Source organism: Sodalis sp. RH19 (assembly GCF_047324215.1).
In the GTDB taxonomy this organism is placed as follows: Bacteria; Pseudomonadota; Gammaproteobacteria; order Enterobacterales; family Enterobacteriaceae; genus Acerihabitans.
This window is the reverse complement of sequence record NZ_CP178734.1, coordinates 115,343-344,214: the sequence shown is the minus strand read 5'-3', so window position 1 is coordinate 344,214 and position 228,872 is coordinate 115,343. Positions and strand designations below refer to the sequence as shown.

Genomic DNA, 228,872 nt, shown 5'->3' with positions numbered 1-228,872 from the left:
GCCCACCACGCCGATGGGTCCGAGACGCTCTATCAATACGAGCAGTGGAAACAAGGCCCGATCGAGCGCAATGCCGGCCTCCCGTACCATGGCTTCATCGTTCTGCGGACGGTTCATCACGCTCACGATCCCCAGCAGCGCCCCGTGCAACGCCCGGAGCTGTTCAGAAATTTGTTTATCCCGCACTCTTTTTCCCGTTGATATAGCCCGATGCCTATTCTGTGCATATTACACAGACAGGATCGGATCGCGATAGCGAATTCAGCGGCTGAGCCATTCCCTTGCCGGAAATTAATCAATCAATCAACCACCACGATTGAGTATACTGACGTCCTACACCATCGCATCAGAAAGGCCGCCATGATTTTTGAACCTGACGAAGCAGATCGCCGCCTGCGCAATGAAACCGAACACATCCGTGCCGGGCTTGCACGCCGGATCACGGCCTTTGTCGGGGACGGCGAGGAACGCGCCACGACTCTGCCCGGCCTGAGCTTTGCACAGGTCAGGGAGCCGAGACCGCCGACGTCCTATCTCTATGAGCCGAGCCTTTCCATGATTATTCGCGGCAGGAAGCGCGTTCAGCTCGGCAATACCACCTACCTCTATGACGAGTCCCGCTTCCTGCTGACCGCGGTCAATCTTCCTACCGTGACCGAGGTGCTGGAGGCCAGCCCCGCGGTCCCCTATGTCTCGTTGCTGATGAGGCTGGATCTTCAGGCGGCGCGGCAAATCATCGCCGACGTGGATACGCACGCATCGAACGCGCCTGTGGCGGGAACGGCCATGGCAACCGGTCCCGCCACCCCTGAGCTTTTCAATGCCGTGACGCGTCTGGTCGATCTGCTCGACAAGCCTCGGGATCTTCCCCATCTGGGTGCGCTTATCCAGCGGGAGATCATCTATCGCATCCTCACCAGTTCGGCGGGGACGCGTTTTCGGGAAACCGTCTTACTCGGTACGCAAAGTCAACGAACCGCCAAGGCGATCGCCTGGCTGCGGGAAAACTATACGCAACCACTGCGCGTCGAGAACCTGGCGGAACTGGCCGCCATGGGCGTCTCCACGCTGCACCATCACTTCCGGGCCATGACCGCGATGAGTCCCTTGCAATATCAAAAGCATCTGCGGCTGCATGAAGCCCGGCGCATTCTCCTGGGAGAAAATATCGATGCCGGCACCGCGGCGATCCGGGTCGGCTACGAAAGCGTCACGCAGTTCAACCGCGAGTACCGGCGCATGTTCGGCGCGCCGCCCATTCGCGACGTCACGTCATTACGGACGGCCAGGGCGAGATGAACCGCGCAGGGCCCGCCCTCCCGTTACTGGCGGGCCAATAGGTAATTTAAAGGCGATAACCGGGGCCTAGGCGCGGGCTGTTTTTTAATGTGAGGACCGGCTGTAAACCATAATCCGTGCGCACGGGTAAACGCCGGTACGCCGAAGGCGTGATATGGAAATTTTTTTTAAACGCCCGGGTCAGGGCCGAATGATCGTCGAATTGGTATTTATGGGCGATGTCCTTGATGGTGATTGCCGACTGGCGCAACTCCTCGGCCGCACGGGTCAACCTTCTTTTGCGGGTGTAGGTGGCAAGGGAATACCCGGTGAGCTTTTTGAACAATCGCTGTAAATACCATTTGCTGTAGCCGGACTTGGCGGAGAGTATCCCCACATTCAGCGGCGCCTCAAGATTGCTTTCAATCCATATCAACAAATCATCCAAAATATTCTCATGGTACATAATGACTCCCAGGTTAAGATCGTTCTTTTCCACCCGGTTCCCTTTACAGGCACGGTAAGGCGGCAAGGTATGTTATGGCTTACCGGCTTACCACCCACTTACTGTCGCGCACCAGAACTCGAAGCGGCGAACGGATGGCACTGAAATACTTGCGGCCATTTCCCCTTTGATTTGCGCCGCGACCGCCTCTGGTGGATGAGCTGAGGCAACGCTTATGCTGCCTGGCCTCAAGTGGCGCGTCGCAATGAATCAGGCGGCAGGCCGCCGAAGCGTAACCGGCCCTTTGGCACCTTTGGCGACGACGAGATGCGGCTGGCCCTGTCATGCTGGATCCATTGCCGCCCCCGTTGTGCCAATCAGCGGACAATGCTACCGGCTAAGCGGCACGTTAAACATGATCCCGTTACCGCGGATAATCCCGGGCAACAACGCGCGATACGTTGGGAGGCCGTGTTACGTTGCCGTAAAGGATCGCAATTCTGTCGGCGTTGACATCAAGCTACAAACAAGAGGTTGGAACAATGTTGCTGTATCAATTTCGCATGGGCACAAACCCGCGGCGAGTCATCATCTATCTCGCGGAGAAAGGGATCGACATCCCACGCTACGAACTCGATTACGCGAACGGCGAGCATCGCTCCGTTCGCTACCTGGGCATCAATCCGTCGGGCAGGGCCCCGACCCTGGTAACCGATACCGGCCTTGCGATCACTGATTCGGCGGCGATCGTCGAATACCTGGAGGAACGCTTTCCGGACAGGCCGATGATAGGTTCCGACCCTCTCTCACGGGCACGCGTGCGCTCGCTTGAAAGGCTGGGCAGCGATCTGGTCGCCCGGGGCCAGTTGTGGCTCTGGAACCAGACCAACGCCTTCCCGGCAAAGGAGCCGGCCCCGTCGCAGGAGACGGCCGATCGCATCTCCCGCTACTTATCGGAACTTCTCGATATCCTGGAGAAAGACATTGGCGGGAACGCGTTCCTCGCCGGCGATGAACCGACGATTGCCGACTTCACCGTCTTCCCGATTTTTCAAACGGCGCGCGAGAGGTTCAGCCTTCCCTTCGGCGAAGATCATCCGCGGTTGGATGCCTGGTACAGGCGCTTTCGGTTACGCCCGAGCGCAGACTATTAGAGCGGTTGGCGCAAACCATTATCCCCCATGGGCAGGGTAAAGGATCCATGGGGATACTGGTTGCACATGAACTCCACGAAGGCCCGGACTTTGGCGCTCTGCAAACGGCGCGACGTGTGTAGAACCCATAGCTCGACTTCGTCGCCGGCAATCCCCCACATCACCAGTTCGCCCTTTTCCAGCAGGCTCCCGATAATGGACTGCGGCAGCATCGCCGCCCCGGCGCCGGCGGCAATGGCGTCCCGCACCATCAGGAGCGAAGACAAACGCAGAACAGGTTGTGGTTCGACGGTGAACTGACCGTTGCGGACCGACCAAATATCGCCGTCGCGATAGGAAGGCATGACGACCGCCGGAACCTGGAAAGGCTTGTCGCGTCGCCCCGTCGGCATCTGAACGGATGGCGCGGCGGCAAGGACCAGCCTGTCCCTGGCAAAGCACCTGCCGACCAATGTGCTGTCCTTGCCCGGATTGATGCGGATGGCGACATCGACATGTTCTTCCACGAGATTGACGAGACGATCCTCCGCCACGGCGTCGATCTGGACGTCGGGATAGAGCACCAGGAACTCAGCGGCAAGCCGCCCCAGCGCCAACTGCGAAAACAGGAGCGGTGCCGCGAGGCGCAGACGGCCCCGCGGCGTCCCGAGGCCGTCCCGTGCCGCCGCCACCGCTTCAACAACCTCGCGCATCGGCCCCTCCGTTCTGCTCAGCAACAGGTGGCCGGCTTCGGTCAACTCCAGGCGCTGCGTACCCCGCTCGATAAGCCTAATGCCCAGCGCTTCTTCGAGATCGGCGACACGGCGCGACAGGGTTGCCTTAGACCGGCCGCTGGCGCGGCTGGCTTTGCCGAAGCCGCCGTGAGCCGCCACCAGCTGAAAATCCTCTAGGGCGTTTAAATTCATGATGTCTCATTTTCAATACAAGTTGTCTATATTTTAGAGTCTTTGTTTTGAATATGAAACCCTTTATTGTTGGGTCATACGCAACCCACACCCTAAAGGAGTTTCTTATGAACCACATTCGTGCACTGGTGCTCAACGAGTACGGCGGCCCCGCCGCCGTCGGGATTTCGTCAGTGGTGGCGCCGACGGCAGGCGCAGGCCAGGTGCTGGTCCGCGTCCAGGCCGCCGGCGTCAATGGCCTGGACTGGAAGGTCCGGGAAGGCTATGTCCGGGACGCTTTCCCGCTGCAACTGCCGACCGTCCTGGGCATCGAACTCGCCGGCGTCGTCGAAGCGGCAGGCCCGGGCGTCACCCGGTTGCGCAAAGGCGATCGCGTCATGGGACCGCTCGGCGGGCTGGGCGCCTACGCCGACCTGGTGGCGGTGAACGAAGCCAATCTCAGCCCGGTGCCGGACTCGCTGAGCTTCGTCGAAGCGGCGTCGCTTCCCGTCGCGTCGGTGGCGGCGTGGCAAAGCCTGAACTTCGCCGGCCCCATCGGTTCCGGGCAGCGCATCCTGATCCAGGGCGCGGCCGGGGGTCTGGGCGGCTTCGCGGTGCAATACGCACATCAAGCCGGCGCCGTGGTGTACGCCACCGCCTTGGGCAGCCACGCCGACTATGTCCGCGGCCTGGGCGCGAACCAGGTTATTGCCTACGATAAAGAGCAGTTCGAAGCCACGGCAAGCGATATCGACCTGGTGCTCGACTACATCGGAGGCGAGGTGCTGAACCGCTCGTGGTCCGTCCTCGCCGAAGATGGCGTCATCGTCAGTACCGCATCGCCGGCCATACTGGCGAGCACCCCGGCAGGGCGCCGCGGCCTTTGGTTCATGAACACGCCGGATGCCGCACGGCTGCAAGCGATCGCCGAAGATGTGGCGCGTGGACGCTTGCAGTCCAGGATTGGCGCCGTCGTGTCCTTCGGCGAACTGCCCGCGGCTATCGAGCGTAATCGGACGCAGCCACAGGTGGGCAAGACCGTGGTGGATTTCTCCCTGTGAATCCACTGCGCCACATTGAAATAAACCAACCAACCTAAACCATGGAGACATCATCATGACCATTCTCGTTACCGGCGCTACCGGCACTGTCGGCCGCCAAGTCGTCGAACAGCTCGTGAAGCGCGGCGCCGATGTCCGCGCGCTCGTGCGCGATCCCGCGAAAGCCAACGTCCCGGCCGGCGTCGGCATCGTCCAGGGCGACCTGCTCGACGTCGACGCGCTGCGCGCCGCGTTATCAGGCGTCTCGACGCTGTTCCTGCTCAACGCCGTCGTTGCCGACGAATTCACGCAGGCGCTGATCGCGCTCAATCTCGCCCGCGACGCAGGCATCGAGCGGATCGTCTACCTTTCGGTGATCCACAGCGACCGCTACCCGAACGTGCCGCACTTTGCGGGCAAGTTCGCCGTCGAGCGGATGATCGAGCAGCTTGGCCTGACCGCGACCATCCTGCGCCCCGCCTACTTCATCAACAACGACGTCACCATCAAGGACGTGGTGACTAGCCACGGTATCTACCCGATGCCGATCGGCAGCAAGGGGCTCGCCATGATCGACGCGCGCGACGTCGGCGAGATCGCGGCCATCGAACTCTTGCGCCGCGAGAAGTCCGCCGCGGCGCTCCCGCTTGAGCGGATCAACCTGGTCGGCCCCGAGACGCTGACCGGCCCTGACGTCGCCGCCATCTGGACCGACGTCCTCGGGCGTCCGATCGCCTTCCCCGGCAACGACACCGCGGGGTTTGAGCACAGCCTGCGGCAATTCATGCCGGGCTGGATGGCCTACGACATGCGCCTGATGGGAGAGCGTTTCCTCACCGAAGGCATGCTCCCGGATGCCGGCGACGTCGAACGCCTCACCACGCTGTTGGGACGCCCGCTGCGCTCTTATCGCGCCTTTGCATCCGAGATCGCCGCCGCAGTTTGACAGCGCGCAATCCGCCTGGCGCTTGGCCGGGAAACACTTAGCCAGCTTGCGCCGCACGCCTGGCCACCCGGGATATGTCCGGGCTGGCCAACCGCACCGACTCCCTGCCGATACTTACCATTCACCTCCAAGCGCCAGTTCGACGTGTGGCCCGGACAGTTTGTTGAATTTGCCGCCGATTGGCGCCTGAGCCGGCTCAGCGGCGATCGGCGCATCGGGCTTACCTGCCACAGCCAATTCACTGAGCTTGCACTGGGCGAAGATGCGACTATGCTAGCGTCGCAACGCCAGGTGATAACGCGGCTGGCGGCGCAGATTGCCACCCAGGCCAGGAACTGGGTTCGTGACAATCGCGACGTTTGCGCCGCGCCATAACCCACGCCTGCGGGCCGCCGCGCAACGTGGCGCCCTGGGGTTATCTGATGATTAAACTGCATAGAGGCAGGAAACCACACTATGAAAAAAATACTATTGCCAGTTTACATCGCGCTGGCTTTTTTACTCAACGGCTGCCTGATGGTGGGCGGACACGACCGGCACCCGGACCGGCGCTATGACGATCGCTACAACCACCACCAAGGCCGGTTAAGCGACCGGGATCGTGAGCATATCCAGGGGCGTGATCGCGATCGCGACAATAGCCCGCGTTATAGATAAAACTTATCCGGCTACCATTGCTAACATCACGTCTATATACACTGACCCTTACCGGATTATCGTGGTCAGCGCAGCGATGCGGGCGCGCTGACCGGGGTAATGCCTGCACGACCAGAGCTTGGGAATCGGGGCGATCGGTGAAGGGAAGCCAGTCCCGCGAGGACCCTGCCCAATCGATTGACCATTGCGACAAGATGACGAGGCTAACCTCATGGCAATGTACGTTTTTTATACCAACGACACGGCATTAAACGTTTACGAAAGTAAGCAGCTGCACGACGCCGAGATAGCAAAAATCACCGCCGACGGGTTTTATAAACTGGACCAGGAAGTTGAAGCATCAACACAAATTGAGGCGATAAAAAAATTGGCCGCGCGACGCAGGGAAGACGCGGAATCCCTGGGTGAATTCACCAAAAACATGTTATTTTCCTCGGTAATCGGATCATTAATCTGATAAAGCAATCGTCGCGTTAGTCTCCCCCTCCAGCCTATCCTTTGGTGAGTGCTGTGCCAGTGACATGCGGCTATTATTATAGTAGCCGCATTGCGGTTTTCCTCCCGCGGCTAACCCGCCAATCAAAGTGTTCCGCCACGCCGCCGGCGTGCGTTGCCGGCAGGCGTTGGTTACAGATGCGTGCCCAAGGAAATACAGCCGGATAACATCAACACTAATGGCGTACAGCTTAGCCAAATGATTCTTTTCATATTCACCCCCCGAGATCGCGATGCTCAATAAACTCGCGCCCGTCCATAGATTAAAATAACGACACACAGCCGGTTAGGACGAATATCGACAGCATGCATAAAGGTAAAATCAGTCGGTTCATAAAGACTCCAAATGGGTTAACAACTGGGATTATTTAAGGTACGGCCTTAGGTCACGGCTTTTACTGCAAGGCGTTGAGCGGAAACCCTACTAAACCGTACCGTACTGTTTAGTTTTGCATGATCTTTATTTGCCTGTCAATAGAACGATGCGCTATTTTTAATCCACCGCTGCCTGTTTGCTCGTAAGCGTAAGCGATGAGATGATCTTCCCCCTTCTTCACGACAGCATCCATTTCCGCCATGATGGTTAAACTTTAATCATCAGAAGAAAAAGTAAGAGGGATACCCTGTTTGAAATGAAAATTACCGGCATCGATCTGGCTAAAACGACCTTTTATCTTTTCAGTACCCATGCTTACGGAAAACCGGCTGGCAAGATAAAACTTCCGCGTAGCCGTTTACGCTCAGCAACCGCCTATGACTGTTGCTATGGAAGCTTGTGGAGCATCGCATCACTGGGCAAGAGAGATACAAAAGCTCGGCCATAAAGCGATCTTGCTTCCGGCCCAATATGTCAGGGCTTATCAGCGGCGCCAGAAAAATGTGTCTTGCCGTGTCGCAAAAATCCTAAAATCGGCGACCCAAATGTGGCTTCAACGCACGCCTACTCCATTCAAAAACAGGCTCACCAGATGCGCGATCCGTGCTTGCGGAGAGCTGTCTTTCTCGACAGCGAGTGAGATTGCCGTTGCGATGCACACCAAGTCGTCGAAAGTGACATCAGGCCGAATAGCTCCGCCTCTCTGCGCCAGGTCCAAAAGACGGACCCCTTCCCCACTGGTTGCCAGGCATCCCGGCGTTCCAACCTGGAGAACCGTTCCGAGCAAGGCCGCGAGGCCGCGATAGACCGTAGTGTATTGAACCAGCTCTTCGAGATAGGCCCGCAAGCCGCCCAGTGGGGCAAGCTCTGCGTTTCTGGCACGGCTGGTTTCTGCTAATGCCAGGAAACGAGCGCTGTAGGCCGCCGCCAATAGATCTTCGCGTGTTGGAAAGCGCCGATATAGCGTGCCGATTCCTACGCCCGCTCGTTTCGCAACGTCCTCTAATGAGGCGCTCGCGCCTTTTTCAAGAAACACTTCCTCGGCGGCGGCAAGAATACGCTCTCTGTTTCGCTGCGCATCGGCTCTCAATGTGGGTTCATCGGTCAAAGGAATAGTCTCGCTGCTACTTGTTAAGTGGAGGATACCTCCATATAATAAATGGAGCAATCCTCCACTTGATACGAAAGCGAGCTCACGACATGACGAAACGATTTGGAAATAAGGTTGTGGTGGTTACGGGCGGCACGGACGGCATCGGTTTGACCACGGCGGCGTCCTTCGCGGAACAGGGCGCTCATGTGTACATCACTGGCCGCCGCCAAGAGCGCCTAAATGAGGTTCTGAAGGAAATCGGGCACGGTGCCATTGGGGTGCAAGGCGATGTCAGCAATCTTGCCGACCTTGATCGTCTGTACGCACAGATCCAGCGAGAAAAAGGTCGCGTGGATGTGGTCTTCGCCAATGCTGGTGTATCGGAATCCGCACCCATCGGTGGCATTGAGGAAGACCATTTCGATCGCGTGTTCGGCATCAATGTGAAGGGCACGGTCTTCACGGTGCAAAAAGCCCTGCCGCTGATGTCTGCTGGCGGCGCGGTTGTGCTGACTGGATCAGGAGCAGGCAGCAAGGGCTTTGCAAATCTATCTGTCTACAGCGCGACGAAGGCGGCGATCCGCTCGCTCGCCCGCACCTGGACGACCGACCTGAAAAATCAGGGCATTCGGGTGAATGTCGTTTCGCCGGGCATGGTACTGACCCCGGCAATGCAGACCTATCTGCAAAACAACGCCGGCGCTGAAGAATGGATGCAGCAAACCATCCCGTTCGGCAGGCTCGCCACGACTGAAGAAATCGCCAAAGCCGTGCTATTTCTGGCGTCGGACGAAAGCAGCTTTGTCGGTGGTGAGGAACTGTTCGTTGATGGTGGCTTCGTGGCCGTCTGATATGCGGTGCGACCCTTCAGTCTTGTGACCTGTGCTAAGGCCGTCTAGCCGACTGGCGACGACAGGTTAATTCGCTCTTCGGGGCGACAATAAGGCCACTGGGTCTACCGCGCATTTTCGCCAGTCTGAGGGGGTGAAAAGAAATATTCCCTTTTTATCTTTGTCATTTGTCGCCTAAGTCCAACGTTTTGCGACAACACCTCGCCGTCGGTTTTTCCTGGCGCTCAGACGTTGCAAAAGTCAGTCGCAAATTCCCTATAATATGCGGCAATATTTGCAACACAATGGGGGCGCCATGAGAGACAAACACAGCCCCTGTACGCTCGACCAGGAAAGCGGCCGGCTGCGGATCGGTTACGCCAGGGTATTGAGCGATGACCAGGACTTGAGGGATCAGCGCGACGAATTGCACACGGCAGGCAGAAATGCAAACCTGAGCTTAGAAGGCTAAGCACCTTCAGACTTTCTAAAAAATGCCTCCAGTTCGGAGAAACCAATAGCCTTCTTTGAATAACCGAAAGTACCTTCAGCGCATATCTCGCGGGCTGCCTGAACAAAAGAACCGTATGCCAGTCTGGCCATTGATGCACCAACGCTGATACGTTTCACTCCCGCTTCGGCCAGTTGCACAACACTGAACGTCTCACCCGGCAATCCCATAACAACGTTAACTGGCCTTGTCACTGATTCACAAACGGTCTTGATCATTGAAAGATCGTGAAGGCCGGGAGCATAAAGTACATCAGCTCCCGCCTTTTCAAAAGCTTGTAATCTCAGGATCGTATCATCCAAATCAGGACGTCCCCACATAAAATTCTCGGCGCGAGCCGTGATCACAAAATCATGATCCAGCGCTTCCCGTGCTTTTACTGCGGCTTCAATACGATCGACTGCGAGGCTTAAATCATAGACCGGGGCATCGGGCAGACCGGTATGATCTTCGAGGGAGCAACCTGCCAGACCAATATTGACCGCAATTTTTATGGTTTCCGCGGCACTGTCTGGATCATCACCAATTCCTTTTTCAAGATCCGCTGACACTGGCAGAGACGTTGATTCAACAATGGCCTGACAATGATCAATAGTCTGCTTCCACGAAACCCGCCCTTCAGGTACACCTAAGGAGAATGCAAGACCGGCGCTGGTCGTAGCAAGTGCCTTGAATCCCATACTTTCAAGTATTCTGGCCGTCCCAATGTCCCAGGGATTAGGAATAATAAAAGTATCCGGCATTTCATGAAGGAGCCGAAAAGCCTTGCTTTTATCTCCCATAAATGTCCCCTTGAGTGGTATTAATTTGTTTTAAATGGCTGGGAATCATTCGGGGCCATCCGTTGATTATCAAACTAAATACACAGCTGTTTTCGCCGTGGAGAGTTTCATCACCCTATATCAAAAAACTCATTCGAGGCAACCGACCTTATGCTGGAGTTCTATTCCATATAAAGCCAGATGGATCCCCATGGCCCACAAAAAAAAATCGCCAATAAATCCTATGATTTCACTGGCGATTTGAGACGTTAGCGGAACTCAGTGGATGCTAAAAACTTATTCCCACTCAATCGTCGCCGGCGGTTTCCCCGATATATCGTAAACCACCCTTGAAATCCCATCGACTTCATTGATGATTCTGTTAGACACCCGGCCCAGGAACTCATAGGGCAAATGCGCCCAGTGAGCGGTCATAAAGTCGACGGTTTCCACCGCGCGCAGCGAGACCACCCAGTCGTATTTGCGGCCGTCGCCCATGACGCCCACCGAGCGTACCGGCAGGAATACGGTAAATGCCTGGCTGACCTTATGGTAGAGCTCGGCCCGGTGCAGTTCCTCGATAAAAATCGCGTCGGCGCGGCGCAGCAGGTCGCAATATTCTTTCTTCACTTCGCCCAGCACGCGCACGCCAAGACCCGGTCCCGGGAAGGGATGACGATAAAGCATATCGTAGGGCAGGCCCAGCTCCAGGCCGATTTTGCGCACTTCATCCTTGAACAGTTCTTTCAGCGGCTCCACCAGGCCCAGTTTCATCTCTTTCGGCAGGCCGCCGACGTTGTGATGGGACTTGATGACATGGGCCTTGCCGGTGGCGGAGGCGGCGGATTCGATCACATCCGGGTAGATGGTGCCCTGCGCCAGCCATTTGACCAGGGATTGTTTGCTGGCTTCCTGATCGAAAACCTCGACAAATACCCGGCCGATGATTTTGCGTTTGGCCTCCGGCTCGTCCACGCCGGCCAGCGCACTGAGAAAACGCTCTTCGGCGGCGACATGGACGATATTCAGGCCGTATTTCTGGCCGAACATTTCCAGCACCTGGTCGGCTTCGTGCAGGCGCAGCAGGCCGTTATCGACAAACACGCAGGTTAAACGCTTGCCGATGGCGCGGTGCAGCAGCATGGCGGTGACCGAGGAGTCCACCCCGCCCGACAGACCGAGGATCACGTGATCCTCGCCTATCTGCGCGCGCAGCCGGCTGACCGCGTCCTCGATGATCTTATCCGGCGTCCACAGGGCCTCGCACTGGCAGATATCAAGGACAAAGCGTTGCAGAATGCGCTGTCCCTGGCGGGTATGGGTCACTTCCGGGTGGAATTGCACGCCGTAAAAATGCCGTTCTTCGTCGGCCATAATGGCGAACCGGCAACTTTCGGTGCTGGCGACGGTAACAAAACCCGCCGGAATGCCGGTGACCTTATCGCCGTGGCTCATCCACACATCGAGCAGCGGCCGGGTGTTGACGCTTAAGGAATCCTGGATATCGCGCACCAGCTGGCTGTCGGCCACCACCTCGACCTGGGCGTAGCCGAACTCGCGCTGGCTGGAGCCTTCCACCCGGCCGCCCAGCTGCATGGCCATGGTCTGCATGCCGTAGCAAACGCCCAAGACCGGCACGCCGGCCCGGTACACATAGTCCGGGGCGATGGGGCTGTTCAGTTCGGTGGTGCTTTCCGGGCCGCCGGAAAGGATGATGCCGCTGGGGGCGAAGGCGCGGATCTGCGCCTCCGTCACGTCCCAGGCCCAGAGTTCGCAATAGACGCCGAGCTCACGGACGCGGCGGGCGATCAGCTGCGTATATTGCGAGCCGAAGTCCAGGATCAGGATGCGGTGTTGATGAATATTGTCTGTCATAGAAGGCATATTCCAGGAGCGGATAGCAAATAAAATACGTCCCGGCCGCGGCCGGGAAGAATAACAGCTGGGAGGGCCGTTACTCGGCCATCCGAAGCGTAATTGACTGCGGGCCGCCGACGCGGGTCAACGCCGCGCCGTGCGCAGCGCTTAGCCCATGCGGTAATTCGGGGATTCTTTGGTGATGGCGACGTCATGGACGTGGCTTTCCTGAATACCCGCGCCGCTGATACGCACAAATTCAGCCTTGGTGCGCAGCTCGTCGATAGTAGCACAGCCGGTCAGGCCCATACAGGAGCGCAGCCCGCCCATTTGCTGGTGGACGATTTCCTTCAGGCGGCCTTTATACGCCACCCGGCCTTCGATACCTTCCGGCACCAGCTTGTCGGCGGCGTTGTCGGTCTGGAAATAGCGATCGGAGGAGCCCTTGGACATGGCGCCGAGCGACCCCATACCGCGGTAGGATTTAAACGAACGGCCCTGGTAGAGCTCGATTTCACCGGGGGATTCCTCGGTGCCGGCCAGGAGCGACCCGACCATGACGCAGGAGGCGCCGGCGGCGATGGCCTTGGCGATATCGCCTGAGAAGCGGATACCGCCGTCGGCGATAACCGGGATGCCGGTGCCTTCCAGCGCTTCCACCGCATCGGAAATGGCTGTGATTTGCGGCACGCCCACGCCGGTGACGATACGGGTGGTGCAGATGGAGCCGGGACCGATGCCCACTTTAACCGCGCTGACGCCGGCCTCGACCAGCGCGATGGCGCCGGCGCCGGTGGCGATATTGCCGCCGATAATCTGCAGGTCGGGATATTTGGCGCGGGTGGCGCGGATACGTTCCAATACGCCCTCGGAATGGCCGTGGGAGGAATCGATCAGCAGTACGTCGACGCCGGCGGCGACCAGCGCGTCGATACGCTCTTCGTTACCGGCGCCGGCGCCTACCGCCGCGCCTACCCGCAGGCGGCCGTGCTCGTCCTTGCAGGCGTTGGGCTTGCGCTCCGCTTTCTGGAAATCCTTGACCGTAATCATGCCGAGCAGATGGAAATGCGCATCCACCACCAGCGCCTTTTCCACGCGCTTTTCATGCATTTTCTGCAGCACGACTTCGCGTGCCTCGCCTTCTTTTACCGTGACCAGGCGCTCTTTCGGCGTCATGACCGCGGTAACCGGCTGGGACAGGTCGGTAACAAAACGCACGTCGCGGCCGGTGATAATGCCCACCAACTCGTTGTCGTCGGTGACGACCGGGTAGCCGGCAAAACCGTTACGGGCGGTCAGTTCCTTTACCTGGGATAAGGTGGTGGCGGGGGTGACGGTCTTGGGATCGGTGACCACGCCGCTTTCGTGTTTTTTCACCCGGCTGACTTCTTCGGCCTGGCGTTCGATGGACATATTTTTATGGATAAAACCAATGCCGCCTTCCTGGGCCAGGGCGATAGCCAGGGGCGCTTCAGTCACGGTATCCATGGCGGCGGAGAGCAGCGGAATATTCAGGCGTATTTTTTTAGTCAGTTGCGTGCCGAGTTCGGCCGTGTTGGGTAACACCGTGGAATGTGCAGGTAACAGGAGGAGATCGTCGAACGTTAGAGCTTCTTTTGCGATACGTAACATAGCAATATCTCACCAGGATGAATGTATAAAATATTGCCGTGGCATTATACAGAACGTAACCGGTTGCCTCCAGCACTTTTTAAAAAAAATGCTTGATCTGCGCTGAGCGATAAGTAATATCAATCGATTAACCCTTATTTATAGAAGTTGATCTGGCTCACATGTCTTCACCGCCCACCGCCTTGATTTTTACCGTCTCCCGTCTTAACCAGACGGTGCGCGAACTGCTGGAAGGCGAAATGGGCCAGGTCTGGCTGACCGGCGAAATCTCCAACTTCTCGCAGCCCGCCTCCGGCCACTGGTATTTTACGCTGAAGGACGATCGCGCCCAGGTGCGTTGCGCGATGTTTCGCAACAGCAACCGGCGGGTAACCTTCCTGCCGCGCAACGGCCAGCAGGTGCTGGTGCGGGCGGCGCTGACGCTGTACGAACCGCGCGGCGAATACCAGTTGGTAACCGAAAGCATGCAGCCCGCCGGCGACGGCCTGCTGCAACAGCAATTCGAGCAGCTTAAGCAGCGCCTGTCCGCCGAAGGTCTTTTTGACAGCATCCATAAGCAGCCTTTGCCCAGCCCGGCCCGCCGGGTCGGCGTGATCACCTCCGCCAGCGGCGCGGCGCTGCATGATATCCTCAATATTCTGCGGCGCCGGGATCCCTCGTTGCCGGTGGTGATTTATCCCACCCAGGTGCAGGGCCAGGACGCGCCGGCGCAGATCGTGCGCGCCATCGAGGCCGCCAACCGGCGCGGCGAGTGCGACGTGCTGATCGTGGGCCGCGGCGGCGGTTCGCTTGAAGATCTCTGGGGCTTTAACGATGAGCGGGTGGCGCGGGCGATTTTTGCCAGCCGCCTGCCGGTGGTGAGCGCGGTCGGCCATGAAACCGATGTCACCATCGCCGATTTTGTCGCCGACCTGCGCGCCCCTACCCCTTCGGCGGCGGCGGAGCTGGTCAGCCGCAATCAGCTGGAGCTGGCTCGGCAATTACAGTCCCAGCAGCAGCGCCTGGAAATGGCGATGGACTATTTTATGGCACAGCGCCAGCAGGTCCTGACCCGGATGCAGCACCGCCTGCAGCAACAGCATCCGCACCTGCGCCTGGCGCGCCAGCAAACGGCGCTGATAAAACTGCGCCGCCGGCTGGACGACAGCCTGCAGGGGCAGTTGCGCCAGGCGCGCTTACGCCAGGAGCGTTTGCTCCAGCGCCTGGGCCAGCGGGCGCCGCTGCCGCGCATTAATCACGCGCAGCAGCGCTTACAGTCTTTAGGCTACCGGCTGCGGCAGGCGATCGGCGGCCGCTTGAACCAGCAGGGGCACATACAGGCGCTGCGCTACCGGCTGGCGCAGGGCATCACCCGGCAGTTAAGCGGGGAGCAGCGGACCTTCGGCATGCTGTGCTCCCAGTTGGAAGCGGTCAGTCCGCTGAAAACGCTGGCGCGCGGGTTCAGCGTTACCACCGATACCAGGGGGGCGCTGGTCAAACGGGCCCGGCAGGTGAAGGCGGGGGATATCCTGTCAACACGTCTGGAAGACGGGCGGGTGGAAAGCCAGGTGCTGAGCGTCACGCCCGCCGCGGCGAAATCCGCGCGGCGCGCCAAAGACGCCGGATAACGCCCGGGGCCGGCGCCGGACGCCTGATTAATTCTGATTACCGCGCGCGGAGGCCAGGCGGGCAAAAGCGTTATAGCCCGCGCCAATCACCAGCAATGCGCAGGTGCCGAAAAACACCGGCCGCATACCAAAATGCCCGCCGATAAACCCGCCCAGCAGCGGTCCCGCCACCTGGCCGACATATTGCGCCGAGGTGGAATAACCCAGCATCCTGCCGGCAATCTTGTCCGGCACGTTATGGCGGATGACGCTGGCGATACAGGGCAGCAGCCCGCCCAGCGCCACGCCCATAAAAAAGCGCAATACCACCAGTTGCCAGCCGCGGGTGACCATCGCCTGCGGGATCAGCAATAACCCCGCGACCAGCAGGCAGCCGATTATCACCGTCCACGGCCCGTTGCGATCGGCCAGCCTGCCGAGCCAGGACGCGGAGACAATGCTGCCCAGCGCCGCGCTGGCCATCACCAGTCCGGCGACAAACGTGACCTGCGTGGACGCCACCAGTTGCGCCACGTACAGGGTGATAATCGGCTCGATGGACATATTGGCCACCATCAGCAGCGTGCCGGTAACCAGCATCGCCAGCACCGGCCGGGTAAACCCGGCGGCGTCCTCCGGCACGCTCTCTTTTTTGCGCCTGATGGCGGCGCCCGGTTCCTCGCGCAACAAAAACGTCGTCGCCAGGAAGGAGATAAAAATCGTCGCGCCGGCCACCATAAACGTGGCGCGGATGCCGATAAGCGGCGGCAGGCTGCCGCCAATCAGCGGACCGATGAAATTACCGGCCATGATGCCGGAAGACAGGACGCCCAGCGCCCAGCCGGTGCGCGCTTTGGGGGTTTGGGTCGCCACCAGGATCATGGACCCCGACGCATAGCCCCCCAGCAGGCCGGCCAGCAGGCGCAGCGCCACCAGTTGCCAGACGCTGTGCGCCATGCCCAGCAGCGTCATGGCGACCGCCATGCCGAGGCTGGCGCGGATCAGCATCAGCTTGCGGCCATAGCGATCGCCCAGGCGTCCCCACAGCGGCGCGGTCAGCGCCGCGCTGAAAAAGGTGGCGCCATAGGCCAGGCCCGACCAGAGGCTGATGGCGGCGTGGGTCGTTGCGCCCAGCTGTTCTACATACAGGGGCAGGAACGGCAGCAGCAGGGTCATGGCGATAATGGTGGTGAACGAACCAAAGACGCAGACAAACAAATTTTGTTGCCAGTAGCGGCTGCCGTCAGCCGAATCCGTCGGGGTGCTTGTCATATCCTTCCTGAGATCTGTGATGGCCATGGATTGGCGGAAATAATTAACCGCGCGTCGCCGTAGTGCTCCCGAGTAGCAAAAATAATATCAATCCAGCCGCCATGAAAACAACTTCTGCGCTACGGAAAAAAAGAGTGAAATGACGAGCTGCTAATTATTCCCGTAATAAAGAGGATCCGGCTGCCTAATGGGTCAACCATCGCAGATTACACTTAAAATGCCTTTTTTGTCCTGATAAAAAGAGAGTAAGCATTTGTTAATGAATGGTAAAAATTAATCAGCACCTTTGGACAAACAGCTGTTTATCAACCATTTACAACCTATAAGCTTTATGTATCTTAACCAGGTGATAACATCACTTTTTAGTTTACTTAGCCGTTGACGGCTAATAGAATCAAAAACGCTAAGCAGACAGTATTGGGCTCAAAGCAACCTCAATAATATTGCCCTGCGGTATACTTAATTTTCTTAAATAGAGACACTGCGCATGAAAGAGCATTTCATCGCACCCCTTTGCATGAATTTGTTGGCATCGTCCCAACGGCAAACGGCTGCGAATAACGCCCCGGTGGATGTTGTCCTGATCGGCGGTGGAGTCATGAGCGCTACGCTTGGAACCTACCTTAAGGAACTTGAGCCAGACTGGACCATCAATATGTATGAGCGTCTGGATAAGACCGCGGAAGAGAGCTCCAATGGCTGGAATAACGCCGGCACCGGCCATGCGGCGTACTGCGAGTTAAATTACACCCCGGAAATGGCCGACGGCTCGATTGATATCACCAAAGCGGTGGCGGTCAACGAGGCGTATGAAATTTCCCGCCAATTCTGGGCCTATCTGGTAAAAAATAATATTCTCGGCGCCCCCAAATCCTTTATTAATAACGTTCCCCATATGAGTTTTGTCTGGGGGGAGGAAAACGTTAATTTCCTGCGCAAGCGTTATGCCGCGTTGCAGGGCAGCACGTTATTCCAGGGCATGGAATATACCGAGGACAGCCACGTCATCAGGCAGTGGGCGCCGATGATCATGGCGGGCCGCGACACGTTCCAAAAGGTGGCGGCCACGCGCATGGCCATGGGCACCGACGTCAACTTCGGCGAACTGACGCGGCAGATGCTCGCCGCGCTGGAACGGCGGCCGAACGTTAACCTGCACCTGCGCCACGACGTGCTGGATATCAGCCGCAACGACGACAGTACCTGGACGGTAAAAGTCGCCGACCTGAACAACAACGGCCGGCAAAGCTCGGTGCGCGCACGCCATATTTTTATCGGCGCCGGCGGCGCGTCGCTGACGCTGCTGCAGAAATCCGGCATTCCCGAAGCCCGGGGTTATGCCGGCTTTCCGGTGGGCGGCAAGTTCCTGGTGACGACCCGGCCCGAGGTGGTCAACGGCCATCTGGCGAAAGTCTACGGCAAGGCGTCGGTCGGCGCGCCGCCGATGTCGGTGCCGCATATCGATACCCGCATGCTGGACGGCGAGCGCACCCTGCTGTTCGGCCCCTACGCCACGTTCAGCAGTAAATTCCTTAAACGCGGCTCCTGGTTTGATTTGTTCGGTTCGCTGACGTGGCAGAACCTGATGCCGATGATCCGTGTCGGCCTGGATAATTTCGGCCTGCTGGGGTACCTGGTGAGTCAATCGTTTATGTCGGATAAAAAACGGCTGGCGGCGCTGAAGGAATATTATCCCGAGGCCAGGCTGGAGGATTGGGAACTGACCGACGCGGGCCAGCGGGTGCAAATCATTAAAAAAGACGCCAGGAAAGGCGGCATCCTGCAGTTCGGCACCGAGGTGGTCAGCTCGGCGGACGGCAGTCTGTCGGCGCTGCTTGGCGCATCGCCCGGCGCCTCGACCGCCGCGCCGATTATGCTGCAACTGCTTGAGAGCATGTTCAGGGAGCAGGCGGCCTCCCCCGCCTGGCGCGCCAAGCTCCAGGAAATCATCCCCTCCTACGGCCGCCCGCTCGACGGCAGCGTTGAAATGACCAATAAAATACGCGCCTATACCAGCGGGATCCTGCAGCTGGCCTGCGTCGAGGCTACCCAGGGCAGCGCCGCCGGGTCCGCCGGCCTGTGGGATACCTTGCCCAAAGCTATCTAACCCACACAGCGGCCGGCTATGCGCCGGCCGCCCGCCTCCGCCCGCCGCGGCAAGCAGGCGCACAGCGGTCATCGCGTTTTTTTCCCCCGCCAAGCCGCCTTGCCCCGGCGGCCGGGTGCACGGACCCTGAACGCCCCTGTCCGCCGTTTGGCGATGGCGTATACATTGGCATTTAACTGAAATACTATGTGAACAAAGTACATGCTTTCCCTGCCGGCCATGGCATCACCGCCAAAGACGCCCGGGCAATCATCACCCTAAAGAAGGTATGCCATGCCGCTATCCCCGACACAAGAAAACAGCCCGGCATCGTCGTTATCCTCGCTGGCGGCGGTGCTGGCGCGCGGGGATTGGCAAAATCCCGGCGCGACCCATTACCGCAGGCTGCCCGCCCATCCGCCCTTCCATAGCTGGCGCGACGAGGAGCTGGCGCGTCGGGACACCGAAAGCGAACAACGCCGTTCCCTGGACGGCGAATGGCGTTTCAGCTATTTCCCACGCCCCCAGGCGGTACCGGAAAGCTGGCTGGAGGACGATCTGCCCGGCGCGCAGGCCATGGCCGTGCCGTCAAACTGGCAAACCGCCGGTTATGACCGGCCCATTTATACCAATGTCAAATACCCTATCCCGGTCAATCCGCCCTATGTGCCGCAGGATAATCCCACCGGCTGCTATTCGCGGGATATTCTGCTGCCCGACGGCTGGGCCGGCCAGGGGCGGACGCGGATTATTTTCAACGGCGTTAATTCGGCGTTTTATTTGTGGTGCAACGGACACTGGGTGGGGTATTCGCAGGATAGCCGCCTGCCGGCGGAATTTGACCTGAGCGATTATGTGCATCAGGGCCGCAACCGGCTTTGTGTTTTAGTGTTGCGCTGGAGCGACGGCAGCTATCTGGAAGATCAGGATATGTGGCGCATGAGCGGCATTTTCCGCCCGGTGTCCCTGCTGCATAAACCGCCGGTCGGTTTTACGGATATCCGTATCCGCACCCGGCTGGATGCGCTGTTGCATGACGCCGTGCTGGACGTGGACATCGCGATTACCCCTCAGGCCGCCGGCGCCGCCGCGGACTATAGCGTCGAGGTCGCCCTCTGGCGGGGTGACCTGCGCGTGGCCGCTCAATGTTCTGCGCTCGGCAGCGCGATAATCGACGAGCGCGGCCGCTATCCGGAGCGGGTTACCCTGGCGCTGCCGGTGGCCGCGCCGCGCCTGTGGAGCGCCGAAACGCCGGATTTATACCGGGCGGTGGTGGCGCTGCGCGACGGCCGGGGCGCGCTGGTGGAAGCCGAGGCATATGACGTAGGCTTTCGCCGGGTGGAGATACGCGACGGCCTGTTGCGCCTTAACGGCCAGCCGCTGCTGATCCGCGGCGTTAACCGTCACGAGCATCATCCGGCCCATGGTCAGGTCATGGACGAAGAAACGATGCGCCGGGATATCCTGTTGCTGAAACAGAATAATTTCAACGCGGTGCGCTGTTCGCATTACCCCAACCATCCGCTGTGGTATCGGTTATGCGATCGGTATGGCCTGTATGTGGTGGATGAAGCCAATATCGAAACGCACGGCATGGAACCCATGAGCCGGCTGGCCGACGACCCGGCCTGGTTTGCGGCATTCAGCGAACGGGTTACGCGCATGGTGCAATGCAACGGCAATCATGCCAGCATCATCATCTGGTCGCTGGGTAACGAGTCCGGCCACGGCGCCACCCATGACGCCTTGTATCAATGGGTGAAAGCCCATGATCCCAGCCGGCCGGTGCAGTATGAAGGGGGCGGGGCCAATACCCGCGCCACCGATATCCTCTGCCCGATGTATGCGCGCGTCGATGAAGATCAGCCGTTCCCGGCGGTGCCGAAATGGTCGATAAAAAAATGGATCGGCCTGCCCGATGAGCAGCGTCCGCTGATTTTATGCGAGTATGCCCACGCCATGGGCAACAGCCTGGGCGGTTTTGCCGCGTATTGGCGCGCCTTCCGCCAGCATCCGCGCCTGCAGGGCGGCTTTATCTGGGACTGGGCGGATCAGGCGCTCGAGCGCCAGGACGGCGAAGGCCGGATGTTCTGGGCCTACGGCGGCGATTTCGGCGATACCCCAAACGATCGCCAGTTCTGCCTTAACGGCCTGGTGTTTCCCGACCGCACCCCTCATCCGGCCCTGGTGGAGGCAAAGCACCAGCAGCAGTTTTTCCAGTTCCGCCTGCTGGACACCCGGCCGCTGAAAATAGACGTCGCCAGCGAATATCTGTTTCGCGCCAGCGATAACGAGCTGCTGCGCTGGACCCTTGAATGCGACGGCGATCCGCTGTTAAGCGGCGCGACGCCGCTGCGGCTGGCGCCGGGGCAACACGCCGCGCTGACGTTAGGCGACCTTCCGCCGCAGGCGGAAAAGGCGGGCGAATGGTATCTGCGCGTCAGCGTCGAGCAGCCTGCCGCCACCCCCTGGTCCCCCGCCGGACATCAGACGGCCTGGGCGCACTGGAAACTGGCCCGCGGGTTTATGGCGCCCATCGTCTCCGGCCCCCCCCGCCCGACGGACGCAACGCCCAGTCTGTCTGAGAATGCCGGCGAGTTTATCGTCCGCCATCACGATCAGCGCTGGGTGGTGGATAAACAGCGCGGCCAGTTAACCCAGTGGTATCGCGGCGACGCGCCGGGTCTGCTCAGCCCCTTGACCGATCAGTTTATCCGCGCGCCGCTGGATAACGATATCGGCATCAGCGAAGCGGACTGCGTCGACCCCAACGCCTGGGTGGAGCGCTGGCGCGCCGCCGGCCTGTATGACCTTGAGCACCGCTGCCTGCGGCTTCGCGCCGATCAATTGGCGGATCGGGTTGTGTTCGAGGCGGTACACGGCTATTTCCACCAGGATCGCCTGCTGCTGCAAAGCCACTGGCACACGACCATCGACCATGCCGGCCAGATGGAAAACCGGGTCCGGGTGGTGGTGTCGCCGTCCCTGCCGCCCCTGGCGCGCGTCGGCGCGGCATGCCAGCTCGCCCCCGGCGCGCAGGAGGTGTCCTGGCTGGGGCTGGGGCCGCACGAAAACTATCCCGATCGCCTCGCCTCGGCGCAATTCTCCCGCTGGCGCCTGCCGCTGGATAAGATGTATACGCCTTATATTTTCCCGGTGGAAAACGGCCTGCGCTGTTTTACCCGTGAAGTGGCCTTCGGCGACTGGCGGATCGACGGCAATTTCCATTTTTCCCTTAGCCCCTACGGCACCGGGCAGCTCACCCGCGCCACCCACTGGCATTTGCTGCGACCGGAACCGGGCCTGTGGCTGCATCTGGACGCCCGCCATATGGGCGTGGGCGGCGATGACTCCTGGAGCCCGAGCGTGCATCAGGATTATCTGCTCTGTGAGCGGGAATATGATTACAGGTTGCGTTGGCGCCGGGTATCCCTTGACAGCGCGGCCATTTTATCGCCAACACCGGTATCAACCTCGACCATACCGGACCGGGGAGGCGCCCATGACTGATGATACCAGGATAGTTATCCGTGCCATGACGCTTGCAAATAAAGAGGAATGGAAATTCCTCTGGCGCCGTTATTTAAGTTTTTACTCCACCATCCGCGACGATGCGCTATATGAGCATACCTTCGCGCGCCTGCTCGACCCGGCCTGCCCCGGCATGTTTGCCTATGTGGCGCTGTTGCAGGGGCATCTTATCGGCCTGGTCAATTGTATCGTGCACGATCACGGCTGGTATCATGAAAAAGTCGTGTACCTGCAGGACCTGTATGTGGAGGAATCGGCGCGCGGCAAAGGCGCGGGCCGGCAGCTGATCGAACGGGTTTACGCCCATGCGGACAGCCACGGCATGGCCAATGTGTACTGGACGACGCGCACCACGAACCATTCCGCCATGAAACTGTATGACAAGGTGGCCCATAAGACCGATTTTATCAAATACCAACGCTAGCCCCGCGGCGGGTGAGCCCGGTTTCTGGCGCGCCGCCCGCCACCGGCAACGACCTGCCGGCAGCCAAGGCTTAGCGATCCGCTTTGGTCGCGATGATAAAAACCCCTATACTTTAATAAAATGCTAATTATTGATAGGGGGTAAAATGGAAAACCTATACCGGCGGCACCTGAGCGTTATTCCACCCTATATACTGCGGCGCATTATCGAAAAAGGCAGCGAACACCAGCGCCAGTATGCCCGGCATACCCTGAACCATGTCTATAGCCTGATGGGACAGAACCCGGTGGCGGCCCGTTACCAGCCGACGGCGCAAGCCGGCACGGTGGAACGCGCCATTTATGACGCGCATAACACCACTAACCTGCCCGGCAAGGCGGTGCGGCGGGAAGGCCAGGCGGCGGGGAACGACGTTGCGGTCAATGAAGCCTACGATTACCTGGGCGTCACCTACGATTTTTATTGGCAGGTGTTCCAGCGCAACTCGCTGGACGCCAAAGGGTTGCCGCTGACCGGCACCGTGCATTACGGTACCGATTACCAAAATGCCTTCTGGAACGGTGAACAAATGATATTTGGCGATGGCGACGGTGAAATATTTAACCGATTTACCATCGCTATCGACGTGGTGGCCCATGAATTAACCCACGGCGTCACGGAATCCGAGGCGAATTTAATCTACTTTGAACAGGCGGGCGCGCTTAACGAGTCGCTGTCGGACGTCTTCGGTTCGCTGGTGAAACAATATCACCTGGGACAAACCGCCAAACAGGCCGACTGGATCATTGGCGCCGGTTTGCTGGCCGCCACCATCAAGGGCAAAGGGCTGCGCTCGATGGCCAAGCCCGGCAGCGCCTACGACGACCCGGTGCTCGGCAAGGATCCCCAGCCCGCCGACATGGCCGGTTTTGTGCACACCCGCGAGGACAATGGCGGCGTGCATCTCAACTCCGGCATTCCCAACCGGGCGTTTTACCTGGCGGCCATAGCCCTGGGCGGCCATGCCTGGGAAAAAGCGGGTGCTATCTGGTACGCCACGCTGTGCGATAGCCAGTTAAAACAAAACGCCGACTTCGCCGCTTTCGCCAGACTGACCGTGAAACACGCCGGCGAGCGTTTTGCCGCTAAAGAGGCCAAGGCGGTGGAGCAGGCCTGGCGCGAGGTGGGCGTATTGTCTTAAGGCCCGTGCCGTTCGCCTCGGCAAGGGCCGGCATGCGGCCCGGAGTGGGTGTTGCGTTGACATAATGCCGGGAGAGCCTGATGGACCTGTTATCTTTATTAAACGAGCATGCGGTGATTGAACTGTCGCGCGAGGGGGGCTTTGCCTATATTCCCAAGCTTGCCGCCCAACAGCGTTTTGCCCTGTGCGACCTGTCGTCGGCGCAGCGGGAGCAGTTGTGCCATCTGGTCAGCCGCGTGGCGCTGCTGGCCCAGCACAGCGGGCAGAACCGCGCGCCCGGCAGCGGCGATCAGCGGTTTTACCGCATCCTGATCGTCGGCCAACCGCCGGGAGAGGCGCAGCCGGCACAGGCCGAAATCGTGGTGCCGGAGAGCAGCGCGCCGCCGGAATTGGAAATTTTATGGCAAAAGGGGACGTTTTAAAGCGCGGCGTAATGCCAGTCCACCCTTTTCCTGGAAATCAGGCCGTCGCCGCGCGGACAGAAATAATCCACCGCGCCGCAGGCCTTAAGCACGTCCAAGGGCTGCCCGCAGTCGGGACAGATAGCCTGCGCCTGAAAGCGGCGACGGCAATGCTCGCAAACCTGGTCTTCGCCGTCGGCCTGCATCGGACCGGCGCATACCGGACACCGTGGCGTCATGATCGCCTCCCCCTTTTCCACGTGTAGCCGCACCCGGCCGCAATTCACCCGCTTAGCGCGGACCCGGTGGGCATCGCGTGCTTATTTACTTTTTTTAATGTGACTAATCAAACGCTTGCGTTTACGCATCTGGTTCGGCGTCAGCTTGTTATGCTTGCCGGCGAACGGGTTTTCCCCTTCATTGAACTGGATACGGATCGGCGTGCCCATGATTTCCAGCGAGCGGCGGAAATAATTCATCAGGTAGCGTTTATAGGAGTCCGGCAGGTTTTTGACCTGGGTGCCGTGGATCACCACAATCGGCGGATTATAACCGCCGGCATGGGCATATTTCGGTTTTACCCGGCGCCCGCGCACCAACGGCGGCTGATGCTCTTCCACCGCCATTTGCATGATTTTGGTCAGCATCGCGGTGCTGATGCGCTTGGTGGAGCAACGATAGGCTTCATTCACCGATTCGAACAGGTTGCCCACGCCGCTGCCGTGCAGGGCGGAAATAAAGTGCACCCGGGCAAAGTCGATAAAGCCCAGACGCATATCCAGGGTTTCCTTGACCTCGTCCTTGATCTCCTGCGTCAGGCCGTCCCATTTGTTCACCGCGATCACCAGCGATCGCCCGCTGTTAAGGATAAAGCCCAGCAGCGACAGGTCCTGATCCGAAATCCCCTCGCGGGCATCAATAATCAGCAGCACCACGTTGGCGTCTTCGATGGCCTGCAGGGTCTTGATCACCGAGAATTTCTCCACCGTCTCGGTAATCTTGCCGCGCTTGCGCACCCCGGCGGTATCGATAAGGATATATTCCCGCTCGTCGCGCACCATGGGGATATAGATACTGTCGCGGGTTGTGCCCGGCATATCGTAGACCACCACGCGATCCTCGCCCAGGATACGGTTGGTCAGGGTGGATTTGCCGACATTGGGACGCCCGACGATGGCCAGCTTGATCGGCAGGGACTGCGGATCGAACGCTTCTTCCTCGTCCTGCGGGATTTCGTAATCGTCCTCGTCTTCTTCGGTCCAGGGTTCCATGCCGGGATACTCGATAGGCTCCTCGACCGCGCCGCCATCGCCTACCAGCGGCAGCAAGACTTCTTCCATCAGGGCATTAACGCCGCGGCCATGGGAGGCGGCAATGGCGAAGACTTCACCCAGCCCGAGGGAATAAAAATCGCCCACCGCGCTCTCGGCATCAATGCCGTCGGTTTTGTTGGCTACCACCACCGTGGTTTTCTGCCTGCTGCGCAGGTGTTTGGCAATGCCCTGATCCGCCGCCATCAGTCCGGCGCGGCCGTCGACCAGGAACAGCACGATATCCGCTTCCTCGATCGCCACCAGCGACTGCCCGGCCATGCGGGTTTCGACGCCATCCTCGGTGCCGTCGATACCGCCGGTGTCAACGACGATATACTCATGGCCTTCCCATTCTGCACGACCATACTTGCGGTCACGCGTCAGCCCCGGAAAATCCGCCACCAACGCATCGCGGGTATGCGTTAACCGATTAAACAGGGTGGATTTTCCTACATTCGGGCGCCCGACCAGCGCGACGACAGGTATCATTGTTACAACCTCATCAGGTAATTTTTCTGTTTCAGCACTTAATCAGGCTGATTATATAAGACAAAACGGCTCCTGAACATGTCAGGAGCCGTTAATGACCCGCGCGCCCAGACGTCAGCGGCGGATAAGCACAGGCATTAGCGGGTAAAGGCGTACACCTCGCCGCCGTTGGCCTGCAACAGCAGCTTGCCGCCGGCAACCACCGGATTGCTTTGCAAGCCGGAGCTGTCCACCTTAACCTGCGCGACAAAACGTCCGTCGTCGGTATTGATCCAGTGCATATAGCCCTCCGAGTCGCCAACGACGATATACCCGTCGAACAGCACCGGCGACGTCAGGTTGCGGTGCAGCAGCTCGCTTTGGCGCCACAGGGTAACGCCGCCCTGGGTATCCAGCGCAATCAGGCGATCGTCCTGATCGACCAGGTAAATGCGGCCGCCTTCGACGATAAGATCGTTGACCGAACCGATTTCACGGCGCCAGATAATTTGCCCGGAACGCAGATCCAGCGCCGCCAGGTTGCCGTTATAGGCCAACGCGTAGACCACGTTATTGACCACCACCGGCGTCATGTTGACATCACCGAGACGCGCGATTTCCGTCGCGCCGCTCGGCTGGGAAATACGCTGCTGCCAGATCAGCTGGCCCTGGGTCATCATCACCGCGCTGACCCGGCCGTTATCGCCGCCGACGATGGCCGCGCCAAACGCCGGCGTCGGCGCCGATTCGCCGCGCAGGGTCAGCGGCGGCATATCGAGGTTAACCGTCCACTTCACGGCGCCGTCGGTTTCGTTAAGACCCTGCAGCATGCCGTTGCTGGTATGGACCAGCACCAGGCCGTCGCTGACCACCGGCGTCGACAAGGCTTCGCCCGCCACCTTGGCCTGCCAGGCGATGGTGCCGTCCTCGGCGTTCAGCGCATAGACCTGGGCCTTTTCGCTGCCGACGAAAACATGCCCGTTGGCCACGGCCAGGCCGCCGGATAACAGCGCGGGAAGATTACGCGACAGGAAGCCGGTCTTTTCCGACAGGTCCACCGACCAGATTTCCTTGCCGGTATCAATATCCATCGCGGTTACGGTACCGCGGCGGTCCGCGGCGAACACGCGGTTATCCTGCCAGGCGGGACGCAGGTTGGAGTAAAACTCGCCGGTACCATTACCGACCGAGCGGCTCCATACCTGGGTAGGCTGAAACTGATTGTCCACTTTCGGCAGCGGGGACATGGTCACCACATCTTCTTCACCGCTAAACCAGGAACAGCCGCTGAGCAAGGCAACGGAAATCAGACCTACGAAAAATGTTTTACGCAATTGCATGGGGTCCCTCTTAGCTGGACAGGTTATTCAGTTTCATGCGCAACAAGGCTTGTAATGCCTGAGGCGGGTTCGCTTTAAGCGCTTTATCGTACGCTTCACGCGCCGCTTGATTATTGCCTTTGATGACCTGCGCGTCGCCACGGGCATCTTCCACTAATGCCGACCAGCCGGCATGCGTTTCTTTTTCCAGGGTCTTCAGCGCGCCGTCGACGTTTTTCGCCTCGATCTGGACACGCGCCAGACGAATGTTTATCAGCGCCTGCAGGTTTTCTTCATTGGTCTGGGTCAGCGCTTTTCGCAGCTGCTTTTCGGCGGCGGCGAAATTACCGTTATCCACATAAAAACGCGCCAGATCCATGGAGGTCAGGGCGCCATAATTATTGTTGTTGGCGTCGGCGAATTTCTGCGCGGCGTCGACGGCGGGCGGGGCGGCGTCGTGGGTCAGCGCCGTGTTCACCTGCTGCCATGACGCAGACGACGCCATCATGGCGTCATTTTGATGGTTATGCCAATAACGCCAGCCCACCAACGCGGCGATACCGATGACCACGCCGATAACCAGCGCTTTACCGTTATCCGCAAAGAACCGACTGAGCGCTTCGCGCTGTTCGTTTTCCGAGCTGTAGACTTCCACGTGGTCCTTCTCCTTAACCTAATATCGATGCCAGGCGCGCCGCGACATCGCTTTGCGCCAGCGTTTCCTGGTCGCCCGTGGCCAAATTCTTCATCACCACCTGTTGGGCGGCGACTTCGTCCTCACCGAGCACCAGGGCCAGGCGCGCGCCCCATTTGTCGGCCCGGCCGAACTGCTTCTTAAAATTACCGCCGCCGTAATTGGTCATTAACCGCAGGTCGGGCAAGGCGTCGCGGATTTGCTCCGCCAGCGCCATTGCCGCGCCCTGGGTCTCATTGCCGGAGGAAATGAGGTAGACATCCACCACCGCCCTGGGCTTGAACTGCGGGTTCGCTTCCCGCACCAGCAGCACCAGGCGCTCCAGCCCCATGGCAAACCCTACCGCCGGCGTGGCGCGCCCGCCCAGTTGCTCGACCAGCCCGTCGTAACGGCCGCCGGCGCAGACGGTGCCCTGCGCGCCAAGGCTGGTGGTGACCCATTCAAAAACGGTACGGTTATAATAATCCAGGCCGCGCACTAAACGCGGATTAACCGTATATGGGATACCGGCCCGCGCTAAAAGTTCACACAGGCCGTCAAAGTGTTCGCGCGACTCGTCGTCAAGGTAGTCGGTCAAGACCGGCGCATCGTTCAGCAAGGCCTGGATGTCGGCATTTTTGGAGTCAAGTACGCGCAGCGGATTGGTATGCATGCGCCGGCGGCAATCATCGTCCAGCGCCTCCTCATGCTGCTCGAGGAAAGCCACCAGCGCCTCGCGATACCGCGCGCGCGCGTCCAGCGAGCCGATGGAATTCAGTTCCAGCGCCACATGTCCGTCGATGCCCAGCGCCCGCCACCAGCGCGCGGTCAGCAAAATCAGCTCCGCATCGACATCCGGCCCCGCCAGGCCGAACACCTCGACGCCCAGCTGATGGAACTGGCGATAGCGGCCTTTTTGCGGGCGCTCATAGCGGAACATCGGGCCAATATACCACAACCGCTGTTCCTGGTTGTACAGCAAGCCGTGTTCAATCCCCGCGCGCACGCAGCCCGCCGTGCCTTCCGGGCGCAGCGTCAGGCTTTCGCCGTTGCGATCCTCGAAGGTGTACATCTCTTTTTCCACGACATCGGTTACCTCGCCGATGGCGCGCTTGAACAAGGGCGTCTGCTCAACGATGGGCAGGCGGATTTCGCTATAACCGTAACCGGCCAGGACGTTCTTAAGCGTGCCTTCAATGCGCTGCCAGACAGCCGTATCTTCCGGCAAATAGTCGTTCATGCCGCGAATGGCCTGGATGTTCTTTGCCATGTCGATTCTCTTCGGGTTTTGAGTTACTTATCAATCAAATTAACGGTAATGCGATTGCTTTCATCAAGCATTGCCGCCTTAGCGCGAATTTTAGCCTCGAGCTGATCTATCATCTGCTCGTTATCAAAACGATCCCGCTGGCGCACGCCGTCTTCATAGAAACCGCTTTTATTATGGCCGCCGGTAACGCCGATGGTCGAGACCAGGGCTTCGCCCGGACCGTTGACCACGCAGCCGATAATCGAGATGTCCATCGGCGTGACAATGTCCTCCAGGCGCTGTTCGAGGGCGTTGACGGTGCCGATGACATCAAACTCCTGCCGCGAGCAGGTCGGGCAGGCGATAAAATTGATGCCGCGCGCGCGGATGCGCAGGGACTTGAGGATATCGAATCCCACCTTCACTTCCTCAACCGGGTCGGCCGCCAGCGAGATACGCAGGGTGTCGCCGATGCCCTCGCTCAGCAGCATCCCCAGGCCGATGGCGGATTTCACCGAGCCGCTGCGCATGCCGCCCGCTTCGGTAATGCCCAGATGCAGGGGCTGCTCGATGCGCGCGGCCAGCAGGCGGTAGGACTGCACCGCCAGGAAAACGTCGGACGCCTTGACGCTGACCTTAAACTGGTCGAAATTCAGTTTTTCCAGGATATCCACATGGCGCATGGCCGATTCCAGCAGGGCCTCGGGCGTGGGTTCGCCATACTTTTCCTGGATATCCCGTTCCAGCGAGCCGGCGTTGACGCCGATGCGGATCGGGATGTTTTTATCGCGGGCGCAGTCCACCACTGCGCGGATGCGCGCCTCGCTGCCGATATTGCCGGGGTTGATGCGCAGGCAATCGACGCCGTACTCCGCCACTTTCAGCGCGATGCGGTAATCAAAATGGATATCGGCCACCAGGGGAACATTGACCTGCTGCTTGATAAGCCGGAAAGCCTCCGCCGCATCCATGGTGGGCACGGAAACGCGCACGATATCGACGCCCACGCGCTCAAGCGCCTGGATTTGTTTCACCGTCGCCGCCACGTCGGTGGTGCGGGTATTGGTCATCGACTGCACGGCAATAGGCGCGCCGTCGCCGATGGGCACGTTGCCTACGTTAATCCGGGTCGATTTGCGGCGGTTAATGGGTGCTTTATTATGCATTATGTTCTCTCCATAATTGCCGAACAGAAGCTTAGTTAGCCGCTATTGTAAATCGGGCAACCTGGTTTGACCTGACATAACGGCTAAGATCAACCGGCTTGCCCTGGAACTCAATCTGTACCGCGGCCGGCGCGCCGATTTTCAATTTATAGGGGGCCTGACCCGCCAGGTTAAGCTTGCCGCCGCTGCGCTGGGTGCCGCTGAACAGCTTCTTGCCGCTGGCATCCGAGACTTCGAGCCAGCAATCCGCGGTAAAATTCATCACCAGTCCGCCGCCGGCGGTGGTGTCGGACGGCGCCGGCGCGGGCTGTGATTCAGCCGGGGCGGGCGTGGGGGCGGAGCTTGCCGTGCTGTTGGGGGCCGGCACGGCCGCGCCCTGGGGCGTGGCGGGCTGGGGCGTGGCGGGCTGCGCCGCGGCGGGCGACTGGGCTAGCGGCACCGAATGTGCTTCGCTCTCCGCAGGCTGGTCGGCGGGGGGTTGCCCCACCTCGTCGGTGGACGTATTATCGCCGCCGTTCTGGGTGGCGGCGGTATTATCGCTATCCGCCCCCGTCGCAAGCCGGTTGGAGGACTGATCGGCCATATCGGTAATATCCTGCTGCTGCGCCTGGTGATTTTGCCACCACCACGCACCGGTCAGGCCGATGACCACGAATAAAATCAGCCAGGTGAACCCCATCAGCCAGCCGTCCCGCTTTTTGCGGGTTTTCCCGAGGGAAAAACTCTGCATCGGAGCAACCTTCGAGGCCCGGATCGGCGCCTGTTTCGCCATCATCGGCAGGAGTTCTTCCTCAGAGACATGGACCAATCGGGCATAGGAGCGGATGTAGCCGCGTAAAAAGGTCGAGGCCAGGTTGGGGTTGGCTTTATCCTCTTCTATTTCCCTGACGGTAGTGACCTTCAGGCACAGGCGTTCCGCCACGGCCTGCTGGCTCAAACCCATTTGTTCACGGGCCTGACGCAGGCGTCCGCCTGTCGTCGTCGGTACTGCTTGATCTTGGAGGGCTTCAGTATTCATTAGCTAGGAACTGCTGGTACTGTTTAGATTGTGGAAAACTTCGCGCAAGCCGTGCGCCATAACGTTGTACGTCATTCTGGCGTCCCGCTAACGCAGCGAAACGAATCTGTAACCATAAACTTTCAGCGCTTGCCGGAAGAATATGCTGATAAACATCCAATAATAGTTGTGCTTTGTCGCCTTTCCCTTCACTGAATTGCCGGTCTGCTTCCGCCAGCAAAGGCACGCCTTTCTCCGGATCGTATTTTAGCGCGCGGCTGAGCAACGTCCGCGCCTCTTCTTTTTGGCCGGCCTTATAAAAGCAATAACCGGCGTTTTCCAGGCTGTCGGCAACCAGACCATAATCCGCCGCTTGCGCCGCGGCGGCAAACTGTTGTTGCGCCGGTACATACTGCCCTAAACTACATAAAAACGCACCGTAATTATTCAGAACAGTGGCGTTTTGCGGCGCCAGTTTCAGCGCCAGCCGGTAACGGCTGTCAGCGGCGTCGTTTTCACCGACCCGCTGCTCATAAAGCGCCATGCCCAGCTGCGTACGGTAATCGTCCGGCGCCGCTTTGACCGCCTTGGCGAGATTTTGCCGCGCCGCGTCAAGGTTATTGGCGGCCAGGTACTCCATGCCCAGCTGCAAACGCGTTTGCGCGGACTGGGCGGAAACATCGGTCGGCGGTTTTTCGCCGGCGCATCCATTCAATAAGGCAATAACCACTACTGCTGCTATCCCACTTAACCGCGTCAGCGTCATGCTTGTTCCCTTTATCCTGTTCTGTGAGCGTCCATGCCGTTAATCAAGGCGCGCGGACTCAATCCCGATGCCGTTTCCCGGCGTCAAACCGCCTTGACGTCAATCGGCTGGCCCGCCATACGCTTGCGCAGCGTTCTTTTGGTGCGATCGATGACGTCGCCGGCCAGCTGGCCGCAGGCGGCGTCGATATCGTCGCCCCGGGTCTTACGCACGATCGTGGTAAAACCATATTCCATTAATACTTTTGAAAACCGATCGATGCGGCTGTTGGAACTACGGCCGTAGGGCGCCCCGGGGAAGGGATTCCAGGGGATCAGGTTGATCTTGCACGGCGTGTCTTTCAGGCATTCCGCCAGCTGGTGGGCATGTTCAGTGCCGTCGTTGATATGATCCAGCATGACGTATTCCACCGTGACCCGTCCCTGGTTGGCATTGGATTTATCCAGGTAACGCCGCACCGAGCCGAGGAACGTTTCGATATTGTACTTTTTATTAATCGGCACGATTTCATCACGGATGGCATCGGTGGGCGCGTGCAGGGAAATAGCCAGCGCCACGTCAATCATTTCACCGAGCTTATCCAACGCCAGCACCACGCCCGAGGTCGACAGCGTCACCCGGCGCTTGGACAGGCCGAAGCCAAAATCGTCCATCATGATTTCCATCGCCGGCACCACATTGTTGAGGTTCAGCAGCGGTTCGCCCATGCCCATCATCACCACGTTGGTGATCGGACGCTGGCCGGTGACGCCGACGGCGCCGATAATCCTGGCGGCGCGCCATACCTGGCCGATAATTTCCGATACGCGCAGGTTGCGGTTGAACCCCTGCTGGCCCGTGGAGCAGAAAGTGCATTGCAGCGCGCAGCCCACCTGCGACGACACGCACAGGGTGGCGCGATCGTCTTCCGGGATATAGACCGTTTCCACCTGCTGGTCGCCGACCTTGATGGCCCATTTGATGGTGCCGTCGGTGGAGCGCTGCTCGGTCGCCACTTCGGGCGCGCGGATTTCGGTCAGCTCTTTTAACCTGGCGCGCAAATGTTTGTTGATGTCGGTCATCTGGTCGAAATCATCGCAGCAATAGTGATACATCCACTTCATCACCTGATCGGCGCGAAAGGGTTTTTCACCCAGGCCGGCGAAGAATTCCCGCATCTGCTGGCGGTTCATGTCCAGCAGGTTCAGTTTTTGATGGGCGGACGCGCCAGCCGGTGGCGCCGATGCGGGCGCGTCGGACAAGGCGTCCGAGACTGCCGCGGTGATAAGTTGTTCTGACATAATGTAGAAATGCCTCGTTATTACACGTTATGGCGTGGAAAAGATAAAAAAAGCCCCGGAGAGAGTGCGGACTAACTCCTCGTCAACTCCTGATCCGGGGCGCATTGGAAATAGATTTTAGCGCAGAGCCGCGCGGCTTAAAAGCATAAGCCCGGCTTTTTTATCGATAATGCGCGACGCTTAGCGTGTGCGCGGGCAGATTTCGTCATCACTGAAGAAATAAGCAATTTCCCGCGCGGCGGATTCCGCCGAGTCGGAACCATGCACCGCGTTTTCGGTAAAGCTGTCTGCGTAGTCGGCGCGCAGGGTGCCGGCCAGGGCGTTGGCCGGGTTGGTGGCGCCCATGATGTCGCGGTGACGGTGCACGGCGTTTTCACTTTCCAGTATTTGGACCATAACCGGTCCGGAGATCATAAAACCCACCAGTCCATCAAAGAAGGGTTTGCCCTGGTGCTCGGCGTAAAAACCTTCAGCCTGTTCGCGGGTAAGGTGCAACATTTTTGCTGCAACCAGAGTAAAACCGGCGCTTTCATAACGGTTAAAAATCGCGCCAATGGCATTCTTTGCCACCGCATTGGGTTTTAAGATGGATAAAGTACGTTCTATCGACATTATGACCTCTATGTTACACAGCAATGGAAGACCGGGTTAATCAGTTGTTATACCGGCCTGTTTAAGTGGCGCAGATTATAGGGATCGGACAGCCGCTTGCCTACCAGAAATGCAACATTCCATTAAAAAAAATGCAGCTTATTCCCTACTTTTCAAGGGGCTATTCTATTTTCCATAAATAAAAAATAAATTCTAGCGTAATTTTCATCCAACCGGCGAGATTGTCCCGCCGGGACGCCGACGTGGGCTAAGTGCTTGAGGCCGACGCAATTTATGCGCAGGACGTTAACATTATCATCGGGACGAAAACGCGTCCTATCCGTCATTTTCCGCGTTTAGGCCGTGCAAAGCCGGTTTCGGCGCCGGCGTGCGGATAACGGCGGCGGCCAGCGCCGTCTTCCTCTTGTCCGGCGCGGAAAAATCGCTGACAATGCCGGTTATCTTACCGCTGCGCGGCGGGCGCCTCTGCGCCCGCCGGGCCGTTACCGGAGAGCCCGCATGAATTCATCCCTGTTTGTTGCCCCAGACTGGCTGGCCGAGCGCCTGGACGATCCCGAGGTAAGGGTTATCGATGCCCGTATGCTGCCGCCAGGCTACCAGGGGCCGCGCGACCTTTATCAGGAGTATCTCGACGGACATTTGCCGGGGGCGGTTTTTTTTGATGTGGAAGCCCTCTCGGACAACGCCAGCCCCCTGCCCCATATGCTGCCGCGCCCGGAGGATTTTGCCCGCGATATGGCGCAGTTGGGCATCAGCGATGACCAGCACCTGGTGATTTACGACGACGGCTCGCTGTTTTCCGCGCCCAGGGTATGGTGGATGCTGCGTATTGCCGGCGTCGGACAGGTGTCGTTGCTGGCGGGCGGACTGGCGGGGTGGCGGCAGGCCGGCCTGCCGCTGGCGCAGGGTCCGGTGCCCGCGGCGCCGGGCGTCTTTACGGGCCGGTTTGCCGCGGATAAAGTCCGGGATATAGCCCAGATGCGGCGCCTCATCGCCGGACGGTCGGCGCAGATTGTCGATGCCCGCCCCGCCGCCCGCTTCAGCGGACAGGCGCCTGAACCGCGTCCCGGCCTGCGCATGGGCCATATCCCCGGCAGCGTCAATGTGCCCTGGAACACGCTGGTGGCGGACGGGCGGTTAAAATCCGCTGACGCGCTGCGGGCGCTGTTCGCCGATGCGGGGGTGGATTTGCGCCGGCCGCTGGTGGCCAGCTTGCGGGTCCGGTGTTACCGCCGCGGTGGTGGTGCTGGCGCTGACGGCCCTGGGGGTGGAGGATGTGGCGCTGTACGACGGGTCCTGGAGCGAATGGGGCGGTCGGGACGATGTCCCCGTCGCCGGCTGAGTTGGCGTGACGTCCGAAACGGGCATGGCGGGCAGGGAGCATAACGCGTAGCGCGCCGGCAGTGTTTTGCCGTCACAGGCGGCGTCCCCGGCGCGGGGACGCGATGTCAATGTTTGCCGCTGTCGCGCACGGTACGCAGCCAACTGCCCCATTTGCGCTCGTAAAACGGCGTAATATGATGGATAAAGTAGTGGCTGATGCCCGGTTCATCCTGTCCGACCAGGCAGATATCCACCGGCTCCTCGTCCGGCGCGGTATCGGTGGCAACCCGTCCCACCGCCTGGATGGTCGCTTCCTCATCGCCCTCGCACTCCAGCCCAATCAGCCAGTGCGGCTTCTCCTGCGGGGAGTCCTGCACCTGGACGACAAACGCCCGGCGCACCTGCTTGATATCCGCGAATAGCCGGGTGAGCGAGTCGATCATCTGCGCGGGTTTTTCCGCCGGATCGCTTAGCGTAATACGCATTTCACCCTCCAGGATCTCCCGCTCGGTCAAGGCGTCGCCTTCATTCATCATCAGGGCGGTAATTTCATCCGGCCCGAAGGCTTTGCCGTACGGCAGCTTAGGGTTCAGGAACAGCTCCGCACCGGCGGTCATGGCAAACAGGGTGCGGGCGGGCAGCGCCAGGAACGGCTGGGTCTGGCTCACGGCCTGTTGCAGCGCGTCAAGTGAGGTAAAAAAAGGAATGGCGGTGGTGCCGTCCGGTTTTTCCCAGTGCTGCAAATTGACCGGCTGTTCCCCGTCGTGGCGGGCGGCGCCGGCAATCCAGCCATCCCCCGCGTCGCCGAGGACATACACCGTGGATTCCAGCAACAGGCTGAAAAAGGCCGGACGATGGGCCGGCTCGTTGGCCGCCAGCGCCAGCGCCTGTTCCAGCGCATTATCGAGGGATGCTTTCATGACGTATTTCCTGCAATCACGTCCCGGCCGCCGGCAGGGTCACCGCACGGCGGCCAGGGAAAACCAAAGCGACAGCATAACCGGCCTCAGGGCCGCCGGTGTGCCGCCAAATGCCCTATTATTCCGCCGCCTGGGCCAGCAACAGGTTGGCCAGGGTGCGGACGCCCAGTCCGGTGGCGCCGGCCGACCACTGGTCCACGGCGCTCTTGCGATAGGTCGCGGAACAGTCGATATGCAGCCAGCCCTGACGGTAGTTTTCGACAAAGTGCGACAGGAACGCCGCGGCGGTGCTGGCGCCGGCGCTATGCGCCGCGCCCGCCACGTTGCTCAGGTCGGCGAAATTGGACGGCAGCTGCGCGCGATGGAACTCCGCCAGCGGCAGGCGCCAGAACGGTTCGTTTTCCGCCGCCGCGCTCTCCAGCAACGATTGGGCCAGGACATCGTCGAAGCTGAACAAGGCGTGGAAATCATTGCCCAGCGCGGTCTTGGCGGCGCCGGTCAGCGTGGCGCAGTCGATGATAATGCGCGGTTTTTTCGCCGACGCGTCGATCAGGCCGTCCGCCAGCACCAGCCGCCCCTCGGCGTCGGTATTCATCACCTCGACGCTCTTACCGTTACGATAGCGGATGATATCGCCTAACTTGAAGGCGTTGCCGCTGACCATATTATCGGCGCAGCACAGATAAAGACGCACGCGCTGTTTCAGGCCGCGGGCGATGGCCAGCGCCAGCGCGCCGGTCACCGTGGCCGCGCCGCCCATATCGGACTTCATCGAATCCATAAAGCTGCTGCCTTTCAGGCTATAGCCGCCGGTATCGAAGGTAATGCCTTTCCCCACCAGGCAGGCCAGCACCGGCGCGTCGGGATTGCCGCCCGGGTTATAGTCCAGCGACAGCAGCACCGGCTGGCGATCGGAACCGCGGCCGACGGTATGCAAGCCCATATAGTTTTTGTCGCGCAAATCCTCGGCCTTGGTGATCTTATAGCTGATGTCGTCGCAGGCGACGGAGCACATGATATCCACCGCGCGCTGCGCCAGCTGTTCCGGCCCCAGCTCTTCCGCCGGGGTATTAATAGTGTGGCGTACCCAGTCGATGATCTTCAGCCGGTTATCCAGCTCCAGCCTGGCCGCGGCGTCAAGCTCGGGCCAGGATACCTCGCGCTGTCCCTTCGGCCCGCGATAGCCTTGCCAAAAGGACCAGCAGCCCTCGAGATCCCAGAGTTCACCGTCGAGGCGCACATGCCTGACGCCCTGCCCGTCGATTTTGCGCGCCGCGCGCTGGATCGCCGCCAGACGGTTTTCGCCCGTCAGGTGGATGGTCATGCCGCGATCGTTCACGCTCAGCAGCGCTTTTTCGCCCCAGCGGGCGTCGGCGGGGGTGGTTGCCAGCATCACCGGCATCGCTTCGGTTGTCATAACCAGGCTCCTAGAGTTTTTATGTTTAATCCCATGCCGTGCGTATCCCGCGCGGTGACGGTTAATCGTGATTTGACAGGATATTACCTGAAAGGGCGGACGTTATCACCGGCCAGGATGACCAGCCGGGATGACAAGGAGATGACAGGAGCCGCTTAGCGGCGGACCCAGTCGGCGCCGCTGCGCTGCGCGCCCTGTTTGTACATGCCCCACTGCGGCGAAAGCTCACGCAGGCGGCCGATGGCCTGATGCACCACCTGGATGGCGTAGTCGATCTCTTCCGCAGTGGTATAACGCCCGAGCGAAAAACGAATGGAGCTGTGGGCCAGCTCGTCTTCCACGCCCAGGGCGCGCAGCACGTAGGACGGCTCCAGGCTGGCGGACGTGCAGGCGGACCCGGACGACACCGCCAGATCCTTTAACGCCATGATAAGCGATTCGCCATCCACGTAGTTAAAACCGACGTTAAGAATATTTGGCGCGCCCTGCGCCAGGTCGCCATTGAGATAGATTTCCTCGATATCCTTCAGCCCTTGCCACAGGTGGTCGCGCAGAGCCCGCAGGCGAGGCGTTTCGGTAGCCATTTCTTCTTTGGCGATGCGGTAGGCCTCGCCCATGCCGACAATCTGGTGCACCGGCAACGTGCCGGAACGCATGCCGCGCTCATGGCCGCCGCCATGCATCTGGGCGTCAATGCGTACCCGCGGCTTACGGCAAACATACAGCGCGCCGATGCCTTTCGGCCCATAAATTTTATGGCCGGAAAAAGACATCAGATCAACGTGCAGTTGGCTGAGATCGATAGGCAGCTTGCCGACGCTCTGGGTGGCGTCCACATGCAGCAGTATGCCGCGGCTGCGGCACAGCTCGCCGAGCGCGGCGATATCCTGTATCACGCCGATTTCGTTGTTGACGTGCATGATGGACACCAGGATGGTGTCGGCGCGCATGGCGTCCTGCACCTGTTGCAGCAGAATAATACCGTTGCGCTGCGGCGCCAGGTAAGTGACCTCGAAACCCTCGCGCTCAAGCTCGGCGCAGGTATCAAGCACGGCTTTGTGTTCGGTTTGACTGGTGATGATATGGCGGCCTTTCCCTTGGTGAAAGGTGGCCGCGCCTTTGATCGCCAGGTTATCGGATTCTGTCGCGCCGGAGGTAAACACGATTTCGCGCGGGTCGGCGCCCACCAGCTCGGCTATCTGGTTGCGCGCAATGTCCACCGCTTCTTCGGCCTGCCAGCCAAAACGGTGCGAGCGGGAAGCGGGATTGCCGAAAGTACCGTCCATGGTGAGATACTGCATCATTTTTTCAGCCACACGCGGATCGGCTGGCGTGGTGGCGGAATAATCCAGGTAGATCGGTAGTTTCATTGCTCATATGCCCCTGAAACACTGCGTATATCGCAGCCGTCGTATTTCTGCTTATGCGCGCAGATTAACGTTAATGGTTTCCTGTATACGTCCGTTGGCGGTAGCGGTGCGGCGGATATCGTTGTTTTGCCGATCGGCCACGTCCAGGACTTCTTCGTTATTGACCAGTTCGGCCAGAGAGATATTATTGAGGAAATCACTGATGCGCACGCTGAGATCGCGCCACAGGGTGTGGGTCAGGCAGCGTTCGCCGTTTTGACAGGCTTCTTTTCCCTGGCAACGGGTGGCGTCGACGGATTCATCGACCGCGGTGATAATGGCGCCGACGGCAATCTGATCCGCCGCCTTGCCCAACAGATAACCGCCGCCCGGTCCGCGCACGCTGGCCACCAGGTCATGCTTGCGCAAGCGGGAAAACAGCTGTTCGAGATAAGAGAGGGAAATGCCCTGGCGTTCGGAAATTTCAGCAAGGGGAACTGGCCCCTCGTTGGAATGCAGCGCAACGTCGAGCATGGCGGTAACCGCATAACGGCCTTTGGATGTCAGTCTCATAATGGTGGTCCCGGTGGGTGAAATATCGTAAAAGTCTGCCATTCCTGACTAATTTAGTCAACTATTTAACCAACCGTTTTACTCAAGTATTCCCGTCCGATATCACAGTGTCCCGTCATGAGACCTATGCTGTTGCTCGATGGAGGTCAGGATGCCGCGCAGTATATGCAGCTCCTGGCTTTCCGGCCGGGCGCGGGCAAACAGGCGGCGCAGCTTGTTCATCACCTGCCCCGGATGCGCCTTGCGGATAAAACCGGTCTGGTCCAGCACCTGCTCCAGATGCTGGTAAAACCGTTCCAGCTCATCCACCAGCGGGTAAGGCGACGGTTCGTGGTTTTCCGGCACGCCGGCCTGCTGGCGCTCGAGAAAGGCAATGCGCACCTCATAGGCCAGGATCTGCACCGCCATCGCCAGGTTTAAGGAACTGTACTCCGGATTGGCCGGGATCTGCACATGAAAATGGCATTTTTGCAGTTCGTCGTTGGTCAGGCCGACGCGTTCGCGGCCAAACAGCAGCGCCACGGGCGCATGCTCGCCTTCCTGCACGCATTTCACGCCGCATTCGCGCGGCTCCAGCATCGGCCAGGGCAAGGTGCGCGAGCGGGCGCTGGTGCCGACCACCAGGCTGCAGCCGGCCAGGGCTTCGTCCAGGGTATCGACGAGGGTGGCGTTGCCGATGATGTCGCTGGCGCCGGCCGACAGGGCAATGGCCTGCGAATCGGGTTTCGTCAGCGGATTGACCAGGTACAGGTTGCTTAATCCCATGGTTTTCATGGCCCGGGCGGCGGAACCGATATTGCCGGTATGGGAAGTTTCAACCAGGACGACGCGGATATTGTGCAGCATAGACTTTCAAGGCAAAGGAATTATGGTCAATAGTTTATCACAGCCGTAGGCATATTGCTGGCGCTCTGCTATAATCTGCGCCGTTTTAGTTCTTTAACATCTTAGTGGACGATATCCATGCATCCGATGCTCAACATCGCCATTCGCGCTGCGCGAAAGGCGGGTAATTTAATTGCCAAACATTATGAAACCCCCGATGCCGTCGAAGCCAGCCAGAAAGGCGATAATGACTTCGTGACCAACGTCGATCGCGAGGCGGAACGTTTAATCATCGAAGTTATCCGCAAATCTTATCCCCAGCACACCATCATCAGTGAAGAATGCGGCGAACTGGCAGGCGAAGACCCCGATGTACAATGGATTATCGACCCACTGGATGGCACCACCAATTTTATCAAGCACCTCCCGCATTTCGCCGTGTCCATCGCCGTGCGCATTAAAGGCCGCACCGAAGTGGCCGTGGTCTACGATCCCATGCGCAACGAACTGTTCACCTCCACTCGCGGCCAGGGCACCCAGCTGAACGGCTATCGCCTGCGCGGCAGCACCTCCCGCGATTTGGAAGGGGCGATCATCGCCACCGGTTTCCCGTTTAAGCTAAAACAGCACTCCGCCACCTATATGAACCTTGTCGGCAAGCTGTTCAAGCAATGCGCCGATTTCCGTCGCAGCGGTTCCGCCGCGCTGGATCTGGCCTATGTGGCGGCCGGCCGGGTAGACGGTTTTTTTGAAATTGGCCTGAAACCCTGGGACTACGCCGGCGGCGAGCTGCTGGTGCGTGAAGCCGGCGGCCTGGTCACCGATTTTGTCGGCGGCCATAACCATCTGGTCTCCGGTAACCTGGTGGCGGGCAACCCGCGCGTGGTCAAGGCCATGCTGGGCGCGATGCGCGAAGAACTGAGCGACGCGTTAAGGCGTTAAGCGCCATCAGCTTCACTGGCTGAAAGGCCGGATGCCGATCGTTGGCGCATAGTGCGCGCCGGCGAAGAGCACCGCGCCGGCAACGATCAGCGCCATGCCGCCGGCGAGGGATAATGCCGCCCAGGCGGCAGCGCGCGCAGCGCCGCCTGCGTGCCTGCGAGTCAGGTGTTCGGCATAACGGCGCCCGAAAAATACCAGCAGCGATACCAGCAACAGCGTCAGCGACGTCCCCGCCGCCATCACCAGCGCCGACAGCACACCCCACAGATAAACCCCCAGCACCTTGGCAAACAGCAGCACCATTACCGCCCCGGAACAGGGACGCACGCCCATGGCCAGCACCACCGCCAGCCGGGTACGCCAGCCCTCCGCAGAGACCAGCTCCTCATCGCCGGGCAGATGGCGGTGGCAGCAGCCGCCATGATGGTGATGATCGCCCGGCCCGCCGCCCCCGGAGGGCAAATAAGTCAGCCGGGGATAATACGCCAGCGGCAGGGCCCGCCCGCGGGTAGCGTAGCGCCGGCTCAGCGTCCGCCATAGCCGCAGGCCCGCCCGGCGGCACAGCATTACGCCCGCAAGGATCATCAGCAGATAACCGGCCCGCTCCAGCCACGCTTCGCTCAGATGCAGAACCCCGGAGGAGAGCCGCAGCGCCACCAGCACCAGCGTCACCAGCGCAATCGCCATGGCGCCCTGCAGCAGCGAGGCCGCAAGCGTCATCGTCAGGCTGAGTTTTAAGCGCGCGGGATGGGTGGAAAGATACGTGGTGATAACCACCTTGCCATGTCCCGGGCCGACCGCGTGCAGTATGCCGTAGGTTAGGCTGAACAGCAGCAGGGCGCCGCCGTATCGCCCGGGATCACGCTGCACCTGCTGCATCAGCTGGGCCAGCTGCTGATGCAACTGACGCTGCCACTCGATGCTTAGCGTCATGATGTTGGCCCAGTGCAACGATATCCAGCCCAGCGCGCCCAGCAACGCCAGCAAAAACAACCAGAACGGCCACAGACCGAACCAGGGATTGGGCTCCGGCGCTTGGCCGGTTCGCATCCTTAATGACATTGCAGCGTCACCCGCTGGGCAAACTGTTTGCCCAGCGCCATATCGACGTCCGGCGCCGCCGCTTTATCCAGCGACAGCGCATAGCGCTGCAGCGCCGCGTTGGGGACGGGGGTCATCAGGTCGATGGCGCACCGCGCGGCCAAATCCGGCGGCAGGCTGACGGCCTGTTTATCCGCATAGGTCATATCGACAAAATAGGTAGGATCAAAGGTGGAAAACACGATGGGCGCCCCTTTCAGCTCCGGCGGATGCGCCAGCGGCAGCACAAATACCAGCCGCGCCTTGAGTCCATTGCGCTCCAGATGATATTCCGTGGGCAGGTTTTCAAATTTCACCGCCTTGCCGTCCCGGTACACTTCCGTGAAATAGTGCTGGCCCAGCACATTGGCCATAATCTGCGCCGCCAGCTTTTTCCAGATCACCGAATCCGGTTTGGCGTCGCCGGCGTCATAAAATACATCGGCTGAGGTGATCTCATCCATGGTCCAGGTCATCTTCAGCCCGGTAAGCCGCTCGTCTTGCGCCAGGATGTCTGTTTTCATATCGATAAAACTATGTGGATGAGCATATACCGGCCGGCAAAAACCACCGGCGACGGCCAGAAACAATCCGAGGGGCAACCGCCGGCATGGCGTATTACCCCTGTCTTTACCCATGTTGCCACATAACATTTTGCCGTCCTGTTATTCCCCGGGAAGATGCTAGCGGAAATCCGGAACGCGCCGCAAGACATTTTCGGTCAACTTTGCATAACCGGCGGAACGATTAGGAAGGCTAAAGTGTGACCGGGCTTAAAGCCCGCAAACAAAATAGGCTGTAATCTCACTTAGGGAAATTGTTTCGCTATTATTAGCTGTATTCCTTAACGTAAGGGCATCACATCTATGAGCCTGAACACCCCAGAGGTGCCAGCGCTTTCAGGTCCACAACGCCGTAGCCATTTGCTTTTGATGCTTTTTGCGCCCGTGCCGTCATTGTCATTGGCCGCCCTGGCCCGTTATAACGGCGAGGATTTGCCCACGACACGGCGCGATCTGGCTCATATAGAGAGCGAGATCCGACGCATATACCATCTTCAGCTGATTGCGCATCATGACGGCAGCTACCGGATCGAAGGCACAATCCTGAACCAGCGCCTATGCCTGATAGAAGGCATGCGCCGGGCCTTACGCCTGTGCGCGGACAAAGTAACCCGCTATTTCCTGCCGTTGCAGGAACAGCTCTGGTCCCAGGCTCCCGCCGCTTTTCAGGCAAGCGCGCTACAAATAGACGAACTGGTTGAGCGGTTCACGGTGCTTATCGATCGCCCCGCCGCCCCGTATGACCGGGCTTTTCTCGCGATTTATCTGCGCTATATCCTTTGTCAGTGCCCGTTGGCCGATCATCCTGAATTCAACCAGCATCAGCAGCAGTGGCTGCGGCAAAAAGCCGAGTATGCCGCCGTGACGGACATGTTCCGCCATTGGCCGGTCCCTCCCGCCGAACTATTGTGCCTGACGCTCCTGTCGCGGATGCTGAAAACCCCGCACCGCGCCCGTTCGCCTTCCGGCGAGGACCGGCAGTTACTGCACGAGGTGGAGGAACTGGTCAAACGCTTCGAGCAACTGGCCGGCATGAGTTTCAATGAGCCGGAAATGCTGGCCGGCCAGCTGTTTTCACATCTCAGCGCGGCCCTGGAGCGCTGTCATTTTCACGTGGGCATCGACAACAGCCTGCAAATGGAGGTGGAGGAGAAATACCCGCGGCTGCTGCGCACCGCCAAGACGGCGGTTATGCCGTTTGAGGCCGCCTATCGCATTCGTTTTTCGCGTGAAGAGATGGGATTGATTGCGGTCATTTTTGGCGCCTGGCTGATGCAGGACAATGATTTGCAGGAAAAACAGGTGGTGATCCTGACCAAAAGCGGCGGCGAGCAGGAGAAGTTGCTGGAGCTGCAGATCCGCGAGTTAACCCTGCTGCCCCTGAATATCAAATTCCAGGCCCTGGCGGAATTCCAGGCGCAAGGCGCGCCCAAAAACACCGTTCTGGTGGTGACCTCGTTCGCCATGCCGCTGCCGCTGTTCTCCCCGCCGTTGATGCTGGTGCGCCTGCCGCTGGCGCAAAGCCAGCAAGAGCGCATCCGCCAGCTTTTGGAAACCCCGGGCACGGCCGGCAACTGCTGAGACAGATTCACACCGAACGCAAAGCAGACGCGTTAAGAGGCGAATTGGGCGTGGTTTTCCGCACGACGGGGTAACCGTCTTGCAGGTCCAGGGGTCTGTCCGGTTATGATCCCATTATTATTGTCAAATGGCTGGTGCGTACGCAGCACGCCCTAACAGAGATAGACGCACTTTTTCTACCGCATTTAAATGTAAAGCGGCCAGCCTTGGCGGGGATTTCGCCGGCGGCTTGCGAGGGTTTATGTCGCCTCGGCGAAGGTATCGCTTGCCATGGGTTAGCTTGCGGCAGGGCATATGTCGTCACGGAGGAGGTTTCGCTTGCCTGGCCTGGCCTGGCGTTAGCTTGCGGCAAGGCTTATGCCGTCACGGGGGAGGTTTCGCTTGCCGTGCGTGCGGTGGTTATATATAACGCCGGATGCCGGCAAGCGACAAAGAGGCCGTACCGCGACGGCCTCCTTGACCTCCGCGCGCCCGGCAGATCGTGCGCCGCTGCGCGGTTCCCGGCATCACTCCTCCCGGCTTATGGACCGCCCGGCATGCGTTCCAGACGCAGGCCGGGCTTTCGCCGCTCCCAGCGGCTCATCCAGCCGCGATGCGCGCCGCCGGCGCACTCTATGCCGGCATCAGGTCAACACCATCGCCTGAAAGCAATAAGGCGTTTTGGGGTTCTTAGTGCTATGTACTTACCGGGAAGAATATCGGTATTAATTTTGGGCTAATTTGGATAAGGCTCGCAGCCTGCTATCTGTTACTCACTGCCGCACATTTATGCCAGACGCCTGTCTACATGGTTGTATGGTTATATGACTATAATTGCCGGCGGCATGACTACTGGCTGTATGACTCCATGACGGCTGAATGTGTGAATGCTGGCTACATTGCATTAGCGTATGACTGCTAATTGCTGACTGCATGTATAACTGACCTGTCGCAGTGCCTTTTACATTTACCAATGATTACCCGCTTCTCTGTCTAACTATACCTTTCCCTTACCTTCCACTGAGCCCACAGCGGCGCTGGTGTACTATAAATCACATCGCTGACCGCGACATAGGTCCCGGCATAAAGCGCGCTGACGGCGGCTGTGCCCCCGGCATGAGCCGCCGGGAGCGGCGAAAGGCCCGTTGCGCCGGGAGCGCATAACGGGCCGGTGCATCACGGGGGCATGGGCGGCGGAAGGCATCGCGCAGCGACGCGCGACCTGCCGGGCGCGCGGAGGTCAAGGAGGCCGTCGCGCTACGGCCTCTTTGTCGCTTGCCGGCACCCGGCTCCATATAACCACCGCACGCACGGCAAGCGAAACCCACGCCGGGGCGACATAAGCCCTGGCACATGCTAACGCAAGGCAAGCGAAACCAACGCCGCAGCGACATAACCGTGGCGACATTCACCTTAACGGGTAGCCAATATTGCATACCCTTCTTGCAAATGGCGCGTTAAAGGGAGAGCGTGCCAACACCGAACTCAAAGCAGACATTTTCAAGGGAGAGCGTGCCAATAGGGCCGAATCGGGCGTGGTTTTCACGCCCGACCGGGCGCCCCATGGCACGATAGGCCCGCCAACACGATATTCAAACCAGACGTATCAACGTGAGCGCGGGCCTGGGGGGCTATCAGGCATAAACCGGATAGCGCGCGCAGATATCCAGCACTTTCTTTTTAGTGCGCTCGATAACCGCTTCGTCATGGATGCTGTCCAGAATATCGCAAATCCAGCCGGCCAGCTCGCGCACCTCCTGCTCGCCGAAACCGCGCCGGGTGACCGCCGGCGTGCCGATACGGATACCGGAGGTGACAAACGGACTCTTAGGATCGTTTGGCACGGCGTTCTTGTTCACGGTGATATTCGCCCGTCCGAGCGCGGCATCGGCTTCTTTACCGGTCAGGTTTTTGTCCACCAGGTCCAGCAGGAACAGATGGTTATCGGTACCGCCGGAAACAATGTTGTAGCCGCGTTCCAGGAACACCGCCACCATGGCCTTGGCGTTCCTGGCCACCTGCTGCTGGTAAATACGGAACGCCGGCTCCATCGCTTCTTTCAGCGCCACCGCCTTGCCGGCGATCACATGCATCAACGGCCCGCCCTGCCCGCCCGGGAAAACGGCGGAATTGAGCTTCTTATACAGTTCTTCGCTGCCGCCCTTGGCCAGGATCAGGCCGCCGCGCGGACCGGCCAGGGTTTTATGGGTCGTGGTGGTCACCACATGCGCGTGAGGCACCGGGTTCGGATAGACATCGGCGGCGACCAGGCCGGCCACATGGGCCATGTCGACAAACAGGTAAGCGCCCACTTTATCGGCGATTTCACGCATCTTAGCCCAATCGACAATACCGGAATAGGCGGAAAAACCGCCGATAATCATCTTCGGCTTATGCGTTTCGGCCAATTGCGCCAGCTCCGCGTAATCGATATGGCCGCTCTCATCAATGCCGTAAGGAATGATGTTATACAGTTTGCCGGAAAAGTTAACCGGCGAACCATGGGTCAGGTGACCGCCGTGGGCCAGGTTCATGCCCAGCACCGTATCGCCGGGCTGCAACAGCGCGGTATAGACGGCAAAGTTGGCCTGCGACCCGGAATGCGGCTGCACGTTGGCATAATCGGCGCCGAACAGCTCCTTGGCGCGATCGATGGCCAGCTGCTCGACGATATCGACAAATTCGCAGCCGCCGTAATAACGCTTGCCCGGATAACCTTCGGCATATTTATTGGTCAACTGGGAGCCTTGAGCCTGCATGACGCGCGGACTGGTGTAGTTTTCCGAGGCAATCAGTTCAATGTGCTCTTCCTGGCGCACCACTTCCTGCTCCATTGCCTGCCATAATTCGGCATCATAATCTGCAATGTTCATATCACGCTTTAACATCCGCTTCTCCTGGCTCAGCTGGCATCGCTGTGGGGTGAAAAAAAAGATTGTAAGAATCCGTTGACGCTATGGCGATAGTGTAAACTTTTTTGCCCCTGCTCCGATAGGGCCCGCGCCGGTTTTTAAGCAAACGATTCCGTCGCCGCGCGCCCATAAGGGCGGGCACGCGCGGGTCGCAAGGGGATTGGGATTTTTTTTCATGCCGGCGGGGAATTTTTTCATGACCACGGGACTCCCCGCCCAGCGGTATATGCCGCGGGCGCGGGAATAACGGCGGGCGTCAGATCGCTTCTTCGTCCTGCTCGCCGGTGCGGATACGCACAACGCGCGCAACGTCGAAAACAAAGATTTTACCGTCGCCGATTTTACCGGTCTGGGCGGTATGCATGATGGTATCGACGCAGCTGTCGACGATATCATCGGCCACCACCAGCTCGATTTTTACCTTGGGCAAAAAATCCACCATATATTCCGCGCCGCGATAAAGCTCGGTATGGCCTTTCTGGCGCCCGAAACCTTTCACCTCGGTGACGGTCATGCCGGTGATGCCGACTTCCGCCAACGCCTCGCGCACATCGTCCAGTTTGAACGGTTTGATAATTGCATCGATTTTTTTCATCGTAAAACCTTTTTCAGGCAGCCCGGCGACGCCGGCCGCGCAGCATGGATAAAAAGAGAGCCAACTTAGGCTTTAAAGTCGTTAGCGTCCAGCTCGTGACGAGACAAAAGCTTATAAAATTCAGTGCGGTTACGTCCGGCCATACGCGCCGCCTGAGTAACGTTACCTTTGGTGATCTGCAATAATTTACGCAGATAATGTAATTCAAATTGCAATCTGGCCTCAACAAACGTCGGCAAGACGGTATTTTCCCCCTCCAGCGCCTGCTCCACCAGCGCTTCGCTGATGACCGGGGCCGACGTCAGGGCCACACACTGTTCTATCACGTTAACCAGCTGACGTACATTGCCAGGCCAACTGGCCGCCATCAGCCGTTTCATGGCATCGGTGGAAAAGCTGCGTACAAACGGCTTATGGCGCAGCGCCGCCGCCCGCAGCAAATGATTGGCCAGCACCGGGATATCCTCGGCACGCTCATGCAGCGCCGGCAATTTCAGGCTGACCACATTCAGGCGGTAATACAAATCTTCGCGAAACCCGCCTGCGGCCATCACCTTGGGCAGATCGCGGTGGGTGGCGGAAATGATCCTGACGTCGATATCCACATCCCAATTGCTGCCCAGCGGGCGAACTTTGCGCTCCTGCAGGACGCGCAACAGCTTGACCTGCAAGGATAGCGGCATATCGCCAATCTCGTCCAGGAACAGCGTCCCGCCCGCGGCCGCCTGGAACAAACCCTCCCGGCTGCTCACCGCGCCGGTAAACGCCCCTTTGGCATGCCCGAACAGCTCCGACTCCAGCAACTGCTCCGGCAACGCGCCGCAGTTAATGGCGATAAAAGGATGTTTGGCGCGGGGGCTGGCGGCATGGATCGCCTGCGCCAGGATCTCCTTGCCGGTGCCGCTCTGGCCGTTAATCAGCACGCTGACATCCGACTGCGCCACCATTTTAGCCTGCTCCAGCAGCCGCAGCATGAGGGGACTGCGGGTGACGATTGACTCGCGCCAGCTGTCGTCGCCCGCCGGCATCGACAGTTGCAGGGCATGATCGATAGCCTGGTATAAGGCATCCCTGTCGACGGGTTTGGTCAGGAAACTGAACACGCCTTTTTGCGTGGCGGCTACCGCATCGGGTATGGAACCATGGGCGGTCAGGATGATCACCGGCATGCCGGGCTGATGGCGCTGGATCTCGCCGAACAGCGCCAGCCCGTCCATTTCGTCCATGCGCAGATCGCTTATCACCAGATCGATTTTTTCCCGCGCCAGCACGCGCAGGGCGTCCTGGCCGCTTTCGGCGGTGGTGACGGTAAATCCTTCGCTGGTCAGGCGCATGCCCAGCAGTTTCAGCAGGCTGGTATCATCGTCGACCAATAATAAATGGGCGGTTTGATGTTGGCTCATTATTTACCGGTTCCCTGTTGTGGTCCGGCGGCGCCATGGCCCGCGGCGGCGTCCGGCGCGTCGTTATCGTCGTTGTCGGGCATATCCGGCGACAGCTGCTTGCGGGAGGATAACCGCTGCTCGATTTCCGTCAGGTTTTGCAGTTTGCGGGTGGTCACGTCCAGCTTACGCTGCAGCTCCATCTGCTGGATGCGCAGCATGTCTATCTGGCTGGCGCTGGTTTCCTGCTGCCGCTGGCTGCGGCTGCGCTCCTCCGCCAGCATCAGGCGCAGCGCCTGCTGCTGGCGCCACATTTTAAACAGCGGATAGATCGTCGCGGGAAATTGGGAACGGAATTCCAACAGGTGCTGATAAGACTCGCGCCGTTCAATCACGCTGATGCCGGCTGAATTGAGCAAAATACTCTGCCTGAAGGCGTCATGCCAGGTCTCGCCCGACTGATGCCCGGCTTCGGCGCGCGCCTGGGTGGGCGTTATGCGTTCGGCGCACTGCATGGCGCGCAGCCAGTACCCGGGGTCGGCCAGGGTGGATTCTGCGTCGGTTTGCCAGAGTTCGTTGCATTCGGCGGCGAAACGGTTCGGCGGCGAGACCTGCTGCACCTGGGCCGTGGAAGAGCCGGCCACATCGCGGTGAGCGGGATAACCATGGCATCCCGCCAGCAGCACGGGCAGCAGGCATACCGGCCTGAACAGCCCGCGTATTGATGCCGGCGGCAAGGAAAAGCGAATCAGGCGATTAAAGCTTAGCGTCAATCTGCCCATCGCCGGTGCGGTACGTAACATCATTATTATTCATTCTCGGCGGTTAAGGGTAATTCTATCCGAAAGCAGACCCCGGCATACTCCACCGTCACCAGGTTAAGCTCGCCGTTCATCCTGCGGATACAATCACGCGCGATGCTTAATCCCAGGCCGCTGCCTTTAACCGCGCCCTTGCGTTGAACGCGGCCCTGGTAAAACGGCTCGAAAATCATGGTTTGCTCCGCCGGCATGATCGGCTCTCCGCTGTTGGCGATGTCCAGGATAAGGCGACCGGACGAAGTGCGGCTGCGGATCCAAATGTTACCGGATTCCGGGCCATAGTGCACCGCATTGGAGTAGAGATTGTCCAGCACGCGCATTAACAGCACCGGCTGCGCCCTGACGCGTTCGCACTCCAGCGCCACCAGGGTATGGATGTCCTTGGCGCGGGCCGGCAGGCTATGGGCGGTAATAACCCGCTCGATCATGGCGCCGAGAGCGATATCTTCATAGTCCGCCGGACTGTCGGCCAGTTTGCGATTGTAGTCGAGCAGCTGTTCGATCAGTAGTTGCAAGTGACGGCTGCTGCTGTCCAGGATGGCCACCACGTCCTGCTGATCCGGCGTCAGCGGACCGGCCACCTCGTCCGCCAGCAGCGCCGTGCCCTCGCGCAGGCTGGCCAGGGGCGTTTTCAGTTCATGGGAGATATGGCGTAAAAACTCATGGCGCTGGGATTCCAGCCAGGACAATCGTTCGTTAAGCCATAAAATGCGCTGCGCCAGCGACTGGATTTCACGCGGGCCGGTAAAAGAGACCCAATCGTCCAGGGGCCGTCCCTGCCCAAGCCGGTTAATCATTTTTTCGACCCTTTTCACCGGACCGATAATCATGCGGGTAAAGAGGATCACCAGCACCAGGCTAAACATAAACAGCAGCAGTGCCTGCCAGCCGAAAAAACGGCCGCGCTCGGCGATGGCCCGCTGCAATTGCTGGCCGCGGGTAAAAATATCATTGCGCGTGGCCTGCACCATATCATTGTTGGCATGGGAAAAATCCCTCAGCAAGGCGGACGCCTGCGCATTCGGTCCGCTGTTTTCGCATTGAATGGCGGCGAGCTGGTCCAGCAGTTGGGTAAGCCGCTGATAATAGCGTTGATCGGGCAGCATGCCGGCGCGGACGTTGAGGATTTGGGTATATTGCCGTCGCTGGTTTTGGTAAAGGGTGACCAGGGTTTCATCGTCGAGCACGCAATACTGGCGATAGCTGCGCTCCATCTCCAGCGCCACGCTGCCCATGGACTCGATGCGCCGGGCGTCCGACAGCGTGGTACGGTTGATATCCGCCGCCTGCTCGCTAAGATTATCCAGGCTTTGCCAGGCCTGGTAAGCCAGTAACAGCAGGGGCAGCAGCACCAGCGTAAAGGCCAGGATCACCAGTTGCCGCAGAGATCGGGGAAAGGGACGCCACGTCTTCAAAAAAATCATCCTGTGATTGCCGACAAAGTCTTTGCCGATGCTATCCGGTTCGGTGGCTTGAAGAAAGCATAAAAAAAGCACTTGGCCCGCGGGCAAGTGCTTTTTTATCGGAATAGGGGGTGCCTCACTCAACGTGTCGTCCTGTGGGTGATAAAGCCGTAAGGCAATTATCGGTATGTTGGACGATAGGCACCGTTCTTTGGCGTCATTCGGTAGTTATGAAGCAATAGCCGTTGGTTAAGCGTAAACGGCGCTGTCATATCGGGGTGAATGAGCAACTGGGCCATAGTATGCAGCATTCATGCCACAAATAAAATAATTTTATAATACGTTGAAAATAAATAACATTTTCTGGTACCGACCCCTATACCGCATTGTACTGCCCGGGCCGGCGCCGCCGTTTGTCTCCCGAAAGAGACATAAATCGCAGTAAAATAAAATATCATTAAAAAACAATTAATTAAGTGTCTCTAAAAAGAGACAGAATTATCTTAAGAAATGAATTAAAGCGACACTTTGCTTTCGGCTGCCCCACCGGCGGAGTACGTGAAAAAAAAGCGCCGGCAACGAGCCGACAGCCGCTGATTAGCCTCTGACGGGACGGCGCCACGGCACGCACAGGATGCCGCCGCGCGCGCCGTGAGCGCCACGGCCGGCTTAGCCCAGCTGTTTGCGCGCGTTGCGGAACATGCGCATCCAGGGACCGTCTTCGCCCCACTCGCCGGGATGCCAGGAATTGCTCACCGTCCTGAATACCCGCTCAGGATGCGGCATGGTCAGAGTGACCCGCCCGTTGGCGCTGGTCACGGCGGTGATGCCGTTCGGGGACCCGTTCGGATTGGCCGGATAGGTTTCGGTAACCTTGCCGGTGTTATCCACGAACCGCAGCGCCACCAGGCCCGCATGTTCCAGCGCCGCCAGATGCGCGGCATCGCGCACCTCCACCAGCCCTTCGCCGTGGGATACGGCGATGGGCAGGCGGGAACCGACCATGCCCTGCAACAATAACGAGGGGCTTTGCGTCACCTCCACCAGGCTGAAGCGGGCTTCAAAGCGTTCCGACTTGTTGCGCACGAAGCGCGGCCACAGTTCGGCCCCCGGGATAAGCTCGCGCAGGTTGGACATCATCTGGCAACCGTTGCACACCCCCAGCGCCAGGGTTTGCGGACGGTTGAAAAACGCCTCGAACTCGTCGCGCACGCGCGGATTGAATAGGATGGATTTGGCCCAGCCCTCCCCCGCGCCCAGCACATCGCCGTAGGAGAAGCCGCCGCAGGCCACCAGCGCCTGGAACTCCTGCAAATCACGGCGCCCGGACAGCAGGTCGCTCATATGCACGTCGATGGCGTCAAAGCCGGCGCGATGGAACGCCGCGCCCATCTCCACATGGGAATTCACCCCCTGCTCGCGCAGGATAGCCACCCGGGGCTTCGCCTGCCTGGCGATATAAGGCGCGGCGATATCCTCGGCCGGGTCAAAGCTCAGCGCGACATTCAGGCCCGGATCGCTATCATCCTGCTTGGCGGCGTGCTCCTCGTCGGCGCAGTCGGGGTTATCACGCAGACGCTGCATCTGCCAGGTGGTTTCCGCCCACCAGGTGCGCAGCAGGGTGCGGCTTTCGCTATAGACCGCGCGGTCGGCGCGGCGGATAACCACCCGGTCGCCCGCTTCGGCCCGGCCGAGATAACGCAGGCAATCCGCCAGGCCATGGTCGGCGAACAGTTGTTCGACGCGATCCCGATCGCCGGCGGCGATCTGGATCACCGCGCCAAGCTCTTCATTAAATAACGCCGCCAGCGTATCCTCGCCAAGGGCCGCGATATCGATATCCAGGCCGCAATGGCCGGCAAAGGCCATTTCCAATAGCGTCACCAGCAGGCCGCCGTCGGAACGGTCGTGGTACGCCAGCAGAACGCGGTCCGCCACCAGTTGCTGCAGCGCGCGATAAAAGCCGCCCAGCTGCGCCACGTCGCGCACGTCCGCCGTATCGTCGCCCAGCTGGCGATAGACCTGCGCCAGGGCGGTGGCGCCCAGCGCCTGATGCCCGGCGCCCAGATCGATAAGCAACAGGGCGTTATCCTGCCCGGCGCGCAGCTGCGGGGTTACCGTGCCGCGCACGTCTTCCACCCGGGCGAAGGCGGTAATCACCAGCGACATGGGCGACGTCATTTCACGCTGCTCAGCACCCTGCGGCCAGCGGGTTTTCATCGACATCGAATCCTTGCCCACCGGAATGGTCAGGCCCAGCGCCGGGCAAAGCTCCTCGCCCACCGCCCTGACCGCGTCATACAGGCCGGCATCCTCGCCGGGATGGCCGGCGGCGGCCATCCAGTTGGCGGAAAGCTTGATGCGTTTAATATCGCCAATCTGGGTCGCCGCCAGATTGGTAAGCGCTTCGCCCACCGCCAGCCGAGCCGAGGCGGCAAAATTCAGCAGCGCCACCGGCGCGCGTTCGCCAATGGCCATCGCTTCGCCGTAATAGCTGTCCAGGCTGGCGGTGGTGACCGCGCAGTCCGCCACCGGCACTTGCCACGGCCCGACCATTTGATCGCGCGCCACCATGCCGGTGACCGTGCGATCGCCGATGGTAATCAGGAAGGTTTTTTCCGCCACCACCGGCAGATGCAGCACCCGTTTTACCGCCTCGGCCATCTCGATGCCGCCGCGGTTAAGCGGCGTGCCCGCCACCGGCAGCCGGACAACGTCGCGCGTCATTTTCGGGGTTTTGCCGAGCAGCACGTCCAGCGGCAAATCGATGGGACGGTTGTTGAAATGGCTGTCGTCCAGGCTGAGATGCAGTTCTTCCGTCGCCTCACCAATCACCGCGAAGGGCGCGCGCTCGCGGCGGCAGATGGCCTCGAAGGCCGCCAGCTGTTCAGGCGCCACCGCCATCACATAACGTTCCTGCGATTCATTGCACCAGACTTCCAGCGGGCTCATGCCGGGCTCGTCGTTGGGAATATCCCGCAGTTGGAAACGCCCGCCGCGATTGCCGTCGCTGACCAGCTCCGGCATGGCGTTGGACAGCCCGCCGGCGCCGACGTCATGGATAAACAAAATAGGATTGTCGTCGCCCATCTGCCAGCAGCGGTCGATCACCTCCTGGCAGCGGCGCTCCATTTCCGGGTTGTCGCGCTGCACCGAGGCGAAGTCGAGATCGGCGTCCGACTGGCCGGACGCCATCGAGGACGCCGCGCCGCCGCCGAGACCGATATTCATCGCCGGGCCGCCCAGCACGATAAGCTTGGCGCCGGGGGTGATCTCTCCTTTCTGCACATGGCCGTCGCGAATATTGCCGAGGCCGCCCGCCAGCATAATGGGCTTATGGTAGCCGCGCAGCTCGATGCCGTTATGGCTGTCGACCCGCTCCTCATAAGTGCGGAAATACCCGGTCAGCGCGGGGCGGCCGAACTCATTGTTAAACGCCGCGCCGCCCAGCGGACCGTCGGTCATGATATCCAGCGCGCTGACAATGCGATCCGGCTTGCCGAAATCCTCTTCCCACGGCTGGCCGAAACCGGGAATGCGCAGGTTGGAGACGGAAAAGCCCACCAGGCCGGCCTTGGGCTTGGACCCGCGGCCGGTGGCGCCCTCATCGCGTATCTCGCCGCCGGAGCCGGTGGCGGCGCCGGGCCAGGGTGAAATAGCCGTGGGATGATTATGGGTTTCCACCTTCATCAGGATATGCGCCGCTTCCTGGTGATAATCGTAACGGGCGCTGCCGGGTGCGGCGAAGAAACGTCCCACCGCCGGTCCCTCCATGACCGCGGCGTTGTCCTTATAGGCGGACAGGACAAACTCCGGCGTCTGTTCAAAGGTGTTCTTGATCATTTTAAACAGCGACTTCGGCTGTTCCTGGCCGTCGATAATCCAATCGGCGTTGAAGATTTTATGGCGACAATGTTCGGAATTGGCCTGGGCGAACATATACAGCTCAACGTCGGTGGGATCGCGGCCCAAGCGGGTGAACGCCTCGAGCAGGTAGTCGATTTCATCCGGCGCCAGCGCCAGCCCCAGCGTCTGGTTGGCCTGCTCCAGGGCGTCGCGGCCGTCCGCGAGCATAGCCACGGTGCGCACCGGCGCGGGCTCGTGGTGGGCAAACAGCGCCTGGGCCTGCTCCAGCTCGCTGAAGACGGTTTCCATCATCCGGTCATGCAGCAACGTCCCCAGTTGCCGCCACTGGTCCCCGGTCATCGACGCGCCCTGGAAATAAAACGCCAGCCCGCGTTCCAGGCGCTTGACCTGCGCCAGCCCGCAGTTATGGGCGATATCGGTGGCCTTCGACGACCAGGGGGATAATGTGCCGGGACGCGGCGTAACCAGCAGCAGCCGGCCCTGGGGCGCATGTTCGGCGAGAGAGGGGCCATACTTCAGCAGCCGTTGCAGCCGGGCAAGCTCGTCGGCGGAAAGCGGCGCGCTCAGGTCGGCAAAGTGGACATATTCAGCATAGACATCGCTGACCGGAAGCCGGGCATCCTGGCAGCGGGACAATAGCTTGTTGATACGAAATGCCGACAGAGCGGGCGAACCACGCAGTATTTCCATAATAAAAGATCTCTCGTCTTTGAACCGGCGACCAAAGGTGCTCGGGTACGGCTTGCCATGGGGCGCATCTTTAGCGCAGCTTCAGGGGGGAAACGCGCGCCATTATAGAGAATCCCGGCGGCGGACGAAACCGTTTGCGCGGTTATTGTTGCGATTCTTCTTGTTAAAACGTCCCCGCGGCGGGAATGCAATAAATTTGCACCTTGGCGTTTTGTTAAGCAAAATGCTCCGACCCCAGGGAAAAAAAGATAATAACACCGCGATCACAGACCGCGATAAAATCGCCCCGGCGAGAGATAACTATTTGAAGCGTTTTAAATTAAATTATGTCGTGACCGGCGTTATCGCCGTCTTGCTGACCTGGGCGTTGTGGTTAAACGTCCCCTGGCACAGCATGCAGGACGATAAACTCAGCCAGATAAAAGCCAGGGGAACGCTGCGCGTCAGCACCATCGACGCTCCGCTGAGCTTTTATACCGCCAACAACCAGCAAACCGGTTTCGATTACGAACTGGCGAAGCGTTTCGCCGATTATCTGGGGGTCAGGCTGGTCATCCGCCAGCGCCATACCCTCAATGAACTGTTCGACGATCTGGACAACGACGATGCCGATCTGCTCGCCGCCGGATTGCTCTACAATAACGACCGCCTGCAGCGTTTTACCACCGGCCCCGCCTATTATTACGTTTCCCAGCAACTGGTGTACCGCCTGGGCCAGCCGCGGCCGAAAAACCTCGGCGCCCTGCAGGGCCGGCTGGCCGTCTCCTCCGGGTCGGCGCATATCTCGCTGCTGCGCGGCCTGAAGGAAACAAAATATCCGCAATTGCAATGGGAGGTATCCTCCGATCTCAGCAGCAAGGCGCTGCTGGAGCAGGTGGCCGAAGGCAAGCTCGATTATACGCTGGTGGATTCGGCGACCGTCGGCCTGCTGCAACGGGTGCATCCGCAACTGGCCGTGGCCTTCGACGTCAGCGACGAGGAGCCGGTCACCTGGTATCTGCCGCGGCGCAATAGCGACAACCTTTCCGCCGCCCTGCTGGATTTTTTCAGCGGCCAGGAAGCGGACGGCACCATGGCGCGGCTGGAGGAAAAATATCTCGGCCACGTGGGCAGTTTTGATTACGTGGACACCAAGACCTTTTTGACCTCCATCGACGCCACGCTGCCGACGCTGCAAGGGCTGTTCCAGCAATATGCCAAGGAAATCGACTGGAAACTGCTGGCGGCCATCTCCTATCAGGAATCCCATTGGAATCCCCAGGCCGTCTCCCCCACCGGCGTGCGCGGCCTGATGATGTTGACCCGCGCCACCGCCGATAGCCTGGGCATTACCGATCGGCTGGACATTGAACAAAGCATCCGGGGCGGGGCGCTGTATCTGGAACGCATGATGCAAAAAGTGCCCGATACCATTCCCGAGGATGAAAAAATCTGGTTTGCGCTGACCGCCTATAATATGGGTTATGCGCATATGCTGGACGCGCGCGCCCTGACGGCAAAGCAGCAGGGCAATCCCGACAGCTGGGTGGACGTCAAGCTGCGCCTGCCGATGCTCAGCCAGCCGCGCTACTATCAGCAAACCACTTACGGCTATGCGCGCGGCCAGCAAGCCTACAATTACGTGGAAAATATCCGGCGCTACGAAATGAGCCTGAACGGCTACCTGGAAGAGAAAGAGAAAAAGGCGGCGCAGCTGGCGGCGACCGAGGCTGAACCGCTAGCCCCGTCACCGGCCGCGACGCCCGGCCCGGCGCCGGCGAAAATCCCGCCGCAGATCACCGGACTGTTCCCGCCCAATGCGACCGGCGCCGTGGCCGCGCCGCCCTGGATCCGGCCCGGCGGCGTTATTCCGTAATCGTCGGGTCCTGGGACTTCAGCGCCAGGCGGCGCGCTTTATGCGCCTCGCGGCGGGCACGGAAAAACGCGCTCAGCTGGGCGGAGCACGCCCCGGCTAGTACGCCCTCGGTAATAGCCACGCAATGATTAATGCCCGGCTGGCGCAGCACATCGCACAACGAACCCGCCGCGCCGGTTTTCTCATCCCTGGCGCCGAAGACCAGCCGGCCGACGCGCGCATGGATAATCGCGCCGGCGCACATTACGCAGGGTTCAAGCGTGACGTATAGCGTGGTATTCACCAACCGGTAGTTGCCAAGCACCGCCCCGCCCTGGCGCAGCGCCATGATTTCCGCATGGGCGGTGGGATCGTGACGCCCGATGGAACGATTCCAGCCTTCGCCGATGACCCGGCCGTCCAGCACCAGCACCGCGCCCACCGGCACCTCGCCCTCGCCTTCGGCCCGGCCGGCCAGGGAGAGGGCATGGCGCATCCAGCTTTCGTCGCCCTGTTCGCCGTGCATATCTGTTCTCCCGGATGATTCGCAGCCGGTGATTATACAGGGATAAAGGGATTTTTTAATCCAGTTGTTTTAACTCGCCCTCGCGGGTGACGCGCCAGCGATGTTCGCAAAAATAGAGCAGCGGGCTGTCGTGCTGGCTATCGCTATAGCCGCTGAACAGCTTAAGCGGCGTGCCCAGTTCGCGCTCGAGCTGGGCCACTTTTTCATGCCCCAGGCAGCGCAGGGTCAATACCCAGCCGCCGTGCCGGCGGGTCATCCTGCTGCCGATAAGCTTAACCCGCGGCAAAAACAGCGCGTCGGCGTACACTCCTTGCACCAAGGGTTCCGGCGAGCCGGTGATCAGCCACACCTGCGCATCCTGGCTGGCCAAATAGTCGTTCAGGCGCTGCAGCACGATGGGAAAGCCGGTGACCCGCTGGCGGAACCAGACGACAAAACGTTGCTGCAACTTGATAAGCCGGGCTTCGCTGTGGCCGAAGGTAATTGCCCATAACAACAGGCTCATCGGCCAACGCGCCGAGCGCCCCTTCACCAATAGCCCGATGCCGACGACCGGCAATACCGGCAGGACCAGGATGGCGTTCAGCGGCAGGTGGCGCAGCAGATAACGCAGAAAACAACCGAACATATCCTGTTGATGCAGCGTGCCGTCCAAATCGAAAAAAACTATGCGCGAGGCTGCTGTGCGACTCAAAACAACTCCTCCGGTTAAAATATCTTATGATCCCGGGCGTCCGTCCCCGTCGCCAGGGTAACGATCATGCCGGCCCACGGAAAACATGTCCGGCGCCGGAAGGGGAAAAATACGCGCATGCGCATACGGTTGTTATCAGTGTAGACAGTACTGGTGGATGTAGCCTATTTACCGCGCCCTGAAAACGGTGTTTTATTTCCCGGCATCAAGGGCATGGCGCAAATAGCCCCGGTGCTCCGACAGCAGGCGCGCCGCCTCGTCGGCGTCAGCGCCGGTGAGGATCATCAAAATCGCCGGTTTCACCGCATAGCCGGTCAACGCGAGGATTTCACCGGCCCGCGCCGTATCGCAGCCGGTCGCCTCGGCCACAATACGGCAGGCGCGATCCGCCAGTTTAATGTTGGTGGCCTTCACATCCACCATCAGATTTTGATAGACCTTACCGAGTTTCACCATGGCGCCGGTGGAAATCATATTCAGCACGAGCTTTTGCGCGGTGCCGGACTTCATCCGGGTGGAGCCGGTCAGCACCTCGGGGCCCACCACGGGCGAAATGGCGATACGCGCCTCACGGGCCAGCGGCGAACCGGGATTGCAGGAAATGGCCGCCGTGGGACACCCCAGCCCCGCAGCATAGCGCAAACCGCCGATCGCGTACGGGGTACGGCCCGATGCCGCCAGCCCGACCACCATATCCACGGCGCGCAGTCCGATGGCCTGCAAATCATCCCGGGCCAGGGTCAGACTATCCTCGGCCCCCTCCACCGCTTTCAGCAAGGCGCCCGGCCCGCCGGCGATCAGCCCCACCACCATGCCTTCGGGCACGCCGAAGGTGGGCGGACATTCAGCCGCGTCCAGCACGCCCAGCCGGCCGCTGGTGCCGGCGCCCAGATAGATCAGGCGACCGCCGGCGGCAAGCGCCGCCGCCGCCAGATCCACCGCCCCGGCGATGGCGGGTAATTCGCGGCCGATGGCCTCCGGCACCAGGCGATCCTGTTGATTAAACAACGTCACCATCTGCAGGGTGGAGAGCATATCCAGGTTCATCGAGGCCGGATTACGGGTCTCCGATACCAACGCGCCCAAGGTTGCCACATCATTGTTCATCTCGTCACCATTGAATTTTTTATTCATTTAATTGAATCTATTATTGAATATTAAATTCCGGCAGGCGAGAAAATTCTGTACTCTGTCGTCTCCGGAGCGGAATGGCCATGGCAGGGTTCGACATGCATGTTCACCCTGGGCGCTTTATTTATAATCCCTTGTTAATGGGCCGTTGTTTTATGAGTTTTTCGTTATGAGTCTTTTGTTATGAGCAGTGTGCTTCGTATTCGTCAGCTATATCGCTCGCTATCGCTCAACGACCGCAAGCTGGCCGATTATCTTTTAACGCAAACCGACCAGGCAAGGCATCTCAGCTCGCAAAAAGTCGCCGAACAGGCAGGCGTCAGCCAGTCAAGCGTGGTGAAGTTCGCGCAAAAGCTGGGTTACAAAGGCTTTACGGCGTTAAAACTGGCGCTCAGCGAAACCTTGGCCGGCGCCTATGAGCTGCCGTCCATCAGGGTGCATAACCATATCTTAAGCGACGATCCGCTGAAAGCGGTGGGCGAAAAGCTGCTGACGGAAAAAGTGGCCGCGCTGCGGGCGACGCTTGATATCAATAGCGAGGAAAAACTCCGCCAGGCGGCGGCCATGTTGCAGGAGGCCCGCCGGGTGATTATCGTCGGCATCGGCGCATCCGGCCTGGTGGCCAAGTATTTCTCCTATAAGCTGATGAAAATCGGCATGTCGGCGGTGGCGGAAACCGACATGCACGTACTGTTGGCCACCATCCAGGCGGTCAGCCCCCATGACCTGCTGCTGGCCATCTCCTTTAGCGGCGCGCGCCGCGAGATTAACCTGGCGGCGCAGGAGGCGCACCGGGTAGGGGCGCGGGTGATGGCAATCACTCACTTCTCGCCTAATGCGCTGCAACAGCACGCCGATATCGCCCTCTACACGGTGGCGGAAGAACAGGCGCAGCGCAGCGGTGCCATTTCCTCCACCATCGCTCAGCAATCGCTGACCGATCTGCTGTTTATGGCGCTGGTGCAGCGCGACCTGGAAAATGCGCCGCAGCGCATCCGCCATAGCGAAGAACTGCTCAAAAAATTAGTATAATCCCCATCCTGACGAGAGATGCGCCGGCGCGGCCCCGGCCGCATCCCCAGCCGGTTTCAGCATTCAATGCGCCCGTGCCAAAGGCGTAGCCCCGTCGCGGTCAGCGCGGGTTCGGCTTGCCGTCAGGGGACGCCGACAGGCGGGTTTTCTGATTAAAGATAAAAAACCGGGCGGTGGAATAGTTAAATACCATCCCGGTCAGGCTACCCGCCGCCACCCCCAAAATCGGGTACTGCTGTACCAAGGCATAACAGGACACCAGAAACCAATAGGTCAGGTAATTGACCGCCCCGCCGCTAAGCATACATATACCGTACCTGATGGCCTCGGACAGGGCCGAGCGACCACTGCGGCTTTGGCGAAAGGTAATCATTTTATTCAGGATCCACGTGGTCAGCACCGCGCAGACAAAAGACACCCCGCGTCCGGCATACAGGCCTAACGCATCCTTTAATAGATACAGCACTCCCGAGTCGACGATAAAACCGACACCACCAATCATACCGAAGAAGAACAGTTCTTTAATTTTTTGCATATTTTCCACTCAACGTGTGCTGCTGCCCATAAGGCATCAGGGCCGGCCATGTTGATTTTTTGTCTGGGCGCCGCGAAGCGCAGGAGCATTGCCGATACTGTATCTCAAATTCACGCCAGCGGCCTCCTTTCCTGAGCGTAAAACCGTTTTGCCAAAAGCCGCGTCAGTAAATGATAACCACGTTTGGCCCGTGAGATAAAGCACCGCCGCAAGCGTGCGCCCCCCAGGCGGATAATGCTGATGTAAACGTCAAGCGCACCGCCAGAGGTCATAATAAGAAAGGGAGTTAATGCAAGGGGACATTGATAAAAATCGTCGCAATATTGATTATAAAAACGTCACTTTATCCTGATAAGCGTTATAGGACATTCATTTCACATCATTATTTTACTTATAAAATTTCATATGCATTTAAATTTCACTCACTTTTCATCCCCTCTTTATTGAATATCACTGGGCTCACATGCAAACTGACGCCGTTATATTTTTTAACAGAAAAGCATCAAAGTTTAAAAAATAAAATAACCATTTTGCGACCAGGAACCCTTTCCAGGGTTTCGGGTAGAACAAACATACCCAGGAATAAATAACAATGAATAAATCTATTTTTTTAATACCCTTGTCTTTTTTAATCCTTATGTCTTCAGGATGCAGCTATTTAAGCGGGACGCCGGGAGAACAGCCTTCCAACGTTTCACCAAAAATCGTCACGGCCGCCGGTCAAAAACAATTTTGGAACGATCCGGGATTATTCGGAGCCGTACCAAAGAACCAGCAGCAGGAAGGTGATAACGCCTGTGCCCGCGATGGCAACGGTAAAGCCATCGGCTACCACCCGCACCCGAAGAAATACGATGGCACCTATTTCCCAGGCGGCGGCTATTTATGCCGGATGATATAAAAAAGGCCGCCTGTGCGTGAAAACGGCAGGTATGCTATTAAAAATCTATTGTAGCGTTAAGCAAAGTACCTTGAAGCCATGGCCGGATAATGAGATACGGGGGGGTGCTCTTTTCGTCCTTGGGCCACAGGTACTTATTCAGCGCGGGGGCAAAAATGATTTTTAGCCGCCGCAACACCGGCTTCACCGCGCGCCTGCGTCAGGCGGTTTACCGCCGTGCCTGAACGCGGTTGCGGCTAAAAATCCCGTATTATTGGCCTTTAACGTACTTTGTGGTACTGTGCCCGTCATTAAAAATCCTTTGCTGCTTTGGTTTTTAATGTGATTTGAACTGTATTAATACACATGCTTTTCACAATGGCGTGCTGATAAGCAACCCGTCCTCTTGATGATTTATAATAAGATATTACCTAAGTTATTGATATGGCTTTATTCATTACCAAGAAGTGCATTAATTGCGATATGTGCGAGCCGGAATGCCCGAACCAGGCCATTACCATGGGCGCGCAGATATACGAGATCGACCCCAACCGCTGCACCGAGTGCGTCGGCCATTACGACACGCCCACCTGTCAGAAAGTGTGCCCGATCGATAATACCATCCTGCCGGATCCCGCGCGTAGCGAGAGCAGCGAACAGCTATGGGAAAAATTTGTCGTCATGTACCACGGCGATCGACTCTGACGGCCACGCGCCAGACGTTCTCTGCCAGCCAGATAAAGCGCCATCCCCTACACCTCGTCATTGCCGCCCGCGCGTCGATAATCGCCCTGATGCCGGCCTGGGTTATCCCCTGCCATGCCGGTTCCCTATCGCCCTGATTTCAGCCCTGGCCCTCGATAATCACCGTCGCGCAGGCGTAGCGCCGTTCGTCGGCAAGCGTAACGTGGACGCTGGTGACCCCGAGGCTAATCGCCAGCGCGGCGGCCTGTAAATAGAGTTTCAGGCCGGGTTTACCCAGTACATCATTGACCACCTCAAATTGCGCAAACGCCAGCCCGTTGCGGATGCCGGTGCCGAAAGCCTTGGCCGCCGCCTCTTTTACCGCAAAACGTTTCGCCAGGAAGCGTATCGGCTGCCGATGGGCCTGGTACTGCGCCCACTCCGCGTCGCTGAGAATGCGGCGCGCGAAGCGGTCGCCGCTGCGCTCCACCACGGCCTCGATTCGCTCAATCTCAACGATATCGGTGCCGATGCCGAGGATAGCCATCAGGCGCGCGCCGCGAGCATCAGCCGTTTCATTTCCGCCACCGCGCCGGCCAGGCCGCTCATGACCGCGCGGCCGATAATGGCATGGCCGATATTAAGCTCATGCATCTGCGGCAGCGCCGCGATCGGCTGGACATTATGATAGGTCAGGCCATGGCCGGCATTGACTTTTAAGCCCAGGCCGGCGGCATAGACCGCGGCCTGCCGGATACGTTCGTATTCAACCTGGCGCGCGTGGTCATTCGCGGCGTCGGCATAGGCGCCGGTATGGATTTCAATATACGGAGCGCCAACGGCGGCGGCGGCGGCGATTTGTCCCTCGTCGGCGTCGATAAATAATGAAACCTGGATGCCGGCCGCCGCAAGGCGCGCCACAGCATCGGCCATTTTCGCCCGCTGTCCGGCCACGTCCAGCCCGCCTTCGGTGGTGACTTCCTGGCGTTTTTCCGGCACCAGGCAGCAGAAGTCGGGACGCGTGGCGCAGGCGATGGCGACCATCTCGTCCGTTACCGCCATTTCCAGGTTCATGCGGGTATGCAGCGTTTCACGCAACAGGCGCACGTCACGATCGGTGATATGGCGGCGATCTTCGCGCAAATGCACGGTGATGCCGTCGGCCCCGGCCTGCTCGGCGATAAACGCCGCCTGCACCGGATCGGGATAAGCCGTGCCGCGCGCGTTGCGCAGGGTGGCGATATGATCGATATTGACGCCTAATAACAGTGCTGACATACCATCCTCGGTTACTGTGACGCGTGGATCCAAAGATCCCAGTTTAACTGGAGGGGCCGCCGTTGGGCAACGTTTTCAGCGGGGGTTTCCGGGCCATGAATTGACGAAACAGCTCGGCGCTTTTCAGCGGCTTGCCGCCCAGGTAGGGTTTGAGGGCCATGCGGGTAAAGCGTTTGGCGGCGCGCAGGGTGGCGATATCGGCGAATTCACGCGCGGCAAGCGAGCGCAGCTCGCGGCCGGTAAAGCTGTAATGATCGATGATAACGCTGGCGATAAACCCTTTTTCCTCGCGGTAACGATAGGTCATCTCATCGCTGACCGGTTCGCCGCTGCCGGCGCAGTGCAGAAAATCCACGCCGTAGCCGAGGTGCCCGAGCAGGGCCAGCTCAAAGCGCCGGAGCGCGGGTTCAGGCGAGCCGCTGGCGCCGGCCAGGGTTTGCAGGCAGTGCAGGTAATCAAAAAACAGCGAGGAATAATCGGTTTCGTGCGCCAGCACGCGGGAAAGCAGTTCGTTGGTGTAAAGGCCGCTGTAGAGCATCAGACCGGTAAGAGGCAGTCCCATGGAGACCGGTTCGGCGCTGCGCAGGGTTTTCACCTCGCCGCGTCCGCTCCAGCGGATCAGCAACGGCGTAAACGGCTGCAGCACGCCTTTAAGGGCGGAACGCCGGGAGCGCGCCCCTTTGGCCAGGATACGCACCCGTCCGTCGTTTTCGGTAAAAAAATCCAACAGCAGGCTGGTTTCGCTATAGTGGCGTCCATGCAGGACGAATGCGCGCTGCCAGCCTTCCATCGGCGGGTTCCTCAGACGTCGTCGCCGTAACCCAGGCTTTTCAAGGCGCGTTCATCATCGGCCCAGCCGGATTTAACCTTGACCCACAGTTCAAGATGCACCTTGTTCTCGAACATGGTTTCCATATCCTGACGGGCTTCGATACCGATGGTCTTGATCTTGGCGCCGCCGTTGCCGATAACCATTTTCTTCTGGCCTTCGCGCTCCACCAGAATCAGGCCGTGGATATCATAACCGCCGCGCTCGTTGGTGATAAAACGCTCAATCTCGACCGTCACCGAATACGGCAGCTCTTCGCCCAGGAAACGCATCAGCTTTTCGCGAATGATTTCCGAGGCCATAAACCGCTGCGAGCGGTCGGTGACATATTCTTCCGGGAACTGATGTTCGCCCTCGGGCATATGCTTACGCACTATACCCGCGAGAGTATCGACATTCATCCCGGTTTCGGCGCAAATAGGCACCACATCAAGAAAATCCATCTGCTGGCTGAGGAACGTGATATGCGGCAGCAGCTTGCTTTTGTCGGTGACGTTGTCCACTTTATTGATGGCCAGCACCACCGGGCAGTTTACGCCGCGCAGCTTGTTGACCACCATTTCATCGTCCGGCGTCCAATGGGTGCCTTCCACGACAAAAATCACCAGTTCCACGTCGCCCATGGAGCTGCTGGCGGCGCGGTTCATTAACCGGTTAATGGCGCGTTTTTCTTCAATATGCAGCCCGGGGGTGTCGACGTAGACGGCCTGGTAAGGCCCCTCGGTATGAATGCCCATAATGCGGTGGCGCGTGGTTTGCGGCTTGCGCGAGGTAATGGAGATCTTCTGCCCCAGGAACTGGTTCAGCAGGGTGGACTTGCCCACGTTAGGCCGTCCGACAATCGCCACGAATCCACAATAGGTTTTATCTTCGTTCATTCAAGCTCCAGCTCTTTCAGCGCCTGCTCGGCGGCTGACTGTTCGGCTTTACGGCGGCTTGAGCCATTGCCCACGACGGGTTCCGGCAAGCCACTGACATGGCAGTGAATAGTAAATTCCTGGTCATGCGCCTCGCCACGCACCTGAACCACCAGATAAGTCGGTAACGGCAAATGGCGCCCCTGCAAATATTCCTGCAGCCGGGTCTTCGGATCCTTTTGTTTGTCGCCGGGGCTGATTTCGTCCAGGCGGCTTTGATACCAATTGAGGATCAGGCGTTCGATATTTTCAATATCGCTATCAAGAAAAATACCGCCAATCAGCGCTTCCACCGTATCGGCTAGAATGGATTCGCGGCGAAATCCGCCGCTTTTCAATTCGCCCGGCCCCAGGCGCAGGCACTCGCCGAGTTCAAACTCGCGCGCCATCTCGGCCAGGGTATTGCCACGCACCAGCGTAGCGCGCATCCGGCTCATATCGCCTTCGTCCACCCGCGGAAAACGCAGGTACAGCGCATTGGCGATAACAAAACTCAATATGGAATCCCCCAGGAATTCCAGCCGTTCGTTATGTTTGCTGCTGGCGCTTCGGTGTGTCAGGGCCTGTAACAAAAGCTCATGCTGTTGAAAAGTGTAGCCCAGTTTTTTCTGGAGCCTGTTTATTAAGATGGGATTCATGCGTTACCAATAACTCAACCATGCGTCAAATAACTACAGCAGACGGAACAGGCCTGTCGGGACAATACCGGATCAAAGCTGTTTCGTGTGCAGTGGCCCCCGAATCGGGGGCCAGTCTTTATTGCCAGAAGGGGGTATTCTACAACGGGAAGCATAATAATGCTTCGCTTAAAAAACGTATTTGATTAATGTATTGCACCAATCCGCCGTAAACGCACGCCGGTGGGCCATTGACCTTCTTGTTTTTCAAAACTCATCCAAATCGCGGTCGCTTTGCCAACCAGGTTTTTTTCCGGAACAAATCCCCAGAAACGGCTGTCGGCGCTGTCGTCGCGATTATCGCCCATCATAAAATACTGCCCGTCCGGTACCGACCATTCCGCCAGTTGCTGATTGCGCTGGTGGTAATACATTCCCACCTGATCCTGCTGGCCCGGCACCGTCAGGATATGGTGCGTCACGTTGCCAAGGGTCTCGGTGCGCTCCGCCAGGCGGATGCCGCCGTCCACCTGCTGATCGGGCGGGACCTGCAGGAAGCCGGTGGCGGACTCGCCGCTGCCGGTGGAATCAAAGGTCTGGACAAAATCGCTCGGCGCCATGTCGCTATAAGTCACCGCTAATGCGCTGGAACAGGACGAATTATTGGCGCAGCCCGGCTGTACCGTCACGCTTTTGTTCAGGGGATCGTAAATAATCCGATCGCCCGGTAAACCAATCACCCGTTTAATATAATCCAGCTTGGGATCGGGCGGATATTTAAATACCACGATGTCCCCGCGCTGCGGATGACCGGTCGGTATCAGCGTCGTCTGGGTAATGGGATTTTTGATGCCATAGGCAAATTTTTCCACCAGGATAAAATCCCCCACCAGCAGCGTCGGCATCATGGAACCGGAAGGAATTTGAAACGGCTCGTAAATAAATGATCGTACAATAAATACCACCAATAATACCGGGAATATGGAACCGCAGGTTTCAACCCAGCCCGGCTGTTTGGCCTTTTTCAGCAAGGCCTTGTTCTGTGCCGCGTCACCTTCCGCGGCCGTGCTTAACTGCGCCTGCCTGATGCGGCGCGCCGGTGCCAGTTTAAATCGATCCACGCACCAGATAATGCCGGTTATCAAGGTGGCTATTGCCAGGATCAGGGCAAACATATTTGCCATGCCAACTCCTTTGGGTTATTTACTGTCTTTGCCAACATGCAGGATCGCCAGGAACGCTTCCTGCGGGAGCTCGACGTTCCCCACCTGCTTCATGCGCTTCTTGCCTTCTTTCTGTTTTTGCAGCAATTTCTTTTTACGGCTGACATCGCCGCCGTAACATTTCGCCAGGACATTCTTACGTAATTGCTTAATGGTGGAACGGGCAATAATGTGATTGCCGATGGCGGCCTGAATGGCGATATCGAACTGTTGGCGCGGGATCAGCTCCTGCATCTTTTCCACGATATCGCGGCCGCGGCGCTGGGAATTGTCGCGGTGGGTGATCAGGGCCAGGGCATCCACCCGTTCGCCGTTGATAAGGATATCCACCCGCACCATGTCCGAGGTCTGGAACCGCTTAAAACCGTAGTCCAGCGAGGCGTAGCCGCGCGAAGTGGATTTCAGCCGGTCGAAAAAGTCCAGCACCACCTCCGACATGGGAATGTCATAGGTCAACGCCACCTGGTTGCCGTGATAGACCATATTGGTCTGCATACCGCGTTTCTCGATGCACAAGGTGATCACATTGCCCAGGAACTCCTGCGGCAACAGCATGTGGCATTCGGCGATAGGCTCGCGCAGCTCAAGGATATTATTCAGCGGCGGCAGCTTGGACGGGCTGTCGACGTAAATGGTCTGGTTATCGGTGGTCACGACTTCGTAGATTACCGTGGGCGCGGTGGTGATAAGCTCCAGGTCGTATTCGCGTTCCAGCCGTTCCTGGATGATCTCCATATGCAGCAGGCCGAGGAAGCCGCAGCGAAAACCAAAACCCAGGGCGGTGGAGCTTTCCGGCTCGTAGAATAACGAGGCATCGTTGAGGCTGAGTTTGCCCAGCGCGTCGCGGAACGCCTCATAGTCGTCGGAGCTGATGGTGAACATGCCCGCATACACCTGCGGTTTGACCTTTTTAAAGCCCGGCAGCGCCTTATCGGCGGGCTGGCGGGCCAGGGTCAGGGTATCGCCCACCGGCGCGCCCAGGATATCCTTGATGGCGCACACCAGCCAGCCCACCTCGCCGCACCTGAGGATGTCGCGATCGATGCGTTTGGGGGTGAATATGCCCACCCGGTCGGCGTTATAAGTCAGGCCGGTGCTCATCACCTTGATTTTGTCGCCCTTGCGCAGGGTACCGTTTTTCACCCGCACCAGCGACACCACGCCCAGATAGTTATCAAACCAGGAATCGATAATCAGCGCCTGCAGGGGCGCTTCCGGGTCTCCCTGCGGGGGCGGGATATCGCGCACCAGCCGCTCCAGCAGCTCGGGGATGCCCACGCCGGTCTTGGCCGAACAGCGCACCGCGTCGGTGGCGTCGATGCCGACGATATCCTCGATTTCCTGTGCTACCCGGTCGGGATCGGCGGCGGGTAAATCGATTTTGTTCAGAACCGGCACCACTTCCAGATTCATTTCCATGGCGGTATAGCAGTTGGCCAGGGTCTGCGCTTCCACGCCCTGCCCCGCGTCCACCACCAGCAGCGCGCCTTCGCAGGCGGCCAGGGAACGGGAAACCTCATAGGAAAAATCCACATGGCCCGGCGTGTCGATAAAATTAAGATGATAAATCTGGCCGTCGTTGGCTTTGTAGTCGAGCGTTACGCTCTGGGCCTTGATGGTAATGCCGCGTTCACGCTCCAGGTCCATGGAATCCAGGACCTGGGCTTCCATTTCACGTTCCGCCAGGCCGCCGCAGGTCTGGATCAGCCGGTCGGATAGGGTCGACTTACCATGGTCGATATGGGCAATAATGGAGAAATTACGAATGTTCTTCATTTATAAGGAATTTTCTCGGGTATTTTTGATAAAAAATAGGACAATGGGCACGGACGTGGGCACAAGTACAAACCACCCGTGAAAATATGGAGGCATCTTACACTGAAAGGACAAATCATTAAAGGTGGGCGCTGTTAGCATCGATGACAGCCCCCTTCCCGCATCGCCGAGCCATGCCCGCGATCCCTCGCGCTACTCAAGATTGCCATCGGCGAAGATCATCAGGCGCAATGACGTCGGCTTTAATCATGGTATGGAGTGGCATAAGTCGTAATGGGGGCCGCAAGGCCAGACGGCCTTAGTCCCTGGATGGGGTTTCACGGCGGAGATAAAACGAGGACGGCGGCAGCGCGACTTGCAAAATCACCGGCTGGTATTCGCGGTCGTTGCCGATGCGCCGGGCAAAAAACCGCGCCAGCATAAACCCGCCGACACCGCCCATAAGCCCGCCGCAGGCCGCGGCGAGGTCGGTATTAAACCAGCCTTGCATAATGGCCGCGCAGCCGATCAGGCCCACCAGCGGCAGCATATAGACCAGCAGCGCAGAACGGATCAGGCTGGCCTCGGTGATGCCGACTTCCACCCGCTGCCCCGGCACCAGCGGATGCTTGCTTTCCACCTTTAGCTGATGCGCTGAGTCAGCCCCCATTTTATTGAGGATGCTGGTGCCGCAACTGCTGCTGGCGTGGCAGCTGCCGCAGCCGGAACGCTGTTCGCAGCGCAGTTGCGCCACACCCTGCTGCCAGGAGATAACCGTCGCCCATTCTTTGATCATGGTTGCGCCTTAAATAAAACGCCGTCGGCAATGCGTTTGGCGGTAGCCGGAGGCAATTCGCCGACAACGGTAATGTCTTTATTGTCGCGCACCTCGGTGTGTATGGTGCGCCGGCCGGTGCGGATAAACCGCTCCGCGTCGCCCTGCTGCGCCTGCGAGACATTTACCGAGAAACTGAACAATCCGTCGGTAAACAGCCTGGTCTCGATAGGCACGTTAATGCCGGGCAATGTACGGCGGCTGCGCGAGACTTCACTCACGCCCGCCGGCAGCCAGTTGGTCGTCCAGTCAAACTCCGCTTTCTCCGAGGCGGGCATAGCCAGCAGCGGCGGCAGGTTGACCGTTTCCAGACCTTGCATCAGGGACTGCACCTGCGGATCCACGATAAACGAAATCACGCGAAACTGTTCAAGCGCCTCGCCGTCGCGATCGAGCAGATCGGCGCGCAGCGGCAATTTGGTGGCGGCGTCAATCCACAGCACATAACCAAATCGCGTGCCGTCCCGCGCCACAACCCGTACCACGTCGCACAGACGATCGGTAACCCGGGTGCGGCCGACAGGAATAAAATCGTAGAATTGGGCCAGGCGTTCAAAATCAGCGTAAACGATAGAAGGGAGAGAATCAACGATATGATCGCCGGCCAGCGTAAAAGGCTCCAGACCAGGCTCGAAAAAGCTGATCTCGTTATCACGCTGTAAGATTTCGCGGCGGGGACCGTCCATTTGCAGCAGCTGGGCCAGGCGATGTTTTTGATACACCGCGTGACGAAAGCGTAAGGAGTCGACACCCTGCTTGCTGACGCTGACAAAAGCAAACTCATAATTCAATGACTGGCTGGCCTGGCTCATCTGCTGCAACAACGCCCCGGGCGCCATGGCCGGCGTATCGGCGGCGGTCGCGCTGGAGGAAAAGAGCAGGCTGCCTGTCATTAAACACACAGCACACCAAAATGGCTTCATTACTGCGGTTGCATTCCTAAAGACTGGGTACCAGGCACCTGTACCGCGGCCTGCTGGGTTTCATGCTGGTCGAATTGCAGCTGCGTGGAGTGAACCCGACGCTGCAGTTCATAATCCTGCAATATGGCGTTGATACGCTTGCGCTGTTCCTGCACCTGCTGCTGGGAACCGTTATCAGCGGTGTTGGTCGCCGAAGGCACACCCAGGCTGACCGGAGACGCCTGGCCCATCATCGGCAGCGTATTGAACACCGGCGCTTCCGGCTGGGTATCGTTGTTGACCGGCTGGTTATAGTGTTGCACGCCCACAATCACCGCCAGCGACACGCACGCGGCCAGGCCGATTTGCGTAATCTGCGCGGCCCAGGGACGGGCTTTATGCCAGAACGGCAGCTTGTGCCAGGTCTCGGGCTGCGGCTGCGATTCCTTGACCGCATCGGGCACCAGGCGGACCGGCTCACGGGCGATAGCCTGCGCGACGCGGTCGGCGATATCGAGATGCAGCGTCGCGCCGATGTCCCCGCGCAGGGTATCGCGAATCAGATGATACCGTTGCCAGCTTTGTTGTAACTTATCATCCCTGGATAATTCGTTGAGCAGTTCGTTATCGAACGACTCCCCATCCATAAGAGCGGAAAGCTTTTCGTTATGCATGCGTGGGTACCTTCTCCTGCCGCCATCGTTATCGCTGAATCAGCGGTTGAATTTTGTTGTCAATAGCTTCGCGCGCACGGAAGATTCGCGATCTTACCGTTCCCACCGGGCAATCCATGATGGACGCTATCTCTTCATAGCTCAGGCCATCCAGTTCCCGAAGCGTGATTGCCATACGCAAATCTTCGGGAAGCCCTTCGATAGTGCGAAACACTATCTGTCGCAACTCTTCAGACAACATTAAATTCTCAGGGTTCGATATTTCTTTCAACGCGCCGGCACTTTCATAATTTTCGGCGTCGTTGGCGTCCACATCGCTTGACGGTGGGCGCCGGCCCTGAGCAACCAGATAATTTTTAGCCGTGTTAACAGCGATACGATACAACCATGTATAAAAAGCGCTATCCCCCCGAAATGACTCGAGGGCGCGATAAGCTTTGATAAACGATTCCTGGGCCACATCCGGCACATCCCCCTGGGGAACATATCGGGATACCAGGCTCGCCACTTTGTGCTGGTAACGAACGACCAGTAAATTGAACGCTTTTTGGTCGCCTTTTTGTACCCGTTCAACCAGCACCTGATCCGTTAACTGCTCGCTCATCCGAGGTAAATTCTCCTCAAATTTATCTCCACGCGAAAAATAGTACCGCCAGCCTCTAAACCCATAACACGAGCAAGCTCCCGTTTGGAGTTTACGCTATACATAAAGTTCCGTCCCGCCTGTCTTTTTTGTTAAATGTAATCGGGGACGGATCTCGGCGCGCCAGCACGTTGGCCGGGAAGCAGTCAGACTATCATGAAATAAAGTTTTATAGTGTCAGAATCCTGAAATCACTCTGCCGAAGCGGCACGTTTACGCCCGGCACCCTATTGAAAGCGCAGGGTACCGTGAAATCCTCCGGATGTCAGTAAACATGCGTAAATACCCCCACGGGTAAAATATCAGCAATTAGCGGTTCAGCCCTAAATCATACAGTGCTAACATCGGAAAACTATTATTTCTGGCAGGGTAACCACCCCATTATGCAACCTTTAACTGAACATGTAACCGACGTGCTGGTCATTGGCAGCGGCGCCGCCGGTCTTTCACTGGCGCTGCGTCTCGCGGGACATTGTAAGGTCATGGTTTTAAGCAAGGGCCCGCTTAACGAAGGATCAACCTATTATGCCCAGGGCGGGATCGCGGCGGTGTTCGATGAAACCGATACTATCGCCTCCCACGTCGAGGATACGCTGATCGCCGGCGCCGGCCTGTGCGATCGCGAGGCGGTGGAATTCATCGCCGGCAACGCCCGTCATTGCGTACAGTGGCTGATAGACCAGGGCGTGTTGTTCGATACGGAATCCGGCACCGGCACCGGCGGCGTGGAAACGGAACACCATGCCGGCACGTCTCCCGATGAGCGCTATCACCTGACCCGCGAGGGCGGCCATAGCCACCGGCGCATCCTGCACGCCGCGGACGCCACCGGCAAAGAGGTGGAAACCACCCTGGTTTCCCAGGCGGCCAATCATCCCAATATCCATATTATGGAACGCTGCAACGCGGTGGATGTGATCAGTTCCAATAAAATCGGCCTGCCCGGCACCCGGCGCGTGGTCGGCGCCTATATCTGGAACCGCGAAAAGGAACGCGTGGAAACCTGCCGGGCCAAAGCCGTGGTGCTGGCTACCGGCGGCACCTCGAAGGTTTATCAGTACACCACCAATCCCGATATTTCGTCTGGCGACGGCATCGCCATGGCCTGGCGCGCCGGTTGCCGGGTGGCCAATCTGGAATTCAACCAATTCCACCCCACCTGCCTGTTCCATCCCCAGGCGCGTAATTTCCTGCTTACCGAGGCGCTGCGCGGCGAGGGCGCCTACCTGAAACGTCCGGACGGCTCGCGCTTTATGCCCGATTTCGACGAGCGCGCCGAGCTGGCGCCGCGCGATATCGTGGCCCGCGCCATCGACCATGAAATGAAGCGCCTGGGCGCCGACTGCATGTACCTGGATATCAGCCATAAGCCCGCGGACTTTATCCGCCAGCATTTCCCGATGATTTACCAAAAATTGCTGACGCTGGATATCGATCTGACCAAAGAGCCGATTCCCATCGTGCCGGCGGCACACTATACCTGCGGCGGCGTAATGGTGGATCAGCACGGGCGCACCGATCTCGACGGACTCTACGCCATCGGCGAAGTGAGTTATACCGGCCTGCACGGCGCCAATCGCCTGGCGTCCAATTCCTTGCTGGAATGCCTGGTCTACGGCTGGTCGGCCTCGGAGGATATCCGCACGCGCCTGCCGGCCATCAAGCTGGCCAAACAGCTGCCGGCCTGGGATGAGAGCCGGGTGGACAACTCCGACGAGGAGGTGGTGCTACAGCATAACTGGCACGAGCTGCGGCTGTTTATGTGGGATTACGTGGGTATCGTGCGCACCACCAAACGCCTGGAGCGCGCCCTGCATCGCATTAACCTGCTGCAGCGGGAAATCGACGAGTACTATTCCAACTTCCGTATCTCGAATAACCTGCTGGAAGTGCGCAACCTGACCCAGGTGGCCGAGCTTATCGTCAAGAGCGCCATGCTGCGTAAAGAAAGCCGGGGCCTGCATTACACCCTGGATTATCCGGAAATGGCCGCCAACCCGCAGCCGACCATCCTGCATCCCTGATCCATGGCAAACCGGCGGCCCGCCCGCCGGTCCTACCCTGCCGGCCGGGATAAATAAAACCCGTCGGTCAGTGCGCGATAGGCGGCGGAATAAGCGCCGTCGCCAGCGCGCAGCGCCAATGTCGTATACGTCAGTTCTCCCGCCTGCGGCGAAAAGCCCAGCAGCACCCGATGACAGGGTTTTCCCGCGCGATCGGCCACGTCGGTGCGATAATGCAAATGCCAGCCCCCGCGCTGCGCCATGGCAATGACCTCTTCGCCGGTAGCGGTCGGCAATACCAGCGTCAACAGGCCGTCGCGGGCCACCAGCCGCCGCGCGGCATCCAGCAGGCGCCGGTGGGTCAGGGTCGCCGTGTAACGCGCCTTATCGCGCTCAGCGCTTCTGGTGGCCAAACCGACCGGAAAATAAGGCGGATTGCTGACGATCAGCCCATATCCCGCCCCGGGATCCTCTTTCCCGCCGCGTTGCGCGGAAAACCCCGGCGTCGCCTGCGGCGCAAAGTCCAGTATATCGCCGTTAAAAATGCGCAAGCGGGACGACCACGGGCTGGCGGCGAAATTTTCCCCCGCCTGTCCGGCGGCGGCGGGGTCCAGCTCGACGGCGTCAATGCGCACGCCAGGGTCCGCGCGCTGCGCCACCATCAGAGCGATCAGGCCGCAGCCGGCGCCGATATCCAGCACCCGCCGCGCCGTGCCCAGGGGCGTCCAGGCCCCCAGCAGCACGCCGTCGGTCCCCACTTTCATTGCGCAACGGTCGTGGGCGACAAAAAATTGCCTGAAGGTAAAACCGTCCCGGCGCAGCGGCATAGTCTGTTTTAACGATTCGATCATTATTAGGCTCTTTGGGACATATCGGGGTACTTTATGGCAAACCGGCCGCGGATGAAATCATCCGTTTGCGCGGAAACAGATGAAGATTATCCGCGATCCGTCTATAATCTGCGCCCCAACCAGAGGTAGACCATGACTGTAACCCAATTTTCCGAACTCGACCTGCATGAAAGCCTGATCGCCGCACTGCGCGATAAAGGTTACGAGCGCCCCACCGCCATTCAGTCCGAAGCGATCCCGCCGGCGATGGACGGGCGCGACGTATTGGGTTCGGCGCCTACCGGTACCGGCAAGACCGCCGCCTATCTGTTACCGGTATTGCAGCACCTGCTTGATTTCCCCCGCCGGAAATCCGGCCCGCCGCGGGTACTGATTATCACCCCTACCCGCGAGCTGGCCATGCAGGTGGCGGAACAGGCCAAGGAACTCGCCGCGCATACGCACCTGGACATCGCCACCATCACCGGCGGCGTGGCGTTTATGAATCATGCCATCGTGTTCAGCGACAACCAGGATATCGTGGTGGCCACCACCGGCCGGCTGCTGCAATATATCAAGGAAGAAAATTTTGACTGCCGCGCGGTGGAAACGCTGATCCTGGATGAAGCGGATCGCATGCTGGAAATGGGTTTTGCGCAGGATGTGGAGCTGATCGCCGCCGAAACCCGCTGGCGCAAGCAGACCCTGTTGTTTTCCGCCACCCTGGAGGGCAACGCGGTCAAGGATTTCGCCGAGCGGCTGCTAAACGATCCGGTGGAAATCGACGCATCGCCCTCACGGCGCGAGCGTAAAAAGATCACCCAATGGTATTATCGCGCCGACGATATCAAGCATAAAACCGCCCTGCTGGCCCATCTGCTCAAACTGCCGGACGTGACCAAGGCTATCGTTTTCGTACGCAAACGCGAGCGGGTGCATGAACTGGTCGGCTGGCTGCACGCGGCCGGCATCGCCACATGCTATCTGGAAGGCGAAATGGTGCAGGCCAAACGCAATGAAGCCATCAACCGCATGACCGACGGGCGGATGAACGTGCTGGTGGCGACGGACGTGGCGGCGCGCGGCCTGGATATCGACGATATCAGCCATGTCATCAACTTCGATTTGCCGACCACCGCCGACGTCTACCTGCACCGTATCGGCCGTACCGCCCGCGCCGGACGCAAAGGCTCGGCCATTTCTCTGGTGGAGGCGCACGATCATCTGCTGTTGGGTAAAATCAGCCGCTACCTGAACGAGCCGCTGAAAGCGCGGGTGGTGGATGAACTGCGTCCCGTCACCCGTGCGCCGGCCGAAAAAACCACCGGTAAACCTTCGAAAAAAGTGCTGGCCAAACGCAAAGAGAAAAAAGAGCTGAGCCAGATGAAGGACAAGGTTAAGGTCAAGGTGCGTTTACGCGATAAGCGCAATATCGGCAAACGCCGGGCGCCAAAATCGGCCGCGGAGGATGCGGCGGCGGCCGTTACGCCAAAACCGCATGATGAATAAACCATCACGCGCCCTGAAAAGCCGCCCGCACGGGCGGCTTTTTTGTCGCCTTAGGGGTAAGTTTCAACGCCTTAAGCCATTTTTCGCCTAAATCAGCTAATTTCCGGCTGAAAGCTGCGCGCGCCACAAACAAGCGCGGCGTAAATGAATGAAAAAAACAATTTATTTCATTAGGTTAAAGATAGTTTTGCCATAAAATGGCATTGGTCAAAATAGGCGCAGGGGGTGAATATTCATATTTTGATCCAGACGGGAATTCAGCATTTCTAAACGCAACATATTGATTTTAATACAGAGTCTTTGCCGTGCGGAAATAGCGGAAATCAAAAAGGGAGCCTAGGCTCCCTTTTATACACCGCGACGCCGTTAAAGGGCGGCGGTAAAGGTACGGGTAATGACATCGCGCTGCTGTTCAGGCGTCAGCGAGTTAAAACGCACGGCATAGCCCGAGACACGGATGGTCAGCTGCGGATATTTGTCCGGGTTGGCCACGGCGTCTTCCAGGGTTTCACGGGTCAGCACGTTGACATTCAGATGCTGGCCGCCTTCCACGCGTACGGTTTCCTTGGCTTCTAGCGGAATTTGACGGTATTCGATATTGCCCAGTTCGCTTAAGGCAACGACCTGATCGTCGGCGTAGCCGGCAACGGCACACAGGCAACGGGCCTGTTCAATGCTGTTATCCAGCAGCCAGAAAGAGTTAACCAATGCTTTGTTGTCGGCCTTGGTGATTTGAGTTCCGATAATCATAGAATGTCTCCATGGTGTGGCTACAAAATCTGCCCGTCGTCGTCCGGTAGGCTACCGGCTGCTTGGGTATTTGGTAAAACCAATTTGTCTAACTGACTGTATACCAGCCAATCGGCATCGTTTCCTTGATTTAAATCAATTTATCCGTAGTAAAGAAACGCATCAAAAAGTCATGTTTTTGTTTTATATCAATTTTTGAGTTATTTATCACTTTCACTAATTTAACTTTTTTTTAAGCTTTATTTATTTTGTTGGCGTGCCCCTGGCGGCGGAAAAGATTCCGCCTGCGGACATAAGCCGGTAAGCTAACGCCAGTCGCCAATCCACATGGAGCGTACCATGACACAAAGTCCAACCTGGCGGGATGCGCTCGCCGAAGAGAAGACCAAGCCCTATTTCCAGCAAACGCTGAACTTCGTCGCCAGCGAGCGGGCGGCGGGCAAGATTATCTATCCCCCGCAAAAAGACGTATTCAACGCGTTCCGCTTCACCGAACTTGCCGCGGTAAAGGTGGTGATACTGGGGCAAGATCCCTACCACGGCCCCAACCAGGCGCACGGCCTGTCCTTTTCCGTCCGGCCGGGCGTGCCCGCCCCGCCCTCGCTGGTCAATATCTACAAAGAGCTGGCCAATGATATTCCGGGTTTTACCAAACCGGAGCACGGCTGCCTGCAAAGCTGGGCCGGGCAAGGCGTGATGCTGCTCAATACCGTGCTTACCGTCGAGGCGGGCAAGGCCCATTCCCACGCCAGCCTGGGCTGGGAAACCTTTACCGATAAAGTGATTGCCGTGCTGAACGAGCAGCGCGAGGGGATCGTCTTTATGCTGTGGGGATCGCACGCGCAAAAAAAAGGCACGATTATCGACCCGCAACGCCATCATATTCTGAAAGCGCCGCATCCGTCGCCGCTGTCGGCGCACCGGGGTTTCTTAGGCTGCGGGCATTTCTCCAGGGCCAACGCCCTGTTGGCACAGCAGGGAAAACCGGAGATTGACTGGCAACCGCGGTTGCCGTCGGAATAACTGGGGGAACAGGGAATGGGCCGGTTATCGGGCTCGACGACCGGCTCGCGGGCGCGGAAATCCTACGCCTTGGCTTTCGATACCGCCACCATGGCGGGACGCAGCAGGCGGCCGTTCAGGGTGTAGCCTTTTTGCATAATCATCATGACATGGTTTGGCTCGTGCTCATCGGATTCCAGCATGGTCATGGCCTGGTGCACCGCGGGATCGAACGGCACATGGGTCTGGTCGACCACGGCGATGCCGTACTTGCGCACCACGTCCAGCAGCGACTTCAGGGTCAGTTCGATGCCTTCGATAAGCGGGGTCAGCTCGCTATTGTTTTTATCGGCCATATCCAGGCCGCGTTCCAGATTGTCAATCACCGGCAGCAGTTCGCCGGCAAATTTTTCCAGGGCGAATTTATGGGCTTTTTCCACATCCAGCTCGGTGCGGCGACGAAGATTTTCCATTTCCGCCTTGGCGCGCAGCAGGCTGTCGCGCTCGCGCTGCTGCAATTCTTCCAGCTTGGCTTCCAGACTGGCGATACGCTCATCGCGCGGATCCACGACGTTCTCCGTCTCGGGCGCCGCGTCCATCCGCTGCCCGGCATCCATCTCATCCGTGGTAATGTCTTGTGAGACTTGCTCGTCAGGTATCTTCTGTTCTTTACTACTCATCATGAGTTCTCCGCGTTTTAGCCTTTTAGTCTTGCTACTCCGCTTATTATGGGGATGAATAGCAGGTATTCAAGGGATGTCGCATAATGTAGTCAGCAAAACACGGCGAGGAAAAGCAAATACATGAACACCCCTTTCAAAAGCATCGGCATTGTCGGCCATCCGCGTCATCCCAACGCCCTGGCCACGCACGAGATGTTGTACCACTGGCTGATCGGGCAGGGACATGAGGTGATCATGGAGCAGCACATCGCCCGCGACCTTGATCTTTCCGGCGCGATTACCGGCAGCCTGGCGGATATCGGCCAGCGGGCCGATCTGGCGGTGGTGGTGGGCGGCGACGGCAATATGCTGGGCTCGGCGCGCATCCTGGCGCGGTACGATATTAAAGTCATCGGCATCAACCGCGGCAATCTGGGCTTTCTTACCGATCTCGATCCCGATTCCGCGCTGCAGCAGCTTACGGACGTGCTGGCGGGCAATTACCGCTGCGAACAGCGTTTTTTACTGGAGGCCCAGGTCTGCCGGGGCAATGAATGCGGACGGCTCAGCACCGCCATCAACGAAGTGGTGCTCCATCCTGGAAAGGTGGCGCATATGATTGAATTTGAAGTGTATATCGACGATAGCTTCGCCTTTTCGCAGCGTTCCGACGGCCTGATCATCGCCACGCCGACCGGTTCCACCGCCTATTCCCTCTCCGCCGGCGGCCCGATCCTGACCCCGCCCCTAGACGCCATCGTCCTGGTGCCGATGTTTCCGCATACCCTGTCCTCCCGGCCGCTGGTTATCAACGGCAGCAGCACCATCCGGCTGAAATTTTCCCAGGCCAGCAGCGAACTGGAGATCAGCTGCGACAGCCAGATCGCGCTGCCGATACAGGAGGGCGAGGAAATTTTTATCCGGCGCAGCGAATATCACCTGGATCTGGTCCATCCCCATGATTACAACTATTTCAATACGCTCAGCACCAAGCTCGGCTGGTCGAAAAAATTATTCTGAAAATCAGCATTCGTTTCTTTACTGTATATAAAACCAGTTTATACTGTGTTTAACAACAGCTGTGTTTTTATATACAGGAAACGTATCATGCTGGCTCAACTGACCATTGCTAACTTTGCGATCGTGCGCGAGTTGACGATTGATTTTCAATCGGGAATGAGCGTTATCACCGGCGAAACCGGGGCGGGCAAATCCATTGCCATCGATGCCCTCGGTTTGTGCCTCGGCAGCCGTTCCGACGCAGGCATGGTGCGCCCCGGCGCCCCCAGGGCGGATATCTGCGCGCGTTTCGCCCTCGGCGACGCCCCGCTGGCAGCGCGGTGGCTGGCGGACAATGAGCTGGATAACGGCAATGAATGCCTGCTGCGGCGCGTGGTCGGCCATGACGGGCGCTCGCGGGGGTTTATCAACGGCATGCCGGCGCCCTTATCGCAGTTGCGCGAGCTGGGCCATCACCTGATCCAGATCCACGGCCAGCATGCCCACCAGTTGCTGCTGCGTCCCGACTATCAAAAACAGCTGCTCGACGCCTATGCGGATGAACAAGCGCTGCGGCAATCCATGGCCGGCGCTTATCGGCAATGGCACCAGAGCTGCCTGGATCTGGCCGCGTTCCGCCAGCACGCCTCGGAGCGCGAGGCCAGGCGCGAATTATTGCAGTACCAGTTAAAGGAGCTGAACGATTTTATCCCGGCGGACGGCGAATTCGAGCAAATCGATCAGGAATACAAGCGGCTGGCCAACAGCGGCCAGTTGATCACCACCACCCGCCAGGCGCTTGAGATGCTCAGCGAGGGCGAGGACCAGACCCTGCTTGGCCAGCTGTACGCCGTCCAGCAGCGGGTAGGCGAACTGGTGGGCATGGACGGCGCGCTTTCCCCGGTAATGGATCTGCTGGAAGAAGCCTCAATCCAGCTGACCGAGGCCGCGGAGGAGCTGCGCCATTACGGCGATCGGCTCGACCTGGACCCGGCGCGGCTGTATGAGCTGGAACAGCGGCTGTCCCGCCAGATCTCCCTGGCGCGCAAGCATCATGTGAAACCGGAAGACCTGCCGCTGTTTTATCAGCAGTTGCTGCAAGAACAACAGTTGCTGGAGCAGCACGACACCGACGCCCAGGCGCTGGTCGAGACCGTGGCGCAGCACCACCTCCAGGCGGTGCAAACCGCGCGGCGGCTGCATGAAAAACGCGTGCATCATGCCACTGAACTTTCCGCCCTGATTACCCGCAGTATCCGCGAGCTGTCCCTGCCGCACGGCAGGTTGGAAATCACAACGCATTTCGATGCCGAACAGCTGAGCGCCGAAGGGGCGGATCGTATCGAATTCCTGGTCACCACCAACCCCGGCCAGCCCTTGCAGCCGTTGGCGAAAGTGGCCTCCGGCGGCGAATTATCGCGCATCGGCCTGGCGATACAGGTGATTACCGCCCGCAAGATGGATACCCCGGCGCTGATTTTTGATGAAGTGGATGTGGGCATTAGTGGCCCCACCGCCGCAATTGTGGGTAAAATGCTGCGTCGGCTGGGGGAATCCACCCAGGTGATGTGCGTAACCCACTTGCCCCAGGTTGCGGGCTCCGGTCACCATCACTTTTTTGTCAGCAAAAATACCGACGGTAACGAGACCGAAACCCAAATGATCGCCCTGGACAAAAAAGCCCGCCTGCAAGAGCTGGCGCGCCTGTTGGGCGGGAGCGAGGTCACCAAAAATACGCTGGCAAACGCTAAAGAACTGCTCGCAGCTTAGAAAAGGCTAACTTTTTTACGTTCCCGTGGTCATAGATGGGCCTTGTAGAGGTTCCCAATGTCGGCAAGGTCTATTATCATCGGCATCCTATGCCTAAAAGGAATGTGATTATTATGAGCTGTAAGACGTTGACCGCTGCTGCCGTCGTTCTCCTGATGTTAACCGCCGGTTGCTCCACGCTTGAAAGATTGGTCTATCGCCCGGACATTAACCAGGGAAACTATCTGACAGCAACTGACGTAGCTAAAATTCATACCGGCATGACCAAGCAGCAGGTGGCGTATATCCTGGGCACGCCAATGATGCAGGATCCGTTCGGCAGCAGTACCTGGTTTTATGTGTTCCGCCGCCAGCCCGGTCATCAGCCTGTCACGCAACAAACGCTTACCCTGACCTTTAACAACACCGGCACCCTGACCAATATCGATAACCGGCCGTCATTGGATACCCCGCGCGGGTAAATCAGCGGTAAAAAGCCGAACTGAAGCGAAGCGGCAACGCCTGGCGAAGTAATCCCAGCGCAGGCGGCACAGCGGTAAAACGGGGCAATGCGAAGTTAACACGCTTGAGAGGGCAACGGGCCGGGCGCCTGGGGTATATTACCTACACTGCCGGCCCCCGTCGTCCCGCGCACCCTCTACTTTTTTGTGCGTTCCGCGCGCTGGCGGCGCAGCTCCTTGGGATCAATCAGCAGCGGGCGGTAAATTTCCACGCGATCGCCGTCGGTGAGCAGATCGCTTAATTTGGCCGGGCGGCTAAAGATACCGACCTTATTCTTGTCCAGATCGATATCGTGCCGTATTGCCAGAAGGCCCGAGGCCTGTATCGCCTGCTCAAGCGTACTGCCCGCAGCCAGCACCAACTGCCGCAGGTATTGCCGCTCAGGCAGCGCATACACCACTTCCACGCGGATATCCGCAGCCTCAGGCGGCACGGTAAACCTCTTTTGCCCGCTGGGTGAACGCCTGGACCATGTTATTCGCCATCTCTTTAAAAATTGGCCCGAACGCCAGCTCGATTAGCCGGTTCTTAAACTCAAAGCTCATTTCGAATTCGACCTTGCACGCCTCGGGACTCAGCGTGGTAAAACGCCAGTCCCCGGCAAACGAGCGGAATGGCCCTTCCACCAGGCGCATTACGATGCTTTCGTTATCGGTGATGACATTACGGGTCCTGAATGTTTTGCTGATGCCCGCTTTGGAAACATCCATCTCGGCGGTCAGTTCGTTTCCTTCCTTGGCCAGCACGCGGCTGCCGGTGCATCCGGGAATAAACTCCGGATAAGCGCGAATATCATTGACCAGGGCAAACATTTGCTCCGCGCTGTAGGGCACTAACGCGGAACGACTGATATGAGGCATAAGGGTTCCTGTCTTGACGATCATTGCTTAATATTATCATTTATCTGTCTCGAGACAAAAAGTGTTGGCGCCCGTTTGTCTTAAAAAGCATCAATACCGCAAGGTAACGTAAGGAAAGCATTTTATTCCCGCCCATAAAACTGTATAATATTTAGTATCATGACAAAGAAAAAAGCTTACAAACCCGGTTCAGCCACCATTGCGCAAAACAAGCGCGCCCGACATGAATATTTCATCGAGGAAGAGTTCGAAGCCGGACTCGCGTTGCAGGGATGGGAAGTCAAATCGCTCCGTGCCGGCAAGGCCAACATCAGCGATAGCTATGTGCTGCTTAAAGATGGCGAAGCCTTCTTATTTGGCGCCACCTTCCAGCCGCTTATGGCCGCCTCGTCGCATGTGGTATGCGACCCTATGCGCACGCGTAAACTTCTGCTCAACAAGCGTGAGTTAAGCTCGCTGTTCGGCCGGGTGAACCGCGAGGGCTACACCGTGGTCGCCCTGTCGCTGTACTGGAAAAACGCCTGGACCAAGGTCAAGATTGGCGTCGCCAAGGGTAAAAAAGATTTCGATAAGCGTGAGGATGTCAAATCCCGCGAATGGCAAGTCGATAAAGCACGCATTATGAAGAACGCCAACCGTTAAGATTTGCCGCGCTATTGAATTTTTGCTATAATGAAATTAACAACTTGGGGCTGATTCTGGATTCGACGGGATTTGTGAAACCCAAGGTGCATGCCGAGGTGAGGTAGGCCTCGTTAAACAGCCTCAAAAAAAATAATTGCAAACGACTCGCAATACGAACCCGCTGCTTTAGCAGCTTAATCAGTCTAAACCACTGATGGTTCCCTCTCTCCCTAGCCTCCGCTCTTAGGACGGGGATCAAGAGAGGTCAAACCCAAAAGAGCTCGCGTAGAGATCCTGCCTGGGGTCAAAGCGTCAAATCTAATCAGGCTAGTTTGTTAGTAGCGTGTCCATCCGCAGCTAACTGGCGAATGTAATGATTGGACTAAGCATGTAGTACCGAGGATGTAATAATTCCGGACGGGGGTTCAAATCCCCCCAGCTCCACCAAATTCTTGGTTGATGGTTACCAGAGCCATCCAACGAAGTCCTAGAAGCCCGCAAGGCGTAAGCCCTGGGGGCTTTTTTGTATCCTCTCGAGTCTGAAGTCACCTAATTAAATCCAATCCTTTTAGGCCCATTGATAGGCCCAATGAAAACTATTATGGTTTTCGTTGTGACCTCCCCCCATATCCTGATCATGGCAAGACAAACCAAGCCGTTGACCGATACGGAAATCAAAGCAGCCAAATCCAAAGACGCAGATTATCTTTTGTATGACGGAGATGGCCTGTCACTGCTAATCAAATCGAGCGGCAGTAAACTCTGGCAATTTCGCTACTATCGCCCTTTCACCAAACAGCGCACCAAGCAGAGTTTTGGAGCCTACCCCTCGGTCACACTTTCTGACGCACGGAAACTGAGAGCAGAATCGCGTGCGTTACTTGCAAAGCAGATCGATCCTCTTGAACATCAGAAAGAGCAGCTCCGGTCTTCACAAGAAGCCAAAACCAACACTTTCAAATTGATTGCCGAACGTTGGTGGAATGTGAAGAAAACCAGCGTAACTGAAAATTATGCTGAAGATATCTGGCGCTCTTTGGAGAGAGACGTTTTTCCTGTTATTGGTGAAATCTGCATTACCGACATCAAAGCTCATACTCTGGTCAAAGCCATATAGCCGGTTCAAGCGAGAGGGGCCCTGGAAACGGTCAGGCGCTTATGCCAGCGCATTAATGAGGGATGGTATACGCCCAAAATACCGGGCTCATTGACGCCGTTCCGAGCGTTAATATCGGTAAAGCCTTTGAAAAGCCTCAAAAGAAGAATATGCCAAGTATTCGTCCTGACCAATTGCCCCAGCTAATGCAGACAATGCGCACGGCTAACATTGGACTTTCAACACGCTGCCTGTTCATGTGGCAGTTACTCACCATAACGCGTCCTGCCGAGGCCTCAGAAGCCCGCTGGGATGAAATTAACCTCGACGCCAAAGAATGGAAAATCCCTGCTGCAAGAATGAAGATGAACAGGGAACATATCGTCCCCTTATCAGATGAGGCTTTAGCCATACTTGAGATAATGAAACATCTGAGTCATAGAGATTATGTGTTTCCAAGTCGCATCAAACCAACTCAATCAATGAACAGTCAAACAGTAAATGCGGCGCTTAAACGTGCCGGGTTAGGCGGCGTACTTGTTTCACACGGCCTGCGGTCTATTGCCAGCACCGCACTCAATGAACAAGGTTTTTCACCGGATGTCATAGAGGCCGCGCTGGCTCATGTGGACAAAAATGAGGTACGCCGCGCTTATAACCGCAGTGACTACCTGGAGCAACGCCGTCCCATGATGCAATGGTGGGCTGATTTTATAAGTGCGGCTGATAGTGGAAGTATGATTGAAGGTGGGATAAAAGGATTACGGTTAGTTGGATAACCACCAATTTTATTGAGTAAAGTATTAATAGCGTCCGATTAGACGCTATTATTTTTTTGGCTTTACTATAGCTGTATTAGCCCCTTGATGATCCATACACTTTGACCCGCCTAAAATAAGAGGTAGGCTTGGAACTATGTTCAAGACTGGTCAAAGCGAAATCATGGGTACTGTTCTTACTGAGCCAGAGCGACGCCGTCGTCGCACTCCGCAGGAGAAGATCGCCATCGTTCAGGAGACCTTCCAGCCAGGAAGCTCCGTTTCTCTTGTCGCTCGTCGTCATAATGTGAATGCTAATCAAGTCTTTAAATGGCGTAAGCAATACAAGGATGGCAGCCTGACGGCGGTCTCTGCCGGCGAAGAAGTTGTGCCGGCTTCTGAGTTAAACAGTGCCATGAAACAGATCCGTGAACTCCAGCGTCTCCTGGGTAAGAAAACCATGGAAAATGAGATCCTTAAGGAGGCGGTAGAATACGGCAAAGCAAAAAAATGGATTGCGCACGGACCCTTATTGCCCGGGGACGACGAGTAAAACCAGTGAGTGAAGCTCTGGGTGTGTCGCGTGCGCAGCTCTCGCTTTATCGTTATCGGCAGGCTGACTGGCAGGACGGTCGCATGCAGCGGCATCAAGATGACGCCGAATTACTGGAACACATCCGTGCCGAAGTTGCCGACCTTCCGAGTTATGGCTATCGACGCATCTGGGCTAATCTGCGCCGCCGTTCGGAGCAGGAAGGTCTGCCGAGGGTGAACGCAAAACGGGTATGGCGCGTGATGCGTGACAACGGCTTGTTGTTAGAGTCGAAACCCCGTCCCACACCGGATACCCGTCGTCACACAGGCCGGGTGGCGGTGGCCGAAAGCAATCGGCGCTGGAGTTCGGATGGCTTCGAGTTCCGCTGCGATAACGGCGAAAAGCTGCGGGTCACCTTCGCCATCGACTGTGGCGACAGGGAAGCCTTGGACTGGGCGGCCAGCACCGGCGGTTATGACAGCGATACGGTACAGGACGTTATGCTACGCTCAGTTGAACGCCGGTTCGGGCAAAACCTGCCGACAGCGCCCCTCGAATGGCTGACGGATAACGGTTCGGCCTATCGTGCCGATGAAACCCGGAGCTTCGCTAAAATGCTGGGCCTGGAGCCCCGAACGACCGCGATCAGAAGTCCACAAAGTAATGGTGTAGCAGAAAGCTTCGTTAAGACGATGAAGCGTGATTATATCGGCATGATGCCAAAACCGGACAGCCAGACGGCAGTGTTAAACCTGTCGTTAGCGTTCGAACATTACAACGAATATCACCCGCACAACGCTTTAGGATATCGCTCACCAAGAGAATATCGGCGCAGGGGGAAACCATCAACCTAAGCGGGAATAGGTGCATGGATATATGGGGTCAAAACCAATAGCTCAATAAGCAGCCTTTACAGCAAGGTCGTCTTCAGTCTTTTGACTTCGCATCTCTAACAGTCAGATCGATTAAAATAACATCAATTGCTACTACGCCAGGGAAATTACTGGCGACAGTATCCCAATAAGATTTGAGCGCATCTTTCAAGCCCGAAAGCGTAACTCGTTGCTCCCCAATCTGCCAGTGCTCTTGATCAGATTTACCCTTCCAGACCAAAAGCATGACCCCGCACCCAGCAGTGTGTTCACGCAAATAGTCGCCTGCAAGTTGATTGCGTAATCGCTCACATAGCTGTGGGCCAGTCCAATTATCAAGTAACTTCAGCTCAATAGGAACTGGCGAAGGTATGAGTGCATGTTGAGTCCAAATATCGGGTCTCTGCCTGTTAGGAAGTTCGTTTTCCTGTGCGCATGTGTAGCGTCCAGAAGAGTGATCGTTCAGCCATCCCGCCACAAGGTTTCGCATCTCAGTTTCCCCCTCAACTCTTTGCCAAGTTTTGTAGGGGCTGTCGTTGCCGTTTTCGATCCATGCCTTAAGATCAATTAAACGGTCTACTGTGAGATCAAAGAGTTGTCGATGTGTCGTGGGCGTCCGCATCTGATATTGGCTAAAATCCCGCACTTGCTGCGCTGTCCAAGGTTCTAAGTCTGTATCTTCTTCGGCTCGTTTATAAGCTAGCCTTTCCATCCACGATCTGGATTTTACAACAGGATGTTCTCTGGAGAGCTCAATGAGAGCGACGTATGTCTCTTTGCCGGGAATTGAGGACAACTTGTTGAATAGTGCGTTACGACCATCTTGCGCATCATCTCTCAACCCTGGGGAATAGGCCACTCCGCTAACTCGTTCTATATCGTCTTGGGTTCGAATATACGTATGCATCAGAATATAAAGTACTTTAAGGTGTATCACACTGAGGGAGTTTCCATGGCTAGAACCCATGTTAGAAGAATAACGACTACCCATTAATTTTGTTATAAACAACTGCGCTGCTTTTGATGCTTCTTTTGAGGGAAGGCTTATCAGCCACTTTTCAAAAGCTACAATAGCTTTACCAGCGTCAAGGTCTACCCAAACTGCATACCAAGTTGCCAATTGCTCACTTGATAGATTATTTGCAATTTTTAACTGAGCTAAATCCGAAACGGCTTCACAATAAGCATTATCACTCATCAAAATCTGGATGCAGTCACGGAGTGCGTCAGGGTTTTGAATATTGTGTAGCTTCATCCAGTCGAGAACCGATGGAGCCAAATATTTATGCAACCATGGAGCATAGTTAACCAAATCATGCAAAATATAATGCAGCGACTGGTCCGCAGATGTATGTGCAAGTTCCCAGTATAATTCAGTAAGTACTGCGTCCAAGACCAATTCGGGGTAAATTCGATGTAGGCGTTGAAGCCAGTTTGGAAAACCATTAAGTTCCCAAACAATATACCGAAGTGCGTGATAAACCTCTGCTTCGGTCAAATTTTCGGGAAAACGGTCGTTCTCACTCGCTTCAATCTCAAGGCCAGCCATCGCAAAGATCAAATGATAGGCTACCGAGTTTGTATCGCCTCCCTCTGATCTGAGAGCTGGGGAAAATGTTCGCCAATGTGATAGTGCCGCATCACGGTAAGCTCTTGCAACATCCTCGCCAAATTCAGGTATCAATTTTACCCAGTTTGCACCATCTGAACGGCTACCGTTGTTACCTTCAATTTCGCGTAATAAGTGATACTGATAATTACTGAACTCGCCCGGATTCAAACCTGGAGGATTACGAATAACATCTGGTGTCGCTTTTAAACGCTCAATCCATTCCATGCGGTTGCGATTGCGCTCTTCTTTTTCAATTTCCCACTCAGCCTGTCGACGTGATTCTTTTTCTTCCCATTCGGTGACTGCTTGCGGCCTCGATGGATTCAAAAAAGTATTAAGGTAATCTTTCACCTCCACTTGCCCCTCTTTAACACGCTTTAGTTCGTTTAACCATCCTTCAGGTTCGCCAGCTAATTTATAAAGTCTACAGGCTAGAGATACAGCAACGAGCTTGTCATCCAAAAAATCGCGTGTCGTGACAAAATCTAGAACATCGTCAAATCTGTCTGTCCCGAACTTCCAAAAATGCCCGAGCCACTGCACAGAAAAATCATCAATTACACGTTCGGATTTCTTCGTACCTCTACTTTCACGTGCTTCCTCAATACTTTGCCAGAAGAGTGCATCATTCAACTCTTTCCAGTTTGGTACCATTACATGGAGAAGGCTTTTATATTCGTCGAAATCTCCACTTCGCCAGAATCTCACTGCTGGTACCTTCAACATAATTGCGAGTGGGTCTGATGAAAGTGCTTCCTCAGAATGAGTGGAGATCAATCTTTCAACGGCATGGGTCGCAGGAGATAAGAGCCATGTAAACTCTTTTGAAGCATGGCATTCTCCCCGTTCAATGTAAGGTTTACGATTGAGATAGCCATTTAAGCCACTAATGAGTGCCACCAAAAGTGCCGGCGCAGCTCCATCTAAAGGAATACGCTTAATGAAGCCATGCAATGCACGGCCCAATCCAGTTATGTTAGAACGCTCATAAGCTTCAAGTTTGTCGATTGACACAAGTAATAGTTCGACCGAGATTATATCAGCGTCAGCATTTTCTAAAACTTCAGCAAGCAATTTTCTTGGTAACGTATCAGGATTAATATTTAGTTCGCACCAGAGGTGATCTTTTTGACTCCGCTTCCCACACGTCATCACAGCGCGTGCTGAAGCAATACGAGCATAAATTCCTCGCGCTGAATCAACTGCGATATCCGATAATGCGGGTACACACTCAGTCATATCTCCTTGCCAAACCAACCTGCCTAAGAAGAAGATTGCATCGTCATTGTTTCGATGTTCCGTGATAAGACTGAGGACATCTTTAATTAAGTCAGAGTGGGCAATGCGGGCTATGGCACTATTGTCACCAACAGAACGTTCGTCTCTATCTTCGGCAATACGCGTGACAATATCTGCGAGGATGGCTTGACGTACAGTAAAGGGTAAGTGCGCTGCGTCACCTCCTTCGACTGCAACTTCAGGTGCAATTTTTAGCGCTTTGTGGCGCATTGCATCGTCAAACAAAATCAGCCAAGGCAATACTGGTCGCAGACGAGGTGTTATGACCGAATGGCCATATTGTTCACGAATAAACAAAGACTCTATTGCGTGGCGAGAATGGCCAGATCCTAGTTGATGACTGAACCATTCTGCCGCGAGTAACTCTCGCACTTCTCGGTGACGAAATCGCACAATACCGTAAAGTGCATCGTTGAAAATTCCACGCTCAAGCAATGCCTGTACTTCTGCAGGTTCCCAATCTCCTAAAACAGTCGCCGCATCAATCCCTTTGTTAGGCAGAGTCGAGTCTGGAATTCGAATGCCAGGTTCACCAGTCAGGATAACCGCAGCAGCAAGTAAACGTACGCCACTCATAGCTTTTTCTCTATTAAGTGGCTGACGTTGCGTGCGGCTTGGATCGATTTCATCCAAACAAAGTGCGATATTGTGTCGAAGTAACTCGAGCCGCCCATCAAGCTTTTGGTCTGTTTTCCACTTAGCAAGGATGCCTTCAAGATCAAACGGCCTAGCGGCCATCGATATCAAATTCGCACGCTGAAGATCAATGAGCAGTTTATCTACTTGTGGCGTTCCACGGTGTTCTGCAAAGATGCGAATCCCACTATCATCAAGTGGAGCGAGCAGATATACCTGTAGCGCACTCTGTGGTTCAACAGACTCATCAATATCGATTTCTGAGGAGCGACTATCTATGTTAGTCGTATCCTCTTTTGTTGGTCTATCAAATGGCAGGTATCGCTCCAGCAATTCTCGATCAGAACGCGCTCGCCATGCATAGGGGCGGCTGGAAACAAAAACGTGCGCACGCTGTTGCGCCGGTTTTATTTGTGTGGCAAAACGCTTAATTGCTTTCTCGAAAGTACGCGGGTTTTCCAGCCTAGCCTCGTCGATAGAATCTAGGAAAAACCAAGCTTGTTCATGCGAATCCAACCAATGCTCAAAAGAATCCACGCTGCCAACTTCGAATGCATTCTCAAAGCCATCTTCGATATCTTCTATCCTGATGAAAAATGCTGCACGGCCAGATTGCTCTACATGTTTTGCCCGAACCTCCATCTCGAAGCTTTTCCCCGCACCTGCTTCAGCCAATATGACGCAACGGTATTCTTCCTCAAGCTCCTGCCAACCAGTGCGCTTCCGGTCGATCCAGAGTGAGTGCAATTCTTTCTCGTCTGAGTCAGTCTCAGATTTGGGTACCAGAGAAAAATACCGTATAAGCGGTACAGACTTGTCCGTCATATAGAAAAACCTCGAGATTCCAGGGGATTGAATACCCCACTGTATACGCCTTCGTTCACGGGTTAAACTTGCTTACACTTTGGATACTGATTTCAAGCTCATACCTTCTTAAGAACATCACTCTAATACCGAAGCGCTAGTTCGTGATGCTTTTATGCATTCAGTGGGGCAAATAGTTATGGCCATCCCGGCAGGCAATGACAGCCATATAGAAGCCATTAGGTTGCACAATTTGCCCTTCAACTTTTAGTTATTCCACTTAATATGCTCAAAAATGGACTTGTTAACTATCTGCTTCCAAAACCCATGCATCAAACAAGCATAACCGCTTGAATAACAAAGCATTTACCACTTAAAGCTCAAAGTTATTTACCAGAAGTGGAGGATTGAGTTTCTTCCTTTTCATCATCACGCCTTAAGCGTGCGACGCTGCGCTCGACCGTACTAAGCGGATTAAAGACGCCTCTGACAGCTGCAGTACGTATACTCGCCGTATGGGCGCTGTAGTGCCGGTCAAAATCCAACTCTATGCCGCACTTCTCCGCTTGCATCCGCACAAAACCGCGGATCATATTCTCTCGAAAACGGAACCAGTTTGGACGAACACCGTTTGTGCCAACCAGAGCATGAGACAGAATACAACCGTGATTTTCCTTACGCAGCCTTGTAAATCGGCTATCAAAAGCTTTCTGCGTCAGTGGTTCCAAACTCAAAAGGTTCATTACCTGTACATAGGAGGCAATAATGTGATCTTTCCCTCGATTAAGATCGGCACCTTCAGCCATTGCCCAAAGAATGTAGTGCATATGCTCATCGCGGCAGGTAGCTGATTCGTAACTACGTCTCAGCGTCTCTTCAGCTGAAGTGACTGCAGCATCAAGTGATGCCATGAAGAGGGCCTTATTTACCTCAATCACCGTATCCTCTGCTTGGTAGCACTCATAAAGTAATTTGCTACACATCAGATGCACATAGTACGGAAACCCATCGCTCAGCGCACAAATGCGATCAGCAATATTGGTAGGAATAGACAGATTAAAATAATCAAATGCAGTCTGCACAATACGTTGCCTACCGCTCCAGTGCAGGCGTTCAAGATCGATTTGTTCAATCTGACGCTGGCTGGACAAGTGCCCACCGATTAGATCTGAAATGGACTGACCAATGCCGGTAAAAATGAAACGTAAGGCGATGTCACCATCACTCAGTTGCTTGATCAGAATGCCGAATCGAGCGCGCTCCTGCGGATCACGAATTAGATCGAATTCATCAACTACAACCACTGTACTTTGAGAGTAAACTTGACCAAGCGTCTTTAGGGCTGCCACAGCGGTAGACATATTAGTGACAGCAACCACATTAGGGTCGCGCTCTTCTAGGCGGGTTTCAGCTTTCACCAGCGGCAGTGCCAGACCAATAGAGGAGGTGGTTTTATACCGACTTCGCGGGGTATTTCCTTGCGCCTGAAAACAGATAGCAGCTACTACGGACTCCAGAGTAGCATCAGGATCGCAACTGACCATTAATGGAGCATTATCCGAGGACTGGACAAGATTTGCGGCTGTATGTGCCAAGGATGTCTTACCAACCCCACGATCCCCATAAATGAACACATGACGTCCTGGTGATTTCAACGCTAGTTGGATAGTCTCCAACTGACGCTCTCTGCCGAAAAGCTTTTCTGGTGTGCGTATGGGAACGCTCAGGGTAAGTACGTCGTTCAGCCGGTTGCCAAACGTCTCAAAATCACACTCTGCTATAGCCATAAGTTGCCACTCATCCTATACGGAAACGAAACATGGTATCGCACTGATATCGATAACCAATGATACTGTTTATTTGTACAGACAAAAAGCCAGAGGTATAGGGAATTTGCAACTCAGTCGAGAATTTAGAGATTGTTGTATCATCCTTCTCCTCACAAGCTCCCCCCGATACCATGGATTACATTGAATAATTTTGAAAATATATTCCTTTCGCGCAGCCATTTCTTAGATGTCAGTCCAGAGAATTTCAGGGATGAGCCCTCAGAGGAAAGAAAATACCGATCTTCGCGGAGCAGCCAAAATTGAGACCCTTTTTAATCACTTTGTGAATCTATGTGACATATTACCAATTCAACTTTAGCTATCTCATATTAAGTAGCAAATGATAGAACGTAGTGGCAAATCGCGGATATCCGCTGAAACTGCGGATGGATAACGGTCCGGAACTGATATCGCTGGCGCAATGGGCGGAAGAACATGGCGTGATACTGGAATTTATCAGGCCGGGCAAGCGGACACAGAATGCGTTTATCGAACGGTCTAACCGGACGTACCGGACAGAAATACTGGATTTTTATCTGTTCAGGACACTGAATGAAGTACGGGAAATCACAGAGTGCTGGCTGACTGAATATAACAGCGAGCGGCCTCATGAATCGCTGAATAACCTGACGCCGGAAGAGTACCGGCTGATGGCTGAAAATCCGGAAATCTCAAAAAGTGTGTGGGACTAAAACCGGTGTGCTTACAGTTTCAGCCCTATCTCAGAAATGAGCCGCAATCGCCTAACCACCTGACTGACCCTGATCCCGGATTAGTGACCCGAACCCCAGAAGAAATTTCAAGCCACAATATTGTCGAGGTAGGTGCGGGACTATGGTGGCTGATTGTTAGATTTAACAGATAGGCCAACAAGGAATGGCCACCCGGAGGCAGTATTGTTAAAAGTGGTTATTATACCCACTATCATATTGACTCATATTTTTTCTGTGGGTACTATACCCACAGAGGGACAAAATGGAGTCAGGATGGAAAGCGCTAAGTTAATCAAGCTATTGATAAATGATGGATGGATAGCAAGGAAACAAAAAGCAAGCAGTCATATCACGCTTGAAAAGGAGGGAGTAAGGGAAATCATCACCCTTCCCCACCCAAGGAAAGAAATCTCAAAAGGAGTTCTAAGACAAGTAAAGAAGATTTCGGGGCTAAAGGTCATTTAACAGAAAGGACGGCGCAAGCTGCCTTTAATAGCGCTTTCACCCTTAGTATAGTAAGTCATGCGAGGTACTTAATGATCTATCCAGTTTTCATTTTCGGAACTAAAAGCGGTGAATATGACGGTTATTTCCCCGATATTCCCGGTTGTTTTTTTGCCGGGGATACATTGGAAGAAGCCGTTCGCGATGCAGAAAAAGCATTCGGTGTACATGCTGAAGCCCTCACAGAGCGCGGCGAGCACGTTCCCGCCCCTACTGATCCCTCAGCCTATATTCACGATGATCGCCTGTCAGAGGATGACGGCTTCCTAGGCTTTGTTGAGCTCGATCCGACAAAGTACGAAACCAAAGCCGTTAAATTTAATCTCACTATGCCCGGCAATCTCATTACGGCCATCGACCGTTATATTGAGACAAACGGGCATTACAAAAACCGTTCGGCGTTTCTTGCGGAGTTGGCCCGCAAGGAAATTGCGAGAAACTGATTGATATGGCCTCTAGCGGGGCCAATCTTGTTTACACCTACAGAGATTTTCGCTGAAGCCCCCTTATTCCCATGAAAGCACGTTTAACCGGGAACGGACGACGTTGACGTCGCCTTTGGCCTTGTTCCTTCGCGCCGTCGCACAGCATTAGCGAATCATGTAAGTTCGGCCATAAACTGCCCCGGGACCGAAGGCTCAAGGTAAATATAACCGGAAATGATGAGCATTATACTTTCCTTATCCTGCAGTCCAGCCGGCCTCAACGCATGGCGGGGTGGGATGAAATACTCAAAAGTTTGGGAGCACAATTTTGCCCTGGATACTGCCTGATAAAGCACGCTTATGTGCAGCTGAAGCCATTTGTAAAGGGTAGGTGCTATCAATGACGACCCTGATAATTCCTGTTTCCAGAAGGCTACCCGCCGCTGAGAGTTGCGCGCCACTGGAACGCACTTGCGTTGTTGACACCGTAATTCCTCTTTCGGCGGCCTCCTTCTGCCCGGAAAAATGCAAAGGATTAACAAGAAACATTGCCCCGCCTTGCTTGATGCTGTTCAAAAAGCGCTCAACGCGCGTTCCACCTGAAGTATCAATGACAAGATCGGCATTTTTTACTACGGTCTCGGGAGCTATTTTGGTGTAGTCGATAAACTCATCCGCACCGAGATCGCGTAAAAGCGCCTCATTGCGGGAAGAAGCGACTGCAATCACTCGCGCGCCTTTCCACTTGGCAATCTGCACCGCAAGGTGTCCTACGCCTCCTCCGGCGCCGTTGACCACTACTGTCCGGCCTTTTAGAGGAACAGGTGTATGTTTGAATGATTGAAACGGATTAGGCGCGTCATGCCCCAGTTCGACAAGGAACTGCCAGGCCGTGAGCAGTGACATCGGCGCACCCCCGGCCTGGACATGTTCGATGTTCTGAGGTTTTAACGCCAGCTCTGATGCAGGAACGCTCACGTAGTCGGCATAGGCACCGCTGCCTTCCATGGCTCTTTCAGGAAAACGCACCATGGAATAGACTTCATCGCCAATGCTGAATCCGGAAACATTTTTGCCGACCGCTACGACTACACCGGATATATCCGTGCCCAGGATGAGCGGAAAGTGGGGATGGGGCCACCATTCAGGCGGCAACGCCCGATAACCGTCACGCAGATACCAGTCTGGCGGGTTGAGACTGACCGCATACACCCGAACAAGCACTTCCGTACATCCCATCGTTGGCCGGGGTGCATCTTCATATTTAAGGTTCTCTGGACCACCAAACGCGTGCAGTCGTACTGCTTTCATCATTTCAGTCATCACAAGCTCACTCTAATGGGGATTCAGTTGCCAGATAATATGACTAATAATGATGATTGATAATGGGGCTGGATTTCGCTTTAATGTTGCCATGAAGGAACAAATAGGTTTTGAAAGACTCACCGGTCTTATCGCATTCGCTCGCGCGGGAGCGCTTGGCAGCTATACCGCTGCTGCGCGCTCGCTATCCGTTTCACCTTCAGCGATAAGTAAGAGCATCCAGCGACTGGAACAGCGTCTTGGCGTCACTTTATTCACCCGCACCACACGCTCGCTGGTTTTGACTGCTGAAGGCCGCGAGCTGCACGAGAGGGCTTTACGGTTGTTGCGCGATGCCGAGGAGCTCGAGCAGGTAGCCATGCGTACGCGGGCAGAGCCCGCGGGAACATTACGCATTGCGGCATCGTTGCCGATAGGCCTCCATATGATCGCCCCTGCGCTTGCGCCATTCTGCGCCCTGCATCCAAAAGTGACGATTGACTTACGGTTAAGCGATCGCGTGATCAGTATCGTTGACGAAAGTATTGATATTGCCATCCGGCTCGGCGACCTCGCGGATTCAAATCTCCTGTCGCGTCGCCTTTCGCCCTATCAGATGGGTTGTTATGCTTCGCCTGATTATTTAGCCAAATGCGCCCCGCCAAAACACCCTAATGATCTCATAGGGCATAAAACGGTCAATCTGCGTTACCAAAATACGGGGCGGATTTTTCGCTGGCCGTTCCGGGTTGGCGAGCGGGAGATCGAAATCGTGCCGTCCTCTACTGTCATCGTTGATGCAAGCGAAGCCGTTATAGCGGCAGTCGCTGCCGGTGCCGGAATAGGAATGGCGACAAGTTTTATGGCGGCTTCTTTGGTAAGGCGCCAGGAGTTAATTCCCGTTCTGACGGATTTTTCTGTAGAACGGCATAATATTTCGGCAGTCTGGCATGAAAGTCGTCGTTCAAACCCTGCCGTACGTGCGTTTCTGGAATTTATGCTGGAGCAGTTTTAAATTCTCTTAACTGGACCGCCCGCAAAACGGCGGACATGTCCCTTCACCACGCGGCAACAGGTGACAGCCGGTAGCAGCGCACAACCGGAGGAAAGCGCGTCGGGTATAGAATGCATTGCCCCCTCCTGCCACAGTGATCCTGAAAACCCGCGGCATAACAGCGCAGCCGGAATACGCGCTTTGGCCGTTTATTTCAGACATCTGGATTTCAGTGAACAAGCATCCGGGCATGAAATGCGTTATACCTGATGACCCCCTAATTAAACAGCAGGAGCCCGTAATGGATTTGGATCTCAAAGACAAAGTGGCGCTGGTGACAGGCGCCAGCACCGGTATCGGTTTCAGCATTTGTGAAGAGCTGGCGGCAAACGGTGTGCATCTGGTGATGGTGGCCAGAACCCAGTCGCGGCTGGACGACGCCGCCGACAGGCTGGCGCGGCGTTATGGCGTCTCCACGCTGCCGCTGGCGGGCGACGTGACCGATGCCGCGTTTCCCCGTGAGGCAGTCCGCCTGGCGGAGCAGCAATTTGCCGGCATTGATTTACTGGTCAATAATGCGGGCCGGGCCCATGCCGGCACGCTGCTGACCACCACGGAGGAAGACTGGGAGGCGATGACCGCCACCAAATTTACCGCCATGCGCCGTTTTTGCCGCGAGGTGATCCCGGGTATGCAACGGCGGCGGTGGGGGCGTATCGTGAACATCTCCTCCATCGGAGGGCTGTATCCCAACCCGCCGCTAACCGTTTCCCATGCCCTGAGTGCGGCCATTAATAATTTGACCCGCAGTTTGGCGCTTGATGTCGCGCCGATGGGCATTCTGGTCAATGCCATTGGCGTTGGCGCGGTCGCGACGGAAAACTGGGCAAACAACATGCTGCCCAACGTTCGCGAGCGCCGTCCGGAACTGGCCGGTAAAACCGATGAGGACATTATGGACATTCTCGGTAAGGAAAGAACCCCCGTCGGGCGTTTCGGACGCCCGGAGGATATCGCCGTTATCGCCGCGTTTTTGCTTTCCGCACGCAATCAGTTCGTTACCGGGCACACCGTGGAAGCGTCCGGCGGCGCGGACCGGTTTATGTAATGCTGATCACACCCGCGGCTATGGCCAGGTATGCAGCGGGTTGACATGGGTAAGGAGGCGCCGCCGCATTTTCTCCCCAGACAAATTGTCCCTTTCAGGATAGCGGCCTGCGTGCCGCTTCGCGGCACAGGCATCAGAAGAAACGCAACCCGGGTTGCATCCTTCGGGATCAGCGCGAGCCGCTAAATCGTCTGGATATGTTGTGAAGCGTTTTCTCTTCTGCCGCCAATGGCATAGGTCTTTCCCTCCCGCGGCAGGAGATGGAAATGTTCCGGGGGTAAAGGCGGCGGTACGGACACACGCCAGGCGTTATCCGCCGGCTCGTCGAGGCATGGGGTCGGTCCGAATTGTTTCAAACCTTGAGCAGTTTTACCGTGGCATCCACGTCTATCTCATCTTCCGAGAAAATTAACGTCGTTCCCTGAAAGGTGGTGATCGCCAGTTTTTTCAGCGAACGCATTTCGCCAGGCTTCGTGGCTGATTTCGGCCGAATGCTACTCATCAGCACCCCTACGGACAGCACCGCATTTTCTTTATCAATGCGGGTATCGGCAGGCACCTCTTCGCTGTAAACCAGATAAGACTTGATCGACGTAAGCTTAAGACGCTCGCCTGCGATATAGATGTATTTGCTTTCCGGTGCGACTTTCACGGCATAAGCCGACAACCCCTTGTTATTCGTGGTGGGTTCGAAGGTCACCGCCGCATCTTTCTTAATCAGCTCAGGGTTGGCGACCTTAATCACATGAAAATAACGGTTATCGCCGTTTTCATCTTTGATAAATCCAAAACCTTTATCTTTAAACCAGGTTGTGATCGTTCCATTCATCGCCGTTACCGCCTGCTTAATCGTTTATCTAATCAGTTTTTGCAGCGCGCAGTGTAAAACACAATGCCTGCGCAGACTACGTCTTTGGTTTAAGTCTGGACGATAAATGTAGGGTATGCGAACGGGACGGCCAGGTAAAGGCGTCAGCGACGCAGAGTGAAACGCTGCGGCCAGACGTTGCGGAAGAGTTAACGTGGCGGCAGCAGCATCAGGTCTGGCTATTTTTTGCGCAAAAGAAAAACAGCCGCTGCCGTCAGAACACCTATCAGGGGCATGGCTCCGGCGCCGGCTATGAAGTTATGCTGATCTATTCGTTTTTCCCGGCGGATATCAGCAAAGCGGGCAAGCGCGTGTTTTTCATCAGCGGCGTTGACCTCTTCAAATTGTTTTTTATAACCCTGATGGGTCAGCCGAGAGGCCAGGTCCGTGTCTGATCTTTCCAGCACGATGGTTTGCTTACCCTTTTTGAAAAAAAGGTATTCCGGCATTGGGTGCTCCATCTGGAAGAGGATTTGATATAAATAATATATCCGGTCTCACTTCATGTTGTACACATCTGCCTGTATATTCGCCGCCGCCAGATCAATCACGCGTATTTTATTCGCTCATTTCCAGTAAGGAATGTTTTTGGCCCTATTCATCTGCCACTCCCGGGCTGATATGGTCTGGATGATTGTTCAGTGTCAGCGCAAGCAACCTCTGCTGAAGGCTGAGCAGGCTTTCCCTGTTTCCCGGCGTTCCACCTTTAAGCAGACTCGTGAACCAGATGCCGTCTGCCGCAAGTCTGGCAATCTCCAGATCCGGTGCACTGTCAGTCTCCTGATGCTGTTTCAGGCGCTGAGCGAGCCAGCTTTCCCAGCGTGTTATCAGTTCAGGTTCAGCACAGAGAGAAAACGTCAGAGCTGACATCTTTTCCGTGCAGGCGACAATTGTCGTCCTGATATAAGCCCGTGTAAAGCGACCGTAGCCGCCGGGGTCACGCGCCATGAAGTCCTCAAGGAGTACATTGAACTGCTCCAGCTCATCATCAAATACCGCAGTGATAAGATCCTGCTTGCTGGAAAAATGGTGAAACAGGCCGCCTTTGGTCACACCCGCGTCAGAGGCGATGTCGCTGACGCTGACACCGGCAAAGCCACGGGCCGCCATCAGACTTGCCGTACTATTGAGCAAACGGCGGCGCACATTGACAGGGTCTTTTTTTGGTCTGCCGGACGCTGTCATCATCAGTGGGCACTCATCTTGGAAAAGCCGTTAATCACCACCACGCCTACAACAATCAGCGCGATACCCGCGATGGCCGCCGCATCAGGTTTTTGCCTGAAAACGACCACGCCGATAAGGGTCGTCAGAATAATGCCCAGCCCTCCCCAGGAGGCATAAGCAATCCCTAGCGGAAGCGTACGCAGCACCTGAGCCAGCAGATAAAAGGAACAGGCATAAAGAACAGCGCAAATTAGCGAGGGCATAAGGCGGGTAAAATGTTCAGACTTGCCCAGAAACAGGGTGCCCACCACTTCCAGAACGATGGCGAGTGCGAGTGCTGCGTAAGCGAGTAGTGAAGACATGGTTTTCTCCTGAAATAAAAACCAATACTAGATACCTACCGGCCGGTATGCAAGTTAAGCGTCAGCGGTTTTTTTCTGCTGCGTAACCTCGGATTAACATAAGACGTGCTGTGACAGGCGGGCCCCCCCCGCGGCCATCCTCATGGCACCACGTTGCCGGTCACGCCTGTTGGCACCCATAACAGCAAAAAGGGACTAGCCCTAGTCTGGATACGATAAAAAGCGGGAACGCCAAAAGACGTCATCCCGTCGGGCCGGCAGCGCGGGCGTTGACGACTGTCGAGAATAACCCTGCGTTTTCCGGTACTGGCTGAACATCCGATGTTAATGAAAAGCCCGGAAGGACTTTTCATACATCAGCATCCGCAAGGCGTTGATTACCACATCAAATCATCCGGCACTTTAAAATCGGCATACGGATCTTCTTCATCTTGTTCTTCCTGACTTAGCGCACTATTTAATACAATACTGTTCGCATCTCGCTGCGCAATTTTATCGGCTACGCTCGCCGGGATAATAGCGTATTTACTCACGCCGCTGTTATCATCAACCAACCGGGCAATGGCGAGACGGCCACTGATCAGCTGAGATTGAGTCAGCTTGTCCACAGCTATCTTTTTAATGAGATTATTATCTGTGAAGTTAAAATCAATATCGCCTCTGGCAATATTGATTCGATTCATTTCAATTAACTGCTTCACCTGGGCTTTATATTCTTTCGATAAAGCAGCGTGTTTTTGTTGCTCGCTGAGCTGTTTATCACGTTCAAGCTGTGCTTTTTTATTTTCTTCCACAGCCTCTCTTGCCTCACGGGCCTGCGCCCGTGATTTTTTAGCCGTTTTTTGGACTTTGGCTATTTTTTTGCTGGTTACTAATCCAGCTTTTAGCATCTGCTCTTGTAAGGTGAGTTTTGTCATCTTCGTTTCTCAAACAGTCGAATAATTTGTGTGATTATACCCGTAATGTATGAGGCTGTACCAGATTGAGCACCTGATCACCGTGCGGCATGAGTTTGGCGGGTCTATCAGAGGCTGGCGTGACCTGCCCTTAGGATTTCAGCCCGGCCCCTCGCTCCCTGCCGCCAGCAATGGCACCAGCACGTCGCTGATGGGCGTGGGAATACCCTGTGAGCGACCATAACGCTGTATCACACCGTTGCGGATATCCCACTCCAGTGGGCGATTGGCCTGCCGGTCCGCGAGAATGGAGGTGCCCAGATCCGCAGGCGCATGATGAAAGCCGTTAACGATTTCCTGCGGAACGTTATCATCCAGTACGGCACCTTCCGCTCGCGCAACCGTCAGACACTCACGCAGATAAGCCAGTGCCAGTTCAGTGATATCCTCGCGTGAGAACATCCCGGCACGGCGATTCGCCAGTACCATCAGACCAGCGACCGCATTCTGCAGCAGTTTGCGCCAGGCGATGGAGATAAAATCGGCTGACTGCTCAACCGCGCAGCGTGTGCCGCTGAGCGCATCCGCGACCCGTTTTGCCGGCGCCACATCCGGCAGCGTCAGGCGCGGTTTGGCGCGCAGCCAGACTGAGGCATCCGGCTCGCGCTGTGCCGGGAACCACACTACCGAAGGCAGCACCGTTGCGCCGTTGACCAAGGGTTCCAGTTGGGTTTTCTGCTCGACGCCATTTTGCAGTGCGCATACCACAGTGTTTTCATCGCACAGTGCGGCCAGCCAGTTGGCGCTGTCAGCTACCTGGGTGGTTTTCACCGCGATAAACACCAGATCGAACGGGTGGCTGATAGCCGCCGGACGAGTCAATACCGGACCGGGCACCACAATTTCACCCTCATCGTGACGCAGAATTAACTGCGGATGCGCGGTGCGCCCGCAAAGGACCGGCGTGCGGTCAACTTCATGCAGTACAGCGGCGATGGTGGTACCGATAGCACCCGGACCAATAAGAGCAATTGTGGGATGATCAGACATCTTGTGTTCTCCTGATGTGAATACCGCCGCGTAATAAGGCGTTCCAGCTGGCATGTTGCAGGGCGGCGAATAACGTAAGCAAAATAATGTGTCCAGGCATAGGCTCATGCTAAACAGCGCGCGCCCGGATGAAAAGTGAAGTGTCGTCATCGAGGCATGAGTAAATACTCATGTAGTAATGGTAACTGAGCTGCGCCTGTTGTGATTCTGCCAGTAACCAGCGACGGAATTTCATGATGGTTCCGATGACGCTTAGCAGTCCGGTCCTCATTTTGGCAGGGACGGTTGGCATACACCAGCCCACACTATGTCACCCCAATTCTGTCATGTCCCGCCATTAATTTCAGCCAGTAGCCAGTGTTCAAAATCCTGCAGTGCAGGTTCATTTATTCCTGTTTCCACCGGTTTTACCAAACAGAATTTTTTGCTCAGGTTTTCTGATTCTGGCCAGGGTGCGACAAGCGCTCCGCTACGCAGTTCTTTTTCGACGTACATACGCGGCACCATTGCCACGCCTTGTCCCGCCAAAGCGGCAGCTATTGCCATTTCATGAAGGTCATACCGGACACCTTGCGCCGGATTATCAAAGATTATTCCGTTTTCCTGGGCATAGTGATGCCATGCTTCCGGATTCTGCCGCCGGTGAATACGCGGTAGTTCGTTCAACCTCTCATAGACGTTCTTGTCCGTTAACAGTGCAGGATGGCATACAGGCACCAGTTTTTCCTGAAAGAGAAAATGCAAACGCATCCCTGCCCATGCGGGATGTTCAAAATGAACTGCGGCGTCAAAGCCACTCCCGGTGAGAATGAATGGGTCGGTTCTGGCCGCAATATGTAATGTGATATCCGGATGCATAGATCTAAAGCCGTTCAGGCGGGGAATCAGCCATCGACTGGAAAACGTCGGCAGGACGGCAATTTCCAGACTTTTGCTTCCTTCAGGCATCCCCATTATGTATTGAGTATCCCTGTCGAGTCGTTCGAGCGTTTCGCGTATGTGATGTGCATAGCGCGCACCTACAGGATTAAGCTTGACGCGGCTTCCGGTACGGTCAAACAGTTTGCAGTTCAGCAAAGATTCAAGGCGCGCAATCTGCCGGCTGATGGCGCCTTCCGTCAGCGATAACTCCTCTGCGGCCCGGGCAAAATTACCGTGCCTTGCGGCAGCCTCAAAAGCCTGCAGGGAAGTGCTGCTGGGAATTTTTCTGCGCATAAAACCGCCCCTGTTGTGTGTATAGGGTGACCCATCAGTGACTGAATATCACTAAACCATGAAATAATATCGATTTATAGCCAAAAAAACAGCATGTAGCATGATGAAAAATCATTAAACGGGCTCATTAGATTCCTGCCGTTTATTCATGCAGAGGTTAGTCAATGTTGTATATCGTGGAATGCACCTATGCCAATCCCGGAAGCGAGGAAGACTGGAATGAATTTTACAGCCGGGAAAAACTGCCGGCGCTGGTCTCCGTCACCGGATTCAGCACTTCCCAGCGCTTCCGGGCCCTGAAACCTGGCTGCCCTGTTTATCTCGCCATTCATACCATTAAGGATGCGGATGTGATCTCCAGTGACGAATACCGGCTGAAAGGCGGCGGTAATTTCTCGCGCTGGCAGGAGCACATCACTGACTGGCACCGTAATCTGTATGAGTGTGAAGGCCCGGCTCCGGCCGTATCCTCGGATGAACTGCTGCTGCTCAGCGCCCGGCCGATCGGCTTTATCGAGACCGGGCTGGGATACCGGGCACTGGAAATGCAGGCGTCAGGGCTGGATAAATCCCCGGAACGGCGCGTTGCGTACGTTCTTGCACGTGAAAATGCCGCGCAGTTAGCAGAAATCCCCGGAGCATACCTCTACGAAACGCTTACACCGCAATTGCAGAACCCGGCTAAGTGTCACCAGAGAGGAAAACAATAAAATCATGCCAAATCTGACTTTTTACATTTCTGAAGATCAGTCTGACAGGTTCACCGATCTCCCCGATTTCACCCATATCTGCCGCGCACTGTGCAGTGAGATTCTCGGCGCAGAAGCAGAAAAAGTTCACATCATATATGTCGATGTCAGGCCGGGATGCGGGCATCCGGTGTATGCCGAACTCTGTTATCGCCTGACAAAATCGCGTGTGCCGGACGTAATGGAAAAGTTTATGCGTGAACTGGATCTGGCCATTCGGCAGGCCTCGGGGCTAATGGCGCGTATCCGCTGTTTTGGCTCGAGCGCACCACAAATATTCGCTCTAAACTGACCATGAGGAATTTATGAACCATCCGCCTTTCACATCCCGTCAGATTGGGGATTTTCTGGTTACCGCCCTGAGTGATGGCAATATGTCAGCCAGCCTGGATTTACTTTCAGGCATTGAGACAGCGGATGCTGGGTTAATTCAGCACAGCGCCGGGATCGCTGAACCCGGTAATATCCATATCAACTGTTATCTGATCCGCGGTCAGGGACGCACCATTCTGGTTGACGCCGGCGCGGGAGGCATGAACAACGTCGGAGGGCTGCTCAAAAGGAACCTCGGTGCAGCGGGGGTAAGCCCCGCTGACGTGGACACCGTCTTATTGACGCACGGCCATCCTGACCATATTGGCGGCCTGCTGGATGCTGAAGGAAGGCCAGTCTATAAACATGCTGAACTCTATCTTCATCCTCTTGAAGCGGAATACTGGCGGGATGATGAAAGATTAAAAATGGCCAGCGAGCGTGGGCAGCGTAATTTTAAGCTGGTCCGCCGAACGTTAGAAGCGTATGCGCAGAACTTGCGCTTTCTGGACGGGAAGGAGATAACCGGGGGCATTCTCCCGGTATGGCTGCCGGGTCACACGCCAGGCCATACCGGATTCCGCATCGATTCAGGTGATAAATGCTTATTGATATGGGGAGACATCGTCCACTTCCCGCATATCCAGTCAGCACACCCGGCCGTTTCCATTGTATTTGACTGCAACCCCGCTCAGGCCGAAGACACACGGAAAAAACTCCTGGAACAGGCAGTCAGGGAAAAACTGCTCGTTGCAGGCATGCACTTAGAGCGTCGGGGGTTTGCCAGCGTTCTCATGGCTGATGGCGGATATCGAATTTCCTACCCGGAAGAATGAATGGCTATTCGCCTCTCATGAAATACCTGTTCGCAAATCACTTAACCGCTTCCAAAAAACCAGAAGTGGTAGAGGAGTAAGCTAGGAGCGGGCGATCTGCTCTCCATTGATTAACGCGCCGCGATGTTAGTCGTGTTTGCTCGTGGCGCAGGGCTGACTGTCAGATCAAATGTAATTACCCAAACTAAGTTGTTTGGTGCGCACTGTAAGGTCGTCGCTCACCCCACCCTATAAGCGTCTCATCGTAGTTTATTGGAACTATTCCGTAAGCCGCTTGCCAGTTGAGTAAACACCTCAATAATTTTTGGCAGCGCCCGCTGAGGATCGTCGCTCGCAGCAATCCAAAGTGCGGAATTCAGCGCGGCACTGTTTAACAGATGTGCAGCGGCATCCGCGTCAACCGATTTAAGTACGCCGCGTTCGATCAGCTTTATAACGGTCTGGCGGGTGGATTCGAGGCAGCTATTCTGGCTGGGCCATTGTGCAGGATCCCCAAGGAAAGCCGGACCATCAAGCAGAACGATGCGCCTTACTTCTGTGTCCAGCGCCATCTTAATGTAGGCAATCCCTTCAGCCAGCAGCCTTTCCCAGTCGTCACCGGCAGTCGCGGCGGCGGCTTTGGCTCGTTGTGCCATTTCACCATCTACTTGAGCAATAACAGCGGCAAGCAGCCCCTTTTTATCACCAAAGTTGTGGTATAGCGCCCCACGTGTCAGGCCAACGCTGGCGGTTAATTCATCCATTGATACGGCAGCAAAACCTCTTTCGGCAAAGGATTTCCGCGCTGCCGTAATCAATTTGGCGCGGTTCTCTTCCATTGTTTCAGCGCGGCATTTGGCGGCCATACGATCTCCTTTTTGACATACGTAACGGATGTTATTTGACATACGCGGCGTATGTGTGATTAATTCAACATACGCCGCGTATATTAAATCAATTTTACATACCGCGCATCCCGCATCACACATTGACTCAAGAAAGGACATGCCATGATCCAGCGTGAACCTATTTTTCCTGCTAACCGCCATGCTCTCTATGAAGAACACGGTTATTCCGCCGCGATCCGCTCTGGCGATATGTTATTCGTTTCCGGCCAGGTTGGCAGCCGCGCCGACGGTACGCCGGAGCCGGATTTTGCCGCGCAGGTGCAACTTGCGTTTGATAACCTGGCAGCGACTCTTGCAGCAGCTGGTTGTACGTTTGACGACCTGCTTGATGTCACCACCTTTCATACTGACCCGGAAAATCAGTTTCCGACGATTATGCAGGTGAAACAGTCAATTTTCCCGCAGCCCCCTTACCCGAACTGGACAGCCGTTGGAGTGACCTGGCTTGCGGGATTCGATTTTGAAATTAAGGTCATTGCCCGAATTCCAGCTTCAACCTCCGCAGGTTGACAGACCGTAATGTTAGTGACGTCTTCATCAATGGGATGAGGACGTCACCTCGAAAAGCGTTGTTTCAGAACCGACATAACGTCCACTCTTGGCACACAGCAGACAAACACGTTACGCTGAAGGTCTGCTGAGAGCGAACAGCGGAAGTTCGGAATGCATACTTACATCGAGGTGTCTTGAGCAATGGGGAGCAGGTCACAAGCTCGCAACAAGTTGCGAGCCCAGCGGCGTAGGCGCGATGTGATAGTGTTTGTTAGGCTTGTTATTACTTAAGAGGCCATATCTTTCTAGTTTTTAAAAAACTATCGTCAACAGTGTAACTATCAAAGTATTCATTCAGGCCAAAAAAACCATCTATACCATGTTTATAGCAAGCGATATGAGAAAGCTCAGATAAAACCGTTGCAAGCCAGCGAGCGATAACTAGAGAATGATATCTCCCCCACTTTTGCACAATGACATTTTGGCCAGTGCGTATAGAGGTAGACTTAACGTCTCGCATAGTATTCCCGCTCTCATTCGTATGTATTACCATCGTAAACGGTGACATCATAGCATCAATTAATTCAGCATTGCTTTCAACACGTCTTTGAGCGGCCTTACCGTAATAATGCCTTTTTAGTATGCACTCAGCTACTTCTCCCCACCACTTATTAATAGGTTCATCACTGGTTAAATTGGGGTTGCCTAATGAAGCAAAATTTGCGTACCTACCCCGTCGGGCATCAGCAAATGAATCTAAACATTCAAGTATCTTGTGGGGAATTTCTTTTGTAGGTCGTGAATATCTCAGCGAGAGTTGCATTTTTTCGGAAATATTTTCAACCTCGTTGGTCAAGTCGATTAGTTTGTGCCCAAACTTCCTCACAACTTGCTCATCAGGCATTCTTCCTTGATTCTCAATAGCATAACGCGCAACCAATATTAACTTTGAAAGCCTTTCTAACCCAACTGAAAGTCCAAAGAATGCAGTGTAATATTCACCCATCTTATCTGCGTAATTGGCCCTACCTATAGCTGTTGCGCCTGATCCAATGAGATGCCTGACTAATGATGCTTCTCGACCCAGAGCATGCCATTCAGGTGCTTCCAATGGGTTTCTACTCACTTTGTTATTTTCCTTTTATCATGAATTGAGAATTGTTTGAGCCTAACGCAAAGCACATGGGCCACGAGCCGGGCAGCGGATTGGCGTTCCAGCGGCTGCAAACCATGTGCTTTGACCAGTTCCCCAATAATTAATGCAGTGCGGACTTAGCGACGTCTTCTTCTGGCACAAAACTGCCCACTAGAGGGACTTCTACGGCTGCTGAGAGCGAGGAGCCGACCTTAATGTTTCACATCCATAGCCTAGTTTGTAATCGTTTAAATCACTTTAACAGAAGCTGTATTCCCAGAAAGGCCATGACTCCCCCGCTTAATTTATCTATGAACTTACGGTATTTAATGTAAGCCTGACGCGGCCCATCCGTTGATAATACGCATGCTACGACTGCATACCAGAGTACATCAATAGCGAAAGCCATTGATGGCAGGATAATATACATAGCAGGCTGAATGTTTTTGCTAAGCACTGCGGAAAAAATACTGGCAAATACCAGAGCTGTATGGGGATTACTGATTTGCGTAAATACGCCAGTTAGAAAAGCTTTTGAGGCGCTTACTTCCTCTGTAACGTCGGAATCGATAAACTTGTTTGAAGGACGCCGAAAAATTTTTAACGCAAGCCATAACAGATAAAAACCACCGGCAATCTTCAGGCCCGTGTAAAGTGATGGAACCAATGTCAGCAGTGTGTGAAGGCCCGCTAACGCTATGGCAGCAAAAATAAGCGCACCAAAACCCATACCTGCCGCCACAGATAATGCCGCCCGTCGTGAACTGGACATGGCCGTGCGGGCAACGAGAAGAAAGCTGACTCCCGGGCTCATTGCGCCAAAAAGGATAGCAACTCCAATAGCAGAAAGCGCAATCAAATCATTTGTCATTCTCTTCTCCACAATTTAAACGTCAGCCAGTCTCGAGCCGCACACCTCATGAATCGTTCCCAATTATCACCATAGCACAATGTCAGCAACTTCCGCTTCTGGCACAGAGCGGACATTTCAGCTTTTCCCTACCCTTGACATCTGAACTTAGCCTTGACACCAGAACACAGTAATTAGCCCAGCGCGCTCATACGGGTCAAACACACCTCATGGCTTCATAACGATGCGCCCAAGCGGTTTCGCTGTCTCGGCGAATTCGTGGGCCGCAGCAGCGCTGGCCAGGGGGAAGATGCGGTCAATGACAATCCTGATGCGCCCTGCTGCTAAAGCCTGCAACATGTCGTCCACACTTGCCCGAACTCCGGGCCTTTCAAAAAGGGGTCCCATGAATACCCCCATGAGTGTCTGGTTAGACTGCATTGGCGGCCACAAGTCGACAGTCAGGCCTCCACCGCCCGCATTACCGACGAAGATGAGACGTCCTTCCGGAGCGAGTGTAGAAAGCGAAGCAGGCAACGTCGTCCCCACCGGATCGATGACGAGGTCAACACCGCTGCCATGGGTGTACTGTCTGACACTGTCCACGACGTTATTCTCTGCACGATCCACGACATGATCGGCACCAAGTTCCAGCAACCGGCTTCTTCGCTGCGTTCCGCTTGCCACGGCGATGACCGTTGCGCCTGCTTGTGAGGCAAGCTGAACGACCGCGAGCCCCACGCCACCAGCTGCTGCCTGAATAAGGACGGTTTCTCCGTGCCGGAGCATGCCTCGAGTGAAAAGGCAATGGTGCGCGGTTCCAAAAGAAATCGGTAAAACCGCCGCTTCTGCCATATCCACCCCATCGGGTATAAGCCAGGTTCGTTCCGCGGGCACAGACCAACGTTCCGCATGTGATCCCTGCATGTGAAAAGCCGCGACTCTGTCCCCAACCGTACGGCTACGGACGTTCGATCCTACTGCAACAACTGTGCCCGCGGCCGCGTAGCCGACGATCCATGAAGGAAGAGGCGGCGGAGTTAAACGGCGGTTGATCAGATCTCCACCTTCTATCGAGATAGCCTCGACAGAAATCAGAACGTCGTCAGGTCCTGCGACCGGATCGGGGATATCGACATATTTCAGGACGCCGGGAGCGCCTTCCACGTCATAAACCGCTGCTTTCATAAATTTTCCTCTGTCTCATCAGTAAATCCTGACCAGCCTGGCAAACCATCCCGATGCGGCATATAGCAATTCAGAAATCTCTCTGCTGCCTCTACAGGCAGCGCGGTCTGCCCTGTTGAATTTTCGACTGGCGGAAAGACCCGTAACGCTTAGGGCAGCCTGGCAATCACCTTAATCTCAAACTGGAATCCGTAAAGCCACGTCACGCCGATCCCGGTCAACGTAGGGTAAGGCGCCTCCCCCCAATATTCTGGCAGGATACTCCAGATAGCGTCGACGTTTGACTCGGGATCGACGACAAAGAGGGTAACGTCAACCACATCACCGAACGTGCAGCCCGCAGCCGCGAGAACAGCATTAAGGTTATCGAATGCCAGCCTGATCTGCTCTTTAAGATCCTGTTCAGGCAAACCATCCTCCCGGCTACCCACCTGCCCCGAAACGAACAAGAAACCGTTGGATTTGATGGCCGGTGAATAGCGATTGCGCTCATAGAGCGCCTGCCGACCGAAGGGAAAAACTGCTTCACGTGTTGTCATGTTTGTACCTTTGCAATGGGCGAAATCTGCCCGGTGAACATAAAGACACTTTACAGGTACTGGATCGGGCGGATAAACAGGCGACTTTGTCCATCATTGTTTGTAAAATCCAAACAATCGGTGAGAAAGAGAGGATAAGGAATGGATCGTTTCGATGCGATGCGCGCCTTTGCTCGCGTGGTGGAGGCAGGTAGCTTCACAAAGGCTGCCCAGACGCTTCATATGAGCAAAACCACGGTGACGCAACTTATTCAGCAGTTGGAAGCGCGCCTGCGCGTCAAGTTACTCCATCGCACCACCCGCAAGCACGGTGTCACTCCCGACGGCGCGGTCTACTACGAGCACGTCATCCGCCTGCTGGCGGACATGGAGGATGCTGAAAACAGCCTCTCCAGTGCGGCGATTACGCCCGGAGGACGATTACGGGTGGATGTGCCCAGTCCGCTGGCCCGCCTTGTGCTGGTGCCAGCGCTACCGGCTTTCCACGCACGCTACCCTGATATCCAGTTCGACATGGGCGTGAGCGACCGGGTGGTGGATCTGATCGGCGACAATGTGGATTGCGTCTTGCGCGGTGGCGAAATCACCGACCAGTCCCTGATCGCACGCCATGTCGGCGATTTGCAAATCGGCGTCTACGCCGCCCCCAGCTATGTGGAACGCCTTGGCGCTCCTGCGCACCCGCGCGATCTGGAAAACACCGACCATCGCATAGTGGGATTCTTGTCTTCACGCACCGGTAAGATTGATCCTCTGGTGCTGCACTGTGAGAGTGAACATATTGAAATCAAAAGCAGCTATGTGCTTGCAGTGGATGATGGCAATGCTTACCTCGAAGCTGGGCTAGCCGGGTTAGGCGTGATTGCGCTGCCAGTCTATATGGCGGCAGCACATCAGGCTTGTGGCTCCTTGACTCCGCTATTTGAACACTGGCGTATTAATCCAATGCCCCTGTACCTGGCGTTTCCGCCGAACCGCCATGTCAACGCCAAACTGCGAGTTTTTATTGATTGGATCGTTGAATTGATGCAGCACCATGTCCCCAATTCTAACAATAAGTAACTACGTCCCAGCCCCCTGATTCGCTCATCAGCGTCGATTGGTGGTCATTCTGGTGGTCTTGACTGAAAGGGAATTCAGATGTCGACGTCCGCTCCTGGCACAATGCTGCCTGTTGCAAGGAGCGCATGTCAGCTATGAGCGAAGAGCGGACGTTAATCCCACTCGGGCATAATCAGTTTATCGGAAGCTCTCTAAATGTGGACAATTCGAATTACACGAACACTTAGATTTCAAGTGCAGCAAGAATTACGGTTTCCATTTTCTCTGGGGTGGTGAACGGTGCAAAACGCTTGACCGGTTTGCCGTCGCGTCCGATCAGGAACTTAGTGAAGTTCCATTTGATCCGCCCACCCAGCACACCGGGCAATTCGTCTTTCAGGTAACGAAACACCGGGTGCGTAGCAGCGCCGTTGACCTCCACTTTTTCGAATATCGGGAAGCTCACACCATAGTTGATGTGGCAGGTCTGCGCGATTTCATCGGCACTGCCGGGTTCCTGATTACCGAACTGGTTACAGGGGAAACCAAGCACCACCAGACCCTGCGCGGCGAACTTCTTGTAGAGCGATTCAAGGCCTGCGTATTGTGGCGTGAAGCCACAATGGCTGGCGGTATTAACCACCAGAACCAGCTTACCCGCATAGTCGGCCATAGAGATGAGCTGGCCACCCAGACTGGTGGCGGTGAGTTGATGAAAGGTGATCATGTCGGGCTCCTCAGAGAAGATTTGCAAAGTCGAACGAAAAGAACAACAAACAGGCGTGCTAAAGGCCTCGTGTTGCTATGAGTAAGATAGAGTCAGTAGCAGCGCCGATTCAATGAGTATTCACGACCGTGGCTGGCAGCCAGCCCGGTAAATCATACCAAGACTGAAAATACTGAGTGGTTTCGATTCTGTAGACGCAACACAAATCTGAGGATCACACTGGGGTGGAGGGTGACGGAATAGGTCGCTGTAATTACTGGCGACATGCGGCAGAAGCCCTGCCCGCAAAACCGATGCCTATAGGGCATCCAAGCACTCTGTAGATCTCAGAAATAACCTGCATCGTTGCGTCTTCGATGATTCCTTCATTACGGCATAAAACCCAGCCGTGATCTGCAATTTCTCGCTCAAACGCCTTGGTACAGGCGACATGCTCTTCCAGCTTATGAATTACCGTACTACTTAGCCCACGCGTTCTGGCCGCGGCCCTTGTCCATGAAATGTCAGGCGCAGTAACAACCCCGACATGCAGGTCTGGCGTTCGCACGTTTCGTTCAATGTTGAGCTGTAAGATCTCTGCAAATGGAACCATCCGGCGAAACGCGGCTTCCGACGGGTACCAACGATCCATTAAGATAATGCTGCCCGGTGGCTGTTTAGTCAGCACATGCTCGGAAATCCAGGCACGGCTATCGGCAAAGCGTTCACAAACTTCCAATTCCAAATCCAGGGTGGGATTTCTAGCGAGCCTGTTCACGAGGGCCATTGTTTCCCTCCTGTAGGGATCGCTTTTTTTCTCGCAAAGTCGGATCACCGTCTTGTTATCTGCCCTGAGTACTTTCGTAATGGCCTCCAACAGTGTGGTTTTGCCGACTCCCTTGGGCCCATCCAGAGAAATAAACAGCGGACGACTCATTCTTGAAATGACGATTGACATAGGGTTTGCTTAAAACTCAAATCTGGCAAAAGCATCTTATTACCTTCTTATTAACCGCTGACCACCCTTTCGTTCGTAGCAGTTGCCTGTAGCGTCAGCGTGAACCAAATGCCCAAAACAGGCAAATGAATAGATTACCAAATCATATAGTAAGATAATGTTCTAAATTGGGTTTCACATTAATAGTGAACCAGCCCGCCGTCCACAGCATACTGGCTTCCGGTTACGTAGGACGCATCATCTGAAAGCAGAAAAAGTGCGACGGCGGCAGCTTCATCAGCTGTACCGGCTCGCCTGAGAGGCACCTGGCTTACCACAAAATCTTCAAACTTTTGCCGCGACTCCCCGGACATGAAGTGTCTAAAATTAGTCTCGATAGGTCCTGGCACCAGCGTGTTGGCGCGAATATTGCGCGCGGCCAGTGAGGCGGCCCAGCTTTTTACCATGGCGACAACGGCGCCTTTTGTTGCACCATATAAGCTCGTCATGGGCGCACCTTCATAGACTGAAGACGATGCGGTGACCAACACTGATGCACCTGGGTTCAACGTGTTGGAAAGTGATGCAAGCTGCAGCATGGGCCCGCGAACATTGGCATTCATCATGCGATTAAAGGCGTCGGCCGTAACGGATTCCGGTGCGCCAATTTCTGCGTAACCCGCATTCAGCCACAATCCGTCGAGGTGCCCCCAGCCGCTGACTGCCGTTGCGAGCGCATCAATATCAGCCTCACTTGCAGCATCACTTTTCAGGATCAGTGCAGTTTCCGGCAACAGTTTGCGGGTTTGGGCCAGACGTTCTTCACTCAGCCCCGTGATGGCAACTTGTCCTCCCTCTTTCACAATTCGTAGCGCGCCCGCCAGCCCAATGCCGCTGGTGCCACCCGTTATAAGTACACGTTTACCGTGAAATCTTCCCATAATTACGCCCTTTTGATCCATATAATCGCCATTTACCTTACGAAAGATAAACATAGTCGTCATCTGTTTAATTGTGTAGAAGTGGCATGAATGGATGACCTATCCAGAGCAGATTCACTTTGGTTCGTCATTTCGTTGTCAGGCGTTTTTAGAATTGTTTCAAAGTCTGCTCTGGCAAAAAGCAGACAATACTTTGATAGCAATGGCATTCCCGGCAGATCCCTTGGCCAGGAGCGCTGTGGATAAGCCTGTTGAATTGAGCGGTTGCCTTGGCCAACATCTCAAACCGACCTGCTACCCTATATTCTTGTCCAGGAACGCACGAATCACAGGAATGATTTGCCTGGCGTGGGTTTCAAGCGCGAAGTGCCCGGTGTCATAGAAGCGAATATCCGCCTTGGGCAGATCGCGTTTCCAGGCTTCGGCACCGTCCGGAAGGAAAAACGGATCGTTCTTTCCCCAAACCGCCAGCAATGGTGGCTGGTACTTGCGGAAGTACGCCTGGAAGGCGGGGTACATTGCTACGTTGGAGGCGTAATCCAAAAGCAGGTCGAGCTGAATGTCCGCATTGCCAGGCCGCGATATCTGGAGCCCTTCCAACGTATAGCCATCTGGCGAAACCGAATCCTTGTCGGTAACCCCTTCCAGGTATTGCCACTTAATCGAGGCCGGTGTCGGAAAGTCATGCAGGGCGTTCCGGTTCTGCTGCGTCGGTTCGCGCCAGTACTTTTGAATAGGTGCCCAGCTATCGCCCAATCCTTCCTCATAGGCGTTGCCGTTCTGAGAAATAATGGCGGTCACCCGCTCAGGATGGGCGACAGCCAGGCGCCATCCCACCGGGGCGCCGTAGTCGTGAACCATAAGCGCGTAGGTATCGAGCTTAAGCTGTTCGGTAAACTGGCCGATGGTCTGCGCCAGCTGGCTGAAGGTGTAGGCGTACTCGCCCCGCGCCGGGGCCGCGGTAAAACCAAAGGCCGGTAAATCCGGCGCGATCACATGATAGCGTTCGGCCAGTTCGGGAATAAGGTCGCGAAACATAAACGATGAGGCTGCGAAGCCGTGAAGCAGCAGTAGCGTGGGTGCGCTGGGGTTGCCTGCCTCGCGGTAGAAAACCTTCACATCAGCCACCTGCACGTAGCGGTAACGAATGGGGCCGATAGCATTGGCGGAATGCGCACCGTCAACAAGCAGAGAAGTCGCGGGTCCGGTAGCTGCAATCGATTTGGAAGAGGTCATGATAATTCCTTTTGTAACCGTTAAATTTGTCATTTGAAGGTTACGTGGTTTTTTGGTAACCTGTCAAATATATTTTATTAGTTACAGGTCACTATGAATCCGACCAGCACGTCTTCCGGCCCGCTCTTTCTGGCGGACAATCTTGCCCTCGATTTCATTAACAGTGAGTACGGTGTGGGCGACCAACATCATGACTGCCTAACCGACGATCAAAGCGTCGCGAGCTGGCTGAAGCTGGCGGGCCTTTGGCCCGATGGCGCTAACCAGCAGATCCCCTGTGGCCTGCTGGCTGAAGCCCGCGGGCTTCGCGACTGTGCGCGGGCAGTGGTGAACGCGGCAATGAAAGGCGTTCTAGCCGATTTCACCGCCATCAATCAGGTGCTTGCGGCGGGTTGTCCGGTGAAGAGGCTGGAATGGGATGGCGAAGCGCAGGAATTGCGCATCGGTGTTCACCACCGGGATAGCAGCCCGGCAAGCCTGCTTTGGCCTGTGGCCGATGCTTTGGTACGTCTGGTTACGGGCGATAAATTCGAATTCGTACGCCAATGCGAAGCCCATGACTGCATTCTGCTCTTCCATGACCTGAGCAAATCGCACCGCCGCCGCTGGTGCAGCATGGCGACTTGCGGCAATCGGATGAAAGTGGCGGCGTTTCGTTCCAGGAAGACATCCCAATTGCGTTTCGCCGCCATACGCGATCCGCGGTGATGTCCGGCACGATAGCCGGCCGGCATAGACAATCTTTTTCGCCCGGGCCGGCGAAGCTGCCGCCATCGCTGCGCTGACGATTCAGGCAGGGCTGCCGCCCCGGGGCGCTCCCTGCCCCGCGTCTCCTTTATACGGCGATATCGAATCAGTCCTCTGCGATCCATACCCGCATCTCCCCTTCACCGCGGTTGGCCCAGCAAAAATAGGGAATAAACAGCAGCGATTGCTGCCGGCGCCGCGGAGGTTCTCCGTCATAATCATAAAGCGGCTGTTGCGAAACATCCGCAGGCGACAGGCCCTCCCCCGGCGCCTGGATCAGGGTTTTCCCCGCCAGCACGCCTTCACCGGGCACTAAGCGAAAATCACTTCCGGCGGACAAACGCAACTGGTGCAGATTATCGCCGTTATCGGCCTGTTCAAGGCAATACACCAGCGGTCCACGCTGCAAAGCAACCTTTCCCAGGTTTTGGCGCACCAGCGGATTGCTGCGGACCCGGCGCACCGGCATCGGCAAAGTCAGTTGAATACTGTCGCCTTCAGACCAGGTACGCGTGAAATAGGCATATCCCCGCCGGGGCGCCATAGCCACCGGTTCGCCGTTCAGCATCGCCTGCGGCGACGGACACCAGCCCGGCAAACGCAGCGCCAGCGTAAAGGATGTCGGCGACGCACAGCTGACGGCGAGAGTAACGGTCTCGTCCCAAGGGTAATTACCGGTTTGCCGCACCGTCAGGGAGCGATCGCCCGCCGGCAGGGTCACCTCGCTGCCGATATAGAGGTTTACAAACAGGGTCTCGTCGTTGCGGGTGTAAATATAATTGCCGAGCGAGCCCAGCAACCGGGCGATATTGGGCGGACAGCAGGCGCAGCCGAACCATTGCTGGCGCACCGGTTTAACGTGATCGTAAATATGGTTGCATTTAATGGCGCCAGGATGGACTTCCAGCGGATTGACGTAGAAAAAATGTTTGCCGTCAAGAGCCATGCCCGCCAGCACGGTATTATACAGCGCTCGCTCCATCACGTCGGCATACTGCCCGTCGGCCTCCATTTGCAGCATGCGCCTGGCAAACATCATCAGGCCGATGGACGCGCAGCTTTCCGTATAAGCGGTGTCGTTGGGCAGATCGTAACCGGAAGTAAACGCCTCGCCATGGCTTTGGGCGCCGATTCCGCCGGTAATGTACATCTGGCGCCGGGTCATGTCGTCCCATAAGCGACGGCAGGCGCGGCGCTTCTCATCATCGCCGCTGACACGCGCCAGATGGGCGACGCCCGCCAGCAGATAAACGAACCTGACCGCATGGCCTACCGCCGTTTCCTGCAGCGCAATGGGTTTATGCGCCTGGCTATACGCCTTGTCTTTCACCATCCAGGCCGTGCCGTAGTTGTGCCAGTGGGAAGTGCGGCCGCGGCGCTCGTATTCAAGGTCATAGAAATGAGGTTCGGTACCGCGCTGCTCAACAAAATAGCGCGCCAGGGCGAGATAGCGCTGATTGGCCGTGACGTCATACAATTCCATCAACGCCAGCTCGATTTCCGGGTGGCCCGGATACCCATGCAACTGCCGGGGACCCGGGCCGAAAACCCCGTCAATATGATCGGCCAGGGCGCACACGACCTCGAGCAGGCGGGTTTTGCCGGTGGCGCGGTAGTAAGCCACGCCGGCTTCAATCATATGTCCGGCGCAATACAGCTCATGGCATTCCGCCAGGTTGGTCCAGCGTTTTTCCGGCGCCTTCACGGTAAAATAGGTATTCAGGTAGCCGTCCGGCTGCTGGGCGGCGGCGATCAGCTCAATGGTTTCATCGGCGGTACGCTCCAGCTGCGGATCCGGCTGCCGGCACAGCATCCAGGCCACCGCCTCCAGCCATTTCGCGACATCGCTGTCCTGGAATACCATTCCGTAAAATTCTCCCTGGCTGCGTCCGGCCGCGAGGCGGAAATTTTCTATGGCATGACTGGGTTCCGCGTCGGCGATACGATCGTTTAGCGCCTCCCACTGGTACGGCAAGACCACATCCCTGACCAGTCGCTGATAATCCAGCCAGAAGGAATCGGTCAGCTTGATATGATGCAGGTCGATTTCGGATGTTTTTTCCATTTTTGATTACCTAATCAATGTTTAATCAATGTTTATGCCAACCGGCGGTCCTGAAGATCGCGGGATATAAGGGCCATACTGGTATTGTCCAGCCGGCAAAAACGCAACGCTACCGCCAGCAATAAATGGAATATCGTCGGTATCAGGGTTTCCATCATCTGGATACCGTGGAGCGACGCGGGGGTTTGGTGATCGATGCCGGGAGCATAGGCCACCAGAACGAACACCAGGCTGATAATACCGGCGCTGGATGCCCAGGCCAGTTTGATAAAAAACAGATTAAAGGCAAAGCTCATGCCGGATGAGCGGATACGCGTTTTCCAGAAGCCATAATCATCGGCAAACGCCATGAGGGAGAAATGCAGCGTCAGGGTAAAACCGAGGATAATGCTGTTGATGAAAATCAGCGCCAGCCATAGGGTGCGGTACGCCTCGCCAATGGGGATAAACCACATCAGGATGCCCAGGACCGCCAGGGTAATATTGGTGTAATAATAGAGTTTTACCGTATCGATGCGCCGTGACAGGCCATTGACGATCATGGCACCAAGAATGGACGCCACGGTGACGGCGGTAAAAAACAGCGAAGCGTAGCCGGCGCTGCCGTGCAGCGCATAGGTAATAAAATACATATAGCCGCCGCCGCGAATATTAAAGACATTTATCAGCAAAAATGACATCAGCAACATCAGCAGCAACTGATCGTTTTGCCGCAGACCCCGCAAATGGTCCCGTAGCGAAAACTTACCCATCACCGCCAGGGGCACCCGTTCACGCACCCAGAAAAAACAGCACAAAAACATCGCCACCGCGATAACGCACAGCACGGCGACGCCGCGTTGATAGCCTTGGGCCGCATGGCCGCGCCCCAGCGCCTCCACCAGCCAGGGCAATCCCACCGAGACCAGGAAACCGGCGACGCCGCACAGCACAAAACGCCAGGCCTGACAGGAAATCACCTCCCGGTGGACACCGGTCATGGTGTTTATCAGCGCGCAATAGGGCACATTGATGGCGGTATAACTCAGGGAGAGCATCAGGTAGGTGACAAAGGCCCAGAGGATTTTTGCATGGATGCCCACATCGGGCACGGTGAACGTCAGGATACCGATAATACCGATGGGCAGCGCGGCCCATAGTTGCCAGGGGCGAAACCGTCCCCAACGGCTTACGGTCCGGTCAGCCACCACGCCCATCAGGGGATCGGAAACGGCATCCACGACGCGCAGCACGATAAACATAATGCCGACCAGCGCCGGGGTGAGTCCGAATATATCCGTATAAAAGAAGGTGAGGAAATTCATCATCAGGCAGGTAATAACGGTACCGCCCGCATCGCCTAAACCGTAACCGATTTTTTCACGCATGGATAAATAGCTGCCGGCGGTTATTGCCGGGGCAACCGTATGGGGAATGGAGGTGGTTGACATTATTTTCTCCTCGCCGATAACGCGTTATTGGCATGCGGAAGGGTTAAGAAGTTAACGCTTCAATGTAATAAGCATTTTTAGGGTTCCACCGGTTAAACGTCGCACACTACCGGGGCCGCAACAAGGTGAGGAAAAGGCAGATAAAGGGTACAATTCCGACATGGATTTAAAATTGTGAAGCAGATCAATAGTGCGTTCATATTACCTGACATGCCCAGTCAGGTTTGCTAAGGTGAGGGAAAACGGCAACCAAGGTAATTGATTATGCTAGAAATATCAGTTAATTACCCCATTAGAATTGAAAATGGCGGCCTTTTTATTTCCCGCGGCCTGGGCCACCACCCCACCCGCGTCCTGGGATCCTATGAATTAATTTTTGTTGAACAGGGGATATTAGCGATTCGAGAGAACCAGCATGATTTTTATGTCAAAGCCGGGGAATCGCTTTTATTATGGCCAGGCCGGGAACATACGGGCATAGGTAATTTTCCCGCGGATTTAAAATTTTACTGGCTGCACTTCGGCATGACGGCCAGTAATGCCGCCAAAGAACAGGCGATTAAATTACCTATACCGCAATACAGTAAAATACGCGATCCACGCCGGTTTGTTACGCTGTTTAGACTGTTTCTCAGCGAGCAGGAAAACCGATCGCCCCCTTCCTCGCTGGAATTAATTCTGCTGCTGCTGTTGCAACAGGTGGCGGACGGCTGGACCGAAAGCACTGAACCGGCGGAACCGGGCATAGCCTTGGCATGGAAAGCGCAACAGCTGATCGGCACCCAGTTCCATCTGCCCCTTACCGCATCCGGGTTGGCGTCTCAACTCTTCTGCAATGCCGACTATCTGGGCCGGGTCTATAAAATGACGTTCCGTATGACCCTTACCGAGGCCATTCACCGGCGGCGCATCGGCAACGCAGAAAAGCTGCTGGTTGCGGACTGCGGCATCATTGCCGATATCGCAAAACGCTGTGGTTTCCAGGATGTGGGATATTTCAGGCGGCTGTTTCGCCGGCTAACCGGTTTGACGCCGCTGGAATATAAAAAGCGTTACTGTAAAGAGCATATTAATTCGGATATCTAGGCACGCTGGGGAACAACAGGGGAAGACCCAAAAAAAAACACCGGCCGGGAGAGGCGCCCGGATTGACGCACCCTCTGCCGCACGCAAGCCGCCCCTGCTTACTCACCCGTCGCTGAGCGATACAACCTTTACACACTGTGGAAAGCCGTTGCCGGGTATGTTATGCGCAGTAGGGTATTAATTATCATTACGGCATACGCTGGCTTAATAGGTAATTGTTAAAATACCGCAACACTATTACCTTATTACGCTCGGCTGAGCGCGAATGGATTCACTTACTGCATATAATTTTGATTAAGTCACAATTTTGCCACTAAAAATTCATGTTAAATGCACTTTAAGCAAAATAAAGAGCCTAAATATTTAACACTTCAATTTAATTACCAAGCTAATATTTTTAATATCAGCTATTACTAAAAAATAGCAAAAAGTCAATAAATCATTAGTGGTTGATTTTTATAGATATTTATTTAATATGTCGATCGCTGTAACATTTGCTTAATTAAACGCGTTGTCTTAATATAAAATTAATACTTTGTTACTATTATCCTCGCAGCAATTAAGTCAAATATTGATGGCTTCACACTTAATTCTTGGTTGCGAGAAGGTATCAGTTGTTAACTTTCATGAAAATAAATGGCATCTCATCTATTTGGTTGGTCATACAACTAATGTATGACAGACGAGCTCTCCGGCTAGTTAATAGTGAATAATTGCCCGGTGATACCAGGCTATTTTTAGCAGCAATCAGGAAAAGAGAGACGAATATGACCGAATGTGTGATGTTATGCGTTGGATTGTTATTCTTTAGTGCTTGTTTTATATAAATAATAATATCAATACTCTAATTATGATTAACGGTGATTGTCAGGATGAAAAAATGAACGCCAAAGAAATTCGCCAATATATCTTCGATCTTAATTTTTCCTATTTACTTCTGGCGCAACGCTTGATTAATCAGGATAAAGCCGCCGCAATGTTTCGCCTGGGTATTGATGAAGACATGGCCGATACGCTGAAAAAGCTGATGCCATCACAAATGACGAAACTGTCGGAAGCCAGTCAACTCTTATGCCTGTTTCGCTTTGATGAACATCAGACCATCAGATTGCTGACCCAAGAGTCGCGGATTGACGAATTGCAGCAACTTCATACGGGTATTGTTTTGTCGACTGTGTTAGCAAAACGTACAAGCGCAAAAATAGTGCCTTTACCTAACCCAAGGGGGTGACCATGACCTATAAAAGCATCATTCAGGAAGCAAAAGATATCCAAATGGCCATGGAACTGATCACCCTGGGGGCCCGTCTCCAGATGCTGGAATGTGAAACACAGATCAGCCGCCCCAAATTAATCAAACTCTATAAGGAATTGCGCGGTAGCCCTCCGCCGAAAGGGATGCTGCCGTTCTCTACCGACTGGTATATGATATGGGAGCAGAATATCCACTCCTCTATGTTTTATAATATCTTCCGGGCATTAAAGAAAAACGGCGAATCCAGCGATATAGCGATAATTATCCAGGCTTATCACCTCTATCTGGAGCAGTGCCCGCCGCAGGTGGACGAGTTACCGCTGCTGACCATGACCCGCGCCTGGACCCTGGTACGCTTTGTCAATAGCGGCATGCTGCAATTAACGCCCTGTAGCCATTGTCAGGGCCATTTTGTCACTTATGCCCATCATCCGGTTTATGGGTTTGTCTGCAGCTTATGCCAGCCGCCGTCGCGGGCCATAAAAAGACGTAAAATTATGCCCGAATCAGAAATGCCAGCGATAACGCCACAATATGCGTACTAATTAATGCCCCCCTGTTTATCACGCTGGCTGAAAGGCATGAAACGGACTGTTGAAATCGGCATATTATGAGTGGCATACGCGCCCAGGCTAAGAGCGCCGGACAGGTTTTTTTTTCGCCAGGACATCCGTCTCGCCGCATTGCTGTTATGACGCCACCGCGGCTAACCGCCTGAGGTTATCCGTGGCCTATACCACCTGGTCTATAAATCAGTTAATTTGAACAACACCAGCGAATTTATTCGATATCCCATTATGTTAATGAGCGTTATATTTATTCCATCGAAAGCAAAACGCTTTCACTCATACCACACAGGATATCAATCATGAAAAAGACCATCGCAGCCCTCGCCCTTATCGCAGCCGTTCTTGCTCCAGCAGTTTCCATGGCGGCAGGCGGTGATTACCAAAGCTACACCAACACGTATCCGGTGACGCAAAGCAGTAATCATCACGTCAATACCGCCGAATAAGGGCGTCATGTAGTAAAAGACAAAAAAATTGATTAAATCGCAAAACCATGGCGCAAAAGTCGTGGTTTTGCGATTTTTTTTGCCCGCCTTGAGTGGCCTTGCCAGCATGATTTGCCATCAGCGCCGCCTGGGCCACGCCAGCCGGCGCAACGTGACCCGTATGCCCGCAAAATAAGAGACAACATGGCCGTTGGGCTATAAGATTCAGTGTCAGTAAACGTTGCCTGCGAGATCCCAGTGTATTTGTATTTATTGAATTCAGCTGATTTGCCGGGGTTTTCCCCGGTTATGTTAACTTTATCGGCGCGGGTTAACTCCGATGAGCACTATTGACGCGTTAGGTCCAATGGGGCCGCTTAAGGGAACCCTTAGTGGAGTGCCAGATAAGTGTTCGCCAGTGGTCCTTATCATCCCGGGGTCCGGCCCAACGGATCGCGACGGCAATAGCGTACTGGGAATAAAAGCCGCGCCCTATAAATTATTGGCGGAAGGACTGGCCGCCAAGGGGATAGTCAGCGCACGCATCGATAAGCGCGGCATGTTTGCCAGCGCGGCAGCCGTACCGGACCCGGATGCGGTGACCGTCGCTGATTATGTCGATGACATTCACAACTGGATTAACACCCTGCGCCGGCGTACCGGCACAAACGCGGTATGGTTGCTTGGCCATAGTGAAGGCGGTTTAGTGGCGCTTAGCGCACTAACACGAGCGTCGGAACATATAGCCGGGCTGATATTGGTCGCATGCCCCGGCCGAGCCGGCGGGCGAAGTGCTGATGTCCCAGTTGCGCGCCAACCCCGCCAACGCGCCGTTGCTTGACGCGGCCGCCAAGGCGATCGCCGCGCTTTCGTCCGGCCAGCTCATAGATGCCAGAGCAGTGCCGCCGGCCCTGGAGGCGTTATTCCGGCCGGCGGTGCAATCCTTCCTGATCAGCCTCTTTGCCTTAGATCCCGCGCAACTCATCAAGCAGGTTAACAAGCCGGTGCTGATACTGCAGGGAAAACGCGATCTCCAGGTCGGTATTGCGGATGCCAAACGTCTCCATCAGTTCGCGCCGGCCTCTACCCTTCTCCTGATCCCCGACACCAATCATGTGCTTAAACGGGTCGCAGTTGATGAGCCCAGCATCAATCTGGCCGCCTATGCCGATGCGAACCTTCCCCTGGCTCCGGGCGTTATTGAAGCCATTGCGCTTTTTGTCAGGTCGAATAGCGGACAAACCCCACATCAAATCAAATAATTTGAACAATAAAAACAAATTTATTCACTAGACTATTTAATTAATGAGCATTATATTAATCACATCGAAAGCGAAAGGCTTTCACCCGTACAAACAGAACGAGAGGATATCAATCATGAAAAAGACCATCGCAGCTTTAGCCCTTATTTCCGCCATGCTCGCCCCCGCAGTTTCCATGGCCGCCGGCGGTGACTACCAGAGCTATGCCAATACCTATCCGGTAACGCAAAGTTCTAACCAGCATGTCAATACCGCGGAATAATAGCGCGGTAAAAGTAAGACAAAATTTTTCATCAAGGCGCAAATCCATATCAAGATATGATCATGGATTTGCGTTTTTTTTTGCGCTTATGGCGGTCGCATAGCCGCGCCCACGCCAAGCCCCTCCCCTCTTTATCCATACCCCCTTACCCATTAGGCAAACTCTGTTGATGGCGGTGCCTCATTACAGTGCGCCGCGCTACATGATGGAACATCCAGGCTCCCGCCCTAACTCATCATCGCGCAGGCAACGGGGCGTCCCGCCACCGCTGCGGGCGGGCGGACATCCGACTGGAGTTGGCATCTAAATTGCTTGGTTGTACATACAAGAATATACATGCCTGATTTTACAGCGCGGATTATAAATTTGATGGATAAGCCATGATCGCATTCGACAATGTCACCAAATTTTACCCCGATGGCACCGTTGCCGTGGACAGATTGTCTTTTGTCGCGCCTACGGCAAAAATCACCATTCTGGTCGGCCCCTCCGGTTGCGGCAAAACCACCTCGCTGCGCATGATCAACCGGCTGATTGAGCCGAGTTCGGGCGTGATTACGCTCAATGGGCAATCCACGCAGGATATGGATGTGGTGCGGCTACGGCGCAAGATAGGCTATGTCATCCAGAATGCCGGCTTATTCCCGCATAAAACCGTACAGGATAATGTCGCCGTTACCGCGCGCCTTAACGGCGCGACGCGGCATGCCGCCCGGAAAACCGCGCTGGATTTACTGGCGCGGGTGGGCCTGTCGCCGGAGATGGGCCAGCGTTATCCCTGGCAATTGTCCGGCGGGCAGCAGCAGCGGGTAGGCGTTGCCCGGGCGCTGGCCTCGGATCCGGAATTCATGCTGATGGACGAGCCCTTCAGCGCGGTGGATCCGGTGGTGCGCGAGCAGTTGCAGGATGAATTCCTGCGCCTGCAAAGCGATATCGGTAAAACCATTATTATGGTCACGCACGATATTGATGAAGCCATGAAGCTGGGCGATCGGGTGGCGGTGTTCAGGCCCGGCGGCAGGCTGGCGCAGATCGACGCGCCGTCTAGGCTGCTTAACCATCCCGGCGATGCGTTTGTCGCCGATTTTATCGGCCGGGACCGTGGCTACCGTAAGCTGGCCTTTAGCGCCATCCCCTCCGGCCTGGCCTTGTCCAGCGAACCCTGCGCCGCCGTGGGGATGCCGGTCGCCGAGGCCCGTGAGCGGGCGCAGGGCCGGTGGATACTGGTGACCGCTGACAACCAGCCCCTGGGCTGGTTTGATGTCGCCCAGCCAAAAAGCCATATCCTGGCCGGCGACATTAACCTGAGCGGTACGTTTGCGCCGCTGAGCGGCTCGCTGCGGCAACTGATGGACGCGGTGCTGAGCTCGCCTTCCGGCCGGGGGATCGTCGTTGACGATAACCGGCAATTACTCGGTTCGGTGAATATCGAGCAGGCGTTCGGCGCCGCGCGTCAACCGATGGACGTGGAGCAACGCCATGCGGTTTGACTGGCTCTGGGCGCAAAAAGACACCATTTTCAACCTGCTGTGCTGGCACCTGTATTTGTCCGTGGTGCCGGTATTGATTGGGTTAATCCTGGCCATCCCGGCCGGGATCGTTATCTATCGCAGCGCGCATATCAAGAACCTGCTGCTCAATATGCTCGGACTGCTCTATACCATTCCCTCCCTGGCGTTGTTTGTGCTGCTGCCGGGGATCCTTGGCACCCGAATTCTCGACACGCTTAACGTGGTGGTTGCGCTGACGCTGTACGCGTTTTCATTATTGGTGCGCACGGTATGCGACGGGCTGGATTCCGTGCCGGAAGACACCCGCCAGGCCGCCGTGGCCCTGGGATACCGGCCGCTGCAGCGGTTCTTGCTGGTGGAGCTCCCCCTGGCGGTTCCCGTTATCGCCGCCGGGATGCGGGTGGTCCTGGTATCCAATGTCAGTATCGTGTCCATCGCCGCGGTGGTGGGCATGCCGCAGCTCGGAGCGCTGTTTACCCAGGGGTTCCAGCTGCATTTCCTGACGCCGATTATCGCCGGCATCGTCTTATGTATCGCGCTGGCCCTGGTTCTCGATAATTTACTGCTGCTGGGCGCGAATAAGATCACGGCCTGGAAACCTAAACGGAGCGGACGATGATAGCGTGGTTTATGGACAGCGCCCATTGGCTGGGCGATGACGGCCTGCTGGTATTAATCACCCAGCATGTTATTTACAGCGCCGAAGCGTTGCTTATCGCGTTGATTATCGCTTTTCCCATTGGCTGTTATGTCGGCCATACCGGCAAAGGCACACGCACGCTTATCGGTATCGCCAACGCCATGCGGGCCTTGCCCACGTTTGGCCTGATTATTTTACTGGTCATTATTTTCGGCCCGGTGTTCGAATCGGATCTGGCGTTTATCGTCCCCTGTCTAATTGTGCTGATTATACTGGCGCTGCCGCCGATTATGATGGGGATCTATTCCGGCATGACCGCCATTGATCCCAGCGTTATCGACGCCGCCGTCGGCATGGGGTATTCACCCTGGCGCCTGCTGCTGACCGTGGAAATTCCCTGCGCGCTGGCGCTGATCCTGTCCGGCATTCGCAGCGCGGCGCTGCAGATTGTCTCCACCGCCACCATTGCCGCCTATGTGTCGCTGGGCGGCCTGGGCCGGTTGATTATCGACGGCCGCGCGCAAAACGATTATCCGCAGATGGTCGCCGGCGCCATTACGGTGGGCGCGCTGGCCCTGGCGGTGGATTTTATCTTCTCGTTGTTCATTCGTTTCATGGTCTCATCCGGCATACAGCGGCGCGAGCGCCGGCGTAAGCCTTTTATTCTATTAACCCACTATATCAATCGCCTATATCATTAACCGGAGCCCGTCAAAATGAAAATGAATCAATTGCTCGCAGCAACGTTGTTTTCCGCCGTTTTATTGCAGACCGCCCCGGCATCGGCTGATGATAAAACGTCCGCGACCGGCGATATCGGGACCATTATCGTGGGATCGGCGGATTTTCCGGAAAGCCAGTTGCTGGCCACGATCTATGCCGACGCGCTGGCCGCGAAAAATATCAAAGTGGAAAAGAAATTAAACATCGGCAGCCGGGAAGTGTATATGCCCGCCTTGCTGGACGGTTCCATTAATTTAATCCCGGAATACAGCGGCGCGACACTGAGCTATCTGGACGAGAAAACCCAGGCCCATAGCGTGGAAGATGTCGAGGCCGCGCTGGGTAAAGCCCTGCCCGCCAAGATCAAGATGCTGTCCATCTCCCGGGCGCAGGATAGCGACGTGCTGGCGGTTACCGACAAAACCGCCAAAAAATATAACCTGAAGACCATCAGCGACCTGCAGCCCGTCGCCGGCAAACTGGTGTTGGGCGGACCGGCGGAATGGAAAAGCCGGCGCGAGGGGGTGAAGGGTTTAAAAGACATTTACGGCCTGACCTTTAAAAACTTCAAGGTACTGGATGTGGCGGGACCGCTGACTTTGTCGGCGCTGGTCAATAATCAAATCCAGGTGGCGGATATGACCTCGACCGACCCGGCGATGAAAAAAAATAACCTGGTGGCCCTGGAGGATCCCAAGCATCTGTTCCCGGCGCAAAATATCGTGCCCCTGATTGCCGCCGACAAACTCAGCGCCCCGGTCGGTGACACGCTGAATAAGATTTCCGCCCAGCTTACCACCGATGATCTGATTGTCATGAACGGCAAACTGGCCAATTTTGACAGTATCGATGCGGTGGCAAAGGAATGGCTGACCCAGCACGGCCTGGATAAATAATGCCGGTGAATGAAAACCATCCGGTCGGGAGCATGATATGGCTTTAGTGGATAGCATTCTGTTAGGCAAAACCGCGACCACCACCGGCGATATCGCCGCGATTGCCGCAGGCGCCGAGGTACGGCTCGATCCGCCGGCGCTGGCGGGCATGGCGGCGGTGCACCAGGAAATCAACCGGGCGCTGGCCGCGGATAAAGTGATTTACGGCCTGACCACCGGCGTGGGCGATCTGGTTACCCAGCGCCTGTCCTCGCCGCAAATCGCCGCCGTGCAGTTGAACATGCTGAAAAGCCATGCCTGCGGCACCGGCGCGGATCTGGCGCCCCGGGAAGTGCGCGCCATGATGGCGGTAATGATTAAATCGCTGTTGCAGGGTTATAGCGGCGTCAGTCCGTCTCTTGTGACCAGCATGGCGATGATGCTGAACCGGGGTGTTATTCCCTGGGCGCCCGCCAAAGGGTCGGTGGGGTATTTGATAGCCACCGCGCATATCGGCCTGGCGGTTTTCGGCCACGGCAAAGCCTGGTACCAGGGGGAACTGCTGCCCGGCGGGGAAGCGCTGCGCCGGGCGGGTATCGAGATGCGCACGCCGGGACCGCGCGAGGGACATGCCCTGGTCAGCGGCACATACGAAATCACCGCCCTGGGATGCCTGGCGGTGGAGGAATTTACCGCGCTGCTGCCGGTCGCCGACGCGGCCGGCGCAATAAGCCTGGAGGCGTTGAAAGGCAATATCCGTGGTTACGATGCCCGTCTGCACGCGCTGCGTCCGCATCCCGGCCAACTGGAGACGGCGCGCATCCTGCGCTGCCTGCTCCAGGACAGTGAAATACTGGACCGCTATCGTGATTTTCGCGTGCAGGATGCGCTGAGCCTGCGCTGCATTCCGCAAATTCACGGCGCGGTACGCGACGTGCTGGCCTGGTGCCGGCAGGTATTGACCACCGAGATCAATTCCGTCACCGATAATCCGGTATTTCTGGTGGAGGACGGCGAGCTGCAGGTTCTGCCGGGCGGCAACGGCCATGGCGCGCCCACCGCCCTGTGTCTTGACGCGCTGGCGATCGCCGTTGCGCAGCTCAGCACGGCGTCGCAGGCGCGTTCCGACCGGTTGACCAACAGCCACCTCAGCGGTCTGCCGGCATTTTTGATCCAGGAAGGCGAGGCGTATTCCGGCATGATGATCCCGCCTTATGTCGCCGCGGCGCTGGCTGGCGAAAACCGCGCCCTGGCCTCTCCCGCCAGCGTTCACACGGTGTCGACCTGCGCGGGCCAGGAAGATCATGTCAGCATGGGTGTGACGGCGGCGCGTAAAGCGCTGGATGCCCTGCAAAACGCCGTCGATATCGTGGCCATCGAACTTCTCTGCGCCACCCAGGCCATTGATTTCCATCGGCCGCTGCGCCCCGCGCGGGGAACCCGGGCGGTGCTGGCGGTAATACGCCGGGAAGTGCCGTTCCGCCAGCGGGACGACGAGATGTATCCGGATATGTTGGCCATCCGGCGGCTGATCGCCGACGGCCGGTTATCGCAAGCCCTGGAACCCGTGCTGGCCGATGGCGCCGCTACGGGAGCGCGCCTATGACGATCCCCGTTTCACCGCGGCCGCTGGAAGGCATCCGGGTGCTCGATCTCTCGCGCGTACTGGCGGGTCCTTATTGCGCATCCCTGCTAAATGATTTGGGCGCGGAGGTGATTAAAATAGAAATGCCGGGCAAAGGCGATGATTCCCGTGATTTCGGGCCGCATATCGGCGGCGAAAGCAGTTATTTCATGCTGCTCAACCACGGCAAAAAAAGCCTGACCCTGAATCTTAAAACCCCCGAGGGCCGGCGGCTGCTGGAGCAATTGATCGCAACGGCCGATGTGCTGGTGGAAAACTTCCGCCCCGGGGTGACCCGGCGTCTGGGCATTGATTACGGCGCGGTAAGTGAAATCAATCCCAGGCTTATCTACGCCAGCATTTCCGGTTTCGGCCAGGAGGGCCCCCTGGCGCATAAGGCCGCGTATGATCACGTCATCCAGGCCATGGGCGGCATTATGCAGGCGACCGGCTGGCCGGACGGCGAGCCGACCCGCGTCGGCGACGCCATCGGCGATGTCGTCGCCGGGCTTTATTGTTCATGGGGCGTGCTGGCCGCGCTGCTGCAACGGGGCATCACCGGCCGCGGCCAGCAGGTGGACATGGCGATGCTCGACGCCATGGTCTCGTTGCAAATGGTCTCGCTCACCCAGTTGCTGGGCGGCAAACCCTCCGCCGGGCGCCTGGGCAATGCGCATCCCATCAGCGCGCCGATGGACAGTTACCGGGCCGCCGACGGCCACGTGGTCATCGCGGTCGCCAACGACAGCCTGTTCGCCCGTCTGGCGGCGGCCATTGACCAGCCCGGGCTGGATAAGGACGCGCGCTTCGCCACCGATCCGCAGCGGCTGCGACATCAGTCCGAGCTGCGCGGTTATATCGAGGCGTGGCTGCGGGATAAAAACGTGGCGCAGGCGGTGACGCTGCTCGACCAGGCGGGTATTCCCGCCGCGCCGGTTTGGGGGCTGGACGAGGTATTGCAAAGCCCGCATGCCTTAGCGCGGGGACTACTGCAAAAAGTCGTTCATCCCACCGCCGGCGAAATCAGCCTGCTCCCCCAGCCGGTCAAGCTGAGCGGCATGGCGCAGCCGCCTGAACTGATGCCGCCGCGGCTGGGCGAGCATACCCGCGGCATCCTGGGCGACATCCTGGACCTGAGCGAGCGCGAGCTGGATGAACTCCAGCAACGCGGTGTTATTTAACCCGGCAACGGAGCAAAACGCTATGCAGCCAAATAAAATCGCCGTAATCGGCGCCGGCACCATGGGAACACGCATCGCGGCGGTATTCGCGGCGCGGGGCTTTGCCGTTTCGCTCTATTCGCGCACTGCCGCCTCGCTGGAGAAAGCGGAGCCGGTGATCCGGACCCTCGCCGGGGGGGACGCGCCGGTGACCTTCACCACCGTATTAGCGGATTGCCTGTCCGGTGCGGGGTTTGTGTCGGAAAACATCGCGGAAAACCTGGCGCTGAAACAGGAGGTTTTCCGGCAGATTGAGCAGCATGTCGGCGATGACTGCCTGCTGACCACCAATACGTCCAGCGTGCCGATCGGCGCTATCGCCACCGTTCTGCGGCGGCCGCAGCGGTTTATCGGCCTGCACTGGTTTAACCCGGCGGACGTGATGCCGATGCTTGAGATCGTGCGGGGACCGCTGACCGGCGAGCCCGCCTTTCAGCAGACAACGGCGCTGTGCCGCGCGCTGGGAAAGACGACCATCGCCGTCGACAAAGACGTGCCGGGATTTATCGTCAACCGTTTGCAATACGCCTTGCTGCGCGAGGCTTTGCATTTGGTATCGGCGGGCATAGGCACCGTCGAGGACGTGGATTTCGCGGTACAAAGCACCCTTGCGCCCCGCTGGTCCGCCATGGGGCCGATGAAATTAATGGATTTCGCCGGGCTGGATACCGTGCGCAACGTGGCGGCTATCCTGTTGCCGGAGCTGGCCAACGATACCCATTTGCCCGCGTGGGTGCTGGATCGGGTGAAGCAAGGCCATCTCGGTGTAAAAAGCGGCCGGGGCTTTTATGTCTGGAGCGAGGAAGAAATCAAAACCGGCATGGAACACCGCAACGACATCATTAGCCTGCTGACCGCGAAGAGGTCGTCATGAGCTTTATTTCCTGTCGCCGCGACGGGGCCGTGGCGCATATCCAGCTGGACCGGCCGGAAAAACTGAATGCCCTGAGCGCCGGCATGCTGGACGAACTCTACGCCGAACTCTCGTCGCTTGATGCCGATGCGGATATCCGCGCGGTGGTTATCTCCGGCGGTCCCCGGGCTTTCGCCGCCGGCGCCGATACCGGCGAACTGGCCGGCGCATCCGCCGTTGCGCTTTATGTCAGCGGCTTCAGCGAAAAATGGGATCGCATCGCCGCCATCGACACCCCCCTGATTGCGGCGTTATCCGGCCACACGCTGGGCGGCGGGCTGGAACTGGCGCTGTTATGCGATATTGTTATTGCCGACGATACCGCGCGGCTGGGGCTGCCCGAGACGCATATCGGCATCATTCCCGGCGCGGGCGGCACGCAGCGGCTGGTCAAAGCGGCCGGTAAAGCCATGGCGATGGACATGATCCTGACAGGGCGCCGTCTGTGCGCCGCCGAAGCGCTGGCGGCGGGCTTGATAAGCCGCATTGCCGCGCCCGGGCAATTGATTGCCGTTGCGATGGAGATTGCCCATAGCGTGGCGGCGGCGGCCCCGCTGGCGGTTAAAATGGCCAAACGCGCCGTGCTGGCGAGTTTTGATATGCCGTTGACGGCGGGCATCGGCTATGAGCGTTCGCTGTCGGCGCTGATTGCCGCCAGCGACGATCGCGACGAAGGCATGCGCGCGCTGGCGGCAAGGCGCCCGCCGCAATTCAGCGGGCGCTAATCAGTTATCGCGACGGCCGCAAGCCTGTGGGTTCGCCGGTAAACAAAAACCGCGCCTTGGCCAGCCGGGAAGCCGGCATTGGGGGCGCGGCGCTCACAACAGGCGGGGATGCAGGATCAGCGCGGCGTTTGGTGCCATCGCCTGGCCTCACCTAAGACAATCTCGCGGTACGCCGTGGCGCGGATGCCCTGATTGGTACCGCCGGAGACCATTTCGTATTTGAGCTGTTCATCTGTCTCCGTTCCCACATTCAAGGTTTTTTTAACCGTTAAAGTCACCAGTGATGACTCCTGTAAAAAATTTGACCTGGAATCTTGTCACATGCCAGCGGCGCACAAGCAGATCCGCATGACATTTTTTGTTTAATTTTTGCTCGTGGCCGGGGGTAAGATTTCTTAAGTTAACCTTAAGAAGGAGGTGAATCATGGCAACCGTTGCGGCGTTTATCATCTATGCCATCGTCATGACCGTTATTGCGGTGAAAGTGCGCGAGTAGCGGCGACGATCTCCCCGCCCGTCCCGGGACGCGCACCGCGCCCCGGGAACACCGTCCGCGAAGACGGCAAAGGGGCGACGTGAATTCGGCGCAGGCCTGAGCGGGAATTTCTTTAAAACTGAACGGCGGTTATTTGCCGGATTTATATTTCCAGTTCCATTTAATGGAACCCATTAGGTAAATACGCCAGCGGGTTTCCCTGGCGACGTTAACCCTTTGCCGCCTGGAAAGTGAGGACTGTTTCGGCCGGGACATATTCTCGCTTGCCGTAATAATGCATTATCGCAGAACAATTGTTACGCATTTAACATTCATGTAACGCCAAAGCCAATATTGTCTTGCGCCGCCACGGCGGGATGACTATTCGGTAAAACACCATCCCGGATTGATATTTACCCGGCATGATCCGCCATACTTTAAAAGGCGTTAATGCCGTCATCGCTTGCCCGATCCGGCCCATTGCGCAGGATTACGTAATGAATGATTAATGAATATAAAAATGAAATTCCATCCCCGGCACGATAATTCCCCTGCCTTGCACAGTACGTCTTCGCGGAAAACGCTGTTTAATTATATCTCAGTAAAATCTGATAAACCATCATAAACCTCAGTGGATCTTAATAATAAAAACGTTTAATTTCATAAATATACTTAATTTTCAGCTCTGCTGGCGCCGGGCTTTCCGGCACTGCTGTAAAAATGAATATATCCTAAAGTAATTAATAATATATGTTTTAAGTGTTTTTTCTTGCCATACTGTCCATTTTTTGCTGACCGCTTAAACAGCGGAAATAAATATTACTTATATATTAAAATGTATCTAATCATTTCAAATCCTTGCCAAGGCGCTTTACATTATCTTACTATCCGGCTATTAATATTCACAACTTTTCCACCTTGCAGATGATTATAAAAATTAAGGCCAATGGTAGCAAATTTCCAATTTACCGACGATTTGCGTCAGATGTTAACCACTACTATTGCAACACTTGTTTATCCGCACAAGGTCATTAAGCATGCCAAATCGCATACCCACAAAAAAAATAGTGATTCTGGGTATTCCACCGATCGATCTTTTAAATGTCGCCGGTCCAATGGAAGCGTTTCGTCTGGCGAATACGCTGGCGGAAAATAAATCCCCTTACCAGGTGGAACTGGTCTCCGCCGGACCGGATAAAACCATCGAAACTGAAGCGGGAATAAGCCTGCTGGGCCATTCCGCCCTGACTGATAAAAAATGGGATACGTTCGTTATCGATACGTTGATCATCACCACCACTATTGCATCATTCGGCCTGTATCCGGCGCATACCATTGAATGGATCAGCAGCCAGGAAAGCCGGGCCCGCCGCATTTGCACCGTCTCCGGCGGTATCTTCGCCCTGGCCCAGACGGGCATGCTGGAAGGAAAACACGTGACGACCCACTGGCGCGTATTGGATGAATTCGCTAAACATCATCCCGGAGTTCATGTGGAGGAGCAGCCCATTTGGGTCAAGGATGGCAAAATATATTCCTCCGCGGGCATGTCTTCCGGCATTGATCTGGCGCTTAACCTTATCGCCGACGATCATGGCGACCGGCTGGCGGGGGAAGTGACCAAGGAGCTGGTGATGTTCCTGCGCCGGCCCGCCGATCAGGCTCAGCTCAGTTTTTCACTGTTGGCGCAATACTCCAGCCACCGCAGCCTGAAAACGCTGCAACCCTGGATACATGAGCATTTAGCCCAGGAACTTACCGTTGATGTGCTGGCGGATAAGCTGGCCATGAGCCGGAGCACCCTGATCAGAATATTTAAACATGAGCTGAACACGACGCCGGCGAAATATATCGAGAACATCCGCCTGGAAACCGCGCAGCGCTACCTGCAAATGACCACCATGAACCTGGATAAGATTGCGGCCAAATGCGGCTTTACCAGCGCGGATGTGCTCAGGCGGGTATTTCAGCGCAATATCGGCATCAGCCCCCAGGCCTATCGGCAACAGTTGGCCAAAGAGGACTGAACGTCCCGTCAGTGTAGCCCGCCGACAGCGACTCTGGCCACGGGGAGCGCGGCCGCCGGCGTCGGCAAGTCGGGCATTGCCGTTGATTTTCTCACGCTGGCCAAGTCCTTGCCGTCCATTTCGGTGGCCACCCAAGCCGCGATATTTTGATACGGGACAAAGATGCTTTGCCTGCGTTTCGGGTGCGTGGCGGTAAAGATGCCGACGATAGCGCCGTCGGCCACATATACCGGCCCGCCGCTCATGCCCTGGATGCCCCCGGCGTCGGTCAGCCCCATCCGGCAACTGGTGCCGGGCTTATCCCACCAGCCGAAGGCCTGTAACGTGCCGGATGACGATGTGGGCAGCGTCGTATAGGCGTTGTAGCCATAAAGATTGACGCGTTCGCCTTTAACCGCTGATTCCAGCCTGGGCAACGCCCGTCCCTTATTATTATGGTAGATTATGGCCACATCGCAGACGGGATTATAGGCTTTTACCCGGACCATCATTAATTTAGCCACATGCCCGGCGGTAAGACTGTAATTTTCCGTCAGCGGGAAACTGGAGCCGACAGCGCCCGCCAATACAGGAATACCGATAAAATGAAAATCCGCTTTGTTACTGGCGGTCTTGTCGACATTATAATGACCTACCGCGCTGCAACCCGTCAATAATGACGCCAAGATAAAGATAATTTCTTTCACTGTTGTGCCTGCTGATAACATGCATTGCAAAGAAGAGCCTTGCGACTGCTAATGAAAATGATGCCCTGTAATATACAAATAGCGTCAATCAATTTTTCATTGAGAAATTCTATATTTCGGACATGCCATGACATCCTTATCCACGCGAGTTTAAGGGAATGTTCGCTATGACGTCATTATAATGACCCATGAAATAACCATTGATTTACACCAATTTTATGCCGCCTTGTTCATCATCGACTCCTGGCGGCCATGGGTTGCCACCCTATTGTCTACAGCATAGAAAGCCTGATGTCGTATTACGGGTGGTAACGGTAATTTTATTTAGCCATATAATCTTATTTCTTTTTTATGCCGTTTTTTAGGCAAGCTTCTGCTGGCAATAAATTGCGCATGCCGGTGAAAACTATACAGCATAGTTAAAACAAGAATCACACATATAATTAACAAATTCATTGATAGTAAACCGGTTAGGATTTTTGATAAATATGACCCGTCCTGACCACATTCGGGGGCCATCGCGTTACGCTTTTATCGGTACAGTTATTTCATACAGATCGCCAAAAACTGGGGATATTAATTCGCCCGCGTTTTCATCAGCGCGCGAGTATATTAAGACTATAGGAAAATTCCTAGGTGTCATTGTTACGACGATATGCTTCTTTTTTCAACAGCGGGGATACGTGGTTTTGCCGGACGGGGATATTGCCGGATCTTGCGTCCGGCCGGGGGAATGGAACCTACCGGCGGCCCCTTACGGCCGCCGGCGGGATTTACTCCAGCAGCCGCGTCGGGACAAAAACGCCCGCCTCCGCCGCGTCCCGGCGGAATTTGTCCAGCGCTTCGCGACTGTCCGCCGCGCGTACCTGGAGCGGGGAGATGCTGAACCCCTGCAAAAGTACCGCGCGGATAATAATGCCCGCCGCCGGATCGTCCAGGGACTGGGGGGTGATGACGTCGGCCTTGCGCAAAAAGATAAAATGCTGTTGTTTCATGCCATTCTCCTTTATCTACCGGATAACCGGAACGCTATGTGAGCGGGATCACAAGAGCATTCATTAGGTCCGAAAACAGTAGAGCGCAAAAAATGATTGAAATATAATCACTTAAATTTCGCCATTGATAACCGTTTGGAATGGATAATCGATTATTGCGCGCCTTTGTCATCCTGGCGGCTACCAGGAACTACCGCGAGGCGGCACAACAGCTGTGTATTACCCAGCCGGCGTTGTCAAAACAGATTAAAGCCCTGGAACATGCGCTGGGCATCACGCTGTTTGTCAGGGGAAGACGGGGCGCCCTGCTGACGCATCCGGGAGAATTGCTGTTGCCGAAAGCCGCCGAACTGGTGGAGCTGGCAGGGACATTCAGGCACTATGCCCTTGGGGTGGCGAAAGGGACCACCGGCAACCTGGCGATCGGTTTTGGCATCTCCGCCTTAAAAACGGTGCCGGAATTGATTGCCCGCTTCCGGCGCGCGTATCCGGACGTGACCGTCAGTTTGGAGGACCTGTCCTCGGCGCAACAGCATGCCCGCTTATTATCCGGCCAGCTGCAGCTGGCTTTTATGCGCCTGCCGGTGGATCCGCCGCTGCAGGGGCGACGGTTTATGTCGGAAAGCCTGGTGCTGGCGGCCAATAAATCCGCCTTGCCGGCCAGAGACCCCGACATGCGGATGTGGCGGCATTTCCTGCTGGCGCAGCCCTGGGTCCAGCTTTTGCCGGATAAAGGGCCGGGGCTGTATCAGCAGATAGAACAGTATTTGCGCTTTAACCAGATTAGCCCGCGGGTGGTCCAGCAGACCCGGGATATGCAAACCCTGATGGCGCTGGTCGCGGCGGGCGTGGGAATCGCCATCGTGCCGGAAAGCGCCGCGCACATCGCTCCCAGGAATATAGCGATGATCCCGCTGCAGGGAGCCTATGCCCGCTGGGAGGTGGGCATGATTTGGAACCCCACGCTGGCGGACCCGGTGCGGGATGGGTTTATCGGCATGGTTAACGCTTAACAAAAGGCGGCAATACAATGAGCGAATTGGAGAAAATGCGCCGGGGCGAGCATTATTTTATCAACGATCCCGAACTGGTCGAAATACGGCACGCCGTCAGGGATAATGTCGATCGCTATAATGCCCTCGGGCATCGTGAAACGGCACGGCAGCAGCAGCTGCTGGCGGAAATCTTCGGCCAGATCGGCGATGATGTGCATATCGAGAAAAACCTGCGGGTCGATTACGGCATGAACACCCGGCTCGGGAGCCATGTGTTTATCAATTTTAATTTTGTCCTGCTCGACTGCGCGCCGGTAAACATCGGCAACCATGTGTTTATCGGCCCGGACGTGCAGCTCTACACCGCCCATCATCCGCTCGACCCCGGGGAACGCGGCCGGCATATCGGCTGGGCCGAACCGGTTACGCTAAGCGATAATGTCTGGATTGCCGGCGGCTGCATTATCCTGCCAGGCGTGACGATTGGTGAAAATACCACCATCGGCGCGGGCAGCGTGGTGACGCGCCCGATTCCCGCCAATGTCGTGGCCTGCGGTAATCCGTGCCGGGTATTACGCGCCCTGCCATGAAGACGCTATTTATTTTGCAGTAATTCGCGCATCCTGACCAACGCGAAAACAGCCGCCTGTTCAATAACGGCTTCGCAATCGCCGCTGAACCGTTTTACCTGCGCATGGACCTTGTTATCCGGCGTAACCCATCCGAACCAGATGGTGCCCGCGGGGGTGCCGTCAGGTCCGTCCTCGGGTCCGGCGTAGCCGCTGACCGACAGGGCGATATCTTCACCTGCGACCTGCAGCGCGCCCGCGGCCATCTCTTTCACGACCTGTTCGCTCACGGCGGTATAGGTTTCCAGGGCGTGCCATCCGACGCGCAATACTTCATGTTTGGCGCGATCCGTATAAGTGATGAAGCCGCGGGTGAAAAAATCACCGCTGCCGCCCACGGCGCACAGCGCCATGGCCACCAGGCCCGCCGTGCAGGATTCCGCGGTGGTCAATATGAGCCTATCCCGGCGTAATGTTTCGGCAAGAGCGCCGGCGGCGGCGTTGAGTTGTGAATTCATCAGTCGAGTTTCCATAAACCTGTGGTGTTGTTCTTTTATATTATAATATCGAGGCAACACGGAAAGTGCCGGTGTTCTGAATTATAGCATTGCGCTTTTTAGCTGGATTATAAAAAATTCATGGGCTGCTGATAGTTAACATCAGCAGCCCATGGGCTTAGGCTAACAGTGCGCCCTGCCGGCGGCATCATTATTTTTTGGTGCTGCTTTTCCCCTTGGCCTTATCGTCTTTTTTATCTTTGTCGTCACTTTTGGCTTTTGCCGGCGACTTCGCTTTTTCAGAAGGTTTGTCCTTGACGGGCGCTTTATCTTTGGAGGGGGCAAACGTTCTCTTACCTTCATGATATAGGGTCATTTTAACTCCAATGCATTAGGTGATGATTTGGTAAGAAATATACAAAGTGCCGATGACCGCAAAATAACAACAGACACTTTTATTGCACTAGCATTATTAGTTTAGACCGGGCACGGGTTAACACAACTTTATTTTATCCGTGGAACCGGGACGTCCGGATTGAACGAAATGATGTTATGTTTAATAATAGACCGGGGCCACCGGCGCGCCGGCATACCCCCTGTCACCGCTGCCCAGAGGATAATGCCATGCTGCCGACATTACAGTTTATCAGTGAGCTTCTCAAGCTGATCCACAGCCTGTTCAGCTAAGGACGGACGCGGCCCTTAGCTGAAGCGTTAACGCAAATGATCGTCGCCGCGCAGGGTTATCAGCGCCAATAGGCTGATTGCTGAAATTATAACGACATAATAAGCCGGTATATCAATGTTACCCGTTTGTTTTATCAATCCGGTAATGATGAGCCCCGCGCAGCCGGAAAATACCGCGTTGGAAAGCGAATAAGAAAGACCGAGACCGGTATAACGCACCCGGGTCGGGAACATTTCGGCCAGCATCGCCGGCCCGGGACCGGCCAGCAGCCCCACCACCGCGCCGGCGACCAGCACCGCAAGCGCCTTCATCGCCAGGGGGCTAGACGGATCCTGCAGCAGATGCAGCAGCGGAAACGTAAACAGGATGGTGGCCAATATCGCCGCCACCATCACCCGCTTGCGCCCAATCCGATCGCTCAGCATACCCGCCGGCAGAATGGTCAGGGCGAAACCCACGTTGCCAAGCACGGTGGCGACCAGCGCCTGTAAAAAACTGGCGTGCAGCGTCGTTTGCAAATACGCGGGCATGACCACCAGAAAGGTGTAGCCCGCGGCGGACCAGCCCATCATGCGGCCGATGCCGAGCATGATGGCCTTGACGACGGCCAGCGCCGGCGCCGAGGGCGCTGCCGGCGCGGCGTCGTGATGGATGGCGCGAAAGGTGGGCGTTTCCTCCAGGCGCAGGCGCAGGCCCAGCGCGACGACGCCCATCGGCAACGCCAGCAGGAACGGAATGCGCCAGCCCCAAACATGCAGCTGATCGGGAGTAAGGCAGGCGCCCAGCAGCGCCACCATGCCCACGCTCGCCAGCAATCCCAGGGCCACAGTGAATGATTGCCAGGCGCCGAACAGGCCGCGCCTGCCCGGCGGAGCAAACTCGGTCATCAGCGCCACCGCGCCGCCGAACTCACCGCCGGCGGAAATCCCCTGCACCATACGCAGTAGGGTCAGCAGCAGCGGCGCGGCCACGCCCAGGGTGGCGTAGGTCGGCATTACGCCGATAAGCGCGGTGGACAGCGTCATCATGATGATAACGGTAATCAGCGTCGGCTTACGGCCGAGGCGATCGCCGATACGGCCAAAAATTATCGCTCCCAGCGGGCGGCAGAAAAAAGCCAGGGCGAAGGCGGCGTAGGTCAGCACCAGGCTGGCCGCGGCGCTTTCGCCCTGCAGGGTAAAAAAATTGGCGGCGATGAGGGTGGCGAGAAAACCATAAACGCCGAATTCGTACCATTCAATAAAATTGCCCACTGAGCCGGCAATCAGCGCTTTGCGTTGCGCGGGCGTTACCGCAATGGCGGTGCGGGAGAAAGTCATACGGTCACGGTCGCTGTCGATAAATAGGAACATGCACTATAAATCATTTGCCCGCGCTGGCAACAATACCGGCGGCGCGCGGCGTCTTGCCCGATGCTAATCGCGTTTTTCAGCGCGATTGCGTCCCGCCTTTTTCGCCTGGTATAAGGCAATATCGGCGCGATCGATTAGGGCGTCCAGGTTTTCCATTGGCCGGTGTTCCGCCACGCCGCAACTGACCGTGGCGCTTATCACCGCCCGGTCGGTAACCACCTCCGACTGCCCGATATCGTGGGAAAGGGTATTCATGCGCCGCAGCGCCTCATCGCCATTGCATTCGGTAAGCAGCACCAAAAATTCATCGCCGCCCCAGCGGCAGACGAAATCCGTGCGGCGCAGGGACGTCCGGATTAAGCGGGCGATATGCTGGATGACCCGATCGCCCGCGCCGTGACCATAACGATCGTTGATTTGCTTAAAATAATCGATATCAATGATCGCCATGGCCAGCGGGGCGTTTTCTGCCGCCCTGGCCCCCCGCAAACGCTGGAAGCGATACTCAAACGCCTGACGGTTCATGATGCCGGTCAGTTTATCGGTGGTGGCCATGGTTTCCAGGCGGCGCTGGTAGCCGCCGATGGTCAACCATAAAAACAGGATAAACAGTACGCTGACGCCGGCCCCGATGCCGAGGTTCTTAAGCAGCGTCATAAACAGGACCCGCTCCAGGGGATGCTCGCTTTGCTCCACCATCAAATACCAGTCGAATTCCGGAATGAGGCGCGTATGGAGCAGCACCTGCCTGCCCTGGTAATCATATTGATAGCTGCCGCCCGGCACGGTCAGAATCGACGTCGCGAGCGGGCCCAGTCCCGGTTGCAAGCGGATTTGCAGCGGCCGTTTAAAGGTGGTGCCGTGCAATATGACCGCCCCGGTTTTATCAACGAAATAAATGGTGCGGTTATAGCGGCGTTCATATTTTTCAATCAGGTATTTGACTTTTTCGACGGAAAGGCCGATGCCGGTAATCCCGATAAAATTGCCCTGGTAATCCATAACCTTATGATTAACGAAGATATCCAGGTGAGTATGGTCCTCGGGATCGGGGCGCGCGTCGATAAAATACGGCTTGTCGCCGGCCGTGGCTTTTATCTGGAAATACCACCGATCCTTATCCTCCTGCTCGGAGACGGTTTCCAAAACCCGTTTGGGATCATAATAGCGCCGGGTTTTGTCGGAGACAAAAAAGGAAAAAATAGTGTCGAAACGCCGATCGATCTCGCTCAGATAGCGAATCATCGCCTTCGGATCCTGCTCGCCATCCACCAGCACCCAGTCGCGGACAAAGGTGTCATGGGCCATCAGGGAAGAAATAAATATCGGTTTTAACAGATCTTGCTGGATCTCGGAATAGACATTGTCGCTGGTCAGCGGTAGCGTGTTTTCTTCGATTTCGTCGTTGAGCGATTGCCTGGCCACCTCATAGCTGCTCCAGCTGATGATTAAAAAAGCAGTGAGCAACATCAGGGTAAATAAAATAATGGCCCGTGTTTTATTCAACCAATGCAGGTTGTTCATCAAGTTCACCTGGTACGTCATCTTCTTGCCATAAAGAGTGCGTTAATAGTGCGTCCCTGTCACGCGACAAATCCCGGTCGGGTTTCATCGGCAGGTGGAGGTTGCCACTGTTAAGGTTTATCCTGACGGCATCATAAATCACGCAGGAGCCGCAGATGTTTATCGTTGATTTAACGTATGAAGAGCCCATGGAAAAAGTTGAGGCGCTGCTGGAAGCGCACCTCGCCTGGTTGCGTAACTATTTCGCCACCGGCGATTTTGTGGCCTCCGGAAGGAAAGTGCCGCGCATCGGCGGCATCATCCTGACGCGGACCCTGCCGCGTCCCGATCTGGATGCGATCCTGGCGCAGGACCCCTTTAAGGAAGTGGCCAACTACAGCATAACCGAATTTGTCCCTTCCACCACCAGCGAACTGCTCAGCGCCCTGCGTACGCTCTGATAATGAGCAGGGCGTCACGCTCAACGCGTTGGCGCCCCCTCCTGCGGTCAATGGATTTCTGTGATATTGCTCAAAATTACACATTAATATTGCCTGTCTGCCGGACAAGGTATTTTTGAGATATTAATCACAGCGTTCTTGAAATGGTTGCCAGACTATTTTTCCTCGTGGCAATAAGACAAAGATACTGCGCGCAAAATGCGGCAAAAGCCAGGGATGCGGGGACCCATGCCGCCGCCGGGGCCATTGCATTATTACGACGGCCGGAGTAAAACTTTTATCCAATGCGCAACAATAACCCTACAATTTCTTAATGGAGTTGCAGCGATGGCAATAATACAGCAACAGATGTATATCGACGGCGAGTTTGTTTCCAACCGCAGCGATAAATGGATTGATGTCCTCAACCCCGCCACCGAGGAAGTCATATCCCAGATACCGGACGCCGATGCGGACGATGTGCGCAACGCCATCGACGCCGCCGCGCGGGCGCAGCATGATTGGGAAGACTTGCCGGCTCAGGAACGGGGCGTGTGGCTGCATAAAATTGCCCAGGGCATCCGCGCCAGGGAACAGGAGCTAACCGATATTATCGTGGCCGAAGGGGGCAAGACCCAGGGCCTGGCCAGGACCGAGGTCTTGTTTACCGCCGATTATCTCGACTATATGGCCGAATGGGCGCGGCGCTATGAGGGCGAGATCATACAAAGCGACCGGCGCAACGAGAATATTTTTGTGTTTAAAAAAGCCATCGGCGTGACCACCGGCATCCTCCCCTGGAACTTTCCCTTTTTCCTGGTGGCGCGCAAAGCGGCGCCCGCGCTTATCACCGGCAATACCATCGTCGTAAAACCCAGCCAGCTGACGCCGAACAACGCCATTGCCTTTGCCGGCATCGTGCACGAGGCCGGCTTGCCCCGCGGCGTGTTTAATCTGGTGACCGGCCGGGGTTCGGTGGTGGGCCAGGAGCTGGCGGCCAACGCAAAAGTCGGTATGGTAAGCCTGACCGGCAGCGTGGCGGCGGGAGAGCAGACCATGGCGGCGGCGGCGAAAAACATTACCAAGGTCTCGCTGGAGCTCGGCGGCAAGGCGCCGGCCATCGTCATGAACGATGCCGATCTGGATCTGGCGGTCAAGGCGATAGTCGCCTCCCGCGTCATCAATACCGGGCAGGTCTGCAACTGCGCCGAACGCGTGTATGTGCAGGAAGATATTCAGGATGACTTTATCGCCCGGCTCACCGCGGCGTTTAACCAGGTGACTTTTGGCGATCCTGCCCGGGAAGAAAACCTGGATATGGGGCCGTTGATTGACGCGGCCGCGCTGAAAAGCGTGCAGGACAAAGTGGATAACGCCGTGGCGCAAGGCGCCAGGGTGGTCACCGGCGGGCGGCGGGCGGGCGATAAGGGCTATTTTTTCCAGCCTACCCTACTGGTGGATGTAAAGCATGAGATGGATATCATGCATGAGGAAACCTTTGGCCCGGTGCTGCCGGTCACGACCTTCCGCACCCTTGACGAAGCGGTGCAAATGGCCAATGACTGCGAATTCGGCCTGACCTCCTCGATTTATACCACCAACCTCAATACCGCCATGGCGGCGATAAAAAAACTGAAGTTCGGCGAAACCTATATTAACCGGGAAAATTTCGAGGCCATGCAGGGCTTCCACGCGGGATGGCGCAAGTCGGGCATCGGCGGCGCCGACGGACGCCACGGGCTGGAAGAGTATTTGCAAACCCATGTGGTGTACCTGCAATACCAGGCCTGATGGCGGCCAGCGCCGCCGGCGGAGCGGGTTGCCGGGCGCCGGGCGCGGGTTCCAGCCGGCCTGGCGCCCGGCGGCGATTGGCCCGCCGCCGCGCCTGCGCTAGAATAACCCTCGTCCGCGGCATGCCCGCGCGGGGTCCTGCACCGCCGGACCGGAGATAAGCGACGAGGTAACCATGTCTGATAAACCGGTGCTATTTATGGCCTGCCCGCTATTTACGCAGGCCCATACCTTATTAAGCGCGCATTTCACCCTGCGCCATACCACGGAAAGCACGCTGGCAGGCACCCTGGCGTCGCTGTCCGCCATGACCGACGTGCAGGCGTTATTGGTTTCCCTGGCCATGCCGCTGGACAGCCAGGCCATCGAACAATTGCCGCGCTCCATCAAGGCTATCTGCACCTATTCGGTGGGGACCAACCATATCGATTTGGCGGCAGCCAAGGCGCGCGGCATCAAGGTGTTGTTTACGCCGGATGTGCTGAGCGAATCCTGCGCCGACACCGCCCTGCTGCTGATGTTGGGCGCGGGCCGCCGCGCGCTGGAAGGGCTGCGTCTGTTAAAAGGCGGTGATTGGCCGGGCTGGGCGCCGGACCAGCTGTTGGGCAAGGATGTCTGGAACCAGCGCCTGGGGATCTTCGGCATGGGCCGCATCGGCCAGGCCATTGCCCGGCGCGCGCGCGGTTTTGATATGGAAATTCATTACCATAACCGGCACCGGTTGCCGCCCGCGGCCGAACAACACGCCGTGTATCACGATTCCCTCGCCGACCTCGCCGCGCACAGTGATTACTTTTGCATAGCCTGTCCGCCCGCCCCGGAAACCCGGGGCGTGGTGGATGCCCCCTTGCTGGCGCAGCTGCCCAAGGGCGCGGTGGTGGTGAATATTTCGCGCGGCGACATTATCAACGATAACGCGCTGATCGCCGCGCTCAACGCGGGCCACGTGGCCGCCGCCGGGCTGGACGTTTTCGCCGGCGAGCCCGATATCCATCCCGCCTACCGGCAGATGGACAACGTATTCGGCCTGCCGCATCTGGGCAGCGCCACGCTTGCCACGCGCCTGCGCATGGCGTCGCTGCTGCGCGACGGACTGGTGGGTATTCTGGCGGGCAGGATGCCGGCCAATGCGGCCAACTGATCGCAGCCGTCGTTAACCACGGGCGGCGATCCGTCACCCCTGGGGTGTTGGCGCATCCAGCAACAGTTTTTTGTGCAATTCCGCGGCCAGCATCTCAATGCGCTCGCTCAGGTTTTTGGTCAGAGTGGTCAGCTCGGTATTTTGCTGCAGCAGCACCATGATTTGCGCCGAGGTTTGCGCCGCCCGCTCCTGGCGTTCGGCATTGGCGACGGCCAGCGCCTCGCGATGCTGGGCATCCGCGTCGGCATGCGCCTTGTCCCGCTCCGCCTGGCGCGTCTGGGCCAACAGGATCAGCGGCGCGGCATAGGCCGACTGCAGACTGAACGCCAGATTAAGCAGGATAAACGGATAGATATCGAATTTGGCGAAACCAAAGGTATTGATGCATACCCAGGCGATAACGATCAGCGTCTGCGCCCCTAAAAACATCGGCGTGCCGAAGAATCGGGCGAAACCTTCCGCCTTACGCGCAAACCAGCCGTTGCCGAACGGCGCGGACAAATGGGCGTGACGGCGGTGGAAACGCAGATGATCAATCTTTGCGGGCGCGGCGTCCGCGGCGTCGGGCGTGGCGGCTGAAGTCGGTTTTTCCATGGTTTTTCTCATCCGGGGCAATGATGTTTATCTTGCTGATAATACCGGTTATGCCAAAGGCCGAGCTCGGCCGTTGACGCATGCGCCCATTATAGTTGCCGGCGCGCGGAAACCGGCACATATAATATGTAACCGGGCGATCGCCCGGTTTCCCCATGACCTACCCTCACATCCGCAGGATCGGCGTGGTGTCGGCGTAAGCGCTGGGCACGATTCGGATACTCACGTGATCATGCAATTGCCGCTGGCAATAGCGATAGGCGGAATACGTCAGCGGCCAATACGGCTCATCCTGACGGCCTTCAATTTTCATGGCGGTTTGGTGCCGGAAATTCACATCGAAATTAACCATAATCTTATAATAATTGCTCCACTCCAGCCCCAGCTTGATGATACGTCTTAATAGCATCGTTTTTATCGCCCCCGCCAGATGAGGCCTGTTTTTATCGCCGCGCCTGCGCAAGGCTTTAAAACCCGCCACATCGCCCCGCCGTATAAATTTTCTCGCCAGCGCTCTGGTATCCCGCCATAACCCGTCATCAAAGCGCGGCCTGGAAGGGCTGTTTTTAAGCAATATGTTTTTTGCGCACTCGCAATTCCTCCCTAAGATCCGGCATTTTTCTATTTTCTCAAGCAACCGAGATTTTACGGATATAAAATCATAATTATCCCGTAAAAAGTCACGCCATGACATCAGCAACATTTTGGCGGTCGCGCCGTCGATACCCGTTAATACGGTAAAACGCCTCACCCTGCGGCGGCTAATGGCAACCCCCAGGCGTAGTTGCCTGATTTTACGATAATCCAGTTGCTCGGTAGTGATACCCAGCGCCTGGTTAAGCTGATCAAGGGTAAATTGAGTCACGCCGTCCCCGCTGTCAAGATTACGGACATTAGCAAAACCATAGACTAAAGCCACCCGTCTATTCATCGGGCGTTGATTTGTGATCACAGGGACGAATACGCTATTATCATTGGCGGCGAAAACGATATTATTTAATTTTTTATTGCAAGCGCCCTTATGATTTGCATTCATTCCAGTGATGTCATCAGTCGGAATTTTATTTAATAAGCACGCGATACTTGACGGTATAAAATTCACCATAAAACTCCTTCGTATTTAATAATATTTATCTATAACGATAACATAAATATCCATTACCCGGATTTACTAGCGCGGACGTGCCGGCGAGAAGAGTTACGATTGTATATTACTTATATTATCGGCGGGATATATTCATATACTGCAATAAAATTATTAAACAGAAGTCGTATTGTCGCGCTCTCTGGCGCACTGCGCGGCGTAGGACGTGAGGATGGCCTGGATCAGGGGGCCGAAGCGTTCCTGCAGATCGTCAAGCCGGGACGTATTGCGCACTTCCACCCCTTTGCGTTCACTGCGGATCAGGCCGGCTTCCCGTAATATCTTGAAGTGCTGGGACAAGGTGGATTTCGGCACGGCGCGATCGCTGAACGCAAGAAACGCCGAACAGGGCCGGGCGCACCCGGCCCGGGCGATCTCGGCGAAGATATGAACGCGCAGGGGATCGGACAGGGCATGCAAAATCCCCTCTACGGTAATGTCTTCAGGCGCGGGGTGCATTATCGGTCTCATAAAAAATTTATAGCAGATTGTTGACAAGGTGTCCAATAGTTCATACTTTACGAACTAAGATAGTTCATAAATTCCGAACTAACGTACTTCATCCTATCCACCCTCCGGAGTCTGCTTATGAGTCAGTTGCAAGGTAAAGTCGCCGTCGTCACCGGCGCATCCAAGGGCATTGGCGCCGCTATCGCCAAAAGCTTTGCCGCCGCCGGCGCGTCGGTTGTGGTTAATTATGCCGCCAGCCGCGAGGATGCGGATAAAGTGGTCGCCGGGATCGTCGCCGACGGCGGCAAGGCGATTGCCGTACAGGGCGACGTGGGCAACGCGGCGGATGTCGAGCGCGTGTTCAGCGCCGCCAGGGACGCCTACGGCGCGCTGGACGTGCTGGTAAACAACGCCGGGGTCTTCGCCTTCGGACCGCTTGAAGAGGTGACCGAGGCGGAGTTCCACCGCCAGTTTAATATCAATGTGCTCGGCACTATCCTGTCGACGCGGGAAGCGCTAAAGTATTTTAATCCCCAGGGCGGCAGTGTTATCAACATTACCTCGGCGATCAGCACCCACCCCACCCCCGGCTCGGCTATTTATGCCGCGACCAAAGGGGCGATTGATACCCTGACGGTCGGCCTGTCGCGGGAACTGGGCGCACGCGGCATCCGGGTCAATGCCATCGCGCCGGGCGGCGTGGCAACCGAAGGCGCCGCCCGGTTAGGCATAGTGGGCAGCGACTTTGAAAAAGAATTGATTGCGCAGACGCCGCTGGGCCGGTTCGGCCTGCCGGGGGATATTGCCGCCGTCGCGCTGTTCCTGGTGTCTGACGCCGCCGCCTGGCTGACCGGCGAACGCATCAGCGCCTCCGGCGGCTGGCGCTGACGGCCGGCGAGCACCTTACCGATAAGCCCGGCCCGGACGCCTGTCCGGCCGGGATACCCCTTTATCCGGCGGCGGCGGCGACGCCCCTGCCCCTCACACCCCGGGAGCGACTATGCCGGCCTATTTTGTTGCGGTACGTGAAGCGGTAAATGATCCAGAGCAAATGAAAATCTACGGCGAGAAGGCGGGGAAAAGCACCGCTATCCATCAGCCCGTTCCCCTGGCGCTGTACGGGCGTTTGCGCCATACCGACGGCGGCGCGGTGGAAGGCGCGGTGATCCTGGAATTTCCCACCTTCGAGGCGGCCGAAGCCTGGTATGATAGTCCCGAGTATCAGGAGGCGGTGGCGCACCGGTTTCGCGGCGCGACCTACCGGACGTTTATCATCCAGGGCGTGGAAGGCGAATAACGCGGCCGCGCCCGCGGAGAGAAACCATGAAAGTGATGATCTGGGGCGCCACCGGCATGGTGGGCCAGGGCGTACTGCGGGAATGCCTGCTGGCTGAAGACGTGACGGCGGTCGTCGCCGTGGGGCGCTCGGCGCCGCGCGTGGAACATCCCAAACTGCAAACCCTGATCCACACCGAGCTGCTGCAGTATGACGCGATTGCGCACCGGCTCGGCGGTATCGACGCCGCATTTTTTTGCCTGGGGGTCAGCTCGGTGGGCATGGACGAACAACGCTACGCGACCATTACCCATGATATGACCCTTGCCGCCGCGCAGGCGCTGGCGCGGATAAGCCCGGCGGCGACCTTTGTCTATCTCTCGGGCGCGGGGGCCGACAGTGCGGAAAAAAGCCGCACCATGTGGCAGCGGGTACGCGGCGGCACCGAAAACGCCCTGCAACGCCTGCCGCTGAAAGCGGTGTATATTGTTCGCCCCGGCATCATCCTGCCTAAACACGGCGCGCGGTCGAAAACGCCGCTGTACCGCGTGCTTTACCTGCTGCTGACGCCGGTGATGTCTTTGTTTAGGCCTTTGTTTCCCCGCCGTATCCTGACCACGCAAACCCTGGGCCTGGCCATGCTTAACCTTGCCCGGCGCGGTTTCTCCCGTCCGGTGCTGGAATCCGGGGATATATACGCTGTTTCCCGGTCGGTAAAAACAAAATAACATCCGGTCATAAAACGGTGTAATGGCTATAGCCGGTAATGTATGATGAATGCATTATGTCGCCTGGGCCATGATATGCTTGACGTCCTCATTAAAGCCTTCTCGTTCTTTTTTATTATCGTGGTCGGTTATCTGTTAAAGAAATACGGCGTGCTGCAGCGATCCGATAGCATCGCCTTATCGAAAATAATGATGAACCTCACGCTGCCCGCGGCGGTCATCACCGGCTTTGCCAGCTTTGAAGTGGACCCTTCCCTGCTGGTTCTGGTGCTGATTGGATTTCTCTGTAATATCCTGCTGCTGGCGGCGGGCTATCTTCTTGCCCGCAAACGCGACAATGACACCAAAGTATTTTATATGATCAATTCGCCCGGCTATAATATCGGGTGTTTTACCCTGCCTTATGTGCAAAGCTTCCTCGGTCCGGTGGGCATCGTCGCCACCTGCCTGTTTGACGCGGGTAATTCGGTTATCTGCACCGGCGGCAGTTATGTCGCCGCGTCCAATGTCATCGGTATTAATACCGGCCTGAAAAACACCTTCAAGCGCTTATTTTCCTCTATTCCGTTCGACGTCTATATGCTATTGCTGGTGGCGGCCCTGTGCGGCTACCATCTGCCAAGCCAGGTCACCATACTGACGTCTATCGTCGGCAACGCCAATCCTTTTATCGCCATGCTGATTATCGGCATGATGCTTGAAATCAATATTGACCGGTCGCAGCTGAAAAACGTCTCTAAGGTGCTGGCGCTGCGTTATGGCGCCGGCGCCCTCCTGGCCGCGCTGTTTTATTATGGCACCCCGCTGCCGCTTGAAATCCGCCAGGTGCTGGCGGTGGCGGTATTTGCCCCGATATCCGCGCTGTCGCCGATGTTTACCGCCCGGTGCAGTTCCCTGGGCTCGGTATCCAGTTTTACCGGTTCCCTGTCGATATTTATCAGCATTATCATCATCACCACCCTGCTGACGCTGATGCAGGGATAAACGCGGAGGAAGACATTATGCAGATAGAAGGCAGTATCGCACTGGTGACCGGCGCGAACCGCGGGCTTGGCAAGGCCTATGCCGAGGCGCTGCTCAACGCGGGCGCGGCCAAGGTTTACGCGGCGGCGCGCAATCCAGCCGCCATTACCGATCCGCGTCTCACACCGGTGAAGCTGGACGTGACCTCGCCGGCCGATGTTGCCGCGGCGGCGCTTGCGTGCGCGGATGTGACCCTCCTGGTCAACAACGCCGGCATCCTGCTGCAAAGCCCGATACTGGCCGCGGGTGCCGGCGACGCCATGCGCCGGGAAATGGACGTGAATGTCTTCGGGCTGCTGGCGATGATGACCGCCTTTGCGCCGGTGCTGGCGAAAAACGGCGGCGGCGCCCTGGTCAATATGCTGTCCGTGGTGAGCTGGTTCACCTCGCCGTTTAACGCCACCTACGGCGCGTCGAAACATGCGGCGCTGTCGATCACGGATGCGGCGCGCATCCAGCTGCGGGCGCAGGGAACGCGCGTTATCGGCGTCTACGCCGGGTTTATCGATACCGATATGACCGCGGGCATCGACGCCGCCAAGGTATCGCCCGCGCAGGTGGCGGAACAAACCCTGGAGGGCATCCGTCACGATCGGGAGCATGTGCTGGCCGATAAGCGCGCCCGGGACGTGTGGGATAGCCTCAGGCGTGATCCCGCGGCGATGGAGGCACAAATGCAGCAGCTGTGGGATCAGCGTTCATCATAATGGGCGCGCGGTATGCGCCGCCGCGCCGGCGGAGGGGATCTCGTGATATAAGGAGCGCGCCGCGTTGCCGGCAGCCGGCCGGCCGTTTAATACATGGCGCGGCGCCCCGTGCTGCATGACCCGGGTAAGGCTGGCGTCATCAAGGCCGTCGCCTTCCACCAGCAGGTACTGCAAGCTGCGAAAAGCATCCGGATACCTGCGCGCCACCTGGTTAAACAGGGCGGCGGGAATAAACAGGATACTGATGGCGAACTGCGCCAGCGCCGCCGTTAAGCGGGAAGCATCGCGCACGATATCCTGCGGCAGCACCACCGCCGCCGCGCCGTTAAGCAACGCCCCCCAGACCTCGAGCTGATAGGCACAACCGGTGGCAGCGGCGATGCAGCCTACCCGATCGTCGGGATTAACCCGCACGTGCCGGCGATTGATGACCTGGCCGACAAGGCCGTGCGCGTCCAGCTCACGGCTGGCGGGCCGCCCGGTTTGCGCCGTCACCAGCAGGTGGGTGCGCTGCGGCAGGGACGTGGGCTGCGGCATAAAATCGCTATCGTTACCGTCGCCCACCGCGATATCCTCAAGAATGATCAAACGGGTGTCCAGCGCCCGCTCCCGGCAAGGCGCATCGGTCAGGGTAAAAAGCACCCGCCACTGGCGCAGCATGGCGGCCAGCCGTTCGTCCGGCAGCGACACGTCCAGCGGCACCACGCTGCCGCCGGCCAGGATAACGGCCGCCTGGGCGGTGATATGCTCGATACCCGGCGCCAATAATACCCCCACCGGCGTTTCATGTCCTACCCCCAGCCGGCGCAGATGCGCGGCCAGGGAGCGCGCATCGCGGGCCAGTTCGCCATAGCTCAGGATGCGATCCAGCGTAATAATCGCCGGTTTGCTTTTGTTCAGCACGGTCTGGCGCAAAAAGCGCTCGCTTAACACACCGTCCGGCGCCGGGGCGCCGGCAAGGCGCTGCGGGTAAAAACGAACGGCGGAATGAACCGGTAACTGAACCATGGGGGCACCTGAGCGCGGGGAGTCGTGTTAACATTATGGGCCAAATACTGTTGCAGTTTTATTAATTAAAGTAAAAATTATAGTTCTGTGAGTATTATCTCACTTAACGGCAGGAAAAATAGTTACTTATTGATTATATACGATTTTCTTATTTCTTAATCGACAATAATGCTCAGAACAATTCATCATTTATTAATGCACTTTCAGCAATATATTACCCCTGTCATTTGCTGTAACCTTTAATAAAAGCGCATGCCCCAGGGCTGACCGCCGGATTTGCCCATACCTTCAACCCAGCCGGATAATTCTCCGGCCATTGACCTATTCTGGAGTCGCGGTAACATGACACTCACCTATAAAACCATCGCCCTTGCCGGCATGATGGCCATCCCCCTATTGTTAAGCGCATGCGATAATGCGGATAAAAACCCCGGCCATATCAAGGTAGGCATCAGCGCGGGCATCGACCAGCCGCTGTGGGACGCGGTAAAAAAAGTGGCGAAGGATAAGTACAACCTGGACGTGGAGGTGGTGACATTCACCGATTATGTGCTGCCGAACGAAGCGTTGAACACCAAGGATATCGACGCCAATGCCTTCCAGCACGGCCCTTACCTGGATCAGCAAATCAAGGAGCGCGGCTATAAGCTGGCGGCGGTCGGCAAAACGTTTGTCTACCCCATCGCCGGCTATTCGCGCAAAATCCATGCCATCGGCCAGTTGCCGGACGGCGCGCAAATCGCCATCCCCAACGATCCGACCAATTTGGGACGATCGCTGCTGCTGCTGCAGACAAACGGGCTGATCACACTCAGGGAAGGCACCGGACTGCTGCCGACCTCGCTTGATATTACCGCCAACCCGAAGCACCTGAAAATTGTCGAAATCGAGGCGGCGCAGCTGCCGCGCACGCTTGACGACGGCAAGGTCGACGCGGCCATCATCAATACCAACTATTCCACGCAAATCGGCCTGTCCCCGCATAAGGACGGCCTGTTCATTGAAGATAAGGATTCTCCCTACGTCAACCTGATCGTGGCCCGGGAAGACAATAAGGATAGCGATAAGATAAAAAACCTGGTGAAAGCGTATCAAACCGATGAAGTGGCCGCGGCGGCGGATAAAATCTATCACGGCGACGCGGTAAAGGGCTGGTAACGCCACAGGGCCGGTTTGCCGGCCCTGTACAGGGATTATTAATTATTAACCGGGATTACCGCGCCTTTATATTTTTCGCGGATCCAATCCTGAATGGCCTTGGAATGCAGTACCTTGACCAGGGCTTTTATATCCGGCTTATTTTCATCGCCGCGATGGACGGTGATAATATTGGCATAGGGGTTATTTTCGCCGCTTTCCACCGCGATGGGATCTTTAACCGGGTTAAGCCCGGCGTCGATGGCGTAGTTGGCGTTGATGACCACCGCGTCGCCCTCGTTATTGTTATACATCTGCGGCAGCAGGGATCCTTCGATATTCGGCAGAAACTGAAGATGTTTCGGATTGTCGGTGATATCGGTAATGCGCGCGTCCACCTTGCTGACGCCGGGTTTCAGTTTAATCACGCCCTCGCGTTCAAAAATCGACAGGATGCGGCCTTCTTCCGCCACCGAATCGCGCATGATCACCTTGCCGTTTTGCGGCAGCGCCTTCAGGCTTTTATATTTCTTCGAGTAAATGCCGATGGGCTCGATATGGATGGCCCCCGCGCTGACGAAATCATAGGTCTTGTCGCCGGCGTGATCCTTGAGCACGCTGTTCAGGTACGGCACATGCTGGAAGTAGTTGGCGTCGATATCGCCGCTCGCCAGCGCGGTGTTGGGCAGGATGTAGTCCTGGAAGGGTTTGATTTCAAGGTCGATGCCCTGTTTGGCCAGGATGGGTTTGGCCTGCTCAAGGATCTCGGCGTGCGGCACGTTGGAAGCGCCGACGGTGAGGGTATCCGCCCGGGCCTGAGCCGACAGGCTAAGGACGGTCAGGGTGGCGGCGGCTATAAGTGTCAGGCTTTTTTTCATAATGTGGTATCCCGGTCTGTTTAACGTTTATCAAGCAGTGAGGTAATGACGTCGCCAAGCAGCTGGATAACAAACACGATGATAAGAATCATCACGGTCGCCACCAGCGTGACATCGTTATGGTTGCGTTGGAATCCTTCCAGATAGGCCAGGTTGCCCAGCCCGCCGGCGCCGATCACCCCGGCCATGGCGCTGTAGCTGACCAGCGCTATCAGGGTGACGGTGATGCCCGACACCAGGGCGGGCGAGGACTCCGGCAATAACACGCGAAAGATCAGGGTGGCGGGGCGCGCGCCCATGGCGCGGGACGCCTCGATCACGCCTTTATCCACTTCGCGCAGTCCGATCTCCACCAGGCGGGCGTAAAACGGCGCGGCGCCGACGATCAGGGCCGGCAGCGCCGCGTTGGCGCCCAGGATGGTGCCGATCAGGATTTTGGTAAACGGGATCAGCAGCACGATTAATATAATGAAGGGAATGGAACGGAACACATTCACCAGCACCGAGATCGCGCCATACACAATGCGATGGGCAAACAGGCCGCCGCGGGCGGTGAGGAACAGCGCCAGCCCAAGGGCGATGCCCAGGGCAAAGGTCGCCAGGCCGGCCAATGCGGTCATATAGAGCGTATCCGCGGTTGCCGCCCAAAGCTGGTCAATGCGCAGATGGGGAAACAGGGACTCAAGCATGTTTTACCACCTCGGTGGCGATGCCGTGGCGGGCCAAATCGGCCAGGATAGCGGCCAGCAGCGCCTCATCGGCCGCCACATGCAGCCACAGCTCGCCGAACACGCCGCTGGCGGTATGCGTCATCTTGCCGTGCAGGATATTCAACGGCAGCTGATAACGCAGCGTCAGCTCCGCCACCACCGGCTGATGGGTGCTCAGACCGACAAAGGTCAGCTTCAGGATGGCGCCGGGCAGGTTTTGCACCAGCAGCGGGTTAAAGGCCTGTTCAATCTCCTGATACTGGCTGACCTGCCTGACAAATTGCCGGGTGATCTCCTGCCGGGGATGGGTAAACACTTCCAGCACCTCCCCTTCCTCCACCACGCGCCCCGCCTCCATCACCGCCACCCGCCCGCAGATTTTGCGCACGACATGCATCTCGTGGGTAATCAATACGATGGTGAGATTAAGCTTGCGGTTAATGTCGAGCAGCAAATCCAAAATGCTGTCGGTGGTCTGCGGATCCAGCGCCGAAGTGGCCTCGTCGCACAGCAGCACCTCGGGGTTGTTGGCCAGCGCCCGGGCGATGCCCACCCGTTGTTTTTGCCCGCCGCTGAGCTGCGAGGGATAGGCGTTTTCCCGGCCCTCTAGCCCCACCAGCGCCACCAGTTCCGCCACCCGCGCGGTGATGGCGGCTTTGGACGCGCCGGCTATCTGCATGGAAAAGGCGATATTGTCCCTGACCGTGCGCGACCACAGCAGGTTAAAATGCTGGAAAATCATGCTGATTTTCAGCCGCGCCTGGCGCAGCTGTTCACCGCCGGCGCGGGCGATATCCTGGCCGGCCACCCATACCTCGCCGTCGCTGGGTTTTTCCAGCCCGTTCAGCAGGCGCACCAGCGTGCTTTTGCCCGCGCCGCTGTAGCCGACAATACCGTAAATCTGGCCGCGCCCTACGCGCAGACTGACATTATCCACCGCCACGATCGGCGTTTTATCACCGTCGAATATCTTGCTCACGTTCGTCAGCACGATCATAACCCGTCGATCCTTATTACCCCTGCCGGGACTGCGTTAAGCTGATGATTAATTTCACTGATTATTTTTTAATCATTATTTGAGATGCTAATAATGTTCGGGATAGTAGGGGAAGCTTCGTCGCGGCAGAAGAAACAATAAAATATGAGATATATTTTATTCTTCTATCTATTTGGCGAACGCCGGTTTATAACGCGTTTATTAAAGGCCAGGGATCGCTTAGCTGTATTTATTATAAAGTTAGCCAGGATTGTTATTTGGTTATGCTTTTTCCGGCAATGGATATTTGAATATATCTGTTCTGCTGGCGCGGTATTTACCCGATATTGGCTCCCATGTTTCGCCTGAGGGTTCGTCATGCAGAAAAAAAACCGTTCCAACAACAAGCATCCTGGTTTTAATGGCTTCAAACATTTCCGCGTCACGGGCCTGACGCTGGCGCTGCTCAGCCTCGCCGCCGCGGCGGCCGCAGAGACAACCAGCGCCGCCACCCCGGTACAGGGCGGCACGCTGATTTATCTGGAGCAGCAGGCGCACACCAATCTTTACCCGCCGGCCGGCGGTTTTTATCCCAACGGCGGCATTTTGAACCAGATTACCGATAAGCTGACCTATCAAAATCCGCAAACGCTGGCCATTGAGCCCTGGATCGCCGAATCCTGGACCACCAACGACGATAAAACGCAGTACACCTTTAAAATCCGCCCCGGCGTCACCTTCTCGGACGGCACGCCTCTTGACGCCAACGCGGTGGCGAAAAACTTCGATACCTTTGGCCTGGGCAATAAAGAACATCACTTGCCGGTGTCGGAAGTTATCAACAACTACGATCACAGCGAAGTGATTGACCCGCTGACGGTGAAATTCATCTTTAAAAAATCATCGCCCGGTTTCCTGCAGGGCACCGCCACCATCGGATCGGGGCTGGTATCGCTCGGCACGCTGGCGCAAAACTTCGATGCCCTGGGCGACGCCCGCCATATCATCGGCTCCGGGCCGTTTGTGGTCAGCGGGGAAACCCTGGGCCGCGAGGTGGATCTGGCTGCGCGGCCGGATTACCGCTGGGGACCGAAAAATCTGGCGCAGCAGGGGCGGGCCAATCTTGACGGCATCAAATACCTGATAACGCCGGAAGACAGCGTGCGTATCGGCGCGCTGTTGGCCGGCCAGGCGGATTTTATCCGCCAGGTCCAGGCCTACGACGAGAAACAGGTCGCCGAACAGCAGTTTAACCTGTACGCCGCGCCGACGCGCGGCGTCAACGACGGCATTTCCTTCCGGCCGGATAACCCTCTGGTGGCCGATGTGCGGGTCCGCCAGGCTCTCCTGCGCGCCACCAACAGCAAACAGATCGTCGAAACCCTGTTTTCGCCGCACTATCCCCAGGCGACGTCGGTGATTGCCGCCACGGCGGCCGGCTACGTTAACCTGGCGGACCAACTGGCTTTTGACCCTCAGCAGGCGAAAAAACTGCTTGATGAGGCCGGCTGGGCGCCGGGCGCGGACGGCGTGCGCCAGAAAGACGGCCGGCCGCTGGCGCTGACCATCTATGAATCGCCGCCGCAGCCGCAAAATAAAGAAGTCCTGCAACTGGTGGCGCAGCAGTGGAAACAGGTGGGAGCGCGGTTGAATATCCTGGCCGGCGATGCCGGCAGCAAGGCGGCGGACAGTCTGGACCCGCTGAAAACCCCGGTCAACGTGGTGGAAGTCGGCCGCGCCGATCCGGATGTGATTAAAAGCGAGTTTTACCCCACCAATCGTGACGCGCTGCTGCAAAAAGGCGGTCTGAGCAGCAAGGTGAACACCTTTAGCGACGATAAGCTTAACGCGCTGCTGGTGGCCATCTCAGCGGAAGTCGACGGGCAAAAACGGCTGCGTCTGGCGGGCGATGCCCAACGTTATCTGCTCGAACAGGCCTATGTTATCCCGATTTTTGAAGAGCCGCAGGTCTTTGCCGGCGCGCCCTATCTGAAAGGCGTCAGCTTCGAGGCGGTGGGACGGCCGTCGTTTTACGGCGCCTGGCTGGAAAAACACTAAACCGCGCCGGCGGCCCTAACGCCCAGGAGGCCAGAATGAACCGTTATTTTTCCGCACGTATCGGACAGGCGCTGCTGGTGCTTTGGGCGGCCTTCACCGTTTCTTTTATCTTATTGCAGGTGCTGCCGGGGGATGCCGTCCTGATAAAATTCCAGGATCCGGATATGGGCCTGAGCGCGGCGCAAATCGCGGATATGCGCGCCGCGTACGGCGCCGATGTGTCCTTATGGCAACAGTATCTGCACGCGGCGGGCAATGTGCTGCGCGGCGATCTGGGGTACTCGGTGCAGGCCGGCGTGCCGGTAACGCAACTGCTGGCCGCCAATCTGCCCCCCACGCTGCGCCTGGCGACCGCCGGTTTCCTGGTGGCGGCGACCCTGGCGCTCGGCATAGCGTTTCTGTCGAGCCTGACGACGTTCCCCTGGCTGCGATCGCTGTTGCACGCCCTGCCCTCGCTGTTTATCTCCGTGCCCACTTTTTGGCTGGGCATCGCCCTGATCCAGCTGTTTTCCTTCCGGCTCAGGCTTATCCCGGTCGTCAATCCCGGCGAGTGGCAGGGGCTGATCCTGCCGGTTATCACCCTGGCTCTGCCGATTGCCGCCCCGCTGGCGCAGATCCTTTCCCGCAACATCGACGAGGTGCAAACACTGCCCTTCGTGGCGGTGGCGCGGGCCAAGGGCGGCAGCCGCGGCGGCGTGCTGTGGCGCCATGTGGCGCGCAACGCCGCCCTGCCGGCCCTGACCATGGCCGGCCTATTGCTGGGCGAACTGATTGCCGGCGCCCTGATAACCGAAACGGTGTTCGGCCGCGGCGGCCTGGGCCAGCTTACCCTGCAGGCGGTCAATAACCAGGATGTGGCGGTGTTGCAGGCGCTGGTGCTGATTTCCAGCGCGGCCTTTGTCGCCATTAACCTGGCGGTGGATTTAGTCTATCCGCTGCTCGATCCCCGCGTGAACACCAAGACGGAGGCCGCGCCATGAGCAGCTTGCCCTTAAATACCCCCGCGCCGGCCCCCGCCGCGCCGCCGCCATCGGCCGGCGCCGGCGCCACGGCGCGCCGTGGCCGGCGGCCTTTGCCCGTAGTGCGCCCCGGCCTGCTGTTGTCCTGGCTGGTGATTGCCGTCGTGCTCTGCTGGGCGATAGCGCCGGGGCTGTTTACCTCCTATAGCGGTACCGAAGGCATAACCGGCGCCCAGCGGCTGGCGCCGGGCGCCGATCATTGGCTCGGCACCGACCAGTTGGGACGCGATCTCTATGCCCGCATCGTCTACGGCGCGGCGTTTTCGCTGTCGGGCGCCCTGGTGGCGGTGAGCGTGGGACTGGTACTGGGCACGCTGCTTGGCGTCGTGGCCGGCGCCACCGGCGGCATCGCCGAAAGCCTGATCATGCGTTTTATCGATGTCCTGCTGTCGATACCGGGGCTGCTGTTATCGTTGAGTATTATTATTCTGCTGGGTTTCGGCACCGTGCATGCCGCGATCGCCGTGGGCGTCACCTCGGTGGCGAACTTTACCCGGCTCGCCCGCTCGGAGGTGGTGCGGGTGCGCCACAGCGATTACGTCGAGGCGGCCTACGGCAGCGGCGGCACCTTTGGCGCCGTCCTGTGGCGGCATATCCTGCCCAATTCCCTGACCTCGGTTATCGCGTTTTCCGCCCTGCAGTTCGGCAGCGCCATCCTGGCTATTTCCACGCTGAGCTTCCTGGGGTACGGAACGCCGCCGCCGACGCCGGAATGGGGCCTGCTGATTGCCGAAGGACGTAACTATATTTCCACCGCCTGGTGGCTGACCACTTTCCCCGGCGTGGTGGTGGTGCTGGTGGTGCTGTCCGCCAACCGTATCAGTCAGTCTTTTGCCAGGAGCCGCTGATGAGCCTGCTGCACGCTTTACCCGGATTGGGCGGCAAGCCCGCCGCCGCGCGCGATAGCGCAGAGCCGGCGCTGGAGCTGGATGAGGTCTGCATCGCCTACGAGGCGGGGGGGCAACGTCGGCGCGTGGTGCATGACGTTTCGTTTCGCATCCGCGCCGGCGAAGTGGTGGCCCTGGTAGGCGAGTCCGGCTCGGGCAAAACCACCATCGCCCAGGCGATTATCGGCCTGCTGGCGGACAACGGCCGGCTGGAACAAGGCGGCATCCGCCTTAACGGCGTTGACATCGCCCGCTGGCCGCAGCGTCGCCTCGACGCCCTGCGCGGGGCGCGCATCAGCCTGATCCCGCAGGACCCGACCAGTTCCCTTAATCCGGTCAAGACCATCGGCAGCCAGGTGGCGGAAATCCTCGCCATCCACGGCCGTATGCCACGCAAGGCGCGCGATGCCCGGGTCATCGCGCTGTTAACCCGCGTCGGGCTGGCGCATCCCGAGCTGCGCGTTCATCAGTATCCTCACGAACTGTCCGGCGGCATGAAACAACGGGTGTTGATCGCCATCGCCATAGCGCTGCGCCCGGCGCTGATTATCGCCGACGAACCCACCAGCGCCCTGGACGTCACGGTGCAAAAACGTATCCTGGACCTGATCGATGAGCTCAGGCGCGAATTCGGCACCGCGGTGCTGCTGGTGACCCACGATCTGGCGGTGGCGGCCGAGCGCGCCGATCGCCTGCTGGTGTTCCGCCATGGGCGGATACAAGAGCAGGGGCCGGCCGCGGAGGTGCTGCGCGCGCCCAAAAACGACTATACCCGCCAGCTGTTTAACGATGCCCCGGCGCTGTCGGCGCGCGCCCGTCCCCCCCTGCCCCGGCAGGACGCCGCGCCGATGGCGATCGTGGTCGAGAATATCGGCAAAACCTTTGCGCTGGGCGGCAAGAACGCGGCGCCCCTGCGCGCGGTGGACCAGGTGTCGTTTACCGTGGCGCAGGGCACCACCCACGCGCTGGTGGGTGAATCGGGTTCGGGCAAGACCACGCTGGCGCGTATCCTGCTGGGTTTCCAGCGGCCGGACGCCGGGCGGGCGTTTGTCGACGGCACCGAGATTACCGGACTGCGGGGAGAGCCCCTGCGCCGGTTACGCCAGAAAATCCAGCTGGTCTACCAGAACCCCTTCGGTTCCCTTGATCCGTCGCAGCGTCTGTTTAACGTTATAGAAGAACCGCTGCGCAATTTCGACCCGCTGAGCACAAGCGAACGCCGCCGGCGGGTGGAGGAGATGGCCGAACGCGTCGCCCTGCCGCCGGCGCTGCTGGATCGTAAAGCGCGCGAACTGTCCGGCGGCCAGCGCCAGCGCGTGGCCATTGCCCGCGCGCTGATCCTGCGGCCGCGCATCCTGGTCCTCGACGAGGCCACCTCGGCGCTGGATGTGACGGTACAGGCGCAGATCCTGGCGCTGCTGCAGGAATTACAGCAGCAGTTGGGCCTGACGTATTTATTCATCTCCCACGATCTCGCCATCGTGCGCCAGATTTCCCATAGCGTTTCCGTGCTGTACAAAGGCCGCCAGGTGGATGCCGGCGCCGTTGGGCGCATCTTCAGCCAGCCCGGCGACGCGTACACCCGGGAATTGATCAATGCCATACCCGGCCGGCGACCTGATCATGACGTCGTACGGCTGCAACCAGGGGATACCTTATGAGCAATAGCACTATCAGCGGTAAACGATTAGGTTTTTTTACCCGGCTGCTGGATGAGGTTAATCCACGGCAACGGTATCGTCTGGCGACCGAGCAGATTGCGCATGCCGAAACCCTTGGTTTCGACACCGCCTGGGTGGCCCAACATCACTTTCATGAAGCCGAGGGCGGCCTGCCCGCGCCGCTGGTATTTCTGGCGCACGTGGCGGCGTTAACGCGCCGTATCCGCCTGGGCACCGGCGTCATCACCCTGCCGATGGAGCTGGCGCTGCGGGTGGCGGAAGATACCGCGGTGCTGGATCTCCTGGCGGACGGACGCCTGGAGATCGGCCTGGGCTCCGGCGGCACGCCGTCTTCTTTTCCGCCGTTCGGCCTGCAAAGCAGCGAGCGCGGCGCCGCTTTCGGCGCCAACCTGGCCATCCTGCTGGCGGCCTGGCGCGGGGAGGAGATCGGTGCCGGCGGCAACCGGCTGTATCCGGCCGCCCCGCACCTGGCGGGAAGGGTATGGCAGGCGACGTTTTCAGTTGACGGCGGCGCCCGCGCCGGCGCCGCCGGCGACGGCCTGATGCTCTCGCGCACCCAGCCCCGTCCCGAACATACGCCCGACATGCCGCTGGATGCCATCCAGAATCCCATTATCGACGCTTATCTGGACGCCTTGCCCGACGGCGTCGCGCCGCGCATCCTTGGTTCCCGCACCGCGTTTGCCGCCGACGACGGCGACCTGGCGCGCCGGTTGGCGGAAAAAGGGCTGCGCCGCCAGGCGGAAAACGCCCGCGCCGCCGGACAGTCCCCGCGGGGCGATCGCCTGGATGATCTTATCGCCGCCTTTGACGTCCATCTCGGCACCCCCGATCGGGTATTGGCGACGCTGCGGCAGGATACCGCCCTGGCGCGGGTGACCGATTTGGCTTTCCAGGTCCACTCCATCGACCCGCCCCATGCTGACATTTTGCGCTCGCTGGAGCTTATCGCCCAGGAGGTGGCGCCCGGACTGGGCTGGACACCCTCGGCGCAGCGCAGCGCCGAGGCGCCGGATTACCGCACCCCCACATGTTCTTCACAGGAGAGGCTATGACCGATACCCTGGCAAACGAGGATATACTCGACCACCTGGCGGAGATTGCGCCGGATTCCCCCCTGGCGGCGGCGCGTATTACCCGCGACGCGGCGACCCGTCATATTCAGGGCAGTTACCAGGCGCTGTTCACCGCCGGCGACGGCATTGATTTTTCCCTGCCGGAGCGGCTGGAGGTCGCGCGGCAGGTCGCGTTATGGCATGGCGACAGCCGCCTGGCCGACTTTTATGCGCTCCGGCAGGCCGCGCCGGCCGCCGGCAGCGCCAGGCTTGAGGCGGCGCTGGTCCATGCCCAGTTGCTCAGCCATCGTCCCGCCGCCGCCGCCGCGGAACATCTGGCGGATTTGCGGCGGGCGGGGTGGTCCCTTGACGCCATCGTGACCTTGTCGCAGCTGGTCGCGTTTGTCAGTTTCCAAAGCCGTCTGCTGCGCGGCTACCGGCTGATAAACCAGCGGCCGGTGGATACGCCGTCGGATCAGGCGGCGCCGGCGGGACGCTGGCGTACCGGGGGCACCACCCGCGGCGGGCGTACCGCTCCCCTGGCGTTTACCCAGCGGGAGCTGGGCTGGGAGCCCTGGCTCGCCGCCAAAAAATTAACCGAATTCACCCCCCAGCAGCAAAGTGTGCTGGTGAACAACGGCCATGCCGACTCCGACTATTTCCGGCTGCTGGGGCGCAACCTGCCGGTGCTTGAACAGCGAACGCTGACCGACAAAGGCATTTTTTATACTTCCGGCGGCCTGGCGCGTAAAGAGCGGGAGCTGGCCGCGGCGGTGGCCAGCAAAGTCAACGGCTGCATCTATTGCGCCTCGGTACACGCCCGCAAGGCCGGGCAGCTGTCCAAGCAGCCGGACGACATACAGCGGCTGCTGGACACCCCGCCGGGTTCGGTGCTCAGCAGCGGCCAGTCGCCGCGCTGGCAGGCAATAATTGATTTCGCCGCCGCCCTGTCCGCCACCCCGGCCGTGGCGGGGGAGCAACAGCTGGCGCGGCTGCGCGAATTGGGATTAAGCGATTTGGCGCTGCTGGATCTGGTGCAGGCCACCGCGTTTTTCGCCTGGGCCAACCGGCTGATGCTGACGCTGGGGGAACCCTTCGACGAATAACCGCGGTAAGCACAACCGCCCGCGCACTGGGGCGCGGGCGGTCCTGAGCGCCGCCGGCTAGAGCTGCAGCGCTTGGCGCACCGCGGCGAGCCCCGGCTGACCCTGGCGTGTGGTAACGCCGTCCAGCCAGCGTTCCAGCAGTTCGGGATGCTGCTTAAGCTCCGCCGCGGCCGCCTCATTGGCGGTCTGCTTATCATCCAGCACCCGTTTGATTATCCGGTTTTCCAAATCGACGTTAAACGTCAATTGAGTAAACAGCCGGCCGGTATTGGGGCATTGGGCGGCAAAATCCTTACGCGTGACGGTATTCACGGTGGCGCTGCCGTAATTCGGCCCGAAATAACGATCGCCGCCGCTCAGATAGGTCAGCTTATAGTGGGTATTCATGGCATGCGGCTCCCAGCCGAGGAACACTATCCACTGCTGCTTGCCCACCGCGCGCCCGACCTGGGCCAGCATGCCGCTTTCGCTTGATTCCACCAGCGTCCAGCCGGTCAGGTTGAAATCATGCTTATCCAGCATGTTCTTAATGTTCTGGTTGGCGGGCGCGCCGGGGGCAATACCATAAATTTTATGATCGAACCGGTCGGCATATTTTTCCAGGTCGGCAAAATCCTTTACCCCGGCCTGCGCCACATAGTCCGGCACCGCCAGGGTAAATTTAGCGCTGGCCAGGTTGGCGCCCACCACCTTGACCGCGCCGTCGCGGGTGTATTTTTCAATCACCGGCTGCTGCGCCGGCATCCAGTTGCCGAGGAACACGTCCAGTTGCCCGGTCTTCAAGCCCTGGTAAGCCAGGGCCACCGAGAGATTCTGCACCTGCTGGCGATAGCCCAGGCCCTGCAGCAGGACCCCGGCGACCGCGTTGGTGGCGGCGATATCGGACCAGCCGGGATCGGACATATTCACCGTTTGACAATCGGCCTCCCCGGCGGCGCGGGTTGGGATCGGCAGGCCCATCGCAAGCGATAGCCCCAAGGCAACAACAGCGGCGTGCACGCGCATAATCTTCCTCACAGGTAACAGTATCAGAGCGTTGAAGGCGGGCGCGGATAGCGCGCCAGCGCCTCCTGCTCGTCCAGGGATTGGTGGTTACGGATAAACCGGTGGCTGGCGTCCTGCCAGGGCTGATAATCCCAGTCGGGCGCGCCGTCCCGCCCCAGCGCCCCGGTCAGGAACAGCCTGGCGCGCTGGCTGCTTAAGATCCGCTGGTTCAGATCGGGAAGGTTCCAGCGCGCCTGTGCTTCCTGCTGAAACTGCCGCAGCTGCGGCGCAAACGCCGGCGATAACGCCAGATTGGCCAGTTCCAGGGGATCCTGGCGCAAATTGTAGAGCTGATCGGGTTCCCCCAGGGAGGCGATGAATTTCCACGGTCCGCGCCGGATCATCACCATCGGCGCCAGCGCGCCCTCCGCCAGATATTCGCCGTAAACCCCGTCCGGTCCCGCTTCGCCGCGCAGATGCGGCGCCAAGCTGCGGCCGTCCAGGGGCGCGGCCTGCTCCTCTTCCGTCAGCGGCCGGCCATGGGCCAGCTCGCGCAATGTCGGAAGCAGGTCGGCCAGCGACACATTCTGCTCAACGCGCCGGGGCGCAAAGCGGCCGGGGGCGTGGATGATCATCGGCACGCGCGACGCGCCTTCAAAAAAACTCATTTTGTACCACAGGCCGCGCTCGCCGAGCATTTCGCCATGATCGGAGATAAGGATGATAATGGTGTCGTCGGCCAGGCCGGTGGCATCCAGGGTGTCGCGCACCTCGCCGAAGCGATCGTCGACATAGGCCAGGGCGCCGTAATAGGCATGGCGCGCCCGGCGGATGTGGTCATCATCCAGCAGCCCGTCGGTCAGCTGATACATGGCGCGCAGCCGCTGCGAATGCGCGTCCGGCGGCGCGTCCCCCGCCGCCACCCTGGGCAGGTCGATATCCTGGGGGCGATAGCGATCCAGGTAACGGCGCGGGATGGCGAAGGGATCGTGGGGATGCGTGAGCGACATCATCAGCAGGAAGGGCCGCCCGTCGTCCCGCCTGGCCAAATCAAACAGCTTTTGCCGGGTGTGGAACAGGGCCTCGTCGTCAAAATCCAGCTGGTTGGTGCGGATACATTCTCCCGCGTCCAGTACCGAACTCATATTGTGATACCAGTCCAGCCGGCGTTCAGGATGACGCCAGTCCGGCGTCCAGCCGAAATCCGCCGGGTAGATATCGGTGGTCAGCCGTTCGTCAAACCCGTGCAACTGATCCGGCCCGCAAAAATGCATTTTGCCGGCCAGGTAGGTGCGATAGCCTTCCTGCCGCAGATAATGGCAGAATGTCGGACTCTCGGCGCGAAATTCCGCCGCATTATCGTATACGCCGTTACGGGAAATTAACTGGCCGGTCATCAGCGACGCGCGCGATGGCGCGCATAATGGACTATTGCAATACGCGGAGGTAAATACCACGCCTTCGCGCGCCAGTCTGTCTATATTCGGGGTTTTGCTGACATTATTTCCATAAGCGGAAAGCGCGCCGGCGGCAAGCTGATCGGCCATAAGAATAACAATATTCGGTTTTTTGCTAAGCATAGTTAAATTTCGCTTTAAATAAATTTACAGCTCAATGTTATTTTTATCGCACAAATATATTTTGCTGTGAACCGGTTAATTTCTTATCGGTCTATAAGGGGACGTTATGGCAAACAATTTCCGGCTGCCGCCGTTACAGGCGCTGACTGTTTTTGAAGCGGCGGCGCGTCATCTTAATTTTACCGCCGCCTCGAAGGAATTAGGTTCGTCACAGCCGGCGGTAAGCCAGCGCATCAATTTATTGGAAAATCAATTAGGCGCCACGCTGTTCGAACGGCGCCACCGCGGCGTGGCCCTGACCGACACCGGAGAGCAGCTTTACCAGATCGTGCGCGCCAGCCTGCAGGAGATCAGCCAGCAAATAGAAAAAATCCAGCTGAAAAAACAACGGGATGTGCTGCGCATCGATACGGACATGGGTTTTGCCAGCTACTGGCTGCTGCCGCGCCTGGACCAGTTGCAACAGCTGATCCCCAATGTCGATGTGCAGATATCCACCTCGCCCAACGAGTTCTCCCTGCGCGACAGCAGCGCCCATCTGGGCATCTCGTTTGGCGACGGCCAGATCCCCGGCTGCCACAGCGATATGCTGTTTCCGGAACTGGTGGTGCCGGTATGCAGCCCACTGTTTTTCCAGCAGTTCGGCAGGCCGGCTGCGGCCCGGGACCTGCTGGCGCTGGCGCTGCTCAACCTGCCCGATACCCTGCCCCGGCGCTGGCTGAGCTGGCAGGATTGGTTTCGCGGCCAGGGCGTGGAGCCGGACGACGGCGTGACCTCCCTGACCTTCAACGCCTATTCGCTGGTCATCCAGGCGGCGCTGAAAAGCCAGGGCGTGGCGCTGGGCTGGAAGCCGCTGGTGGATCAATTCCTGGATAGCGGCGAACTGATCGTCTGCGGGCCGCAATTAAAAACCGGGCGCGGTTATTATTTAATTCAGCCGGAGCGGGGAAATAATCGCCTGCTTTACCAGAAAGTTAAAAAATGGTTAATCCGTGAATCGTTCAGTTTTAAACAGCATGAGGAAAATAACGCCCATTACGGTCAATTGGTTTAAACCATTTAGTTATAACTCAGACGATAATATTTTATTGCGCCGTTCTTTTTTCTTATAGCCTGTGCTTATGGTTGGGACATGGCAAAAAAATAAAATCTGATGAATGAAACGCTGATAAAAATTGACGGGCTGTATAAAATATTCGGCGACGGCGACCGGCATGCCCTGTCGCGTTTGCAACAGGGCATGGACCCTGCCGACATATTTACCCAATTTGGCTGCTCGGTGGCGTTAAACAATATTTCGCTGGATATTTATCGCGGCGAGATCTTTGTCATCGTCGGCTTATCCGGCTCCGGCAAATCCACCCTTCTGCGTACCCTCAATCGCCTGATAACACCCAGCGCCGGCGAGGTGTTTTTCAGCGGACAACCGCTATCGGGGCTATCGGCAACCGCGCTTATCCAGCTGCGCCGGCATGAAATGGGCATGGTGTTCCAGTCTTTCGCCCTGCTGCCGAGACGCAGCGTATTGGATAACGCCGCCTTCGGGCTGGAGCTGGCCGGTGTCGGCACGGCGCAGCGCCATAAGCAGGCGCTGGCGGTATTGGCGCAGGTGGGGCTGGCGCAGGTGGCGGGACAACTGCCGCATCAGCTGTCCGGCGGCATGCAGCAGCGGGTCGGCCTGGCGCGCGCGCTGGTGGTCAATCCCACGCTGCTGTTGATGGACGAGGCGTTTTCCGCGCTCGATCCCACCAACCGCCGCGAAATGCAGGAACTGCTGCTGCGCCTGCAGGCCGGCCAGCGGCGAACGGTCATTTTTGTCACTCACGATATCGAGGAGGCGCTGCGTATCGGCAGCCGCATTGCCATTATGCAGCAGGGCCGGGTCATCCAGATCGGCACCGCCGAGCAAATCGTCAATGCGCCGGCAAACGCCTACGTGCGCCGTTTTTTCTCCGGCGTCGATACATCGCGTTTCGTCCTGGCCGAAGATTATGCCGGCGCGTTCAGCGGCCAGTCACCCGCGCACCGGGAGTCCCGCCCATGACCGGAACGGTTGATTTCAGCGCGCAGATCGACGCGGGCGTGCGTTACCTGCTGGAACACTGCGGCGGATTTTTTGACGCGGTGGCCAAGGTGATCGACACGGTTGCCGGCGCCCTTGAGCTGGGCCTGGGCTGGCTTTCGCCCTGGGGGTTGGCCGTGATTGCGGTGGGATTGAGCCTGTGGCGCGTCGGCAAGGGGTTCGCCGTGTTCAGCGCCCTGGCGATGCTGTATATCATTTATAGCGGCTACAGCGAACATGCCGTGGTCACGCTTGCGCTCACCCTGGCGTCAACGTTATTCAGCCTGCTGGCCGGCATTCCCCTGGGGATTATGATAGCCCGGCGGCACCGGGCGGGCCAGCTTGTCAGGCCGATGCTGGACTTTATGCAAACCATGCCCGCCTTCGTCTACCTGATCCCCGCCACGATCCTGTTTGGCCTCGGCCGTCCGCCGGGCATTTTCGCCACCGTACTGTTCGCCATGCCGCCGGTGGTCCGCTTAACCGATTTGGGCATCCGTCAGGTGGACAAAAGCCTGGTGGAAGCCGGCCTGGCGTTTGGCTGCACCCGCCGGCAGCTATTATGGAAGGTACAGTTGCCCAATGCGCTGCCGGCCATTATGGCCGGGGTAAACCAAACCATCATGATGGCGATGTCGATGGTGATTATCGCCTCCATGGTCGGCGCCGGCGGTCTTGGCAACGATATATTGACCAGCATCCAGCAGCTGGACATCGGCCAGGGGCTGCAAAGCGGCATGGCGGTGGTGCTGATGGCCATGCTGTTGGACCGGCTCTCGGCGAGCCTGGTGCGGGAGCCTGGAGTTAAATAATAAGCATATTATTAATCATGGTTACTATTAGCTAAATAACGATATGCTTTTTTTACTTAATCAACGTTGGGCAAATTGACAATGTTTTATGGTGGTTATGCCCAGGCTGTGCGGCGAGTAAAGGGTTATTATGCTGTGATAGGTAATATCTATATCAAAAAAAACACTTTGTTTATTTTGTCATGATAATGCAAAGTAAGCGGCGTACGGGCACAGGCAAAAACGGATTGTCCGGTTAATTTAAGATAAGTTAACTTTAAGGCGGCGGTATTCGGATAAGTTTTGCTACTGCCGTATTGTCGCGACAATTGTTATACAAATGATAAATATTATCTTGACAAGTGTTATTTACAGTAAGGCAATAACGGCACGGACAATGACTTCTTGCCGCGCGCGGTGCTGGCCCGGGTAAAATGTATTATACCAATTTCGATCTGGCTGGCTGCCACGCGGGGCATCAGAGACGAGCAGTACTGATGCTGGCCAGGCTCTTTTTGACCGCGGATTTGACTTAAGCAGCGCTCATCACCGGCCGGAAGGTAGCTTGATACGGCCATTGGGTTAAACCCTTAAATAAAAAAAGGGTTTTGTGATGGCTCTCAACTTTTAAATCTGTATGACAAGTTAAGGTAGCGTACCGCGCGGCATAGCGCTCTATGATAGGTAGATTCCTACTTTAATGAAAAGTTCACAATCTTCGTGACGATTTTGCTGCTACTATCCTGCGAAATCGGTCCACAGGGTGATATTTAAATTAGCATTGCGCGTTCTCTGAGCTTTTATTTTTAAATTATAAATGCTGGTTAGCTCAGGACATCAGCCATCAAAAGGTTGAGTCCTTTTTATAAACTCGAGAGTATTTGGTAAGGAAAAACAGGAATGAAGAAGATAGCATTGGCCGTTTTAGCGACATTGATTGCCCCAGCTCTGCACGCCGCGGAAATTTATAACAAAGACGGCAACAAGCTGGATCTGTACGGCAGCGTGCGCGCCCGCCACTATTTTAGTGACAATAAGACCATTGACGGCGACCAAAGTTACATGCGTTTTGGCTTCAAAGGCCAGACCCAGATTAACGACACCCTGACCGGTTACGGCCAATGGGAATACAATGTTCAGGCCAACCATACTGAAGGCGGCACCGACGCGCTGACCGGCACCAAAACCCGTTTGGGCTTTGCCGGCTTGAAACTGAAAGACTACGGCTCAATCGACTACGGCCGCAACTGGGGCATCGCTTATGATGTCGCGGCGATAACCGATACCGCGCCAATCTTCGATGACCTGACCTACAGCGCCGCCGACGTGTTTATGGGCGGCCGTACCACCGGCGTGGCCACTTATCGCAACAACAACTTCTTCGGCCTGGTCGACGGTCTGAAATTTGGCTTGCAATACCAGGGCGCCAACGACGAAAATTCCGGTAACGCCCGTGCCGCCAACAAATCCAACGGCGACGGTTACGGCGCATCGGCGTCTTATACCTTTGATTTCGGCCTGTCGGTACTCGGCACCTATGCCTCGTCCAACCGCACCCAGCCGCAAAACAGCCTGGCTCTCGGTAACGGCGACAAAGCCGACGTCTGGGCGGGCGGCTTGAAATATGACAATTCCGGCGTCTATGCCGCCGCGTTGTACGGCGAAACGCATAACTACACCCCGATCACCGGCGGCTACGCCAATAAAACCAAGAACTTCGAAGCCATCGCTTCTTATCTGTTCGATTTTGGCCTGAAACCAATGTTCGGTTACTTCCAGTCCAAGGCCAGCGATGTTGAAGGCATCGGCGATGTCGATCTGGTGAAATACTATGACGCGTCCCTGACCTATTTCTTCAACAAGAATATCAATGCGTATGTTGATTATAAAATCAACCGTCTCAGCGAAGACAATAAGCTGGGCATCGCCGACGATGACCAAGTCGGCCTGGGCTTGACCTATCAGTTCTAAGGTTTATCAAACGCAAAAAAAAGCGGCCCTGCGGCCGCTTTTTTTATGCTGTTTTTTTACGTTGAGCTTATTTATACAGCTCGGCGCTGCCGCGCAGGGTGTCATTACCGCCGGCACCGATAATACGATACGAGGTGGCGTTGGCGGCATCGGCCTTGGCGGCCAGCTGGGATTCCAGATCGGACAGGTTACTGGTGGTGGATGACGATACCACGCCGATGGAATGTTCGCCGGCGGGACGGCTGGTGACTTCCTGGGCGGCGAAGGCGCCGGCGGAAACGGTGCTGAATACGATGGCTGCGATGGCAAGTGTCAGGTTTTTCATAATGTCTGTTCTCATGGTATGAAGCATTAATGGACTGGACGTTAATTTGTTAACGTTCGATAAGTAAATGATAGACATCTTGGCGCCGCGGATCAAGTAATATTTTATCAATCATTAACTAATTATCTAAAGTACTGTAAAGACCGGTGAATATGTTGGCGTCGCCGTGTCTGTTTGTTTCCCCGGTCAGGAAACGTCATCCTTGACGCGGCTGGCCGCCTCCCGCTGCATAAATAAATCACGGCTGTCCTTTACAGCGAACAGGGCGGGGTTTAAAGTTAATCAAACGTTTGACTTATTTTATTGGAGCCACCATGCCCCCTTCTCCGGCCCCCACCGCGCGCGGCGAACAGGCGAAAGCCCAGCTGATCGCCGCCGGCATTACCTTATTTGGCGAAAAAGGCCCGCAGACCGCCACCACGCGCGAAATCGCCCAGTTGTCCGGGCAAAATATCGCGGCGATTTTTTATTATTTCGGCTCCAAGGAAGGGCTGTACCTGGCGGTCGCGCAATGGATCGCGGATTTTATCGCCCAGTCCCTGTATTCACAGGCGCAACAAATTGATGCGCTGCTGGCGCAGCCGGAGGTGGATGCCGGGCAGTGCCGGCGTTATCTGCATGAGTCCCTGCTGACCATGACCGGGCTGCTGGCCCGCAGCGAAACGCTGAATCTGAGTAAAATCATCTCGCGGGAGCAGCTCTCCCCCACCGGGGCCTACGCCATTATCCACCAGCAGGCGATTGCGCCGATGCATCAGCGCATCACCCGGCTGGTGGCAGGTTTTACCGGCTGCGATCCGCTGTCGGTCGCCACCATTGTCCACACGCATGCCCTGCTGGGGGAAGTGCTGGCGTTCCGGCTGGCGCGGGAAACCATCCTGCTGCGCACCGGATGGAGCGACCTGGGCCCGGCGCAGGTTACCCAGATCAACCAGGTGCTGACACAGCATATCGATTGGTTCCTTCATGGATTGCGGGCCGAACAGGCCGGCCACACAGGCAAAAAATCATGAATAAAAAAAGTATCGCCGCGGCCGTCATCGTTATCGCGCTGCTGGGCGCGGCGATCTATGGCGTCATGTACTACCACCGCCAGCAAAACCGGCCGTTGACCCTTTACGGCAATGTGGATATCCGCACCGTTAACCTTGGTTTCCGCGTCGGCGGCCGTCTGGCTCAGTTGGCGGTGGATGAAGGCGATGTGGTGCATCCCGGCCAGGTGCTGGCGAAACTGGACGATGCGCCCTATCGCAACGCCCTCGCGCAGGCCCAGGCCAATGTGGACAGCGCCAGGGCCAAACTGGATTTATCCCGCTCCGGGTATCGCAACGAAGAAATCGCCCAGGTGCGTTCGCAGATGGCGCAGTTGCAGGCCGCCTTCAATTATGCCGACAGTTTTTACCATCGCCAGCAGGGCGCCTGGGCCAAACGGGCCATTTCCGCCGACCAGCTGGAGGACGCGCTGACCGCCAGCAACCAGGCCAAGGCCAACCTGCAGGCGGCCAGGGATAAGCTGCAACAGTACCTGGCCGGCAACCGGCCGCAGGAGATCGCCTCCGCCGAAGCGGATCTCGCCCAGGCGCAAGCGGCGCGGGACCAGGCCGCCCTGGATGCAACCGATACCATGCTGGCGGCGCCCTCGGGCGGCACTATCCTGACCCGGGCGCAGGAGGCCGGCAGCATGCTTGGCGCCGGCGACACCGTATTTACCCTTTCCCTGACGCGGCCGGTGTGGGTGCGCGCCTATATTGATGAACGCAACCTCAATCAGGCGGTGCCCGGCACCCGGATTATCATTCGCGCCGACGGCCTGCCGGACAAGGCCTATCACGGTAAAATCGGCTTTGTCTCGCCGACGGCGGAGTTCACGCCTAAAAACGTGGAAACGCCGGAACTGCGCACCGATTTGGTGTATCGCCTGCGGATTATCGTCACCGATGCCGACGACCGGCTGCGCCAGGGCATGCCGGTGACCCTGGATTTCGCCGACGGCCAGGAGCCAACCGCGGCACAGCCCGCCGGCGGGAATGTTTATGCCCGCTAACCAGATTGTGCTGGATGCGCTGGAGAAACGCTTTGCGTCCCTGGCGAAACCGGCGGTGGCCAGCCTGACCATCACCCTGCAAAGCGGCGGGGTCACCGGGCTGGTCGGTCCGGACGGCGCGGGCAAGACCACGCTGCTGCGCATGCTGGCCGGCCTGCTGACGCCAAGCCAGGGCACCCTGCGCGTGGCCGGATTGGATCCGGTGGGCGACGACGCCGGCCTGCACGCCATCCTTGGCTATATGCCGCAGAAGTTCGGGCTGTATGAAGACCTGACGGTGATGGAAAACCTGACGCTGTACGCCAGCCTGCGCGGCATTACCGGCGAACAGCGCCGGCACACCTTCGAGCGCCTGCTGGCTTTTACCGCGCTGGCGCCCTTTACCACCCGGCTGGCGGGCAAGCTGTCGGGGGGAATGAAACAAAAACTCGGCCTGGCATGCACGCTGATAGGCCAGCCCAAGGTGCTGTTGCTCGACGAGCCGGGAGTCGGGGTGGATCCCATTTCCCGCCGCGAGCTGTGGCGCATGGTGCATGAACTGGCCGACGACGGCATGCTGATCCTGTGGAGCACCTCATACCTGGACGAAGCGGAACAGTGCCGCGAGGTGCTGCTGATGAACCAAGGGGAACTGATCTATAGCGGCGCGCCAAAAGCGTTGACGGCGACCATGGCGGGCCGCACGTGGCTGGCCCATGACGCCGCCGGCACCAACCGCCAGTTGCTGCGGCGCGCGCTGCGGCTGGAACAAATAGGCGACGGCGTCATCCAGGGCAAAGCCGTGCGCCTGATCCTGAAAAAAGACGCCGACCGGTCGGGCCTGGGCCGGGCGCTCGGCTTGTCCGATGCAAATATCGAGGAAACGGCGCCGCGTTTCGAGGATGCCTTTATCGATCTGCTGGGCGGCGGCCCGGCCACCCAACAGGCGCTGGCGGATATTATGCCGCAGGTAACCGGCGACCGGCATGAAACGGTGATCGAGGCCCGGGGGCTAACCAAGAAGTTCGGTGATTTTGCCGCGACCGATAACGTGGATTTCACGGTGACCCGGGGGGAAATTTTCGGCCTGCTGGGCCCGAACGGCGCCGGTAAATCCACCACTTTTAAAATGATGTGCGGCCTGCTGATCCCCACCGCGGGCCAGGCGCTGGTGCTGGGAATGGACTTGAAGACCAGCTCCGGCAAAGCCCGCCAGCGCCTGGGATATATGGCGCAAAAATTTTCGCTCTACGGTAATCTGACGGTGTCGCAGAACCTGCGGTTTTTCTCGGGCGTCTATGGACTGCACGGTAAGCGCCAGCGCCAGAAAATCGCGCAGATGAGCGAGGCGTTCGATTTCGGCCCCATTTTCAACCAGACGCCCGACGCGCTGCCGCTGGGGTTTAAGCAACGCCTCGCGCTGGCATGCTCGCTGATGCACGAGCCGGATATCCTGTTCCTTGATGAGCCCACCTCCGGCGTCGACCCCCTCACCCGGCGCGAGTTCTGGCTGCATATCAACGGCATGGTGGAAAAAGGCGTCACCGTGATGGTAACCACCCATTTTATGGACGAGGCGGAATATTGCGACAGGATCGGCCTGGTGTATCACGGCAAGCTGATTGCCAGCGGCACCCCGGACGAGCTGAAACAGCAAACGGCAGACCAGGAGACGCCGAATCCCACCATGGAACAGGCGTTTATCACGCTGGTGCAGAACTTTGACAAGGACGGCGGCAATGACGCGGCATAACGCAACGCGGTTCTCCTGGCGGCGGCTGCTCGCCCTGTGCGACAAGGAAACGCGCCAGATCCTGCGCGATCCCAGCAGCGGCCTGATCGCCTTTGTCATTCCCCTGATGCTGCTGTTTATCTTCGGCTACGGCATCAACCTGGATTCCAGCCGCCTGCACGTGGGCATCCTGATGGAACAGCAGAGCGAGGATGCCCGCGACCTGGCCATGGCTTTTGCCCGCTCCCCCTATATCGCCCCGACCATCAGCGATAACCGCCGCGCGCTGTTGGCGCTGATGCAGGCGGGAAAAATCCGCGGGCTGATCGTGATCCCGGTTGATTTCGACATCAATATGGACCGGACCGGCAACAGCGCGCCCATCCAGGTGATTACCGACGGCAGCGAACCCAATACCGCCAATTTCGTGCAGGGGTATGCCCAGGGGATCTGGCAAATATGGCAACAGCAGCGCGCCGAGGATCGGGGCCGCGCCTTTCATCAGCTGATCGACGTCAAGGTGCGCTATTGGTTCAATCCGGCGGCGGTCAGCCAGCATTTTATCATTCCCGGCGCCATCACCATTATCATGACGGTGATCGGGGCCATCCTGACCTCCCTGGTGATAGCGCGCGAGTGGGAGCGCGGCACCATGGAGGCGCTGCTCTCCACCCAGGTGACGCGAAGCGAACTGCTGCTGTCCAAGCTGCTGCCCTATTACGTGCTGGGAATGGTGGCGATGGCGCTGTGCATGGCGGTGGCGGTGTTTGTCATGGACGTGCCGTTCCGCGGTTCGCTGGCGGTGCTGTTCGGCATCAGCAGCCTGTTTCTCGCCAGCACCCTGGGGATGGGGCTGCTGATTTCCACCCTGACGCGCAACCAGTTCAACGCCGCGATGGTGGCGCTAAACGCGGCGTTCCTGCCCGCCGTGATGTTGTCGGGTTTTATTTTCCAGATAGACAGCATGCCCGCCGTGGTGCGCGCGGTGACCTATATCATCCCGGCGCGCTATTTTGTCAGCACGCTGCAAAGCCTGTTCCTGGCGGGTAATGTCGCCGGGATTTTAGTCGTGAATACCTTGTTCCTGGTGGCGTCCGCCGTGGGATTTATCGGCCTGACGGCCTGGAAAACCAAACGCAGGCTGGATTGAGGAAGGGTTATGTTCTATCGCTTATGGACGCTTATCGTCAAAGAACTGCAGTCGCTGCTGCGCGAGCCGCAAACGCGGGCGATCCTGATCATGCCGGTTATTCTGCAGGTGCTGCTGTTCCCGTTTGCCGCCACGCTTGAGGTGACCCATGCCACCATCGCCGTTTACAGCGAGGACAGCGGCCAGGCCTCGGTGGAGCTGACCCAGCGCTTCGCCAAGGCCAAAGCCTTTACCGCGGTGGTATGGCTGCGCAGCCCGCAGCAGATCCAAAGCACCCTGGATAACCAGCGCGCCCTGCTGGTGGTGCGTTTCCCGGCGCAATTCTCACGCGACCTGGCCGCCGGCATTCCAGCGCCGCTGCAGTTACTGCTGGACGGGCGCAACTCCAACAGCGCGCAGATAGCGGCCAACTATATCCAGCAGATTATCCGCGATTACCAACTGGAGCTGACGGCGCGGCAGGTTAAACCCAATAACAGCGAACTGGTGATACGCAACTGGTATAACCCCAACCTGGATTATAAATGGTTTGTGGTGCCGTCATTGATTGCCCTGATCACCACCATCGGCGTACTGATCGTCACCTCGCTGTCGGTGGCGCGCGAGCGGGAGCAAGGGACCCTGGATCAACTGCTGGTTTCGCCGCTGACCACCTGGCAGATTTTTGTCGGCAAAGCGGTGCCGGCGCTGGTGGTGGCCAGTATCCAGGCGTCCATCGTGCTGATTATCGGCATTTTGGGGTACCGCATTCCCTTTGCCGGCTCGCTGCTGCTGTTTTACGGCACCATGCTGATCTACGGCCTGTCGCTGGTGGGGTTCGGCCTGCTGATCTCCTCGCTTTGCTCGACGCAGCAGCAGGCGTTTATCGGCGTGTTTGTGTTTATCATGCCGGCCATCCTGCTGTCGGGTTATGTCGCGCCGGTGGAGAATATGCCGTCGTGGCTGCAAACGCTGACCTGGGTAAACCCGGTGCGGCATTTTACCGATATCATTAAAGAGATTTACCTCAAGGATGCGGATTTCGCCATTATCTGGCACAGCCTGTGGCCGTTGCTGGCGATCACCGCCACCACCGGCAGCGCGGCCTACTGGATGTTCCGCCGCAAGATTGCCTGAGCGGAGCGGTAACCGGCGGCCGACGTCACCTGCGTCAGTCCTCTTCCCCAAGCAGCACAATCTTGCCGGCAAAATGGCGGTCTTCCAGACGCCGGTGCGCCCCGGCTATCCCTAAGACCGCCATCGACGCCCCCTGGCCCTTATTTGCCCGTGCCGGCGGCGGATTCCACCTTCGGCCGGCCGCTGCCGCCGCCGTTATCATAGCCGGAAATGGTTTTGCCCTGCGTTTCGCGCCCGAAGCTGACCAGAATACTGATCAGAATAGCCACGGTGCCTGCCACCATGGCCATGGCCAGGCCGTAGTTATTGCCGTGCGCTTCGGCGATACGGGACTGCAGCGTGGCGTTCACCGAGGCAATCAGGTTGCCCAACTGGTACACAAAGCCCGGCAGCACCGCCCGCGAATTGGCGGGCACCAGCTCCGTCAGGTAGGTAGGCACCACGCCCCAGGCGCCCTGCACCATAAACTGCATCAGAAACGCGCCCAGGCCTATCAGCACCGACCCGCTGGCGAACGCCCACAGCGGCAGCACCGGCAGGGCCAGCAGGGAGGCGATGATCATCGCTTTTTTACGCCCTATTTTTTCCGACAGGGAGCCGAAACAGATGCCGCCCAGCATGGCGGCGATATTGTAGCCGATGGCGATGATGCTGACGGTATGGGGAGCAAAGCCGTGCTGCACTTTCAGAAAGGTGGGATAAAGATCCTGGGTGCCGTGGCTGAAAAAGTTAAAGCAGGCCATCAGCACCACCATATAGAGGCAGAGCTTCCAATGGGCGCGGATAATGGGCAGCAGCGCCACGCTCTCCTTGCGTTCCCTGGCCGCCAGCCATACCGGCGATTCCGGCACCTTGAAGTAAATATAGGGCAGCAACAGCACCGGCAGCGCCCCGATCAGGAACATGCCGCGCCAGCCGACGCTCTCGAAAAACAGGCCGAAAATAATCGCCGCCAGCAGGTAACCGGCGGGATATCCCGCCTGGAAGATGCCCGACATCAGGCCGCGGGACCTGTCGGGGATGGTTTCCATCGCCAGTGACGAGGCCACGCCCCAGATGCCCCCCATCGCCACGCCGTATACCACCCGGAAGGCAATAAAAAGCGCCAGCGTCGGCGACCAGGCCGACAGCAATTCAAACAGCGAGAACATCAGCACGTTGATCATGAGAATCGGCCGGCGGCCATACTTCTCGGCCAGGCGGCCAAACAGCAACGCCCCCAACGGACGCACCGCCAGGGTCAGCATAATCGAGATGGAAACGCTGGCGATATCGGTTTTAAACCACGCGGCCAGATCGCTTAGCACAAATACCAGGATAAAAAAGTCGAAGGCGTCCAGCATCCAGCAGGCAAAACAGGCGAATGCCACGTTGCGCTGTGTAGGGGTCCAGTTAAACATAAGTCATTGTCCTATCTTTGAATCGGTCACCTTTACGGTGGCACCGGAAAAAATAAGCCAGGCCTGGGTATGCCGCCGGGGGGTTCCCCGCTACCCGGATGAGAACAGAGCGGAATAATATGTTTTTAAATTGTTAACTATTTGTTTATAGCACGTAATACTCTTACTTTTATTGTGGATTTGTATCATTTATCAAGATTATGTAAACAGTCATTGCCTCGGGCGCCCCGCGCCATACTCCATAGGCGCCTGCCCGCCGGCGGCCGCATTTTGTCCACCGTCCCGCCCCTTATTCAGCGTTATACTGCCGGTATGGTTTATTTCCGGCGCACGCTTGGCATGGCGCGGCCGGCCCGGTGATGGGAAAGGAACATGGTAAGGATTGACGATTTGGCGTTGTTTGTCCGCTCGGCGGCGCTCGGCAGCTTTTCGAACGCGGCGCGGGAGGCGGATCTGTTGCCGGCCCAGGTCAGCGCGGCGATCAAGCGCCTGGAGCGGGAGCTGAACATCCGTTTGTTTGCCCGTTCCACCCGCAGCCTGCGCCTGACGGCCGAAGGGGAGCAGTATCTGCCTTATGCCCGCGCAGCGCTGCGCAGCCTGCGCGAGGGGCAGGACCTGCTGCATCAGGAGCCGGCCGGCCTGCACGGTATGCTGCAAATCGCCGCCCCGTCCGATTTGGGACGTAACGTGCTGCTGCCCTGGATCACCCAATTTCGTCATGATCATCCCAACCTGCAGGTGCGGCTTTATTTATCCGATCAGGTGACCGATATCTTCAAGGATCCGGTGGATGTGGCCTTCCGCTACGGCATTATGGACGACGCCAGCTACGTCGCCCTGCCGCTCGCGGCGGAAAACCGGCGGGTGGTGGTGGCGTCGCCGGCGTATCTGGCGCGCCGCGGCCGGCCTTCGACCCCGGCCGATCTGGCCGGACATGATTGCCTGACGTTTGTGCTGCACGGCCGTGTGTATGATAAGTGGCGTTTTTATCCGCACGGCCAGCCGCAGGCGGTGGGCGTAAGCGGCACCCTGACCAGCGACGACGCGGAAGTGGTGCGCCGCCTGGCCATTGCCGGCGAGGGGATCGCCTATAAGTCCTGGCTGGAGGTATGCCATGACGTGCGCGCGGGCAGGCTTGAGGTGGTGCTGAAAGGCTATGGCGGCGATCGCGTGCCGTTGCATCTTATCTGCCCGCACCGTCGGCAATTTTCGCCGGCGGTACGCCAGCTGTACGAGCGGCTGAAGCTCGGCTGCGGGGAACTGCAGCGGGAGTATGCCGCCCTGCTTGACGGCGCGGCGCCGGAAAATCCGGCCGCGGCCGATCCCAAAGGCCGGGAAGACGCAGCGGACGTAGCCCCGTGCCGGGACAGCTCAGCCTAGCAGGCGCGCGGCGGCGATCAGCGCCTGTCCCAGCGCCAGTCCGCCGTCGCCGGCCGGCAGCCGGGAGGGAACCAGTACCCGCAGGCCCTGCAGTTCCCGCACCAGCAGTTCGCGAAACAGCCGGTTATGCAGCACGCCGCCGGACAGGACCACCGTGCCGATGCCATGGCGCGCCGCCGCCTGCCGGGCCAGCGCGGCGAATCCCCGCGCCAGGGCCAGGTGGAAGCCATAGGCCCGTTCGGCCGGGCCGGCGCGCCAGGCCAGCCATTGACGCCAGAAGGTCGCCATATCCAGCCGGTTATCCAGCACGGGTAGCGATACGGGCAAAGTCACCGCCGGCTCCCCTCCCTGCCCGGCGCCGCGCCACGCCAGCGCCTCCAGCCGGCAGGCCGCCTCCCCTTCCCAGCTGGTTTCGCCGGCACACACCCCGAGCGCCGCGGCCACCGCGTCAAATAACCGGCCGGTGGAAGACGCCGGCGGCGCGTTGATCCCGCGCGCCACCGCCCTGGCCAGCAGCTCGCCCGCGCCCGCGGGAATATGCCCGGCTTCCGGCAGGCCGCGCCAGTCGGGCACAAAGCGCAGCCACTGCGCCAGCAGGTTGCGCCAGGGCTGGCGCGCCGCCAGATCGCCGCCGGGCAGGGCGACGGCGGGCAGGCCGCCCAGCCACCGGGATTCGCGGTAGTCCACGAGAAGGCATTCTCCCCCCCACAGGGCGCCGCCCTCATGCCCGCTGTCCGCCAGGCCGTCCCCGCGCCTGTCGTCATCCGGCGGTATGTCCCGCGTCGGAATGTCGTGCCGCCGCGCGCCGCCGTAGCCCAGTCCGTCCATGGCCAGGCCGATTACCGGCCCGCCGTCGAGCGGCCAGCCGTGTTCACCCAGGCAGGCCGCCAGATGGGCGTGATGATGCAGGATGGTTAGGCAGGGTAAGCCGCATTCGGTCGCCAGCGCCGCGCCCCAGCGCCGGCTGAGGTAGCCGGGATGGGCGTCCACCGCCACCGCCCGCGGCGTAAAATCCCAGATGGCGTGAAACAGCGCCAGCGCCTGCTGCCGCTGACGCTGGATGCCTTCATCCGCCAGATCGCCCAGATGCTGGCTGAGCACCGCCTGTCCGTCGCGCAGCAGGCAGAAGGTGTTTTTTAAATCCGCCCCCATGGCCAGTATGGCCGGCGCCAGGGCAAATCCGGGAGGCAGCGCGATGGCGTCGGGCACATAGCCGCGGGAACGGCGCAGCATCTCCACCCCCCCGGCGCTGAGGCGCACCAGGGAATCATCGGCGCGCTGGACGATATCGCGATCGTGTAATAGCCAGGCGTCGGCGATGGCGGCCAGCTCATCCAGCGCCTGGCGGTTATCCAGCGCCGGCGGCCGGCCGTTAAGATTGCCGGAGGTCATGACCAGCGGCCGTCCGGCGCGACGCAGCAACAGATGTTGCAGCGGACTGGCCGGCAGCATCACGCCGATTTCATGCAAGCCGGGCGCAATACCGGCGCACAGCGCCAGCGGCGCCTGCGCGCCTATCGCACCGGGCGCCGGGGCGCCGCCGTCACCGGACGCCCGATCGGCCGGCGCGCCGGCAGCGGAGGCGGCAAGCCCGGGGGCAACGTCCGCGCCGTAGGCGACCGCCGTCGCACAGGGCGGCAACGGCACCAGCACAATGGGCGCGGCGGCGGATTGCAGCAACGCCACCAGCGCCGGGTCGGCATGCCCGAGGCAGCGGCGCAGCCAGTCGCTGTCCGGCATCATTACCGCCAGCGGTTTGGACGGCCGCCGTTTACGCGCGCGCAGCCGCGCCACCGCCGCCGGGTTGGTGGCGTCGCAGGCCAGGTGAAAACCGCCCAAGCCTTTCACCGCCACGATTTCCCCGGCCAGCAGCCTGCGCGCCGCCTCGGTAATGGCGTCATCGGCAGCGGCCAGCCGCCCGCCGTGGCGGTCCGCCAGCCAGGCCTGCGGCCCGCAGGCGGGACAGGCGTTCGGCTGGGCATGAAAACGCCGGTCGGCGGGGTTGTGGTATTCAGCCAGGCAATCAGGGCATTGGGGAAACGCAGCCATGGCGGTATTGGGCCGATCGTAGGGCATGCGGCGGATCAGGGTAAAACGCGGCCCGCAGTGGGTGCAGTTGATAAAAGGATAGCCGAAACGGCGATTGGCGGGATCAAACAGCTCGGCCAGGCAGTCGCCGCAGGTGGCCGCGTCCGGCACTACCTGGGTTTTCATCGCGCCGCCGCGGCTTTCGATAATGGTAAACGACGACGGCGGGCGCGCCCACTGCCAGGGCAGGATATCGATTTCGTCGATGGTCGCAAGCGTAGGGCAGTCCCGGCGCAGCTGGGCGATAAACCGCCCGGCATCGTGGCCCCACAGGCGCACCTCTACGCCGTCGGCGTTATTGCCGACGTCGCCGGTCAATCCCAGGCGGTGGGCCACCTGCCAGACCGTGGGCCGAAACCCCACCCCCTGGACCTTGCCGGTGATGCGTAACAATACGCCGTTGTGCGCCATCGTCTTCTCCGCTAGCAAATCCTCGGCAGGGGTTCGTCATGGGGCAGATCGAGCAAACGGCTAACGCCGTACAGCCCGCGCAGCCGGACCTGTTTATCCCCGGTCACCTCGCCGATGACCGCGGCGTCGCGTCCCAGCGGGTGCGCGCGCAGCGCCCGCAGCACCTGCTGCTCCGCCGCCGCGTCCACTATCAGCACCAGCTTGCCTTCATTGGCGAAATTCAGCGGCTCCAGCCCCAGCAGTTCGCACAGTCCGCGCACCGTGGTTTTTACCGGCAGCGCCGCCTCGTTAATGCTCATGCCGCACAGGCTGCCGCGGGCGAACTCATGCAGGATGGCGGTCACGCCGCCGCGCGTGGCGTCGCGCAGGGTACGCACGCCGCCGATATCGCGCAGGGCGGCGATAAGCGGCGCCAGCACCGCGCAGTCGCTGACCAGATCCGCCTCCATGCCGAGGTGCTCGCGCAGGTTAAGGATCGTGGCGCCGTGATCCCCCAGCGTACCGCTGACCAGGATGCGATCGCCGGCGCGGATACGGGACGCGCCCCAGTCGATGCCGGTCGGGATCACGCCCAGCCCGGCGGTATTGATAAACAATTTATCCACCGCGCCGCGCGGCACCACCTTGGTGTCGCCGGTCACAATCTGGATGCCGGCGTCGCGGGCGGTGGCGGCCATCGACCGCACCACCCGTTCCAGGATCTCCAGCGGCAGTCCTTCCTCAAGGATAAAACCGCAGGAAAGCCAGCGCGGGGTGGCGCCGCTGACCGCCAGATCGTTGGCGGTGCCGCACACCGCCAGCTTGCCGATATCGCCGCCGGGGAAAAACAGCGGGTCGACCACATAGCTGTCGGTGGTAAAGGCCAGCCGGTCGCCCAGGGCGGTCATTTCGCTCAGCTGCAAGCGGGCCTGGTCTTCCCCGGTGCACAGCAGCGGGTTGTCGAAGGCGCTGAGGAATACTCCGCTTATCAGCGCCTGCATGGCGCCGCCGCCGTTGCCATGCGCCAGCGTAATCTGTTTGTTCATGCCTCACTCCGGCGATATTGATACCAGGCGGCGCAAGCCCCCTCCGATGAAACCATCAGCGCGCCGAAGGCGTTTTCCGGCGTGCAGACGCCGCCGAACAGCGGGCAGTCCGCCGGCTTGCAGCGCCCGGTCAGCACCGCGCCGCAGCGGGCGCGCGGGTCATCCGCCACGGGTTGCTGGGCGGGATGGAACCGCAGCTCCGCGTCAAACGCCATCCAGTCCGGACGCAGGCTGACGCGGGAATCGTCGATAACCCCCAGGCCGCGCCATTCGCTGGCGCCCGCGGTGATGAACACCTCGTCCATGGCGCGCTGCGCCAGGCCGTTACCCTGCCCCGGCACCACGCGCCGGTATTGGTTTTCCACCGTGCAGCGCCCCGCGGCGTACTGTTCGATCAGCATCAGCAGGCCCTGCAGGATGTCCCCCGGTTCGAAGCCGGTGACCACCACCGGCTTATGGCAAACATCGCTGATATAAGCAAAAGGCTGTTCGCCTATCACCATGCTGACATGGCCGGGGGCGATAAAACCGTCGATGCGCACATCCGGCTGCACCAGCAGGCTTTTCAGCGTCGGCATCAGGGTGATGTGCTGGCAGAACAGGAAAAAGTTCTCCACGCCGTCGGCGCGCGCCTGCTGCAGGGTGACGGCGCTGGCGGGCATGGTGGTTTCAAACCCGATGCCGAAAAACACCACCTGCCGGTCGGGGTTCGCCCGGGCAATGGCCAGCGCGTCAAGAGGCGACCAGACCATACGCACGTCGGCGCCCCGCTGGCGGGCGGTCAGCAGCGACCCGTTGCGGCCGGGCACGCGCATGGCGTCGCCGAAGGTGCAAAAAATCACCCCGGGCCGCTGGGCGATTTCCAGGCAGGCGTCGATGCGCCCCGCCGGCAGCACGCAAACCGGACAGCCCGGACCGTGAATAAATTCCAGCGACGGCGGCAGTAATTTATCGAGACCAAATTTAAAAATGGCATGGGTATGGCCGCCGCACACTTCCATGATCTGCAGGGGGCGCGCCGGCGTATAGCCGGTAAAAGGCATGCGCTCGGCGATGCGGGTGACCAGGCCGCGCACCAGCTCGGGCTGGCGGTATTCGTCAACGAACCGCATCGGGCTCACCTCCGCGCAGGAAATAACCGACGTCGGGCTCCACCTCGCCCATGGCCTGAAGCGCCTCCAGGGTTTCCCGCGCCTCATGCTCGTCGAGCAGGCTCATGGCAAACCCGACATGCACCAGGATCCATTGACCCGGCAACGCGGCCATGGCGGCCTCGTCGGCGCAAACCAGCCGCACGTTAACCCGGCGTCTAACACCGCACACATCGACCCAGGCGTTGCCCGGGCTGTCGTTATCCAGCGCCATCACCTGGCCGGGAATGCCTATGCACATGACTGTGCCTCCGCGTCCGCCGCTGTCCGGCCGCCGGCCAGCTGATCCGTCAGCCAGCCCAGCCAGGCGTCCATGCCCGCGCCGGTGGTGGCCGACACCATCAGCACCGCAATCGCCGGATTCACCCGGCGGGCATTGGCGATACAGATATCGACGTCAAACGTCACCCAGGGCAGCAAATCGGTTTTATTGAGGATCATTAGCCCGGCGGCGGCGAACATATGGGGATATTTCAGCGGCTTGTCCTCTCCTTCGGTGACCGACAGCACCACCACTTTCAACCGCTCGCCCAGATCAAAACCGGCCGGGCACACCAGGTTGCCGACGTTTTCGATAAACAGCAGGCTGCTCTCCGGCGGCGCCAGCCGTTGGGCGGCGTCATGGATCATTTGCGCGTCGAGATGACAGCCTTTGCCGGTATTGACCTGAATGGCCGGGACGCCGGTGGCGCGGATGCGGTCGGCGTCATTGGTGGTTTGCTGATCGCCTTCGATCACCGCGCAGCTGACCCGGTCCCGCAGCCGCAGCAGCGTTTCGGTCAGCAGGGTGGTCTTACCCGATCCGGGGCTGGAAACCAGGTTCAGCGCCAGGATATTCATCGCCTGGAAATGCGCCCGGTTGCGTGCCGCCAGCCGGTTGTTTTTATCCAGCACGTCAATCTCGATTTCCACCATGCGGCGCTGGCTAAGGCCTGTCGCATGGGTACCCGCCGGGCCCTGGCCGTAATCAAGATCCCCCTGGGGGCCTGACTGCGGAATAAACGCCGAACCGCCGGTATCCCCGGCGGGATAAGCGGCACGTCCGGCGCCGCTGCCGGCATTTCCGTCGCGATCCATAACGCGCCCGGCGGCCGGCGGCGGCATGTGCCCCGGCGCCACGCTGTAGTAATGATTATGCACGTCGCCGTGATAGTGATGATGGATTATCGTCGCAGGCGCGGCGGCGGTCAGGCTGATGCGGCGCGGCGAAGCGGCGTGGGCGGCGTCATGATGGCTGTGGCCATGGTCATGATGAGGGTGATCGTGATCGGCATGGCTATGGTCATGATGAGCGTGGTCGTGATCGGCATGGCTGTGGTGATGATGAGAGTGGCGATCATCATCACCCTCGATATGACGTTCGCCTTCGGCACAACCGCAGGTACTGCACATGGCAAGTCTCCTAACATCGTGAATAGGCCCAGTATAACGTTACGCCACTTCCAGTCGTTTGATCTGGATGTGGTCATGGGCGTCTGTTTGCAGCTGATGCCCGCCGCACAGCGGACAGACCAGCAGCGGCGCGTCGGGCAGCATGACGTGGCGCAGGCAGCGCTCGCACCAGGCCTCGGCCGGCTGCTGCTCGAGATGCAGCACGCATCCCTCGGCCGCGGTGCCCCGGCACACCATATCGAAACAAAAATGCAGGGATTCCGCCTCCACGCAGGAGAAGGCGCCGATGGACAGCCAAACGCCGGTTACGCGCCGCGCGCCGTTTAACCGCGCCTGCTGCTCCAGGATTTCCAGCGTGTTCTGCGCCAGTGTTAATTCATGCATTAATGGCTCCGCTTAAGGTCGGGTGAGCGCCCGGTCAAGACTTCGCGCGCGACGCTGGCCGCGGCCAGGCCGGAGCGGCGGTCCCGCGGGCGTTTCCGGACGCGGGGACCGTGGCAGTGCTTATCATGCGCATGCAAGGGGGATGCCAGGTCTGGCGCGCCGGCACGAATAATTTAAACTTAAAAATCAAAGGACTGACGCCAGCCCCGGCGGCGCTGTTCCCTTCACGGCCCCCGGCGCCGGCACGTCGTCACTTATGACGACACTCCCGCGGCCGCCGGGGTCGACACTTATGACGATATTACCCTCGCCCGCGCCTTTTTTCCTTGATCACCCTCCCACCGATGCCCGCGCCACGGGCCTTGCCGGCTATAACCCTACCGCTGGCATGGAATATGCTTTAGTCGCGGGCATCGATTAAGCATGCAGCCTGACTGTCATCCGTTTCTCCTGGAGGAGAGGGTTATGAACCGCTTTGTTATCGCGGAACCACAGCTTTGCATTGGCTGTAACACCTGTATGGCCGCTTGTACCCAGGTGCATAAGGCCGTGGGGTTGCAGTCGCACCCCCGGCTTTACGTAACCCGTACCGGCGAGCATACCGCGCCGTTGCTGTGCCGCCATTGTGAAGACGCGCCCTGCGCCCGCGTCTGCCCCGTCAACGCCATAACCCATGGTCCTGACGCCATCGAGCTCAATGAAAGCCTGTGCATCGGCTGCAAACTGTGCGGACTGGCCTGTCCCTTCGGCGCCATCACGCCCTCGGGCAGTACGCCGGTGAATATCCCCACGTTGTTCGAGAATTTTATTCCCTCGCGGCAACTGGCCGATGTGCCGGAAAGCCCGCAGAACATGAATCCGTTCCTGGCCTGGAACGCCGGGGTCCGGAGCGTGGCGGTGAAATGCGACCTGTGCGATTTCCATCCCGACGGCCCGCAGTGCGTCAAGGTCTGCCCGACCGACGCGCTGGTGCTGGTGGATGACGGCGCGGTGGAACAGGCCAGCCGGCGCAGGCGCAACTATGCGGCGCGCTGGCTGTCGTCGGATCTGGATTTTCTTTCCCCCCCTACACCGGAGCAGGAATAAACATGGGCCCCTTTCAATTACTCAGCGGTTCGCTCGGGCTGTACGTTATCGGCGGCATCCTGTCGCTGTTGCTGGCGCGCCGGGAAGCGCTGGCGATATGGGTCGCCGGTCTGACGGCGATGGCCGGCGGGGTGCTGGGCGGACTTGCCGCCGTCCCGGTATTGCTGAGCGGCGAGACGCTGACCTGGGCCGCCGCCGGCCCCTTTCCCTTTGCCGCCTTCAGCGTGCGCCTGGACGGGCTGGCGGCCTTTATGCTGCTGGTGATTTCGCTGCTGGTGACGGTGTGCGCCCTCTACTCCATCGCTTATGTGCGCGAATATATCGGCCGCGGCGCGGCGGCGATGGGCTTCTTTATGAACCTGTTTATCGCCTCGATGGCCACGCTTGTGGTGATGGACAACGCCTTCTGGTTCATCATCTTCTTCGAAATGATGTCGCTGGCGTCCTGGTTCCTGGTGATTGCCGATCAGGACGAAGAATCCGTTAACGCCGGGCTGCTGTACTTCTTTATCGCCCACGCCGGGTCGGTACTGATCATGGTGTCGTTCTTCCTGATGTGGCGCCAGAGCGGCAGCCTGGAGTTTGCGTCGTTCCGCGGGCTGTCGCTGTCGCCCGCCGGCGCCTCGGCGGTGTTCCTGCTGGCGTTTTTCGGTTTCGGCGCCAAGGCCGGCATGCTGCCGCTGCACAGCTGGCTGCCGCGTGCGCATCCCGCCGCGCCGTCGCACGCCTCGGCGCTGATGTCCGGCGTCATGGTGAAAATCGGCATTTTCGGCATTATTAAGGTCGGCATCGACCTGCTGGGCGCCAGCCAGCTGTGGTGGGGCATCCTGGTATTGGCCTTCGGCGCGGTGTCCTCGGTGCTCGGGGTGCTGTACGCGCTGGCGGAGCATGATATCAAGCGCCTGCTGGCGTGGCATACGGTGGAAAACATCGGCATCATCCTGATGGGGGTGGGCGTCGGCATGGTGGGCATTGCCGCCCATCATCCGGTGCTGGCCGCGCTCGGGCTGCTCGGCGCGCTGTATCATTTACTTAACCACGCGGTCTTCAAAGGATTGCTGTTCCTCGGCGCCGGCGCCATTATCTGGCGCGTGCACAGCCGCGATATGGAAAAAATGGGGGGCCTTGGCCGCCTGATGCCCCTTACCGCGATGGCGTTTCTTATCGGCTGTATGGCCATCTCCGCGCTGCCGCCGCTCAACGGTTTTGTCAGCGAGTGGTACACCTATCAATCCCTGTTCACCATGAGCCATGACGGCGGTTTTATCATGCGCCTGAGCGGTCCTGTGGCGATGGTGATGCTGGCCATTACCGGCGCGCTGGCGGCGATGTGCTTTGTCAAGGTCTACGGCATCAGCTTTTGCGGCGCGGCCAGGAGCGATAAAGCCGCCCAGGCCCGCGAGGTGCCCTGGCAGATGACCACGGCCATGCTGCTGCTGGCGCTGTCGTGCGTACTGCTTGGCGCCGGCGCGTCCCTGGTGGCCCCGGTGCTGGCGAACGTCGCCGCCGGGCTGAGCCATACCCATGATTTTACCGTGGTCCAGGGGACGCTGCTGGTGCCGCAGCAGGCCGGCCAGGCCATGATGTCGCCGCTGATGATGTTTATCCTGCTGCTGGCCCTGCCGCTGATCCCGCTGGCGATTTACCTGCTGCGCAAAGGCGCCCAGCCGGGCTATCGCCGCGGCGGCGATCCCTGGGCCTGCGGTTATGCCTGGGAACCGCTGATGGCCATGTCGGCCGGCAGCTTTACCCAGCCGCTGCGCGTGATGTTCGCCACCCTTTACGGGCTCAGGCGCCGGCTCGACCCGTCGCCCCGGCTTAAACAGGCGCTGGAGTACGCCACGCTCGGCGCGGGCCGCGTCGAACCCTTCTGGGATGAGGATATCATCAACCCCTTGGTACGTATCACCCAGCGCCTGGGCGCGCGGGTCCAGGTCTTGCAGGGCGGGGATTTCCGCATTTACTGCCTGTACGTGGTCGCCGCGCTGGTCATCCTGCTGCTTGTCACCGCCCTCTGAGGAGAGAGACCATGTTGATACAACCGTTGCCGTCGCTGACCATGGGGCTGTTCGCCCTGGTCCAGGCGCTGCTGCTGCTGGCGTTGACGCCGCTGCTGACCGGCCTGTCACGGCAAATCCGCGCCCGTATGCATTCCCGGCGCGGACCCGGGCTGTGGCAGGATTACCGCGATATCGCCAAGCTGCTCAAACGCCAGGACGTGGCGCCGGAGCAGGCGGGGCCGGTATTTCGCGTCATGCCCTATGTGCTGCTGGGCAGTATGCTGCTGGTGTCCATGACCCTGCCGGTGCTGACCCGCTTTTCACCGTTCGGCGCGGCGGGGGATCTGATCGCCCTGCTGTATCTGTTCGCGCTGTTCCGGTTCTTCTTTTCGCTGTCGGGGCTGGATACCGGCAGCACCTTCGCCGGCATCGGCGCCAGCCGCGAGCTGACGCTGGGCGTGCTGGTGGAGCCTACCCTGATCCTGGCGCTGCTGGTGGTGGCGCTGATTACCGGCTCCACCAATATCGGCGCCATCAGCGCCACGCTTTCCGCCGGCTGGATTTCCCCCACCGCCACCTTCCTGGCCCTGCTGGCCTGCGGCTTCGCCACCTTTATCGAGATGGGCAAGATTCCGTTCGACGTGGCGGAGGCGGAACAGGAACTGCAGGAAGGGCCGCTGACCGAGTATAGCGGTTCCGGCCTGGCGCTGGTGAAGTGGGGCATCGGCCTGAAACAGGTGGTGATGGCCGAACTGTTCCTGGCGGTATTTATTCCCTTCGGCAAGGTCACGGAACTGACCGCGCCGTCGCTGCTCTGGGCGCTGGTCGCCACGGTTATCAAGCTTGTCGTGGTGTTTACCCTCGCTTCCCTATTGGAAAACAGCCTGGCGCGCGGGCGCTTTTTATTGATTCCGCGCGTGACCTGGCTGGGGTTCGGCGTCGCCGCGCTGTCCTTTGTTTTTTACCTCACCGGACTTTAAGGAGCCAGGAAATTTATTATGGAGAATATAGCCCTTGCGACTGTTCTGGTCCCATTTGCCGGCGCGCTGCTGACCGCCTGCCTGCCCCAACGCCTGGCGAAATGGCTCTGCACCCTGTTTGCGCTGCTGGCGACGCTCGGCACGCTTTGGCTGGCGCAGGCGTTTTTCAGCGGCGGCAAGCTCGACGCCACCTATACCCTGCTGTCGTATGGCGACACGGCGCTGATAGGCGTCACCGTTGATCGCATCAGCACCCTGATCCTGTTCGCGGTGGTGTTTCTCGGCCTGCTGGTGAGTCTGTATTCCACCGGTTACCTTACCAACGGCAACCGTGAGCATCCCCATGAGGGCACCAATCGTTATTATGCCTTCCTGCTGGTGTTTATCGGCGCCATGGCGGGGCTGGTGCTGTCGTCCACCCTGCTCGGCCAGCTGCTGTTTTTTGAAATCACCGGCGGCTGCTCCTGGGGATTGATCGGCTACTACCAGACGCCGAAAGCCCAGCGTTCCGCCATGAAAGCCCTGCTGATAACCCACTTCGCCTCCATCGGCCTGTACCTGGCGGCGGCGACGCTATTTATCACCACCGGCACCTTCGCCCTCAGCGCCCTGGGCCAGCTGCACGGCACCCCCGCGCTGGTGGTGTTCGGCGGCATCCTGTTCGCCGCCTGGGGCAAGTCCGCCCAGTTGCCGCTGCAAGCCTGGCTGCCGGACGCCATGGAGGCGCCGACCCCGGTCAGCGCCTATCTGCACGCCGCGTCCATGGTCAAGGTCGGGGTGTATATCTTCGCCCGCGCCATCCTGTCCGCCGGCGACGTACCGCATATCATCGGCTGGGTCGGCATGGTAATGGCGGTGGCGACCATGATCTACGGCTTTATGATGTACCTGCCGCAAAAGGATATGAAACGGCTGCTGGCCTGGTCCACCATCACCCAGCTGGCGTATATCTTTTTCGCCCTGTCGCTGGCGATCTTCGGGTCGAAGGAGGCCTTCAACGGCGGCATCGCCTACATCTTTAACCACGCCTTCGCCAAGAGCCTGTTCTTCCTGGTGGCCGGCGCCTTCAGCTACAGCTGCGGCACCCGCATGCTGCCCAGGCTTAAGGGCGTCATCGGCAAGATGCCGCTGCTGGGCATCGGTTTTTGCGTGGCGGCGCTGGCCATTACCGGCGTGCCGCCGTTCAACGGCTTTTTCAGCAAGTTCCCGATTTTCGCCGCCGGCTTCGCCCTGTCAAGCCAGTACTGGGTGCTGACGCCTCTGATGATCCTGGTGTTGATTGAGTCTGTCGCCAGCTTCGCCTGGCTGCTTTTTTGGTTCGGACGGGTGGTTCCCGGCAAGCCCAGCGAGGCGGTGGCGCAGGCCGCGCCGCTGCCGCTGGCCATGCGCGCGGTGCTGGTGGTTCTGATCGTGATGTCGCTGTGCTCCAGCTTTATTGCCGTCGCCTGGCTTGGATAAGGAACAAATTTATGACCGGATCTCTGATAGTCAATAACCTCGCGGGCCTGATGATGCTCACCTCGCTGTTGGTCATCGGCGCCAAACGCCCCATGGTCTCCTGCTGTTTGTATGCCCTGCAATCGCTGGTGCTGGTGCTGATTTTCTTCACCCTGGCGCAAACGCTCCAGGCCCACCAGCTGATGCTTTGGTCCCTGAGCGCGCTGATCACCAAGGTGGTGCTGGTGCCGCTGATCATGGCCAGGGCATTTAGCAAACTGTCCGATCCCGGGGCGGATGGCGGCATTATCAGCCCGACCCTGCTGATGCTGGCGGCGGCGATTATCGTGCTGCTGTGCTGGTTTGTCGTCGCGCCGGTAAACCTGCCGATGGTGGCCGCGCTGAAACCGGCGCTGGCGGTGTCGCTGGGCCATTTCCTGCTCGGGCTGCTGTGTATCGTCACCCAGCGCAATATCCTCAAGCAGGTATTCGGATACTGCCTGATGGAAAACGGCTCGCACCTGACGCTGGCGCTGCTGGCCAACCGGGCGCCGGAGCTGGTGGAAATCGGTATTGCCACCGACGCTATCTTCGCCGTGCTTATCATGGCGTTCATGGCACGCAAAATCTACCGTACGCTCAACACGCTGAATGTTAATCAACTGACGGCGCTGAAGGGGTAATGAGATGAGCAATACCGCTATGTTATTGATATTACTGGTTACACCACTGGCGATATCGCTGCTGGCCTTTGCCTGCCGGTTCGCCGGCGGCGCGGCGCGCGGCCTGGTCACCGCCCTGCACACCCTGGGCATCATCGCCTTGCTGGCGGAAGCGCTGTGGGTGGTAGGCCAGGTCATGGCGCAAGGAGCGCTGCTGGCCGCGCACCGCTGGCTGTATATCGACAGCCTGGGCGCGCTGTTCCTGGCCATCCTCGGCATTATAGGTTTCATCACCGGCCTGTACTCCATGGGTTACATGCGCCATGAAGTCGACACCGGTGAAATTTCCGTCACCACCTTGTGTCACTACTACGGCTTTTTTCATCTGTTTTTATTCACCATGCTGCTGGTGGTGAGCAGCAACAACCTGATCCTGATGTGGGCGGCGGTGGAAGCCACCACCCTCAGTTCGGCGTTCCTGGTGGGCCTTTACGGCCAGCGCTCCTCGCTGGAGGCGGCCTGGAAATACATCATTATCTGTACCGTCGGCGTCGCATTCGGCCTGTACGGCACCATTCTGGTCTACGCCAACGCCGCCAGCGTCCTGCCCGATCCGGGCCAGGCGATTTTCTGGACCGAAGTGCTCAAGCACACCAGCCTGCTGGATCCGACGCTGATGCATCTGGCGTTTGTGTTCGTGCTGATTGGTTTCGGCACCAAGACCGGCCTGTTTCCGATGCACGCCTGGCTGCCCGACGCCCACAGCGAAGCGCCCAGCCCCACCAGCGCCCTGCTGTCGGCGGTGCTGCTCAACTGCGCCCTGCTGGTTATCCTGCGCTATTACATCATTATCAGCGCCGCCATCGGCCCGGTGTTCCCCAGCCGCCTGTTGATCGTATTCGGCATGCTGTCTGTGGCGGTAGCCGCGTTTTTCATTCTGGTGCAGCGCGATATCAAACGGCTGCTGGCCTATTCCAGCGTGGAGAACATGGGACTTATCGTGGTGGCGATTGGCATCGGCGGCCCCCTGGGCGTGCTGGCGGCGCTGCTGCATACCCTCAACCACAGCCTGACGAAGACCTTATTATTCTGCGGGTCCGGCAATGTGCTGCTGAAATACGGCACCCGCGATATGGGCGCGGTAAAAGGCATGATGCGCGTCGCGCCCTTTACCGCCGTTATGATGGCGGCGGGCGCGCTGGCGCTGGGCGGCATGCCGCCGTTTAATATCTTCCTCAGCGAATTTATGACGGTGGCGGCGGGACTTGCCGGCGGCCATCTTATTCTTACCCTGGTGCTGTTGCTGCTGCTGACCGTGGTGCTCGGCGGGCTGGTGCGCATGATTGCCATGACCGTGTTCGGCGACCGGCCGGAGGCGACGAGCAAAGGCGAACTGGGCTGGCTGACCACGCTGCCGATGGCCGTGCTGCTGGTGCTGATGCTGGTGATGGGCACCTGTATTCCCCGGCCGGTGATCGGGCTGTTGGAAAACGCCGCCACCATCGTGCTTAACCACGATGTGGCATCGTTCAGCTGGCCCTGGGCCGCGCTGGATACCGGGACGGCAACGCCCATTCATTCCCCGTCAGGAGAAGTAAAGTGACAGACATCATTTCCGACAAACTCGGCCTGGGTTACCTGGCGCAGGTAAACGAAAAATTCCCCGCGGCGGTCCTGGCCCACGAATGGCAAACGGCCAATCAGTTAACCATCACGGTGAAGGTTAACGCCCTGCCGGAGGTGGTGGAGTTTCTCTACTACAACCAGGGCGGCTGGCTGTCGGTGCTGTTCGGCAACGATGAGCGTACCCTGTGCGGCGATTTTGCCGTCTATTATGTGCTGTCGATGGAACAGGGCGAGAAGTGCTGGATCATCGTCAAGGCGCTGGTGAGCGCCACGACCCTTGAATTCCCGTCGGTGACGCCGCGCGTCCCGGCGGCGGTGTGGGGCGAACGCGAAATCCGCGATATGTACGGCCTGATCCCGGTGGGCCTGCCGGACGAACGGCGCCTGGTGCTGCCCGACGATTGGCCGGAGGATCTCTATCCGCTGCGCAAGGACAGCATGGACTATCGCCAGCGCCCGACGCCGACCACTGAGACCGAAACCTATCCCTTCGAGAACGACGCCGCCGGCGAGACCCGGGTGGTGCCCATCGGCCCGCTGCATATCACCTCCGACGAACCGGGCCACTTCCGGCTGTTTGTCGACGGCGAGCAGATTGTCGATGCCGACTACCGGCTATTCTACGTCCATCGCGGCATGGAAAAGCTGGCGGAAACCCGCATGGGGTATAATGAGGTCACCTTCCTGTCGGACCGGGTGTGCGGCATCTGCGGTTTTACCCACAGCGTGGCCTATACCAACTCGGTGGAAAACGCGCTGGGCATCGTGGTGCCGCCGCGCGCCCACGCCATCCGCAGCATCCTGCTGGAAGTGGAACGCCTGCACAGCCATCTGCTGAATATCGGCCTGTCCAGCCACTTTGTCGGTTTTGACACCGGCTTTATGCAGTTCTTCCGCGTGCGCGAAAAAGCCATGACCATGGCGGAACTGCTGACCGGCGCCCGCAAGACCTACGGCATGAACCTGATCGGCGGCATCCGGCGCGATATCCTCAAGGAGCAGCGGCTGAAAACGCTGCTGCTGGTGGCCGAAATGCGCGCCGACTTCGTCCAGTTGGTGGATATGCTGCTCAGCACGCCGAACATGGCGCAGCGCACCCAGGGCATCGGCCGGCTGGACCCGAAAATCGCCCGCGATTTCAGCCCGGTGGGACCGATGATCCGCGCCAGCGGCTTTAAGCGCGACCTGCGCTTCGATCACCCCTACGCCAACTACGCCAACCTGCCGAAAACGCTGTTTACCCTTGACGGCTGCGACGTCTATTCCCGTGTCATGGTACGGGTAAAAGAGGTGTTGGACTCGCTGGCGATGATTGAATACGGACTGGACAACCTGCCCGGCGGCCCGCTGCTCACCGAGGGCTTTACGTATCAGCCGCATAAATTCGCGCTCGGCTTTTCCGAGGCGCCGCGCGGCGAGGATGTGCACTGGAGCATGCTCGGCGATAACCAGAAGCTGTTCCGCTGGCGCTGCCGCGCCGCCACCTACGCCAACTGGCCGGTGCTGCGGTATATGCTGCGCGGCAACAATATCTCCGATGCGCCGCTGATCATCGGCAGCCTCGATCCCTGCTATTCCTGCACCGATCGCGTGACGCTGGTGGATATCAACAAGCGCAGGGCGAAAACCGTGCCTTATCAGGAGCTGGAACGCTATGGCATTGAACGCACCCATTCGCCGCTTAAGTAGAGGGTTGAACGATGTTCAAACTGTTTAAAACCATCCTGAAAGCCGGCGAGCCAACGGTAAAATACCCGTTCAAGCCCCTTGAGGTGATGCCGGGATTTCGCGGCAAGCCGCAGTATGACCCCACGCAGTGTATTGCCTGCGCCGCCTGTACCAGCGTCTGCCCGGCCAACGCCCTGACCATGGAAACGGACCTGGCGTCGGGCGAGCGGCGCTGGCAGCTGTTTCTCGGCCGCTGCATTTTCTGCGGCCGCTGCGAGGAAGTCTGTCCGACACGCGCCATCGTGCTGTCGGAGGAGTTTGAAATGGCGGTGACGCAAAAGGCGGATTTGTATGTGAACGCCACCTTTACCCTGCAGAAATGCCGGGTATGCCATCAACCCTTTACCGCCAAAAAATCCATCGATTATACCCTGGCGCTGCTGGCGCATTCCGGCCTGGACGCAGCCGCGCTGGACGCGCTGCGCCCGCAGTTCGAAACTTGCCCTGACTGTAAGCGTCACCAGAACCTGCAAAGCAACCGCGATCTGCGCCTGCCGCACGACGCGGGGAGAGAAAGCCAATGAGCCAGCAAGACATCCCGCTGCAACACCATGTCAGCATCCCCGTGGCGCCCGACCCGCATACTCTGGCGCTCAAAAAAACGCTGCTGCAGAATATCAAGCGCTCGGCCTATGTCTACCGGGTGGACTGCGGCGGCTGCAACGGGTGTGAAATCGAGATCTTCGCCGCCATTACCCCGCTGTTCGACGCCGAACGCTTCGGCATCAAGGTGGTGGCCTCGCCACGCCACGCGGATATCCTGCTGTTTACCGGCGCGGTAACCCGGGCGATGCGGGTGCCGGCGCTGCGCGCCTATGCCGCGGCGCCGGATCCGAAAATCTGTATTTCCTACGGCGCCTGCGGCTGCGGCGGCGGCATTTTCCACGATCTTTACTGCGTCTGGAGCGGCAGCGAAAGCATCGTGCCCATCGATGTCTGGATCCCCGGCTGCCCGCCCACGCCCGCCGCCACCATCTACGGTTTTGCCGTGGCGCTCGGCCTGCTGGAACAAAAGCTGAAAGGCGAATCGCACCAGGAGCAGCCGGACGAGAAAGCGGCGCTGCTGCTGCCGGACGTGCCGCTGCATACCCGGGTGCTGGTCGAGCGCGATGCGCGGCGCATGGCGGGCTATCGCGCGGGACGCGAAATCAGCGACACCCTGCTGTCGCTGCTGCCCGGCGCCACGCCCGCGGTCTTGGCGCAGCGGGTGGACGACTGGCTGCGGCAAGCCGACGATCCGCGTTTGCAGGATATCGTCGCGCAGCTGATGCTGACCCTGAACAGCGAGGCCCATCATGGCTGAGGTCTATTTCTGGTCGCTGCGCCAAAAGTTTCTGGACAGCGACGACGACATGCCCGCTCAGGCCAAACAGGTGATGTATTACTCTCTGGCCATCGGCCACCATGTGGGGGTCATTGACTGCCTGAACAAGGAATTCATCTGCCCGCTGGAACAATACGAACAGTGGATCGCCCTGCTGCCGGAAGGCGAGGCGCGGCGCAAAATGCACGGCCTGCTGACCTTTGGCGAAATCGTCATCGACAGCACCCATACCGACCTGCTGGCCAACGCCTTTGCGCCGCTGCGCGCAAACCAGCCCGCGCCCTTCGGGACATGGAGCGCCCGGTTGATCGGCCTGCTGGCTGAAATCGCCGCCGAGCCGGCCATTTACCTGATTGTGCGGAGAGTATTATGACCGTTGACGACCACGCTGGCGACGGCAAGACGGTGCCGGCCGGCCGCGGCCACGCCGGTGACGTGTCCGACAGCGTCGTGCTGACCGTCGGCAACAGCATGATGGGCGACGACGGCGCCGGGCCGTGGCTTGCGGAGCTGATGGCGCGCGCGCCGGTGGCCGGCTGGACCGTGGTCAACGGCGGATCCGCGCCGGAAAACGTGGTCCACCGGGTGCGCGCCCTGCGTCCCAAACGGGTAGTGGTGGTGGATGCCGCCGATATGTCGCTGAAGCCCGGGGAGCTGCGTCTGGTGGACCCCGCCATCATCGCCGACATGTTTATCATGAGTACCCATAATCTTCCGCTGAGCTTTGTGATCGATCAATTAAAGGAAGATGTGGAAGAGGTATGGTTTATCGGTATCCAGCCCGATGTGGTGGCATTTTATTTCCCCATGACCGCGCCGGTCAGGGAGGCGGTCGAAACCCTGTATGCGCAATTGGCGCACTGGCGGGGCGACGGCGGTTTCACCTGGCTGGCGCCCGCCGAGCAGGATGACTGAGGACGGCGCATGCCGCCCCGTCACGTGTTATCGACACCTGGTCCGGTCGACACTTTTGTCGACCGGTTCGCCAGCGGATCTGACGATATGGGCGCCTGCGGGCCCATCATCAGCCGGCGGTCAAAAAATGCCGGATTTTATTCTTTGTTTTTCATAGCCTTAAAAAAACAGCACGGCGCGTGCAAACTGGCATAAACCATGCTTTATATAGGGATATAATCTCGCCCATCCCACCGGGCCGAGAACCACGACAGATGGAACCGCGAGGAGAAATGAATGAACCGGTTCGTTATTGCCGATCCACAAAAATGCATTGGCTGCTTCACTTGTGAAGTCGCCTGCGTCATGGCGCACAACGGCGACCACCCCGGCGCGCTCAATCACGACAATTTTTTGCCGCGCCTGAAAGTGATGAAAGAGTGGAATATCAGCACTCCGGTGCTGTGCCGGCAGTGCGAGGACGCCCCGTGCGCCAATGCCTGCCCGAACGGCGCCATTATCCACGCCGAGGATTCCATCCAGGTATTGCAGGAAAAATGCATCGGCTGCAAAACCTGCGCCGTCGCCTGTCCCTATGGCGCCATGGACATCGTCACGCGCCATGTGTATGACGATCGTAATCCATTAGCCGGCCATAGCATTAAGGCGGAAGCGCAGAAATGCGATCTGTGCATAGGCCATGCCGGGGGCCAGGCCTGCGTGAATGTGTGTCCCACCGACGCGCTGGTGTTGATGACCCACGAAACCGTCGAAATGATGAAACTGAAAAAACGTCAGCGGGCCGCGTTGGAAGGCTTCAGCGCCGTCCTGTCATGACCGCTTCTTTTATTAACCGCTGGAAGATAGGTAAAAAATCCTCCACAAGGGGTATGGCATAATGCATAAAGCACTCACCGTATGTCCGTACTGCGGCTCCGGCTGCAAGATCAACCTGTTGGTTGAAAACGGTAATGTCGTCGGCGCGGAAGCGGCGGACGGCGTCACCAACCAGGGCCAATTATGCCTTAAGGGGTATTATGGCTGGGATTTCCTCAATGACACCCGCTTGCTGACCCCCCGCTTGCGCAGCCCGATGATCCGCCGCGAAAAAGGCGGCAACCTGGAGGAAGTGTCCTGGGACGAGGCGATCGAATATACCAGTTCCCGCCTGCGCGACATCAAGCAGAAATATGGCGCCAAGGCCATTATGCAGACCGGCTCCTCACGCGGCACCGGCAATGAAACCAATTACGTGATGCAAAAATTCGCCCGCGCGGTCATCGGCAACAACAACGTCGACTGCTGCGCCCGTGTCTGCCACGGCCCCTCGGTTTCCGGCCTGCAGGTGACGCTGGGCAACGGCGCCATGAGCAACTCCATTTGCGAAATCGAAGACACCAAGTGCCTGCTGGTATTCGGCTATAACGCGGCTGACTCGCACCCTATCGTGGCGCGGCGCATCCTGAAGGCCAAGCAGAAAGGCGCCAAGGTGATCGTCTGCGATCCCCGGCGTATCGAAACCGCGCGTCTGGCCGACCTGTGGCTGCCGCTGAAAAACGGCTCCAATATGGCGCTGGTGAACGCATTCGCCCACGTATTGATCAACGAAGGGCTGTATGACGCCGATTACGTCGCGCGCCATACCGAAGGGTTCGACGAATACCGCGCCATCGTGGCCAAATATACGCCGGAATATGCCGAGGAAATTACCGGCCTGCCGGCGCAGCAAATCAGGGAAGCCATGCGCATGTACGCCGCCGCGCCCACCGCCACCATTTTATGGGGCATGGGCGTGACCCAATGGGGCCAGGCGGTGGATGTGGTGAAAGGGCTTTCCGGCCTGGCGCTGCTGACCGGCAATCTGGGCAAGCCGAACGTCGGCGTCGGCCCGGTGCGCGGGCAGAATAATGTGCAGGGCGCCTGCGATATGGGCGCGCTGCCGAATATGTTCCCCGGCTACCAGCCGGTTACCGATCCGGCGGCGCGGGAAAAATTCGCCCGCGCCTGGGGCGTGGAAACGCTTGATCCGGAGCCGGGTTTTACCCTGACCGACGTGCCGCATAAGATCCTAAGCGGCGAAATCAGGGCCAACTATGTGATGGGTGAGGATCCGTTGCAGACCGAGCCGGATCTGTCGGTGATGCGCCAGGCGTTCAAACAGCTGGACCTGCTGATCGTGCAGGATATCTTTATGACCAAGACGGCGTCGGAAGCCGACGTGATTCTGCCCGCCACGTCCTGGGGCGAGCATGAGGGGGTCTATACCGCGGCGGATCGGGGTTTCCAGCATTTTGAAAAAGCCATCGAGCCGAAGTTTAACGTTAAGCCGGACTGGGAAATCATCAGCCTGCTGGCCACTGCGTTGGGCTATCCGATGCATTACAACAATACCAAGGAAATCTGGGACGAGCTGCGCGGCCTGTGTCCGCTGTATGTGGGCGCCACCTATGAGAAGCTGGCCGGGTACGGGTATATTCCCTGGCCGTGCACCGAGGAAAGCAGTCCGGGCACGCCGTGGCTGTATGCGGGCAATAAGTTTGACCGTCCAGGCGGCAAGGGACTGTTGTTCGCCGCCGAGTGGCGCGCGCCGATGGATCTGGTGGACGGCGACTTCCCGCTGGTGCTCTGTACCGTGCGCGAAGTGGGGCATTATTCCTGCCGTTCGATGACCGGCAACTGTACCGCGCTGGCCACCCTGGCCGACGAGCCGGGTTATGTGCAGATTAACCCGCAGGACGCCGAACGGCTGGGTATCCGCGATCAGCAGTTGGTGTGGGTGACCTCGCGCCGCGGCAAGGTGATTACCCGGGCCTCGGTAAGCGAGCGCATCAACCTCGGGGCGGTGTACATGACCTATCAGTGGTGGATTGGCGCCTGTAACGAGCTGACGATCGATCATCTCGATCCTATCTCGAAAACGCCGGAATATAAGTACTGCGCGGTGAAACTGGAGGCCATCGCCGATCAGCGCTGGGCGGAAAGTTACGTACAGACGGAATATAGCCAGCTGAAGGCGCGGCTGCGCAATGCGGTGGATGACGCGATTATTCCCGCCTGATAGCAGTGTTAAACCGGTGTCGGCTTAGCCTGTATGCTAGGCTGGCACCGGTTTTTTTATGTTGGGTCGGTGACGGTTTCGCGTTTATGTTGGGTCGGTGACGGGTTCGCGTTTGTGTTGGATCGGTGGCGGGTTCGCGTTTATGTGGGATCGGTGACGGGTTCGCGTTTATGTTGGATCGGAGACGGGTTCGCGTTTATGTGGGATCGGAGACGGTTTCGCTTGCCGTGCGTTCGGTGGTTATATGGAATGCCGGGCGCCGGCAAGCGACAAAGAGGCCGTACCGCGACGGCCTCCTTGACCTCCGCGCGCCCGGCAGGTCGCGCGTCGCTGCGCGATGCCTTCCGCCGCCCATGCCCCCGTTATGCACCGGCCCGGTTAGCGCTCCCGGCGCCACCGGGCCTTTCGCCGCTCCCGGCGGCTCATGCCGGGGTCACAGGCAACGTCAGCGCGCTCTATGCCGGGACCTATGTCGCGGTCAGTGAGGTTTTATTGGGAACAATATAGTCGCTGTTGTTTATTGGGCGCCGGCATGCAATTGAGATGCGGCTAATTACAATGGCAGGCAATGGCACAGCGAAGTATCAGGTCATACCGGAAAGTATCAATCTTCAATCCTCAATCTTCAGCATCCAACATCCAACACCATCAGCATCAGCATCAGCATTCGACATTAGCATTTAGCATTTAGCATTTAGCATTTAGCCAGTAGAATTCGGCCATAGACCGTAAGTCCCCGATCATTTGCCCGGAAAGTGCATGCGCCTGAAATCTGGCAAAAACGCATCATCCAACAGACGTTGGTGTTGACCTTGTTGCCGGCATAGAGTGCGCCGGCGGCGCGTAGCACGGCTGGATGAGCCGCCGGGAGCGGCGAAAGCTAAGGGCCGCGCCGGGAGCGCGTCCCGTGCGGTCCAAAAGCCGGGATGCGTGATGCCGGGCACCGCGCAGCGGCGCACGATCTGCCGGACGCCCGGAGGTCAAGGAGGTTCGGGCGCAGCGAACCTCCTTGTCGCTTGCCGGCACCCGGCATTCCATATAACCACCGAACGCAAGGCAAGCGAAACCGTCTCCGATCCCACATAAACGCGAAACCGCCACCGATCCCACATAAACGCGAAACCGTCTCCGATCCCACATAAACGCGAAACCGTCTCCAACCTAACCCTCACCGGCTTCCCCTAAAACCAACCTGTGCCGGCAGATATTCACCCGATAGCCAATAATCGCATTATCAACAACAGCCAGGCGCAAACCAGCTTTTTACCCTCCCGGCATGGCGAATCCGGCAACGAGGCGGGCTACCATTCCTGAGGTGAAATCCCGAGGCGCTGCATGCGCGACAGCAGCGTGGTGCGCTTAACGCCCAGCTTGAAGGCCGCGCCGCGCGGCCCGGCCACGATGCCGTTGGCCTCGCGCAGCGCCTGGATAATCCGCACCCGCTCCGCCTCGTCGTTTTCCGGCGGGGCGGTATCGGGCCTTGGCCTGGGCGCCGCATGGGTCGCGGGCGCGTCGGCCACCGGCGCGGCGCGCTGCAGTTCATCGAGGCGCAGGTTCAACGTATTGCCGCGCGTGAGGATCACCGCCCGCTCAATCACATTCTCCAGCTCGCGCACGTTGCCCGGCCACGGATACTGACTGAGCTGGCGCAGGGTCTCGCCGGGAATGCTGTCGATGGCGCGGTTCATGCGCCGGGAGATTTTCTGGGTAAAAAACTTGGCCAGCAGCGGAATATCCTCCGGCCTGTCGCGCAGCGGCGGGATGGTGATGGGAAAAACGTTCAGCCGGTAGTACAGGTCGCTGCGGTATTCCCGATCCGCCACCATTTGCTTCAGATCGCGGTTAGTGGCGGCAATCAGCCGCGCGTTCACCGGAATCACTTTACTGCCGCCGAGCCGTTCGATTTCACGCTCCTGCAACACCCGCAGCAGCTTGGGCTGCAGTTCCAGCGGCATGTCCCCCACTTCGTCGAGAAACAGCGTACCGCCTTCAGCCAGCTCAAAACGCCCCTGGCGGGTCGTAATGGCGCCGGTAAAGGCGCCCTTTTCGTGGCCGAACAAATCGCTTTCCATCAGGCCGGACGGCACGGCGGCGCAGTTCATTTTCACCATGCGTTTGCCGCTGCGCGCGCTGTGGTTGTGAATGGCGCGGGCAATCAGCTCCTTGCCGGTGCCGGTTTCGCCTAAAATCAGCACCGTGCTGTCGCTGTCCGCCACCATTTCCACCTGCTCCAGCAGCGCGCTCATCGCCGCGCTTTGCCAGATAATTTCACCGAAGCTGCCGCTGTCGTGCATCTGCTCGTTGAGCCAGATGTTTTCATGTTCCAGGTTATCCTTTAACCGGGAAATCTCATCATAGGAACGGGCATTGTCCACCGCGATGGCGATACGGGCGCTGACCTGACTGAGCAGGCGCAGGTTGTCCTCGCTAAACGTGTCGCTGCTGCACAGCGCCAGTTTCAGGATGCCCAGCGGCTTGTGCCCGAACACCAGCGGCAGCAGGCATAAGGTCTGCAGCCCGTCATCCAGCATGGCCGCCAAATGGGGATCTTCGTCGCCAAGCTGCGGCGCGTCGCGCAAATCCACCAGCAGCGGCCGGCACTCCGTCAACACCCGCGCCGCCAGGCGGCTGCCCGCCATGGGCACGCGCTTTTGCTCGCGGCGCATCGGCGTGCCCGCCGTATAGCGGGTCAGGTAAACATTAAGCGAGGCGTTGTCGCCGCCGCCCTCGCACAGCGCCAGGCTGATATAGTCGATGCCGAAAAACCGGTGTATCTCCTTTGATACTTCCGCGGCCAGCGCATCCATATCCAGGCAGGAAAGGACCGAATTGGTGACATCCACCAGGATGCGGTGATGGTCGCGCTCATGGCGCAACTGGTCGTTTTCCTGGCGCAGGGTCTCATGGACGCCAAGATTTTCCAGCGCCAGCGCCAGCAGCTGCGCCAGGCGGCGCAAAAAAGCCCGTTCGTCCCGGCTGTAATGGTAGCCGTCGGCGCGGGTAAATATCACCTCGCCAAACTGCCTGCGGGGAGAGGCGACCGGCAACGCGCACCGGCTAAGGGGTTCCGCCAGTTCGTCGTCGGGAAGCGGCGCCGGCGCGGCGCGCGCGCCGTTCTTATCGCAAATCAGGTGGCGTTTGGGCAGCGAAAGCATCAGGTCAATACACTGACAGGGGATCGGCAGCGGCAACAGCGCGGCCAGCAGGGATTCGGCGTCGCGCTGGAAAAAAAGCCGTTGCGAGAGCTCGATGATCGCATCCTGCCATAACCCGCTATGTTCAGTATCATTCGACGTCTTGAGCATCAGGATAGTTTCGCAATATTCACATTTATTCCTTCGCTGTATTTTAAAGGAGAGTGGAGGGAAAAAATATTCACGCGGGTCATTAATTTGATCTGATGCGGCATTTCATTTTGCGGCCGCGCCGTAACGGGCAAAAACGGCGCAATCGATATATATTTAATTATATTACGATTTATATTTCTCACGGCGGATAATTATTTTGCACCGTGATGAAAATAATTCTCTTTTACATTTTTCCTTGCCGCTCAATGCCCTAGATTTACCCTACCCCGCCCCCGGCATCTTATCATTAATCAACACTGGTATGGGAAATGCATTAATCCTCGCGTCTCACGCTTTTTATCTCTGTAAGCACATGTTCTGAAGGTAAATAACAAGCAGTTATTGCAAAAATAACCGGGAGTCATTATGAATAGCGAAAATTATTTTGATCTGCGCCTGCCTGCGGAAATGGCCAAAATGGCCGAGCAGGCGGGGGTATACAAGACCATGAAAAAACCGGAGATGACCTTTTTCCTGGCCATGACCGCCGGCATGTTCATCTCCATTGCCTTTGCTTTTTATATTACCGTGACCGCCGGTCCCGGCCCCGCCGGCGGCCTGACCAAACTGGTGGGCGGGCTGTGTTTTTCGCTGGGCCTGATCCTGGTGGTGGTGTGCGGCGCCGATCTGTTTACCTCAACGGTACTGACGGTGGTGGCCAAGGCCAGCGGCAAAATCACCTGGCGGCAATTGACCCTGAACTGGATAAACGTTTATATCGGCAACCTGGCGGGGGCGCTGTTTTTCGTGGCGCTGATCTGGTTTGCCGGCCAGTATATGGCGGGCAACGGCGGCTGGGGCCTGAACGTGCTGCAAACCGCCGATCACAAGATGCACCATACCTTTATCGAGGCGGTCTGCCTGGGGATCCTGGCCAACCTGATGGTCTGCCTGGCGGTGTGGCTGAGCTATTCGGGCCATTCGCTCAGCGATAAAATCTTCGCCATGCTGCTGCCCATCGGTATGTTTGTCGCCAGCGGTTTTGAGCACAGCATCGCCAATATGTTCCTGATTCCCCTGGCTATTCTTATCCGTGATTTTGCCCCGCCGGACTTCTGGCAGGCCATCCACGCCTCGCCGGATCAGTACGCCTCGCTGACGGTGGGCCAGTTTATCGTCGATAATCTGATACCGGTGACCATCGGCAATATTATCGGCGGCGGCCTGCTGGTGGGATTAACCTATTGGGTGATTTACCTGCGCCCGGGCAATGCCCACAGCTAAGCTGCCGGCGCAACCTAACCGGCGGCGGGAAGACGCACAACCCGCGTCGGTTTCTCACCGTCACGGGTGACGAATCGCCGCCGCCGATGGCACTTTTGACGAACAAAAAATCGACAGCCGCCGCCCGTGCCGGCCACCATCAAGCAGCCCCCGCGATCAGGCCAGGTCTTTGGAGATGGCGTACATGCCTTTGATGCCGTTGCCGAAGCGCGCCAGCGCTGCGCGATGATTCGCCAATTCGCTGTAGGGCAGGTAACGCACTTTCATATCGGCCACGCGGCTGAAGGCCGGACGGCGCAGCTGGGCCTGCACCTCCGTCTCACGGTTGTCCGGCGCCACCAGGAACAGCCCTTCGCTGGCCTGGGTATCGCCGCTCAGGGCCAGATCCAGCATGCGCACGATGCCGGAGTAGATCGAGGTGGTATGCTCCACCTCAAACGCCGCCATCACCCGATCGCGCTGCGCGTTCAGCCATAGCACGTCAATCAGCCGGATGGCGTCGGCGGCGGGCGAGGCGACAATATCCGCCGGCAACTGCTCCAGGCAGCCGGACCCGAGCACGCCGTTGCCATAAGGACGCCGGCGATCGTTGGACGCAATCCACACGCTGTAGCCCAGGGCCAGGCCCAGATCGCGCAGCCAGCCCTGGATCTCGGTATGGGTGCGCTCGTTTTCGCCCGCCAGCTGCTGCGCCTTGGCCGCGCCGACGCCGTCGGCACGCACCTGCGCCAGATCCGCTTCCCAGATCCGGCGCCCCTCGCGGTCATCGGCGCGGGGCGGAACCGGGTAACGCCCGCTGCCCAGATCGAACAATAATCCCGCTATCGCGCCAAAATCGTTCGACAGCAACGGGCGCCAGGTCTCGTTCAGCGCGATAATGCCGCGCCGCATGGCCAGGTACTCCTGCCATTTGCCCAGTTTAACGTTGGCGCCGGTGAGGGCATTGTAGCCTTTGACGATAGCGGTATTGCACGGCGGCATCAGCGTTGGATGGAGAAAATAAAGCAAATTGGCCACCGCCGGCCCCAATCCCTTAATCGCCAGGCGATCGATGTGGTGGATGGCGCTGATAATCGGGTCGGCGCCGGTGCAGCCGGCACAGGTAAACAGCAAATGGCCGAAGGCGCGCTGATGGTCCGCGTTTTCATAAATATCGGGAATACGCAGCTTGGGCTTCCATAAAAAGGCGTGATCGGCGCCCTTGAATATCTGCCGCTGTTCCGCAATCGAATGGACGATGGTTTCCAATGACGAGCCGCGATACTGATTGCCGAAGACCCCGCGCTCGATTTCATCCACCACCTGCGTGATGCCCCGGCGGATCGACCGGAAATTCTTGATGCGCTGATCCCATAAAAACCAGCTTTGATAGGTGCCGGCCGGATCGTTGCGCCACCGCTCGATTAACAGACCCACCGCGTCTTCATTCATCGCTTTCCCACCCTGACATACCCGCCGGCATCATTACCGGAAAACGAAAGCGCAACCGGCCTCTTTTTCAGCGCCGCGCCGCTTTCTGGTTATCGTCATGGCAAAGCGGGGCGCGCGCTTTATTTTAGCCGCCGGGCGCCGGGGGTTATTGTCGTGGATCATCAATTGAGGGACGAAAACCGGCGCGGCGGCAAACGGCGGGCAAGGAGGCGCTCCTTTTTGGCATCGCCTATCGCCGCCTGGCGGCTTAGCAATGGCCCGCGCGCGACGGCCAGGCATGGCATCGCGCGCGTAAGGGGAGTGAAGCCTAAGCGGCCTGCAGGCGAAGGCTATCCACCTTGCGCTGGCGCACAAACAGCAGCATCACCACGATACCGGCCACCGCCAGGATACTGGCGAGGATAAACGCCGAATGGTAGCCGCCGCCGTACTGGATCAAAAAGCCGGTGATGCCGGGGGACAGGATACCGGCCAAATTGGCCAGCAGGTGGACAAACCCGCCGGCGGAACCGATGCGCTGCGCCGGCACGATATCCTGCAACAGCGACCAGCACGCCTGCGGCGTCATATAGGCGAAAACGCTGGCGACGGTTATCAGGGTGACCGCCGCCCCTAAGCTGGACGCATAGGCGGTCATCAGCACGCACAGCGCGGCGATGGCCAGGCCGCACACGATGACCAGCTTGCGCGACAGCAGGAAGTTGCCGGTTTTGCGGAACAGGGCGTCGCAGACGAGCCCGCCGCCGATAAAGCCGACCGTCGCGCCGAGCCAGGGCAGGATGCCGACAATACTCATGCTCTTGATATCCAGATGCTGGAAATCCGTCAGGTAGCTGGGCAGCCATGACAGGAAAAAGAACTGGATATAGTTAAAACAAAAGAACGCCGCCGCCACGCCCAATACCGGCATCGACAGCACAAAAAAGAACACGCCGTGTTTCTGCGCGCCGGCGGCCGCAGCCGCGGGTTTGGCCGGGCGATCGGCGGTGATCAGCGCCACCTCCTGCGGGGAGACGCGGTGGTGCTGCTCCGGACGGTCGCGAAAAAATACCAGCCACAGCGCCAGCCAGACAAAGCCCAGGCAGGCAATCACCACAAAAGAGACGCGCCAGCCGAAGTTAAGCCCCACCAGGCCGACAATCGGCGCGGCGACGGCCGCGCCCAGCGGCTGGCCGGCGTTGGTAAAGCCCACCGCCCTGCCCACTTCCCGGCGCGGAAACCAATTGGAAATGGATTTATTGGTGGTGGTGCCCATCGGTCCTTCGCCGATGCCGAACAGGATGCGCACGATAAGCAGATGGCCAAAACCGGTGGCCAGGGCGGTGGCGCCGCAAAAGAACGACCAGAAGCCGGCGGCCCAGGCATACACTCTGCGCGGGCCGAACCTGTCCGCCCCCCAGCCGCCGATAAAGCAGAACAGGCAATAGCCGACAAAAAAGAAGCTGAATAAAATGCCCATCTGCGCATCGCCGATATGCAAATCCTGTTTAATCAGCGGCGCCATCACCGAGAGCGCCGCGCGATCGAGATAGTTGAGCATGCCGGCGGCGAACAGCAGCAACGCCACGATAAAACGATAGTTATGCTTAAACATCAGGCTTTCTCCCGGGTCAGGCTGCTATGGGCAACGCGGTAGCGTGCGAGAAGGTCTTCATCCGGGGCGAATCCCAGCCCCGGGGTGGTGGGCAGCCGCAGGCGCGGCTGGAAATCCAGTTCGGCATATAAGGGTTCGGGCCACTGCAAATAGGGCACCTCGAGCGCGATATCCTCCGGCAACGTGGCCACCAGATGCGCCGTGGCCAATAGCGCCGCGCCATAATAAAAGCAATGCGGCACCACTTTTACCCCGTAATGGCGCGCCAGCCGGTAAACGTCAAGGGCGGCGCTGATGCCGCCGATTTTGGCCACGCTCGGCTGGGCGACGCTGACGGCCCCCGCCGCGAAATGCTGTAGAAATCCCTGCACGCCCTGGGCATTTTCGCCGGCGGCGATGGGCGTGCCGCAGGCCCGCACCCGGGCCAGTCCGGCCAGATCGTCCGGCGGCCAGACCGGTTCCTCCAGCCAGGCCAGGCCCAGTTCATTGAGGGCCTGCGCCCGCCGGCAGGCTTCGTCCACCGGCCACGGGCAGTTTACGTCCACCATCAGCTGCGCGTCGTCCGGCAAGGCGTCGCGCGCCGCCGCGATGGCGGCATACTCGGTTTCATGCAGCTTGATGGCGCGAAAGCCGGCGCGGTAGGCGCGCAGGGCATGGGCGGCCACCTGCGACGGGTCGTTGTCATAGCTTACCAGGCTGGCGTACACGCCAATTTCCCCGCGTGCGGCGCCCAATAGCTGCCACAACGGTTTACCGGCCTGTTTGGCGCACAGATCCCATAAGGCGATATCCATCGCCGACAGCGCGAACTGGACCGGCCCGCTGCGGCCAAAGGCATGAAAAGCCCGCTGCGCGTGATCCATCAGTTGTCCTAAGCCCGCGGTCGTGCCGTCGAAGGACCGGCCGAGGAAAAATCGTCCCACCGGGCCGTCCAGCGCGGCGTAGGTTACGGGATTGGACAAATGACCAAACCCCTCGCCCCATCCCTGCAGACCGTCGTCCGTGGTCACACGCACCAATAATGTTTCCATGCGGGTCAGCTCGCGCGAGGCGGCATTATAGGCGTCATCCCCGCCGCCGCCCGTCTGGTCGCTGCTTCTGCCGGACGTGAACGGCATCGCCACGCGCATCACTTCAATCGCGGTAATCTTCATAACCTGTGCCTCTACGCGGTCGGTTTATTTGCCGGATATCGGCGTTAAGTTATTGGGATATAAGTCATTATAGTTAGCGGTTTTTGCGCCAACATTGGAAAACGGCACAGTGTTGCGCGTGGGGAAATGAAATTATTTGTGCAAATGAATAAGATGGTGAGAGGCCGGTCACGAAATTTCAGTGCGGGATGCGCGGCGTGCCGGCGCGGGCGCGCCGGCGGCAATAAGCCCCGGGGGGGCGATTATTTATCGTTGCCCGAGGCTATCTGGGCGTTCTTGTTATCGCGTTCGGCCCGGCTGTCTTTGGCCGCCGCCCGGGCCTTTTCGGCCATGGCGTCCGTCTGCTCATCGGTCAATTCTTCTTCCGCCTCGAAAAGCTTACCCAGCCCCTGGCTGATGGTCACATCCTCGGGTTTCTGTCCTTCGCCGGCATTGGATTCGCCGGTTTTTACCGCATCGGTTTTAGGGTCGGTCATGGCGTTGTGCTCCATTCAAGAGATAAAAAGGTCTATACCGCTAAGCATAGACCTTTAATGGCGTTACCGACCCATTCTATTACGCCGATAGACAGACACGGCGTGCTAATCGATGCGCGGCAGCCAGGCCGCGCCGCGAACCCCGCTGGAATCACCATGACGGGCTTTGCGCACCGGCGTATCGCACTCGCCGCCGAATACCCATTGCGGCAATAGCGCCGGCAGCGTGGTATACAGCCGATCCACGTTGCTCATGCCGCCCCCCAGCACAATCACCCGCGGGTCCAGGGTATTAATCACGCCGGCCAGCGCCTTGGCCAGGCGGCGCTCATACTGCTGCAGCGCCAGTTCGGCGTCGCCGTCGCCGTCCCCGGCGCGCCGGGCGATTTCCGCGCCGCTCAGGGTCGCCCCGGCGGCGCGCCGGTAGGCGGTGGCAAAACCGGTGCCGGAGATAAAGGTTTCATTACAGCCGGTTTTGCCGCAGTAACAGGGCACCTCGCGCTGGTATACCAATTCGGTCGCGTCGGGCCAGGGCAGCGGATTATGGCCCCACTCGCCGGCGATGCCGTTATGGCCGGCATATACCCGGCCGTTGACCGCCAGGCCCCCGCCGCAGCCGGTGCCGATGATCACCGCGAACACCATTTCCTCGCCGGCGCCGGCGCCGTCGGTGGCCTCGGATATCGCCAGGCAGTTGGCGTCGTTGGCAACCGTAATGGGACGCCCCAGCAGCGCGCCCAAATCCTCCTTGAACGGCCGGCCGTTAAGCCATACCGAATTGGCGTTCTTGACCTTGCCGGTCAGCCGGGACAGGCTGCCGGGAATGCCAATGCCGATGGAGCCCTGTTCGCCCACCGCCCGCTCCGCCCCCAGGATCAGATCGCGGATGGTGGCAAGCGTCGCCGCATAATCGTCGCGCGGCGTCGGCACCCGGTAACGGTACAGCTCGCCGCCCGCCGGATCCAGCGCGATAACCTCGGTCTTGGTGCCGCCTAAATCAATGCCAATATACATACGGATACCTTTGTTATGCCGATGTCTGTCACGGGTTGCGCTGCTTTAGCCGCTTGCCGAGCCAGGCAAACAGGCCGCGGCACACCACGATGACGATGATAATGCCGCCCCAGGTGGCGGTGATCATAAACGGATCCAGCCGCAGCAGGTTCAGGCCGCTGGAGATAAGCTGCAGGATAATCACCGCCAGCACCACGCCGGATACGCGGCCGAAACCGCCGAACGGACTGACTTTGCCCAGGAACGCCGCCAGCACCGCCACCAGCAGGTACGAATCCGCATAGCTGGCCTTGACCGAGTTCAGCTGGCCTATCATCACCAGCGCGGTCAGGGCGGCGAAACACGACGACAGCACATACTGGATCACCGTCACCTTGACGGTATTGACGTTGGAAAAGCGCGCGGCCACCGGATTGGAACCCATCATGTACAGGTTAAAACCAAACCGGGTCTTATTGAGGATCACCGAGGCGACGATGGCGGCGGCGGCAAACAGATACAGCGAGTTGGGCACGCCGAAACTCTGGCCATTGCCGATATTCACCAGCGCCGGCGGAAATCCGGTAATGGTATACCCCTTGGTAAAGACCACATTCAGGCCGGAAATCAAGGTCATGGTGCCCAGGGTCACCAGGATGTCCGGAATTTTCAGCAGGGCTATCAGCAAACCATTGACTACGCCCACCAGAATGCAGGCCAGCAGCCCCAGGAAAATGGCCAGCGCCACCATCTCGCCCGAGGCCAGCTTCATGCCGTTAACCGACACGGATTGCAAAAACAGGGCGATGACGATGCCGTTCAGGTTGGTGGTGGCGATAATCGACAGGTTAATGCCGCCGGACAACATGGAAATCATCATGCCCAGCGACAGGAAACCGACGATGGGCAGCTGATACGCCATGGAGCTGAAGTTCTGCAGGCTGAGGAATTTGTCGCCGTTCAAGGCATACATCACCATAAAGACCGCCGCCAGCACCACATACAGCGAGGCGTTTTCTTTCAGCGCCGGCGGCAGGCCCGCCGCCGCGCCCGGTAGTGTATTACTATTGCCGACCGCTTTCATGATGGCTCCTTAAGTTCAACCAAAACCCGCACCCGCGAACGCCGTTGCTTGATGACCTGCAGAGCGTTAGCCGCTACGCTTACCAGGATCACCAGGCCGGTGAATACGTTGTAATAATAGGGAGAGACTTTCAGCAGGGTCAGGCTATTGCTGAGAATGGCGAACAACAGTACCCCGAGCAGCGTGCCCGGCACGGTGCCGCGCCCGCCGGTGACCGATGCCCCGCCCAATACCACGGCGGCGATGACCTGCAGTTCCGACCCGACGATGGAATTGGGGATCACCGTTTGCACAATCGACACCTGGACGATACTGGCAAAACCGGAAATGGCCCCCACCAGGGTATAGATAAACAAGGTGGTTTTTTTCAGGTTGAATCCCACCCGTTCGGCGGAGAGCGCATTGCCGCCCACCGCGTACAGGCTGCGCCCCAGGATGGTATGGCGCAGGAAAAAATGCAGGACAATCGCCAGCAAGAACCACAGGCAGGTGACAAAGCTGATGCCGTAAAGCGAGCCGTTGGCGGCATGCAGCGGGAAAATCTTTAACTCCGCCAGCCCAAGGAACGACGGCGGAATATCGTAAATCAGGTCGCCCTGGGTCACGACATACAATAAGCCGTAGAACAGGCTGTTGGTGGCGATGGTGACGATAATGGCGGTAATCTTGAAATAATAAATTATGACGCCGTTTAATAAGCCCATGGCCGCGCCGATTATCATGCTGCACAAAATCGCCAGGTAAATATTGTCCAGATTGGCCTGCAAAAACCAATACACCACGGCGTACTGCGCCACCTGGGCGATGGCGGTAAACGACACGTCGAAACCGCCGGAGAGCAGCACCAGCAGCACCCCGAGGGCGAAGATCCCCAGCACCGTATAGGATTTAAGCAGGCTGGCGATATTGTCCAATGACAGGAAGGCCGGATTGATCAGGGCGATGGCGATGGAAAATACGATAATCAGTATTAACAGCACTGCTTCACGCGCTTTAAAAAGTTTAACAAAAGCCATAATAAGACCACCTCTTGATATCAGGCACTTTCCATCTCCTGCTGCAACGCCTCGTTGTCGACGGCATCGGTCGCGTATTCCTTACCGAAACGCCCCCGGGTCATCATGATGATGCGATCGCAATTCGCCAGCAGCTCCGGCAGTTCGTCGGAAATAAACACGATGCCCATACCCGCCGCCGCTTTTTCTTTCACCGTCTGGTAGATATAACTTTTAGCGCCGACGTCGATGCCCACCGTCGGGCTGTCGAGGATAAAGATGCGCGGATTGGTCGCCAGCCATTTAGCCAACACCACTTTTTGCTGATTGCCGCCCGACAGCATGCGGATCTCTTTATCCATGCCGCCGTATTTCACCTGCATGCCCTGGAGCAATCCCCTTACCGCGGCGCGCATTTTGCGGCTGTTAATCAGTTTCAGCGGATTAAGGTAATCCTTCAGCGAGCAGATGGCGGTATTGGCGGCAATGCTTTGCTCCATGATAAGCCCCTGCGCGAGCCGGTCCTCCGGCACATAGGCAATGCCGTTGGCCACGGCGGCGCTGATGCCGCCGATGCGCACCGGACGGTTATCAATCAGTATTTGCCCCTCCTGGGCCGGCTCCACGCCGAACAGCGCCAGCGCCAGCTCGGTGCGCCCCGCGCCCAGCAGGCCGGCGATACCCAGCACCTCGCCCTGGTGTAAATCGAAACTGATATCCTGGAAACTGTTTTTCTTGCTGAGCCCGCGCACGCTCAGCAGCACGTTCTGCGTGGCATGGGAGACGCGCGGCGGATAGGTCAGTTCATACCCCAGCATCAGCTCTTCAATCCGCGCGGTGGTCAGCGCGTGGGCGGCGACGGTGTCGATCAGCCGCCCGTCGCGCATGACGGTAATGCGATCGCAGATTTCCAGCAGTTCGTTCAGCTTATGGCTGATAAAAATAAACGAGATGCCCCGGGAGCGCAGGCGGTTGAGAAGGGTAAACAGATGTTTGATTTCGGTGCGCGTCAGGGCGGTGGTCGGCTCATCAAGGATAATCAGCCGCGAGTCGTTGATCAGCGCCCGGGCGATGGCCACCAATTGCTGTTTGGCAATGGGCAAATCCTCCACCAGGGCATCCAGGTCCAGGCTGACGCCCAACTGCCCGATAATGGCCTTCACCTGCTCCTGATAGGCGCTGGAAAACACCCAGGGTTTCTGGTCGTTGATCATCTGGCTGATGTAGATATTTTCCATTACCGTCAGGTTGGGAAATAACGACAGATCCTGGTAGATAATGCCGATACCCTGTTTTACCGCCTCGATGGCGGAATATTTTTCGATGCGCCGGCCGTTGATGCGCAGCAAACCGCGATCGTAGGCCAGGACCCCGGCGACAATCTTCATCAGGGTCGACTTACCGCAGCCGTTCTCCCCCACTAAACCGTGAATTTCCCCGACGTTAATGTCAAAACTGACATCATTGAGGGCGGTGACCCCGTCAAATGTCTTGGTAACATGTTCAACGGCAAGAAATTCCATGTCGTATTCCTCAGGCGTAACGGCGTGGTTCCCGGTCAGGGGCGCCACGCCTGGAGTGGCTATGATTAGAAATCGTACTGGCTGTAGTTTTCCTTGGTGACCGTCAGCGGCTTATCAAAAATGATATTTTTGCCGTCGACAACCGGCTTGCCGATGCCGGGGATTTCCAGGCCGTTCTTGATTTGATCGCGTTTGCCGTCAAGGATCATCTTGGCGATATAGGTCATGGAATAGGCGGCATCGCCCGGGCTCCAGAGCACGGAGGTGGTAATGGAACCGTCCTTGAGGAACGAGGCGCTTTCCTTGGGCGAAGTGGTGCCCATCACGGTCAGCTTGCCTACCAGCCCCTTTTCGCGCAGCGCCTGGGCGGCACCCGGCGCGCCCTGGCTGCCGAAGGAGATCACGCCTTTTAAATCCGGATAGGTCGACAGCAGTTCCAGCGTTTTCTGGCGCGAGGCGTTACGGTCCTCGCTGACCGGGAAACGGTCGGCAATAAGCTTCAGGTTCGGGTATTTTTCCTTGGCCTCCTTGATGGCGGCGTCCGCCCAGATATTATGGGCCGGCACGGTAAGCGAGCCGACAAAAATGGCATATTCCCCGCCGTCTTTAGCGTGCTGGGCAAATTGATCCATCATATATTTGCCGAATTTTTCATTTTCAATCATTTCCACATCGTAATCGGCATTGGGCTGATTCACCGATTCATGGGTAATCACCACGATGCCCTTTTCATGGGCGCGGGCAAATACCGGCTCGCAGGAGCTGGCGTTGTTCGGCACCACCAACAGCGCATTAACGCCCTGGCTTATCGAATCCTCGATAATACGCACCTGCTGCGCCTCATCCGGCGACGCGGGCGCCTGCTGATAGACCTTGACATCAAAATCCTTACCGGCTTTTTTCAGCCCTTTTTCATAATCGTTAAACCAGGCGGAGCGTAATTTCGGGATGCCCACCATGGTTAATTCCTTGTCGGCGGCGCCGCTGATGCTGGGCAACAGGCTGACGGACGCGCCCAACAGCATGCAGAGCGCCATTGCATTGATCTTTTTCATGGTTTTTCCTTATCGCTGACTAAGCTTTATCAGGCGGGATAACGGCTTTCGGGTTGCGGGATAGCGCCGGCATTGCCTAATTCGATCACCGCGCCCTGAAACCGTTCTTCGGTATCAAGATAATAAAAAACATCGTCACCTATATTGCCGCTTTGCACCACCTGGTAGCCGCGCGCCGCATAACGCGCAATCGCCTGGTCGCAATCCTGGAAATACAGCTTCATGTGGTGCAGGCCGTAGCCGTGCTTTTCAATATATTCGTCATAGATGCTATAACCGCTGACCGGCTGCATTAATTCCATTTGAATTCCATTAACCCAGCACACGGCTATTTTATAAATATGCTCCGCCGGTTTGCCGCGATAGAGGGAATGGCGAATATTGTGCGGACCATAGGTATACACATCCCAGGGGCCGATATCGCATACTTGATAATAATGCGCCATGGCGTCATCCAGGTTTTCCACCAGATGCGCTATTTGAATAATGTCACCGTCTTTCATCGTGGAACCTTTTTGAATAAGGGTAAGGGTCTCAGGCAAATTTTTGCGGCAAGCCTTCCAGATTGGTATGGCGTGTTTTCATCTCGTCGAGGGAAATACCGGTTTTTTCAATCAACAGCATGGTAATGATATCGACAAACAGAAACAGCGATTGCTCCAGCAGCGAGGACATCGGCTGGATTGACGGCACTTCCTGGTCGCCGCCGAAAATCTGTCCCGGCACGCGCACGGTCAGATCGGCATAGCCGCCGTGTTCGTTTTCCGGATGGGCGGTAAGCAGCGCCACCCGGGCGCCGGCCTCCTTGGCCAGCTTTATCACGTTCAGCTCGACATTGGTGACCGCGCAATGGCCGATCAGCAAGTCGCCCGCGCCAAGACAGGGCGTGGTGGTGTCGTAGACCACATAGCTGTCGAACCCCATGTGTTTCAGGCGCATGGCGAACGCGCGCACCGAGAGTTGCATTCGCCCCATGGCATAGAGTTGAATGGTCTTTGCTTTACAAATTTCATCCATCAATTGGCTTATTTCAGCTTCATCCACGGCCAGCAGGGTGGCTTTGTTTTCCGCTATCACCTGTTCTACCAGGCCTTTGTAGGTATACATCGGCAATTCCTCACTTTTATCATCGTCGGCGGGAGGCACAATATAATTTACATGTTAGCTGATATGTAAAATTAATTAGCCAACATATGCATACAACATACGATAAATTTTTGGCATATCTATCGATATTGATCACATTTTTTACGCCGAAATGTTAAATATTATGATGAAATGTGCAGTTAAGTGATAAGGATCACATTACTATTGCGTCATATTCCGTTACCTGCCTGTTGACATCCTGTCCCCCAGCAGGAGCGCTATGACGCCGGCAGCAAACCGCGACCTGGCGCGGCGCGCTTCGCATCCGCGGCGGCTACGGCATTCGCGGCGACATAAAGATTGAACAAAAATGCCGCCCGGCCGGGGCGGCGAAAAAAACCGGAAAAAAATCTCGATTTAGCGCGCTGCTCGTGGGTTTATTTATCGCTGAAACAGGATAATCGGCCGCTAAACATAGGCGCTATCGCCGTATTTATCAGCCGAATAACCCGCTTGATTTTACAACTTTTATCATTTATGGTGTTTTGCAACATTACGCGACGCATGTTGTACAGTAGCTGTAATAATCCAGCGGTCCTCACTCATTTCTTTTGGATAATTAATTTCAGCATGGGCAAAAGAATCATCATGGCGAAAAGAGGTAAACTGGATAGCGTTTTTTTGAATATCGAACAGCGCATTCGCGACAATATTTACCAGGAAGGCCAGCGTCTGCCGTCGGAATCGGTATTATGCGATGAATTCTCGGTATCGCGCCCCACCGTCTCCAAGGCGCTGTCCAAACTGCGGGAACTGGGGCTTATCAGCAGCACCCAGGGGTCCGGCCATTATGTCTGCGCGCGGCAGCAGCCGGCGGCGGCGGCGCAGGGAGAACTGACCCTCGGCATCCTCTCGCCGCGCATGGAAGCCAATGAAAGCGGCTTCCTGTTCGAGCAGATCTTTAAGTCCATTGCATCGCTCTCCCAGCAGTTCAATTTCTCCCTGGTCTGGAACGGCATCGTCACCATGGGCATCGACGCCAGTAAGCAGAAAATAATCCAGACCATTGAAAACATCATCGATCGCTACATTAAAAATAATGTTCACGGGATATTTTTTATACCGATAGAGTTCCATCCCTTCGCCGATGAAATTAACCAGATGATCCTGCAAAAACTTTCTTTGTTCAATATCAGAGTCATCCTGGTTGACAGCGATTTCAAAGCCTATCCCAATAAGTGCGCCTACGATCTGGTGGGCATTGATAATATTGCCGCCGGTTTTGAAGTCACCCGCCATTTATTAAAAAACGCGACCCGTCGCGTTGATTTTTTATGTGAAAACTATTCGGCGCATACCGTTTCAATGCGCATCATGGGCTATAAGCTGGCGCTGCTGGACGCCGGCATCCAAGCGCAGGAAGGCTGGGTGCACAAGGGTCTGGCGGGGGATAAGGACTTTATTAACGGCGTTCTCGACGGCGGCGCCACGAATATTGTCTGCGCCAATGATTTTACCGCCATGAAATTATTATCCACCTGCGGCCAGATAGGCCGCCAGGTTAATGTCGTCGGCTTTGACGATAATGAATACTCCGCCCTGCTCGGTATTCCGCTGACCACCTATAAACAGCCCTTTGGCGATATTGCCAGGAACGCCATATTCCTAATGCTTAACCGGCTGCAGTTTCCCCAGGACGCGCCGCGCCATCTGCAGCTGCGCGGCGAGATGATCATCCGCTCGTCCTGCGGCACGCGCCGCGACCCCGCTTGAGATACATTTCTTCATAGTTCCACGGGCCGTGCGCCGGGCATGGCCGCCATCCCACGCTAGACTTGAGATAGAGCCATTCCGTAGAACCTACTCCGAAGGAGCAATGACATGGAAAATACGACCTCGCAGGTTTCCGCCCCCGACGCCGCCGAACTGGCGCTGATCGACCGCTACTGGCGGGCGGCGAATTACCTGTCGGTGGGCCAGATCTACCTGATGGATAACCCCCTGCTGCGCCGGCCGCTGTTGCCGGACCATATCAAGCCGCGCCTGCTCGGCCACTGGGGCACCACTCCCGGCCTTAATTTCATCTATGCACACCTGAACCGGGTTATCCGCGCCCGCGACCTGGATATGATTTATATCTGCGGGCCGGGGCACGGCGGCCCCGGCATGGTGGCCAATACCTGGCTGGAAGGCACCTACAGCGAGATTTATCCGGATATTTCCGACGATGCCGAAGGCATGCGCAAACTGTTTCGCCAGTTTTCCTTTCCCGGCGGCATTCCGAGCCATGCGGCGGCGGAAACGCCGGGTTCCATTAACGAAGGCGGCGAGCTGGGCTATGCCCTGGTCCATGCCTACGGCGCCGTGTTCGATAATCCCGATCTGATCGCCGCCTGCGTTATCGGCGACGGCGAGGCCGAAACCGGGCCGATGGCCGCCAGCTGGCATTCCAATAAATTTATCAACCCCGCCCGCGACGGCGCGGTGCTGCCTATCCTGCATCTTAATGGCTATAAAATCGCCAATCCTACCCTGCTCGGGCGCAGCAGCGATGACGATTTGCGTCAGCTGTTCCAGGGCTACGGCTACCGGCCGATTTTCGTCGCAGGCCATGAGCCGGCCAAAATGCATCCGCTGATGGCCGCCGCGTTCGACCAGGCGTTCGATGAGATCCGCGCCATCCAAAACGACGCGCTCACCGGCAACGCCGCGCCGCAATCGCTCCCCCGCTGGCCGATGATTATCCTGCGCAGCCCCAAGGGCTGGACCGGGCCGAGAGAGGTGGACGGCAAAAAGGTCGAGGGCTTCTGGCGCGCCCATCAGGTGCCGGTGGCGGGCTGTCGCGAGGACGAGGGCCACCGGCAGATCCTGGAACACTGGCTGCGCAGCTATAACCCGGACGATTTGTTCGACGGCAACGGCCGTTTGCTGCCGGAACTGCGCAAACTGGCGCCGGAGGGCGGCAGGCGCATGGGCGCCAATCCCAATGCCAACGGCGGTCTGCTGCGTAAGGCGCTGAAGGCGCCGGCAATCCAGGATTATGCGGTGGCCAGCAAGAAACGGGGGGATATCCAGGCCGAAGCCACCAAAATATTCGGCGAGTACCTGCGCGATATCTTCCGGCTCAATGCGGATAATGCCAACTTTCGCCTGTTCGGCCCCGACGAAACCGCCTCCAATCGTTTAAGCAGCGTGTTCGAGGCCACTAACCGGGTCTGGATGGAGGAAACCAAAGCTTACGACGAGCAGCTGTCCCAGGACGGTCGGGTGATGGAGGTGCTGAGCGAGCATCTGTGCCAGGGCTGGCTGGAAGGCTACCTGCTCACCGGCCGCCACGGGCTGTTTTCCTGTTATGAAGCCTTTATCCAGATTGTCGATTCCATGTTCAATCAGCACGCCAAATGGCTCAAGGTGTCGCGCGCCCTGCCCTGGCGCAAGCCCGTTTCCTCGCTCAATTACCTGCTGTCCTCGCACGTCTGGCGCCAGGATCATAACGGCTATAGCCATCAGGATCCGGGTTTTGTCGATCTGGTCGCCAATAAAAAGGCTGATATCGTGCGCATCTATTTCCCGCCGGACGCCAATACGCTGCTGTGGGTCGGCGATCATTGCCTGAAAACCTACGATCGCATTAATGTGATCGTGGCCGGCAAGCAGCCCGCGCCGCAGTGGCTGTCTATGGACGAGGCGGTGACACACTGCGAGGCCGGTCTGGGCATCTGGGACTGGGCCGGCAACGAGGACGGCACCACCGCCCCCGATGTGGTGATGGCCTGCGCCGGCGACGTGCCCACCATGGAAACGCTGGCCGCCGTCGAGCTGTTGCGCCGGCACGTGCCGGAGCTGCGCATCCGGGTCGTCAACGTGGTGGATCTGCTGGCGCTGGAGTCCGAGACACAGCATCCGCACGGCCACAGCGATGAATTTTTCGATAGGCTTTTTACCCCCGACCGGCCGGTGATTTTTGCCTATCACGGTTATCCGTTCCTGATCCACCGCCTCACCTATAAGCGGAAAAATCACGCCAATATCCATGTGCACGGCTTTATGGAGGAAGGCACCACCACCACGCCGTTCGATATGACCGTGCTGAATAAACTTGATCGTTTCCATCTGGCCATGGCGGCGATCAAACGCATTCCCGGACTGAAGGATTCCGCCAAGGCCGCCGCCGCCATCGATTTTTTCAAGGCCAGGCTGGATGAACATTATCATTATGTGCGCGAGCACGGCGACGATCTGCCCGACGTCAAGGAGTGGAAGTGGCAAAAAATCAGCTAAGGCGCACGTCCAGATGACGCTGGGTGCGCAGACCCGGCTAAAGGACGCTATCCCGCGCTATCTTTCAGCGAGCAATCACCCTGCATCAAGGTGATAGGGGTTTTCCCGCGGGATACCTATCCGGTGACATGGACGTTAACCACCCGTGGATGTAAAAAGCCTGAAGGGGCACAGAGAGGATGCGGAAGATAAGAGTATGGGCGATGGGAAAATGATACTGATGAACCCTGATCGCTGATTTGTTGGCTTGGCGTCTACAAATGCCCGCCCAGGCGCCTGAAGAAAGGGCGATTTGCTCTTTTAATCCTTTTTTTTGTGCGTCATTTATTGATTCCCATAATTTAATTGTTCTCCGGTATCATAGGCACAAAAAAATTTAAATAAATCAACAGCCGCTCAGAACAGAAACTTTCCGGTGAAGATGCGGCTATCACCTTAATAGCACGACGATAATAGCCACGCTGCGCACCCGGCAAATTCAGCGCCCCCAAAACCCGTTTTGGAGGCGCAATGACTACCTTAACCCTGTCATCACTTAATCAATCCGCCCTATTACGACACGACGGTCATTTAGAGGGTATCAGCAGTTTTTACCAAAGTGCTTTTCATCTCATCGGTGCGGGTAACGCGTTGTTTTCCCCGATGCTAACTAAGAGCTGCGGCCGCCGCCATGGCTGTGTTGACCGCCTTTCTTGCCTGCTTCCGAGGCTTTTTCAGGGTCGTTCTTAAAGTTGCCGCCACTCTGCTGACCGCCTTTTTTACCCGCGTCGGACGCTTTCTGTTTATCTTCGGCGAAGTTGCCGGAACCGCCACGATGTTCAGCCATGTTAATCTCCAATTTCAGATGATATCATCAAGCCGTTAGATATTACCCATCTTATTAATACTACTCATTTAACGGGCTTGAACTGTTTATTGATGACTATTTATTACACGTGACTCATCATCAATGGAATTAATGTTAGGCAAGGTTCTCTAAAGGAGCAAATACGGCATTTAGGTGAAAATGACCCTCACAATGAATTTCAACATACTGAAAAAGATGTATTTTTTGCATTTATGTTTTATGGGATTATTCATTAACATAATAGAAATGGTGATTTTTATTAATTAAATCAACAACAAATTACCACTCAAAAATTTATAAAAATATTTATACACACCTGATAAAAATAATAAACGAGGCGGTATAACATATTGATTTTTTGGTCGGTATATCCGTTCTACGCCGTAATAAGCGTTATTACCGGAAATATAACAAGGTACGCAAAGGAACATTCCCGCCGCTAAGGGACAATCCCATGCGCAATTAACCGCAGCCGCCGTCCCGCCCGCCATGGTATGCGCGGCCGACCCGCGCGGCTCAGGCCGACGGTCCCTGCCCCACCGAATGGCGGATGCGCAGCTCGGTGGAGAATTCACTTGGGCAGGGCGCGTCCGGGAGGGCACCGATGCGCTGCAACAGCAGGGTGGCGGCGGCGCGGCCCATGGCATTTCCCGGCTGGCGTACCGTGGTAAGTGCGGGACTGAGCAGCCGCGCCGCGGGGATATCATCAAAGCCGGTGACGCTGATGTGTTCCGGCACGGCGATACCACGCTCACGGCAACGGCGTATAAAGCCTATGGCTATCAGATCGTTGGCGCACAGCACCGCCGTAGGGCGCTCCGTCGCCGGCAGATTGATAATCGTATCCGCCGCCCGGCTGCCGGACGCCTCGGTATAGTCGCCGCTTAATACCGGCACCGAGTCCGGCATAATATCGGCGGCGGCAAATGCCTCGCGAAATCCGGCCAGGCGCTGTTCGCTGGTCCACAATCCGCGCGGCCCGCCGAGGACGGCCAGCCGCCGATGCCCGCGCCCCAGGACATATTGCGCCATGGCGCGCGCGCCCAGCAGGTTTTGCGCACTGATAAAAGGCGCGTCGATCCCCGGCAGGCATTCATCGACAAATACCACCGCGCCTTGCTGCGCCAGCCTCATCAGCGAGGGGCTGGGCAGACCGGTGCCGGACAGGTAGATCACCCCGTTCAGGCGCTGGGTACGCAACACCTGTGCGTAATACTCCTCGCGCTGCGTATCAGCCCAGGTCATGCACAGCACCAGCAGGCAATCAAGGTGGTCAAGCACGCCCTGGATGCCTTCGGCCACGTCGGCGAAAAACGCATTGCCCAGATCCGGCACGATAAAACCAATGGAGGAAATACGCTGGTGTTTCAGGCTGCGCGCGGCGTTGTTGGGTTCAAAATTCAGCTCGGCAATGCAGCGCAGCACGTGCGCGCGCGTATCCGCGGCCACCGGCCGCGCGCTGTTGTTAAGCACCGCGCTGACGGTACCGATGGAAACATTGGCTAAACGCGCCACGTCGCGAATCGTAGGCCGTACCGGCCTGCCAGGCTTTACGCTATCATCGGTCATCAGGCGTCCTGTGCGGGATTAAACTAACGGCGCCAGTAGCGCCGCGACCAGCGCCTGGCGGTCGACGAGGAGCGCCACGGCGTAACCAGATATTCCAGCAGGATAACCAGCAGAAAGCTCAAGACCCCCAGCAAGGCCAGAAAACCGATGGCGGAAAACGTGCCGGCAGTATTAAGCCTTGAGTTAGCCTGCAGCAGATAAGCGCCCAGGCCGCCGCTGGTGGACGCGGTCCACTCGCCGATAACCGCCCCGGTGACGCTGAAGGTGGCGGACAGCTTCAGGGCGGAAAACAGCGGCGTATAGGTGGCCGGCAGCTTAACGTAGCGGAAGATGCTCAGGCGGGAACCGCCCATGGACCGTACCAGATTAAGCATATCCTTATCCACGGAGTTCAGCCCGTCGAGCACGTTGACCACCACCGGAAAAAATACCACCAGCGCCACAATCACCAGTTTCGGCGCCAGGCCGAAGCCCAGCCAGATCGTCAGCGCGGCGGAAATCGCGATAACCGGCACCGCCTGGCTGGCGATCAAAATTGGATACAGCACGCTTTTCACGCCGGGGATCGCATCCATCAGCACGGCAAAGACGAATCCGGCGCCGGCGCCCAGGACAAACCCCAGCAAAAAGGTGGTGAAGGTGGCCTGGAACCCGATCCAGAGCACCGACCAGTCCGATAAGGCGTGCTGCCAGGTGAGCTGCGGCGAGGGCAGGACATACGCGGGAATCTGATAATAACGCACCGCCGTGTCCCAGACCGCCAGCACCAGCAGCAGTGCCACGAGCGGGCCGCCCAGCGGCAATAACAGCTTACGGATGTTGATCATGGATAAGCGCTTCCTGTGCCGGTTGTTCAGTGTAAATCAGATCCAGGATGTGTCGTTTCAACTGGGTGAATGCGGGGCTGGTAAGGCAGGACAGCGGACGCGGACGCGGGATATCCACGCTGAAAATCTGCTGGACACGGCCGGGACGGGGCGTCATCACCACGACCCGGTCCGCCATAAAAATCGCCTCGTCGATATCATGGGTAACAAACACCACGGTGCGGTGCTGCTCCGCCCAGACCGTCAGCAGCCATTGCTGCATCGCCAGGCGGGTCTGGGAATCCAGCGCGCCGAACGGCTCGTCGAGCAGCATCACGTCATGCCGCATCGCCAGGGTGCGCATCAGCGCCACCCGCTGGCGCATGCCGCCGGACAACGCCGCCGGATAGTGATTGATGAATTCGCCCAGGCCATAGCGCTCCGCCAGGGCCACCCCCGCCGCGCGCTGCTCCCGCGTCGCGCCTCCTTTAAGGATGGCGCCCAAGACGATATTGTCGATAACCGTCATCCAGGGCAGCAGCAGGTCTTTTTGCAGCATATAGCCGACATGGCCGCTGCGGCCGGTAACATCGTCGCCGTCTATCAGGATCTTACCGCTGTCAGGTGTCAGTACGCCGGACACCAGATTGAACAACGTGCTTTTACCGCAGCCGGACGGGCCGACCACGCAGACAAACTCGCCCGCGCGTACGTCCAGATCGGTGGGCGCCAGGGCGGTCATCGCGCCGAAGCGCCGCGTAACCTGTTGAATCGATAACTTGGGAACTGTCATGACGTTGCCTCTGGGCTATCCCTTCGCGGATAGCGCACTATAGAATCTGTTCGGTTTCCGTTACAAAACCTCGCATCGCTCACGGCCGAACCAGACCACGTCCTCGACCTTGACCGCTACGTCGCCGCGCCGGGCAAAGGGTTCCACAGCCCAGGCTCCCCACATGGGCGTGTCGTTGCCGGCATCGATAAAACCCAGGGTATAGGCGGCGCCGGCCGTCAGGGAATGGCCAATATTACCCAGCAAATCCAGCAGGATAAAGCCTTCCCGCGTCAGGCGTTGGTGACTCAGGCCGAACAGCTCTGCGGCCGGCATGCCGGGCCGGCATAACGCCAGGGTATCGCGGTGGATATGTTCCAGCGCCCGCAGCGCGTCCACCGCCTCGGGATAATCGCCCACGACGCGACAGCGGGTGCAGTCGCCCCAGAAGCCCTCGGCGGTAATGGGATGCACATCCACCATCAGTACGTCGCGCGCCGCCGCGGCCTGCGCGCCCGGTCCCTGGGTCGGGAAACAGACTTTGGCGTTCTCGCCCAGGCCGACGTTGGTAATGGTCCAGATGCCCGCCGCGCCCTGATCGCGCAGATAGGCATGTATGGTTTCCTCCACGGCGGACTCCGATACGCCCGGCCGGACCGCGGCCAGGCCCGCCTGGGCGGCCGCTTTCGCCAAAAGTTGCGCCTGGCGCAGCCCGGCCGGGGCCTCAAGGGCGATATCCGGCCCGGGACGATAGGTCCAGAGGGGTTTCATCGGCGGTGGCGATAAAGGCATGATAGCGGCATCCTGTTAGCAAACATGACCGGCATGGAAATATGGCGGCGTCGGGGGAACATGGCAATATCCGGGCGTGGATCCCCGGTGCACTGATTATAGCCTCCCGTGTTCATCATCAATACACCGGCGGGAGAATGATCAATGTTTAGCGATTCAATCCATATTGAAACGGTTCAATCTTTATATGTCAATATCGTTTTATAAATAAATTTATGCTTGATATAACATGATAAAAATGACAATTTTATTAATTG

211 protein-coding genes, 1 other RNA gene and 4 pseudogenes (1 of these 216 cut by a window edge) are annotated in these 228,872 nt (G+C 57.9%); 102 read left to right on the top strand and 114 right to left on the bottom strand.

The annotated features are described in order from the left end of the window. On the bottom strand, window positions 1-204 hold the start of the coding sequence (locus ACL2XF_RS01610; RefSeq protein ID WP_413728751.1) for a MarR family winged helix-turn-helix transcriptional regulator. It extends 294 nt beyond the left edge of the window; only the first 204 of its 498 coding nucleotides appear in the window; its start codon is at window positions 202-204; its stop codon lies beyond the left edge, outside the window. A gap of 156 nt (window positions 205-360) precedes the next feature. Here ACL2XF_RS01610 and ACL2XF_RS01605 point away from each other — a divergent pair, with 156 nt between their 5' ends. Beyond that, entirely contained in the window at window positions 361-1,299 is a 939-nt protein-coding gene (locus tag ACL2XF_RS01605) for an AraC family transcriptional regulator N-terminal domain-containing protein (protein WP_410014040.1), read from the top strand. Window positions 1,300-1,345: 46 nt separating this feature from the next. Here the strand turns inward: ACL2XF_RS01605 and ACL2XF_RS01600 are convergent, their stop codons facing one another. Beyond that, a complete protein-coding gene (locus ACL2XF_RS01600; protein WP_413727875.1) occupies window positions 1,346-1,777 on the bottom strand; it encodes a helix-turn-helix domain-containing protein in 432 nt (143 codons plus the stop codon). A gap of 488 nt (window positions 1,778-2,265) precedes the next feature. Between ACL2XF_RS01600 and ACL2XF_RS01595 the strand changes: the two genes are divergently transcribed. Continuing rightward, a complete protein-coding gene (locus tag ACL2XF_RS01595; protein ID WP_413727874.1) occupies window positions 2,266-2,877 on the top strand; it encodes a glutathione S-transferase family protein in 612 nt (203 codons plus the stop codon). Here the strand turns inward: ACL2XF_RS01595 and ACL2XF_RS01590 are convergent. Next, window positions 2,874-3,782: a LysR family transcriptional regulator gene (locus ACL2XF_RS01590; protein ID WP_413727873.1), complete on the bottom strand. Its 909-nt coding sequence runs from the start codon at window positions 3,780-3,782 to the stop codon at window positions 2,874-2,876. The two genes, ACL2XF_RS01595 and ACL2XF_RS01590, sit on opposite strands and share 4 nt — an antisense overlap. Window positions 3,783-3,889: 107 nt before the next feature. Between ACL2XF_RS01590 and ACL2XF_RS01585 the strand changes: the two genes are divergently transcribed. The 5 genes from ACL2XF_RS01585 (at window position 3,890) to ACL2XF_RS01565 (ending at window position 6,861) form a co-directional block, all read left to right on the top strand. Continuing rightward, window positions 3,890-4,822 carry an NADP-dependent oxidoreductase gene (locus tag ACL2XF_RS01585; RefSeq protein WP_413727872.1) on the top strand — a complete coding sequence of 311 codons (933 nt, stop codon included), beginning with the start codon at window positions 3,890-3,892 and terminating at the stop codon, window positions 4,820-4,822. Window positions 4,823-4,877: 55 nt separating this feature from the next. Further along, entirely contained in the window at window positions 4,878-5,747 is an 870-nt protein-coding gene (locus ACL2XF_RS01580) for an SDR family oxidoreductase (protein ID WP_413727871.1), read from the top strand. Between the two features lie 144 nt (window positions 5,748-5,891). Next, window positions 5,892-6,122 (top strand): ABC-type transport auxiliary lipoprotein family protein, encoded by a 231-nt coding sequence (locus ACL2XF_RS01575; RefSeq protein ID WP_413727870.1) that lies wholly within the window; start codon window positions 5,892-5,894, stop codon window positions 6,120-6,122. 81 nt (window positions 6,123-6,203) lie between these two features. Further along, a complete protein-coding gene (locus ACL2XF_RS01570) occupies window positions 6,204-6,404 on the top strand; it encodes a hypothetical protein (protein WP_410014028.1) in 201 nt (66 codons plus the stop codon). Window positions 6,405-6,615: 211 nt separating this feature from the next. Beyond that, window positions 6,616-6,861 carry a hypothetical protein gene (locus ACL2XF_RS01565; RefSeq protein WP_413727869.1) on the top strand — a complete coding sequence of 82 codons (246 nt, stop codon included), beginning with the start codon at window positions 6,616-6,618 and terminating at the stop codon, window positions 6,859-6,861. 481 nt (window positions 6,862-7,342) lie between these two features. On the opposite strand, the gene ACL2XF_RS01560 is transcribed toward ACL2XF_RS01565, so the two are convergent. Both ACL2XF_RS01560 and ACL2XF_RS01555 read right to left on the bottom strand, forming a co-directional pair. Further along, window positions 7,343-7,477 (bottom strand): hypothetical protein, encoded by a 135-nt coding sequence (locus ACL2XF_RS01560; protein WP_410014026.1) that lies wholly within the window; start codon window positions 7,475-7,477, stop codon window positions 7,343-7,345. A 351-nt stretch (window positions 7,478-7,828) separates the two neighbouring features. Next, on the bottom strand, window positions 7,829-8,383 hold the full coding sequence (locus ACL2XF_RS01555) for a TetR/AcrR family transcriptional regulator (RefSeq protein WP_410014025.1): 555 nt from the start codon (window positions 8,381-8,383) through the stop codon (window positions 7,829-7,831). A 92-nt stretch (window positions 8,384-8,475) separates the two neighbouring features. Here ACL2XF_RS01555 and ACL2XF_RS01550 point away from each other — a divergent pair, with 92 nt between their 5' ends. Then, the gene (locus ACL2XF_RS01550) at window positions 8,476-9,219 is read left to right on the top strand and encodes an SDR family NAD(P)-dependent oxidoreductase (protein WP_413727868.1); all 744 of its coding nucleotides are present in this window, start codon (window positions 8,476-8,478) and stop codon (window positions 9,217-9,219) included. A gap of 447 nt (window positions 9,220-9,666) precedes the next feature. On the opposite strand, the gene ACL2XF_RS01545 is transcribed toward ACL2XF_RS01550, so the two are convergent. From ACL2XF_RS01545 to guaB, 3 genes are all read right to left on the bottom strand, one after another. Then, complete coding sequence (locus tag ACL2XF_RS01545; protein ID WP_413727867.1) at window positions 9,667-10,491, bottom strand: isocitrate lyase/PEP mutase family protein; 825 nt, start codon at window positions 10,489-10,491, stop codon at window positions 9,667-9,669. 276 nt (window positions 10,492-10,767) lie between these two features. Beyond that, window positions 10,768-12,345, bottom strand: coding sequence for a glutamine-hydrolyzing GMP synthase (gene guaA, locus ACL2XF_RS01540; RefSeq protein ID WP_413727866.1), 1,578 nt, complete (start codon window positions 12,343-12,345; stop codon window positions 10,768-10,770). A 150-nt stretch (window positions 12,346-12,495) separates the two neighbouring features. Further along, window positions 12,496-13,959 (bottom strand): IMP dehydrogenase, encoded by a 1,464-nt coding sequence (gene guaB, locus ACL2XF_RS01535; protein ID WP_410014021.1) that lies wholly within the window; start codon window positions 13,957-13,959, stop codon window positions 12,496-12,498. Window positions 13,960-14,120: 161 nt separating this feature from the next. On the opposite strand from guaB, the gene xseA reads away from it, so the two are divergent. Continuing rightward, window positions 14,121-15,566, top strand: coding sequence for an exodeoxyribonuclease VII large subunit (gene xseA / locus ACL2XF_RS01530; RefSeq protein WP_413721168.1), 1,446 nt, complete (start codon window positions 14,121-14,123; stop codon window positions 15,564-15,566). Window positions 15,567-15,593: 27 nt separating this feature from the next. Here xseA and ACL2XF_RS01525 read toward each other — a convergent pair whose 3' ends face one another. Beyond that, the gene (locus ACL2XF_RS01525) at window positions 15,594-16,817 is read right to left on the bottom strand and encodes an MFS transporter (RefSeq protein ID WP_413727865.1); all 1,224 of its coding nucleotides are present in this window, start codon (window positions 16,815-16,817) and stop codon (window positions 15,594-15,596) included. A gap of 487 nt (window positions 16,818-17,304) precedes the next feature. On the opposite strand from ACL2XF_RS01525, the gene mqo reads away from it, so the two are divergent. From mqo to ACL2XF_RS01500, 5 genes are all read left to right on the top strand, one after another. Further along, window positions 17,305-18,924: a malate dehydrogenase (quinone) gene (gene mqo, locus ACL2XF_RS01520; RefSeq protein ID WP_413727864.1), complete on the top strand. Its 1,620-nt coding sequence runs from the start codon at window positions 17,305-17,307 to the stop codon at window positions 18,922-18,924. A 273-nt stretch (window positions 18,925-19,197) separates the two neighbouring features. Beyond that, complete coding sequence (locus ACL2XF_RS01515) at window positions 19,198-22,413, top strand: beta-galactosidase (protein WP_413727863.1); 3,216 nt, start codon at window positions 19,198-19,200, stop codon at window positions 22,411-22,413. Beyond that, on the top strand, window positions 22,406-22,858 hold the full coding sequence (locus ACL2XF_RS01510; RefSeq protein ID WP_413727862.1) for a GNAT family N-acetyltransferase: 453 nt from the start codon (window positions 22,406-22,408) through the stop codon (window positions 22,856-22,858). Before ACL2XF_RS01515 ends, ACL2XF_RS01510 begins: the two co-directional genes overlap by 8 nt. A 145-nt stretch (window positions 22,859-23,003) precedes the next feature. Continuing rightward, window positions 23,004-24,038, top strand: a complete 1,035-nt coding sequence (locus tag ACL2XF_RS01505; RefSeq protein ID WP_413727861.1) for a M4 family metallopeptidase — start codon at window positions 23,004-23,006, stop codon at window positions 24,036-24,038. Window positions 24,039-24,118: 80 nt separating this feature from the next. Continuing rightward, the gene (locus ACL2XF_RS01500) at window positions 24,119-24,460 is read left to right on the top strand and encodes a protealysin inhibitor emfourin (protein ID WP_410014014.1); all 342 of its coding nucleotides are present in this window, start codon (window positions 24,119-24,121) and stop codon (window positions 24,458-24,460) included. On the opposite strand, the gene ACL2XF_RS01495 is transcribed toward ACL2XF_RS01500, so the two are convergent. The 10 genes from ACL2XF_RS01495 to ndk form a co-directional block, all read right to left on the bottom strand. Then, complete coding sequence (locus tag ACL2XF_RS01495) at window positions 24,457-24,678, bottom strand: zinc ribbon domain-containing protein (RefSeq protein ID WP_410014013.1); 222 nt, start codon at window positions 24,676-24,678, stop codon at window positions 24,457-24,459. The two genes, ACL2XF_RS01500 and ACL2XF_RS01495, sit on opposite strands and share 4 nt — an antisense overlap. An 81-nt stretch (window positions 24,679-24,759) precedes the next feature. Further along, window positions 24,760-26,241 carry a ribosome biogenesis GTPase Der gene (der, locus tag ACL2XF_RS01490; RefSeq protein ID WP_410014012.1) on the bottom strand — a complete coding sequence of 494 codons (1,482 nt, stop codon included), beginning with the start codon at window positions 26,239-26,241 and terminating at the stop codon, window positions 24,760-24,762. Window positions 26,242-26,378: 137 nt separating this feature from the next. Continuing rightward, window positions 26,379-27,560, bottom strand: coding sequence for an outer membrane protein assembly factor BamB (gene bamB / locus ACL2XF_RS01485; RefSeq protein ID WP_410014011.1), 1,182 nt, complete (start codon window positions 27,558-27,560; stop codon window positions 26,379-26,381). A gap of 10 nt (window positions 27,561-27,570) precedes the next feature. After that, on the bottom strand, window positions 27,571-28,194 hold the full coding sequence (locus ACL2XF_RS01480; RefSeq protein ID WP_413727860.1) for a YfgM family protein: 624 nt from the start codon (window positions 28,192-28,194) through the stop codon (window positions 27,571-27,573). A gap of 13 nt (window positions 28,195-28,207) precedes the next feature. Beyond that, window positions 28,208-29,482 carry a histidine--tRNA ligase gene (gene hisS, locus ACL2XF_RS01475; RefSeq protein WP_413727859.1) on the bottom strand — a complete coding sequence of 425 codons (1,275 nt, stop codon included), beginning with the start codon at window positions 29,480-29,482 and terminating at the stop codon, window positions 28,208-28,210. 23 nt (window positions 29,483-29,505) lie between these two features. Continuing rightward, window positions 29,506-30,627: a flavodoxin-dependent (E)-4-hydroxy-3-methylbut-2-enyl-diphosphate synthase gene (gene ispG / locus ACL2XF_RS01470; protein WP_413727858.1), complete on the bottom strand. Its 1,122-nt coding sequence runs from the start codon at window positions 30,625-30,627 to the stop codon at window positions 29,506-29,508. Window positions 30,628-30,658: 31 nt separating this feature from the next. Continuing rightward, the gene (gene rodZ / locus ACL2XF_RS01465; RefSeq protein ID WP_413727857.1) at window positions 30,659-31,645 is read right to left on the bottom strand and encodes a cytoskeleton protein RodZ; all 987 of its coding nucleotides are present in this window, start codon (window positions 31,643-31,645) and stop codon (window positions 30,659-30,661) included. Continuing rightward, window positions 31,635-32,390, bottom strand: coding sequence for a type IV pilus biogenesis/stability protein PilW (gene pilW / locus ACL2XF_RS01460; protein WP_410014006.1), 756 nt, complete (start codon window positions 32,388-32,390; stop codon window positions 31,635-31,637). Before pilW ends, rodZ begins: the two co-directional genes overlap by 11 nt. An 83-nt stretch (window positions 32,391-32,473) precedes the next feature. Then, window positions 32,474-33,670: a bifunctional tRNA (adenosine(37)-C2)-methyltransferase TrmG/ribosomal RNA large subunit methyltransferase RlmN gene (locus ACL2XF_RS01455; RefSeq protein ID WP_413727856.1), complete on the bottom strand. Its 1,197-nt coding sequence runs from the start codon at window positions 33,668-33,670 to the stop codon at window positions 32,474-32,476. Between the two features lie 180 nt (window positions 33,671-33,850). Then, a complete protein-coding gene (ndk, locus tag ACL2XF_RS01450; RefSeq protein ID WP_413727855.1) occupies window positions 33,851-34,282 on the bottom strand; it encodes a nucleoside-diphosphate kinase in 432 nt (143 codons plus the stop codon). Between the two features lie 498 nt (window positions 34,283-34,780). Here ndk and sseA point away from each other — a divergent pair. After that, a pseudogene (gene sseA / locus ACL2XF_RS01445) lies at window positions 34,781-35,624 on the top strand (3-mercaptopyruvate sulfurtransferase). Window positions 35,625-35,730: 106 nt separating this feature from the next. Here sseA and sseB read toward each other — a convergent pair. The 5 genes from sseB to trmJ all read right to left on the bottom strand — a co-directional run bounded on the left by sseB (window position 35,731) and on the right by trmJ (window position 40,710). Further along, window positions 35,731-36,525 (bottom strand): enhanced serine sensitivity protein SseB, encoded by a 795-nt coding sequence (gene sseB / locus ACL2XF_RS01440; RefSeq protein WP_410014003.1) that lies wholly within the window; start codon window positions 36,523-36,525, stop codon window positions 35,731-35,733. Window positions 36,526-36,643: 118 nt separating this feature from the next. Further along, window positions 36,644-37,942, bottom strand: coding sequence for an aminopeptidase PepB (gene pepB / locus ACL2XF_RS01435; RefSeq protein ID WP_413721178.1), 1,299 nt, complete (start codon window positions 37,940-37,942; stop codon window positions 36,644-36,646). 155 nt (window positions 37,943-38,097) lie between these two features. Beyond that, on the bottom strand, window positions 38,098-39,312 hold the full coding sequence (locus ACL2XF_RS01430) for an IscS subfamily cysteine desulfurase (RefSeq protein ID WP_410014001.1): 1,215 nt from the start codon (window positions 39,310-39,312) through the stop codon (window positions 38,098-38,100). A gap of 51 nt (window positions 39,313-39,363) precedes the next feature. Beyond that, window positions 39,364-39,864 carry a Fe-S cluster assembly transcriptional regulator IscR gene (iscR, locus tag ACL2XF_RS01425; protein ID WP_413721180.1) on the bottom strand — a complete coding sequence of 167 codons (501 nt, stop codon included), beginning with the start codon at window positions 39,862-39,864 and terminating at the stop codon, window positions 39,364-39,366. 102 nt (window positions 39,865-39,966) lie between these two features. Further along, the gene (gene trmJ / locus ACL2XF_RS01420; RefSeq protein WP_410013999.1) at window positions 39,967-40,710 is read right to left on the bottom strand and encodes a tRNA (cytosine(32)/uridine(32)-2'-O)-methyltransferase TrmJ; all 744 of its coding nucleotides are present in this window, start codon (window positions 40,708-40,710) and stop codon (window positions 39,967-39,969) included. Between the two features lie 117 nt (window positions 40,711-40,827). On the opposite strand from trmJ, the gene suhB reads away from it, so the two are divergent. Beyond that, window positions 40,828-41,631, top strand: coding sequence for an inositol-1-monophosphatase (gene suhB, locus ACL2XF_RS01415; RefSeq protein WP_331122451.1), 804 nt, complete (start codon window positions 40,828-40,830; stop codon window positions 41,629-41,631). 12 nt (window positions 41,632-41,643) lie between these two features. Here suhB and ACL2XF_RS01410 read toward each other — a convergent pair whose 3' ends face one another. Both ACL2XF_RS01410 and ACL2XF_RS01405 read right to left on the bottom strand, forming a co-directional pair. Further along, on the bottom strand, window positions 41,644-42,693 hold the full coding sequence (locus ACL2XF_RS01410) for a nickel/cobalt transporter (protein WP_413727854.1): 1,050 nt from the start codon (window positions 42,691-42,693) through the stop codon (window positions 41,644-41,646). Further along, window positions 42,684-43,349, bottom strand: coding sequence for a DUF1007 family protein (locus ACL2XF_RS01405; protein ID WP_413728750.1), 666 nt, complete (start codon window positions 43,347-43,349; stop codon window positions 42,684-42,686). Before ACL2XF_RS01405 ends, ACL2XF_RS01410 begins: the two co-directional genes overlap by 10 nt. A gap of 228 nt (window positions 43,350-43,577) precedes the next feature. Here ACL2XF_RS01405 and csiE point away from each other — a divergent pair, with 228 nt between their 5' ends. Then, window positions 43,578-44,855 carry a stationary phase inducible protein CsiE gene (csiE, locus tag ACL2XF_RS01400; RefSeq protein WP_410013995.1) on the top strand — a complete coding sequence of 426 codons (1,278 nt, stop codon included), beginning with the start codon at window positions 43,578-43,580 and terminating at the stop codon, window positions 44,853-44,855. Window positions 44,856-46,468: 1,613 nt separating this feature from the next. On the opposite strand, the gene glyA is transcribed toward csiE, so the two are convergent. The 6 genes from glyA to purL all read right to left on the bottom strand — a co-directional run bounded on the left by glyA (window position 46,469) and on the right by purL (window position 56,504). After that, the gene (gene glyA, locus ACL2XF_RS01395; protein WP_410013994.1) at window positions 46,469-47,722 is read right to left on the bottom strand and encodes a serine hydroxymethyltransferase; all 1,254 of its coding nucleotides are present in this window, start codon (window positions 47,720-47,722) and stop codon (window positions 46,469-46,471) included. Window positions 47,723-48,002: 280 nt separating this feature from the next. Continuing rightward, window positions 48,003-48,341 (bottom strand): nitrogen regulatory protein P-II, encoded by a 339-nt coding sequence (gene glnB, locus ACL2XF_RS01390; protein WP_331122444.1) that lies wholly within the window; start codon window positions 48,339-48,341, stop codon window positions 48,003-48,005. A 65-nt stretch (window positions 48,342-48,406) separates the two neighbouring features. Beyond that, window positions 48,407-49,744 (bottom strand): two-component system response regulator GlrR, encoded by a 1,338-nt coding sequence (gene glrR, locus ACL2XF_RS01385; RefSeq protein WP_410013993.1) that lies wholly within the window; start codon window positions 49,742-49,744, stop codon window positions 48,407-48,409. Next, the gene (locus ACL2XF_RS01380) at window positions 49,744-50,529 is read right to left on the bottom strand and encodes a two-component system QseEF-associated lipoprotein QseG (RefSeq protein ID WP_413727853.1); all 786 of its coding nucleotides are present in this window, start codon (window positions 50,527-50,529) and stop codon (window positions 49,744-49,746) included. Before ACL2XF_RS01380 ends, glrR begins: the two co-directional genes overlap by 1 nt. Window positions 50,530-50,531: 2 nt before the next feature. After that, a complete protein-coding gene (locus ACL2XF_RS01375) occupies window positions 50,532-51,968 on the bottom strand; it encodes a sensor histidine kinase (RefSeq protein ID WP_410013991.1) in 1,437 nt (478 codons plus the stop codon). A gap of 648 nt (window positions 51,969-52,616) precedes the next feature. After that, complete coding sequence (gene purL / locus ACL2XF_RS01370) at window positions 52,617-56,504, bottom strand: phosphoribosylformylglycinamidine synthase (protein ID WP_413727852.1); 3,888 nt, start codon at window positions 56,502-56,504, stop codon at window positions 52,617-52,619. 304 nt (window positions 56,505-56,808) lie between these two features. Here purL and mltF point away from each other — a divergent pair, with 304 nt between their 5' ends. After that, window positions 56,809-58,359 (top strand): membrane-bound lytic murein transglycosylase MltF, encoded by a 1,551-nt coding sequence (gene mltF, locus ACL2XF_RS01365; RefSeq protein WP_413727851.1) that lies wholly within the window; start codon window positions 56,809-56,811, stop codon window positions 58,357-58,359. On the opposite strand, the gene tadA is transcribed toward mltF, so the two are convergent. The 3 genes from tadA to murQ form a co-directional block, all read right to left on the bottom strand. Beyond that, window positions 58,349-58,864: a tRNA adenosine(34) deaminase TadA gene (tadA, locus tag ACL2XF_RS01360; protein ID WP_410013988.1), complete on the bottom strand. Its 516-nt coding sequence runs from the start codon at window positions 58,862-58,864 to the stop codon at window positions 58,349-58,351. The genes mltF and tadA overlap by 11 nt on opposite strands. A gap of 55 nt (window positions 58,865-58,919) precedes the next feature. Beyond that, a complete protein-coding gene (yfhb, locus tag ACL2XF_RS01355; protein ID WP_410013987.1) occupies window positions 58,920-59,558 on the bottom strand; it encodes a phosphatidylglycerophosphatase C in 639 nt (212 codons plus the stop codon). Between the two features lie 192 nt (window positions 59,559-59,750). Beyond that, window positions 59,751-60,692 (bottom strand): N-acetylmuramic acid 6-phosphate etherase, encoded by a 942-nt coding sequence (gene murQ / locus ACL2XF_RS01350; RefSeq protein WP_410013986.1) that lies wholly within the window; start codon window positions 60,690-60,692, stop codon window positions 59,751-59,753. Between the two features lie 180 nt (window positions 60,693-60,872). Between murQ and ACL2XF_RS01345 the strand changes: the two genes are divergently transcribed. Further along, window positions 60,873-61,721: a MurR/RpiR family transcriptional regulator gene (locus tag ACL2XF_RS01345; protein WP_413727850.1), complete on the top strand. Its 849-nt coding sequence runs from the start codon at window positions 60,873-60,875 to the stop codon at window positions 61,719-61,721. Between the two features lie 100 nt (window positions 61,722-61,821). Here the strand turns inward: ACL2XF_RS01345 and ACL2XF_RS01340 are convergent, their stop codons facing one another. Continuing rightward, window positions 61,822-62,256: a GtrA family protein gene (locus tag ACL2XF_RS01340; protein WP_413727849.1), complete on the bottom strand. Its 435-nt coding sequence runs from the start codon at window positions 62,254-62,256 to the stop codon at window positions 61,822-61,824. Window positions 62,257-62,848: 592 nt separating this feature from the next. Here ACL2XF_RS01340 and ACL2XF_RS01335 point away from each other — a divergent pair. After that, window positions 62,849-63,157 (top strand): hypothetical protein, encoded by a 309-nt coding sequence (locus ACL2XF_RS01335; protein ID WP_410013983.1) that lies wholly within the window; start codon window positions 62,849-62,851, stop codon window positions 63,155-63,157. 423 nt (window positions 63,158-63,580) lie between these two features. After that, a complete protein-coding gene (locus tag ACL2XF_RS01330) occupies window positions 63,581-63,841 on the top strand; it encodes a YfhL family 4Fe-4S dicluster ferredoxin (protein WP_410013982.1) in 261 nt (86 codons plus the stop codon). A 139-nt stretch (window positions 63,842-63,980) separates the two neighbouring features. Here ACL2XF_RS01330 and acpS read toward each other — a convergent pair whose 3' ends face one another. The 11 genes from acpS to rpoE all read right to left on the bottom strand — a co-directional run bounded on the left by acpS (window position 63,981) and on the right by rpoE (window position 73,454). After that, window positions 63,981-64,367, bottom strand: coding sequence for a holo-ACP synthase (acpS, locus tag ACL2XF_RS01325; RefSeq protein ID WP_410013981.1), 387 nt, complete (start codon window positions 64,365-64,367; stop codon window positions 63,981-63,983). Further along, on the bottom strand, window positions 64,367-65,098 hold the full coding sequence (gene pdxJ / locus ACL2XF_RS01320; RefSeq protein ID WP_410013980.1) for a pyridoxine 5'-phosphate synthase: 732 nt from the start codon (window positions 65,096-65,098) through the stop codon (window positions 64,367-64,369). Before pdxJ ends, acpS begins: the two co-directional genes overlap by 1 nt. A 43-nt stretch (window positions 65,099-65,141) precedes the next feature. Next, window positions 65,142-65,888 carry a DNA repair protein RecO gene (gene recO, locus ACL2XF_RS01315; RefSeq protein ID WP_410013979.1) on the bottom strand — a complete coding sequence of 249 codons (747 nt, stop codon included), beginning with the start codon at window positions 65,886-65,888 and terminating at the stop codon, window positions 65,142-65,144. An 11-nt stretch (window positions 65,889-65,899) separates the two neighbouring features. After that, complete coding sequence (gene era, locus ACL2XF_RS01310; RefSeq protein WP_410013978.1) at window positions 65,900-66,805, bottom strand: GTPase Era; 906 nt, start codon at window positions 66,803-66,805, stop codon at window positions 65,900-65,902. Continuing rightward, window positions 66,802-67,482, bottom strand: a complete 681-nt coding sequence (rnc, locus tag ACL2XF_RS01305; protein ID WP_162368421.1) for a ribonuclease III — start codon at window positions 67,480-67,482, stop codon at window positions 66,802-66,804. The genes era and rnc overlap by 4 nt, the downstream gene beginning before the upstream one ends. Before the next feature lie 185 nt (window positions 67,483-67,667). Further along, window positions 67,668-68,645, bottom strand: a complete 978-nt coding sequence (lepB, locus tag ACL2XF_RS01300) for a signal peptidase I (protein ID WP_410013977.1) — start codon at window positions 68,643-68,645, stop codon at window positions 67,668-67,670. 15 nt (window positions 68,646-68,660) lie between these two features. Continuing rightward, the gene (lepA, locus tag ACL2XF_RS01295) at window positions 68,661-70,460 is read right to left on the bottom strand and encodes a translation elongation factor 4 (RefSeq protein WP_413727848.1); all 1,800 of its coding nucleotides are present in this window, start codon (window positions 70,458-70,460) and stop codon (window positions 68,661-68,663) included. A gap of 298 nt (window positions 70,461-70,758) precedes the next feature. Further along, the gene (rseC, locus tag ACL2XF_RS01290; protein ID WP_413721187.1) at window positions 70,759-71,235 is read right to left on the bottom strand and encodes a SoxR-reducing system protein RseC; all 477 of its coding nucleotides are present in this window, start codon (window positions 71,233-71,235) and stop codon (window positions 70,759-70,761) included. Next, window positions 71,232-72,197 (bottom strand): sigma-E factor regulatory protein RseB, encoded by a 966-nt coding sequence (rseB, locus tag ACL2XF_RS01285; RefSeq protein ID WP_410013974.1) that lies wholly within the window; start codon window positions 72,195-72,197, stop codon window positions 71,232-71,234. Before rseB ends, rseC begins: the two co-directional genes overlap by 4 nt. Further along, the gene (rseA, locus tag ACL2XF_RS01280; RefSeq protein ID WP_410013973.1) at window positions 72,197-72,850 is read right to left on the bottom strand and encodes an anti-sigma-E factor RseA; all 654 of its coding nucleotides are present in this window, start codon (window positions 72,848-72,850) and stop codon (window positions 72,197-72,199) included. Before rseA ends, rseB begins: the two co-directional genes overlap by 1 nt. A gap of 28 nt (window positions 72,851-72,878) precedes the next feature. After that, window positions 72,879-73,454, bottom strand: a complete 576-nt coding sequence (rpoE, locus tag ACL2XF_RS01275; RefSeq protein WP_162368415.1) for an RNA polymerase sigma factor RpoE — start codon at window positions 73,452-73,454, stop codon at window positions 72,879-72,881. 422 nt (window positions 73,455-73,876) lie between these two features. Here rpoE and nadB point away from each other — a divergent pair, with 422 nt between their 5' ends. Beyond that, window positions 73,877-75,517, top strand: coding sequence for an L-aspartate oxidase (nadB, locus tag ACL2XF_RS01270; protein ID WP_410013972.1), 1,641 nt, complete (start codon window positions 73,877-73,879; stop codon window positions 75,515-75,517). A 32-nt stretch (window positions 75,518-75,549) separates the two neighbouring features. Here the strand turns inward: nadB and ACL2XF_RS01265 are convergent, their stop codons facing one another. Beyond that, entirely contained in the window at window positions 75,550-76,347 is a 798-nt protein-coding gene (locus ACL2XF_RS01265; RefSeq protein WP_413727847.1) for a tRNA1(Val) (adenine(37)-N6)-methyltransferase, read from the bottom strand. 132 nt (window positions 76,348-76,479) lie between these two features. Between ACL2XF_RS01265 and srmB the strand changes: the two genes are divergently transcribed. After that, window positions 76,480-77,835, top strand: a complete 1,356-nt coding sequence (gene srmB / locus ACL2XF_RS01260) for an ATP-dependent RNA helicase SrmB (RefSeq protein ID WP_413721190.1) — start codon at window positions 76,480-76,482, stop codon at window positions 77,833-77,835. 366 nt (window positions 77,836-78,201) lie between these two features. Here the strand turns inward: srmB and grcA are convergent, their stop codons facing one another. Beyond that, window positions 78,202-78,585 (bottom strand): autonomous glycyl radical cofactor GrcA, encoded by a 384-nt coding sequence (grcA, locus tag ACL2XF_RS01255; protein WP_410013969.1) that lies wholly within the window; start codon window positions 78,583-78,585, stop codon window positions 78,202-78,204. 339 nt (window positions 78,586-78,924) lie between these two features. On the opposite strand from grcA, the gene ung reads away from it, so the two are divergent. Then, complete coding sequence (gene ung / locus ACL2XF_RS01250; protein ID WP_410013968.1) at window positions 78,925-79,608, top strand: uracil-DNA glycosylase; 684 nt, start codon at window positions 78,925-78,927, stop codon at window positions 79,606-79,608. A gap of 62 nt (window positions 79,609-79,670) precedes the next feature. Here the strand turns inward: ung and grpE are convergent, their stop codons facing one another. Next, window positions 79,671-80,267 carry a nucleotide exchange factor GrpE gene (grpE, locus tag ACL2XF_RS01245; RefSeq protein ID WP_410016750.1) on the bottom strand — a complete coding sequence of 199 codons (597 nt, stop codon included), beginning with the start codon at window positions 80,265-80,267 and terminating at the stop codon, window positions 79,671-79,673. Window positions 80,268-80,390: 123 nt separating this feature from the next. Between grpE and nadK the strand changes: the two genes are divergently transcribed. The 3 genes from nadK (at window position 80,391) to bamE (ending at window position 83,479) form a co-directional block, all read left to right on the top strand. Continuing rightward, a complete protein-coding gene (nadK, locus tag ACL2XF_RS01240; RefSeq protein WP_410013967.1) occupies window positions 80,391-81,269 on the top strand; it encodes an NAD(+) kinase in 879 nt (292 codons plus the stop codon). 87 nt (window positions 81,270-81,356) lie between these two features. Beyond that, window positions 81,357-83,018: a DNA repair protein RecN gene (recN, locus tag ACL2XF_RS01235; protein ID WP_410013966.1), complete on the top strand. Its 1,662-nt coding sequence runs from the start codon at window positions 81,357-81,359 to the stop codon at window positions 83,016-83,018. A gap of 113 nt (window positions 83,019-83,131) precedes the next feature. After that, window positions 83,132-83,479, top strand: a complete 348-nt coding sequence (gene bamE / locus ACL2XF_RS01230; RefSeq protein ID WP_410013965.1) for an outer membrane protein assembly factor BamE — start codon at window positions 83,132-83,134, stop codon at window positions 83,477-83,479. 176 nt (window positions 83,480-83,655) lie between these two features. Here the strand turns inward: bamE and ACL2XF_RS01225 are convergent, their stop codons facing one another. After that, window positions 83,656-83,952, bottom strand: a complete 297-nt coding sequence (locus ACL2XF_RS01225; RefSeq protein ID WP_413727846.1) for an RnfH family protein — start codon at window positions 83,950-83,952, stop codon at window positions 83,656-83,658. Then, on the bottom strand, window positions 83,942-84,379 hold the full coding sequence (locus ACL2XF_RS01220) for an SRPBCC family protein (RefSeq protein WP_413721195.1): 438 nt from the start codon (window positions 84,377-84,379) through the stop codon (window positions 83,942-83,944). The genes ACL2XF_RS01225 and ACL2XF_RS01220 overlap by 11 nt, the downstream gene beginning before the upstream one ends. 159 nt (window positions 84,380-84,538) lie before the next feature. On the opposite strand from ACL2XF_RS01220, the gene smpB reads away from it, so the two are divergent. From smpB to ACL2XF_RS01200, 4 genes and pseudogenes are all read left to right on the top strand, one after another. Beyond that, window positions 84,539-85,021 carry an SsrA-binding protein SmpB gene (smpB, locus tag ACL2XF_RS01215; protein WP_410013963.1) on the top strand — a complete coding sequence of 161 codons (483 nt, stop codon included), beginning with the start codon at window positions 84,539-84,541 and terminating at the stop codon, window positions 85,019-85,021. A 46-nt stretch (window positions 85,022-85,067) separates the two neighbouring features. Beyond that, window positions 85,068-85,450: a transfer-messenger RNA gene (gene ssrA, locus ACL2XF_RS01210) on the top strand. 190 nt (window positions 85,451-85,640) lie between these two features. Beyond that, a pseudogene (locus ACL2XF_RS01205) lies at window positions 85,641-86,878 on the top strand (integrase). Between the two features lie 163 nt (window positions 86,879-87,041). Next, window positions 87,042-88,287, top strand: a pseudogene (locus tag ACL2XF_RS01200) (IS3 family transposase). A gap of 32 nt (window positions 88,288-88,319) precedes the next feature. Here ACL2XF_RS01200 and ACL2XF_RS01195 read toward each other — a convergent pair. Together ACL2XF_RS01195 and ACL2XF_RS01190 are read right to left on the bottom strand one after the other, a co-directional pair. Beyond that, window positions 88,320-92,636 (bottom strand): NACHT domain-containing protein, encoded by a 4,317-nt coding sequence (locus ACL2XF_RS01195; RefSeq protein ID WP_413727845.1) that lies wholly within the window; start codon window positions 92,634-92,636, stop codon window positions 88,320-88,322. 365 nt (window positions 92,637-93,001) lie between these two features. Continuing rightward, a complete protein-coding gene (locus ACL2XF_RS01190) occupies window positions 93,002-94,402 on the bottom strand; it encodes an AAA family ATPase (protein WP_413727844.1) in 1,401 nt (466 codons plus the stop codon). 392 nt (window positions 94,403-94,794) lie between these two features. On the opposite strand from ACL2XF_RS01190, the pseudogene ACL2XF_RS01185 reads away from it, so the two are divergent. The 3 genes and pseudogenes from ACL2XF_RS01185 to ACL2XF_RS01175 form a co-directional block, all read left to right on the top strand. Then, window positions 94,795-95,136: pseudogene (locus ACL2XF_RS01185) on the top strand (integrase core domain-containing protein); the annotation flags it as partial. A 153-nt stretch (window positions 95,137-95,289) separates the two neighbouring features. After that, window positions 95,290-95,622: a type II toxin-antitoxin system HicA family toxin gene (locus ACL2XF_RS01180; protein ID WP_413721205.1), complete on the top strand. Its 333-nt coding sequence runs from the start codon at window positions 95,290-95,292 to the stop codon at window positions 95,620-95,622. A 71-nt stretch (window positions 95,623-95,693) separates the two neighbouring features. Further along, on the top strand, window positions 95,694-96,104 hold the full coding sequence (locus ACL2XF_RS01175; RefSeq protein WP_413721206.1) for a type II toxin-antitoxin system HicB family antitoxin: 411 nt from the start codon (window positions 95,694-95,696) through the stop codon (window positions 96,102-96,104). Window positions 96,105-96,392: 288 nt separating this feature from the next. Here the strand turns inward: ACL2XF_RS01175 and ACL2XF_RS01170 are convergent, their stop codons facing one another. Beyond that, a complete protein-coding gene (locus tag ACL2XF_RS01170) occupies window positions 96,393-97,409 on the bottom strand; it encodes an NADP-dependent oxidoreductase (RefSeq protein ID WP_413727843.1) in 1,017 nt (338 codons plus the stop codon). A 91-nt stretch (window positions 97,410-97,500) separates the two neighbouring features. Between ACL2XF_RS01170 and ACL2XF_RS01165 the strand changes: the two genes are divergently transcribed. Then, a complete protein-coding gene (locus ACL2XF_RS01165; protein ID WP_413728749.1) occupies window positions 97,501-98,403 on the top strand; it encodes a LysR family transcriptional regulator in 903 nt (300 codons plus the stop codon). Window positions 98,404-98,683: 280 nt separating this feature from the next. Next, complete coding sequence (locus ACL2XF_RS01160; RefSeq protein WP_413727842.1) at window positions 98,684-99,490, top strand: SDR family NAD(P)-dependent oxidoreductase; 807 nt, start codon at window positions 98,684-98,686, stop codon at window positions 99,488-99,490. A gap of 352 nt (window positions 99,491-99,842) precedes the next feature. Here ACL2XF_RS01160 and ACL2XF_RS01155 read toward each other — a convergent pair whose 3' ends face one another. From ACL2XF_RS01155 to ACL2XF_RS01125, 7 genes are all read right to left on the bottom strand, one after another. Further along, the gene (locus ACL2XF_RS01155) at window positions 99,843-100,319 is read right to left on the bottom strand and encodes a cold-shock protein (RefSeq protein WP_410013956.1); all 477 of its coding nucleotides are present in this window, start codon (window positions 100,317-100,319) and stop codon (window positions 99,843-99,845) included. A 218-nt stretch (window positions 100,320-100,537) separates the two neighbouring features. After that, a complete protein-coding gene (locus ACL2XF_RS01150; protein ID WP_413727841.1) occupies window positions 100,538-100,807 on the bottom strand; it encodes a hypothetical protein in 270 nt (89 codons plus the stop codon). A 145-nt stretch (window positions 100,808-100,952) separates the two neighbouring features. Next, the gene (locus tag ACL2XF_RS01145; RefSeq protein WP_410013954.1) at window positions 100,953-101,546 is read right to left on the bottom strand and encodes a TetR/AcrR family transcriptional regulator; all 594 of its coding nucleotides are present in this window, start codon (window positions 101,544-101,546) and stop codon (window positions 100,953-100,955) included. Then, a complete protein-coding gene (locus ACL2XF_RS01140) occupies window positions 101,546-101,887 on the bottom strand; it encodes a DMT family transporter (RefSeq protein WP_410013953.1) in 342 nt (113 codons plus the stop codon). The genes ACL2XF_RS01145 and ACL2XF_RS01140 overlap by 1 nt, the downstream gene beginning before the upstream one ends. Window positions 101,888-102,264: 377 nt before the next feature. Further along, on the bottom strand, window positions 102,265-102,804 hold the full coding sequence (locus ACL2XF_RS01135; RefSeq protein WP_413727840.1) for a DUF2058 domain-containing protein: 540 nt from the start codon (window positions 102,802-102,804) through the stop codon (window positions 102,265-102,267). 138 nt (window positions 102,805-102,942) lie between these two features. Then, window positions 102,943-103,833: an oxidoreductase gene (locus ACL2XF_RS01130; RefSeq protein WP_413727839.1), complete on the bottom strand. Its 891-nt coding sequence runs from the start codon at window positions 103,831-103,833 to the stop codon at window positions 102,943-102,945. 324 nt (window positions 103,834-104,157) lie between these two features. Further along, a complete protein-coding gene (locus ACL2XF_RS01125; protein WP_413727838.1) occupies window positions 104,158-105,048 on the bottom strand; it encodes a LysR substrate-binding domain-containing protein in 891 nt (296 codons plus the stop codon). 164 nt (window positions 105,049-105,212) lie between these two features. Here ACL2XF_RS01125 and ACL2XF_RS01120 point away from each other — a divergent pair, with 164 nt between their 5' ends. The 3 genes from ACL2XF_RS01120 to ACL2XF_RS01110 are packed head-to-tail and all read left to right on the top strand — an operon-like array spanning window position 105,213 to window position 106,945. Continuing rightward, window positions 105,213-105,758, top strand: coding sequence for a sugar ABC transporter (locus tag ACL2XF_RS01120; RefSeq protein WP_413727837.1), 546 nt, complete (start codon window positions 105,213-105,215; stop codon window positions 105,756-105,758). Window positions 105,759-105,762: 4 nt separating this feature from the next. Then, window positions 105,763-106,089, top strand: coding sequence for a hypothetical protein (locus ACL2XF_RS01115; protein ID WP_413727836.1), 327 nt, complete (start codon window positions 105,763-105,765; stop codon window positions 106,087-106,089). Window positions 106,090-106,102: 13 nt separating this feature from the next. Continuing rightward, a complete protein-coding gene (locus tag ACL2XF_RS01110) occupies window positions 106,103-106,945 on the top strand; it encodes an MBL fold metallo-hydrolase (RefSeq protein ID WP_413727835.1) in 843 nt (280 codons plus the stop codon). A 239-nt stretch (window positions 106,946-107,184) separates the two neighbouring features. Here ACL2XF_RS01110 and ACL2XF_RS01105 read toward each other — a convergent pair whose 3' ends face one another. Next, the gene (locus tag ACL2XF_RS01105) at window positions 107,185-107,790 is read right to left on the bottom strand and encodes a TetR/AcrR family transcriptional regulator (RefSeq protein WP_410016747.1); all 606 of its coding nucleotides are present in this window, start codon (window positions 107,788-107,790) and stop codon (window positions 107,185-107,187) included. Window positions 107,791-107,934: 144 nt separating this feature from the next. Between ACL2XF_RS01105 and ACL2XF_RS01100 the strand changes: the two genes are divergently transcribed. Further along, window positions 107,935-108,342: a RidA family protein gene (locus tag ACL2XF_RS01100; RefSeq protein WP_261106733.1), complete on the top strand. Its 408-nt coding sequence runs from the start codon at window positions 107,935-107,937 to the stop codon at window positions 108,340-108,342. Between the two features lie 265 nt (window positions 108,343-108,607). Here the strand turns inward: ACL2XF_RS01100 and ACL2XF_RS01095 are convergent, their stop codons facing one another. The 4 genes from ACL2XF_RS01095 to ACL2XF_RS01080 all read right to left on the bottom strand — a co-directional run bounded on the left by ACL2XF_RS01095 (window position 108,608) and on the right by ACL2XF_RS01080 (window position 112,036). Next, window positions 108,608-109,450, bottom strand: coding sequence for a hypothetical protein (locus ACL2XF_RS01095; protein ID WP_413727834.1), 843 nt, complete (start codon window positions 109,448-109,450; stop codon window positions 108,608-108,610). Between the two features lie 262 nt (window positions 109,451-109,712). After that, window positions 109,713-110,330, bottom strand: coding sequence for a LysE family translocator (locus tag ACL2XF_RS01090; protein ID WP_413727833.1), 618 nt, complete (start codon window positions 110,328-110,330; stop codon window positions 109,713-109,715). 207 nt (window positions 110,331-110,537) lie between these two features. Further along, entirely contained in the window at window positions 110,538-111,497 is a 960-nt protein-coding gene (locus tag ACL2XF_RS01085) for a quinone oxidoreductase family protein (protein WP_413727832.1), read from the bottom strand. Between the two features lie 149 nt (window positions 111,498-111,646). Next, a complete protein-coding gene (locus ACL2XF_RS01080) occupies window positions 111,647-112,036 on the bottom strand; it encodes a RidA family protein (protein WP_413727831.1) in 390 nt (129 codons plus the stop codon). Window positions 112,037-112,177: 141 nt separating this feature from the next. On the opposite strand from ACL2XF_RS01080, the gene ACL2XF_RS01075 reads away from it, so the two are divergent. Beyond that, window positions 112,178-113,098, top strand: a complete 921-nt coding sequence (locus ACL2XF_RS01075) for a LysR substrate-binding domain-containing protein (protein ID WP_413727830.1) — start codon at window positions 112,178-112,180, stop codon at window positions 113,096-113,098. Between the two features lie 223 nt (window positions 113,099-113,321). Here ACL2XF_RS01075 and ACL2XF_RS01070 read toward each other — a convergent pair whose 3' ends face one another. From ACL2XF_RS01070 to ACL2XF_RS01055, 4 genes are all read right to left on the bottom strand, one after another. Continuing rightward, window positions 113,322-113,804 carry a glutathione peroxidase gene (locus ACL2XF_RS01070; protein ID WP_413727829.1) on the bottom strand — a complete coding sequence of 161 codons (483 nt, stop codon included), beginning with the start codon at window positions 113,802-113,804 and terminating at the stop codon, window positions 113,322-113,324. Window positions 113,805-114,057: 253 nt separating this feature from the next. Continuing rightward, entirely contained in the window at window positions 114,058-114,720 is a 663-nt protein-coding gene (locus ACL2XF_RS01065) for a dTMP kinase (protein ID WP_413728748.1), read from the bottom strand. Between the two features lie 200 nt (window positions 114,721-114,920). Next, complete coding sequence (locus tag ACL2XF_RS01060; protein WP_413728747.1) at window positions 114,921-115,661, bottom strand: SDR family oxidoreductase; 741 nt, start codon at window positions 115,659-115,661, stop codon at window positions 114,921-114,923. A 294-nt stretch (window positions 115,662-115,955) separates the two neighbouring features. Beyond that, entirely contained in the window at window positions 115,956-116,897 is a 942-nt protein-coding gene (locus ACL2XF_RS01055; RefSeq protein WP_413727828.1) for an alpha/beta fold hydrolase, read from the bottom strand. 93 nt (window positions 116,898-116,990) lie between these two features. On the opposite strand from ACL2XF_RS01055, the gene ACL2XF_RS01050 reads away from it, so the two are divergent. After that, window positions 116,991-117,605, top strand: a complete 615-nt coding sequence (locus tag ACL2XF_RS01050) for a CGNR zinc finger domain-containing protein (protein ID WP_413727827.1) — start codon at window positions 116,991-116,993, stop codon at window positions 117,603-117,605. A 145-nt stretch (window positions 117,606-117,750) separates the two neighbouring features. On the opposite strand, the gene ACL2XF_RS01045 is transcribed toward ACL2XF_RS01050, so the two are convergent. After that, a complete protein-coding gene (locus ACL2XF_RS01045; protein WP_413727826.1) occupies window positions 117,751-119,709 on the bottom strand; it encodes a glycoside hydrolase family 127 protein in 1,959 nt (652 codons plus the stop codon). Window positions 119,710-119,741: 32 nt separating this feature from the next. Further along, window positions 119,742-121,139: an MFS transporter gene (locus ACL2XF_RS01040; RefSeq protein WP_413727825.1), complete on the bottom strand. Its 1,398-nt coding sequence runs from the start codon at window positions 121,137-121,139 to the stop codon at window positions 119,742-119,744. Window positions 121,140-121,403: 264 nt separating this feature from the next. Here ACL2XF_RS01040 and ACL2XF_RS01035 point away from each other — a divergent pair, with 264 nt between their 5' ends. The 15 genes from ACL2XF_RS01035 (at window position 121,404) to ACL2XF_RS00965 (ending at window position 134,229) form a co-directional block, all read left to right on the top strand. Next, on the top strand, window positions 121,404-122,225 hold the full coding sequence (locus ACL2XF_RS01035) for an AraC family transcriptional regulator (protein WP_410013938.1): 822 nt from the start codon (window positions 121,404-121,406) through the stop codon (window positions 122,223-122,225). Between the two features lie 880 nt (window positions 122,226-123,105). Further along, window positions 123,106-123,456, top strand: coding sequence for a flagellar transcriptional regulator FlhD (gene flhD, locus ACL2XF_RS01030; protein ID WP_413727824.1), 351 nt, complete (start codon window positions 123,106-123,108; stop codon window positions 123,454-123,456). A 2-nt stretch (window positions 123,457-123,458) separates the two neighbouring features. Continuing rightward, window positions 123,459-124,025, top strand: coding sequence for a flagellar transcriptional regulator FlhC (gene flhC, locus ACL2XF_RS01025; RefSeq protein WP_413721230.1), 567 nt, complete (start codon window positions 123,459-123,461; stop codon window positions 124,023-124,025). A gap of 323 nt (window positions 124,026-124,348) precedes the next feature. Then, on the top strand, window positions 124,349-124,495 hold the full coding sequence (locus tag ACL2XF_RS01020; RefSeq protein WP_410013935.1) for a hypothetical protein: 147 nt from the start codon (window positions 124,349-124,351) through the stop codon (window positions 124,493-124,495). 319 nt (window positions 124,496-124,814) lie between these two features. Beyond that, window positions 124,815-125,315, top strand: coding sequence for an alpha/beta hydrolase (locus ACL2XF_RS01015; RefSeq protein WP_413727823.1), 501 nt, complete (start codon window positions 124,815-124,817; stop codon window positions 125,313-125,315). Next, window positions 125,272-125,736, top strand: a complete 465-nt coding sequence (locus ACL2XF_RS01010; RefSeq protein WP_413727822.1) for an alpha/beta fold hydrolase — start codon at window positions 125,272-125,274, stop codon at window positions 125,734-125,736. Before ACL2XF_RS01015 ends, ACL2XF_RS01010 begins: the two co-directional genes overlap by 44 nt. 115 nt (window positions 125,737-125,851) lie before the next feature. Further along, window positions 125,852-125,998, top strand: coding sequence for a hypothetical protein (locus ACL2XF_RS01005; protein ID WP_410013933.1), 147 nt, complete (start codon window positions 125,852-125,854; stop codon window positions 125,996-125,998). Window positions 125,999-126,378: 380 nt separating this feature from the next. Beyond that, entirely contained in the window at window positions 126,379-127,488 is a 1,110-nt protein-coding gene (locus ACL2XF_RS01000) for an ABC transporter ATP-binding protein (protein WP_410013932.1), read from the top strand. Then, a complete protein-coding gene (locus ACL2XF_RS00995; protein WP_410013931.1) occupies window positions 127,478-128,128 on the top strand; it encodes an ABC transporter permease in 651 nt (216 codons plus the stop codon). The genes ACL2XF_RS01000 and ACL2XF_RS00995 overlap by 11 nt, the downstream gene beginning before the upstream one ends. Then, the gene (locus ACL2XF_RS00990; RefSeq protein WP_410013930.1) at window positions 128,125-128,850 is read left to right on the top strand and encodes an ABC transporter permease; all 726 of its coding nucleotides are present in this window, start codon (window positions 128,125-128,127) and stop codon (window positions 128,848-128,850) included. Before ACL2XF_RS00995 ends, ACL2XF_RS00990 begins: the two co-directional genes overlap by 4 nt. A 15-nt stretch (window positions 128,851-128,865) precedes the next feature. Then, window positions 128,866-129,768 carry an ABC transporter substrate-binding protein gene (locus ACL2XF_RS00985; protein WP_410013929.1) on the top strand — a complete coding sequence of 301 codons (903 nt, stop codon included), beginning with the start codon at window positions 128,866-128,868 and terminating at the stop codon, window positions 129,766-129,768. 37 nt (window positions 129,769-129,805) lie between these two features. After that, window positions 129,806-131,353: a histidine ammonia-lyase gene (locus ACL2XF_RS00980; protein WP_410013928.1), complete on the top strand. Its 1,548-nt coding sequence runs from the start codon at window positions 129,806-129,808 to the stop codon at window positions 131,351-131,353. Beyond that, on the top strand, window positions 131,350-132,552 hold the full coding sequence (locus ACL2XF_RS00975) for a CaiB/BaiF CoA transferase family protein (protein WP_410013927.1): 1,203 nt from the start codon (window positions 131,350-131,352) through the stop codon (window positions 132,550-132,552). The genes ACL2XF_RS00980 and ACL2XF_RS00975 overlap by 4 nt, the downstream gene beginning before the upstream one ends. A gap of 22 nt (window positions 132,553-132,574) precedes the next feature. After that, a complete protein-coding gene (locus ACL2XF_RS00970) occupies window positions 132,575-133,465 on the top strand; it encodes a 3-hydroxyacyl-CoA dehydrogenase family protein (protein ID WP_413727821.1) in 891 nt (296 codons plus the stop codon). After that, entirely contained in the window at window positions 133,462-134,229 is a 768-nt protein-coding gene (locus ACL2XF_RS00965; protein WP_410013925.1) for an enoyl-CoA hydratase-related protein, read from the top strand. The genes ACL2XF_RS00970 and ACL2XF_RS00965 overlap by 4 nt, the downstream gene beginning before the upstream one ends. A gap of 116 nt (window positions 134,230-134,345) precedes the next feature. Here the strand turns inward: ACL2XF_RS00965 and ACL2XF_RS00960 are convergent, their stop codons facing one another. Continuing rightward, entirely contained in the window at window positions 134,346-134,507 is a 162-nt protein-coding gene (locus ACL2XF_RS00960) for a hypothetical protein (RefSeq protein WP_413727820.1), read from the bottom strand. 1,234 nt (window positions 134,508-135,741) lie between these two features. Between ACL2XF_RS00960 and ACL2XF_RS00955 the strand changes: the two genes are divergently transcribed. Next, on the top strand, window positions 135,742-136,731 hold the full coding sequence (locus ACL2XF_RS00955) for a GlxA family transcriptional regulator (protein ID WP_413727819.1): 990 nt from the start codon (window positions 135,742-135,744) through the stop codon (window positions 136,729-136,731). A gap of 8 nt (window positions 136,732-136,739) precedes the next feature. Here the strand turns inward: ACL2XF_RS00955 and ACL2XF_RS00950 are convergent, their stop codons facing one another. After that, a complete protein-coding gene (locus tag ACL2XF_RS00950; protein ID WP_413727818.1) occupies window positions 136,740-137,417 on the bottom strand; it encodes a trypsin-like peptidase domain-containing protein in 678 nt (225 codons plus the stop codon). A gap of 773 nt (window positions 137,418-138,190) precedes the next feature. Continuing rightward, window positions 138,191-138,412: a hypothetical protein gene (locus ACL2XF_RS00945; protein ID WP_413727817.1), complete on the bottom strand. Its 222-nt coding sequence runs from the start codon at window positions 138,410-138,412 to the stop codon at window positions 138,191-138,193. 140 nt (window positions 138,413-138,552) lie between these two features. On the opposite strand from ACL2XF_RS00945, the gene ACL2XF_RS00940 reads away from it, so the two are divergent. Together ACL2XF_RS00940 and ACL2XF_RS00935 are read left to right on the top strand one after the other, a co-directional pair. Continuing rightward, window positions 138,553-139,425, top strand: a complete 873-nt coding sequence (locus tag ACL2XF_RS00940) for a LysR family transcriptional regulator (protein ID WP_410013920.1) — start codon at window positions 138,553-138,555, stop codon at window positions 139,423-139,425. A 17-nt stretch (window positions 139,426-139,442) separates the two neighbouring features. Then, window positions 139,443-139,997, top strand: a complete 555-nt coding sequence (locus tag ACL2XF_RS00935) for a sugar O-acetyltransferase (protein WP_413727816.1) — start codon at window positions 139,443-139,445, stop codon at window positions 139,995-139,997. Between the two features lie 5 nt (window positions 139,998-140,002). On the opposite strand, the gene ACL2XF_RS00930 is transcribed toward ACL2XF_RS00935, so the two are convergent. The 4 genes from ACL2XF_RS00930 to ACL2XF_RS00915 all read right to left on the bottom strand — a co-directional run bounded on the left by ACL2XF_RS00930 (window position 140,003) and on the right by ACL2XF_RS00915 (window position 144,037). Continuing rightward, window positions 140,003-140,494: a CinA family protein gene (locus ACL2XF_RS00930; RefSeq protein ID WP_410013918.1), complete on the bottom strand. Its 492-nt coding sequence runs from the start codon at window positions 140,492-140,494 to the stop codon at window positions 140,003-140,005. Between the two features lie 190 nt (window positions 140,495-140,684). Then, complete coding sequence (locus ACL2XF_RS00925) at window positions 140,685-140,849, bottom strand: hypothetical protein (RefSeq protein WP_410013917.1); 165 nt, start codon at window positions 140,847-140,849, stop codon at window positions 140,685-140,687. A 338-nt stretch (window positions 140,850-141,187) separates the two neighbouring features. After that, the gene (locus ACL2XF_RS00920) at window positions 141,188-142,480 is read right to left on the bottom strand and encodes an MFS transporter (protein ID WP_410016744.1); all 1,293 of its coding nucleotides are present in this window, start codon (window positions 142,478-142,480) and stop codon (window positions 141,188-141,190) included. 96 nt (window positions 142,481-142,576) lie between these two features. Continuing rightward, window positions 142,577-144,037, bottom strand: coding sequence for a diguanylate cyclase (locus ACL2XF_RS00915; RefSeq protein ID WP_410013916.1), 1,461 nt, complete (start codon window positions 144,035-144,037; stop codon window positions 142,577-142,579). 155 nt (window positions 144,038-144,192) lie between these two features. Between ACL2XF_RS00915 and ACL2XF_RS00910 the strand changes: the two genes are divergently transcribed. From ACL2XF_RS00910 to ACL2XF_RS00900, 3 genes are all read left to right on the top strand, one after another. After that, window positions 144,193-144,477, top strand: coding sequence for a YciI family protein (locus ACL2XF_RS00910; RefSeq protein WP_410013915.1), 285 nt, complete (start codon window positions 144,193-144,195; stop codon window positions 144,475-144,477). 327 nt (window positions 144,478-144,804) lie between these two features. Continuing rightward, window positions 144,805-146,247: an aldehyde dehydrogenase gene (aldA, locus tag ACL2XF_RS00905; RefSeq protein WP_410013914.1), complete on the top strand. Its 1,443-nt coding sequence runs from the start codon at window positions 144,805-144,807 to the stop codon at window positions 146,245-146,247. 175 nt (window positions 146,248-146,422) lie between these two features. After that, window positions 146,423-147,388, top strand: coding sequence for a 2-hydroxyacid dehydrogenase (locus ACL2XF_RS00900; protein ID WP_410013913.1), 966 nt, complete (start codon window positions 146,423-146,425; stop codon window positions 147,386-147,388). Window positions 147,389-147,421: 33 nt separating this feature from the next. Here the strand turns inward: ACL2XF_RS00900 and ACL2XF_RS00895 are convergent, their stop codons facing one another. The 3 genes from ACL2XF_RS00895 to ACL2XF_RS00885 all read right to left on the bottom strand — a co-directional run bounded on the left by ACL2XF_RS00895 (window position 147,422) and on the right by ACL2XF_RS00885 (window position 149,597). Continuing rightward, on the bottom strand, window positions 147,422-147,982 hold the full coding sequence (locus ACL2XF_RS00895) for a DUF1003 domain-containing protein (protein WP_410013912.1): 561 nt from the start codon (window positions 147,980-147,982) through the stop codon (window positions 147,422-147,424). Window positions 147,983-148,148: 166 nt separating this feature from the next. Next, on the bottom strand, window positions 148,149-148,901 hold the full coding sequence (locus ACL2XF_RS00890) for a hypothetical protein (protein ID WP_410013911.1): 753 nt from the start codon (window positions 148,899-148,901) through the stop codon (window positions 148,149-148,151). Window positions 148,902-149,240: 339 nt separating this feature from the next. Beyond that, entirely contained in the window at window positions 149,241-149,597 is a 357-nt protein-coding gene (locus tag ACL2XF_RS00885; protein ID WP_413727815.1) for an ArsR/SmtB family transcription factor, read from the bottom strand. 117 nt (window positions 149,598-149,714) lie between these two features. On the opposite strand from ACL2XF_RS00885, the gene ACL2XF_RS00880 reads away from it, so the two are divergent. The 5 genes from ACL2XF_RS00880 (at window position 149,715) to ACL2XF_RS00860 (ending at window position 153,310) form a co-directional block, all read left to right on the top strand. Continuing rightward, window positions 149,715-150,464, top strand: a complete 750-nt coding sequence (locus ACL2XF_RS00880; protein WP_410013909.1) for an SDR family NAD(P)-dependent oxidoreductase — start codon at window positions 149,715-149,717, stop codon at window positions 150,462-150,464. A 112-nt stretch (window positions 150,465-150,576) separates the two neighbouring features. Next, the gene (locus ACL2XF_RS00875) at window positions 150,577-150,873 is read left to right on the top strand and encodes a DUF1330 domain-containing protein (protein ID WP_410013908.1); all 297 of its coding nucleotides are present in this window, start codon (window positions 150,577-150,579) and stop codon (window positions 150,871-150,873) included. Between the two features lie 26 nt (window positions 150,874-150,899). Beyond that, window positions 150,900-151,580, top strand: coding sequence for an NAD(P)H-binding protein (locus ACL2XF_RS00870; protein ID WP_413721237.1), 681 nt, complete (start codon window positions 150,900-150,902; stop codon window positions 151,578-151,580). Between the two features lie 42 nt (window positions 151,581-151,622). After that, window positions 151,623-152,564, top strand: a complete 942-nt coding sequence (locus ACL2XF_RS00865) for an AEC family transporter (RefSeq protein ID WP_413721238.1) — start codon at window positions 151,623-151,625, stop codon at window positions 152,562-152,564. Between the two features lie 17 nt (window positions 152,565-152,581). Beyond that, complete coding sequence (locus tag ACL2XF_RS00860; RefSeq protein ID WP_413721239.1) at window positions 152,582-153,310, top strand: SDR family oxidoreductase; 729 nt, start codon at window positions 152,582-152,584, stop codon at window positions 153,308-153,310. On the opposite strand, the gene ACL2XF_RS00855 is transcribed toward ACL2XF_RS00860, so the two are convergent. Beyond that, entirely contained in the window at window positions 153,305-154,318 is a 1,014-nt protein-coding gene (locus ACL2XF_RS00855; protein WP_413721240.1) for an AMP-binding protein, read from the bottom strand. The genes ACL2XF_RS00860 and ACL2XF_RS00855 overlap by 6 nt on opposite strands. A gap of 342 nt (window positions 154,319-154,660) precedes the next feature. On the opposite strand from ACL2XF_RS00855, the gene metQ reads away from it, so the two are divergent. Beyond that, complete coding sequence (metQ, locus tag ACL2XF_RS00850) at window positions 154,661-155,476, top strand: methionine ABC transporter substrate-binding lipoprotein MetQ (protein WP_413721241.1); 816 nt, start codon at window positions 154,661-154,663, stop codon at window positions 155,474-155,476. A 38-nt stretch (window positions 155,477-155,514) separates the two neighbouring features. On the opposite strand, the gene ACL2XF_RS00845 is transcribed toward metQ, so the two are convergent. From ACL2XF_RS00845 to ACL2XF_RS00835, 3 genes are read right to left on the bottom strand one after another with little or no spacing between them, the layout of a single operon-like run. Further along, window positions 155,515-156,333, bottom strand: coding sequence for a MetQ/NlpA family ABC transporter substrate-binding protein (locus tag ACL2XF_RS00845; RefSeq protein ID WP_410013902.1), 819 nt, complete (start codon window positions 156,331-156,333; stop codon window positions 155,515-155,517). Window positions 156,334-156,353: 20 nt separating this feature from the next. Next, a complete protein-coding gene (locus ACL2XF_RS00840) occupies window positions 156,354-157,022 on the bottom strand; it encodes a methionine ABC transporter permease (RefSeq protein WP_413721242.1) in 669 nt (222 codons plus the stop codon). After that, entirely contained in the window at window positions 157,015-158,040 is a 1,026-nt protein-coding gene (locus ACL2XF_RS00835; RefSeq protein WP_413721243.1) for a methionine ABC transporter ATP-binding protein, read from the bottom strand. Before ACL2XF_RS00835 ends, ACL2XF_RS00840 begins: the two co-directional genes overlap by 8 nt. Before the next feature lie 357 nt (window positions 158,041-158,397). On the opposite strand from ACL2XF_RS00835, the gene ACL2XF_RS00830 reads away from it, so the two are divergent. From ACL2XF_RS00830 to ACL2XF_RS00805, 6 genes are read left to right on the top strand one after another with little or no spacing between them, the layout of a single operon-like run. Beyond that, complete coding sequence (locus ACL2XF_RS00830) at window positions 158,398-160,077, top strand: TIGR04028 family ABC transporter substrate-binding protein (RefSeq protein ID WP_413721244.1); 1,680 nt, start codon at window positions 158,398-158,400, stop codon at window positions 160,075-160,077. A gap of 35 nt (window positions 160,078-160,112) precedes the next feature. Then, window positions 160,113-161,057 (top strand): ABC transporter permease, encoded by a 945-nt coding sequence (locus ACL2XF_RS00825; RefSeq protein ID WP_410013898.1) that lies wholly within the window; start codon window positions 160,113-160,115, stop codon window positions 161,055-161,057. Then, a complete protein-coding gene (locus ACL2XF_RS00820) occupies window positions 161,054-161,944 on the top strand; it encodes an ABC transporter permease (protein ID WP_413727814.1) in 891 nt (296 codons plus the stop codon). The genes ACL2XF_RS00825 and ACL2XF_RS00820 overlap by 4 nt, the downstream gene beginning before the upstream one ends. Beyond that, complete coding sequence (locus tag ACL2XF_RS00815; protein ID WP_410013896.1) at window positions 161,944-163,644, top strand: dipeptide ABC transporter ATP-binding protein; 1,701 nt, start codon at window positions 161,944-161,946, stop codon at window positions 163,642-163,644. Before ACL2XF_RS00820 ends, ACL2XF_RS00815 begins: the two co-directional genes overlap by 1 nt. A gap of 11 nt (window positions 163,645-163,655) precedes the next feature. Then, window positions 163,656-164,720: a putative FMN-dependent luciferase-like monooxygenase gene (locus tag ACL2XF_RS00810; protein WP_410016743.1), complete on the top strand. Its 1,065-nt coding sequence runs from the start codon at window positions 163,656-163,658 to the stop codon at window positions 164,718-164,720. Then, entirely contained in the window at window positions 164,717-165,826 is a 1,110-nt protein-coding gene (locus ACL2XF_RS00805; protein WP_410013895.1) for an alkylhydroperoxidase domain protein, read from the top strand. The genes ACL2XF_RS00810 and ACL2XF_RS00805 overlap by 4 nt, the downstream gene beginning before the upstream one ends. A gap of 57 nt (window positions 165,827-165,883) precedes the next feature. Here ACL2XF_RS00805 and choX read toward each other — a convergent pair whose 3' ends face one another. Together choX and betC are read right to left on the bottom strand one after the other, a co-directional pair. Beyond that, window positions 165,884-166,831 (bottom strand): choline ABC transporter substrate-binding protein, encoded by a 948-nt coding sequence (gene choX / locus ACL2XF_RS00800; protein WP_410013894.1) that lies wholly within the window; start codon window positions 166,829-166,831, stop codon window positions 165,884-165,886. Window positions 166,832-166,854: 23 nt separating this feature from the next. Then, window positions 166,855-168,390, bottom strand: coding sequence for a choline-sulfatase (gene betC / locus ACL2XF_RS00795; protein ID WP_410013893.1), 1,536 nt, complete (start codon window positions 168,388-168,390; stop codon window positions 166,855-166,857). Between the two features lie 106 nt (window positions 168,391-168,496). Between betC and ACL2XF_RS00790 the strand changes: the two genes are divergently transcribed. The 4 genes from ACL2XF_RS00790 to ACL2XF_RS00775 all read left to right on the top strand — a co-directional run bounded on the left by ACL2XF_RS00790 (window position 168,497) and on the right by ACL2XF_RS00775 (window position 173,214). Beyond that, window positions 168,497-169,444 carry a choline sulfate utilization transcriptional regulator gene (locus ACL2XF_RS00790; protein WP_413727813.1) on the top strand — a complete coding sequence of 316 codons (948 nt, stop codon included), beginning with the start codon at window positions 168,497-168,499 and terminating at the stop codon, window positions 169,442-169,444. 99 nt (window positions 169,445-169,543) lie between these two features. Beyond that, entirely contained in the window at window positions 169,544-170,434 is an 891-nt protein-coding gene (locus tag ACL2XF_RS00785) for a quaternary amine ABC transporter ATP-binding protein (protein WP_413727812.1), read from the top strand. Continuing rightward, on the top strand, window positions 170,431-171,264 hold the full coding sequence (locus tag ACL2XF_RS00780) for an ABC transporter permease (RefSeq protein WP_410013890.1): 834 nt from the start codon (window positions 170,431-170,433) through the stop codon (window positions 171,262-171,264). The genes ACL2XF_RS00785 and ACL2XF_RS00780 overlap by 4 nt, the downstream gene beginning before the upstream one ends. A gap of 879 nt (window positions 171,265-172,143) precedes the next feature. After that, window positions 172,144-173,214 carry a porin gene (locus ACL2XF_RS00775; protein WP_410013889.1) on the top strand — a complete coding sequence of 357 codons (1,071 nt, stop codon included), beginning with the start codon at window positions 172,144-172,146 and terminating at the stop codon, window positions 173,212-173,214. 67 nt (window positions 173,215-173,281) lie between these two features. Here the strand turns inward: ACL2XF_RS00775 and bhsA are convergent, their stop codons facing one another. Continuing rightward, the gene (gene bhsA / locus ACL2XF_RS00770) at window positions 173,282-173,539 is read right to left on the bottom strand and encodes a multiple stress resistance protein BhsA (RefSeq protein ID WP_410013888.1); all 258 of its coding nucleotides are present in this window, start codon (window positions 173,537-173,539) and stop codon (window positions 173,282-173,284) included. Window positions 173,540-173,853: 314 nt separating this feature from the next. On the opposite strand from bhsA, the gene cecR reads away from it, so the two are divergent. From cecR to ACL2XF_RS00745, 5 genes are read left to right on the top strand one after another with little or no spacing between them, the layout of a single operon-like run. Beyond that, entirely contained in the window at window positions 173,854-174,552 is a 699-nt protein-coding gene (gene cecR, locus ACL2XF_RS00765; RefSeq protein WP_413727811.1) for a transcriptional regulator CecR, read from the top strand. Continuing rightward, entirely contained in the window at window positions 174,549-175,583 is a 1,035-nt protein-coding gene (gene hlyD / locus ACL2XF_RS00760) for a secretion protein HlyD (RefSeq protein WP_413727810.1), read from the top strand. Before cecR ends, hlyD begins: the two co-directional genes overlap by 4 nt. Then, entirely contained in the window at window positions 175,573-177,315 is a 1,743-nt protein-coding gene (locus tag ACL2XF_RS00755; protein ID WP_413727809.1) for an ATP-binding cassette domain-containing protein, read from the top strand. Before hlyD ends, ACL2XF_RS00755 begins: the two co-directional genes overlap by 11 nt. Next, a complete protein-coding gene (locus ACL2XF_RS00750) occupies window positions 177,302-178,444 on the top strand; it encodes an ABC transporter permease (protein ID WP_413727808.1) in 1,143 nt (380 codons plus the stop codon). Before ACL2XF_RS00755 ends, ACL2XF_RS00750 begins: the two co-directional genes overlap by 14 nt. 9 nt (window positions 178,445-178,453) lie before the next feature. Further along, entirely contained in the window at window positions 178,454-179,560 is a 1,107-nt protein-coding gene (locus tag ACL2XF_RS00745; protein ID WP_410013883.1) for an ABC transporter permease, read from the top strand. A gap of 140 nt (window positions 179,561-179,700) precedes the next feature. On the opposite strand, the gene ACL2XF_RS00740 is transcribed toward ACL2XF_RS00745, so the two are convergent. Beyond that, on the bottom strand, window positions 179,701-180,960 hold the full coding sequence (locus tag ACL2XF_RS00740) for an MFS transporter (protein ID WP_413721252.1): 1,260 nt from the start codon (window positions 180,958-180,960) through the stop codon (window positions 179,701-179,703). Between the two features lie 372 nt (window positions 180,961-181,332). Here ACL2XF_RS00740 and ACL2XF_RS00735 point away from each other — a divergent pair, with 372 nt between their 5' ends. Then, the gene (locus tag ACL2XF_RS00735; protein WP_413721253.1) at window positions 181,333-182,340 is read left to right on the top strand and encodes a LysR family transcriptional regulator; all 1,008 of its coding nucleotides are present in this window, start codon (window positions 181,333-181,335) and stop codon (window positions 182,338-182,340) included. Here the strand turns inward: ACL2XF_RS00735 and ACL2XF_RS00730 are convergent. Genes ACL2XF_RS00730 through hypA form a run of 6 tightly spaced genes read right to left on the bottom strand, consistent with a single transcriptional unit; the run spans window position 182,332 to window position 188,791 of the window. Then, window positions 182,332-184,839 carry a carbamoyltransferase HypF gene (locus ACL2XF_RS00730; protein WP_413727807.1) on the bottom strand — a complete coding sequence of 836 codons (2,508 nt, stop codon included), beginning with the start codon at window positions 184,837-184,839 and terminating at the stop codon, window positions 182,332-182,334. The genes ACL2XF_RS00735 and ACL2XF_RS00730 overlap by 9 nt on opposite strands. 11 nt (window positions 184,840-184,850) lie before the next feature. After that, a complete protein-coding gene (hypE, locus tag ACL2XF_RS00725) occupies window positions 184,851-185,864 on the bottom strand; it encodes a hydrogenase expression/formation protein HypE (protein WP_410013877.1) in 1,014 nt (337 codons plus the stop codon). Next, a complete protein-coding gene (gene hypD / locus ACL2XF_RS00720; RefSeq protein ID WP_413727806.1) occupies window positions 185,861-186,976 on the bottom strand; it encodes a hydrogenase formation protein HypD in 1,116 nt (371 codons plus the stop codon). The genes hypE and hypD overlap by 4 nt, the downstream gene beginning before the upstream one ends. Further along, window positions 186,963-187,256, bottom strand: a complete 294-nt coding sequence (gene hypC / locus ACL2XF_RS00715) for a HypC/HybG/HupF family hydrogenase formation chaperone (protein ID WP_413721256.1) — start codon at window positions 187,254-187,256, stop codon at window positions 186,963-186,965. Before hypC ends, hypD begins: the two co-directional genes overlap by 14 nt. Continuing rightward, on the bottom strand, window positions 187,247-188,407 hold the full coding sequence (hypB, locus tag ACL2XF_RS00710; protein ID WP_413721257.1) for a hydrogenase nickel incorporation protein HypB: 1,161 nt from the start codon (window positions 188,405-188,407) through the stop codon (window positions 187,247-187,249). Before hypB ends, hypC begins: the two co-directional genes overlap by 10 nt. Window positions 188,408-188,446: 39 nt before the next feature. After that, entirely contained in the window at window positions 188,447-188,791 is a 345-nt protein-coding gene (hypA, locus tag ACL2XF_RS00705) for a hydrogenase maturation nickel metallochaperone HypA (protein WP_413727805.1), read from the bottom strand. A 292-nt stretch (window positions 188,792-189,083) separates the two neighbouring features. Here hypA and ACL2XF_RS00700 point away from each other — a divergent pair, with 292 nt between their 5' ends. The 14 genes from ACL2XF_RS00700 to fdhF all read left to right on the top strand — a co-directional run bounded on the left by ACL2XF_RS00700 (window position 189,084) and on the right by fdhF (window position 203,586). Beyond that, the gene (locus ACL2XF_RS00700; protein ID WP_410013872.1) at window positions 189,084-189,212 is read left to right on the top strand and encodes a hypothetical protein; all 129 of its coding nucleotides are present in this window, start codon (window positions 189,084-189,086) and stop codon (window positions 189,210-189,212) included. 44 nt (window positions 189,213-189,256) lie between these two features. Then, the gene (locus ACL2XF_RS00695; RefSeq protein WP_410013871.1) at window positions 189,257-189,877 is read left to right on the top strand and encodes a 4Fe-4S dicluster domain-containing protein; all 621 of its coding nucleotides are present in this window, start codon (window positions 189,257-189,259) and stop codon (window positions 189,875-189,877) included. Window positions 189,878-189,879: 2 nt separating this feature from the next. Beyond that, window positions 189,880-191,895, top strand: coding sequence for a hydrogenase 4 subunit B (gene hyfB / locus ACL2XF_RS00690; protein ID WP_410013870.1), 2,016 nt, complete (start codon window positions 189,880-189,882; stop codon window positions 191,893-191,895). Between the two features lie 11 nt (window positions 191,896-191,906). Next, complete coding sequence (locus ACL2XF_RS00685) at window positions 191,907-192,857, top strand: respiratory chain complex I subunit 1 family protein (RefSeq protein WP_410013869.1); 951 nt, start codon at window positions 191,907-191,909, stop codon at window positions 192,855-192,857. A gap of 18 nt (window positions 192,858-192,875) precedes the next feature. After that, complete coding sequence (locus ACL2XF_RS00680; RefSeq protein WP_413721259.1) at window positions 192,876-194,315, top strand: hydrogenase 4 subunit D; 1,440 nt, start codon at window positions 192,876-192,878, stop codon at window positions 194,313-194,315. Between the two features lie 11 nt (window positions 194,316-194,326). Beyond that, window positions 194,327-194,977, top strand: coding sequence for a hydrogenase 4 membrane subunit (gene hyfE / locus ACL2XF_RS00675; RefSeq protein WP_413721260.1), 651 nt, complete (start codon window positions 194,327-194,329; stop codon window positions 194,975-194,977). Window positions 194,978-194,981: 4 nt separating this feature from the next. Next, window positions 194,982-196,559, top strand: a complete 1,578-nt coding sequence (locus ACL2XF_RS00670; protein ID WP_410013866.1) for a hydrogenase 4 subunit F — start codon at window positions 194,982-194,984, stop codon at window positions 196,557-196,559. Next, the gene (locus ACL2XF_RS00665) at window positions 196,556-198,271 is read left to right on the top strand and encodes an NADH-quinone oxidoreductase subunit C (RefSeq protein ID WP_410013865.1); all 1,716 of its coding nucleotides are present in this window, start codon (window positions 196,556-196,558) and stop codon (window positions 198,269-198,271) included. The genes ACL2XF_RS00670 and ACL2XF_RS00665 overlap by 4 nt, the downstream gene beginning before the upstream one ends. Before the next feature lie 11 nt (window positions 198,272-198,282). Next, window positions 198,283-198,834, top strand: coding sequence for a hydrogenase 4 subunit H (gene hyfH, locus ACL2XF_RS00660; protein ID WP_413721261.1), 552 nt, complete (start codon window positions 198,283-198,285; stop codon window positions 198,832-198,834). After that, window positions 198,831-199,613 (top strand): NADH-quinone oxidoreductase subunit B family protein, encoded by a 783-nt coding sequence (locus tag ACL2XF_RS00655; protein WP_410013863.1) that lies wholly within the window; start codon window positions 198,831-198,833, stop codon window positions 199,611-199,613. The genes hyfH and ACL2XF_RS00655 overlap by 4 nt, the downstream gene beginning before the upstream one ends. Then, complete coding sequence (locus tag ACL2XF_RS00650) at window positions 199,606-200,007, top strand: formate hydrogenlyase maturation HycH family protein (RefSeq protein ID WP_413721263.1); 402 nt, start codon at window positions 199,606-199,608, stop codon at window positions 200,005-200,007. The genes ACL2XF_RS00655 and ACL2XF_RS00650 overlap by 8 nt, the downstream gene beginning before the upstream one ends. Window positions 200,008-200,105: 98 nt before the next feature. Next, window positions 200,106-200,549: a hydrogenase maturation peptidase HycI gene (hycI, locus tag ACL2XF_RS00645; RefSeq protein WP_413728746.1), complete on the top strand. Its 444-nt coding sequence runs from the start codon at window positions 200,106-200,108 to the stop codon at window positions 200,547-200,549. A 276-nt stretch (window positions 200,550-200,825) separates the two neighbouring features. Then, window positions 200,826-201,365 carry a 4Fe-4S dicluster domain-containing protein gene (locus ACL2XF_RS00640; RefSeq protein ID WP_413727804.1) on the top strand — a complete coding sequence of 180 codons (540 nt, stop codon included), beginning with the start codon at window positions 200,826-200,828 and terminating at the stop codon, window positions 201,363-201,365. Window positions 201,366-201,426: 61 nt separating this feature from the next. Further along, window positions 201,427-203,586, top strand: a complete 2,160-nt coding sequence (gene fdhF, locus ACL2XF_RS00635) for a formate dehydrogenase subunit alpha (protein ID WP_410013860.1) — start codon at window positions 201,427-201,429, stop codon at window positions 203,584-203,586. A gap of 1,301 nt (window positions 203,587-204,887) precedes the next feature. Here fdhF and ACL2XF_RS00630 read toward each other — a convergent pair. Further along, window positions 204,888-206,891 carry a sigma 54-interacting transcriptional regulator gene (locus ACL2XF_RS00630; protein ID WP_413727803.1) on the bottom strand — a complete coding sequence of 668 codons (2,004 nt, stop codon included), beginning with the start codon at window positions 206,889-206,891 and terminating at the stop codon, window positions 204,888-204,890. A gap of 408 nt (window positions 206,892-207,299) precedes the next feature. On the opposite strand from ACL2XF_RS00630, the gene focA reads away from it, so the two are divergent. Continuing rightward, a complete protein-coding gene (gene focA, locus ACL2XF_RS00625) occupies window positions 207,300-208,157 on the top strand; it encodes a formate transporter FocA (RefSeq protein ID WP_413727802.1) in 858 nt (285 codons plus the stop codon). Window positions 208,158-208,313: 156 nt separating this feature from the next. Here the strand turns inward: focA and ACL2XF_RS00620 are convergent, their stop codons facing one another. The 11 genes from ACL2XF_RS00620 to ACL2XF_RS00570 form a co-directional block, all read right to left on the bottom strand. Continuing rightward, the gene (locus ACL2XF_RS00620; protein ID WP_413727801.1) at window positions 208,314-209,588 is read right to left on the bottom strand and encodes a type II restriction endonuclease; all 1,275 of its coding nucleotides are present in this window, start codon (window positions 209,586-209,588) and stop codon (window positions 208,314-208,316) included. A 307-nt stretch (window positions 209,589-209,895) separates the two neighbouring features. Then, a complete protein-coding gene (locus tag ACL2XF_RS00615; protein ID WP_413727800.1) occupies window positions 209,896-211,182 on the bottom strand; it encodes an MFS transporter in 1,287 nt (428 codons plus the stop codon). Next, the gene (locus ACL2XF_RS00610) at window positions 211,182-212,336 is read right to left on the bottom strand and encodes a mandelate racemase/muconate lactonizing enzyme family protein (RefSeq protein WP_413721265.1); all 1,155 of its coding nucleotides are present in this window, start codon (window positions 212,334-212,336) and stop codon (window positions 211,182-211,184) included. Before ACL2XF_RS00610 ends, ACL2XF_RS00615 begins: the two co-directional genes overlap by 1 nt. Window positions 212,337-212,578: 242 nt before the next feature. Then, on the bottom strand, window positions 212,579-212,812 hold the full coding sequence (locus ACL2XF_RS00605) for a hypothetical protein (RefSeq protein ID WP_410013852.1): 234 nt from the start codon (window positions 212,810-212,812) through the stop codon (window positions 212,579-212,581). A 105-nt stretch (window positions 212,813-212,917) separates the two neighbouring features. After that, window positions 212,918-213,826 carry a fructokinase gene (mak, locus tag ACL2XF_RS00600; protein ID WP_410013851.1) on the bottom strand — a complete coding sequence of 303 codons (909 nt, stop codon included), beginning with the start codon at window positions 213,824-213,826 and terminating at the stop codon, window positions 212,918-212,920. A gap of 28 nt (window positions 213,827-213,854) precedes the next feature. Next, window positions 213,855-214,889, bottom strand: coding sequence for an ABC transporter permease (locus tag ACL2XF_RS00595; RefSeq protein WP_413721266.1), 1,035 nt, complete (start codon window positions 214,887-214,889; stop codon window positions 213,855-213,857). Next, window positions 214,886-215,905, bottom strand: a complete 1,020-nt coding sequence (locus ACL2XF_RS00590) for an ABC transporter permease (RefSeq protein ID WP_410013849.1) — start codon at window positions 215,903-215,905, stop codon at window positions 214,886-214,888. Before ACL2XF_RS00590 ends, ACL2XF_RS00595 begins: the two co-directional genes overlap by 4 nt. 20 nt (window positions 215,906-215,925) lie before the next feature. Continuing rightward, window positions 215,926-217,407, bottom strand: a complete 1,482-nt coding sequence (locus tag ACL2XF_RS00585; RefSeq protein ID WP_410013848.1) for a sugar ABC transporter ATP-binding protein — start codon at window positions 217,405-217,407, stop codon at window positions 215,926-215,928. A 65-nt stretch (window positions 217,408-217,472) separates the two neighbouring features. Then, complete coding sequence (locus ACL2XF_RS00580) at window positions 217,473-218,462, bottom strand: autoinducer 2 ABC transporter substrate-binding protein (protein WP_410013847.1); 990 nt, start codon at window positions 218,460-218,462, stop codon at window positions 217,473-217,475. Window positions 218,463-218,491: 29 nt separating this feature from the next. Next, a complete protein-coding gene (locus ACL2XF_RS00575; protein ID WP_410013846.1) occupies window positions 218,492-218,965 on the bottom strand; it encodes a VOC family protein in 474 nt (157 codons plus the stop codon). Window positions 218,966-218,996: 31 nt separating this feature from the next. Continuing rightward, window positions 218,997-219,569 (bottom strand): sugar isomerase, encoded by a 573-nt coding sequence (locus tag ACL2XF_RS00570; RefSeq protein WP_410013845.1) that lies wholly within the window; start codon window positions 219,567-219,569, stop codon window positions 218,997-218,999. Between the two features lie 627 nt (window positions 219,570-220,196). On the opposite strand from ACL2XF_RS00570, the gene ACL2XF_RS00565 reads away from it, so the two are divergent. Together ACL2XF_RS00565 and ACL2XF_RS00560 are read left to right on the top strand one after the other, a co-directional pair. Further along, window positions 220,197-221,321, top strand: a complete 1,125-nt coding sequence (locus ACL2XF_RS00565) for a GntR family transcriptional regulator (RefSeq protein ID WP_410013844.1) — start codon at window positions 220,197-220,199, stop codon at window positions 221,319-221,321. A 108-nt stretch (window positions 221,322-221,429) separates the two neighbouring features. Continuing rightward, on the top strand, window positions 221,430-223,829 hold the full coding sequence (locus tag ACL2XF_RS00560) for a phosphoketolase (protein WP_413727799.1): 2,400 nt from the start codon (window positions 221,430-221,432) through the stop codon (window positions 223,827-223,829). 649 nt (window positions 223,830-224,478) lie between these two features. On the opposite strand, the gene ACL2XF_RS00555 is transcribed toward ACL2XF_RS00560, so the two are convergent. The 5 genes from ACL2XF_RS00555 to ACL2XF_RS00535 form a co-directional block, all read right to left on the bottom strand. Then, a complete protein-coding gene (locus ACL2XF_RS00555; RefSeq protein WP_410013842.1) occupies window positions 224,479-224,655 on the bottom strand; it encodes a general stress protein in 177 nt (58 codons plus the stop codon). A gap of 537 nt (window positions 224,656-225,192) precedes the next feature. Beyond that, on the bottom strand, window positions 225,193-226,245 hold the full coding sequence (locus ACL2XF_RS00550; RefSeq protein ID WP_413721269.1) for a LacI family DNA-binding transcriptional regulator: 1,053 nt from the start codon (window positions 226,243-226,245) through the stop codon (window positions 225,193-225,195). 23 nt (window positions 226,246-226,268) lie between these two features. Beyond that, window positions 226,269-227,072, bottom strand: coding sequence for an ABC transporter permease (locus ACL2XF_RS00545; protein WP_410013840.1), 804 nt, complete (start codon window positions 227,070-227,072; stop codon window positions 226,269-226,271). Next, window positions 227,056-227,844: an ABC transporter ATP-binding protein gene (locus ACL2XF_RS00540; protein ID WP_410013839.1), complete on the bottom strand. Its 789-nt coding sequence runs from the start codon at window positions 227,842-227,844 to the stop codon at window positions 227,056-227,058. The genes ACL2XF_RS00545 and ACL2XF_RS00540 overlap by 17 nt, the downstream gene beginning before the upstream one ends. 60 nt (window positions 227,845-227,904) lie before the next feature. Further along, window positions 227,905-228,615, bottom strand: a complete 711-nt coding sequence (locus ACL2XF_RS00535; RefSeq protein ID WP_410013838.1) for a M24 family metallopeptidase — start codon at window positions 228,613-228,615, stop codon at window positions 227,905-227,907. Window positions 228,616-228,872 lie beyond the last annotated feature (257 nt).

Excerpts from the sequence above, each read along its gene's own strand:
- ACL2XF_RS01605 (WP_410014040.1), top strand. The coding sequence starts at position 361 with ATGATTTTTGAACCTGACGAAGCAGATCGCCGCCTGCGCAATGAAACC.
- ACL2XF_RS01595 (WP_413727874.1), top strand. The coding sequence starts at position 2,266 with ATGTTGCTGTATCAATTTCGCATGGGCACAAACCCGCGGCGAGTCATC.
- ACL2XF_RS01590 (WP_413727873.1), bottom strand. The coding sequence starts at position 3,782 with ATGAATTTAAACGCCCTAGAGGATTTTCAGCTGGTGGCGGCTCACGGC.
- ACL2XF_RS01585 (WP_413727872.1), top strand. The coding sequence starts at position 3,890 with ATGAACCACATTCGTGCACTGGTGCTCAACGAGTACGGCGGCCCCGCC.
- ACL2XF_RS01580 (WP_413727871.1), top strand. The coding sequence starts at position 4,878 with ATGACCATTCTCGTTACCGGCGCTACCGGCACTGTCGGCCGCCAAGTC.
- ACL2XF_RS01570 (WP_410014028.1), top strand. The coding sequence starts at position 6,204 with ATGAAAAAAATACTATTGCCAGTTTACATCGCGCTGGCTTTTTTACTC.
- ACL2XF_RS01565 (WP_413727869.1), top strand. The coding sequence starts at position 6,616 with ATGGCAATGTACGTTTTTTATACCAACGACACGGCATTAAACGTTTAC.
- ACL2XF_RS01560 (WP_410014026.1), bottom strand. The coding sequence starts at position 7,477 with ATGGCGGAAATGGATGCTGTCGTGAAGAAGGGGGAAGATCATCTCATC.
- ACL2XF_RS01550 (WP_413727868.1), top strand. The coding sequence starts at position 8,476 with ATGACGAAACGATTTGGAAATAAGGTTGTGGTGGTTACGGGCGGCACG.
- ACL2XF_RS01545 (WP_413727867.1), bottom strand. The coding sequence starts at position 10,491 with ATGGGAGATAAAAGCAAGGCTTTTCGGCTCCTTCATGAAATGCCGGAT.
- guaA (WP_413727866.1), bottom strand. The coding sequence starts at position 12,345 with ATGACAGACAATATTCATCAACACCGCATCCTGATCCTGGACTTCGGC.
- guaB (WP_410014021.1), bottom strand. The coding sequence starts at position 13,959 with ATGTTACGTATCGCAAAAGAAGCTCTAACGTTCGACGATCTCCTCCTG.
- xseA (WP_413721168.1), top strand. The coding sequence starts at position 14,121 with ATGTCTTCACCGCCCACCGCCTTGATTTTTACCGTCTCCCGTCTTAAC.
- ACL2XF_RS01525 (WP_413727865.1), bottom strand. The coding sequence starts at position 16,817 with ATGACAAGCACCCCGACGGATTCGGCTGACGGCAGCCGCTACTGGCAA.
- mqo (WP_413727864.1), top strand. The coding sequence starts at position 17,305 with ATGAAAGAGCATTTCATCGCACCCCTTTGCATGAATTTGTTGGCATCG.
- ACL2XF_RS01515 (WP_413727863.1), top strand. The coding sequence starts at position 19,198 with ATGCCGCTATCCCCGACACAAGAAAACAGCCCGGCATCGTCGTTATCC.
- ACL2XF_RS01510 (WP_413727862.1), top strand. The coding sequence starts at position 22,406 with ATGACTGATGATACCAGGATAGTTATCCGTGCCATGACGCTTGCAAAT.
- ACL2XF_RS01505 (WP_413727861.1), top strand. The coding sequence starts at position 23,004 with ATGGAAAACCTATACCGGCGGCACCTGAGCGTTATTCCACCCTATATA.
- ACL2XF_RS01500 (WP_410014014.1), top strand. The coding sequence starts at position 24,119 with ATGGACCTGTTATCTTTATTAAACGAGCATGCGGTGATTGAACTGTCG.
- ACL2XF_RS01495 (WP_410014013.1), bottom strand. The coding sequence starts at position 24,678 with ATGACGCCACGGTGTCCGGTATGCGCCGGTCCGATGCAGGCCGACGGC.
- der (WP_410014012.1), bottom strand. The coding sequence starts at position 26,241 with ATGATACCTGTCGTCGCGCTGGTCGGGCGCCCGAATGTAGGAAAATCC.
- bamB (WP_410014011.1), bottom strand. The coding sequence starts at position 27,560 with ATGCAATTGCGTAAAACATTTTTCGTAGGTCTGATTTCCGTTGCCTTG.
- hisS (WP_413727859.1), bottom strand. The coding sequence starts at position 29,482 with ATGGCAAAGAACATCCAGGCCATTCGCGGCATGAACGACTATTTGCCG.
- ispG (WP_413727858.1), bottom strand. The coding sequence starts at position 30,627 with ATGCATAATAAAGCACCCATTAACCGCCGCAAATCGACCCGGATTAAC.
- rodZ (WP_413727857.1), bottom strand. The coding sequence starts at position 31,645 with ATGAATACTGAAGCCCTCCAAGATCAAGCAGTACCGACGACGACAGGC.
- pilW (WP_410014006.1), bottom strand. The coding sequence starts at position 32,390 with ATGACGCTGACGCGGTTAAGTGGGATAGCAGCAGTAGTGGTTATTGCC.
- ACL2XF_RS01455 (WP_413727856.1), bottom strand. The coding sequence starts at position 33,670 with ATGTCAGAACAACTTATCACCGCGGCAGTCTCGGACGCCTTGTCCGAC.
- ndk (WP_413727855.1), bottom strand. The coding sequence starts at position 34,282 with ATGTCGATAGAACGTACTTTATCCATCTTAAAACCCAATGCGGTGGCA.
- sseB (WP_410014003.1), bottom strand. The coding sequence starts at position 36,525 with ATGAAAGCATCCCTCGATAATGCGCTGGAACAGGCGCTGGCGCTGGCG.
- pepB (WP_413721178.1), bottom strand. The coding sequence starts at position 37,942 with ATGACAACCGAAGCGATGCCGGTGATGCTGGCAACCACCCCCGCCGAC.
- ACL2XF_RS01430 (WP_410014001.1), bottom strand. The coding sequence starts at position 39,312 with ATGAAACTACCGATCTACCTGGATTATTCCGCCACCACGCCAGCCGAT.
- iscR (WP_413721180.1), bottom strand. The coding sequence starts at position 39,864 with ATGAGACTGACATCCAAAGGCCGTTATGCGGTTACCGCCATGCTCGAC.
- trmJ (WP_410013999.1), bottom strand. The coding sequence starts at position 40,710 with ATGCTGCACAATATCCGCGTCGTCCTGGTTGAAACTTCCCATACCGGC.
- suhB (WP_331122451.1), top strand. The coding sequence starts at position 40,828 with ATGCATCCGATGCTCAACATCGCCATTCGCGCTGCGCGAAAGGCGGGT.
- ACL2XF_RS01410 (WP_413727854.1), bottom strand. The coding sequence starts at position 42,693 with ATGTCATTAAGGATGCGAACCGGCCAAGCGCCGGAGCCCAATCCCTGG.
- ACL2XF_RS01405 (WP_413728750.1), bottom strand. The coding sequence starts at position 43,349 with ATGGGTAAAGACAGGGGTAATACGCCATGCCGGCGGTTGCCCCTCGGA.
- csiE (WP_410013995.1), top strand. The coding sequence starts at position 43,578 with ATGAGCCTGAACACCCCAGAGGTGCCAGCGCTTTCAGGTCCACAACGC.
- glyA (WP_410013994.1), bottom strand. The coding sequence starts at position 47,722 with ATGTTAAAGCGTGATATGAACATTGCAGATTATGATGCCGAATTATGG.
- glnB (WP_331122444.1), bottom strand. The coding sequence starts at position 48,341 with ATGAAAAAAATCGATGCAATTATCAAACCGTTCAAACTGGACGATGTG.
- glrR (WP_410013993.1), bottom strand. The coding sequence starts at position 49,744 with ATGAGCCAACATCAAACCGCCCATTTATTATTGGTCGACGATGATACC.
- ACL2XF_RS01380 (WP_413727853.1), bottom strand. The coding sequence starts at position 50,529 with ATGATGTTACGTACCGCACCGGCGATGGGCAGATTGACGCTAAGCTTT.
- ACL2XF_RS01375 (WP_410013991.1), bottom strand. The coding sequence starts at position 51,968 with ATGATTTTTTTGAAGACGTGGCGTCCCTTTCCCCGATCTCTGCGGCAA.
- purL (WP_413727852.1), bottom strand. The coding sequence starts at position 56,504 with ATGGAAATACTGCGTGGTTCGCCCGCTCTGTCGGCATTTCGTATCAAC.
- tadA (WP_410013988.1), bottom strand. The coding sequence starts at position 58,864 with ATGCACGGCGAACAGGGCGACGAAAGCTGGATGCGCCATGCCCTCTCC.
- murQ (WP_410013986.1), bottom strand. The coding sequence starts at position 60,692 with ATGAATAAAAAATTCAATGGTGACGAGATGAACAATGATGTGGCAACC.
- ACL2XF_RS01345 (WP_413727850.1), top strand. The coding sequence starts at position 60,873 with ATGAGCAGTGTGCTTCGTATTCGTCAGCTATATCGCTCGCTATCGCTC.
- ACL2XF_RS01340 (WP_413727849.1), bottom strand. The coding sequence starts at position 62,256 with ATGCAAAAAATTAAAGAACTGTTCTTCTTCGGTATGATTGGTGGTGTC.
- ACL2XF_RS01335 (WP_410013983.1), top strand. The coding sequence starts at position 62,849 with ATGAATAAATCTATTTTTTTAATACCCTTGTCTTTTTTAATCCTTATG.
- ACL2XF_RS01330 (WP_410013982.1), top strand. The coding sequence starts at position 63,581 with ATGGCTTTATTCATTACCAAGAAGTGCATTAATTGCGATATGTGCGAG.
- acpS (WP_410013981.1), bottom strand. The coding sequence starts at position 64,367 with ATGGCTATCCTCGGCATCGGCACCGATATCGTTGAGATTGAGCGAATC.
- pdxJ (WP_410013980.1), bottom strand. The coding sequence starts at position 65,098 with ATGTCAGCACTGTTATTAGGCGTCAATATCGATCATATCGCCACCCTG.
- recO (WP_410013979.1), bottom strand. The coding sequence starts at position 65,888 with ATGGAAGGCTGGCAGCGCGCATTCGTCCTGCATGGACGCCACTATAGC.
- era (WP_410013978.1), bottom strand. The coding sequence starts at position 66,805 with ATGAACGAAGATAAAACCTATTGTGGATTCGTGGCGATTGTCGGACGG.
- rnc (WP_162368421.1), bottom strand. The coding sequence starts at position 67,482 with ATGAATCCCATCTTAATAAACAGGCTCCAGAAAAAACTGGGCTACACT.
- lepB (WP_410013977.1), bottom strand. The coding sequence starts at position 68,645 with ATGGCAAATATGTTTGCCCTGATCCTGGCAATAGCCACCTTGATAACC.
- lepA (WP_413727848.1), bottom strand. The coding sequence starts at position 70,460 with ATGAAGAACATTCGTAATTTCTCCATTATTGCCCATATCGACCATGGT.
- rseC (WP_413721187.1), bottom strand. The coding sequence starts at position 71,235 with ATGATCAAAGAATGGGCGACGGTTATCTCCTGGCAGCAGGGTGTGGCG.
- rseB (WP_410013974.1), bottom strand. The coding sequence starts at position 72,197 with ATGAAGCCATTTTGGTGTGCTGTGTGTTTAATGACAGGCAGCCTGCTC.
- rseA (WP_410013973.1), bottom strand. The coding sequence starts at position 72,850 with ATGCATAACGAAAAGCTTTCCGCTCTTATGGATGGGGAGTCGTTCGAT.
- rpoE (WP_162368415.1), bottom strand. The coding sequence starts at position 73,454 with ATGAGCGAGCAGTTAACGGATCAGGTGCTGGTTGAACGGGTACAAAAA.
- nadB (WP_410013972.1), top strand. The coding sequence starts at position 73,877 with ATGCAACCTTTAACTGAACATGTAACCGACGTGCTGGTCATTGGCAGC.
- ACL2XF_RS01265 (WP_413727847.1), bottom strand. The coding sequence starts at position 76,347 with ATGATCGAATCGTTAAAACAGACTATGCCGCTGCGCCGGGACGGTTTT.
- srmB (WP_413721190.1), top strand. The coding sequence starts at position 76,480 with ATGACTGTAACCCAATTTTCCGAACTCGACCTGCATGAAAGCCTGATC.
- grcA (WP_410013969.1), bottom strand. The coding sequence starts at position 78,585 with ATGATTATCGGAACTCAAATCACCAAGGCCGACAACAAAGCATTGGTT.
- ung (WP_410013968.1), top strand. The coding sequence starts at position 78,925 with ATGACACAAAGTCCAACCTGGCGGGATGCGCTCGCCGAAGAGAAGACC.
- grpE (WP_410016750.1), bottom strand. The coding sequence starts at position 80,267 with ATGAGTAGTAAAGAACAGAAGATACCTGACGAGCAAGTCTCACAAGAC.
- nadK (WP_410013967.1), top strand. The coding sequence starts at position 80,391 with ATGAACACCCCTTTCAAAAGCATCGGCATTGTCGGCCATCCGCGTCAT.
- recN (WP_410013966.1), top strand. The coding sequence starts at position 81,357 with ATGCTGGCTCAACTGACCATTGCTAACTTTGCGATCGTGCGCGAGTTG.
- bamE (WP_410013965.1), top strand. The coding sequence starts at position 83,132 with ATGAGCTGTAAGACGTTGACCGCTGCTGCCGTCGTTCTCCTGATGTTA.
- ACL2XF_RS01220 (WP_413721195.1), bottom strand. The coding sequence starts at position 84,379 with ATGCCTCATATCAGTCGTTCCGCGTTAGTGCCCTACAGCGCGGAGCAA.
- smpB (WP_410013963.1), top strand. The coding sequence starts at position 84,539 with ATGACAAAGAAAAAAGCTTACAAACCCGGTTCAGCCACCATTGCGCAA.
- ACL2XF_RS01195 (WP_413727845.1), bottom strand. The coding sequence starts at position 92,636 with ATGACGGACAAGTCTGTACCGCTTATACGGTATTTTTCTCTGGTACCC.
- ACL2XF_RS01190 (WP_413727844.1), bottom strand. The coding sequence starts at position 94,402 with ATGGCTATAGCAGAGTGTGATTTTGAGACGTTTGGCAACCGGCTGAAC.
- ACL2XF_RS01175 (WP_413721206.1), top strand. The coding sequence starts at position 95,694 with ATGATCTATCCAGTTTTCATTTTCGGAACTAAAAGCGGTGAATATGAC.
- ACL2XF_RS01170 (WP_413727843.1), bottom strand. The coding sequence starts at position 97,409 with ATGACTGAAATGATGAAAGCAGTACGACTGCACGCGTTTGGTGGTCCA.
- ACL2XF_RS01165 (WP_413728749.1), top strand. The coding sequence starts at position 97,501 with ATGAAGGAACAAATAGGTTTTGAAAGACTCACCGGTCTTATCGCATTC.
- ACL2XF_RS01160 (WP_413727842.1), top strand. The coding sequence starts at position 98,684 with ATGGATTTGGATCTCAAAGACAAAGTGGCGCTGGTGACAGGCGCCAGC.
- ACL2XF_RS01155 (WP_410013956.1), bottom strand. The coding sequence starts at position 100,319 with ATGAATGGAACGATCACAACCTGGTTTAAAGATAAAGGTTTTGGATTT.
- ACL2XF_RS01150 (WP_413727841.1), bottom strand. The coding sequence starts at position 100,807 with ATGCCGGAATACCTTTTTTTCAAAAAGGGTAAGCAAACCATCGTGCTG.
- ACL2XF_RS01145 (WP_410013954.1), bottom strand. The coding sequence starts at position 101,546 with ATGATGACAGCGTCCGGCAGACCAAAAAAAGACCCTGTCAATGTGCGC.
- ACL2XF_RS01140 (WP_410013953.1), bottom strand. The coding sequence starts at position 101,887 with ATGTCTTCACTACTCGCTTACGCAGCACTCGCACTCGCCATCGTTCTG.
- ACL2XF_RS01135 (WP_413727840.1), bottom strand. The coding sequence starts at position 102,804 with ATGACAAAACTCACCTTACAAGAGCAGATGCTAAAAGCTGGATTAGTA.
- ACL2XF_RS01130 (WP_413727839.1), bottom strand. The coding sequence starts at position 103,833 with ATGTCTGATCATCCCACAATTGCTCTTATTGGTCCGGGTGCTATCGGT.
- ACL2XF_RS01125 (WP_413727838.1), bottom strand. The coding sequence starts at position 105,048 with ATGCGCAGAAAAATTCCCAGCAGCACTTCCCTGCAGGCTTTTGAGGCT.
- ACL2XF_RS01120 (WP_413727837.1), top strand. The coding sequence starts at position 105,213 with ATGTTGTATATCGTGGAATGCACCTATGCCAATCCCGGAAGCGAGGAA.
- ACL2XF_RS01115 (WP_413727836.1), top strand. The coding sequence starts at position 105,763 with ATGCCAAATCTGACTTTTTACATTTCTGAAGATCAGTCTGACAGGTTC.
- ACL2XF_RS01110 (WP_413727835.1), top strand. The coding sequence starts at position 106,103 with ATGAACCATCCGCCTTTCACATCCCGTCAGATTGGGGATTTTCTGGTT.
- ACL2XF_RS01105 (WP_410016747.1), bottom strand. The coding sequence starts at position 107,790 with ATGGCCGCCAAATGCCGCGCTGAAACAATGGAAGAGAACCGCGCCAAA.
- ACL2XF_RS01100 (WP_261106733.1), top strand. The coding sequence starts at position 107,935 with ATGATCCAGCGTGAACCTATTTTTCCTGCTAACCGCCATGCTCTCTAT.
- ACL2XF_RS01090 (WP_413727833.1), bottom strand. The coding sequence starts at position 110,330 with ATGACAAATGATTTGATTGCGCTTTCTGCTATTGGAGTTGCTATCCTT.
- ACL2XF_RS01085 (WP_413727832.1), bottom strand. The coding sequence starts at position 111,497 with ATGAAAGCAGCGGTTTATGACGTGGAAGGCGCTCCCGGCGTCCTGAAA.
- ACL2XF_RS01080 (WP_413727831.1), bottom strand. The coding sequence starts at position 112,036 with ATGACAACACGTGAAGCAGTTTTTCCCTTCGGTCGGCAGGCGCTCTAT.
- ACL2XF_RS01075 (WP_413727830.1), top strand. The coding sequence starts at position 112,178 with ATGGATCGTTTCGATGCGATGCGCGCCTTTGCTCGCGTGGTGGAGGCA.
- ACL2XF_RS01070 (WP_413727829.1), bottom strand. The coding sequence starts at position 113,804 with ATGATCACCTTTCATCAACTCACCGCCACCAGTCTGGGTGGCCAGCTC.
- ACL2XF_RS01065 (WP_413728748.1), bottom strand. The coding sequence starts at position 114,720 with ATGAGTCGTCCGCTGTTTATTTCTCTGGATGGGCCCAAGGGAGTCGGC.
- ACL2XF_RS01060 (WP_413728747.1), bottom strand. The coding sequence starts at position 115,661 with ATGGGAAGATTTCACGGTAAACGTGTACTTATAACGGGTGGCACCAGC.
- ACL2XF_RS01055 (WP_413727828.1), bottom strand. The coding sequence starts at position 116,897 with ATGACCTCTTCCAAATCGATTGCAGCTACCGGACCCGCGACTTCTCTG.
- ACL2XF_RS01050 (WP_413727827.1), top strand. The coding sequence starts at position 116,991 with ATGAATCCGACCAGCACGTCTTCCGGCCCGCTCTTTCTGGCGGACAAT.
- ACL2XF_RS01045 (WP_413727826.1), bottom strand. The coding sequence starts at position 119,709 with ATGGAAAAAACATCCGAAATCGACCTGCATCATATCAAGCTGACCGAT.
- ACL2XF_RS01040 (WP_413727825.1), bottom strand. The coding sequence starts at position 121,139 with ATGTCAACCACCTCCATTCCCCATACGGTTGCCCCGGCAATAACCGCC.
- ACL2XF_RS01035 (WP_410013938.1), top strand. The coding sequence starts at position 121,404 with ATGCTAGAAATATCAGTTAATTACCCCATTAGAATTGAAAATGGCGGC.
- flhD (WP_413727824.1), top strand. The coding sequence starts at position 123,106 with ATGAACGCCAAAGAAATTCGCCAATATATCTTCGATCTTAATTTTTCC.
- flhC (WP_413721230.1), top strand. The coding sequence starts at position 123,459 with ATGACCTATAAAAGCATCATTCAGGAAGCAAAAGATATCCAAATGGCC.
- ACL2XF_RS01020 (WP_410013935.1), top strand. The coding sequence starts at position 124,349 with ATGAAAAAGACCATCGCAGCCCTCGCCCTTATCGCAGCCGTTCTTGCT.
- ACL2XF_RS01015 (WP_413727823.1), top strand. The coding sequence starts at position 124,815 with ATGAGCACTATTGACGCGTTAGGTCCAATGGGGCCGCTTAAGGGAACC.
- ACL2XF_RS01010 (WP_413727822.1), top strand. The coding sequence starts at position 125,272 with ATGTCCCAGTTGCGCGCCAACCCCGCCAACGCGCCGTTGCTTGACGCG.
- ACL2XF_RS01005 (WP_410013933.1), top strand. The coding sequence starts at position 125,852 with ATGAAAAAGACCATCGCAGCTTTAGCCCTTATTTCCGCCATGCTCGCC.
- ACL2XF_RS01000 (WP_410013932.1), top strand. The coding sequence starts at position 126,379 with ATGATCGCATTCGACAATGTCACCAAATTTTACCCCGATGGCACCGTT.
- ACL2XF_RS00995 (WP_410013931.1), top strand. The coding sequence starts at position 127,478 with ATGCGGTTTGACTGGCTCTGGGCGCAAAAAGACACCATTTTCAACCTG.
- ACL2XF_RS00990 (WP_410013930.1), top strand. The coding sequence starts at position 128,125 with ATGATAGCGTGGTTTATGGACAGCGCCCATTGGCTGGGCGATGACGGC.
- ACL2XF_RS00985 (WP_410013929.1), top strand. The coding sequence starts at position 128,866 with ATGAAAATGAATCAATTGCTCGCAGCAACGTTGTTTTCCGCCGTTTTA.
- ACL2XF_RS00980 (WP_410013928.1), top strand. The coding sequence starts at position 129,806 with ATGGCTTTAGTGGATAGCATTCTGTTAGGCAAAACCGCGACCACCACC.
- ACL2XF_RS00975 (WP_410013927.1), top strand. The coding sequence starts at position 131,350 with ATGACGATCCCCGTTTCACCGCGGCCGCTGGAAGGCATCCGGGTGCTC.
- ACL2XF_RS00970 (WP_413727821.1), top strand. The coding sequence starts at position 132,575 with ATGCAGCCAAATAAAATCGCCGTAATCGGCGCCGGCACCATGGGAACA.
- ACL2XF_RS00965 (WP_410013925.1), top strand. The coding sequence starts at position 133,462 with ATGAGCTTTATTTCCTGTCGCCGCGACGGGGCCGTGGCGCATATCCAG.
- ACL2XF_RS00955 (WP_413727819.1), top strand. The coding sequence starts at position 135,742 with ATGCCAAATCGCATACCCACAAAAAAAATAGTGATTCTGGGTATTCCA.
- ACL2XF_RS00945 (WP_413727817.1), bottom strand. The coding sequence starts at position 138,412 with ATGAAACAACAGCATTTTATCTTTTTGCGCAAGGCCGACGTCATCACC.
- ACL2XF_RS00940 (WP_410013920.1), top strand. The coding sequence starts at position 138,553 with ATGGATAATCGATTATTGCGCGCCTTTGTCATCCTGGCGGCTACCAGG.
- ACL2XF_RS00935 (WP_413727816.1), top strand. The coding sequence starts at position 139,443 with ATGAGCGAATTGGAGAAAATGCGCCGGGGCGAGCATTATTTTATCAAC.
- ACL2XF_RS00930 (WP_410013918.1), bottom strand. The coding sequence starts at position 140,494 with ATGAATTCACAACTCAACGCCGCCGCCGGCGCTCTTGCCGAAACATTA.
- ACL2XF_RS00925 (WP_410013917.1), bottom strand. The coding sequence starts at position 140,849 with ATGACCCTATATCATGAAGGTAAGAGAACGTTTGCCCCCTCCAAAGAT.
- ACL2XF_RS00920 (WP_410016744.1), bottom strand. The coding sequence starts at position 142,480 with ATGACTTTCTCCCGCACCGCCATTGCGGTAACGCCCGCGCAACGCAAA.
- ACL2XF_RS00915 (WP_410013916.1), bottom strand. The coding sequence starts at position 144,037 with ATGAACAACCTGCATTGGTTGAATAAAACACGGGCCATTATTTTATTT.
- ACL2XF_RS00910 (WP_410013915.1), top strand. The coding sequence starts at position 144,193 with ATGTTTATCGTTGATTTAACGTATGAAGAGCCCATGGAAAAAGTTGAG.
- aldA (WP_410013914.1), top strand. The coding sequence starts at position 144,805 with ATGGCAATAATACAGCAACAGATGTATATCGACGGCGAGTTTGTTTCC.
- ACL2XF_RS00900 (WP_410013913.1), top strand. The coding sequence starts at position 146,423 with ATGTCTGATAAACCGGTGCTATTTATGGCCTGCCCGCTATTTACGCAG.
- ACL2XF_RS00895 (WP_410013912.1), bottom strand. The coding sequence starts at position 147,982 with ATGGAAAAACCGACTTCAGCCGCCACGCCCGACGCCGCGGACGCCGCG.
- ACL2XF_RS00885 (WP_413727815.1), bottom strand. The coding sequence starts at position 149,597 with ATGAGACCGATAATGCACCCCGCGCCTGAAGACATTACCGTAGAGGGG.
- ACL2XF_RS00880 (WP_410013909.1), top strand. The coding sequence starts at position 149,715 with ATGAGTCAGTTGCAAGGTAAAGTCGCCGTCGTCACCGGCGCATCCAAG.
- ACL2XF_RS00875 (WP_410013908.1), top strand. The coding sequence starts at position 150,577 with ATGCCGGCCTATTTTGTTGCGGTACGTGAAGCGGTAAATGATCCAGAG.
- ACL2XF_RS00870 (WP_413721237.1), top strand. The coding sequence starts at position 150,900 with ATGAAAGTGATGATCTGGGGCGCCACCGGCATGGTGGGCCAGGGCGTA.
- ACL2XF_RS00865 (WP_413721238.1), top strand. The coding sequence starts at position 151,623 with ATGATGAATGCATTATGTCGCCTGGGCCATGATATGCTTGACGTCCTC.
- ACL2XF_RS00860 (WP_413721239.1), top strand. The coding sequence starts at position 152,582 with ATGCAGATAGAAGGCAGTATCGCACTGGTGACCGGCGCGAACCGCGGG.
- ACL2XF_RS00855 (WP_413721240.1), bottom strand. The coding sequence starts at position 154,318 with ATGGTTCAGTTACCGGTTCATTCCGCCGTTCGTTTTTACCCGCAGCGC.
- metQ (WP_413721241.1), top strand. The coding sequence starts at position 154,661 with ATGACACTCACCTATAAAACCATCGCCCTTGCCGGCATGATGGCCATC.
- ACL2XF_RS00845 (WP_410013902.1), bottom strand. The coding sequence starts at position 156,333 with ATGAAAAAAAGCCTGACACTTATAGCCGCCGCCACCCTGACCGTCCTT.
- ACL2XF_RS00840 (WP_413721242.1), bottom strand. The coding sequence starts at position 157,022 with ATGCTTGAGTCCCTGTTTCCCCATCTGCGCATTGACCAGCTTTGGGCG.
- ACL2XF_RS00835 (WP_413721243.1), bottom strand. The coding sequence starts at position 158,040 with ATGATCGTGCTGACGAACGTGAGCAAGATATTCGACGGTGATAAAACG.
- ACL2XF_RS00830 (WP_413721244.1), top strand. The coding sequence starts at position 158,398 with ATGCAGAAAAAAAACCGTTCCAACAACAAGCATCCTGGTTTTAATGGC.
- ACL2XF_RS00825 (WP_410013898.1), top strand. The coding sequence starts at position 160,113 with ATGAACCGTTATTTTTCCGCACGTATCGGACAGGCGCTGCTGGTGCTT.
- ACL2XF_RS00820 (WP_413727814.1), top strand. The coding sequence starts at position 161,054 with ATGAGCAGCTTGCCCTTAAATACCCCCGCGCCGGCCCCCGCCGCGCCG.
- ACL2XF_RS00815 (WP_410013896.1), top strand. The coding sequence starts at position 161,944 with ATGAGCCTGCTGCACGCTTTACCCGGATTGGGCGGCAAGCCCGCCGCC.
- ACL2XF_RS00805 (WP_410013895.1), top strand. The coding sequence starts at position 164,717 with ATGACCGATACCCTGGCAAACGAGGATATACTCGACCACCTGGCGGAG.
- choX (WP_410013894.1), bottom strand. The coding sequence starts at position 166,831 with ATGCGCGTGCACGCCGCTGTTGTTGCCTTGGGGCTATCGCTTGCGATG.
- betC (WP_410013893.1), bottom strand. The coding sequence starts at position 168,390 with ATGCTTAGCAAAAAACCGAATATTGTTATTCTTATGGCCGATCAGCTT.
- ACL2XF_RS00790 (WP_413727813.1), top strand. The coding sequence starts at position 168,497 with ATGGCAAACAATTTCCGGCTGCCGCCGTTACAGGCGCTGACTGTTTTT.
- ACL2XF_RS00785 (WP_413727812.1), top strand. The coding sequence starts at position 169,544 with ATGAATGAAACGCTGATAAAAATTGACGGGCTGTATAAAATATTCGGC.
- ACL2XF_RS00780 (WP_410013890.1), top strand. The coding sequence starts at position 170,431 with ATGACCGGAACGGTTGATTTCAGCGCGCAGATCGACGCGGGCGTGCGT.
- ACL2XF_RS00775 (WP_410013889.1), top strand. The coding sequence starts at position 172,144 with ATGAAGAAGATAGCATTGGCCGTTTTAGCGACATTGATTGCCCCAGCT.
- bhsA (WP_410013888.1), bottom strand. The coding sequence starts at position 173,539 with ATGAAAAACCTGACACTTGCCATCGCAGCCATCGTATTCAGCACCGTT.
- cecR (WP_413727811.1), top strand. The coding sequence starts at position 173,854 with ATGCCCCCTTCTCCGGCCCCCACCGCGCGCGGCGAACAGGCGAAAGCC.
- hlyD (WP_413727810.1), top strand. The coding sequence starts at position 174,549 with ATGAATAAAAAAAGTATCGCCGCGGCCGTCATCGTTATCGCGCTGCTG.
- ACL2XF_RS00755 (WP_413727809.1), top strand. The coding sequence starts at position 175,573 with ATGCCCGCTAACCAGATTGTGCTGGATGCGCTGGAGAAACGCTTTGCG.
- ACL2XF_RS00750 (WP_413727808.1), top strand. The coding sequence starts at position 177,302 with ATGACGCGGCATAACGCAACGCGGTTCTCCTGGCGGCGGCTGCTCGCC.
- ACL2XF_RS00745 (WP_410013883.1), top strand. The coding sequence starts at position 178,454 with ATGTTCTATCGCTTATGGACGCTTATCGTCAAAGAACTGCAGTCGCTG.
- ACL2XF_RS00740 (WP_413721252.1), bottom strand. The coding sequence starts at position 180,960 with ATGTTTAACTGGACCCCTACACAGCGCAACGTGGCATTCGCCTGTTTT.
- ACL2XF_RS00735 (WP_413721253.1), top strand. The coding sequence starts at position 181,333 with ATGGTAAGGATTGACGATTTGGCGTTGTTTGTCCGCTCGGCGGCGCTC.
- ACL2XF_RS00730 (WP_413727807.1), bottom strand. The coding sequence starts at position 184,839 with ATGGCGCACAACGGCGTATTGTTACGCATCACCGGCAAGGTCCAGGGG.
- hypE (WP_410013877.1), bottom strand. The coding sequence starts at position 185,864 with ATGAACAAACAGATTACGCTGGCGCATGGCAACGGCGGCGGCGCCATG.
- hypD (WP_413727806.1), bottom strand. The coding sequence starts at position 186,976 with ATGCGGTTCGTTGACGAATACCGCCAGCCCGAGCTGGTGCGCGGCCTG.
- hypC (WP_413721256.1), bottom strand. The coding sequence starts at position 187,256 with ATGTGCATAGGCATTCCCGGCCAGGTGATGGCGCTGGATAACGACAGC.
- hypB (WP_413721257.1), bottom strand. The coding sequence starts at position 188,407 with ATGTGCAGTACCTGCGGTTGTGCCGAAGGCGAACGTCATATCGAGGGT.
- hypA (WP_413727805.1), bottom strand. The coding sequence starts at position 188,791 with ATGCATGAATTAACACTGGCGCAGAACACGCTGGAAATCCTGGAGCAG.
- ACL2XF_RS00700 (WP_410013872.1), top strand. The coding sequence starts at position 189,084 with ATGACGATATTACCCTCGCCCGCGCCTTTTTTCCTTGATCACCCTCCC.
- ACL2XF_RS00695 (WP_410013871.1), top strand. The coding sequence starts at position 189,257 with ATGAACCGCTTTGTTATCGCGGAACCACAGCTTTGCATTGGCTGTAAC.
- hyfB (WP_410013870.1), top strand. The coding sequence starts at position 189,880 with ATGGGCCCCTTTCAATTACTCAGCGGTTCGCTCGGGCTGTACGTTATC.
- ACL2XF_RS00685 (WP_410013869.1), top strand. The coding sequence starts at position 191,907 with ATGTTGATACAACCGTTGCCGTCGCTGACCATGGGGCTGTTCGCCCTG.
- ACL2XF_RS00680 (WP_413721259.1), top strand. The coding sequence starts at position 192,876 with ATGGAGAATATAGCCCTTGCGACTGTTCTGGTCCCATTTGCCGGCGCG.
- hyfE (WP_413721260.1), top strand. The coding sequence starts at position 194,327 with ATGACCGGATCTCTGATAGTCAATAACCTCGCGGGCCTGATGATGCTC.
- ACL2XF_RS00670 (WP_410013866.1), top strand. The coding sequence starts at position 194,982 with ATGAGCAATACCGCTATGTTATTGATATTACTGGTTACACCACTGGCG.
- hyfH (WP_413721261.1), top strand. The coding sequence starts at position 198,283 with ATGTTCAAACTGTTTAAAACCATCCTGAAAGCCGGCGAGCCAACGGTA.
- ACL2XF_RS00655 (WP_410013863.1), top strand. The coding sequence starts at position 198,831 with ATGAGCCAGCAAGACATCCCGCTGCAACACCATGTCAGCATCCCCGTG.
- ACL2XF_RS00650 (WP_413721263.1), top strand. The coding sequence starts at position 199,606 with ATGGCTGAGGTCTATTTCTGGTCGCTGCGCCAAAAGTTTCTGGACAGC.
- hycI (WP_413728746.1), top strand. The coding sequence starts at position 200,106 with ATGATGGGCGACGACGGCGCCGGGCCGTGGCTTGCGGAGCTGATGGCG.
- ACL2XF_RS00640 (WP_413727804.1), top strand. The coding sequence starts at position 200,826 with ATGAACCGGTTCGTTATTGCCGATCCACAAAAATGCATTGGCTGCTTC.
- fdhF (WP_410013860.1), top strand. The coding sequence starts at position 201,427 with ATGCATAAAGCACTCACCGTATGTCCGTACTGCGGCTCCGGCTGCAAG.
- ACL2XF_RS00630 (WP_413727803.1), bottom strand. The coding sequence starts at position 206,891 with ATGCTCAAGACGTCGAATGATACTGAACATAGCGGGTTATGGCAGGAT.
- focA (WP_413727802.1), top strand. The coding sequence starts at position 207,300 with ATGAATAGCGAAAATTATTTTGATCTGCGCCTGCCTGCGGAAATGGCC.
- ACL2XF_RS00620 (WP_413727801.1), bottom strand. The coding sequence starts at position 209,588 with ATGAATGAAGACGCGGTGGGTCTGTTAATCGAGCGGTGGCGCAACGAT.
- ACL2XF_RS00615 (WP_413727800.1), bottom strand. The coding sequence starts at position 211,182 with ATGTTTAAGCATAACTATCGTTTTATCGTGGCGTTGCTGCTGTTCGCC.
- ACL2XF_RS00610 (WP_413721265.1), bottom strand. The coding sequence starts at position 212,336 with ATGAAGATTACCGCGATTGAAGTGATGCGCGTGGCGATGCCGTTCACG.
- ACL2XF_RS00605 (WP_410013852.1), bottom strand. The coding sequence starts at position 212,812 with ATGACCGACCCTAAAACCGATGCGGTAAAAACCGGCGAATCCAATGCC.
- mak (WP_410013851.1), bottom strand. The coding sequence starts at position 213,826 with ATGTATATTGGCATTGATTTAGGCGGCACCAAGACCGAGGTTATCGCG.
- ACL2XF_RS00595 (WP_413721266.1), bottom strand. The coding sequence starts at position 214,889 with ATGAAAGCGGTCGGCAATAGTAATACACTACCGGGCGCGGCGGCGGGC.
- ACL2XF_RS00590 (WP_410013849.1), bottom strand. The coding sequence starts at position 215,905 with ATGGCTTTTGTTAAACTTTTTAAAGCGCGTGAAGCAGTGCTGTTAATA.
- ACL2XF_RS00585 (WP_410013848.1), bottom strand. The coding sequence starts at position 217,407 with ATGGAATTTCTTGCCGTTGAACATGTTACCAAGACATTTGACGGGGTC.
- ACL2XF_RS00580 (WP_410013847.1), bottom strand. The coding sequence starts at position 218,462 with ATGAAAAAGATCAATGCAATGGCGCTCTGCATGCTGTTGGGCGCGTCC.
- ACL2XF_RS00575 (WP_410013846.1), bottom strand. The coding sequence starts at position 218,965 with ATGAAAGACGGTGACATTATTCAAATAGCGCATCTGGTGGAAAACCTG.
- ACL2XF_RS00570 (WP_410013845.1), bottom strand. The coding sequence starts at position 219,569 with ATGTATACCTACAAAGGCCTGGTAGAACAGGTGATAGCGGAAAACAAA.
- ACL2XF_RS00565 (WP_410013844.1), top strand. The coding sequence starts at position 220,197 with ATGGCGAAAAGAGGTAAACTGGATAGCGTTTTTTTGAATATCGAACAG.
- ACL2XF_RS00560 (WP_413727799.1), top strand. The coding sequence starts at position 221,430 with ATGGAAAATACGACCTCGCAGGTTTCCGCCCCCGACGCCGCCGAACTG.
- ACL2XF_RS00555 (WP_410013842.1), bottom strand. The coding sequence starts at position 224,655 with ATGGCTGAACATCGTGGCGGTTCCGGCAACTTCGCCGAAGATAAACAG.
- ACL2XF_RS00550 (WP_413721269.1), bottom strand. The coding sequence starts at position 226,245 with ATGACCGATGATAGCGTAAAGCCTGGCAGGCCGGTACGGCCTACGATT.
- ACL2XF_RS00545 (WP_410013840.1), bottom strand. The coding sequence starts at position 227,072 with ATGATCAACATCCGTAAGCTGTTATTGCCGCTGGGCGGCCCGCTCGTG.
- ACL2XF_RS00540 (WP_410013839.1), bottom strand. The coding sequence starts at position 227,844 with ATGACAGTTCCCAAGTTATCGATTCAACAGGTTACGCGGCGCTTCGGC.
- ACL2XF_RS00535 (WP_410013838.1), bottom strand. The coding sequence starts at position 228,615 with ATGCCTTTATCGCCACCGCCGATGAAACCCCTCTGGACCTATCGTCCC.